192 protein-coding genes and 2 tRNA genes (1 of these 194 running past the window's edge) are annotated in these 183,147 nt (G+C 45.2%); 68 read left to right on the plus strand and 126 right to left on the minus strand.

Features of this window, described 5'->3' with window-relative positions:
• On the minus strand, nucleotides 1-474 hold the 5' portion of the coding sequence (locus tag BLP53_RS02860; RefSeq protein WP_091469571.1) for a 3',5'-nucleoside bisphosphate phosphatase. Its footprint begins 378 nt before the window's first position; 474 of the gene's 852 nt are visible here — the first part of the coding sequence; its start codon is at nucleotides 472-474; its stop codon lies beyond the left edge, outside the window.
• A gap of 138 nt (nucleotides 475-612) precedes the next feature.
• On the opposite strand from BLP53_RS02860, the gene BLP53_RS02865 reads away from it, so the two are divergent.
• From BLP53_RS02865 to BLP53_RS02920, 12 genes are all read left to right on the plus strand, one after another.
• Entirely contained in the window at nucleotides 613-1,158 is a 546-nt protein-coding gene (locus BLP53_RS02865) for a septation protein A (RefSeq protein WP_091469574.1), read from the plus strand.
• Nucleotides 1,159-1,173: 15 nt separating this feature from the next.
• The gene (locus tag BLP53_RS02870) at nucleotides 1,174-1,473 is read left to right on the plus strand and encodes a YciI family protein (protein WP_091469578.1); all 300 of its coding nucleotides are present in this window, start codon (nucleotides 1,174-1,176) and stop codon (nucleotides 1,471-1,473) included.
• 1 nt (nucleotide 1,474) lies between these two features.
• Nucleotides 1,475-1,738 (plus strand): BolA family protein, encoded by a 264-nt coding sequence (locus BLP53_RS02875; RefSeq protein ID WP_091469581.1) that lies wholly within the window; start codon nucleotides 1,475-1,477, stop codon nucleotides 1,736-1,738.
• Between the two features lie 55 nt (nucleotides 1,739-1,793).
• Complete coding sequence (locus BLP53_RS02880; RefSeq protein ID WP_091469583.1) at nucleotides 1,794-2,603, plus strand: peptidylprolyl isomerase; 810 nt, start codon at nucleotides 1,794-1,796, stop codon at nucleotides 2,601-2,603.
• A 178-nt stretch (nucleotides 2,604-2,781) separates the two neighbouring features.
• Nucleotides 2,782-3,033, plus strand: a complete 252-nt coding sequence (locus tag BLP53_RS02885) for a FeoA family protein (RefSeq protein ID WP_176755190.1) — start codon at nucleotides 2,782-2,784, stop codon at nucleotides 3,031-3,033.
• Nucleotides 3,030-4,820 carry a ferrous iron transport protein B gene (gene feoB / locus BLP53_RS02890; protein WP_091469588.1) on the plus strand — a complete coding sequence of 597 codons (1,791 nt, stop codon included), beginning with the start codon at nucleotides 3,030-3,032 and terminating at the stop codon, nucleotides 4,818-4,820. Before BLP53_RS02885 ends, feoB begins: the two co-directional genes overlap by 4 nt.
• Before the next feature lie 131 nt (nucleotides 4,821-4,951).
• Nucleotides 4,952-8,863: a phosphoribosylformylglycinamidine synthase gene (gene purL, locus BLP53_RS02895; RefSeq protein WP_091469593.1), complete on the plus strand. Its 3,912-nt coding sequence runs from the start codon at nucleotides 4,952-4,954 to the stop codon at nucleotides 8,861-8,863.
• A 45-nt stretch (nucleotides 8,864-8,908) separates the two neighbouring features.
• Entirely contained in the window at nucleotides 8,909-9,406 is a 498-nt protein-coding gene (locus tag BLP53_RS02900) for an ankyrin repeat domain-containing protein (protein ID WP_091469597.1), read from the plus strand.
• Nucleotides 9,407-9,584: 178 nt separating this feature from the next.
• Nucleotides 9,585-9,944, plus strand: coding sequence for a c-type cytochrome (locus BLP53_RS02905; RefSeq protein WP_245652597.1), 360 nt, complete (start codon nucleotides 9,585-9,587; stop codon nucleotides 9,942-9,944).
• Complete coding sequence (locus BLP53_RS02910; RefSeq protein WP_091469600.1) at nucleotides 9,944-11,236, plus strand: NAD(P)/FAD-dependent oxidoreductase; 1,293 nt, start codon at nucleotides 9,944-9,946, stop codon at nucleotides 11,234-11,236. The genes BLP53_RS02905 and BLP53_RS02910 overlap by 1 nt, the downstream gene beginning before the upstream one ends.
• Before the next feature lie 207 nt (nucleotides 11,237-11,443).
• On the plus strand, nucleotides 11,444-12,019 hold the full coding sequence (locus BLP53_RS02915) for a hypothetical protein (RefSeq protein ID WP_091469603.1): 576 nt from the start codon (nucleotides 11,444-11,446) through the stop codon (nucleotides 12,017-12,019).
• Between the two features lie 8 nt (nucleotides 12,020-12,027).
• Complete coding sequence (locus tag BLP53_RS02920) at nucleotides 12,028-12,903, plus strand: SMP-30/gluconolactonase/LRE family protein (RefSeq protein WP_091469607.1); 876 nt, start codon at nucleotides 12,028-12,030, stop codon at nucleotides 12,901-12,903.
• A 142-nt stretch (nucleotides 12,904-13,045) separates the two neighbouring features.
• Here the strand turns inward: BLP53_RS02920 and BLP53_RS02925 are convergent, their stop codons facing one another.
• On the minus strand, nucleotides 13,046-13,228 hold the full coding sequence (locus tag BLP53_RS02925) for a hypothetical protein (protein ID WP_091469610.1): 183 nt from the start codon (nucleotides 13,226-13,228) through the stop codon (nucleotides 13,046-13,048).
• Nucleotides 13,229-13,401: 173 nt separating this feature from the next.
• Between BLP53_RS02925 and BLP53_RS02930 the strand changes: the two genes are divergently transcribed.
• The 3 genes from BLP53_RS02930 to BLP53_RS02940 are packed head-to-tail and all read left to right on the plus strand — an operon-like array spanning nucleotide 13,402 to nucleotide 16,275.
• Nucleotides 13,402-14,079, plus strand: coding sequence for a response regulator (locus BLP53_RS02930; protein WP_091469613.1), 678 nt, complete (start codon nucleotides 13,402-13,404; stop codon nucleotides 14,077-14,079).
• On the plus strand, nucleotides 14,079-15,518 hold the full coding sequence (locus tag BLP53_RS02935; RefSeq protein ID WP_091469617.1) for a sensor histidine kinase: 1,440 nt from the start codon (nucleotides 14,079-14,081) through the stop codon (nucleotides 15,516-15,518). The genes BLP53_RS02930 and BLP53_RS02935 overlap by 1 nt, the downstream gene beginning before the upstream one ends.
• Entirely contained in the window at nucleotides 15,469-16,275 is an 807-nt protein-coding gene (locus BLP53_RS02940) for a ferritin-like domain-containing protein (RefSeq protein WP_091469621.1), read from the plus strand. The genes BLP53_RS02935 and BLP53_RS02940 overlap by 50 nt, the downstream gene beginning before the upstream one ends.
• Before the next feature lie 6 nt (nucleotides 16,276-16,281).
• On the opposite strand, the gene infA is transcribed toward BLP53_RS02940, so the two are convergent.
• The 3 genes from infA to serB form a co-directional block, all read right to left on the minus strand.
• Nucleotides 16,282-16,518: a translation initiation factor IF-1 gene (gene infA, locus BLP53_RS02945; protein ID WP_091469625.1), complete on the minus strand. Its 237-nt coding sequence runs from the start codon at nucleotides 16,516-16,518 to the stop codon at nucleotides 16,282-16,284.
• 79 nt (nucleotides 16,519-16,597) lie between these two features.
• A complete protein-coding gene (locus tag BLP53_RS02950) occupies nucleotides 16,598-16,804 on the minus strand; it encodes a cold-shock protein (protein ID WP_091469629.1) in 207 nt (68 codons plus the stop codon).
• Between the two features lie 292 nt (nucleotides 16,805-17,096).
• On the minus strand, nucleotides 17,097-17,942 hold the full coding sequence (gene serB / locus BLP53_RS02955) for a phosphoserine phosphatase SerB (RefSeq protein WP_091470441.1): 846 nt from the start codon (nucleotides 17,940-17,942) through the stop codon (nucleotides 17,097-17,099).
• A gap of 173 nt (nucleotides 17,943-18,115) precedes the next feature.
• Here serB and BLP53_RS02960 point away from each other — a divergent pair, with 173 nt between their 5' ends.
• From BLP53_RS02960 to BLP53_RS02990, 7 genes are all read left to right on the plus strand, one after another.
• Nucleotides 18,116-18,886: an elongation factor-1 alpha gene (locus BLP53_RS02960; RefSeq protein WP_091469632.1), complete on the plus strand. Its 771-nt coding sequence runs from the start codon at nucleotides 18,116-18,118 to the stop codon at nucleotides 18,884-18,886.
• Nucleotides 18,887-19,004: 118 nt separating this feature from the next.
• Nucleotides 19,005-20,201, plus strand: a complete 1,197-nt coding sequence (sucC, locus tag BLP53_RS02965) for an ADP-forming succinate--CoA ligase subunit beta (RefSeq protein WP_091469635.1) — start codon at nucleotides 19,005-19,007, stop codon at nucleotides 20,199-20,201.
• 2 nt (nucleotides 20,202-20,203) lie between these two features.
• Nucleotides 20,204-21,085, plus strand: coding sequence for a succinate--CoA ligase subunit alpha (gene sucD, locus BLP53_RS02970; protein ID WP_091469637.1), 882 nt, complete (start codon nucleotides 20,204-20,206; stop codon nucleotides 21,083-21,085).
• 16 nt (nucleotides 21,086-21,101) lie between these two features.
• Nucleotides 21,102-22,157 (plus strand): ankyrin repeat domain-containing protein, encoded by a 1,056-nt coding sequence (locus tag BLP53_RS02975; RefSeq protein WP_176755191.1) that lies wholly within the window; start codon nucleotides 21,102-21,104, stop codon nucleotides 22,155-22,157.
• A gap of 18 nt (nucleotides 22,158-22,175) precedes the next feature.
• Nucleotides 22,176-23,780 carry an NAD+ synthase gene (locus tag BLP53_RS02980; RefSeq protein ID WP_091469646.1) on the plus strand — a complete coding sequence of 535 codons (1,605 nt, stop codon included), beginning with the start codon at nucleotides 22,176-22,178 and terminating at the stop codon, nucleotides 23,778-23,780.
• 65 nt (nucleotides 23,781-23,845) lie between these two features.
• On the plus strand, nucleotides 23,846-24,184 hold the full coding sequence (locus BLP53_RS02985) for a P-II family nitrogen regulator (RefSeq protein ID WP_091469649.1): 339 nt from the start codon (nucleotides 23,846-23,848) through the stop codon (nucleotides 24,182-24,184).
• Nucleotides 24,185-24,281: 97 nt separating this feature from the next.
• Complete coding sequence (locus BLP53_RS02990; protein WP_091469653.1) at nucleotides 24,282-24,626, plus strand: DMT family protein; 345 nt, start codon at nucleotides 24,282-24,284, stop codon at nucleotides 24,624-24,626.
• A gap of 98 nt (nucleotides 24,627-24,724) precedes the next feature.
• On the opposite strand, the gene kdsB is transcribed toward BLP53_RS02990, so the two are convergent.
• From kdsB to BLP53_RS03035, 9 genes are all read right to left on the minus strand, one after another.
• Entirely contained in the window at nucleotides 24,725-25,477 is a 753-nt protein-coding gene (gene kdsB / locus BLP53_RS02995; protein ID WP_091469658.1) for a 3-deoxy-manno-octulosonate cytidylyltransferase, read from the minus strand.
• 6 nt (nucleotides 25,478-25,483) lie between these two features.
• Complete coding sequence (locus BLP53_RS03000; RefSeq protein WP_091469661.1) at nucleotides 25,484-25,666, minus strand: Trm112 family protein; 183 nt, start codon at nucleotides 25,664-25,666, stop codon at nucleotides 25,484-25,486.
• Nucleotides 25,663-26,685 carry a tetraacyldisaccharide 4'-kinase gene (gene lpxK / locus BLP53_RS03005; RefSeq protein WP_091469665.1) on the minus strand — a complete coding sequence of 341 codons (1,023 nt, stop codon included), beginning with the start codon at nucleotides 26,683-26,685 and terminating at the stop codon, nucleotides 25,663-25,665. Before lpxK ends, BLP53_RS03000 begins: the two co-directional genes overlap by 4 nt.
• A complete protein-coding gene (msbA, locus tag BLP53_RS03010) occupies nucleotides 26,685-28,439 on the minus strand; it encodes a lipid A export permease/ATP-binding protein MsbA (protein ID WP_091469669.1) in 1,755 nt (584 codons plus the stop codon). The genes lpxK and msbA overlap by 1 nt, the downstream gene beginning before the upstream one ends.
• 90 nt (nucleotides 28,440-28,529) lie before the next feature.
• Nucleotides 28,530-28,958 carry an ExbD/TolR family protein gene (locus BLP53_RS03015; protein WP_091469671.1) on the minus strand — a complete coding sequence of 143 codons (429 nt, stop codon included), beginning with the start codon at nucleotides 28,956-28,958 and terminating at the stop codon, nucleotides 28,530-28,532.
• 19 nt (nucleotides 28,959-28,977) lie between these two features.
• Nucleotides 28,978-29,583: a MotA/TolQ/ExbB proton channel family protein gene (locus BLP53_RS03020; protein WP_091469675.1), complete on the minus strand. Its 606-nt coding sequence runs from the start codon at nucleotides 29,581-29,583 to the stop codon at nucleotides 28,978-28,980.
• 84 nt (nucleotides 29,584-29,667) lie between these two features.
• Nucleotides 29,668-32,076, minus strand: a complete 2,409-nt coding sequence (locus tag BLP53_RS03025) for a DNA internalization-related competence protein ComEC/Rec2 (RefSeq protein WP_091469678.1) — start codon at nucleotides 32,074-32,076, stop codon at nucleotides 29,668-29,670.
• Nucleotides 32,077-32,084: 8 nt separating this feature from the next.
• Nucleotides 32,085-32,792, minus strand: a complete 708-nt coding sequence (gene lolD / locus BLP53_RS03030; protein WP_091469682.1) for a lipoprotein-releasing ABC transporter ATP-binding protein LolD — start codon at nucleotides 32,790-32,792, stop codon at nucleotides 32,085-32,087.
• The gene (locus tag BLP53_RS03035; protein ID WP_091469685.1) at nucleotides 32,785-34,092 is read right to left on the minus strand and encodes a lipoprotein-releasing ABC transporter permease subunit; all 1,308 of its coding nucleotides are present in this window, start codon (nucleotides 34,090-34,092) and stop codon (nucleotides 32,785-32,787) included. The genes lolD and BLP53_RS03035 overlap by 8 nt, the downstream gene beginning before the upstream one ends.
• A gap of 191 nt (nucleotides 34,093-34,283) precedes the next feature.
• On the opposite strand from BLP53_RS03035, the gene BLP53_RS03040 reads away from it, so the two are divergent.
• Entirely contained in the window at nucleotides 34,284-34,487 is a 204-nt protein-coding gene (locus BLP53_RS03040) for a CsbD family protein (RefSeq protein WP_091469689.1), read from the plus strand.
• Nucleotides 34,488-34,564: 77 nt separating this feature from the next.
• On the opposite strand, the gene BLP53_RS03045 is transcribed toward BLP53_RS03040, so the two are convergent.
• Complete coding sequence (locus tag BLP53_RS03045; protein WP_091469692.1) at nucleotides 34,565-34,792, minus strand: hypothetical protein; 228 nt, start codon at nucleotides 34,790-34,792, stop codon at nucleotides 34,565-34,567.
• Between the two features lie 181 nt (nucleotides 34,793-34,973).
• Between BLP53_RS03045 and BLP53_RS03050 the strand changes: the two genes are divergently transcribed.
• Nucleotides 34,974-35,168, plus strand: coding sequence for a helix-turn-helix domain-containing protein (locus BLP53_RS03050; protein WP_218119017.1), 195 nt, complete (start codon nucleotides 34,974-34,976; stop codon nucleotides 35,166-35,168).
• A gap of 32 nt (nucleotides 35,169-35,200) precedes the next feature.
• Nucleotides 35,201-35,416: a hypothetical protein gene (locus BLP53_RS03055; RefSeq protein WP_091469696.1), complete on the plus strand. Its 216-nt coding sequence runs from the start codon at nucleotides 35,201-35,203 to the stop codon at nucleotides 35,414-35,416.
• 10 nt (nucleotides 35,417-35,426) lie between these two features.
• Here BLP53_RS03055 and BLP53_RS03060 read toward each other — a convergent pair whose 3' ends face one another.
• The 5 genes from BLP53_RS03060 to rsmD are packed head-to-tail and all read right to left on the minus strand — an operon-like array spanning nucleotide 35,427 to nucleotide 37,446.
• The gene (locus tag BLP53_RS03060) at nucleotides 35,427-35,681 is read right to left on the minus strand and encodes a hypothetical protein (protein ID WP_091469698.1); all 255 of its coding nucleotides are present in this window, start codon (nucleotides 35,679-35,681) and stop codon (nucleotides 35,427-35,429) included.
• Nucleotides 35,674-36,081: a lactoylglutathione lyase gene (gene gloA, locus BLP53_RS03065; protein WP_091469702.1), complete on the minus strand. Its 408-nt coding sequence runs from the start codon at nucleotides 36,079-36,081 to the stop codon at nucleotides 35,674-35,676. Before gloA ends, BLP53_RS03060 begins: the two co-directional genes overlap by 8 nt.
• A 47-nt stretch (nucleotides 36,082-36,128) precedes the next feature.
• Nucleotides 36,129-36,377 carry a YfhL family 4Fe-4S dicluster ferredoxin gene (locus BLP53_RS03070; RefSeq protein ID WP_091469705.1) on the minus strand — a complete coding sequence of 83 codons (249 nt, stop codon included), beginning with the start codon at nucleotides 36,375-36,377 and terminating at the stop codon, nucleotides 36,129-36,131.
• A 4-nt stretch (nucleotides 36,378-36,381) separates the two neighbouring features.
• On the minus strand, nucleotides 36,382-36,867 hold the full coding sequence (gene coaD / locus BLP53_RS03075; protein WP_091470443.1) for a pantetheine-phosphate adenylyltransferase: 486 nt from the start codon (nucleotides 36,865-36,867) through the stop codon (nucleotides 36,382-36,384).
• A 33-nt stretch (nucleotides 36,868-36,900) separates the two neighbouring features.
• The gene (rsmD, locus tag BLP53_RS03080; protein WP_091469710.1) at nucleotides 36,901-37,446 is read right to left on the minus strand and encodes a 16S rRNA (guanine(966)-N(2))-methyltransferase RsmD; all 546 of its coding nucleotides are present in this window, start codon (nucleotides 37,444-37,446) and stop codon (nucleotides 36,901-36,903) included.
• A gap of 158 nt (nucleotides 37,447-37,604) precedes the next feature.
• On the opposite strand from rsmD, the gene BLP53_RS03085 reads away from it, so the two are divergent.
• Nucleotides 37,605-37,814, plus strand: a complete 210-nt coding sequence (locus tag BLP53_RS03085; protein WP_091469715.1) for a PLDc N-terminal domain-containing protein — start codon at nucleotides 37,605-37,607, stop codon at nucleotides 37,812-37,814.
• 56 nt (nucleotides 37,815-37,870) lie between these two features.
• On the opposite strand, the gene BLP53_RS03090 is transcribed toward BLP53_RS03085, so the two are convergent.
• Nucleotides 37,871-39,181 carry a M16 family metallopeptidase gene (locus BLP53_RS03090; protein WP_091469718.1) on the minus strand — a complete coding sequence of 437 codons (1,311 nt, stop codon included), beginning with the start codon at nucleotides 39,179-39,181 and terminating at the stop codon, nucleotides 37,871-37,873.
• 48 nt (nucleotides 39,182-39,229) lie between these two features.
• The gene (locus BLP53_RS03095) at nucleotides 39,230-40,624 is read right to left on the minus strand and encodes a M16 family metallopeptidase (RefSeq protein ID WP_091469722.1); all 1,395 of its coding nucleotides are present in this window, start codon (nucleotides 40,622-40,624) and stop codon (nucleotides 39,230-39,232) included.
• Between the two features lie 167 nt (nucleotides 40,625-40,791).
• Here BLP53_RS03095 and ftsY point away from each other — a divergent pair, with 167 nt between their 5' ends.
• The 3 genes from ftsY to ftsX are packed head-to-tail and all read left to right on the plus strand — an operon-like array spanning nucleotide 40,792 to nucleotide 43,375.
• Nucleotides 40,792-41,778, plus strand: a complete 987-nt coding sequence (gene ftsY / locus BLP53_RS03100) for a signal recognition particle-docking protein FtsY (RefSeq protein ID WP_091469725.1) — start codon at nucleotides 40,792-40,794, stop codon at nucleotides 41,776-41,778.
• An 18-nt stretch (nucleotides 41,779-41,796) separates the two neighbouring features.
• Nucleotides 41,797-42,474: a cell division ATP-binding protein FtsE gene (ftsE, locus tag BLP53_RS03105; RefSeq protein WP_091469729.1), complete on the plus strand. Its 678-nt coding sequence runs from the start codon at nucleotides 41,797-41,799 to the stop codon at nucleotides 42,472-42,474.
• A 10-nt stretch (nucleotides 42,475-42,484) separates the two neighbouring features.
• Nucleotides 42,485-43,375, plus strand: a complete 891-nt coding sequence (gene ftsX / locus BLP53_RS03110; RefSeq protein ID WP_091469733.1) for a permease-like cell division protein FtsX — start codon at nucleotides 42,485-42,487, stop codon at nucleotides 43,373-43,375.
• 76 nt (nucleotides 43,376-43,451) lie between these two features.
• Here ftsX and BLP53_RS03115 read toward each other — a convergent pair whose 3' ends face one another.
• Together BLP53_RS03115 and BLP53_RS03120 are read right to left on the minus strand one after the other, a co-directional pair.
• A complete protein-coding gene (locus BLP53_RS03115; RefSeq protein ID WP_091469736.1) occupies nucleotides 43,452-45,098 on the minus strand; it encodes an electron transfer flavoprotein-ubiquinone oxidoreductase in 1,647 nt (548 codons plus the stop codon).
• A gap of 16 nt (nucleotides 45,099-45,114) precedes the next feature.
• Nucleotides 45,115-46,053: a LysR family transcriptional regulator gene (locus BLP53_RS03120; protein ID WP_091469739.1), complete on the minus strand. Its 939-nt coding sequence runs from the start codon at nucleotides 46,051-46,053 to the stop codon at nucleotides 45,115-45,117.
• 167 nt (nucleotides 46,054-46,220) lie between these two features.
• Between BLP53_RS03120 and BLP53_RS03125 the strand changes: the two genes are divergently transcribed.
• Genes BLP53_RS03125 through BLP53_RS03135 form a run of 3 tightly spaced genes read left to right on the plus strand, consistent with a single transcriptional unit; the run spans nucleotide 46,221 to nucleotide 48,735 of the window.
• Complete coding sequence (locus BLP53_RS03125; RefSeq protein ID WP_091469742.1) at nucleotides 46,221-46,973, plus strand: electron transfer flavoprotein subunit beta/FixA family protein; 753 nt, start codon at nucleotides 46,221-46,223, stop codon at nucleotides 46,971-46,973.
• Nucleotides 46,970-47,899, plus strand: a complete 930-nt coding sequence (locus BLP53_RS03130; RefSeq protein ID WP_091469745.1) for an electron transfer flavoprotein subunit alpha/FixB family protein — start codon at nucleotides 46,970-46,972, stop codon at nucleotides 47,897-47,899. The genes BLP53_RS03125 and BLP53_RS03130 overlap by 4 nt, the downstream gene beginning before the upstream one ends.
• Before the next feature lie 53 nt (nucleotides 47,900-47,952).
• Nucleotides 47,953-48,735, plus strand: coding sequence for a ferredoxin--NADP reductase (locus BLP53_RS03135; RefSeq protein ID WP_091469749.1), 783 nt, complete (start codon nucleotides 47,953-47,955; stop codon nucleotides 48,733-48,735).
• Nucleotides 48,736-48,826: 91 nt separating this feature from the next.
• On the opposite strand, the gene BLP53_RS03140 is transcribed toward BLP53_RS03135, so the two are convergent.
• The 20 genes from BLP53_RS03140 to BLP53_RS03235 all read right to left on the minus strand — a co-directional run bounded on the left by BLP53_RS03140 (nucleotide 48,827) and on the right by BLP53_RS03235 (nucleotide 70,058).
• Nucleotides 48,827-50,245, minus strand: coding sequence for an MFS transporter (locus BLP53_RS03140; RefSeq protein ID WP_091469752.1), 1,419 nt, complete (start codon nucleotides 50,243-50,245; stop codon nucleotides 48,827-48,829).
• Between the two features lie 141 nt (nucleotides 50,246-50,386).
• The gene (locus BLP53_RS03145) at nucleotides 50,387-51,178 is read right to left on the minus strand and encodes an SDR family NAD(P)-dependent oxidoreductase (protein WP_091469756.1); all 792 of its coding nucleotides are present in this window, start codon (nucleotides 51,176-51,178) and stop codon (nucleotides 50,387-50,389) included.
• 121 nt (nucleotides 51,179-51,299) lie between these two features.
• Entirely contained in the window at nucleotides 51,300-52,232 is a 933-nt protein-coding gene (locus BLP53_RS03150; protein ID WP_091469759.1) for a response regulator transcription factor, read from the minus strand.
• The gene (locus BLP53_RS03155; protein ID WP_176755192.1) at nucleotides 52,229-55,666 is read right to left on the minus strand and encodes a hybrid sensor histidine kinase/response regulator; all 3,438 of its coding nucleotides are present in this window, start codon (nucleotides 55,664-55,666) and stop codon (nucleotides 52,229-52,231) included. The genes BLP53_RS03150 and BLP53_RS03155 overlap by 4 nt, the downstream gene beginning before the upstream one ends.
• A 218-nt stretch (nucleotides 55,667-55,884) precedes the next feature.
• Entirely contained in the window at nucleotides 55,885-56,448 is a 564-nt protein-coding gene (locus BLP53_RS03160; RefSeq protein ID WP_091469763.1) for a HupE/UreJ family protein, read from the minus strand.
• 244 nt (nucleotides 56,449-56,692) lie between these two features.
• Nucleotides 56,693-57,346 carry an urease accessory protein UreG gene (gene ureG, locus BLP53_RS03165; protein WP_091469767.1) on the minus strand — a complete coding sequence of 218 codons (654 nt, stop codon included), beginning with the start codon at nucleotides 57,344-57,346 and terminating at the stop codon, nucleotides 56,693-56,695.
• On the minus strand, nucleotides 57,343-58,026 hold the full coding sequence (locus BLP53_RS03170; protein WP_091469770.1) for an urease accessory protein UreF: 684 nt from the start codon (nucleotides 58,024-58,026) through the stop codon (nucleotides 57,343-57,345). Before BLP53_RS03170 ends, ureG begins: the two co-directional genes overlap by 4 nt.
• A complete protein-coding gene (gene ureE, locus BLP53_RS03175) occupies nucleotides 58,019-58,516 on the minus strand; it encodes an urease accessory protein UreE (protein ID WP_091469774.1) in 498 nt (165 codons plus the stop codon). Before ureE ends, BLP53_RS03170 begins: the two co-directional genes overlap by 8 nt.
• A 2-nt stretch (nucleotides 58,517-58,518) precedes the next feature.
• Entirely contained in the window at nucleotides 58,519-60,222 is a 1,704-nt protein-coding gene (gene ureC / locus BLP53_RS03180) for an urease subunit alpha (RefSeq protein WP_091469779.1), read from the minus strand.
• Between the two features lie 23 nt (nucleotides 60,223-60,245).
• Nucleotides 60,246-60,554 carry an urease subunit beta gene (locus BLP53_RS03185; protein WP_091469782.1) on the minus strand — a complete coding sequence of 103 codons (309 nt, stop codon included), beginning with the start codon at nucleotides 60,552-60,554 and terminating at the stop codon, nucleotides 60,246-60,248.
• A 163-nt stretch (nucleotides 60,555-60,717) separates the two neighbouring features.
• Entirely contained in the window at nucleotides 60,718-61,020 is a 303-nt protein-coding gene (gene ureA, locus BLP53_RS03190) for an urease subunit gamma (protein ID WP_091469785.1), read from the minus strand.
• A 33-nt stretch (nucleotides 61,021-61,053) separates the two neighbouring features.
• Complete coding sequence (locus BLP53_RS03195; RefSeq protein WP_091469788.1) at nucleotides 61,054-61,920, minus strand: urease accessory protein UreD; 867 nt, start codon at nucleotides 61,918-61,920, stop codon at nucleotides 61,054-61,056.
• 44 nt (nucleotides 61,921-61,964) lie between these two features.
• Complete coding sequence (urtE, locus tag BLP53_RS03200; protein WP_091469792.1) at nucleotides 61,965-62,654, minus strand: urea ABC transporter ATP-binding subunit UrtE; 690 nt, start codon at nucleotides 62,652-62,654, stop codon at nucleotides 61,965-61,967.
• A 26-nt stretch (nucleotides 62,655-62,680) separates the two neighbouring features.
• Nucleotides 62,681-63,424: an urea ABC transporter ATP-binding protein UrtD gene (urtD, locus tag BLP53_RS03205; protein ID WP_091469795.1), complete on the minus strand. Its 744-nt coding sequence runs from the start codon at nucleotides 63,422-63,424 to the stop codon at nucleotides 62,681-62,683.
• Nucleotides 63,421-64,722: an urea ABC transporter permease subunit UrtC gene (gene urtC, locus BLP53_RS03210; RefSeq protein ID WP_091469799.1), complete on the minus strand. Its 1,302-nt coding sequence runs from the start codon at nucleotides 64,720-64,722 to the stop codon at nucleotides 63,421-63,423. Before urtC ends, urtD begins: the two co-directional genes overlap by 4 nt.
• A gap of 113 nt (nucleotides 64,723-64,835) precedes the next feature.
• Nucleotides 64,836-65,753, minus strand: a complete 918-nt coding sequence (gene urtB / locus BLP53_RS03215) for an urea ABC transporter permease subunit UrtB (protein WP_091469803.1) — start codon at nucleotides 65,751-65,753, stop codon at nucleotides 64,836-64,838.
• A 116-nt stretch (nucleotides 65,754-65,869) separates the two neighbouring features.
• On the minus strand, nucleotides 65,870-67,108 hold the full coding sequence (urtA, locus tag BLP53_RS03220) for an urea ABC transporter substrate-binding protein (RefSeq protein WP_091469806.1): 1,239 nt from the start codon (nucleotides 67,106-67,108) through the stop codon (nucleotides 65,870-65,872).
• Between the two features lie 89 nt (nucleotides 67,109-67,197).
• The gene (locus tag BLP53_RS03225) at nucleotides 67,198-67,536 is read right to left on the minus strand and encodes an FmdB family zinc ribbon protein (protein ID WP_091469809.1); all 339 of its coding nucleotides are present in this window, start codon (nucleotides 67,534-67,536) and stop codon (nucleotides 67,198-67,200) included.
• Between the two features lie 72 nt (nucleotides 67,537-67,608).
• Nucleotides 67,609-68,832, minus strand: a complete 1,224-nt coding sequence (gene fmdA, locus BLP53_RS03230; RefSeq protein ID WP_091469813.1) for a formamidase — start codon at nucleotides 68,830-68,832, stop codon at nucleotides 67,609-67,611.
• 56 nt (nucleotides 68,833-68,888) lie between these two features.
• Nucleotides 68,889-70,058 (minus strand): porin family protein, encoded by a 1,170-nt coding sequence (locus tag BLP53_RS03235; RefSeq protein WP_091469816.1) that lies wholly within the window; start codon nucleotides 70,056-70,058, stop codon nucleotides 68,889-68,891.
• 161 nt (nucleotides 70,059-70,219) lie between these two features.
• Between BLP53_RS03235 and BLP53_RS03240 the strand changes: the two genes are divergently transcribed.
• Nucleotides 70,220-70,840 carry a hypothetical protein gene (locus BLP53_RS03240; protein ID WP_091469820.1) on the plus strand — a complete coding sequence of 207 codons (621 nt, stop codon included), beginning with the start codon at nucleotides 70,220-70,222 and terminating at the stop codon, nucleotides 70,838-70,840.
• Between the two features lie 247 nt (nucleotides 70,841-71,087).
• A complete protein-coding gene (locus BLP53_RS03245; protein WP_091469825.1) occupies nucleotides 71,088-71,510 on the plus strand; it encodes a hypothetical protein in 423 nt (140 codons plus the stop codon).
• Nucleotides 71,511-71,615: 105 nt separating this feature from the next.
• On the opposite strand, the gene BLP53_RS03250 is transcribed toward BLP53_RS03245, so the two are convergent.
• From BLP53_RS03250 to BLP53_RS03310, 13 genes are all read right to left on the minus strand, one after another.
• Nucleotides 71,616-73,244, minus strand: coding sequence for a pilus assembly protein TadG-related protein (locus BLP53_RS03250; protein ID WP_091469829.1), 1,629 nt, complete (start codon nucleotides 73,242-73,244; stop codon nucleotides 71,616-71,618).
• Entirely contained in the window at nucleotides 73,222-73,491 is a 270-nt protein-coding gene (locus tag BLP53_RS03255; protein ID WP_091469833.1) for a DUF3613 domain-containing protein, read from the minus strand. Before BLP53_RS03255 ends, BLP53_RS03250 begins: the two co-directional genes overlap by 23 nt.
• Before the next feature lie 17 nt (nucleotides 73,492-73,508).
• Entirely contained in the window at nucleotides 73,509-74,195 is a 687-nt protein-coding gene (locus BLP53_RS03260) for a tetratricopeptide repeat protein (RefSeq protein WP_091469836.1), read from the minus strand.
• Complete coding sequence (locus BLP53_RS03265) at nucleotides 74,192-75,106, minus strand: type II secretion system F family protein (RefSeq protein ID WP_091469840.1); 915 nt, start codon at nucleotides 75,104-75,106, stop codon at nucleotides 74,192-74,194. The genes BLP53_RS03260 and BLP53_RS03265 overlap by 4 nt, the downstream gene beginning before the upstream one ends.
• A 2-nt stretch (nucleotides 75,107-75,108) precedes the next feature.
• Nucleotides 75,109-76,026, minus strand: a complete 918-nt coding sequence (locus BLP53_RS03270) for a type II secretion system F family protein (RefSeq protein WP_091469843.1) — start codon at nucleotides 76,024-76,026, stop codon at nucleotides 75,109-75,111.
• The gene (locus tag BLP53_RS03275; RefSeq protein ID WP_281202856.1) at nucleotides 76,026-77,315 is read right to left on the minus strand and encodes a TadA family conjugal transfer-associated ATPase; all 1,290 of its coding nucleotides are present in this window, start codon (nucleotides 77,313-77,315) and stop codon (nucleotides 76,026-76,028) included. Before BLP53_RS03275 ends, BLP53_RS03270 begins: the two co-directional genes overlap by 1 nt.
• 3 nt (nucleotides 77,316-77,318) lie before the next feature.
• Entirely contained in the window at nucleotides 77,319-78,527 is a 1,209-nt protein-coding gene (locus BLP53_RS03280) for a CpaE/TadZ family protein (RefSeq protein ID WP_091469847.1), read from the minus strand.
• A gap of 7 nt (nucleotides 78,528-78,534) precedes the next feature.
• Nucleotides 78,535-79,902, minus strand: a complete 1,368-nt coding sequence (locus BLP53_RS03285; protein WP_091469851.1) for a type II and III secretion system protein family protein — start codon at nucleotides 79,900-79,902, stop codon at nucleotides 78,535-78,537.
• Between the two features lie 23 nt (nucleotides 79,903-79,925).
• Nucleotides 79,926-80,873, minus strand: coding sequence for a Flp pilus assembly protein CpaB (cpaB, locus tag BLP53_RS03290; RefSeq protein ID WP_091469854.1), 948 nt, complete (start codon nucleotides 80,871-80,873; stop codon nucleotides 79,926-79,928).
• Nucleotides 80,874-80,901: 28 nt separating this feature from the next.
• Complete coding sequence (locus BLP53_RS03295) at nucleotides 80,902-81,387, minus strand: TadE/TadG family type IV pilus assembly protein (RefSeq protein ID WP_091469856.1); 486 nt, start codon at nucleotides 81,385-81,387, stop codon at nucleotides 80,902-80,904.
• Nucleotides 81,384-81,839 (minus strand): prepilin peptidase, encoded by a 456-nt coding sequence (locus BLP53_RS03300; RefSeq protein ID WP_091469859.1) that lies wholly within the window; start codon nucleotides 81,837-81,839, stop codon nucleotides 81,384-81,386. Before BLP53_RS03300 ends, BLP53_RS03295 begins: the two co-directional genes overlap by 4 nt.
• 47 nt (nucleotides 81,840-81,886) lie before the next feature.
• The gene (locus BLP53_RS03305) at nucleotides 81,887-82,081 is read right to left on the minus strand and encodes a Flp family type IVb pilin (RefSeq protein ID WP_091469862.1); all 195 of its coding nucleotides are present in this window, start codon (nucleotides 82,079-82,081) and stop codon (nucleotides 81,887-81,889) included.
• Between the two features lie 278 nt (nucleotides 82,082-82,359).
• Nucleotides 82,360-83,508, minus strand: coding sequence for a GGDEF domain-containing protein (locus BLP53_RS03310; RefSeq protein WP_091469866.1), 1,149 nt, complete (start codon nucleotides 83,506-83,508; stop codon nucleotides 82,360-82,362).
• A 342-nt stretch (nucleotides 83,509-83,850) separates the two neighbouring features.
• Here BLP53_RS03310 and rpoH point away from each other — a divergent pair, with 342 nt between their 5' ends.
• The gene (gene rpoH / locus BLP53_RS03315) at nucleotides 83,851-84,708 is read left to right on the plus strand and encodes an RNA polymerase sigma factor RpoH (protein ID WP_176755207.1); all 858 of its coding nucleotides are present in this window, start codon (nucleotides 83,851-83,853) and stop codon (nucleotides 84,706-84,708) included.
• A gap of 61 nt (nucleotides 84,709-84,769) precedes the next feature.
• Here the strand turns inward: rpoH and BLP53_RS03320 are convergent, their stop codons facing one another.
• Complete coding sequence (locus tag BLP53_RS03320; RefSeq protein WP_091469872.1) at nucleotides 84,770-86,725, minus strand: dynamin family protein; 1,956 nt, start codon at nucleotides 86,723-86,725, stop codon at nucleotides 84,770-84,772.
• Between the two features lie 234 nt (nucleotides 86,726-86,959).
• Here BLP53_RS03320 and BLP53_RS03325 point away from each other — a divergent pair, with 234 nt between their 5' ends.
• The 6 genes from BLP53_RS03325 (at nucleotide 86,960) to BLP53_RS03350 (ending at nucleotide 93,446) form a co-directional block, all read left to right on the plus strand.
• On the plus strand, nucleotides 86,960-87,340 hold the full coding sequence (locus tag BLP53_RS03325) for a gamma-butyrobetaine hydroxylase family protein (protein ID WP_091469875.1): 381 nt from the start codon (nucleotides 86,960-86,962) through the stop codon (nucleotides 87,338-87,340).
• Between the two features lie 2 nt (nucleotides 87,341-87,342).
• Nucleotides 87,343-88,110, plus strand: coding sequence for a bifunctional demethylmenaquinone methyltransferase/2-methoxy-6-polyprenyl-1,4-benzoquinol methylase UbiE (ubiE, locus tag BLP53_RS03330; protein WP_091469879.1), 768 nt, complete (start codon nucleotides 87,343-87,345; stop codon nucleotides 88,108-88,110).
• A gap of 3 nt (nucleotides 88,111-88,113) precedes the next feature.
• On the plus strand, nucleotides 88,114-88,707 hold the full coding sequence (locus tag BLP53_RS03335) for a ubiquinone biosynthesis accessory factor UbiJ (protein WP_091469882.1): 594 nt from the start codon (nucleotides 88,114-88,116) through the stop codon (nucleotides 88,705-88,707).
• A gap of 2 nt (nucleotides 88,708-88,709) precedes the next feature.
• Entirely contained in the window at nucleotides 88,710-90,257 is a 1,548-nt protein-coding gene (gene ubiB, locus BLP53_RS03340) for a ubiquinone biosynthesis regulatory protein kinase UbiB (RefSeq protein ID WP_091469886.1), read from the plus strand.
• Between the two features lie 133 nt (nucleotides 90,258-90,390).
• A complete protein-coding gene (locus BLP53_RS03345; protein WP_091469891.1) occupies nucleotides 90,391-91,860 on the plus strand; it encodes a high affinity choline transporter 1 in 1,470 nt (489 codons plus the stop codon).
• A 131-nt stretch (nucleotides 91,861-91,991) separates the two neighbouring features.
• Nucleotides 91,992-93,446, plus strand: a complete 1,455-nt coding sequence (locus BLP53_RS03350) for a sensor domain-containing diguanylate cyclase (RefSeq protein ID WP_091469894.1) — start codon at nucleotides 91,992-91,994, stop codon at nucleotides 93,444-93,446.
• Between the two features lie 31 nt (nucleotides 93,447-93,477).
• On the opposite strand, the gene mutM is transcribed toward BLP53_RS03350, so the two are convergent.
• The 5 genes from mutM to BLP53_RS03375 are packed head-to-tail and all read right to left on the minus strand — an operon-like array spanning nucleotide 93,478 to nucleotide 98,400.
• Nucleotides 93,478-94,305 (minus strand): bifunctional DNA-formamidopyrimidine glycosylase/DNA-(apurinic or apyrimidinic site) lyase, encoded by an 828-nt coding sequence (gene mutM / locus BLP53_RS03355; RefSeq protein ID WP_091469897.1) that lies wholly within the window; start codon nucleotides 94,303-94,305, stop codon nucleotides 93,478-93,480.
• Nucleotides 94,306-94,317: 12 nt separating this feature from the next.
• Nucleotides 94,318-95,214, minus strand: coding sequence for a DUF4340 domain-containing protein (locus BLP53_RS03360; RefSeq protein ID WP_091469901.1), 897 nt, complete (start codon nucleotides 95,212-95,214; stop codon nucleotides 94,318-94,320).
• Nucleotides 95,215-95,261: 47 nt separating this feature from the next.
• Complete coding sequence (locus tag BLP53_RS03365; protein WP_091469904.1) at nucleotides 95,262-96,656, minus strand: GldG family protein; 1,395 nt, start codon at nucleotides 96,654-96,656, stop codon at nucleotides 95,262-95,264.
• Nucleotides 96,657-96,686: 30 nt separating this feature from the next.
• A complete protein-coding gene (locus tag BLP53_RS03370) occupies nucleotides 96,687-97,430 on the minus strand; it encodes an ABC transporter permease (RefSeq protein WP_091469908.1) in 744 nt (247 codons plus the stop codon).
• Nucleotides 97,431-97,452: 22 nt separating this feature from the next.
• The gene (locus tag BLP53_RS03375; RefSeq protein WP_091469914.1) at nucleotides 97,453-98,400 is read right to left on the minus strand and encodes an ABC transporter ATP-binding protein; all 948 of its coding nucleotides are present in this window, start codon (nucleotides 98,398-98,400) and stop codon (nucleotides 97,453-97,455) included.
• A 295-nt stretch (nucleotides 98,401-98,695) separates the two neighbouring features.
• Here BLP53_RS03375 and BLP53_RS03380 point away from each other — a divergent pair, with 295 nt between their 5' ends.
• From BLP53_RS03380 to pth, 8 genes are all read left to right on the plus strand, one after another.
• Nucleotides 98,696-100,402 (plus strand): tetratricopeptide repeat protein, encoded by a 1,707-nt coding sequence (locus tag BLP53_RS03380; RefSeq protein ID WP_091469916.1) that lies wholly within the window; start codon nucleotides 98,696-98,698, stop codon nucleotides 100,400-100,402.
• Nucleotides 100,402-101,034 carry a lipoprotein insertase outer membrane protein LolB gene (gene lolB, locus BLP53_RS03385; protein ID WP_091469919.1) on the plus strand — a complete coding sequence of 211 codons (633 nt, stop codon included), beginning with the start codon at nucleotides 100,402-100,404 and terminating at the stop codon, nucleotides 101,032-101,034. The genes BLP53_RS03380 and lolB overlap by 1 nt, the downstream gene beginning before the upstream one ends.
• A gap of 76 nt (nucleotides 101,035-101,110) precedes the next feature.
• Nucleotides 101,111-102,532: a carbonic anhydrase family protein gene (locus tag BLP53_RS03390; RefSeq protein ID WP_245652600.1), complete on the plus strand. Its 1,422-nt coding sequence runs from the start codon at nucleotides 101,111-101,113 to the stop codon at nucleotides 102,530-102,532.
• Nucleotides 102,533-102,554: 22 nt separating this feature from the next.
• A complete protein-coding gene (ispE, locus tag BLP53_RS03395) occupies nucleotides 102,555-103,463 on the plus strand; it encodes a 4-(cytidine 5'-diphospho)-2-C-methyl-D-erythritol kinase (RefSeq protein WP_245652602.1) in 909 nt (302 codons plus the stop codon).
• Between the two features lie 22 nt (nucleotides 103,464-103,485).
• Nucleotides 103,486-103,562 (plus strand) — tRNA-Gln (locus BLP53_RS03400).
• 125 nt (nucleotides 103,563-103,687) lie between these two features.
• Nucleotides 103,688-104,623, plus strand: a complete 936-nt coding sequence (locus BLP53_RS03405) for a ribose-phosphate pyrophosphokinase (protein WP_091469926.1) — start codon at nucleotides 103,688-103,690, stop codon at nucleotides 104,621-104,623.
• 87 nt (nucleotides 104,624-104,710) lie between these two features.
• A complete protein-coding gene (locus BLP53_RS03410; protein WP_091469929.1) occupies nucleotides 104,711-105,328 on the plus strand; it encodes a 50S ribosomal protein L25/general stress protein Ctc in 618 nt (205 codons plus the stop codon).
• 95 nt (nucleotides 105,329-105,423) lie between these two features.
• A complete protein-coding gene (gene pth, locus BLP53_RS03415) occupies nucleotides 105,424-105,996 on the plus strand; it encodes an aminoacyl-tRNA hydrolase (protein ID WP_091469933.1) in 573 nt (190 codons plus the stop codon).
• Between the two features lie 13 nt (nucleotides 105,997-106,009).
• On the opposite strand, the gene BLP53_RS03420 is transcribed toward pth, so the two are convergent.
• Nucleotides 106,010-108,778, minus strand: coding sequence for a bifunctional diguanylate cyclase/phosphodiesterase (locus BLP53_RS03420; RefSeq protein ID WP_091469936.1), 2,769 nt, complete (start codon nucleotides 108,776-108,778; stop codon nucleotides 106,010-106,012).
• Between the two features lie 210 nt (nucleotides 108,779-108,988).
• Here BLP53_RS03420 and ychF point away from each other — a divergent pair, with 210 nt between their 5' ends.
• Nucleotides 108,989-110,074 carry a redox-regulated ATPase YchF gene (ychF, locus tag BLP53_RS03425; protein ID WP_091469938.1) on the plus strand — a complete coding sequence of 362 codons (1,086 nt, stop codon included), beginning with the start codon at nucleotides 108,989-108,991 and terminating at the stop codon, nucleotides 110,072-110,074.
• Nucleotides 110,075-110,116: 42 nt separating this feature from the next.
• On the opposite strand, the gene BLP53_RS03430 is transcribed toward ychF, so the two are convergent.
• Nucleotides 110,117-110,740 (minus strand): HD-GYP domain-containing protein, encoded by a 624-nt coding sequence (locus BLP53_RS03430; protein WP_091470453.1) that lies wholly within the window; start codon nucleotides 110,738-110,740, stop codon nucleotides 110,117-110,119.
• A 162-nt stretch (nucleotides 110,741-110,902) separates the two neighbouring features.
• Between BLP53_RS03430 and BLP53_RS03435 the strand changes: the two genes are divergently transcribed.
• Nucleotides 110,903-110,979: transfer RNA gene (locus tag BLP53_RS03435), tRNA-Met, on the plus strand.
• Between the two features lie 310 nt (nucleotides 110,980-111,289).
• Here BLP53_RS03435 and BLP53_RS03440 read toward each other — a convergent pair.
• The 8 genes from BLP53_RS03440 to BLP53_RS03475 all read right to left on the minus strand — a co-directional run bounded on the left by BLP53_RS03440 (nucleotide 111,290) and on the right by BLP53_RS03475 (nucleotide 120,637).
• Entirely contained in the window at nucleotides 111,290-112,138 is an 849-nt protein-coding gene (locus BLP53_RS03440) for an abortive infection family protein (protein ID WP_091469942.1), read from the minus strand.
• Between the two features lie 2 nt (nucleotides 112,139-112,140).
• Nucleotides 112,141-114,753: a DEAD/DEAH box helicase family protein gene (locus BLP53_RS03445; protein WP_091469946.1), complete on the minus strand. Its 2,613-nt coding sequence runs from the start codon at nucleotides 114,751-114,753 to the stop codon at nucleotides 112,141-112,143.
• Entirely contained in the window at nucleotides 114,753-116,786 is a 2,034-nt protein-coding gene (locus BLP53_RS03450; RefSeq protein WP_091469949.1) for a DNA methyltransferase, read from the minus strand. Before BLP53_RS03450 ends, BLP53_RS03445 begins: the two co-directional genes overlap by 1 nt.
• A 181-nt stretch (nucleotides 116,787-116,967) precedes the next feature.
• The gene (locus tag BLP53_RS03455; protein WP_091469952.1) at nucleotides 116,968-117,750 is read right to left on the minus strand and encodes a hypothetical protein; all 783 of its coding nucleotides are present in this window, start codon (nucleotides 117,748-117,750) and stop codon (nucleotides 116,968-116,970) included.
• A gap of 19 nt (nucleotides 117,751-117,769) precedes the next feature.
• Nucleotides 117,770-118,486: an SOS response-associated peptidase gene (locus BLP53_RS03460; protein ID WP_091469956.1), complete on the minus strand. Its 717-nt coding sequence runs from the start codon at nucleotides 118,484-118,486 to the stop codon at nucleotides 117,770-117,772.
• Between the two features lie 18 nt (nucleotides 118,487-118,504).
• Nucleotides 118,505-119,809, minus strand: coding sequence for a Y-family DNA polymerase (locus BLP53_RS03465; protein WP_091470456.1), 1,305 nt, complete (start codon nucleotides 119,807-119,809; stop codon nucleotides 118,505-118,507).
• A gap of 4 nt (nucleotides 119,810-119,813) precedes the next feature.
• Nucleotides 119,814-120,356 carry a LexA family protein gene (locus BLP53_RS03470; protein WP_143001342.1) on the minus strand — a complete coding sequence of 181 codons (543 nt, stop codon included), beginning with the start codon at nucleotides 120,354-120,356 and terminating at the stop codon, nucleotides 119,814-119,816.
• Nucleotides 120,357-120,406: 50 nt separating this feature from the next.
• On the minus strand, nucleotides 120,407-120,637 hold the full coding sequence (locus tag BLP53_RS03475) for a hypothetical protein (RefSeq protein WP_091469959.1): 231 nt from the start codon (nucleotides 120,635-120,637) through the stop codon (nucleotides 120,407-120,409).
• 117 nt (nucleotides 120,638-120,754) lie between these two features.
• Between BLP53_RS03475 and BLP53_RS03480 the strand changes: the two genes are divergently transcribed.
• Nucleotides 120,755-121,720, plus strand: coding sequence for a tetratricopeptide repeat protein (locus BLP53_RS03480; protein WP_091469963.1), 966 nt, complete (start codon nucleotides 120,755-120,757; stop codon nucleotides 121,718-121,720).
• On the opposite strand, the gene BLP53_RS03485 is transcribed toward BLP53_RS03480, so the two are convergent.
• On the minus strand, nucleotides 121,721-121,903 hold the full coding sequence (locus BLP53_RS03485; protein ID WP_091469967.1) for a hypothetical protein: 183 nt from the start codon (nucleotides 121,901-121,903) through the stop codon (nucleotides 121,721-121,723).
• 335 nt (nucleotides 121,904-122,238) lie between these two features.
• On the opposite strand from BLP53_RS03485, the gene BLP53_RS03490 reads away from it, so the two are divergent.
• On the plus strand, nucleotides 122,239-123,534 hold the full coding sequence (locus tag BLP53_RS03490; RefSeq protein WP_143001343.1) for an MFS transporter: 1,296 nt from the start codon (nucleotides 122,239-122,241) through the stop codon (nucleotides 123,532-123,534).
• A gap of 391 nt (nucleotides 123,535-123,925) precedes the next feature.
• Here BLP53_RS03490 and BLP53_RS03495 read toward each other — a convergent pair whose 3' ends face one another.
• A complete protein-coding gene (locus BLP53_RS03495) occupies nucleotides 123,926-124,933 on the minus strand; it encodes a sulfate ABC transporter substrate-binding protein (RefSeq protein ID WP_091469976.1) in 1,008 nt (335 codons plus the stop codon).
• 245 nt (nucleotides 124,934-125,178) lie between these two features.
• On the opposite strand from BLP53_RS03495, the gene chrA reads away from it, so the two are divergent.
• Nucleotides 125,179-126,543 carry a chromate efflux transporter gene (gene chrA, locus BLP53_RS03500; protein WP_091469980.1) on the plus strand — a complete coding sequence of 455 codons (1,365 nt, stop codon included), beginning with the start codon at nucleotides 125,179-125,181 and terminating at the stop codon, nucleotides 126,541-126,543.
• A gap of 91 nt (nucleotides 126,544-126,634) precedes the next feature.
• Entirely contained in the window at nucleotides 126,635-127,531 is an 897-nt protein-coding gene (locus tag BLP53_RS03505) for a DUF1259 domain-containing protein (RefSeq protein WP_091469983.1), read from the plus strand.
• 316 nt (nucleotides 127,532-127,847) lie between these two features.
• Here BLP53_RS03505 and BLP53_RS03510 read toward each other — a convergent pair whose 3' ends face one another.
• From BLP53_RS03510 to BLP53_RS03550, 9 genes are all read right to left on the minus strand, one after another.
• Entirely contained in the window at nucleotides 127,848-128,099 is a 252-nt protein-coding gene (locus BLP53_RS03510) for a hypothetical protein (RefSeq protein ID WP_091469988.1), read from the minus strand.
• Entirely contained in the window at nucleotides 128,096-128,365 is a 270-nt protein-coding gene (locus BLP53_RS03515) for a chorismate mutase (RefSeq protein WP_091469991.1), read from the minus strand. The genes BLP53_RS03510 and BLP53_RS03515 overlap by 4 nt, the downstream gene beginning before the upstream one ends.
• Complete coding sequence (locus BLP53_RS03520) at nucleotides 128,365-128,604, minus strand: hypothetical protein (protein ID WP_091469995.1); 240 nt, start codon at nucleotides 128,602-128,604, stop codon at nucleotides 128,365-128,367. Before BLP53_RS03520 ends, BLP53_RS03515 begins: the two co-directional genes overlap by 1 nt.
• A 198-nt stretch (nucleotides 128,605-128,802) precedes the next feature.
• On the minus strand, nucleotides 128,803-130,572 hold the full coding sequence (locus tag BLP53_RS03525) for a hypothetical protein (protein WP_091469999.1): 1,770 nt from the start codon (nucleotides 130,570-130,572) through the stop codon (nucleotides 128,803-128,805).
• Between the two features lie 116 nt (nucleotides 130,573-130,688).
• Nucleotides 130,689-131,279, minus strand: a complete 591-nt coding sequence (locus BLP53_RS03530; RefSeq protein WP_091470002.1) for a hypothetical protein — start codon at nucleotides 131,277-131,279, stop codon at nucleotides 130,689-130,691.
• Between the two features lie 61 nt (nucleotides 131,280-131,340).
• On the minus strand, nucleotides 131,341-131,640 hold the full coding sequence (locus BLP53_RS03535) for a hypothetical protein (protein ID WP_091470006.1): 300 nt from the start codon (nucleotides 131,638-131,640) through the stop codon (nucleotides 131,341-131,343).
• A 115-nt stretch (nucleotides 131,641-131,755) separates the two neighbouring features.
• Nucleotides 131,756-132,904 carry a hypothetical protein gene (locus BLP53_RS03540; RefSeq protein WP_143001344.1) on the minus strand — a complete coding sequence of 383 codons (1,149 nt, stop codon included), beginning with the start codon at nucleotides 132,902-132,904 and terminating at the stop codon, nucleotides 131,756-131,758.
• Nucleotides 132,905-132,981: 77 nt separating this feature from the next.
• Nucleotides 132,982-133,956: a glycoside hydrolase family 3 N-terminal domain-containing protein gene (locus BLP53_RS03545; protein ID WP_091470014.1), complete on the minus strand. Its 975-nt coding sequence runs from the start codon at nucleotides 133,954-133,956 to the stop codon at nucleotides 132,982-132,984.
• Nucleotides 133,953-134,705 (minus strand): transglutaminase-like domain-containing protein, encoded by a 753-nt coding sequence (locus BLP53_RS03550; protein ID WP_091470018.1) that lies wholly within the window; start codon nucleotides 134,703-134,705, stop codon nucleotides 133,953-133,955. The genes BLP53_RS03545 and BLP53_RS03550 overlap by 4 nt, the downstream gene beginning before the upstream one ends.
• 112 nt (nucleotides 134,706-134,817) lie before the next feature.
• Between BLP53_RS03550 and BLP53_RS03555 the strand changes: the two genes are divergently transcribed.
• The gene (locus BLP53_RS03555) at nucleotides 134,818-135,996 is read left to right on the plus strand and encodes an ArdC family protein (protein ID WP_091470022.1); all 1,179 of its coding nucleotides are present in this window, start codon (nucleotides 134,818-134,820) and stop codon (nucleotides 135,994-135,996) included.
• A 33-nt stretch (nucleotides 135,997-136,029) separates the two neighbouring features.
• Here BLP53_RS03555 and BLP53_RS03560 read toward each other — a convergent pair whose 3' ends face one another.
• The 9 genes from BLP53_RS03560 to BLP53_RS03600 form a co-directional block, all read right to left on the minus strand.
• The gene (locus tag BLP53_RS03560; protein WP_091470026.1) at nucleotides 136,030-136,812 is read right to left on the minus strand and encodes a hypothetical protein; all 783 of its coding nucleotides are present in this window, start codon (nucleotides 136,810-136,812) and stop codon (nucleotides 136,030-136,032) included.
• Between the two features lie 63 nt (nucleotides 136,813-136,875).
• Complete coding sequence (locus tag BLP53_RS03565; RefSeq protein ID WP_091470030.1) at nucleotides 136,876-137,166, minus strand: DUF4116 domain-containing protein; 291 nt, start codon at nucleotides 137,164-137,166, stop codon at nucleotides 136,876-136,878.
• A 23-nt stretch (nucleotides 137,167-137,189) separates the two neighbouring features.
• Nucleotides 137,190-137,459 carry a hypothetical protein gene (locus BLP53_RS03570; protein ID WP_091470034.1) on the minus strand — a complete coding sequence of 90 codons (270 nt, stop codon included), beginning with the start codon at nucleotides 137,457-137,459 and terminating at the stop codon, nucleotides 137,190-137,192.
• 105 nt (nucleotides 137,460-137,564) lie between these two features.
• Nucleotides 137,565-138,242, minus strand: a complete 678-nt coding sequence (locus tag BLP53_RS03575) for a hypothetical protein (protein ID WP_091470038.1) — start codon at nucleotides 138,240-138,242, stop codon at nucleotides 137,565-137,567.
• Nucleotides 138,243-138,353: 111 nt separating this feature from the next.
• The gene (locus BLP53_RS03580; protein ID WP_091470041.1) at nucleotides 138,354-138,866 is read right to left on the minus strand and encodes a hypothetical protein; all 513 of its coding nucleotides are present in this window, start codon (nucleotides 138,864-138,866) and stop codon (nucleotides 138,354-138,356) included.
• On the minus strand, nucleotides 138,859-139,122 hold the full coding sequence (locus BLP53_RS03585; protein ID WP_143001345.1) for a hypothetical protein: 264 nt from the start codon (nucleotides 139,120-139,122) through the stop codon (nucleotides 138,859-138,861). The genes BLP53_RS03580 and BLP53_RS03585 overlap by 8 nt, the downstream gene beginning before the upstream one ends.
• A 112-nt stretch (nucleotides 139,123-139,234) precedes the next feature.
• A complete protein-coding gene (locus BLP53_RS03590) occupies nucleotides 139,235-139,633 on the minus strand; it encodes a hypothetical protein (RefSeq protein ID WP_091470048.1) in 399 nt (132 codons plus the stop codon).
• 2 nt (nucleotides 139,634-139,635) lie between these two features.
• The gene (locus BLP53_RS03595; protein WP_091470052.1) at nucleotides 139,636-142,017 is read right to left on the minus strand and encodes a TraM recognition domain-containing protein; all 2,382 of its coding nucleotides are present in this window, start codon (nucleotides 142,015-142,017) and stop codon (nucleotides 139,636-139,638) included.
• 27 nt (nucleotides 142,018-142,044) lie between these two features.
• A complete protein-coding gene (locus tag BLP53_RS03600) occupies nucleotides 142,045-142,935 on the minus strand; it encodes a hypothetical protein (RefSeq protein WP_091470055.1) in 891 nt (296 codons plus the stop codon).
• A gap of 113 nt (nucleotides 142,936-143,048) precedes the next feature.
• On the opposite strand from BLP53_RS03600, the gene BLP53_RS03605 reads away from it, so the two are divergent.
• Nucleotides 143,049-143,765 (plus strand): hypothetical protein, encoded by a 717-nt coding sequence (locus BLP53_RS03605; RefSeq protein WP_091470059.1) that lies wholly within the window; start codon nucleotides 143,049-143,051, stop codon nucleotides 143,763-143,765.
• Between the two features lie 105 nt (nucleotides 143,766-143,870).
• Nucleotides 143,871-144,461, plus strand: a complete 591-nt coding sequence (locus BLP53_RS03610) for a DUF4116 domain-containing protein (protein WP_091470062.1) — start codon at nucleotides 143,871-143,873, stop codon at nucleotides 144,459-144,461.
• A gap of 45 nt (nucleotides 144,462-144,506) precedes the next feature.
• On the opposite strand, the gene BLP53_RS03615 is transcribed toward BLP53_RS03610, so the two are convergent.
• From BLP53_RS03615 to BLP53_RS03645, 7 genes are all read right to left on the minus strand, one after another.
• Nucleotides 144,507-145,967: a hypothetical protein gene (locus BLP53_RS03615; protein WP_091470065.1), complete on the minus strand. Its 1,461-nt coding sequence runs from the start codon at nucleotides 145,965-145,967 to the stop codon at nucleotides 144,507-144,509.
• Between the two features lie 57 nt (nucleotides 145,968-146,024).
• Nucleotides 146,025-148,250: a type IV secretion system DNA-binding domain-containing protein gene (locus tag BLP53_RS03620; protein ID WP_091470068.1), complete on the minus strand. Its 2,226-nt coding sequence runs from the start codon at nucleotides 148,248-148,250 to the stop codon at nucleotides 146,025-146,027.
• Nucleotides 148,243-148,476: a hypothetical protein gene (locus BLP53_RS03625; RefSeq protein ID WP_091470072.1), complete on the minus strand. Its 234-nt coding sequence runs from the start codon at nucleotides 148,474-148,476 to the stop codon at nucleotides 148,243-148,245. The genes BLP53_RS03620 and BLP53_RS03625 overlap by 8 nt, the downstream gene beginning before the upstream one ends.
• A 25-nt stretch (nucleotides 148,477-148,501) precedes the next feature.
• Nucleotides 148,502-148,900: a hypothetical protein gene (locus tag BLP53_RS03630; RefSeq protein ID WP_091470076.1), complete on the minus strand. Its 399-nt coding sequence runs from the start codon at nucleotides 148,898-148,900 to the stop codon at nucleotides 148,502-148,504.
• Nucleotides 148,897-149,166, minus strand: coding sequence for a hypothetical protein (locus BLP53_RS03635; protein ID WP_091470081.1), 270 nt, complete (start codon nucleotides 149,164-149,166; stop codon nucleotides 148,897-148,899). The genes BLP53_RS03630 and BLP53_RS03635 overlap by 4 nt, the downstream gene beginning before the upstream one ends.
• 93 nt (nucleotides 149,167-149,259) lie before the next feature.
• Nucleotides 149,260-152,724, minus strand: coding sequence for an AAA family ATPase (locus tag BLP53_RS03640; RefSeq protein ID WP_091470084.1), 3,465 nt, complete (start codon nucleotides 152,722-152,724; stop codon nucleotides 149,260-149,262).
• Entirely contained in the window at nucleotides 152,721-153,044 is a 324-nt protein-coding gene (locus BLP53_RS03645) for a hypothetical protein (protein ID WP_091470088.1), read from the minus strand. The genes BLP53_RS03640 and BLP53_RS03645 overlap by 4 nt, the downstream gene beginning before the upstream one ends.
• Before the next feature lie 360 nt (nucleotides 153,045-153,404).
• Between BLP53_RS03645 and BLP53_RS03650 the strand changes: the two genes are divergently transcribed.
• A complete protein-coding gene (locus BLP53_RS03650; RefSeq protein WP_091470091.1) occupies nucleotides 153,405-154,094 on the plus strand; it encodes a hypothetical protein in 690 nt (229 codons plus the stop codon).
• Nucleotides 154,095-154,140: 46 nt separating this feature from the next.
• On the opposite strand, the gene BLP53_RS03655 is transcribed toward BLP53_RS03650, so the two are convergent.
• The 5 genes from BLP53_RS03655 to BLP53_RS13610 form a co-directional block, all read right to left on the minus strand.
• A complete protein-coding gene (locus tag BLP53_RS03655) occupies nucleotides 154,141-154,422 on the minus strand; it encodes a hypothetical protein (protein WP_091470096.1) in 282 nt (93 codons plus the stop codon).
• A gap of 1 nt (nucleotide 154,423) precedes the next feature.
• Nucleotides 154,424-155,182 carry a hypothetical protein gene (locus BLP53_RS03660; protein WP_091470100.1) on the minus strand — a complete coding sequence of 253 codons (759 nt, stop codon included), beginning with the start codon at nucleotides 155,180-155,182 and terminating at the stop codon, nucleotides 154,424-154,426.
• Nucleotides 155,179-155,358, minus strand: a complete 180-nt coding sequence (locus tag BLP53_RS03665; RefSeq protein WP_091470104.1) for a hypothetical protein — start codon at nucleotides 155,356-155,358, stop codon at nucleotides 155,179-155,181. The genes BLP53_RS03660 and BLP53_RS03665 overlap by 4 nt, the downstream gene beginning before the upstream one ends.
• A 156-nt stretch (nucleotides 155,359-155,514) precedes the next feature.
• Nucleotides 155,515-155,925 (minus strand): hypothetical protein, encoded by a 411-nt coding sequence (locus BLP53_RS03670; protein WP_091470107.1) that lies wholly within the window; start codon nucleotides 155,923-155,925, stop codon nucleotides 155,515-155,517.
• A gap of 40 nt (nucleotides 155,926-155,965) precedes the next feature.
• Entirely contained in the window at nucleotides 155,966-156,121 is a 156-nt protein-coding gene (locus BLP53_RS13610) for a hypothetical protein (RefSeq protein WP_176755193.1), read from the minus strand.
• Between the two features lie 211 nt (nucleotides 156,122-156,332).
• Between BLP53_RS13610 and BLP53_RS03675 the strand changes: the two genes are divergently transcribed.
• A complete protein-coding gene (locus BLP53_RS03675) occupies nucleotides 156,333-156,704 on the plus strand; it encodes a hypothetical protein (protein WP_091470111.1) in 372 nt (123 codons plus the stop codon).
• Nucleotides 156,705-156,742: 38 nt separating this feature from the next.
• Here BLP53_RS03675 and BLP53_RS03680 read toward each other — a convergent pair whose 3' ends face one another.
• From BLP53_RS03680 to BLP53_RS03735, 12 genes are all read right to left on the minus strand, one after another.
• On the minus strand, nucleotides 156,743-156,958 hold the full coding sequence (locus BLP53_RS03680) for a hypothetical protein (RefSeq protein WP_091470113.1): 216 nt from the start codon (nucleotides 156,956-156,958) through the stop codon (nucleotides 156,743-156,745).
• A gap of 192 nt (nucleotides 156,959-157,150) precedes the next feature.
• Nucleotides 157,151-157,378 carry a hypothetical protein gene (locus BLP53_RS03685; RefSeq protein ID WP_091470116.1) on the minus strand — a complete coding sequence of 76 codons (228 nt, stop codon included), beginning with the start codon at nucleotides 157,376-157,378 and terminating at the stop codon, nucleotides 157,151-157,153.
• Between the two features lie 223 nt (nucleotides 157,379-157,601).
• Nucleotides 157,602-158,210, minus strand: coding sequence for a hypothetical protein (locus BLP53_RS03690; RefSeq protein WP_091470125.1), 609 nt, complete (start codon nucleotides 158,208-158,210; stop codon nucleotides 157,602-157,604).
• Complete coding sequence (locus tag BLP53_RS03695) at nucleotides 158,207-158,782, minus strand: hypothetical protein (RefSeq protein ID WP_091470134.1); 576 nt, start codon at nucleotides 158,780-158,782, stop codon at nucleotides 158,207-158,209. The genes BLP53_RS03690 and BLP53_RS03695 overlap by 4 nt, the downstream gene beginning before the upstream one ends.
• Before the next feature lie 134 nt (nucleotides 158,783-158,916).
• A complete protein-coding gene (locus BLP53_RS13480) occupies nucleotides 158,917-159,138 on the minus strand; it encodes a hypothetical protein (RefSeq protein WP_143001346.1) in 222 nt (73 codons plus the stop codon).
• A 12-nt stretch (nucleotides 159,139-159,150) separates the two neighbouring features.
• Complete coding sequence (locus BLP53_RS03700; protein WP_091470138.1) at nucleotides 159,151-159,582, minus strand: hypothetical protein; 432 nt, start codon at nucleotides 159,580-159,582, stop codon at nucleotides 159,151-159,153.
• 108 nt (nucleotides 159,583-159,690) lie between these two features.
• Nucleotides 159,691-160,026: a hypothetical protein gene (locus BLP53_RS03705; protein ID WP_091470141.1), complete on the minus strand. Its 336-nt coding sequence runs from the start codon at nucleotides 160,024-160,026 to the stop codon at nucleotides 159,691-159,693.
• A gap of 187 nt (nucleotides 160,027-160,213) precedes the next feature.
• Entirely contained in the window at nucleotides 160,214-160,546 is a 333-nt protein-coding gene (locus tag BLP53_RS03715; RefSeq protein WP_091470148.1) for a hypothetical protein, read from the minus strand.
• Nucleotides 160,547-160,626: 80 nt separating this feature from the next.
• On the minus strand, nucleotides 160,627-160,869 hold the full coding sequence (locus BLP53_RS03720; protein ID WP_143001347.1) for a hypothetical protein: 243 nt from the start codon (nucleotides 160,867-160,869) through the stop codon (nucleotides 160,627-160,629).
• A 193-nt stretch (nucleotides 160,870-161,062) separates the two neighbouring features.
• Nucleotides 161,063-161,899 carry a leucine-rich repeat domain-containing protein gene (locus BLP53_RS03725; RefSeq protein ID WP_091470155.1) on the minus strand — a complete coding sequence of 279 codons (837 nt, stop codon included), beginning with the start codon at nucleotides 161,897-161,899 and terminating at the stop codon, nucleotides 161,063-161,065.
• A gap of 103 nt (nucleotides 161,900-162,002) precedes the next feature.
• Nucleotides 162,003-162,317 (minus strand): type II toxin-antitoxin system RelE/ParE family toxin, encoded by a 315-nt coding sequence (locus BLP53_RS03730; RefSeq protein ID WP_091470159.1) that lies wholly within the window; start codon nucleotides 162,315-162,317, stop codon nucleotides 162,003-162,005.
• Nucleotides 162,317-162,574 carry a type II toxin-antitoxin system Phd/YefM family antitoxin gene (locus tag BLP53_RS03735; RefSeq protein WP_091470162.1) on the minus strand — a complete coding sequence of 86 codons (258 nt, stop codon included), beginning with the start codon at nucleotides 162,572-162,574 and terminating at the stop codon, nucleotides 162,317-162,319. Before BLP53_RS03735 ends, BLP53_RS03730 begins: the two co-directional genes overlap by 1 nt.
• A gap of 222 nt (nucleotides 162,575-162,796) precedes the next feature.
• On the opposite strand from BLP53_RS03735, the gene BLP53_RS03740 reads away from it, so the two are divergent.
• On the plus strand, nucleotides 162,797-163,183 hold the full coding sequence (locus tag BLP53_RS03740; RefSeq protein WP_091470166.1) for a hypothetical protein: 387 nt from the start codon (nucleotides 162,797-162,799) through the stop codon (nucleotides 163,181-163,183).
• A gap of 585 nt (nucleotides 163,184-163,768) precedes the next feature.
• On the opposite strand, the gene BLP53_RS03745 is transcribed toward BLP53_RS03740, so the two are convergent.
• The 5 genes from BLP53_RS03745 to BLP53_RS03770 form a co-directional block, all read right to left on the minus strand.
• Entirely contained in the window at nucleotides 163,769-165,589 is a 1,821-nt protein-coding gene (locus BLP53_RS03745; RefSeq protein WP_091470170.1) for a DUF5906 domain-containing protein, read from the minus strand.
• A 92-nt stretch (nucleotides 165,590-165,681) separates the two neighbouring features.
• Nucleotides 165,682-165,870 (minus strand): hypothetical protein, encoded by a 189-nt coding sequence (locus BLP53_RS03750; RefSeq protein ID WP_091470174.1) that lies wholly within the window; start codon nucleotides 165,868-165,870, stop codon nucleotides 165,682-165,684.
• Between the two features lie 315 nt (nucleotides 165,871-166,185).
• Nucleotides 166,186-166,995, minus strand: a complete 810-nt coding sequence (locus tag BLP53_RS03760) for an N-6 DNA methylase (protein ID WP_091470181.1) — start codon at nucleotides 166,993-166,995, stop codon at nucleotides 166,186-166,188.
• A 2-nt stretch (nucleotides 166,996-166,997) separates the two neighbouring features.
• Nucleotides 166,998-167,522 carry a GNAT family N-acetyltransferase gene (locus BLP53_RS03765; RefSeq protein ID WP_091470185.1) on the minus strand — a complete coding sequence of 175 codons (525 nt, stop codon included), beginning with the start codon at nucleotides 167,520-167,522 and terminating at the stop codon, nucleotides 166,998-167,000.
• Nucleotides 167,523-167,533: 11 nt separating this feature from the next.
• On the minus strand, nucleotides 167,534-168,316 hold the full coding sequence (locus tag BLP53_RS03770; RefSeq protein ID WP_091470188.1) for a DNA-methyltransferase: 783 nt from the start codon (nucleotides 168,314-168,316) through the stop codon (nucleotides 167,534-167,536).
• Nucleotides 168,317-168,460: 144 nt separating this feature from the next.
• On the opposite strand from BLP53_RS03770, the gene BLP53_RS03775 reads away from it, so the two are divergent.
• From BLP53_RS03775 to BLP53_RS03795, 5 genes are all read left to right on the plus strand, one after another.
• On the plus strand, nucleotides 168,461-169,246 hold the full coding sequence (locus BLP53_RS03775) for a hypothetical protein (protein ID WP_091470192.1): 786 nt from the start codon (nucleotides 168,461-168,463) through the stop codon (nucleotides 169,244-169,246).
• A 194-nt stretch (nucleotides 169,247-169,440) separates the two neighbouring features.
• Nucleotides 169,441-170,352, plus strand: a complete 912-nt coding sequence (locus BLP53_RS03780) for a hypothetical protein (protein WP_091470195.1) — start codon at nucleotides 169,441-169,443, stop codon at nucleotides 170,350-170,352.
• Nucleotides 170,353-170,459: 107 nt separating this feature from the next.
• A complete protein-coding gene (locus tag BLP53_RS03785) occupies nucleotides 170,460-170,945 on the plus strand; it encodes a pilin (RefSeq protein WP_091470199.1) in 486 nt (161 codons plus the stop codon).
• Nucleotides 170,946-171,134: 189 nt separating this feature from the next.
• Nucleotides 171,135-173,633: a DotA/TraY family protein gene (locus BLP53_RS03790; RefSeq protein ID WP_091470203.1), complete on the plus strand. Its 2,499-nt coding sequence runs from the start codon at nucleotides 171,135-171,137 to the stop codon at nucleotides 173,631-173,633.
• A gap of 86 nt (nucleotides 173,634-173,719) precedes the next feature.
• Nucleotides 173,720-173,926 carry a hypothetical protein gene (locus tag BLP53_RS03795; protein WP_091470207.1) on the plus strand — a complete coding sequence of 69 codons (207 nt, stop codon included), beginning with the start codon at nucleotides 173,720-173,722 and terminating at the stop codon, nucleotides 173,924-173,926.
• A gap of 184 nt (nucleotides 173,927-174,110) precedes the next feature.
• Here the strand turns inward: BLP53_RS03795 and BLP53_RS03800 are convergent, their stop codons facing one another.
• The 4 genes from BLP53_RS03800 to BLP53_RS03815 all read right to left on the minus strand — a co-directional run bounded on the left by BLP53_RS03800 (nucleotide 174,111) and on the right by BLP53_RS03815 (nucleotide 180,303).
• The gene (locus tag BLP53_RS03800) at nucleotides 174,111-174,728 is read right to left on the minus strand and encodes a hypothetical protein (protein WP_091470211.1); all 618 of its coding nucleotides are present in this window, start codon (nucleotides 174,726-174,728) and stop codon (nucleotides 174,111-174,113) included.
• A 439-nt stretch (nucleotides 174,729-175,167) separates the two neighbouring features.
• Nucleotides 175,168-177,882 carry a TrlF family AAA-like ATPase gene (locus tag BLP53_RS03805; RefSeq protein WP_091470214.1) on the minus strand — a complete coding sequence of 905 codons (2,715 nt, stop codon included), beginning with the start codon at nucleotides 177,880-177,882 and terminating at the stop codon, nucleotides 175,168-175,170.
• Nucleotides 177,883-178,019: 137 nt separating this feature from the next.
• A complete protein-coding gene (locus BLP53_RS03810) occupies nucleotides 178,020-178,895 on the minus strand; it encodes a hypothetical protein (protein WP_091470218.1) in 876 nt (291 codons plus the stop codon).
• Between the two features lies 1 nt (nucleotide 178,896).
• The gene (locus BLP53_RS03815; protein ID WP_091470221.1) at nucleotides 178,897-180,303 is read right to left on the minus strand and encodes an integrase family protein; all 1,407 of its coding nucleotides are present in this window, start codon (nucleotides 180,301-180,303) and stop codon (nucleotides 178,897-178,899) included.
• Between the two features lie 343 nt (nucleotides 180,304-180,646).
• Here BLP53_RS03815 and BLP53_RS03825 point away from each other — a divergent pair, with 343 nt between their 5' ends.
• Nucleotides 180,647-181,819 carry an MFS transporter gene (locus BLP53_RS03825; protein ID WP_091470237.1) on the plus strand — a complete coding sequence of 391 codons (1,173 nt, stop codon included), beginning with the start codon at nucleotides 180,647-180,649 and terminating at the stop codon, nucleotides 181,817-181,819.
• 66 nt (nucleotides 181,820-181,885) lie between these two features.
• Nucleotides 181,886-183,112, plus strand: coding sequence for an IS256 family transposase (locus BLP53_RS03830; protein WP_091470242.1), 1,227 nt, complete (start codon nucleotides 181,886-181,888; stop codon nucleotides 183,110-183,112).
• Nucleotides 183,113-183,147: the final 35 nt, after the last annotated feature.

The following is a 183,147-nucleotide window of genomic DNA, read 5'->3' on the forward strand; positions in this document are numbered from 1 at the left end:
CAGGTATTTCTTGAATACAGATTTAACATTTTTGGCATGGCCGTTTTTCACCATAAACTGGGCAAAATGGCTACGCGTCATGACGCTATTGCCGGCCAATTCCCTGGCCCCCTCATAAGCACCGGCAATACCGGCCCTGGCCAGCCCTTCGGCAATCTGCCTGGCACGCAAGTCACGCCCTTCACGCACTTTGGCAAAGGCTTCCAGTAAAGGCGGATACCGCGGATCCACACGCAAACCCACAATGTGCAGCGTGCGATTTTTCCAGGTCACCGAAATTTCAACGCCATCAATGAAATGTATCCCATGCTGTTCAGCCGCAGCACGGGCGCGGGCCAGACCACTGACCTCATCATGATCCGTCAATGCCAGCACACGCACGCCCTGCCGTGCAGCATACGCCACCAGCTCCTCGGGGGAGAGCAAGCCATCTGACATGGTGGAGTGGCAATGTAAATCTATGGGCACTGACATGATAAATAAAGGATAACGCAATGATTGGAAAGAGATGGCTCGCCCGACCTGCTCAGCAAGCGAACTTTACATTTTGACAGAAATCATAGCAAAATAGTGCCCTCACAGATAGCAGGAATTCAGTTACCTGAGCCACACATGCAAGTCATCACCGATTTACTACCCGTTATCCTCTTTTTTATTGCCTATAAGAAAGCCGGGATTTTTGTCGCCACGGCCACGGCCATCATCAGCACACTAGTACTGATGTTATTGCTCTGGATCAAACGCGGCAAAATCGACAAAATGCTGATGATCAACGGTGCCGTGATTACCGTATTGGGCGGCATCACCTTATTACTGCACGATAAAACCTATATCATGTGGAAGCCGACCGTGATTTACTGGATAGGTGCCCTGGCATTGCTATTCAGCCGCTATGCTTTCCAGCACAACCTGATTGAGCGCATGCTGGGCAAAGTCATGGCGCCGCCTGCCGGCATCTGGGACAAACTGAACCTGTGCTGGATTGCCTTTCTGGCCGGCCTGGGAATTTTAAACCTGTATGTAGCTTTCCACTTTGACGAAAATACCTGGGTCAATTTCAAGCTATTCGGCACCACCAGCCTGATGTTCGTATTTATCATTGCCCAGGTCGTGCTGCTAAAGGATTACTGGATTGAACAGCAAACCCCTTCTGCCTGAACCACGGAACACACCATGTTATATATGATTTATGCACAAGACACGGCGGGCAGCCTGCCATTGCGCCTGCAACACCGGCCAGCCCACCTGGAACGCCTCCAGCAATTACAAAGCGAAGGCCGTTTATTGCTGGCTGGCCCCCTGCCAGCAATTGATGCCGTCGACCCTGGTGAAGCCGGTTACAGCGGTAGCCTGATCGTGGCCGAATTCGATTCATTGCAAGCCGCCACTGACTGGGCAAATAATGATCCATTTGTGCATGCAGGTATCTATGGCAAAGTTTCCGTGAACCCTTTCCGCAAGACATTGCCATAGAATGCTACGGGCAGAAATCATCCAGCGCCTGCAAGCGCTACAGCCGGCACAACTGGACATCCAGGATGACAGCGCACTGCACAAAGGACACGCGGGAAACACGGGTGGCGGGCATTTCACTATCACGGTAAAAAGCTCGCTATTTTCAGGAAAATCACAGATAATGCGCCATCGCATGGTCTATGAATGCTTGCAAGATTTGATGCCTCATCGCATACACGCACTCAGCATCAATGCATTACCGACTGATGAGTCACCTGCTTGAAATAATTCTGTATTTTAATATTGCACCAATTCATATCGTTTAATAAGGATATTGCATGAAATTTTTGAAGATAATGTTGGCGATTGCATGCTTCAGTGCCCTGCCACATGTATATGCCGCTGATGCTGACGCAATGGCGACCGTCAATGGCAAGCCCATCAAAAAAAGCTGGGTCGATTTTATTCTGCGGGATGCAGAAGCCCGTACCGGCCAGAAAGCCAACGACAACATGAAAGCCGCCGTCATCAACGAGCTGGTAGGCTCTGAGCTGGCATACCAGGAAGCGCAAAAAGCAGGCATTGATAAACAGCCTGACTTTATTGCCAGCGAAGAACTGGCGCGCCGTAAACTGTTAGTCAACGCTTTCCTGGCCGACTTCATCAGGAAAAACCCGGTGACAGACGCCGAGAAAAAAGAAGGCTACGAACAGTACAAAAAAGAACTGGGTGACAAGGAATACAATGCCCGCCACATCCTGGTCAAAACCGAAGCGGAAGCCAAAGCCATCATTGCCGACCTGAAAAAAGGCACAGACTTTGCCAAAGTGGCCAAAGAAAAATCCCAGGATCCAGGCTCCAAGGACAAAGGTGGCGATCTGGGCTGGTTCTCCCCGGCCGGCATGGTCAAACCATTTGCCGATGCGCTGGTCGCACTGAAAAAAGGCGAAACAACGCCTGAACCCGTGCAATCCCAGTTCGGCTGGCATGTGATCAAGCTGGTGGATACCCGCGCGCTGCAAGCGCCGCCTTACGAAAAAGTGCAGGATGGCATTGAACGTACCATTCAGCAACGCAAGCTGGAAAAATACATGTTGGGCCTGAAAGACAAGGCAAAAATTGAAGTGACAGGAATCGAGAAGAAATAACCTCAGCCAGCTTCTACTGAATCATAAAAAAGCCAGTTTCGACTGGCTTTTTTATTTGCCGGGCATCCATCATTATCCTCCCGCGTGCAATGATTCACGCAGCCTGCCTGTACAGAAGCATTTCTTTGCCAGGCAATCTGAGATAAAATCAAGAATTATTCTCATTTATAACATCCGCATGCATCTTGACGCACTCAAGCCTGGCCAGGCCGCCATTATCGATCGCATCCATGCCGAACAAGCATTGACGCAGCGCCTGCATGCACTGGGTTTCCGCACTGGCAAGCAGCTGGAAGTGATCCGCCAGGCTGCGTTTAATGGCCCGCTGCATGTACGCATAGGCTCAACGGATGTCATCATCCGCCTGCAAGACGCCAAAGCCATTCATTTGCATCCCCTCCCCAACCAGACAGAATCTATCCCTGCATGAAACGTGTTGCCCTGCTCGGTATGCCCAATACGGGCAAATCCACCTTATTCAATCGTTTAAGCGGCGCCTCCGCCCGTGTCGGCAACTGGCCAGGCATCACGGTGGATCTGATGAGTGCCAAAATACTGCTGGGTGGCCATATTGCAGAACTGGTAGATTTGCCTGGTCTGTATGACCTGCACGGCTTTTCTGACGATGAGCAAGTGGTCAGGCATTTCCTCGGCCACCATGCCATAGACCTGGTGCTGATTATCCTCAACAGCGCCCAGATTGACCGCCAGTTATCGCTGGCCCTGCAAATTCGTGCACTGGGGGTGCCTGCTGTCCTGCTGCTCAATATGGAAGACGAAGCCAAGCGTGCCGGTATTACCATAGATGCGCAGGCCATGAGCAAACAACTGGGCATTCCGGTGCGTACCATTAGCGCCAAATATGGGCAGGGCTGCCCAGAAGCCTTGCAGCTGGCTGCCCAGACCATCTTGCAACATCCTAACCAGGTCACTCCGGAAACAATCGCCGGCAAGCTGGAAATGGATAATGTGATTGAGCAGGAAATGCACCAGATTATTGACCGTACCGTGCATTTTCCATTGCAACTGAACCACAGCCTGACCGACCGGCTGGATAAGGTATTGCTGCATCCGTGGCTGGGCCTGCCCCTCTTCCTGCTTTCGGTATTCTTGTTGTTCCAGTTTATTTTTACCGCGGGGACACCGCTACAGGATGGCATGGCCTGGCTGTTTGACAATCTGCGCAGTGCGGCCCTGGAGCCAGCGCTGGCCAGCCTGCCCGCCTGGTTAAATGGCCTGTTACTGGATGGCCTGTATACCGGCTTTAGCACCGTGGCGGCGTTTGTGCCGATTATCGTACTGTTCTTCCTGGTCATGAGCATGGTGGAAGATAGCGGCTATTTGTCACGCGCCGCCTTCCTCATGGATACACTGATGGCCAAAATGGGCCTGGATGGCCGTGGCTTTGTCATGATGCTGATGGGCTTTGGCTGCAATGTGCCTGCCCTGATGGGAACACGCGTGATGCGCAGTCGTCCCATGCGCTTGCTGACCATGCTCACCATCCCGCTCTCGCTATGTTCGGCCAGGTTGCAGGTGTTCCTGTTTATCATTGCAATCCTGTTCCCGCCTTCGCAAGCTGCACTGGTGCTGTTTTCGCTCTACATGGTGAGCTTTGCCACCATTTTTATCACAGCCATGCTGTTCAAAGACAAGTTTGCCAGCCGCGAGCCATTTGTGCTGGAACTGCCGCCTTACCGCTTCCCCACCCCGCAACAAATCTGGATGCGCGGCTGGCAGGAGGTTAAGCATTTCCTGTCACGCGCCACCAAGTTTATTGTCATTGGTGTGGTCATGGTCTGGCTGCTTACACACCTGCCGACCACTGCAGTGCCAGCCAGCCCTGAGACCTGGGCCGGTAGCATAGGGCGTTTCTTTGCGCCGGTACTGGACCCGATAGGCATCGATACCGAACTGGCGATTGCCCTGATTTTCGGCTTTGTCGCCAAGGAAATTGTGGTCGGTTCCCTGGCCGTGATCTATGGCCTGCAAGGCGACGCACTCAGCCACCAGATTGCAGCCAATATCGACTGGGTTCAAGGCATGAGCTTTATGCTGTTCACGCTGATTTACACGCCTTGCCTGTCCACCATTGCCACACTCAAGTCCGAGAGTAAGAGCAGCGGCTTTATGTGGCTGTCACTGGCCTGGTCGCTGGCATTGGCCTGGGTCATCAGCTTCCTGTTTTACCAGGGTGCCCGCGCACTGGGGTACTAGTTTCATCGCTCCTTCTTTAAACGGCCACCTGCGTGTGGCCGTTTTTATTAGGCGAGTGATTAGCCCTGCGTGACCACGCGCTTTCTGTTAAAATAGCGGTTTGAATTTTCATTGAAAAATCCAGCCGTCACATGTCCAGTCAAGCGCATTTCTTTAGCCTGCGCGGCAGCGCCGCCCTCTCGCAATTCCGTCTCGATAAACTGTATAGTGCCCTCAAGGTCAGCGCGCCAAATATCGGTCACATCTATACCGAATTCGTGCATTTTGCCTTTAGCGAAACGGCGCTGGGTGCCACTGAGCAAGATACCCTGCGCCAGATCCTGACTTATGGCCCCAACACCGAGATTGAATCACCGAGTGGTGAGCTGCTGCTGGTGACGCCCCGCCTAGGCACCATTTCACCATGGGCTTCACGTGCCACTGACATTGCCCACAACTGCGGCCTAAGCAGCCTGTTGCGACTGGAACGTGGCATTGCCTACTACGTGACAACCAAAAACGGCCAGCCCCTCACAGATAGTGAAAAGCAGGCCTTGCGCACAGCCATCCAGGACCGCATGACGGAAACCGTGGCCTACAGCCTGGCGGATGCCGAAAAACTGTATCACCACGCGGATCCGAAACCGTTGTCCAGCGTGGATATCCTGACTGGTGGCAAAGCCGCACTGGAAGCCGCCAACAGCGACATGGGCCTGGCCTTGTCGCCGGACGAAGTCGATTACCTGCTGGAAAACTACAGCAAAATGGGCCGCAACCCGACCGACGTCGAACTGATGATGTTCGCCCAGGCCAACTCCGAACATTGCCGCCACAAGATTTTCAATGCGGACTGGGTGATCGACGGTGTACAGCAGGAATTGTCGCTGTTCAATATGATCCGCAATACGCACAAGCTGAACCCCGGCAGCACTGTGGTCGCCTACTCTGACAACAGCTCCATCGTACAGGGCCAGAGAACCAGGCGTTTTTACCCCTCTGCCGACCAGAGCTACCAGTTTGTCGAAGACAATATGCACTACCTGATGAAGGTGGAAACGCATAACCACCCGACGGCGATTTCACCGTTCGCTGGCGCTGCTACCGGGGCGGGCGGCGAGATCCGCGATGAAGGCGCGACCGGCATTGGTTCCAAACCCAAAGCAGGCCTGACCGGTTTTTCCGTCTCTAACCTGAACCTGCCAGACTTCGAACAGCCCTGGGAAGCAAATTATGGCAAACCAGGCCGTATCGCCAGCCCGTTACAGATCATGATAGAGGGCCCACTCGGTGGCGCGGCTTATAACAACGAATTCGGCCGCCCCAACATTGCCGGTTATTTCCGTACCTTTGAGCTGGAAACGACTGGCACTGATGGCAAGGCCGAAGTACGCGGCTACCACAAGCCCATCATGCTGGCGGGTGGTGTGGGCAACATTTCTGACAGCCATAGCCATAAAAACAGCATTCCGGCTGGCGCCGCACTAATCCAGTTGGGTGGCCCTGCCATGCTGATTGGCCTGGGTGGCGGTGCAGCGTCGAGCATGGACACCGGGGCCAACACCGAAAACCTGGATTTTGACTCCGTACAGCGTGGCAACCCGGAATTGCAACGCCGGGCACAGGAGGTCATTGACCGTTGCTGGCAGATGGGCGACAGGAACCCTATCCTGAGCATCCATGACGTCGGCGCAGGCGGTATCTCCAACGCATTCCCGGAGCTGGTTAACGACGCCAAAGTCGGTGCCGTATTCCAGTTGCGTGATGTGCATAACGAAGAACCTGGCATGAGTCCGCGCGAACTGTGGAGCAATGAAGCACAAGAGCGTTACGTACTTGCAGTGACACAGGACCAGTTGCCCCTGTTTGAAGCCATCTGTGAACGTGAACGCTGCCCATTTGCGGTAGTGGGTGTGACTACGGAAGAGCGTCATTTAACCGTAGAAGACAGGCACTTTGCCAACAAACCAGTCGATATGGAACTCTCCGTATTGCTGGGTAAACCGCCGAAAATGCTGCGCGATGTGAAGTCGGCGCAGAAAAATCTGCAGGCATTTGATACCAGCAAGATCGATTTGCACGATGCCGTAGCACGCGTATTGCGCCTGCCGGGTGTGGCTGACAAAACCTTCCTGATCACCATCGGCGACCGTACCGTTACCGGCCTGATTGCGCGCGACCAGATGGTCGGCCCATGGCAGGTGCCTGTCAGCAATGTGGCTGTCACCTGTGCCGGTTATGAAACCAATACCGGCGAAGCCTTTGCCATCGGTGAAAAAGCACCGCTGGCGCTGATTGATGCGCCTGCTTCCGGTCGTATGGCGATTGGTGAAGCCATCACCAACATCGCGGCGGCTTCCATCAGTACCATCGGCAACCTGAAGCTGTCTGCCAACTGGATGGCGCCAGCCGGCCACCCCGGTGAAGATGCCGCGCTGTATGAAACAGTAAAAGCCGTCGGTATGGACTTGTGCCCGGCATTGGGCATCAGCATCCCCGTCGGCAAAGACTCCATGAGTATGAAGACCGTGTGGCAAGACAACGGTGAAAACAAAGCCGTCACGGCACCTATCTCGCTGGTGATTTCTGCCTTTGCCAATACGCCAGATGTACGCAAGACACTCACACCACAACTGCGTACTGATTCAGGCAACAGCGAGCTGATCCTGATCGACCTTGGCAATGGCCGTAACCGCATGGGCGGCTCGGCGCTGGCGCAAGTGTATAAACAACTGGGCAATGCCGCCCCTGACGTTGATCAGCCTGCGCAATTAAAAGCATTTTTTACTGCTATCCAGCAGCTCAACAGTGATGGCAAACTACTGGCTTACCATGACCGTTCTGACGGCGGCCTGTTTACCACCCTGGCGGAAATGGCCTTCGCGGGCCATTGTGGCCTTAATGTCGATTTATCCAGCCTGGGTAGTGACGCAATCAGCACCTTGTTCAATGAAGAGCTGGGGGCCGTGGTACAAGTGCGTGCCGCAGATGCCGCCGCGATTGCCGCACAACTGCAACAAGCGCTGGGCGCCTGTGTACATCGTATCGGCCAGGTCAATGCAGGCCACAGCATTGCCATCAAACAAGGCAGCACGCAATACAACGCCTCCCGCATTGATTTGCACCGACTGTGGTCTGAAACCACTTACCGTATGCAAAGCCTGCGCGACAATCCGATCTGTGCGCAACAGGAATATGACCGCCTCCTCAACGCCGATGATGCCGGTTTGCATGCCCAACTGACATTTGACCTCAACGATAATATCGCTGCGCCGTATATCAACAGCGGCAAACGCCCGAATATGGCGATTTTGCGTGAGCAAGGTGTCAACGGCCAGACCGAAATGGCAGCGGCGTTTGACCGCGCTGGCTTCAACAGCGTAGACGTGCATATGAGTGATGTGATCAGTGGCCGCGTATCCCTCAAGGATTTTGCCGGCCTGGTGGCTTGTGGTGGCTTCTCTTATGGTGACGTGCTGGGCGCTGGCGAAGGCTGGGCCAAGTCCATCCTGTTCAACAGCCGTGCCCGCGACGAGTTCAGTGCCTTCTTTAACCGTGCTGATACATTTGCGCTGGGCGTCTGTAACGGTTGCCAGATGATGAGCAACCTGCACAGCATTATCCCGGGCGCCGAACACTGGCCACATTTTGTGCGTAACAAGTCGGAACAGTTCGAAGCACGTTTCTCGCTGGTGGAAATTCTGGCTTCACCCTCTATTTTCTTCCATGGCATGGCAGGTAGCCGGATGCCGATCGCTGTGGCACATGGTGAAGGATTTACGGAATTTACTGATGCCAACGCAGTCACAAATGTGTTAAAACAGCAACTGGCAACCGTACGTTTTGTAGATCATGCGTCAACGCCAACAGAGGTTTATCCGTTTAACCCGAATGGTTCGCCACAAGGGCTGACCGGATTTACCACAACCGACGGTCGATTCAGCATTATGATGCCGCATCCTGAGCGTGTATTCAGGACAGTGCAGCATTCATGGCATCCGGACGACTGGCAGGAAGAGGCTCCATGGATGCGTATGTTCCGTAATGCGCGCAAGTTTGTGGGTTAGCAATCAACGTTAATTAAAAAATGAAATCAGGTGTTTGGAGAAATTATGAAATTATTTAAATGTTTACTGGCCTTGCTGTCATTGTCATTTGCGCTGAACGCATTTGCGCTGTCAGATGATGAATACATGGAGTTTAGCAGCGCTATCACTGACGGCAATATGAAAGTGGTCAAGAAGTATATTGAAGCAGATCCTGCACTGGTTAACCAGAAGTTCTTTGCCTGGGAGCCCCTGCAAATGGCGGCATCCAAAGGCCAGCTGGAGGTCGTGAAATACCTGATTGCCAAAGGTGCAGATAAAGACTACATGCATCCGACCAGCCACAATACCGCATTTCACCTGGCCGCGTTTATCGGTGACGTCGAATTGCTGAAATACCTGGCTTCGGTAGGGGTAGATGTAAACAAAAAACTGAAAGACAATGTCTCACTGATTCGCTACTTCCGGGAAGAAAACGACCCCAAAATGGTTGAATTGCTGACCAAACTGGGGACCAAAGACGATGGCTGCCAGGAAGAGAAGTGCTTCACCTACGAGGATTAAGGCATTAAGGCTGGCAACCAAGTGAATAAAAACGGTCATGTAAGCGCATGGCCGTTTTTTATTGGAGGAAAAGTTGCCAGGGCCCTATAGCCATGCACATTGGGCATAATGTAACTGCGGTCACGTGCACCATGGCCTTGTTTCCAGAATAATGGACTAAATCAACAATACCGGGGGAATGATGAATCGATTGCATATCGGCATGGCACTGGTTTGCGGCCTCTCATGGGCAGCTTCATTGCATGCACAAGACAGCACCGCCCAAGTCACCACCACGCTGGCCGCCTCCTGCGCTGCCTGCCATGGACCACAAGGGAACAGCCTGGGCGGTACACCGACACTGGCAGCGCTCAATAAAGACTATTTTATCCAGCGTATGCAGGGGTTCAAAAACGGCTCGATTCCTGCGACAGTCATGCATCAGCACGCCAGGGGCCTGACAGATGACGAAATCATTGCACTCGCCGCTTATTTTGCCGCCCAACCGCGACAAACACCCTTAACAGCCCCTCACCAGGCCTTTCAGGGAGCGCAATAATGACAAACAACACATCTGCATCAGCAGCCGAGACATTTTCTCGCCGGCAATTTGTGCGCTCGGTCATGTATGGCGGCCTGGCCTTTTACGGGATGCCGGCTTTCGCCCGCGCCAGCCGCCCGCCACTGGGCCATGTGGTCGTGATAGGTGCCGGCTTTGCCGGGCTGACCGCAGCCAAATACCTGCGTGAATGGAGCCTGGGCAATCTCCGGGTCACCATTGTCGAGCCGAACCCGCAGTTTATTTCATGCCCGCAAAGCAACCTGGTGCTGGGTGGCAGCCGGACAATGGATGAGTTAAGCTTTTCTTATGCACTCTCGCGCAAACAACATGATTTGCAGTGGATACAGGATACGGTAACCACCATTGACCCGGTGAACAAACAGGTCACACTTGCACGCGGCAGCCTGCATTACGACCGTTTGATCCTGGCGCCCGGCGTGGATTTTGACTACAGCCGGATTCCGGGCATGACATCCCCGGTCACAGAGATTCCACATGCCTGGAAAGCCGGCAAACAAACGTTGCTGCTGCGGCAGCAGCTGGAGAGCATGCCGGATGGAGGCGTATTCGCCATGACCATTCCGCAAGGGGCCTACCGCTGCCCGCCCGGCCCTTATGAACGTGCCTGCCAGGTCGCACATTATTTCCAGCAGCACAAGCCGCGCAGTAAAGTCATTATCCTGGATGCCAATGCCGACATCACCTCCAAAAAAGGCTTGTTCCTGCAGAGTTTCCAGGGCGCATACAAAGACATCATTGAATATCACAACAACAGTGAGATTATCCAGCTGGAAACCGGCAGCAAAACCGTCAGGACAGATTTCGAAACCGTGCAGGCGGATGTATTGAATGTCATTCCGCCGCAACTGGCTGGCAAAGTGGCACAGAATGCCGGCCTGGCCAATGTCGACCAGCGCTGGTGTGAAGTGGATTTTGTCACCTATGCCTCCAGTGCGCATAGTGAGGTGCATATCATAGGCGACAGCATTTCGGCAGGCTTGCCAAAATCAGCGCACATGGCGACTTCCCAGGCCAAAATCTGCGCAGCGGCGATTATCGATATCCAGGCAGGCATGCCGCCCAATCCGCTGCCGGTGTTTGCCAACACCTGTTACAGCTTTGTCGATGACAAGCAAGCCATGCATGTCGCCAATGTGTACCGCTACGACCCGGCGAAAAAGTCCATGGTATCTGCTGAAGGCGGTGGTGTTTCTACCCATGCCTCTTCCCAGGAAGGGGATTATGCCCAGGCGTGGGCCCAGAACATCTGGGCGGATACATTGACATGAGGCCTATCGCATCCATACCACCACAGAGAACCCTGTCTGCGTGTACAATTCAGGCAGCATGAACCATCCGCCTGTCATGCATATCTTACTTGCGGGCCGGCGGCAATTGCCAGCGATGACCAGGCTGGGCGGACTATCCGTAGGCGAACACAATACATCACCCGTTTTACATTTCAGTCATCAAGACGGGATTTACAGGAGCAAGTTATGAAAAGAATATTATTGTCCATCTTATGCCTTGGCTGGATGGGAAGCGCTAATGCTGTCAGCCAGCCGGCCCTGGTGATTCAGGTGCCGGAGTCGTTCTATCAGCACCCGGTACATCTTTTACATCCTTATTTGAACTATTGGCACAACCGTGCTGAAGCCGCTGAAGCTGTCGGGCTATCCAGTTTCCAGTCACAGAACTTCACAACATCCAGTTGCGAGGCAGAAGCCAAGGGCCAGGCACTGGTCGTGATTGAGCCGAATATGTTTTATAACCCGCAAACCGGCATTTTCTATAGTGAAATCACCGCCAAAGTGTATAACCAGCCCGCAGCCGAAAGCGCTCTTGGCAAGCCGCTGATGACAGTGAAAGGTGAAGGCCAGTCACGCGGCTGGCTAACTTACAACGTTGAATACTCTACCCATCAGTCATACCAGCAGGCGTTCAACAAGGTGATTCAGCAGTTGCAGCAAAGCCCAACCTTTCAGCAATCGGTAGAACAGGCTCCGGTACAAACGTACCAGGCCTTGTGCAACAGCATTAATACTTTATCTCAACCCAAAGCATTCTTTTAGGAGCCCTTATGTTGTCAGGTAATCGTAGACGTTTTATCCCCAGCCTGTTAACCGCCCTGCTGCTATCCGTAAGCAGTCATAGCCAGGCACATGGTCTGGACCCGGTCAATGGTTTGCTGACCCCGGAATCGGTGGTGCAGGCGGCTGATGGCAAAATCTATGTGTCCGAAATCAATGAATTTGGCAAGGATGGCGACGGCCAGATTCGCGTGATTGACCACGGCAAGTCAGCCGTACTGGTGCAAGGCCTGGACGATCCCAAAGGGCTCACCATCATTGGCAATGATCTGTTCGTTGCCGACAAGAACAGAATCTGGCGCGTCACACTGGATCAATCCCCCGCCAAAGCAGAAGTGTATATCCCGGCCAGCGCATTTCCGCAAATACCGCAGTTCCTGAATGACCTGGCCGCAGATGCCAATGGCAATCTCTACGTCAGTGACAGTGGCGATATCATGGGCACCGGCAAAGGCGGTGCCGTGTACAAAATCCCTCCTCAAGGCAAACCCGCCCTGCTGATTGATGGCCAGGCAGATGCCCGTATTCTGGCACCCAACGGACTGCTGGCAGATGCCAAAGGCGAACACCTGCTGATTGTTGATTTCACTTCAGGTATCTTGTACGACTATGACGTGGCTAGTCACCGCCTGCAGGAAATCGCCAGCGGATTTGGGGGCGCAGACGGGCTTGTCAGGCAGGCAAATGGCACGATTTATGTCAGCGACTGGAAAGCCGGCAAAGTGTATCGTGTCGATAATCATAAGGCCGTACTGGTGAAAGAAGGCTACCAGTCAGCCGCCGATATCGCCTTGAGCCAGGATGGCCATCACCTGCTGGTACCTGACATGAAAGCCGGTGTACTGGACGTGATCCAGTTGCACTGAGTGAGAGAGAATCTGGTCATATTGCCTGGCGGCAGATAAAAAAAACCACGCTTGCGCGTGGTTAAGTGAGAGGATACACACGAAACCGCACATCACCGGCACGTGACAGCAGGGAATCCATCACGCTCCGGCAATATGACAGTTACTTGGTTTGCGCAGTTTTTTTGTCAACCTCTTTTGGAGGATTGACCGCTGGCTGCGCGACAGCGTGTCTGGCAGTCCTGAGATGTTTTTTCATCCCAGCATGTTCCGGTGAAGCAGCGGGTTTTGCCATGGCAGCAAGAGAAACCAGCAAGCATGGCAATACAATGCATATTTTTCTCATGACCGCTCCTTCATTGATTCCTGGCTCGTTTTTCAACTATTTATCGCTCGGCGGATGACGTTCTGTCATGTCACGCTGCCACAATACGCCGCTCGCCTTACAGCCAACTTACAAAGGAGGAAAGGTCGCTAATTGGAGTACACTGCATGCGTCAATCATAATGGGTTCAAACCATGCGATTATTAATTGTTGAAGATGACTTGGTCATCGCGAACGGGCTGGTGCGCGTACTCACACAGGCAGAATACGCGGTGGATCATGTGGCAGACGGCAAGCAGGCATTACGTGCCATCCAGGATGATGTCTACGACCTGGTGATTCTTGACCTGGGCCTTCCGGCCATGGATGGCGTACAAGTGCTCTCTCACCTGCGCCAGCAGGCCAACCCGGTCGCCGTCCTGATCCTGACTGCCCGGGAAGACATGGAAACCCGAGTGCAGGCGCTGGATCTGGGAGCAGATGACTTCCTGACCAAACCGTTCCATCTCGAAGAGCTGGAAGCCCGCGTACGTGCCCTGATCCGCCGCAGCAAGCTGGGCAATAACCTCCCCCTGCAATGTGGCAACCTTAGGCTGGATGTCCCCAATAAACTGGCCAGCATTAATGAGCTTGCCATTACCCTGTCTGCACGTGAATTGCATTTGCTGGAAACCCTGATGCTGCGCATGGGGAAAATCATTGCCAAAGAACAGATTATGGAATCGCTGTGCAACTGGGATGAATCGCTGGGCGACAATGCCATTGAGGTATATATCCACCGGCTACGCAAAAAAATCGAGCCCAGTGGCGCCCGTATCCGCACGGTACGTGGACTGGGGTATATGCTGGAAGCCGAGCATACCAATCTGTAATGGGACCACGCTCGCTTAAAAACCAGCTGCGTTTATGGTTGTTATTGCCCATGCTGGCCGTGCTGGGTATTTCAGCAGCCATTTACTATTCCCGCGCATTGCATTACGCCACCCAGGCCTATGACCAGGCCCTGTTGCGCACCGTCTTTGCGCTGGCTGACGAAGTGGTGGTAGATGAACAGAACAAGGTCAACATTGAGTTGCCTGAAGTCGCCAGCCACTTGCTCAGCTACAACGAAGGTGATCGCGTTTACATCCGGGTCACAGGGCCGGACGGCAGGCTGGTATTCGGTGAAGCACACCTGCCACTCCCTGCAGTATCGCTGGCAGGCAATCAGCAGATGTTCTATGACAGTACCTACAAAGGCGAGCCTATTCGCGCCGTAACCTTTGCCTTACCGGTCAGCGAGGCAGCCGATGCACGTAATATCCTGATCAGCATGGCAGAAACTACGGGCAAGCGGGATATGATGGTGACGGAAATGGTGGAAGAGATGCTGCTGCCCCAGGTACTAATGATGATACTGGCCGCCATCGTTATCGAGCTGGGGATTTATTTTTCCCTCAAACCCATGCACAGGCTGAAAAATGCCTTGCACAAGCGGTCTTATCGGGACCTGAGCCCGTTGAACACCAGCTCGCCCCCGCTGGAGTTGCAGCCAGTGGTGCAAGCCATGAACGGGTTGTTCGAACGGGTTAAATCCGGCCAGGAACAGCAACAGCAATTTATCGCAGATGCCTCGCACCAGTTACGTACACCAATTGCCGGCCTGCAGGCGCAGGCCGAGCTGGCGTTACGCAGCCATCCGCCAGCAGAAATCAAAGAGCCGCTTGACTTCATGTTACGTAGCACAACCCGGCTATCGCATTTGATCCAGCGCCTGCTTAGTATGGCCAGGACCGATGCCGCCACCACGCAACTGAAATTGCAGCCAGTCTCCCTCACCGACATCATTTCTGAAGAATGCGCACGTTGGATCGGACCCGCCACCGACAAAGGGCTCGAGCTCGAGGTGCTGATTGAAACGCAACAGGATCATGTACTGGGCGATGCATTGATGCTGTCCGAAATGCTTAACAACCTGCTGGAAAATGCCATTCTGTACACGCCTAAACAAGGCCTGATCCAGATCCGGTTATGGCAGACCGGGAAATATTTATTGCTGCAAGTCACGGATAGCGGCATAGGCATTCCTCCGGAACAGAATGCGCGCATCTTCGAGCGTTTTCACCGGCTGAATCCCAACCAGGGCAATGGTTGCGGCCTGGGATTGGCAATTGTTGCCGAAGTGGCTGAGCACCACAATGCCACAATCAACGTCAGTGCCGGACTGGAACATCCGCTAACACACGACACGGGCAGCCAGTTCACGGTAAAATTCGAGTGCTATGACGCCCTGTCTGAGAACACTCGCCCTGCAAGCACTGACCCTCAGTGACCCGCAACTGAAATGCACCCAGGTACATTCCCTGTGGGAGAGCCAACGTGCCGGTATTTTGCCATTGGACCCGACACTGCAATTAGTGGCTGGAACACAGATTCCCGGCCGGCCTTTACGTCCGGCATTAGTCCCGCCCAGGCAAGTCCAGCGCCGGGCCATGAATACTGTCGAAGGCCGTGCCGCCCTGATTCATGCGCTCGCCCATATCGAATTCAATGCGATCAACCTGGCACTGGATGCTGTCTGGCGATTTGCCGGCATGCCGGCGGATTATTACAGTGACTGGCTGCTGGTAGCCAAAGAAGAGGCGTATCACTTCACATTGCTGCAAGAGCACCTGCGAACACTGGGATTTGGTTATGGCGACTTTGATGGCCATAACAGTTTGTGGGAAATGGTCGAAAAAACCCGATCCGACGTATTGGCCCGTATGGCACTGGTGCCAAGAACCATGGAAGCAAGAGGGCTGGACGCCAGCCCGCCACTGAAGCAAAAACTGGCACAGGCCGGTGACCATGCCGCCGCCGCGATTCTGGATATTATCCTGCGTGATGAAATCGGCCATGTCGCCATTGGTAACCGCTGGTTCCAGTATTTATGCGATCAGCGTGGCCTGGATATCGTCACCGAGTTTGAAGCATTGTGCCAGCAATACCAGGCACCAAAACTGCGGCCACCCTTTAATATGGAAGCACGTAAACTGGCTGGTTTTACCGAAGCAGAGCTTGCCTATTTAAACGCAGAGCCATTCTGAGCCAGATTAAACAGGCCTTTTGGGCGGAAGATGGCGGAAAGTGATACGGCCTTTTTCCATGTCGTATGGCGACATTTCAATGGTGATTTTATCACCTGCCAGAATACGTATTTTATGTTTGCGCATTTTGCCTCCGGTATAAGCAATCAGGCGATGCCCATTGTCCAGCGTGACACGATAACGTGCATCCGGCAATATCTCGGTCACTGCGCCCTGCATTTCAATCAACTCTTCTTTAGCCATCCGGTATCCTTAAAATAAAAACAAAAAAGCCCGTACACACGGGCTTTATAGCGGGTGTTACTCACCCAAACACACGCATTTAGGCAATGATTTGAATTGCCGACGCTTGTTTACCCTTAGGGCCGGTAGTTTCTTCATAAGAAACGCGCTGATTATCTGCAAGGCTTTTGAAACCGGCAGATTGAATGGCTGAGAAATGCGCAAACAAATCATCACCACCTTGATCCGGGGTAATAAAACCAAAACCTTTTGCATCGTTAAACCACTTTACAATACCTGTTGCCATATGAATTTCCTTAAATAATGAAAGGGTTTCCCCTATTTAGGGCGAGGGTCAAGGTAGCGGGATTAACGATAGAACCGAAAGATAACACCAGAGAAAACAACAATGCTTGAACTTCGCGTGAGTACACTATGCGCCTTAAACTCAACAATAGCAAACATTAATTATAAAAAAATGAAAATAAATCAATGATTTACTTCACTCTACAGCCTGTTGAGCCTGCCATGCCGGAGCAAAACCCCCGTTAGCGGCCAAACTGCGTTCAGACTATTGGCACCGTATCCGGCAAAAAATCTCAGACTGATATCATTAACAAGTTTGCCACACCATCCAGCCCGACGATATTCAATGCGTACCTGGCTTGCTGTTGTACCACCGGTTTGGCATGGTAGGCCACGCCGACTTCAGCGGCTGCCATCATCTTCAAATCGTTGGCGCCATCACCAATGGCGATAGTCTGCCTGGCAGTTAATCCAAGCCGGTCACGCAGCTTGATCAACTCATCGGCCTTACGCTGTGCATCGACAATATCGCCCAATATTTGACCGGTGAGCTTGCCATCCATAATTTCCAGTGTATTGGAAACGGCATAATCCAGCCCCAGGGTTTGTTTGACATAATTGGCAAACACGGTAAAACCACCCGACACCACCATGGTTTTAATGCCTTGTTGTTTACAGAGTTCAATCCAATGCTGGACGCCAGGATTAAATTTCAACCTTTCATCTATCACACGCTGTAGCGCTGTTTCTGGCAGCCCTTTGAGCAAGGCGACCCGTTTGCGCAAACTGGCAGAAAAATCCAGTTCGCCGCGCATGGCGGCTTCGGTGATTTCGGCCACCTGCGGCTTGAGGTTCATCATGTCGGCAATTTCATCAATGCACTCAATCGAAATCAGCGTGGAATCCATATCCATCACGCACAGCCCCATTTTCTGCAAGCGGTGCGCGTCTGCCACCAGCGCACAATCTATCTGTTGTGCAGCACAAAAGGCTTTCACCTCTACATATTCATTTTCGGCCACGGGCAAGTAATAGGCATGTTCCGCAATTTGCACAAACTGGGTATAGCCACCGATCAGGCCGTGAATATGAGTGAGATGTGCCATGCTGATGGCAGGGCCTTGAACCACTAAACGCATGATGAAACCATCTGGAAAATGAAAGGCTGGATTATACCAGTGGAAGCTATCCACTTCCGACTTGTTCAGTATTTGGGCGCATTTGTATTACAGAATTAATGCAAGCAATGGTATGCTTGCCAGCATTTAAAGCGTTCGACGTTGCAATTTCTTTTTGAATATCAGGAAAAGTAATGAAACAAGATACTCAACCCTTGCCATGGTTAAACCTTCCCAACCTGCCACTGCCGCTGAAAGCCCTGTTTGTCGGTTATTTACTGGTGATAGGCATAGGTTTGTGCATGGCCGGCCTGCAAATCATGCTGACGCACGGGATGGCAGATGGCAAGTTCGGTTTATCCGTCAATGATATTGTGTATAGCTATTATGGTGACCGTAGCGGCACCAAACTAGCCAGCAAGCTCAATGGCTCCATGTCAGACAAGGCACCGCTGGAAGTACGCGAAGACATTATCAAATGGGCGCAACTGGGGGCGCCGCAAGACCAGTGGGAATCACACTACAAACAGATTTTTGCCCAGCACTGTGTCATGTGCCACAGCAATATTCCTGGTATTCCGGACTTTACCAAGTATGAAGAAGTGAAAGCCCGTGCCGAAGTGAATGAAGGGGCGACCATCAGCGGCCTGACCCGTGTATCCCATATCCATTTGTTTGGCATCAGTTTTATCTTCTTTTTTATCGGCCTGATCTTCAGCTTTGCCGTGCATGTCCCCAAAATGGCCAAAATCATTGCCATTGCTTTCCCGTTCGCTTTCCTGATTGTGGACGTGATGTCTTGGTGGCTGACCAAATGGTCACCGCACTTTGCCTGGCTGACCATTATCGGCGGCATCGGTTATAGTCTGGCCTCCACCTATATGTGGGTCGTCAGCATGTACCAGATGCTGATCCTGCCACGCAATGGCAAAATCTATGGCAATGCCTGGGCACAAGATCTGTAGTACACGACAGGCACGGCAAAAAACCGCATGGGAACATGCGGTTTTTTTATTTGCAGTCTGGCGTTGCCGGGGTATTTGCGCGAAAATAGCAGCTTAATCACAAAAACAGTTTATCTTCATGAATCTGCACGAATATCAGGCCAAACACTTACTGCAAAAGTACGGTTTGGCGACCCCGACCGGCCTGGTCGTTCAATCCGAAGAAGCCGCTGCAGCCGCCACCAAAGAGCTGGGCGGTGATGCCTGGGTGGTGAAAGCGCAGGTACACGCAGGTGGCCGTGGCAAAGCAGGCGGCGTCAAAGTGGTAAAGTCAGCGCTGGAAGCCCAGACGGTGGCTGGCAGCCTGCTGGGCAAACACCTGGTGACTTACCAGAATGCGCCTGACGGCCAACCCGTACACCAGGTGCTGGTGGAACAAACGCTGCCGATTGCACGTGAACTGTATTTGTCCATGCTGGTAGACCGCAGCCTTGAGCGCGTAGTGATGGTTGCCTCCAGTGCCGGCGGCATGGATATTGAAGAAATTGCGGCAACCCAACCGGAAAAGATCCTGCAGGAAGTCTGCGACCCGCTCAACGGACTGGTGGATTACCAGGCACGTAACCTGGCCTTTGGCCTGGGCTTGAGTGGTGACCAGATTGCCGCATTCACCAAACTGGCCAAAGGCTTGTACAAACTGTTCAAGGATAACGATTTATCCCTGCTGGAAATCAATCCGCTAATTGTCACCACCGATGGCAAACTGGTCGCGCTGGATTGCAAAATGATCGTTGACGATAACGCGCTCTACCGCCAGAAACCGTTTGCCGAGATCCGCGACTGGTCACAGGATGACGCCAAGGAAGCCGAAGCGCATCACAGTGGCCTGAACTATATTGCCCTGAATGGCAATATCGGCTGCATGGTCAACGGTGCTGGCCTGGCCATGGCGACCATGGACCTGATCAAACTGCATGGCGGCATGCCTGCCAACTTCCTGGATGTTGGTGGTGGCGCAACGGCGGAAACCGTCACCAAAGCCTTCAAAATCATCCTGGCGGACCAGAATGTCAAAGCCATCCTGGTCAATATTTTCGGCGGTATCATGCGTTGCGACATTATTGCCACCGGCATTATCACGGCCGTGAAAGAGGTCGGTATGACCATTCCCGTGGTGGTGCGCCTGGAAGGCACCAATGTCGAGCTCGGCAAACAAATGCTGCGCGACAGCGGGCTCAATATCATCTCGGCAGAAGGACTGACCGATGCTGCCCAGCAAGCCGTGAAAGCAGTCAAGGCAATAGCCGATACAGCAATAGTCAGTGAAGGTGTGTAGTCATGGCGATTCTAGTCAATAAAAATACCAAAGTATTGTGCCAGGGCTTCACCGGGAAACAGGGCACATTCCATTCAGAACAGGCGCTGGCTTATGGTACGCAAATGGTAGGTGGGGTCACGCCAGGCAAAGGCGGGCAACAACACTTGAACCTGCCCGTGTTTAACACCATGCGCGAAGCCGTAAAAGAAACCCAGGCCAATGCCAGCGTGATTTACGTACCGCCACCATTTGCAGCAGATTCCATCCTGGAAGCCGCAGATGCCGGCATTGAACTGGTTGTCTGTATCACCGAAGGCATCCCGGCGCTGGATATGCTGAATGTAAAAGCCGCCCTGCGTGCCAATGGCACCAAGCTGATCGGGCCAAACTGCCCGGGCGTGATTACGCCGGACGAATGCAAAATCGGCATCATGCCTGGCAGTATCCATCAACGCGGTAAAGTCGGCGTGGTTTCCCGCTCCGGCACGCTGACGTATGAGGCGGTGCACCAAACCACTGCGCTCGGCTTAGGTCAAACGACCTGTGTCGGCATTGGTGGCGACCCGATCAAAGGCTTGAACTTTATTGAGTGCCTGGAACTCTTTCAGAAAGACCCCGAAACGGAAGCGATCATCATGGTGGGTGAAATTGGTGGCAGCGATGAAGAAGCTGCCGCGGACTTTATCAAGCATCACGTGACCAAACCAGTCGCAGCCTACATTGCCGGCCTGACCGCTCCCAAAGGCAAGCGCATGGGCCATGCCGGCGCGATTATCTCGGGCGGCTCAGGCCGTGCCGAAGACAAGATTGCCGCGCTGGAAGCGGCTGGCTGCGTAGTCGCCGACTCTCCTGCAGGTTTGGGCGAAGCGGTACTGGCGGCCATTCAACGTGCGGGTAAGTAACCTCTCAGGAGACAGCATGAAGCCTTCTTCCCGGACAATGACCTGGTTCCGCCTGTTGCAGTGCAGCGCAGTGCTGTTGCTGGGATTGTCGCTGACAGCCCAGGCTGCCAGCAAGCACAAAAACAAGGGCAGCCCTGACGAAACAACCATCATAGACAAGTCGGCACTGAATGAATCCCCGGCGGATAGCAGTGCAGATATTCCCTACCTGCTGGTCGCCGCCTCCAAAGGCGATTTGATGACCGTCAAGGCGCTGCTTAAAAGCGGTGCCAACCCGAATGTGACAGATGCAGACCAGATCTCGCCGCTGATGTACGCTGCCCGCAAAAACCAGGCCGAGGTCATCCTCACCCTGTTAGACCATGGCGCCAGCTTGAACGCCAAAGACCGGGGCGGCTGGACCGCCCTCATGTTTGCGGCCAAGAAAAACAACCTAGATGCCGTCAAGGTGCTGCTGGAAAAAGGCGCAGATGTCAAAGTCCGCGATCCTGATGGCTGGAGTGCGCTCGGCCTGGCGGCCACCTCCGGTTATAGTGAAATCGTGGGTATGATCATCGCGAAAGGATTCGACGCCAATGTGCGCGCCAGTGACGGTAAAACCGTACTGATGTACGCTGCCCAAAGTGGCGACGTCCCCACCATCACTGCCATTCTGACGCAAGGCGCAGCTCCCAACCTGAAAGACAAGCTGGGTACGACTGCGCTAATGATTGCCGCCCGCGAAGGCCATACCCCGGCAGTGATTTATTTACTCGAGCATGGTGCCGACATAGAGGAAGAAGACGAGCAGGAGTGGACCGCGCTCACCTGGGCAGTCAAAAAAGACCAGAAAGAGGTTGCCAAGGCATTGCTTGAGCGCAAAGCCGATGTCAGCCACCAAGACAGTGAAGGCACGCCGCTGTTGCATCTGGCAGTCAGTACAAACTCTCCTGACATGGCCAGCTTGCTGCTCAGCCATGGCGCCAACGTCAAAACACGCGACCAATATGGCTTAACCGCCTACGTCTACGCGCTCAAAGGCCAGAATCCTGCCATGGTGGAATTAATCAAGGCGGCTGGCGGCAAATATTAACTGGCCACGGTCACACGCATGAAACTTGCAATTGCCCAGATGAACAGCATGGTGGGTGCCATGCAGAAAAATGCAGAGCGCATTCTGGCGCTTGCCAACGAGGCATACGCTGAAGGCGCGCACCTGTTACTGACACCGGAACTGTCTTTGTGCGGCTACCCGCCTGAAGACCTGCTGTTCAGGCAGGATTTCTATGCCGCCAACCAGCGGGCATTGCAATGGCTGGCACAACAACTACCTGGCGAGATGGCGGTGATTATCGGCCATCCGCATGAAGTAGGCGGCAAGCGCTATAATGCCGCTTCCGTCATTCACTCAAACCGCATACAAGCCACCTACCACAAACACCACCTGCCAAATTACAACGTGTTTGATGAAGAACGTTATTTTGAAGCAGGCGACCTGCCTGTGGTATTCGAATGGCATGGGACACGCTACGGCATCCTCATTTGCGCCGATATCTGGGAAGCTGGCCCGGCACTGCAGGCATTGCAGGCAGACGCGCAATTCCTGCTGATCCTGAATGCCTCGCCCTACCACATGCACAAGCAGCAGACACGCTACCAGGTACTGCACGACCGCATCCAGGAAACCGGCCTGCCCATGGTTTATGCAAACATGGTCGGCGGGCAGGATGAGCTGGTGTTTGATGGCGCCTCGTTCTGCATGAACCACCGTGGTGAACTGATGCTGGAACTGCCCATGTTCGAGGATTGCCTGGGTTACCTGCCCCTGGCGCAACATCAGCCTGTAAAAGCAGATGTTGCCACCCATTTGCCGCTGGAAGCTGCGGTTTACCAGGCGCTGCAACTGGGGCTGAAAGATTACGTGCGGAAGAACGGATTCCCCGCTGTGGTATTGGGTCTCTCTGGCGGCATAGACTCTGCCCTGACCCTGGCGATTGCTGTGGATGCCCTGGGCAAGGAGCGCGTCAAGGCTGTGATGATGCCGTCAGAATTTACTGCGGGCATCAGCGTGGAAGATGCCGCGGAAATGGCCAGGCTGCTGCAGGTTGAATACAGCGTACTGCCTATCAAGCCATTGTTTGATGGTTTCTGCGATACGCTGGCAACAGAGTTTGCCGGCAAGGCATTTGATACCACGGAAGAAAACCTGCAAGCACGTATCCGCGGCATGCTGCTGATGGCCATCAGTAACAAGTTCGGCAGCCTGGTTATTACCACCGGCAACAAGTCCGAAACGGCCGTTGGTTATAGCACTTTATACGGTGATATGGCAGGTGGCTTCGCCCTGATTAAAGATGTACCGAAAACACTGGTTTACAAACTGGCACGCTACCGTAACAGCCTCAGCCCGGTCATTCCAGAACGAATTATCACGCGTGCACCCAGTGCCGAACTGCGCGCAGACCAGACCGACCAGGACAGCCTGCCGCCTTATGACATCCTTGATGCCATTATGGAAGCCTATGTGGAAAAAGACCTGGGCATAGAAGCCATTATCAGCCTGGGTTACACCTCAACCGATGTCCGTCGCGTGACACGCCTGATTGACCGTAACGAATATAAACGCAGGCAGGCCGCGGTGGGCGTACGCATTACGGAACGCGGATTCGGTAAAGACCGTCGCTACCCCATTACCTGCAACCTTGCCTTTGAATGATAGTTGAATTTGAATAAAAAGCAGCGGTTGCGTAAACTATTAAACGACTCAAACACGGAGCAGATATGAAAAAACTTGAAGCCGTCATTAAACCATTCAAGCTGGATGAAGTGCGTGAGGCCTTGTCGGCCATTGGCGTCAACGGGCTCACCGTGACCGAGGTCAAAGGATTCGGCCGCCAGAAAGGCCACACTGAGCTCTACCGCGGTGCCGAGTATGTAGTGGACTTCCTGCCTAAAATCAAGGTAGAAGTGGTACTGGCCGAAAATATGCTGGATAACGCCATTGAAGCGATTATCAAAGCGGCCCACACTGGCAAAATCGGTGACGGCAAGATTTTTGTCACGCCCATTGAACAAGTGATCCGCATCAGAACCGGCGAAACCGGTGAAGAGGCCATTTAATCATTCACTGAAATAACTGCATATGGCCGGGGAGGTATCCAGCTGCCCGGTCCGGAACAAGCGCCAGCTCCTTCCTCTCTGTTACCATTTTGCCATCATGTCCCTGGTTCTGATTAAAACCATACTCCTGCTGTCCGCTGCGAATCTGTTTATGCTATTCGCCTGGTATGGCCATCTGAAAGACCTGCATCAGAAACCACTGTGGTTGGCCATTATTGTCAGCTGGGGCATTGCGCTGATTGAATACTCCTTGCAGGTTCCCGCCAACCGCATCGGGTTTAGCCAGTTAAACCTGGCACAGTTAAAAATCCTGCAGGAAGTCATTACGCTGATTGTGTTTATTCCTTTTGCCGTCATGTATATGCAGCAACCGCTGAAATGGGATTATTTATGGGCCGGCTTATGCATGATGGGCGCGGTTTATTTCATTTTCAGGACCTGACGCGGCTTTAAGTTGCCTGCGCAGCTATTCAAGCTGCCTATCCAAGTAAAAAAAGCCTCACTAAAATGAGGCTTTTGGATTCTGGCATCACAAGCTATTTACAGTGAATGCACTGAACTGGTAAATATCTCACGTACTGCCGCTAAATCTTCAGCGGTATCCACGCCACTCGCCGGAGCATGCGCGGTGATGGTGACGGCAATCTGGTAGCCATGATACAGCACCCGCAACTGCTCCAGGCTTTCCACTTTTTCTAGTGTCGTTGCTGGCAGACTGGCATATTGCTTGAGGAAACTTACCCGGTAGGCATAAATGCCGATATGCCGGTAAGCCGTCAAGTCTGTACGATATTCGGCATCCCGCGGATAGGGAATCTGGGCCCGACTAAAATATAGGGCCTGCCCTTTGGCGTTCAGTACCACTTTGACAATATTGGGGTTTTCAAACGCAACCGCATCATGAAACGGATGACAGGCAGTGGCCATGACCGCTTGCGTGTCTTTGGCCAGGGCCTGGGCCACTTCATTAATCAGCACAGGGTCAATCAGCGGCTCATCACCTTGCACATTGACAACTATCGTTTCGTCAGGCCAGCCCATGTTCTGTACCACTTCAGCAATCCGGTCCGTGCCTGAGGGGTGATCGGCCCGTGTCATGACAGACAGGATCCCGTATTGGCTGGCCACCTGCATAACAGGCTCATGGTCGGTGGCAATCACCACCTCGCCCGCCTGGCTTTTTGCCGCCTGGCTGGCCACCTGTATCACCATGGGTTTGCCGCCAATATCCAGCAAAGGCTTGCCCGGCAGGCGGCTACTGGCAAAGCGGGCAGGAATCACTACTTTGAACATGATGGATTACTCTGTGTATTCGTGCTCTTCCAGCCGGCGCGCTTCCTCTTCCAGCATGACCGGAATACCGTCCCGTACCGGATAGGCCAGGCGGGCGCTCCTGGAGATTAGCTCCTGCTTTTGCTTGTCATACACCAGTGGCCCTTTGGTCACCGGGCAAACCAGAATTTCCAGTAATTTGGCGTTCATTTCGATGTTCCTTCACGTTGTTGCAACAGGCGGATCACACAGTCTGTCAATGATTGCGCATGCCCGACCGGCGCCAGCACAGCCTCTACTGGCAAGAACCAGGCATCCGTCAAACCGAGATGCCGACATTTTACGGCATCTTTCTCCGTCATCAGAATGGTTTTTTTGCCTATCACTTCGTCAAAGTCTGCTGCAGTGTAGGCATGATGGTCGACAAAGATTTGCGTTTCACAGGGTAAGCCCATGGACTGTACCAACTGGAAAAATCGTTGCGGGTGGCCAATGCCGGCAATAGCCAGCAATGGGCGCTGGCACAGAGCATCCAGCGTCGTCTGGGTGGAAAAATCCGGCACGGCGGTCCAGTGACCTGCTTGCAAAGATTGCTGGAATGTCGGCCGGGACACTTTGGTAAGGGGCAGCTGCCCGGTTTCCACCACCAGATCGACCTGCCGCAAGCGCCGGATCGTTTCACGCAGCGGCCCTGCAGGCAGCAAACGGCCATTGCCCAAGCCTTGTGGCCGCTGTACTACGGCAATTTCAACATCACGCTGCAAGGCATAGTGCTGCAAGCCATCATCACAAATCAGCACATCCGTTTGCGGGTAAGCCTGCAATAGCGCCCGGCCACCCTCCACCCGCAACGGATGGACATATACCGGACAAGCACTGCGCCCGGCAATCAGCACCGGCTCATCGCCATATTCCCCTGGATCACTCCCAGGCAATACCTCCCCGGTTTTCTGGCCACCATAGCCGCGGCTCAGGATGCCCGGATGATAGCCAGCCGCACGCAGTTGCCTGGCCAGATAAATCACCAGCGGCGTTTTGCCTACGCCACCAATCGAAATATTGCCGATAACGATGACCGGCACCGGCAGCGCCGTACTGGCTAATATGCCCCGGCGATAACACCATCGCCGCAGGCCTGCCAATAGTGCAAACAGCCAGGAAACCGGCACCAGCAGGATCTGGGCCCAGCCGGTGGATTGCCATTGCTGTTCAAACCATTGCTGCCACATCAGTCGTCTTGAAACTGTTTGTGGTAGAGCTTGTTGTAATAGCCATTGAGCGCCAGCAGTTCCTGATGCGAACCTGTCTCCATGATTTTGCCGTGATCCATGACAAAAATCCGGTCCGAGTTTTCAATGGTGCTGAGCCTGTGGGCAATCACGATGGTCGTCCGGTTCTGCATCAAACGGTCCAGCGCTTTCTGTACATGCAACTCGGACTCACTATCGAGTGCCGAAGTCGCTTCATCCAGTAACAGGATAGGGGCGTTTTTCAGGATGGCACGGGCAATCGCAATACGCTGGCGCTGACCGCCTGATAAACGCACGCCCCGGTCACCGATCTCACTCTGCAGGCCTGATGGCATCTGCTGGATAAACTCCCAGGCATTGGCAGCTTTGGCAGCTTCAATCACTTCCTGCTCAGTGGCATCGCGCAAGGCGCCATAAGCAATATTGTTAAACACGCTGTCGTTAAACAACACGATGTCCTGGCTCACCAGCGAAAACTGGGCACGCAAGTTTTCCAGCTGGTAATTGTTGACATCCACGCCATCCAGCAACACTTTGCCCTGCTGGGATTCGTAAAAGCGTGGCAGCAAATTGACTAGCGTGGTTTTACCGCTACCGGAACGCCCGACCAGGGCGACCTTCTCACCCGGCTGAATATCAAAACTCAAGGCAGACAAAGCATTTTTCCTGGCTTCCGGATAGCGCACCGACACCTGCTCAAAACGCAACGCCCCGCGCGCACGTGCAACCTGGTAATGGCCACGATCCACCTCATTCTCAATATCCAGCACGCCAAACACGCTCTGGGCGGCAGCCAGGCCTATCTGCAAATCCTCATTGGCTGCGGCAATATGCTTGATCGGTGCAATCAGCATCATCAAGGCACCCACAAACGCGGCGAACTCACCAATAGTGAACTGCGACAATGCGTAGTACACCACCAGCCCCAAGGAGACGGCGGATAACACCTCAATCATCAGGCTGTTCAGTCCCGAGATTCTGGCAGTACGCAATTCCAGCCGCCGGTTGCGGCTAACTACCTCGCCAAACCGGTCGTTTTCGAAAGTTTGCGCGCCAAAAATCTTGACTATGCGCTGGGCCGCAATGGCCTCCTCGGCGGTTTTGGTAATCTCGCCCACCGCTTGCTGTACTTTTTTCGCATTTGCACGCAATTTTGGTGTGGTGCGCGCCAGATACATTCCCATACCAGGGGCCACCACGGCAAAAATCAGGGTCAAGCGCCAGTCCAAATAGAGCATATAGCCTACCAGGCCGATGACCGTCAAAACGTCACACAGGACATTCAGTGCGGAACGGGTCACAACAGTCGATAAGCGCTCAATATCGTACGTCATTTTCGAGACCAGCAAGCCGTTGGAATTTTTATCAAAAAAACTCACTGGCAGCATCAGTAGTTTGGCAAAGACTTGTTTGCGCAATACTTCCACTACACTACGCGCCACGATGCGCAAACTGTATACCGAGAAAAAGCTCGCGATCGCCCTGATCAACATTAAGCCGAACAGCATTAAAGGCAATATATAGGCCTGCTCCGCAGATGTCCTGGTAAAGCCCTCATCGGTCACTTTCTTGATCATCGCCAGGAACACGGTGTTACTGGAAGCCAGCACCGCCGTGGCGATCATGGACCAGACAAAATGCAATTTATATTGCCAGGCATATGCAAACAGGCGTTTGTATAACAGCGTCGGCTGGGTAATAGTCACTGATTCAGAAGATGATTTTCGCGCCATGCGGCCCTCGGACAGACTAAAAACAAACAGCCCGCCAATAGTGACGGGCCTGGAAGCGGATCACAAGATGATGGTGTTGCCAGCGCCCCATCAGCGGGCGTTCACCTGTGTCGCAAAAGTAATATGGGTGTAGTTCGCCATGCGCGACGCTTCCATGATATTAATCACGGACTGGTGCGTGGCCTTGGCATCGGCATTGATAATAATGGTCGGTTCCTTACCCGATGGCCCTGCTGCACCGGCCTGGGTCAAGGCTGCTGATAATTCAGACACCACTGCCCCATTTGCCTCTTTGCCATTCACCAGGTATTTGCCATTCGCATCCACTTCGACGGTAATCGTCAATGGTTTCTCCTGCGGGGCATTGGCTTCCGCCGTCGGCAGGTTGATTTGCAGTTCACTGGTCCGTGAGAATGTGGCGCTGACAATCAGGAAGATAATAATCACCAGCAATACATCAATCAGTGGAATAAAGTTGATTTCCAGCTCTTCGTCCCGGATACCGCGCTTGAAATTCATACATTGGCCTTCTTAACGATTAACCGCGGTCGCCGTGGATAATCTCCACCAGCTTGACCGCCTGCTGCTCCATATCCACCAGGAAACCATCCACTTTGCTACGGAAATAGCGATAGGCAATCATGGAGGGCACGGCCACCACAATACCGGCCGCCGTGTTGTACAAGGCGACAGAAATACCACGCGCAAACTGGGCGACATCGTGACCGCTATTGGTAAACGAACCGAACAGTTCCACCATCCCGATTACAGTGCCCAGCAAACCAAGCAAAGGGGCAACTGTTGCAATCGTGCCCAGTGTCGGCAGGTATTGCTCCAGTTTGTGCGCCACCGCGCGGCCGGTTTCTTCAATGGCTTCCTTGGTCACTTCACGGGAATGGCTGGCATTGGCTAACGCACTGGCAAATACTTTACCTAGCAGGGAGTGCGCCTCCAGGCGGCTCAGGGTTTCACGGGTGACACCGCCCTGCTTGAGCCAGTTCTGCACCTCAGGCAGCAGCTGTTCAGGGGTAACGACTGAAGAACGCAGCGCCCAGGCGCGTTCCACGATAATTGCCAGTGCAATCACTGAAGCAATAATCAGGGGCCAGATTGGCCATCCGGCCGCTAAAATGATTTCCCACACAGCAAACACTCCTGTTGTTTTTAAACTTCCGCTACTTTAGCGTTAACCAGCCGTCAGGGCAAGTTTTGTCCGGTATCCACCACGTTACAATTCCCAGTAATGGGGCTCGATTTGCCGCCAGCTGCGCACAGTGGGTACAGATCCCGAGAGGAAGTCGATCAGAACGGCACCATGCCTGTCCGAACGTAATACCTGACTGTCCCGTACATGGTAGCGTGCGACGACTTCCGCCTTGGGGTGGCCGAAGCGGTTAAGGTAGCCCGTTGTTGCAATCGCGACTTGTGGCTGAACCGCGGCAACAAAGCCAGCTGTTGAAGAGGTCTTGCTGCCATGGTGTGGCATGGTCATGACACTGGAAGCCAATGCGCTACCCGCTGACTGTAGCAACCAGCGCTCAGCCTCTTTTTCAATATCTCCGGTCAGCAACAGGCTACCATGCGCAGAACTCACCTGTAACACACAGCTTTTGTTGTTGTCTTTCACTGCTGCGTTCACCTCCCTGGCCGGGGACAATACGAGAAACACCACCCCATCCCACTGCCATTGCTGGCCGGCATGACAGGCATAATGTGGCAAAGGAGCCGCACGAGGAGCAGATTGCATTTGCCGGAAAAAACTGGCGTCCGGCGTCAGTGAGCTCAGGAGGCTGCCAGCAGGTACCCCGGCCAGCACAGAGGCCATGCCGCCGACATGATCATTATCATCATGTGAAATCACCGCAATATCCAGGTGTCGCACACCCAGATGCCGCAAATAAGGCAGGACGATACGCTGCCCGGCATCGCTTTCTTCATTGTATGCCGGGCCAGCGTCGTAAAGCAGCGTATGGCGGGCAGTTCGTACCAGCACACTGAGACCCTGTCCGACATCCAGCACAGTGACTTGCATTTGGCCAGGTTGCAGCAATGGTTGCGTAGGTAACCCCAGCGGCAACCACAATAACAAGCCAGCCCAGCGCAGGGGCCATCCACGCGGCATTAACCAGGCCAGGGTTCCCAGCATGGCCATGCCCCAGGCCCACAGGGGCGGTGTAGGCACATACCAGACCGCCCCCGGTAACTGGCGTAACCAGTGCAGGCCGTGCGCGCAGCATTCCCACAGGATCGCCGCGAATTGCAGCAGGAAGTCCAGCGGCAATACTGCACCAGCGATGGCAAGCGGTACGACGCCCACGCTGACCAGCGGAATAGCGAGCCCGTTCGCCAGCGGCGAAATCAGCGAAAGCTGGTTAAACATCAGCATCAGCACCGGCACAAACGCCAGTGTAACCACCCATTGGGTCTGCAAGGCACTCTGCCACCAGCGCGCAGGTCGCAAACGCCCGCTCATGGCAAAAGCCAACACTGCAACGGCGCCAAATGACAACCAGAAACCGGGCGCCATCACGGCCCAGGGATCCAGGACTAGCACCACCCAGATGGCAGCACTCAATATCCACGGGAATGGCAGTTGCCGCTTCCAGCTGAGCATGATAACCATGGTCAGCAGCATGAACAGCGTGCGTTGTGTCGGAATGGAGAACCCGGCGAGGGCAGAATAGAGAATGGCCACCAAGGCCCCGCCAGCACTGGCAGCCAGCCGCGACGGTAACCGCAGCGACCATGCTGGCCGCAAACGCCATATCCAGCCGGTCAGCATATATCCGAGCGAGGCCAGCATGGTAATGTGCAAGCCGGAAATCGATACCAGGTGGTTAATGCCGGTATCCACAAATAACTGCCAGTCTGCCCTGGATATCTGACTGTCATCCCCGATCACCAGCGCCCGTACAACGGCACTCTGCGGGGTAGCACCCAATACCCGCTCAATCCGCTCTCCTACCACCGTACGCCAGCGCGCAATCAGCGCCGACGGCTGCCAGACCAGCGCCTGTAACCGTCGCATGGGTGCGCGCGTGACAATGGTTCCGCTGGCACCTATCTGGTTGGCGAGGCTCCATGCCGCATAATCAAAGCCATGGGGATTCCTGGTGGCATGTGGCCGCTTGAGCCTGACATGCCATTGCCAGCGCTCGCCGGCTTGCAATGACGGCAAGACGTCCGTTGACTGGCTGATATCCCCACGGTGTGACTGATAATAAAGATGCAGGCGCACCCGCCCAGGTAACGGGCAATCAGCCCTGAAGCTACGCTCAATCACCACATCGACATGCTGTCCATGTGCATCACGCTCGGGAACACTGACGATCACGCCTTGCACCGCAATCACCTGCTGCTCGCACGCGATTGGCAACTGGGTGTGCAAGCGAAACCAGGCCCGCCCCTGCGCCCAGGCAAAACCGAGGCAGGCAATTAACAGGAGTATGCAGAGTTTACGCAGGATTTCAGCGTAAGGATGTAAAACAGCGTGGGTGAAACGTGCGTGCGTAGCTATCAGCCCGCTGGCAGCACAGGCGGCCAGCCAGCCCAGCCAAACGGTGACAGACCAGAGTTGCGGCTGTTGCTGAAACAGCCAGACGCCAAACAACAACCCGATTGTCGCGCCTGGCAGCATGAATGCGGTTATACCGAAGAAATGGCCTGCTCAGGATGACATTCTATGGTTTGCAACCGGCCATCCTGCAGATGATATTGCCGGTGCATGCGGGCCGCCAGTGACAAATCGTGCGTGACCACCACCAGCGCTGTCCCCTGCTGGGACTGTATCTGCAACAGTAATTCAAATACCTGCTCCGCGGTTTGCCGGTCCAGGTTTCCGGTAGGCTCGTCTGCCAGTATACAGCGTGGTTGTGTCACCAGCGCACGGGCGAGTGCAGCCCGCTGGCGCTCCCCGCCTGACAGCTCTCCTGGCGTATGTTGCAAGCGATGGGCAAGACCGACCTGCGACAAATAATATTCTGCCTGCGCCAATGCCTGCGCACGCGGAATACGGCGGACAAACAAGGGCATGGCGACATTTTCCAGTGCACTGAATTCCGGCAACAAATGATGGAACTGGTACACAAATCCCAGGTACTGGTTGCGCATGGCGCTTTTTTCGACTTCGGACAATGATGCCAGCGGCTTGCCTAACCATTGCACACTGCCGTGCGTAGGCGCATCCAGCCCACCCAGCAAATGCAGCAAAGTGCTTTTTCCGCTGCCGGACGTCCCGACAATGGCCACATGTTCGCCTGCTGCCAGTTGCAAATCCACCCCTGTCAGTACCGATGTATCGAGGCCTTCATATGTCTTGGCCAGCCCCTGGCACTGCAAAATCATATTACTCATAACGCAATGCCTCTGCCGGATTCATTTTAGCAGCGCGGCCACTGGGGTACAGCGTCGCCACCAGGCTCAGGATAATGGATAACGACACAATCGCAGTCACATCCGACCACATCAGTTTGGAAGGTAAATCGCTGATGTAATACACATCCTTGGACAGGAATTGCACATTGAAAGTCCGCTCTATCCACGGCACCACGGTTTCGATATTCAGCGCCAGCAACACGCCCAGCACTGCCCCGGAAACCGTACCGATCACACCTATCATCGCCCCTTGCACCACAAACATGCGGCGGATGGCCTGTGGCGTGGCACCCATGGTTCGCAAAATGGCGATATCGGCCCGTTTGTCTGTCACTGCCATCACCAGGGTAGACACAATATTAAACGCCGCCACCGCCACAATCAGCGCCAGGATAATGAACATCACGCGTTTCTCCATCTGGATCGCCTTAAAGAAATTGGCATGCTGCTGCGTCCAGTCGGTAATGTAGTAATTGGGCCCCAGTGCCTGCATCAGCTCGCGGCTGACGCGGTCTGCCATAAACAGGTCCGCCAGTTTCAAGCGTATGCCGGATACCTGGTCACCCATGCGATACAGCTTGGCTGCGTCGTCCATGTGGATCAACGCCAGCCCGGCGTCATACTCATACATACCGACCTGGAAAATCCCGCTCACGGTAAATTGCTTGATGCGCGGCACCAGACCTGCCGGTGTCACCTGGCCCTGCGGTGCCATCAACACCACTTTCTCGCCTAGCCGCACACCGAGCGCCTGCGCCAGGTCTGCCCCCAATACAATATTAAACTTGCCGGCCTGCAGCGCATTCAGTTGCCCGACTTTCATCTGAGAAGCCAGCTCGGAAACGGCACTTTCTTGCACCGGCAATACCCCGCGAATCAGCACACCCTGCACAGCCTGGTCGCGTGTCAGCATGCCCTGCGCCATGATATAAGGCGCCATGCCTTGTACCGGACTGGAAAAGGCTTTGGGCGGAATGGATTGAATCTGCTGCTGCACATGCTGCCAGTCAGGCAGGCCAGCGTCAAAACTGCGCACTTCTATATGTGACGCCACACCCAGGATGCGTTGACGCAATTCGTCCTGGAAACCGTTCATGACGGACAGCACCACAATCAGCGCCATCACGCCCAGAGCGATGCCTATCATGCTGGTCAGCGAAATAAACGAAATGAAATGGTTGTTACGCTTGGCCCGCGTGTAGCGCCAGCCTATCCATAACTCGTAAGGCAGGCGTTGTGCCAGCGCGTGTTTGAATGCAGAAAATGAACCGTGACTCATGCCCGTATCTTAACAGGTTTAAGCAAATATTTGCTGGCACTTTCGCCGGTCACTGGCTGTGGCACAGGACTGTCAGTCAACTCCGACGCATGATTGCGCGATTCTCCGACTGTATCCCGGAATGGTAGCCTTTAAGATGCCTACAGGTCCCATGACCGACAGAATGAATCTTAAATCTTAGGAGAACCGGCATGAATAAAGATATTTTCGAGGGTAACTGGAAACAACTGAAAGGCAAAGTGCAGGAGCAATGGGGCAAGCTGACCAATGATGACCTGGATGTCATTGAAGGCAAGCGCGATCAGGTTGCCGGTAAAATCCAGGAGCGTTATGGCATCAGCAAAGATGAGGCCGAAAAGCAGATCAAAGCCTGGGAAAAAGACCACCTGCATTAATGGGGTGATCGACCTCCGGTGAAACAGGGCAAGCACAGCTTGCCCTGTTTCATGGCATCTCTCCCAGGAAGATGCAATTAAAAGCCAGCGTCCCGGATGACGTCAATCTCCAGGCACTCAAGCGCCCTGGCCCGTTCATAGTATTTAATAGCCCTGTGCTGGAATTTTTCGGCAAGCCGGTCAGTCCGTGCTGCAAGGGTTTTATCCCTGGCAACCACATTGAACAGGTAAGACGCAATGCGTTGATGAATCTGGGCATTCGCATACAGATCACTCAGCAGTTTTTTCTTTGCTATTGGTTTCATATCCTCCCCTTACTATCCGTCATCCATTTACCTGATATTTTTATAAATACTGGCAGGCTTGCGTACAAGGTCAGCCAATACATAAAAACCCGTTTTGGGATATTCTATAACGGGTTATTTAATTTTGGCTATGCCAAGCTCTATACACAGCCAAAATTATCAACTCTTCAGGGAAATGCTGGTGAATGCACGTTTGGCTGCCGGCCTGACACAGGTTGAACTGGCACGTCAAATCCAGAAGCCGCAAAGCTATGTCTCAAAATACGAGCGTGGAGAGCGCAGGGTGGACTTTACCGAATTTATACACATCGGCACCATTCTGAAAATTGACCCCCGGCAGTTTATTGCGGAATATCTTCAGAAAACGTCTGCATAATCGCCGACAGCCAAGGAGGGAGGGATATCATTATGGAAAAACGCACATTGTTTAAGCACCTGCTGGATACCTGGCAATCGTTGGACGGCGTATGGCAGCAAGATGCTTTTCTATTGTGGATGTGCGTGATAGTGGTGGTAATGCTGTTTTCCAGCGGTGCCGTTATTGGCTTATTCTTGCAATCCCTGTGGGGAATTTTTACCAGCGGCCATCAACGGACAGAGACTGACACCAGCCCTCATCCATGAAAAACAAAAGCTATACAGACTCCAGAAACTGCCTGATTGCGCTCAGTTCACGCGAGATATCTGCCGCATAATCCTCATACTGGTGCCCGCCGGTGCGGGCATACCAGTACTTGCTGTTCCAGGTATCGCCTTCAATTTTATGCAACACGGCATGTATCCAGTTGGCCGTGCTATCGCTGTAATCCTGCGCAATCTGGTGCGCAGCATCCCAATCACCGGCCTGGGCAAATGTCACAGCCTCCAGCAAGTGCGCGCGGTTAGACATGCTCCGGATACTCGATGGTGCCTTTCTGGATAAACTCTATCTTGTAGCCATCCGGGTCTTCGATAAACGCAATGACAATGGTGCCATGCTTCATCGGCCCGGCCTCACGCACCACTTTACCGCCCTTGGCCTTCACCAGTTCACAGGCTTTATACGCATCATCGACTTCAATCGCCATATGCCCGTAGGCCCCCCCCATTTCGTAACTGGTTTTACCGTAGTTATACGTCAGTTCCAGCACGGTATTCTGGTATTCATTGCCATAGCCGACAAATGCCAGGGTAAACTCGCCATCCGGGTAATCCTGGGTGCGGATCAGCTTCATGCCCAGCACGCCGGTATAAAAATCGATAGAGCGCTGTAAATTTCCAACGCGCAACATGGTATGTAATATTCGCATGGGGGGTTCCTTGAAAAATTGTTTTTTATTAATGTGTACCGCTATCTTTACGCACGGGTAATACGTAAATATTTGTCCATCAGTTGTTCATGCGTCTCACGCCTGTCAGGGTCCAGCGGAATACAACTGATGGGACAGACCTGCTGGCACTGTGGCTTATCAAAGTGACCCACACACTCGGTGCATAATTCCGGGTCAATCTCATAAATCTCTTCGCCCTGGGAAATCGCTTCGTTGGGGCATGCCGGCTCACACACATCGCAATTAATGCATTCGTCAGTAATAAACAAGGCCATGTATTCACACCATCAGTTTCTGCTTGATCGCAGTTTCAACGCCTGGTGAAACAAACTGGTTTACATCACCGCCCAGGCGGGCGACTTCGCGCACCAGGCTGGAAGAAATAAACATGAATTCTTCTGCCGGCGTCATAAACAGGGTTTCCAGCCGGGGGTACAGTTTGCGGTTCATGCCCGCCAGCTGGAACTCATACTCAAAATCACTCGCCGCACGCAAGCCGCGGATCACCATTTGGGCGCCTTGTGCCTGTACAAACTGCATCAGCAAACCATCAAACCCCATCACGCGGATATTGCTGTCGGTGAAGACGGATTGTGCCAGCGCGACACGTTCCTTCAGGCTGAACAAGGTCTGTTTGCTGGTACTGCCGGCAACGGCCACAATCACCTGGTCAAACAGGCTGGCGGCCCTGCGCACGATATCTTCGTGCCCCAGGGTAATCGGGTCAAATGTTCCCGGATAGACTGCTACTCTGACTTTATTCATTACACCTTTTTCCCCATCTGACAGGCGCATGGATCAGGCGAATGCCTGCACCGGCTGCAGCAAATGATAAAACACCTGCCCGGCTTTGCCGGACTTCACCACTTGCCACTGCCCGTCGGATTTTAACGCATATTCGGCCTCCACATACAACCAGCCCTCTGCGGACAGGTGTGCTGCCAGTAGCGGCAACAACTTATCCAGCCACTGTTTATGGTAAGGCGGATCGCAGAAAATCACATCGTACCGCTGCAGGTTCTGCGCCAGGAACTGCAAGGCATCCGCTTGCCGGATATCGGCCTGTGTCGCACCAAGCAGGCGCTGGTTCTGTAATAAGGCCTGAAAAGGCGCCTTGGCAAATTCCAGCAAGGTGGCTTGTCGCGCATGACGTGACAGTGCCTCAAACCCCAATGCACCGGTGCCGGCAAACAAATCCAGGCAGGTTTTACCGGTCAGGTCCTGGCCCAGCCAGTTAAACAGGGTCTGGCGCACGCGGTCCGAGGTCGGGCGCAAACCTTCCGCATCAGGGAATTTCAGTATCCGGCTACGCCAAATTCCAGCATTAAGACGAACTTGATTCATGAATAGTATTCAATCGATGAACAACGGCAAAGCCGTATTATAAAGGGTTCATGGTCCATGACGACATGAGTGGGTCCTTGCCTTCAATCTGTGCCCGTTTTGGTGCCGCGCAAACAGATCGTGCTATCATTTAAGGCAACGAACAAAGGGAATAGCGCATGGAATATTTACTGGGGTTTGGTTTGCTGGGCGGCGTGATTGCACTGGCGCTGACATTATTCTGGATCTGGATGCTGGTGGATTGCCTGGCCAACCAGAACGAAGACAAGCTGGTCTGGTTCCTGGTGATTTTCTTCCTGAACCTGCTGGGCGCGTTTTTATACTACCTGCTGGCACGCAAAAAGCGCACGGGACTCCCTACCCTGTAACAGGGCCTCATCAACAAAAAAGCCGGTAATTTACCGGCTTTTGTTTTGCCAACAGCTTATTCTGCACCCACGATCACCGTAGCAAACCGTTCCGGATGTATGCGCCGCCTGAATGCATCGTTGACCTGCTCCACCGTCACTTGCGCAACCTCTGCGTTAAAACTGTCAAGATAATCCAGCGGCAAGCGATAGAAACCAATCACACTGAGGTATTCCAGGATTTTACTGTTGCTGTCGATACGCAGGGGAAACCCGCCGATCAGGTTATCCTTGGCTGCTTGCAACTCCTGTTCGGTCACGCCTTTGTCCACAAACGCCTGTACGGTTTGCTTTACCAGTTCCAAGGCCTCGCCTGCCTGTGCTTTCTTGGTCTGCAAACCAATCTGGAATGGCCCCAACGCAGCCATCGGCATAAAATAGCTGTAGACACTATAGGCCAGGCCGCGTTTTTCACGCACTTCTTCGGTCAGGCGAGACACAAAACCGCCCCCGCCTAAAATATAGTTACCCACATACAGCGGAAAAAAGTCAGGATCGCCACGCCTGGTGCCCGGCTGGCCAAGCAGGATATGTGCTTGCAAGGCAGGATGCGCTATTTTTTTCAGGCTGGCGGTTTTGAGAGGGGCCACGGCGGAAACCAGCGCTACGGCGGGGCCTTGGGGCAATCCCGCACTTAGCTGTTCAGCAATCTGTTTGGCTTGTGCCAAGGTCAGGTCACCCATCATGGCAATCACCGCGGATTTAGCCGTGTAATGACTTTGATAAAACTGGCGTAATTGCGTTGCAGCCAAGGCGGGTACCGTATCGATTTCACCGCCCTCGTCCAGGCTGTAAGGATGCGTGCCATACAGCGATTGCATAAAGGCTTTCTCGGCAATACTGTCCGGCTCGGTTTCCGCTTCCTGCAGGCCAGCGACAATACGCGCCTGTTCGCGCTTCAATACGGTCTCAGGGAAGTCAGGCCGGTGCAGCACCAGGCTGAAAGCATCCAGTGCCCCTTGCTGCTCGCTGGTCAGGGTACGCAATCTAAAACTGGCACGGTCTGCATCGAAGCTGCTGCCGAGTACGGCGCCAATATCGGCAAAGCGGTTGGTCAGCGTTTCTTCATCCAGGCCGCCAGCCACCAATGCCATCATATGATGCGTCACGCCAGCCAGGCCTGAAGTTTGCGCAGTATCATAGGCACTGCCAGCCGGGAAGTTCACGCTGATATCCATCATGGGCAAGCCATGATTCTCGACAAAATACACGTCACTGCCCTGTGCGGTGGTCCAGTGCTGGATATTCACACCGGCCAACACACCTACTGCATAACTTTGCAGCAGCAACGCCAGCAAGGTGATTTTCAAAAAATTTAACGCGTTCATGTTGTTTCCTACATTATTTGCCATGCGGAATGATCTGTGAATGAGAGATTAATGCTGATGCGGTTGACCGGCTGGTTTGGCATTCGTGTCAATCGGCTGCGGATCCAGCGTGACCAGGTTCAACTGGTCCGGCAACAGGTATTTCTTCGCCACTGCCTGTACCTGTTCGGAAGTGACTGCCTGCACGCGTGCGGCGTTTCTTTCCAGCAAGCTTAGCGGGTAACCCATGGTTTCCAATTGCCCGATCTGCATGGACTGGTAAAACATGGAGTCACGCTTATACACATCTGCCGCAATCACGGCCGCTTTCACGCGGTGTAGCTCTGCTGCCGTCACGCCATGGTTTTTAATTTCGTCCAGTTGTGCCCAAATGGCTTGCTGCAAAGTCTCCAGCGACACGCCTTCACTGGGGGAAGCCGCAATCTCAAATGTGGCGGCCTGGCCACGATTGGTACCGTCATAACCGGCGCCTATATCCAGCGCAATTGCCTGCTCGCGCACCAACTTCTGGTTCAGGCGCGAAGCATCATTGCCACTTAACACACTGGACAAGACTTCCAGCGCATAAGGCTCCCAATCCTGTTCACTGTAAGCAGAGCCATTTTTCAAGGCAGGCACATGAAATCCCATCACAAAATAAGGCAGCTTGGCCGGTGCCTTCACGATGGCGCGCCGCTCGCCAATCTGCACGGGTTCCACTTGTGGTTTACGAACCGGCAACGGTTTGGCAGCGAGCTTGCCAAACGTCTGCTCGGCCAGTTTAAATACCTCTGCTGCCTGCACATCACCCACGACCACCACCGTCACGTTGTTCGGCACATACCAGGTACGGTACCATTCACGCGCATCTTCGGCCGTCATATTGTCGAGGTCATTCATAAAGCCGACCACCGGGCGACCATAGGGATGGGCGCGGTAGACCAGGGAATCAAACTGCTCGCTGACGCGTGATTGTGGCTTGTCTTCCGTGCGCCAGCGGCGCTCTTCTTTCACCACTTCAATTTCCTTGGCAAATTCGGCATCGGTAATTTGCAGGTTCGCCATGCGGTCGGCTTCCAGCTGGAACGATAACGGCAATTTTGACTTTTCCAGCTGCTGGAAATAACAGGTATAGTCCTTGCCTGTAAAGGCGTTTTCCTTGCCACCTGCGGCCGCGATCTGGCGCGAGAACTGTCCTGCCGGAACATCCTTGGTACCCTTGAACATCATATGTTCAAGCACATGCGCCACACCGGTTTTACCATTCACTTCATCCAGCGAACCGGCGCGATACCATATTTGAGACACCACCACTGGTGCTCTATGGTCTTCCTGCACAATGACTTTCAGGCCATTCCCAAGCGTGGCCTGTACAATCTCGGTGTCTGCCTGCACCGCACAGACATGCAGCAATGCAGCCAATAACCAGGCTGGGGACAGGGGGGAAGAAAGTCGTTTTATCATGTTGAAATCACTATGGGAACAGTTTACAAAACAGTGGTGTGACCGAAGGACAGACGGCCTGGTTCGCCAGGAGAGCCGGACGGGCACGCCCTATGCTTTCCATGCTGGCCGTGGCGATAAACATCGATTCAGCTTAGAATAGGCATATTACCGAGTTTTCACCTGCCATGTTCAATCCATTTGCCAAAAAAACCGAATCTGTCACGCCTGCCCCTGAAGCAGCGCCCGCCCTAAGCTGGACCCAGCGCCTCAAAAATGGCCTCTCTAAAACCCGCCAGCAACTGGGTGGTCAACTAAGTGCCCTTTTCGGCGGTGGCAAAATTGATGAAGATATCTACGAGGAACTGGAAACCATCCTGCTGACTTCGGATGTCGGCGTCAACGCCACGCAACACCTGCTGGAACAATTGCGCGCCCGCGTCAAACGGCAGGATTTGCAGGACACCATTGCGCTGAAACAAGCCCTGAAAGACACGCTGCTGGAACTGCTTTCCCCCTTGCAGGCTCCGCTGGATGTCACAACGCACCAGCCTTATGTCATGATGATGGTCGGCGTCAACGGCGCAGGCAAAACCACCACCATTGGTAAACTGGCAAAATACCTGCAAGCACAGGGTCACAGCGTGCTGATTGCGGCTGGTGATACTTTCCGTGCCGCCGCACGCGAACAGTTGCAAGTGTGGGGCGAACGCAACAATGTGCATGTGATTGCGTCAGAGAGCGGCGACCCGGCTGCTGTGATTTATGATGCAGTGAATTCTGCCATCGCCAGGAAAATCGATGTGGTCATTGCTGATACGGCGGGCCGCTTGCCCACGCAGCTACACCTGATGGATGAAATCAAAAAGGTACAACGCGTGATTGACAAAGCCCTGCCAGGCGCACCGCACGAAATCCTGCTGGTGCTGGATGCCAACACCGGCCAGAATGCGGTCAGCCAGCTCAAGACATTTAATGATGCCCTGGGTGTCACCGGGCTGGCGCTGACCAAACTGGACGGCACCGCCAAAGGGGGAGTGATTGCGGCCATTGCGCACTTGAGCGGTCAATCCACCCACAGCATTCCCGTACGTTTTGTTGGCGTAGGTGAAAGCATTGATGACTTGCGCCCGTTTGCAGCCAGCGACTTTATTGATGCCCTGATTGATGACTAAGCCGGATCGCCTTAAACCATGATCTCATTTAATAATGTCAGCATGCGCTATCCCAATAGCGCGCACTTATTTCGCCAGGTCAGTTTCAGCATAGAAAAAGGCGATTTTGTACTGGTCACCGGGCAATCCGGTGCCGGTAAAAGTACCTTGCTTAAACTGATGGCAGGCATAGAGCCGCCCTCCTCCGGCCATATCCTGATCAATGAACAGGATATCAGCCAGCTGCATCCCAATGCTATTCCTTATCTGCGCCGCCGCTTTGGCCTGGTGTTCCAGGATCATAAACTGCTGTATGACCGCAATAGCTTTGACAACGTCGCCCTACCACTCAGCATACAGGGCATTACCGGTGAGGATGCCGCACGCCGCGTGCGTGCCGCGCTGGATAAAGTAGGCCTGCTGAACAAGGAAAAAGCCATGCCGATTACCTTGTCCGGTGGTGAGCAGCAACGACTGGCGATTGCGCGTGCGGTGGTCAGCCGTCCTTCGATTGTGATTGCTGACGAACCCACCGGTGGCCTGGATAAAACCGCCTCGCTGGAAATCATGCAACTGCTGAAAGCGTTTAACGATGTCGGCGTGACCGTGATCATCGCCATGCATGATGTCGCGCAGGTCAGCACCATCGCTTACAGAACCTTGCATATAGAGCAGCAAACCATCAGTGCGATGCCGGCACAGGCTGGCATCTTGTGAGAATGACCGCATGAAAAACTGGCTCAATCAACATATCCTTGCCATCCAGCTGGTACTGCAGCGCCTGCAGACACACTGGCTCAACACATTGACCATTTGCATGGTCATCGGCATTACCGTGACCTTGCCCGGCTTGCTGTTTGTCGGTCTGGATAACTTGCAGGATGCATCGCGCTCGATCAAGCAGGATGCGCAAATCAGTGTTTTCCTCAAACCGGCATTGAATGGCAATGTCATTCAACGCCTGATCAACGACATCCAGCCATTGCCGCAGGTAAAAGAAGTACGCTTTGTGCCCAAGGAAGACGCAATCAAGCAACTGGGGCAGCAGTTTTCACAAAAAGACTTATTAGCTGACCTGCCGCAAAACCCGTTGCCGGATGCGTTATTCATTACCTTGGCTGACACTCACCCGGCAACGGCCAAGCCCGTCCAGGCGCAGTTGCAATCCCGCGCCGAGGTAGATGAAGTGGTCATTGACAGCGTGTGGATTGAACGCCTGAATTCCATGCTGCTGCTGGGTAAACGTATTGCCCTGATTTTTGCCACATTACTGGGTATCGCCATGATTACCGTGATCAGCAACACCGTGCGCATGCAGGTACTTACGCATGAAGCAGAAATTGAAGTCAGCCGGCTGATTGGTGCCACACACAGTTTTATCCGCCGCCCTTTCCTGTATATGGGCAGCGCTTATGGCCTGGGCGGTGGCCTGGTTGCGGTTGCGCTGATGTTTGCGATTGTGTGGAGCCTCAAGCAACCGGTACAGTTGCTGGCCAACAATTACCAAAGCGATTTTCAGCTGGTCTTCCACCTGGTCAATATCGGCGGGCTGATTTTACTGTCTTCCGCCATGATAGGCTGGATTGCGGCGTTTATTGCGTTGACGCAGAAACGCTGACCAAGGTCAATCGCGTGGAAGCGCGCACACAAAAAAGCCACAGTCCGCACTGTGGCTTTTCAATTGCAAGATCACATTACTGTGACACATAATTCGGCCCACTACCGCCTTCCGGTGGCACCCAGATAATATTCTGGGTCGGATCCTTGATATCGCAGGTTTTGCAGTGAATGCAGTTTTGCGCATTGATCTGCAAGACTTCCTTGCCTTCCTGTGCAATAAATTCATACACGCCTGCCGGGCAATACCGCTGCTCCGGTCCGGCATATTTGGGTAAATTCACGCGTTCCGGGATATCCTGCACGGTCAGTTTCAAATGGCAAGGCTGCTGGTCATCATGACCAATATTGCACAAGCTGACCGAACTGGCTTTATCAAATGTCAGCACACCATCCGGCCTGGCATACACGAGCTGGCGGCTTTGGCTGGCTTCTGCCAAAGTGGCATTGTCTGCAATGGTATGCTTCAAGGTCCACGGCAAGGTCACGCCCCAGCTCGACAACCACATTTCCACCCCGCCCAGCAGGCTGCCTACCCAAGTGCCCCAGCGGGACAAATATGGCTTCACATTACGTACGGCGCTTAAGTCCTGCCAGATCCAGGAATCGCGCAGCTTTTGCGGATAGCTGGCCAGGATTTCCGGCGCGCCCTGCTGCATGGCTTCAAACACGGATTCTGCCGCCAGCATGCCGGACTTCATTGCATAGTGACTACCCTTGATTTTAGGCACATTGACCAACCCGGCACTGCACCCCAGCAATGCCCCGCCCGGGAAGGCCAGCTCAGGCAGGGACTGGATACCACCTTCGGAAATGGCGCGTGCACCGTAACTGATACGCTCACCGCCTTCCAGCAAGGCTTTCAATTTCGGGTGTGTTTTATAGGTCTGGAAAATATCGAACAGTGACAGATAGGGATTGCTGTAATCCAGGTGCACCACATAGCCGACCGATACCAGGTTTTCGCCATGATGATAGAGGAATCCGCCACCACCGGTATTGGCATCCAGCGGCCAGCCCAGGGTATGTTCTATCAGGCCTTTCTGATGGTTTTCCGGCTTCACGCGCCAGATTTCCTTGAACCCCAGGCCATACTTGGCCGGGCTGGAAGCCGCACGCAGGCCGTAACGTGCTTCCAGTTGCTTGGTCAGCGAACCGCGCGTGCCTTCAGCCACCAGCGTATATCTGGCACGAATTTCAATACCGGGGGTGTAATTGGCGGTTGGGTTCCCCTGTTTGTCCAGGCCCATATCGCCGGTAATCACGCCTATCATGCGGCCCTGCTCGTCGTAGCTCGGAGCCTGTGCGGCAAAACCGGTATAAATTTCCACACCCAGTTCTTCCGCTGTGGTCCCTAACCAGCGGCAGACTTCGCCCAGGCTGACGATGTAATTGCCATGATTGCGCATCAAGGGCGGTAAAGACCATTCCGGCACAGTCCAGTGTTTTTCCTGCCCCAGCACCACAAAAGTATCTTTACTCACCGGCGTATTCAGTGGCGCACCCCGGGATTTCCACTCCGGCAATAACTCATCCAGCGCCCTGGGATCCAGTACCGCCCCGGAGAAGATATGGCTGCCGACCTCGGCACCTTTTTCCAGTACGCACACGCTCAGCTCCTGACCTTGCGCTTGTGCCAGCTGTTTGAGACGGATGGCTGCCGACAGGCCCGCAGGGCCTGCACCGACAATCAGCACGTCATACTCCATGATATCTCTTTCCATGCTTCCTCCAACGAGATTAGGCAACAGGCGGAATATCAATCAGGTCGCTACGCGTCGCCCCCTGGGTGAACGCCTCACAAAACGCCATAAACTGGCGGATGCCACCCGTTTGATATTTCTGCCTATGCCACAAAAAATAGAAATTCCGGTGAAACTGCAAACCAGGGCTTTCAATCGGCACCAGACTACCGCGGCGGAAGGCATCCTTGAGTGCCAGCCGGGAAATACAACCTATGCCCAGCCCGGACTCGACTGCCCGCTTGATCGCTTCGGTGTGCTCCAGTTCCAGCGTAATATTTAGCCTGGAATAGTCTTGCCTGAATGCACGGTCAAACGTCTCACGCGTGCCTGAACCTTTTTCGCGCACAATCCACGGTTGCAATAACAAATCAGTCTTTTGTATGGTTTTGCCTGCCTGCACGGCTTTTGCCAGCGGATGCGTGGGTGCCGCAAAAATCACCAGTTCATCGGCAATCCATGGCGCCACGGCAATATCCGGCTGGTTGCACTCGCCCTCTATCATACCCAAATCCAAGGTATGATTTGCAATCTGCTCGACAATGGTACGGGTATTTTGCACCTGCAGCTGAATATGGCTTTGCGGATATTGCTGCAGAAACTTGGCTGCCAGCAATGTGACCAGGTAGTTACCCACGGTCAGTGTGGCGCCAATTTTCAGGTGCCCATAGCCTTGCTGCCCTTGCAGCATGCGCTCTATTTCACGCGCCCGGTCCAGCAACTCAACCGCCTTGGGCAGTAACTGCTGCCCGGTCTCGTTGATACGCAGGGTTTTACCGACCCGGTTAAACAACTGGATGCCGAATTGCTTTTCCAGTTCAATCAGTGCCGTGCTCGCAGCAGACTGCGACAATGCCAACTGGTCACAGGCACGTGACACGCTGCCAGTGCGACTAATGGCGACAAATATCTCCAGTTGCCTGAGGGTATATTTCATGAGAAGTTAGCAGGATTGCCCGGCATTTGCGCCGCATCAAAATCGATCTATAAAATAGATATATAATATTATAATAATCAATTTAATAAATATTACAAGCTGGCTTAAAATGCTCGGTTACGAGCTAGAACATCTATAAAGCAAACGTTTATGAAAGCACTGTTTCTATGAAAGTATTGGTAGCGATCAAACGGGTCGTTGATTATAACATTCAAGTCCGCGTGAAAGCCGATGGTTCAAACGTGGATATTGACGGCGTCAAAATGGGTATCAACCCGTTTGATGAAAATGCCATTGAAGAAGCCATCCGCTTGAAAGAAAAAGGCATCGTTTCAGAAATCGTGGCAGTCACCATTGGTGGGGCGGCAAACCAGGATATTTTGCGTCACGCATTGGCCATGGGTGCCGACCGCGCCATGCTGGTTGAGACACAGGAAACCCTGCACTCCCTGAGTGTGGCCAAAGTGCTGAAAGCCGTGGTTGAACGCGAACAGCCAAACCTGGTTTTACTGGGCAAGCAGGCGATTGATGATGATGCCGGCCAGACCGGCCAGATGCTGGCGGCCTTGCTGAAACTGCCGCAAGCGACTTATGCTTCCCAACTCACCATTGAAGGCAACCAGGCAACCGTGGTCCGCGAAATCGATGGCGGTACAGAAACCCTGGCAGTGAGCCTGCCAGCCGTGATTACCGCTGACCTGCGTCTGAACGAGCCACGTTACGTCAAACTGCCTAACCTGATGATGGCACGTAAAAAACCACTGGAGAATGTTCCACTGGACTCACTCAATGTTTCCCTGACACACAATGTGCAGCAACTTAAAGTCGCGACACCACCTGCCCGCCCTGCCGGCATCATGGTGAAAGATGTGAATGAGTTATTGAGCAAATTGCGTACGCACGAAGGGATCATCGGATGAGAACACTCATTATTGCCGAACATAACGGCCAGCACCTGAATGAGCAAGTTGCGCGCGCCGTCACTGCCGCGCAACAGTGGCAACAACCGGTTGACGTCCTGATTGCAGCCGCACAGCCTGACGCGTTGGCTGCTCAAGCAGCGGCTTTGCAAGGCATCAGCAGTGTACTGGTCGCTAGTGATGCCGCTCTGCAGCACCCGACCGCAGAACACCTGGCCGAGATCATCGTACCACTGGCAGCCAACTACAACGTGGTGCTGGCCGCACACAGTGCCTTCAGCAAAAATGTGCTGCCACGCGTGGCGGCGCTACTGGATGTCAACATGCTGTCTGACGTGCTGGAAATCGTGAATACCAACACTTATGTGCGCGGCATTTACGCTGGCAATGTGCTGGCTACCGTACAAAGCAGTGATGCAACCCAGGTACTGACCGTACGCGGCAGCAAATTTGCCGCCGCAGCCACAGGGAATGCTGCCGGAATTACAACGGTTGCTGCGCCAGCTGCACCAGTTGGCAGCCGCTGGGTAGCCGAAGCCTTTAACAAATCCGAGCGCCCGGCACTGACCGCCGCCAAAGTCGTCGTTTCCGGTGGCCGTGCATTGGGTAGTGCCGATGCGTTTGCCCAGGTGATCGCGCCACTGGCGGACAAACTGCATGCAGCAATTGGTGCCAGCCGTGCCGCCGTGGATGCAGGTTATGCGCCTAACGACCTGCAAGTCGGCCAGACCGGTGTGGTCGTCGCACCTGAGCTGTATATCGCGGTCGGTATTTCCGGCGCCATCCAGCATGCTTACGGCATGAAAGACAGCAAGGTGGTCGTAGCGATCAACCAGGATCCTGAAGCACAAATCTTCAAGATTGCTGATTACGGCTTGGTCGCTGACTTATTTGAAGTCGTGCCGCAACTGACAGCTGCGCTATAATAAACCCTTTTAAATTCAAACCCTTTGCCTAGTGGCGAGTAAAAGACTAAGACATGAGTAATAAAAAATATTCCACCGAAACGATTTTGAGCGTTCATCACTGGAACGACACCTTATTCAGCTTCAAGGCCACTCGCGACCCAGGTTTGCGTTTTGAAAACGGCCAGTTTGTCATGATTGGCATGGAAGTAGATGGCCTGCCACTGACACGCGCTTACAGTATTGCCAGCCCAAATTATGAAGAGCACCTGGAGTTTTTCAGTATTAAAGTGCCGAATGGCCCGCTGACTTCACGTTTGCAGCATTTGAAAGTAGGCGACCCATTGTTAGTTAGTCGCAAGCCAACAGGTACATTGGTCACACACGATTTGAAGCCGGGTAAAAACCTGTACTTCTTTTCTACCGGCACTGGCCTGGCACCATTCATGAGCCTGATCCAGGATATCGAAGTATACGACCGCTTTGAGAAAGTTGTCCTGATCCACGGCGTACGTTATGTCAATGAACTGGCTTACGAAGAGTTTATTACCAAAGAATTACCGAATAATGAATTCTTTGGCGAAGAAGTCAAAAACAAGTTGATCTACTACCCAACCGTGACGCGCGAGCCATTCAGAAACCAGGGCCGCCTGACCGATCTGGTGGAAAGCGGTAAATTGTTCGAAGACATCGGCTTGCCACCGCTGAACCCGGAAACCGACCGCGCCATGATCTGCGGCAGCCCGGCCATGCTGGTTGACACCGCCGCCATGCTGGACAAACGTGGTTTCAAGGTCTCACCACGTATCGGTGAGCTTGGCGACTACGTCATTGAAAAAGCCTTCGTCGAGAAGTAATTTTCTTTAGTCATGGCAGTGTCATGCGTTTGCCGCTGACACTGCCATGACCTCACCAATCCTCATAGCACCTTGCTTGCCACAGCGTTGCTTAGCGCCTGGCATCCTTCATGCCCACGGCCACGATCATCGCCAGCACGAATACCATAGACAGCAACAAAAAACCCTGTGCATAGGCTTTAAAAATACCAGGCACAATCACGCCTAACACCTGTTCCCGCCATTCCATAAACACGGCCATCATGGTCACGCCCACCACGCCCCCCAACTGCCTGGCATAACTCACCACCACAGAAGATTGCCCTAAGTGATGCGGCTCCATTTCATGCAAGGTTGCAAGATTGAGCGCCGGCAGAATCAGGCCCAGACCTATCCGGCCTATCACGGTGGCTGCGACAATTTCCCAATACGCCATCTGGCCAGCCGCCAGTGCAAATACCAGGAATGAAGCGCCAAGCACAGCCAGCCCGGCCAGGGTAATCCGCCTGGGCGAAAACCTGTCTGCCATGCGTCCGGCAACAGGAATAGTCAGTACCAGCGCAATCCCAGAAGGTAACAATAACAGCCCGGCATCCGTTGCGCTGTAGGCCATGGCATTTTGTAAAAACACGGGAATCAGGTAAGTGGAGGCAAACAGGCCAAAGCCATAGGCAAACGCGACAAAAGTGCCGCGGCTGAACGTCGGCTTGAAAAACAGGTGCAACTGGATAATGGCATGCGGCAGGCTGTGGGCATGCCGCACATAACAGATCATGGAAACGACCAGCAGCGTGGCATATCCCCAGGTCCAGGCGGTAGTCAGTCCGCTATGGTGCAAACTGGACACAAACTCGATTAAACTGATGGTGGCGGCAGACAGCCAGCCCAGACCAGGCCAGTCAAAAGGCTTGATTTCATGCTTGCGCGGTGCAGGCAGCCAGATGCGGGCACCAATCAGGGCCAGCATCGCAAATGGCACACCCAGCAGAAAGATGGCACGCCAGCCAAACTGATCCAGTAACCAGCCACTGATAGAGGGCGCAATCGCCGGGGTAAAAGCAATCCCCACAATCAGGATACCCGAGGCACGCCCCTGGATATGCGGCGGGAATAACCGCATCAACGCCATGATGCCCAAAGGCTGTAATACCCCGGTGGCCACCCCTTGCACCGTTCGCGTCAACACCACGTGCACAAACGTTTGCGCATAGAATCCGGCAATACTGGCCGCAATCAGCAGCCACAAGGCCGCCATGAAGACCCGGCGCAAACCAAACCGCTCAAGCAACCAGGCCGCAGGCAGCATGGCAATCGTCATCGCGGCCAGGAAAGCCGTCATTGCCCACTGCACCTGGTCTTGCCCCAGTTGAAATGTCCTGGTCAATGCAGGCACCGCCACATTAAAACTGGAAGTACATAACACGCCGGCAATCGTCCCTATGCCGATGATGATCAGTATCATCCATTTATAGCGCTCCCCATAATGCTGCGACAAGACATCGAAGGAATGGGCTCGCTTAAATAACCACATCAAATTCTACCTGCTTTTCAAATTTAACCTGAACAACCATAACATGCATTCTGTGTGGAGTCACCCGAGTGACTCTAATATGAGAAAAGAAAATGGCTTGCCAAAGTAAGTGGCAAGCCATCGTTCTAACGATATAGCTTTCTAAAATGCGCTCTTAATCACACCACCATCAACACGCAAGGCCGCACCAGTCGTCGCGGATGCCAATGGGCTGGCAATGTAGGCAACCAGATTAGCAACCTCTTCAGTGGTGGCAAATCGTTTGATCAGCGAAGTAGGCCTTACATGCTCAAAGAACTCCTGCTCAAAGGCCTCCTGTGATTTGTTCTCGGCTTGCGCCAGCGCCTCGACGAAATCACCCACACCACGCGAACGGGTCGGCCCCGGCAAAATACTGTTCACAGTGATCTGCGTGCCAGCGAGGGCTTCAGCCAAGCCACGGGCAACTGCAATCTGTGCAGATTTCGTCATGCCATAATGAATCATCTCCGGTGGAATCTGTACGCCACTTTCACTCGAAATAAATACAATACGTCCCCAGTTTTTTTGCTTCATGGCCGGCAGATATAACCGGGCAAGACGCACGCCACTCAGTACATTCACATCAAAAAAACGTTGCCAGTCGGCATCGGCAATGTCTTCAAAGTCTTTAGGCTCAAAGATACCGAGGTTATTCACCAGCACATCAATGTCCGGATAGCTTGTTACGAGTTTCTGTGCAACCTCTGCCTGTGTCAGGTCACCAGCAAAGCCTGACACCGTTTTGCCAGTGGTTGTCTGGATGTCTGCGATCGCCTGTTGTACCGATGTCTCAGAGCGCCCGTTAATGATGACTTGCGCACCCTCCTGCGCCAGCAACCTGGCAATGGCCAGACCAATGCCAGCTGTAGAACCGGATACCAACGCTTTTTTGCCTGCGAGTTGTAAGTCCATACACCTATCCTTTATAAATCAGGTTTAATCTATGGCAGTATCTGCCCATCGTTTACTCAGGCTCAAATATATATCTAATTCAAAAAGCCCAACGCTTACAATCATTTGAGCAGGATACCTTTTAAAACTTGATTTTTGAAGCGACCAGCGAAGCGGCAGCGGTCCTGGTTTCCACACCCAGCTTCTGGAACACATGCTCCAGGTGTTTGTTGATGGTGCGCGGACTGGCACCGAGAATTTCACCGACATCTTTATTGGTTTTACCTTTTATCGTCCAGTACAGCACTTCAGACTCACGCTTAGTGAGCTGAAACACTTTACCCAATGATTCAATCTGCGCTTCATCTGAATATTCCCGCAGCACAATCACCCATTGCTCTTCACTGGTATTGGCCACGGTAAGGCTCAAACGCGCGTTGCCCTGATTGACATTGAGGGTTTGCATAGTTTGCCCGCTGGAAAATTGCTGTACGCAGCTCTCCAGCCATTGGTAAATCATCGGTGGCAAAGTCTGCACTGCGCTGTTTGCTTCTTTGGCGACCCACTCGGCAAAATATTGTTCAAGATATTGCTTGGCCAGCGGGGTTTGCCATACCAGTCGTTTATTTGCAGGCAGAATTGCAATCGTGGCCTGGCCAAATGCATCCAGGGCCGAAGTAGCCTGATGCATTTTGGTGGCGTTCTGTACATGGGTCTTGAGGCGTGCCAGCACTTCAGCAGGCCTGACTGGTTTGGTTACATAATCCACGCCACCAGCATCAAATGCCATGGTCACGTGCTCAACTTCGGTCAGCCCGGTCATGAAAATGACCGGGATATGCTGGATTTCTGCGGCCGCCTTGATGCGCTTGCAGGTCGCAAATCCATCCAGGCCAGGCATCATGGCATCCATCAGGATCACGTGCGGTTGCATCAGGTGGGCTACCTGTAACGCCATCTCGCCCGAATTGGCGACATAGACCTGATAACCGGACTCATCCAGTGCGTCGTGCAGATAGGCCAGGTTTTCCGGCACATCATCCACAATCAACACAGTACGGTTTGGACTGGTCATTCTGTGTACTCCTCAATCAGGTGTTGCAGCCTGGCAAAATCAAAGCGTTCCATGGCCTGCTGTAATGCGCTAATGAATGGCTGATGATGCTGCGCATGTTCACGGTCAAGTGTCGCCAGTACTTCACGCACACCCTTCACATACCCCATGCGCGCGAACTGGGCCAGATTTTCCAGCAAAGTCACCGGAATAGACTCCCTCTCACTCACTGGCACAGTTTTTTGCCCCAGCGCCAGGGCTGGCCGGGATTCAGGACTATCAGCATAGCGCCAGGTCAGGTTCAACTCGTGGCCTATCCAGTCCAGCACTTCCTCCAGATTCACCGGTTTGACAAAAAAGTCATGTGCCGGAATCCGGGCCTGATTATCCAGACTGCGGTCATAAGCGTTGGCCGAGATAATCGCAATCGGCAGTTGGGCATGATGCACCTGGCGGATGACATAAGCAGCCTCCCAACCATCCATGACCGGCATGGCCAGGTCCATCAATATCGCATCAGCATGCACCAACTGGTACTGATTGACGCACGCTTGGCCATTACCAGCTTCATGCACGATAAAGCCTAGCGGCTGCAAGATATTGCGCAATAATTCGCGGTCCACCTCTTCATTATCCACCACCAGAATTGTCCGTACCTGTCCTTCATAACCAATGCGCTGGCGCACGGCTTTTTTCGATAGATGCGCGGTTTCGCGAATCTGCGGTAAAAACAGGCGGATCTCAAACCGCGTACCTTGCCCCAGCACACTATCAAACTGCATTTCACCCCCCATGAGTTGCGTTAGCAGCTTACTGATGGTCAGGCCTAAACCAGTGCCGCCAATACCGACGACATCTGCCGCACTACCACGCTCAAACGGCTCAAAGATTTTCTCCACCTCGTTGGGCGCAATACCGGGGCCGGTATCTTCAATATCAATCTGGGCAATCTCGCGCGCATAACTCACCCGGAAGGTCACGCTGCCTTTAGTGGTAAATTTGACTGCATTGCCCAAGATATTGACCAGAATCTGCATCAACCGCTTATGGTCGGCGCGCACATATTCAGGCAGGTTGCCGGACTGCTCAAAATAAAACGCCAGCCCTTTATTTTGCGCCTGGATTTCAAACATGCTCACCATCTGGCTGATAAACTCAGGGAAATGCAGCGGTTTGACGTCAAACGTCATTTTGCCGCTTTCGATACGCGCAATATCCAGTGTGCTCTCAATCAGCGACAGCAAATGCTCACCACCCCGGCTGATGGTTCTGATCGCCTGTTTACGATGTTCGGGGATGCTGTCGTCATTGGTCAGCAATTGTGCATAACCCAGGATACTGTTAAGCGGCGTGCGCAACTCGTGGCTAATACCGGTAATGTAGCGGCTCTTGGCCCAGTTGGCCTCTTCAGCCAATTGACGCGCTTTTTGCAGCTGGATATCCGTTTTCTTGTGTGATTCGATCTCCTCCAGCAGCAATCCGGTTTGCCGGTTGGACTCTTCCTGGGCCACACGGCGGCTGGACGAAGTCAGCACCAGCCACCAGGCCACGATGCCGCCCAAAAACAGCAAGGCCACAAACACTTTCAAATAGCCAGAGCGGAAGTGCCGCATCAACTCCGGATATTCCCGGCCTATGGTCAGCGCATCATGCAGGTAAATCAGCCCGATGGTTGCGCCAAACAGGATCATGGCAATCACCATCAGTAACAAAAAGTGCGCTACCCCCCCATTGAGATGTGGCCACAAACGTTGCGGCAGAAACTTTTTATTAAGCGCCTCCCACTGTGCACTGAGTCTGGCCTGCGGTTTACAGGCATCATGGCAACGCGCATCCAGGCAACAGCACAGAGAGCAGATTGCACCGCCATAGGCCGGGCAATGCGCCATATCATTGACCTCATACTCCCGCTCGCAGATCACGCATTGCCTGGTGGCCGAAGGTTGCAAATCCATTGGCCGCTGCCGCGCCAGATAATACTTTCCCTTCGTCAGCCAGGCAATCAATGGTGACAATAGCAGCGCGGTAAACAATGAAATAAAGGTAGAGAATGACTGAGCCAGTACTCCCATCACGCCGGTATATGCTGCAACCGACACCGCCGAGGCAATAAACATGGCACCTACACCTACCGGATTGATGTCATACAAATAAGCACGACGGAACTCAATGCCTTTGGGACTTAAACCCAGCGGCTTATTAATCATCAGATCGGCCACCACAGCAGCGATCCAGGCGATGGCGATATTGGCATATAGACCCAGTATTTCTTCCAGCGCCTGAAACACATTAAGCTCCATCAGCACAATGGCAATCATCACGTTGAACGCCACCCAGACAATCCGTCCGGGATGGCTATGGGTCAGGCGTGCAAAGAAATTGGACCACGCCAGTGAACCGGCATAGGCGTTGGTCATATTGACCTTGATCTGTGACACGCAGACAAACAGCGCGGTCACCGCCAATGCCACCTGGTGATTGCTGAATACGTGTTCAAAGCCTATCCAGTACATATGGGTCGGGTTGACCGCCGAACTCAGCGGCATATCGCGGTTAAATACCAGGTAAGCCAGCAAAGCGCCGGCCAGCATTTTCAGCATGCCCAGGATCACCCAGCCCGGCCCGGCCAGCAATACACCCAGATTCCAGCGCCAGTAGTTCCCCTTGTTGCGTACCGGCATAAAGCGCAAAAAGTCGACCTGCTCGCCTATCTGTGGAATCAGTGCCACGCCGACAGCAGTCGCCGCGCCAAACATCAGCCAGTTGAAATGGCCGCCATTGACAGACATACCGGCAAATGTGCTCAACCGGCTTAGCACTCCGGGATCAGCATGCAAGATGGCAACAAACGGCAGGAACATCAACGCGATCCAGATCGGCTGCGTGATCATCTGGATACGGCTGATCAGCGTCACGCCATGCGTTACCAGTGGAATCACGATCAAGGCGCTGACAAGATAGCCCAAGTACAGTGGCAAATGGAAATACAACTCCAGCGCGTAGCCCATGATCGCCGCTTCCAGCGAAAACAGGATGAACGTGAACGAGGCATACACAAACGAAGAAATGGTCGAACCGATATAGCCAAAACCGGCACCGCGGGTCAGCAAATCCATATCCAGCCCATACTTGGCGGCGTAATAGCTGATAGGCAAACCCGTCAGGAAGATGATCAGGCCCACTGCCAGGATTGCCCATAGTGCATTCGGGAAACCGTAGCTCATGGTAATTGAGCCGCCAATCGCCTCCAGAACCAGGAATGAAATCGCGCCGAGTGCGGTATTGGAGACGCGTAAAATCGACCATTTACGGAAAGCGCGTGGCGTGTAGCGCAGCGCATAATCCTCAATGGTTTCGTTCGCCACCCAGTTGTTATAGTCGCGGCGGATTTTGACGATACGTTGTATCGGTTCGGCAGTGATTTCGCTGGATAATCCGGGAGACGGCGTAGACAATCAATAACCCTTTAATGATGACAGGCTTTAATAACAAGCCAGCGGCAATGCAGCTGCAGGCCAATAAACTTTCCCCAAGCGTATATTACAGCCTGCATACAAATCAATCATTACGTTAATTGACGTAGCAGTGAAAGACAAGAAACATGACAGGCCTTTACATTAAAAAAGCGGACCAGGTTGATCCGCTTTCCACCCATGCAAGTATTGAAGTTGGGTCAGGCCAACAACCAGTAAGCCCCCAGGCCCATCATCATGCCACCCAGCAATTGCGTGGTGGCTTTCAGCCACGGCTGTTGCTGGCGACCCAGCATCCAGCCCAGGCCATGCAAAGTACCGGTTGCCAGCACCATCCCGACCAGAGAACTCCAGCTTTGACCTAGCTCAACACCGTGCACATAACCATGCACAGCGGCAACCAACCCCACCAGGCTAAACTGTGCCCATTTGGATAACTCCACCTTGGCGAGCAGCAAGCCACCCATCACCAGCACACTGGCTGCCACCAGCACCTCGGCCAATGACATCGGCAACCAAACCATGGCAAGTACCGCAAACGCCGCCATCACAGCCACGAACAGCACCGGCAATTGCCAGCCTTGCTGTGCAGGTCTGCGGGCTGCCCAGATCCCCAGTGACAACATCACCAGCATGTGATCCCAGCCGGTCATGGGATGCAGAAATCCGCTCGCAAACCCAGTTTGCAGATCGTGGCCGGGATGTGCGTATGCAGCCCCTGACAGCAAGCTAGCCGCCAACCCTAAAAAAATGCTTTTTTTCATAAAATTTTCTCCGTTTTATCGTCGCATGATTGAAGGCCTAAACCACGCTTTTTTGTATTGCCATGCAATTAATATTCCCTATTCACCTAACCTGGATACCGGCCTGCGCCGGTATGACGATGGCAGAATAAATGAGCGCGCAGGATAAAGTGCAAGGCGCCCAGCACACAGAAACCGCAATGTACTCAAAGTACATGAGGATTGCGCGTACCGCGCAACGCCGCAATTTGCCCGCGCAGCCACTTCACAACATCAAGCCTTGTTTTTCGATAAAGCTGACTATATCCTCTAGCCCTTTATTCGTCTTCAGGTTAGTGAACACAAAAGGCCGTTGCCCGCGCATACGTTTGGCATCCTGGTCCATCACTTCCAGCGACGCACCTACCATAGGCGCAAGGTCTATCTTGTTAATCACCAGCAGGTCGGACTTGGTGATACCAGGGCCACCTTTACGCGGGATCTTCTCGCCCGCAGCTACATCAATGACATAGATGGTCAAATCGGATAACTCAGGGCTAAAAGTCGCGGCCAGGTTATCGCCACCACTTTCGACAAATACGATATCCAGGGTCTGGAAGCGTTTGCTCAACTGGTCAACCGCTTCCAGGTTCATCGATGCATCTTCACGGATCGCGGTATGCGGGCAGCCACCGGTTTCCACACCGATAATGCGCTCTGGCGACAACGCTTCATTACGGGTTAAAAACTCGGCATCTTCCTTGGTATAAATATCATTAGTAACGACGGCAATGTTGTAAACCTCGCGCAAACGCTGACATAAGGCCAGCGTCAATGCAGTTTTTCCGGAACCGACCGGGCCGCCGATGCCGACACGCAAAGGCTCTTTGTAGTTGGTGACTACTGGTGTGGGTGTCTCAAATTGGGTATGTATTTTCATGATCTGAATAATCTGCTGTATTGAGTTTCGTGTTGGCACCCGGCAATGCTGAGTAAAGGGTTAAAGTTGCTCATCGCATCATCCGGCAACTGCATGGCGGTTTCTATCACTTGCGGCAAACACTCACCTAAAGTGAGCAAGATAGTCTGTCCGGCCACCTGCCCGAGCGGCACTGCTTTCATGGCAGCGCTGGCCTGGTTCTCCAGCCAGCCCCAGGCATAGCCATGTAGCATCTGCTCAGGCGCAATTTGCCAGTGATGGGCAATCGCAGCATACACAGTCGGGAAAGCAGGCGACACCAGCGTATTCAGTTGCGCAACCAGCTCAGGCGGAATCTCTTTTAATTCGCTAAGCAGCCGGCGCAGGGAATACCCCATTTGCCTTGTTTCAGCCCAGCCCTCGGCGGTATCGCGACCGGCCTGGTAAAAGCTGTCCCATTCAGTCACAAGTGCCAGGTCACCGGCCTGCCAGGCCTGGTAAAGCCGATATAACACTGGCAACTCAAAGCGCGCATGGTAAACCTGCAAGCTGTCGCTTATCCAGGCTTGCGCCGAGGCCACATCCTTTACTTCGCCGGACTCGATTGCCCATTCCAGGCCTTGCGAATAGCAATACGCGCCTACCGGCAACAGTGGGCTTGCTAGCTGCAATAACCGGCTCAGCGCGAGTGCGTTAGCCATGTGCGCGGCCACGGCCTTTTGGGCGCAAGGATTGCAGGTCATCATCGTCATGACCATGACGGTGACCGCCACCGTAAGCGCCGGCTTCCGGCTCAAATGGCGCGTCGACTTCACTCACTTGCATGCCCAAACCTAAAAGCATATCCCTGAGTACATAATCCTGCTCCAGCCTTAACCAGCCATCGCCTATCTGTAACGGTACATGCCGGTTGCCCAGGTGGTAAGCCGCACACATCAGGTCACGCGGTGTTGGCGCAATCACGTTATACACCGGCTCTTGCGCCGCCACAATTTGCACCACCAGGCTGCCATCTTCCGACTTCAATAAATCGCCACCACGAAGAATGGTTCCTCGTGTCACAAACAGTCCGGCCTCTTTGCCTGAAGCCAGCGTCACGCGCAACCTGCTCTTCTGCCTTAAATCAAAAGGCAATTCCAGAGTGTCATCAATATGGCCGCTGACAGTGATACGTTCGGTTAAATGAATCATGATCAAAATAAAAAGTAACGTTGCGCCATCGGCAACACTTCGGCAGGCTCGCATACTAATGGCATGCCATCGGCCAGCACCTCGTAAGTTTCCGGGTCCACATTGATCTCTGGCATCCAGGTATTGTGCACCATGTCAGACTTCTTCACGTCCCGCGTGCCTTTGACCGCCACCAGTGGCTTTTGCAACCCAAGGGCTTTTAACTCCGGATTATCCAGCCCGGCTTGTGAAACAAATGTCACCGCCGTTTTCAGCCCGCCACCATACGAGCCGAACATAGGACGGTAATGCACCGGTTGCGGTGTGGGAATAGACGCATTCGGATCGCCCATCGCTGCGGCGGCAATCATGCCGCCTTTGATAATGGTAAAAGGTTTGACACCGAAGAATGCGGGTTTCCATACCACCAGGTCGGCCAGCTTGCCGACTTCAACAGAGCCCACCACATGCGACACCCCATGCGTGATCGCAGGGTTAATGGTGTATTTGGCGATATAGCGCTTGATACGGAAATTGTCGTTGCCGGCGGCATCTTCTGCCAACGGGCCACGCTGTATTTTCATTTTATGCGCGGTCTGCCAGGTACGGATAATCACTTCACCGACACGGCCCATGGCCTGTGAGTCAGATGACATCATGGAGAATGCGCCCAGGTCATGGAAAATATCTTCCGCAGCAATGGTTTCGCGACGGATACGGCTTTCGGCAAACGCGATATCTTCGGCAATCGCCGGATCCAGGTGATGACAGACCATCAGCATATCCAGGTGCTCGTCTATGGTATTGACGGTGAATGGCCGCGTCGGGTTAGTGGAAGATGGCAGCACATTCGGGTAGCCCGCTGCCTTGATGATATCCGGCGCATGACCGCCACCGGCCCCTTCGGTATGGAAGGTATGGATAGTGCGGCCTTTGAAAGCACCTATAGTCGTTTCTACAAAGCCGGATTCATTCAGCGTATCCGAGTGAATTGCGACCTGCACATCCATTTCGTCTGCCACGCTTAAACAGTTATCAATCGCCGCTGGCGTCGTGCCCCAGTCTTCATGCAATTTAAGACCGATAACGCCTGCACGCACCTGTTCACGTAAGGGTTCCGGCAAACTGGCATTGCCTTTCCCCAGAAAGCCCAGGTTCATGGGAAAAGCATCTGCCGCCTGCAACATGCGGTGGATATGCCATGGCCCGGGTGTACAGGTGGTCGCAAACGTACCCGTCGCAGGGCCGGTGCCGCCGCCTATCATGGTGGTCACACCAGACATCAAGGCTTCTTCAATCTGTTGCGGACAGATAAAGTGGATATGCGTATCAATGCCGCCTGCGGTGATAATCATGCCTTCACCGGCAATCACTTCGGTGCCGGCACCAATGGCAATCGTCACGCCCGGCTGGATATTCGGATTACCGGCTTTGCCGATGGCAGAAATATAACCGCCCTTGATGCCGATATCGGCTTTGACGATGCCCCAGTGATCAATAATCAAAGCATTGGTGATCACGGTATCGGCCACTTCAGCCGCCAACCCCTGCCCTTGGCCCATACCGTCACGAATGACCTTACCGCCACCAAACTTCACTTCTTCACCATAGATAGTGAAGTCTTTTTCAACCTCTATCCACAATTCGGTATCGGCCAGCCGTACTTTGTCGCCCACGGTTGGGCCGAACATTTCAGCATAAGCGCGTTTATCCATGTTGACTGTCATTGTTATTCCTTATCGCTTTGCCATTATTTCAAGGCACCCATGACTTTCGCGGCAAAGCCATATACTTCGCGCTTACCGGCCAATTTAACCAGTTGCACGGTACGCGTCTGGCCTGGCTCGAAGCGCACCGCAGTGCCCGCTGCAATATTCAGGCGAAAACCGTACGCCAGTTCGCGGTCAAATGACAACGCTTCATTGGTTTCGTAAAAATGATAATGCGACCCCACCTGGATGGGTCTGTCACCTTTATTGGCCACATCCAGCGTCACTGTTTCACGTCCTGTGTTTAATTCGATGTCGCCTGCTGCGACCTGCATTTCGCCGGGAATCATTGATCACTCCAATGAGTATTGTTTTGTTTGATTAGTTACTTCACGCCATCATGCTCAAGCGTGGTGATGCAAGCGCGGAGGGCAAGGCGCACAACCGAAGACAGTACACTGAGTACGGCAAAAGCGTGCAACACCGCCATCTGCGCTTGCATCACCACGCCCTCTAGGGAATGGGGTGATGGACAGTGACTAACTTGGTCCCGTCAGGGAAAGTAGCCTCCACCTGTATATCCGGAATCATTTCCGGCACACCTTCCATCACTTCATCACGTGCCAGTAAGGTCGTGCCATAACTCATCAACTCAGCGACGGTTTTGCCATCGCGGGCCCCTTCCATGATCGCTGCCGAGATATAAGCCACAGATTCGGGATAATTCAGTTTTAATCCACGTGCTTTGCGCCGCTCGGCCAGCAAGGCTGCGGTAAATATCAATAATTTATCTTTTTCTCTAGGGGTTAATTCCATGGGTCGACTCTTTGACGATATGGGTGACTCAAATCAGGTATTCCAGATACGTGGCCTGACGGCGGCTTTTTGATAATACCACGGTCGTAATATCTGCCAGCACTGTTCAAAATACTGCCTGGCCTGCTGTGAAGCATTGCCGACATACCGTATGCACAGCACTTCCGGTAATGCCGTGATACCGGTTTTGGCATCTGCGATCACTATCGCGCGGCAAGCTTGCAATACTTCAGCAGGCACTTTTCCGGCACAGACCAGAAATGTACCGAACACCACCGCATTGCCTAGCCCAACACGGCTGGCTTTCACCAGGTCATCGGCCTGCATCCTTGCACGTTCATTCCATAGTAACTGGCCATTACGCGAAATACGCTGGTTCAACTGGTAAAGCCCGCGCTGCCAATGCTCCTGTTGCGCCTGCCGTCCCAGGCAGGCAATGTCCCAGGCCGCCAGGGTAGCGTCTGCGGCCAACTGAATGTCCGCATTAAACCCGACTTCTGCCGCATCAAACAGAATATTCTCTTGTGGCAGCCATTCCAGGCCACTGCCAGCCTCAAGCTGGAATTGCAGTGTTTGTGTCGCCTTGGTGCCATTGGCTTTGTACCATTTACCCGCCCCTGGCGTAGTCAGCAATGCGCGTGCACCTGCCGCTACATTGACGTTCAGCTGCAATGCGTCACCCCCGGCGACACCACCGGGCGGATGTACCACGACTGCATGGCAGATATCCTCACCCTCGGGATGCAGGCTTTTTTGTACAACCAACGGACCATGATGCAAGCGATGGGCCAGGTAGGAGCGCGTATCACGCCTGGCAAAACCCAACTCCAGCCTGGCTTGCCAGTGTTTTGCTGTTAACTGTGCGGGCGGCAAGGTGACCGTATGCTTTAAATCATCCATACCGGCATCATGCCACACGCGCTACCATTTTGGGCAGCAGACGATTACACAGACAGATAGCTTTTCACCTTGGCTGCATCGACATTGTCGCGGGTATCTTCATGGATAAAACGGCCTTTATCGATGACAATGATACGGTCCGCCACTTCCATGGTGAAGCTTAACACCTGCTCGGAAACGATGATGGTGATCTCACGCATCTTGCGGATTTCATTAAGCACCTTGGCGATGTCTTTGATGATGGATGGCTGAATGCCTTCGGTCGGTTCATCCAGCAGCAATACTTTCGGATTGGTCACCAGCGCACGTGCAATCGCCAGTTGCTGTTGCTGACCACCTGAAAGGTTACCGCCCTTGCGTTTGCGCATTTCATGCAGCACCGGGAACAGGGCAAAAATATCATCCGGAATTTCACCACTGGATGATTTTTCCAAGCCTGTCTCGATATTCTCCTGTACCGTCATATTCGGGAAGATCCAGCGACCTTGTGGCACGTAGGCCAGCCCTTTATTCACACGTTCATGCGTGGCAGACCCTTGCAGATCGACACCATCTACAGTCGCCTTGCTTGCCTTACTCGGCAAAATGCCCATCAGGGATTTAAACAGGGTAGTTTTACCCATGCCGTTACGGCCCATGATGGCCAGCGTTTCATTTTTGTTGGCTTTGAAGTTAAGGCCATGAATCACTTGGCTCTGGCCATAACTCACCTGCAAATTCTCAATTTCAAACATGCTGTGCTCCTCTAATGGCCCAGTAATTAATGACCCAGGTAAACTTCAATGACTTTTTCGTCGGCCTGCACCTTTTCCATAGGCCCTTCGGCCAGGATCTTGCCCTGATGCAACACCGTGACCTTGTGTGCGATTTTCTTGACGAATTCCATGTCGTGTTCAATCACAATCACAGAGCGGTTCTGGCAGATGCGGTTGAGTAATTCAGCCGTCTGGTCACGCTCTTTTGCACTCATGCCAGCAACTGGCTCATCCAGCATCAACAATTCTGGCTCTTGCATCAGCAACATACCGATTTCCAGCCATTGTTTCTGGCCGTGGCTGAGCAAGGCAGATTCCATATCTAGGAATTCAGTCAGCATGATGTCTTCCGCCACCTTGCGGACGCGGTCTTCCACTTCCTTGGTACGCTTGAACGTCAGGCTGCCAAACACACCACGGCCTTTCGGGTAAGACACTTCCAGGTTCTGGTACACCGACAGATTTTCGTAAATCGACGGGTTCTGGAACTTGCGGCCTACCCCCGAGCGCACGATTTCGTGCTCGGAAAGTTTGGTCAGCTCGGTGTTGTTGAACTTGATCGACCCGGCGGTGGATTTGGTCTTGCCGCAGATCAGGTCCAGCACGGTGGTCTTGCCGGCACCGTTGGGGCCTACCAGCACACGCAGCTCATTTTTGTCGATATACATGGTGAGGCTATCCACCGCTTTAAAGCCATCGAAGGAGACGGTCAAATCTTCTACAGCCAAGACGAAGTCTGTATTACTCATGCTTCTGCTCCTCTCATTTTGTTACTGTCGATCGCAGGCGCTGGCTCAGTTTGCTTGGGCGCTGCTTTCTTGCGTGTTGCTTTCTTGATGACCGCATCGTTAGTTTTCGCGGCCAGGGTGGTTTCAGGGGTTGTCTCGGTAAGTACTGCTTGTGCTTCACCCTCTGCAATACTTACCTCAGGCTTTTTTACCGGCTCGGCTTTGTCTTTGAACCAGCCATATTTGGTTGCATATTTATCCCAGATACCAGCCAGGCCGCTTGGGAAGAACATCACTACCGAGATAAACAGGCCACCCATCAGGAACAACCACATTTCAGGATAGGTTTCCGAGAATACCGTTTTACCGTAATTCACCAGCAAGGTGCCGTAGACCGCACCAATCAGCGAAGCACGGCCACCCACTGCACAGAAGATCACCATTTCGATCGAAGGCACGATACCGACGAAGGAAGGCGACATAAAACCGACTTGCAGGGTAAACATCGCACCGCCGACTGCTGACATCATGGCCGCCAGGCAGAAGATAAAGATCTTGAAGTTGGAGACGTCGTAGCCGGAGAAACGCACACGCTCTTCCTTGTCGCGCATTGCCAGCAACAACATGCCGAACTTGCTGCTCATGATGTATTTGGACAGGAAGATGGCACCGAACAACAGCAGGCCATTCACAAAGTACAGGATGTATTTGGCAGAGTCAGTACGGATATCCCAGCCCAGCATGGTGCGCAAGTCTGTCATGCCGTTTACACCGCCGGTATAGCCTTGCTGGCCAACGATCAGGATACTCAGAATCAAGGCAATGGCCTGGGTGATGATAGAGAAGTACACGCCACCAACCCGGCGTTTGAACATGGCGTAACCGATGATATAGGCGAACAAGGCAGGAATGGTCAGCACCGCAAAGATAGTGAATGGCAAGCTCTTGAACGGCTCCCAGAACCACGGCAAAGCGGTGAGCTGGTTCCAGTCCATAAAGTCAGGAATGCCTGGCGTAGACTGGATTTTGGTGCTTAGCGGATCAGAGGCTTCCAGCTTGAGGAACATCGCCATGGCATAACCGCCGAGGCCGAAGAAGATACCCTGGCCTAAACTCAGGATACCGCCATGGCCCCACAACATCACCAGGCCCACTGCCACAAAAGCGTAAGTCAGGTATTTACCGATCAGGTTAAGGCGGAAGATATCTACGCCCAGTGGCAACACAACGAAGATGATGGCGGCCAGCACAGCCAGACCTATCACTCCTTCCTTACCACCCAGTACAGGGCTGGCTTTCATTTTTTCCCATAATGTCATCAAGATTTCTCCTCTGTTGATGCGTTGATTCTAGTGCGACAGATGTAAACAATTAATACGTCTATTTACTTATGGCGGCATATGAGAAATCTGCTCACACGCCGCGAACTCTGTTACTTACGCAGTTTGGAGGCAAACAGCCCTTCCGGTTTCATCATCAGGATGGTGACAATGACGAGCAAGGTAGACACCTTACCCATGGAACTGGTCATAAAGAATTGCAGGATTGATTGCGCCTGGGCAATACCGAACGCAGAGGCAATCGTACCCACGATGCTGGCTGCACCACCAAAGACCACCACCATAAAGCTGTCCACGATATACAAAGTACCCGTGGTCGGACCGGTAGAGGCAATCGTGGTAAACGCTGCACCTGCGATGCCGGCAATGCCGCAACCAAGGGCAAAAGTCACGCGGTCAACTTTGGCAGTATTAATCCCTACTGCGCCAGCCATGGTACGGTTCTGCACCGTGGCACGCACACGCAGGCCCCAGCGGGATTTGTACATAAACATGTAGACACCGAAAGTCACCAGCGCAGCCAGTACCATCACAAATACACCATTAATTGGGATATCAATATCCGGCGTCGGTTTGAAAGAACCCAGCATCCACTCCGGCAATTCGGCACTCACTTCTTTGGCGCCAAAGCTGGAACGGAAGATTTGCTGCATGACCAGGCTCAAGCCCCAGGTAGCCAGCAAGGTATCCAGAGGCCGCTTATACAGATGCCGGATCATGATGAACTCAATAAAGTAACCGACTGCAAATGCCAGCAGGAAGGCAATCGCAATGGCGAATACGAAGTAATAATTCGTGAACCCGTAACTGGCTGCCACTTTTGAAATGAGCACGGTGGTGTATGCGCCTATGGTCATAAACTCGCCATGCGCCATGTTAATTACACCCATCTGCCCGAAAATAATCGCGAGACCAAGTGCCATCAGCAGCAACACTGTAAACATGCTCAGGCCGGAAAAGCCCTGCATCACCACAATATTGCCTATATCTGCCATCGAATAACCAAACATATCGGTCTCCTTATACAACTTTCTATTAGATTTTTACTACTTGTGCCAAACGGTAGCCGGATTTCCCCCGGCTACCGCTTCAGCTTTTAAGCCACTAGGTAACGACTAGCCGCGAATTACTGGTAGCCTTTTGGAAATGGATCAGGTTTGATGTAGCCGGAGGTGTAAACCACTTTAGCCTGGCCATCTTTACCCCACTGACCGATACGCAGTTTGGTCGTCAGGTGATGGTTGGCTTCTACAGTCACAGGGCCTTCTGGTGCATCTTTGAACTCGTAGCCAGGCAATGCTGCTTGAACCTTGTCTACGTCGAAGCTGCCAGCGCGTTCAACCGCTGCTTTGTACAACCATGGGCCCAGGTAAGCGGCTTGTGTCACGTCGCCGATCACAGCATCTTTACCCCAGCGCTTTTTGAATGCTTCAACAAATTTCTTGTTAGCTTCATTGTCTTGCGACTGGAAGTATTTCATTGCTGAGTAGAAACCAGCCAGGTTCTCACCACCGATACCCAATACTTCATCTTCGGTCACGGAGATGGTCAGCATGGTTTGTTTACTTGAGTTCAAGCCGGCTGCGTTCAACTGCTTGAACCAGGCTACGTTACTGCCGCCTACCACCGCTGCGTAGATCACGTCAGGTTTTTTCAGTTTGATCTTGTTGATCACAGAACCAAATTGCGTGTCACCCAAAGCGATGTATTCTTCGCCAACCACTTTGCCACCCAGGTGCTGCTCGATGTGTTTACGGGCGATTTTCATGGAGGTACGTGGCCAGATGTAGTCAGAACCGATCAGGTAAAAAGTTTTCGCTTTTTTCTCTTTGGCAATCCAGTCCAAGCCGGCAAGAATCTGCTGGGTCGCTTCCTGGCCTGTGTAGAAAACGTTCTTGGATTGTTCCAGACCTTCATAGAAAGTCGGGTAGAACAGCAAGCCGTTGTCTTTTTCAAACACTGGCAAGGCAGCTTTACGTGAAGCGGATGTCCAGCAACCCATCACAGAAGCCACTTTGTCTTTTTCCAGCAACTTCTTCGCTTTTTCAGCAAAGGTTGGCCAGTCAGACGCACCGTCTTCCTGCACTACTTCGATCTTGCGGCCCAGGATGCCGCCCATGGCATTAATTTGCTCAATCGCCAGTTTTTCCGCCTGGATAGAGCCGGTTTCACTGATCGCCATGGTACCGGTGGCGGAGTGCAGGATACCGACTTTCACGGTGGTGTCAGTCACTGCCAGGCCTGTGGTATTCACTTTGGCGGTTGGGTAGTCAGCCGCAAATGCGTGCCCGGTAACGAGACCCGCTGCCATCATTGCGCCCAGCATTGCGCCTTTGATAAAACCCCTTCTGTTCAAGGTACTCATTACATCTCTCCTTTGAAAAATCAATTAACTTCAAAAATTAAATCGAAAAATGAAACCGTAGTTACGTACTGCATTCATGCGGATGACGGTTAATGCCCTATCATCCAGGGACGTGCTGTTTTCTTGGTTTGCATTTGCATCGGCAGCTTGCCGGTATCCTCATTCACCTTGGTGGTGGTTTTACAGGTGTGTGCCCCGGTGCAACCACAACTGGAACGGCGGCCGCTGCGAGGCTCATGCGCAGACTTCTCGTTGCGTTCATGCGCGGACCGTTGCTGCTTGTCCATGATGGCCAGTTTGGGCACCGACAGGATGCGCGGGCTGATCGCTCCACAGTATTCGCAATCGGCGGGCAAACTGGATTCACTCATTTTGCGTAGCGCGGTGAACACGCCACAACTGTCACACTCATATTCGTAAAGAGGCATCTGTACCCTTTCCTTGCAGGTTTGCCTGGGCAAACCTGGACTGATGAAAACGTTTTTCTTGTTAAACCCGGTTTAAGTCGATGGCGCCACATCAATGCCTGGCGGCACCATGATCTTCGGCCCGTCGGCATTCGGCCGGATATCAAACTCGAAGATCTCGGTCGGTATCCACAAGGTAGCGCAGGCATTAGGAATATCGACGATGCCGCTGATATGCCCTTCTACCGGTGCAGTCCCAAGAATCGCCACCGCCTGCTCACCGCTGTAACCAAATTTCTTCAGGTACTCGATCGCGTTCAGGCAAGCCTGGCGGTAGGCCACATGGACATCCAGGTAATGTTGCTTGCCGGCTTCATCCACTGAAATACCTTCAAAAATCACATAATCACGGTAAGTCGGTGTGATCGGGCTTGGTTGGAAGATCGGGTTCTTGATACCGTATTTCTTCACGCCGTCCTTAATCAGGCTGACCTTGATATCCAGGTAACCGGCCATTTCAATCGCGCCGCAGAAGGTGATCTCGCCATCGCCCTGCGAGAAGTGCAGGTCACCCATGGAGAGGCCGCCATCTTTCACATAGACCGGGAAGTACACTTTGGAGCCTTTGGTCAGGTTCTTGATATCACAGTTACCACCGTGGTCACGTGGCGGCACGGTACGTGCACCTTCCAGCGCCGCCTGTTTGGCAGCATCGCCAGTCAGCTTGCCCATCACGGCTGATTGTGGCTCTGGTGGCAGTGCCAGCGCCGGCACACGGTCAGGGTCGGTGGCGATCAGCGCCGCTTCACGCTCATTCCATTTTTCCAGCAACTCGCGTGATGGCAGGCAACCGATCAAACCCGGGTGCATGATGCCGGCGTAACGTACTTTCGGCACATGACGGGAGGTGGTATACACGCCGTGGAAATCCCAGATCGATTTGCTTGCTTCAGGGAAATGGTCAGTCAGGAAACCGCCGCCATTTTCTTTGGCAAACAGGCCATTAAAGCCCCATTGCTGGTCATCAAAGGTACCCACATCGAGAATCTCTACCACCATCAGGTCACCTGGCTCGGCGCCTTCGACACCGATCGGGCCGCTCAGGTAGTGCACCTGGGTCAGGTCCACGTCACGGATATCGTTGGCACTGTCGTTGTTGCCGATCTGGCCGCCAGTCCAGTCCATACACTCGACACGGAACTCATCGCCAGGTTTGACCATGGCAATCATCGGCAAGTCCGGATGCCAACGGTTATGAATCTGACCGTCTTGTTCCCATGGCTTTTTATCCAGATCCAGTTTCACTATTGTTTTCATTACACTCATCTCCTAATTAAGATAAAGTTGGGTGAGAAAGGGTTATAAGCTGTTGATTAGAATTGCATCTGCAAGGCGACTTTGACGAAATTAGTATCAGAAGCAGCTGAATAATCTGTTTTGCCGTAGGTTGCGGTAATCATTGCGTTGTATGGTGCGATCACATAGCTGGCACCAATTTCATATTGCTTGGTATCTGCTGAAGTGCGGACGTTGGTTGCCGCGGTGGTCGTACCATCTGCATCAAACTTCTGATAGCGGATAAATGGTTTGAATTTTCCCCAACCGATTTCTTGCTGGAACAGATAACCAACCGCAGCGGAATAGGCTTTACCCTGTTCGGCCAGAATGGCATTGTCAGTGTCGTAGTCGTAGTAAGCCGCTTCAACCGAGAATGTGCCAGGGCCAACATCTTTCTTCTCCAGCAGGAAATCGACACTGTATGAGGTGTAATCACCCACCGTCCCCAGGCCACTCACCACACCGTCTTGCTTGTAGCGACCAGCAATACCAATGGCGAGAATATCCTTGGCACCGAAGTAGCTACCGGTACCGTAATAACCCGGTTCGGCATCCCAGAAGTCATACTGTACGCGACCTGCATACATCAGCTTGTCTTTGCTACCTGCCGCTTCGGATTGCGCGCCCACACCGCTAAAGCGGAAAATGTTGTCACCTTCAAAGGCACCAAATGATACGGCCAGGTGATCTTCCAGGAAGCTGGTGACCATAGCCACACCTTCGTCGCGGCCAATCACACCGCCGTTCCAGCCATAGCGTGAAGCAATCCCGTTCCAGTAACCACCACCCATGGAGTAGTAAGGGCCTGCCATGTTGGAGCGATCACTTGGAGAAAGGAAACGCCCGGCCCAGATCGCCACTTCAGGTGTCAGCTGAAACTGTACGTTGGCATCAATCACTTCAACGTTGCTGCCAACATCACTGCCGCCACCGGATTTCTCAGTATTCAGCATACCCTTGATATATTTGTTGAAAGAACCTGACAAATACAAACGGGCACTATCCAGCACAAAGTCATTGGAGCGGTCTTTACCGTTGGCGGCTGCATCTTCCACTGATGAGTAGCTGGTGATAAAACCGAAACCAGCACTGATATACTTGTCTTCACCAAAGCTGATGGTGGCACCCGCATTTGCCAATTGCGCACCCAGGCCACATGCCATGATGACCGCCGTATGCAAGGCATATCTATTCAAGTTCTTCATCAAAAACTCCCTTTCTCGTTAAATTTAAAAATCACAATCAATCAAAACTTGCAGCCAGATTACCGAGAGGGAGGGAGTGGACAAATACGTCAAATTGCGTAGTGATAGGCATCGCCAAACATCGCTAGACTGCACATAACAATTTCGGAATAGGAGCCGCAATGCGTTTTTTGACTTACTTCATTTTGATAGCTTTATTAGCGGCTTGCGGCGAGCTTTCTTACAAGCGTGGCGGTTCGCAGCAGGATATAGACAGGGCGCACCAGGCTTGCCGCGGCAGCGGTGACCAGCTCGCCGCTTGCCTGGCTGAACATGGCTGGCAAAAACCCGAAGTCGATGCAATGGACCCGCTGTTTGCGACCATTGATGTTAAGGATAATCACCAGGAAATCATCAGCAAACCCAGCCCCTTCATTGAAGTGGCGCCAGGGAAACAGGAGAAAAAAGCAGCGCCTGTTGTTGCAAAAAATACACAATCACATACAACAGCTAAAAATACAGCCCCTGTCGAGATACCAACCGCTGATACCAGAGCCAGTAAGGAAGAAAAAACGGATCCGGTCAATCGCTCTACCATTAACGATGGCCCGGATGTCGAATATGCGATTAACTCGTGGTGGAAAATGGGCGCCTTCCCGCAACAGTTAAAACAAGACCAGCTATCCTGCGAAAAGAAACTGGGCCCTGACTATTTACCGGACTATCAAACCCAAACGTTCAGGCGGGCGTTTGTCGTGTGCATGCATGATTTGGGGTGGATGGCGATCAGGAACCTGAAGTAAGTCTATGGCTAAACATGCGCAAGACACGGCTTTGACCGAGCAGTGTCTTTTCCCCTATTGAAATTCCGGACCTGGCCCTTGAGAAAGCGTGTCATACCCAGCCGTATTGTCAGCATATTCTGACATGGCTATCAGAATCATGAGGCTGGCATGTGCCTGAACATTTTTTTAGTATGCGCAAACGCGTGAAATTTCCACGTGTTTATAATAGGCACCGCATGTTCCATTTGAATGAAAGAAGGCAATAATGAAAAAATTAGCGATGGGTGTATTACTGATGGCAATGTCTGCAACCGCCATGGCAGACGGCGTTGCAGTCACCATCGGGCAACCAGGTTTTTACGGGCAGATTGTGCTTGGTAACGCCTATCCCGCACCCCAGCTTGTGTATCCCCAGCCAGTGATTATCCAGCCGCCAGCAGTTGCCGTGGTACAACCACCCTTATACCTGCGCGTACCCCCTGGCCATATGCAGGAATGGGCGCATTATTGCGGCAATTATGGCGCATGTGGTCGGCAGGTATACTTCGTACAGGATAACTGGTATCAGAACGTCTACGCACCACGCTATAACGCCCGTGCCACAAAAGGCCATCGCGGCCACCCTCATGGCAACCACGGAGATCATGGCAGGCACGAAGGTCATGGACGCGGAAACGGCCATTATTGATTCACCGGCGTAGCGCAATTCCCGGGCTACGCCAGCCTGCTGCGGCAATCGGCAAGATTGCCGCATCCTGATTGACAACAACATCCGTTATCCAGCAGTAGATATTTATATGACTAACGGTTTCTCCTGGCGATACTGCACATCCTCCAGGGTAATATCCATTCCGCCTACACGAATCCCTAATAAATTGAGTAGCGGATCCAGTAGGACCCGCCCTATTTCGGACAATAACGGACTGATAATCGTAGAGACGACATTACTGACAATCCCCAGGTCCAGAATCCCCAGCAGTGTCACGTTCAGTAAATTCGGTTGCGCCAGCGCATTGCCCAGGCTGCTACCCAGCGGACTGGCAACCGACTGGGTTTGTGGCAGGTGATTCCTCACCGGATTTTCCACTGTATATTCCAGCGTTTGGGCATTGGCCGGCTGCAATGGCAGGTTCAATCCGATGCTGGCAAGCGGAAGGCCCAGTAACGTTGAAATGCGTGCCAGCCCTGTACCGTCGTTATTGGACAATACCAGCGCAGCAATGCCAGGCTTGGCCTCTATGGTGACTTCTGACTCCCCATCATCCTGCACTATGGTGCGCAACCCGGCAGAACCTGGGGCAACTTCAGCGCCGAGCGCAAGGTCAATACTCGCCAGCAAAGGAATATTGACCAGCACGCCGACCTTCGCCCTGACCTGCGCCGTCCGGACCGTGGTACATAACGCCCCCTCGCCTGCCGCAGGGCCAATGGCAAGCTGGGGTGGTTCAACAATGGTCACTTGCGCATTGATACTGGTGATTGAAGGGATATTAATCGCCAGCGGAATAGTCAGCGCATGCTGGCCATTGGCAACCATGGCGGTTGTCGAGATCAATGACAGTGCATTCAGGCCTACCGTAGCGGCAGCGCTGGCATCCGGAGTGGTCACGGCCAGTATGTCGCCCAGCCTGACGCTTGCCTGGTTCACAGCAAGGTTCGCTATCGTTTGCATCGCAGCGACTATTTGCAAGTCCGCCACACCGCTCTGGTTTGCCGCATTCGCAAACAACGCCAACAAGTCCCCCACTTGCATATCCGTATTCAGCAAGCCTTGTAATGTACCGACCTGGCCGGATACCGCCAGGATGTCCTGCAATGTAATTCTGGTATTGGCGATGCCGCGATAGGTCAGCACATCCAGATTAAGAGGTGCCCCCAGCATGCCGCCCAAGAGTTTGTTCAGCAGTGTAGATTGTTCACTACTGAGGCTGGCAGTAAAACTGCCGGCACTGAAAGCGGCCAATAGTGGATCCGCAACCGATACAGCCTCTGCGCGCAGGATCACCGTGTGACCAAGCAACCCACCAGCCATCAGGCTCCCAGGTACTTCCCTTGTGGTCCGGACATACACTGCGTCATGGCTGCCATCGGCAGTAAACTGCCGTATTCCCTGTACGGTTTCCAGCTTTCCCAGCAATACCTGATTAGGCGCAGCAGAAAGCTGTCCGCTGAAACCGTTATTGGTCGCAGCCACTTGTGCCATTTGCATGACGTTCTGCAAAGTCGCATTGCAGCCAAGATGGCGTGCAGCACTGATAGCCGACATATCCGCGATGGATTGTAATTGCTTTTTTTGCATCCACAGACGCCCGCTATCGACCACCAGGGCAGTCAACAGCACAGCCAGCAGCAGCACAAGCACGCCAACGAGGCCGATGGCCCCGCGCTGGAATTGGCCTCTAGTGCGTGGTGGATGTCTCACGCTCGTACAACTCCGGGATGGGTTTCTCAAAGCTCTTCAGGTAGCGCTTGTGCACGCTGTCCATCACTTCGCCGGAAATCGGTTGCGGATGGGAAGAAGCAGATTTTCCCGAGCGTTGCAGCTCCAGCCATTGTTGCGTGGGCGATAGCGCTTTGCCTTCTGCCGGCGACGTAGCCGGCTGCTCATCTGCCATGGCGTTGCTCAGGCTTAAAAAGCCGCTTAGCATCAGAAGAAGAATATATTTCATGGAGCCTCCTTGCGGTATCAGGGCATTGCCCGCGGGTTGTCTTGTGCCAACTGCTGTAATTGCTGCATTTCTTCTGCCACTATCCCGAACTGTTTTGCGAATGCTTCAGCCCTGGGAATGTCTCCCTGGCGGTAAAGCAGCAGGACAAGATTATTGGCCGCCTGCCGGTAATCCGGTGCCAGTTCCAGCGCGGTCAGGAATTCATGCAGGGCAAGTTCGTAATCCCCTGCCTGCATCAATACATAACCATGATCATTGCGGATAGTATGGTCCGTTGGCAATGCACGGCTGGCTGTCTCAAGATAACGCAGGGATGCCTGCAGGTTTCCCGCATGACTGGCAATAAGCCCTAGCCCGCGGTAAGCGTGACCGGATACACAGCTGCTAGTTAACTGTTCGTAAATAGCCTGTGCCTGCCCCCCACGCCCGGTTTGGCGCAAGGCATTCGCCCGGAGCAACTCGGCCTGTTCGCTTTTGATGCGGGCGGCATCAAGGTGCGCAAGGGCCGCATGAGGTTTTCCCTCTGCCAGCATTTGCCGGATCAGGCCCAGTTTTGCCGCCTCTTCGGCAGAAACTTCCGCGCATGGTTTATCTGCCACCCGGCTTTCACGCCCGGTACTGGTGGATGTATCAGCGGCAATCGCATGTGGGATGTGATGCAGCAGCATCCATGCGAGTACCATCCCTAGTGTGATTCCTCTCATAAGCCACCCACTCCTTTCAACGCGTTGGCCAGCCCGATAAATCCCGGCCCGGCCAGGAAGGCCATCAGGGCAGGAAACAGGAACAACATCATGACAATCGACATCTTGGCGGATAATTTGCTCACATATTCGCGCAACACTGATATCTGGCGCTGTTCCACCAGTATGGTGTATTCAGCCAGGGACTCCCGGATATTGCCGCCATAGCGCGTCACCTGTTTAAGCATGGCAATCGTGTCGTTCAGTTCCGGCACTTCCAGCGGGATGGTCATTTCAACCAGGGCATCAGCACGATCCTGGCCGGTTTGTATACGCTTGGTCACCAACTGCAATTCATCAGCAAGGTTGGGAATCAGGTCCCGTCCCTGTTTTTCAATGATCAGCAGAATATGTTCCATGGACAGGCCAGCTTCAAACAGCATGCGCAGCAAATGCAAGAATGGAATGACTTCTTTACTGATAGCCTCACGCCGCTTCTGCGCTTTCCAGCGTAATAACCGGCGAATCAGCACAAATGTGGCGGCAAACACAAAGAACAGATGGAAAAATACCTGCATCCAGGCATCCTGCTGCAATAGGGCATAACATGCCGCAGCAAAACCAAGCACGACCGGCAACCCCCACGCCAGTAACAGGAAAATGAATGTTGCCCTGGCGCCAGGCCAGCCGGCCTGTATCAGCAAACGCTGTATTTCTTCCCGTTCACTGCGGGAAATCTTGTCCAGTATTTCCTGCAGGGTTTCTTCCAGATCCAGCGGCCCGAATTTGGCTGAGATATGGATACCCTCTTGTTGCAAGGCTTCACGGAAACGCCGCTGGATATGCCTGGGGTGACTATCCCGGGCGCTGTAAAAGAGAAGCGCGGCTGCCAGCAGCATGAGAAAAATAGTGACTGTCCACAGCATATTCATCGTCAGACACTCCTCAACATCCGCCAAAGTATGAGTGCTCCCACTCCTTGCAGGATCAATGCGCTCATCAACATGGTCTGCCCGGATGCATCCTGCAATAACAAGCTGAGGTAACTGGGGTTCATCACCATGATATAAGCCGCGATTACGATAGGCGTCAATCCGAGTACCCAGGCAGTCATTCTTGTTTCGCCAGTCATGGCTGCCAGTTCCCGGCGGGCCAGTTCCTGCTGGCGCACCATTTTCACGATACTATCCAGCATGTCACGCGGACTACTGCCGTAGTTATTGCTGATGCGCATGGATAACGCAATCAGGTTAAGTTCACGCAAATTGTGGAGTTTAGCCACTTCGGTCAGGCTTTCCACCATGTCCGCGCCCAGGTCTGCTGCACGGATCACCCGTCCCAGGATATACCGTAACGGGGGCAATGCCTCATTTGATGCAAACCGGATGGCGCTTTCCAGGCTACGCCCGGTACTCAGGCTACGTAATACCTGATCAATAAAAAGCGGGATCTGGGCAACGATTTGTGCACGGCGCCGGCGTAAACGGCTGTATGGTAGCAAAAAACCGAAAACAAACAGGGTAGTACCACAAATCAGGAAGGCGCCTATTGCGCCATAGAGTAACCAGCCGGCAAGGCCAATGATGATCAATACCGCCGGGAGGATAATGGCATGTTTTTTCCGCAACTCAAATCCGGCATAAATGGAAGCGCGCACCTTAAGTAAACGCCAGAAAGAGGTAGGGGTGTCAGAGGCATTTCCAGGTACAGCCATGCCACAAGGCAGCACGGTTCTGAAATTATGCAGCATGCGCTCCCTGAATCTCGCTTTCTTGCTCTGCCTGAACATCCAGGTGGCTAACAGCAGCATCCCTATTCCGCCCACAATGAATGATACCGTCAGCATCCTCATCAGAGTCTCCTGAATAATAGATCCTGCAATTTCTTGTTACAGGGTCTCACACCGGAATGGGAAAAATGCCCGCCAGCCGCATCATAAGCATAGAGTTCATTCAGGACAAATTGACCATCCCGTACACCGGCCACCTCGGTAATCGACACGACTTTGCGCTGCCCGTTGGGCATGCGGGCGATTTGCACCACCAACTCAATGGCGGCCGCAATCATTTTACGCAATGTGCTTTCCGTGCCCTGGAACCTGGCCAACCCTGCCAGCATTTCGAAGCGCAACATGGCATCCTCAGGGCTGTTTGCATGCACCGTACTCATACAGCCATCATGTCCGGTATTCATGGCCTGAAGCACATCCATCACCTCTTCGCCACGGACTTCACCCAGCACGATGCGGTCAGGTCGCATGCGCAATGAGTTTTTCACCAGCTCGCGGGCGGTAATTTCGCCGCTGCCATCAATATTGGATGGCCGGGTTTCAAGCCGGACAACGTGGTCGTGTTCCAGTTGCAACTCGGCCGCATCCTCAATGGTGACAATGCGCTCACCATGGGGAATGAACCGGCTCAGGACATTCAATAGCGTGGTCTTGCCGGCGCCGGTACCGCCACTCACAATGAGGTTGCAACGCCGTTCAACGGCAGCAGTCAGGAACTGTAGCATCTCATTGTCCAACGTGCCATATTGCAGCAAGTCCCCCGAAAGCAAAGGTTGCTTACGGAACTTGCGAATCGACAGGCAGGGACCATCCAGCGCCAGTGGCGGGATAATAGCGTTCACCCGGCTACCATCCGGCAGGCGCGCATCCACCATGGGACTGGCTTCATCAATCCGGCGCCCCAGGTGCGCAAGGATACGGCGAATCACACGCAAGACATGTTCATCATCAATGAACCGCAAGGTGGTCATTTCCAGCCGTCCGTCCCGCTCTATAAATACTCTTTTCGGGCCATTGACCAGAATGTCATTAATCCGGTCATCCTTGATCAGGCTTTCCAGCGGGCCATATCCCGCCAGTTCATCCACCACCTCTTCCACCAGGTTTTCCAGGTCATAGCCACTGATGGGCAGGTGGCGGTCTGCGACATAAGCAATGACTTTTTCCCGCACATAGGCCGCTATTTCAGCACGAGCAAGATCCGGCAGGCCGAGATGGTCACGCTCAATTTCGCCAATCAGGTGCTGGTGTAGCTGGAACTTGAGTTCCTGGTAGTCCTGCGCTTGCTGCAGCCCATCATCTATTTGCTGCAGTCCATCATCCAATGTATTTAGCCGGAAAGTCATCATCATCTTTTAGGCTTTCCCTCTGTTTGCCGTCATTAGCGTCGTCAGCCAGTACAACAGGCCAGACTTCTTGCTGGTATAAGAAGGGGAAGTGTCCAATAATTTTTCAGCCAGCTTGCGTACACTTAAGCTGTATGGATCATGGGGAGATAGCTCAAACATGCTTTCACCCGAATTCATGGTGGCCAGGCGTGCCATGCCGGAAGGAGGCAAAGTAGCCAGCAATGCCAAACCAAAAGACTGGGCAATGCTCTCGGCATCAGGTGGCATTTTTGACAGGTAGCGATCCACGACCACCCCGGCGCTACTCAACAGCACTTTCTCTTCCCTCAGATGCTTGATGAGCTGCATATTCTGCCGGCAGCTAGGGACACTCTGCTCAACCAATAGCACCATCTGGTCGACATTACCTAATAACAGCAGCAGGAAATCCGAGCCAACCATCCCCCCCAGATTCACGACAATCCTGGGGAAGTGACGACGCAAGCTGCGTAAAAGCACACTGATATCCGCAGCAGTGAATTGAGCACCAACCCAGGGATCTTCCGGCATGGAAAGCACGGTGAGACCACTTTTATGTTTGCCAAATCCGGTCTGGATCAACGTGGAGTCTATCCTCCGCAGGCTGCGGATAGCATCAATAAAACTATAAGAAGAGGTCAGGCCAAGGTAGCTCATGGCATCCCCATGTGGTACACCCAGGTCGAGCAATAGGGTGGGCTCCTGCTCCTGGAATGCCAGGGCAAGATGTAACGCTAACATGGGTGAATCACTCCCTGGCCGCGCACTGATCACTGCAGTAATCTTGCCCCGGCGGTCCGGCTGTGCGGCCTGGTGCGCCGCATCGCGTGGAATCAGGCGCCTGACTTCGGCCACCACTTCGCTTGACCGTGTGCCGATTTTGATAAAGTCACGAACTCCCAGCCGGATCACGGTCAGCAGCAGATTCTGGTCAAAAGCATCGGCGACCACGATGACCGGTAAAAAAGGCTTGGCCGCAATCACGCCTTCTATCAGTAAAGCCTCTTGCCGATAATCGGACGGATTCAACTGTATAAAAATGGCAGACGTCCCAATGGCATCCGAAAGTTGCACCACGTGATCTACCGTGGGCGCATCGGCTGGAATCACCTCCCCCTCATCCTTAAGCGACTGGGTGAGCCATTGCTGGCATTCCAGACTCTGCGTGATGGCAATAAAGCAGTTACGTTCACTCATTTCTTCATCACCTCGAAAAACCGGTTACCGGGATGCCGGTATCCGGCTTGGTCCCTGTCTGGAAAAACAAATCACTAAAACTGGGGCTGTATTCGTGCAGGTTCCCACCGGGTAATGCAGGCATCTCTGCATTCCTGGCGATCGGCCGTATCAGATGCGGTGTCACTATCATCAGCAACTCCTTATCTTCAAGGTCAAACCGGGTGGAGCGGAAAAAGGCACCAATCACCGGCAAATTCCCCAGGCCGGGAAACTTGTCCACGTTTTGCAGGGTATTACGGCTGACCAGCCCGCTGATCACAAAGCTTTCGCCATCGCCAAGTGACACACTGGTATCGGTTCTTCGCACCCGGAGGCCAGGCACCGCCACTCCTCCACTTTGTACCGCATTGGAGAAATCTATCTCGCTGACCTCAGGCGAAACCTTGAGGAAAATCCTGTTGGTATCCAGTACTGTGGGCGTCAACATCAGGCGCACGCCATATTCCTTATAGCGAATGGTCACGGCCCCTAATCCGCCAGCACCCGATTGAATCGGGATGGGAAACTCGCCCCCGGCGAGAAAACTGGCACTCTGCCCGGAAATAGCCGTCAGGCTTGGCTCTGCCAGCGTATAGGCAAAACCGTTGTTTTCAAGGATACTCAATGCACCGAGCAAACCGCGGCTTGCATTACCTGCCAGAAAGTTGAATGCACTGGCGTTAGGTAAAAATCCCGATGAGCTATTAAGGGAAAAACCACCATTTAAGCCCCCATCGTCAAAAGTAGCGCCACCCAGGCTGCCGGGAGAGCCCAGGGCAAAAGTAGCATTCCCTCTGTTTTTACCCAGGAAGAAACCGGCACGCATCATGTTTTTCCGGCTGACTTCCACCACCTTGATATCAATCTGTACCTGGTTATCAAAACTGCTCACGGTAGCATCCATGGGTACTGTCGCGCTTTTATCAATCGCCTGGCGGGCTAACGCATGCTCTTCCAGAGACTCGACCTCGCCGGCAATGGCCACCTGGTTACCGGCCGGTAGCAATTTGATCGTTTTTGAAAATTGCAGGCGTTGCTTTTCCAGTGCAGTACTCACACTCACGGCCACTTTGATGCGCTTTGCGGGCAGCGCTGCTTTTTCACTCTCCCAGATGGCAATCTCAGTCGTGCCTGCCTGCTTGCCGGTCAGCAGGATATTGTGGGAAGTCAGCATGGTCATACCCACAATATCCGGGCTCCCGATCGCAACACGCTTGACCGGTGCGGCATGCACATACACCTGTTGCGCACCAACCACCAGATTCAAGGTATCCGTACTTTCAGCCTGTGCAAACAGAAAAAAACTACTGCTACAGGCGAAGAGCATTAACCGGAGATATTTTAAATTCCACATGCGTCACTCTGGCTTTCTGATGATTATTTTGAGACGTTGACGACTTCTGTCTTTTCGCCGTGATGAATAATGACACGCTCACGTTTCGCCGCAGAAGTACCCGGGCGCTTCTTCGCGACAACCTTGGCCGGCGCTGGCGTGCTGGTGCTGGCACCCGCGCTGGAAAGAGATTGGGCTGATGACCGGGAAATATCCCCAAGGCGGATAAAATGATTGTCTGCCACTACAGATGCACTTGCCTCTGATGTAGCCTCTGGTACGCCATCCCGCAAAGCCAGGCGTAATATCCCGGTGCTATCGGCCAGCATCAGTTTTGCAACATCCTGCTCAGCAACAGCCAGGATAGCGGAGCGACTGTCCCTGGCATTTTTAGACCCTGACTGACTATTGTCGCTCCCGAGCTTGGCCGGGACGGAAGAGGCTGATTCATCACGCTTTCCGGAATCTGTTTCACCGATAAGTGCTCCGTAAGCAAGCACCTTCACATTGGCGAGTACCACCTGGGCAGAGCTCACATCGCCAGTTTCGCGATCAGTGCGCAGATACAGCAGCACATCGACATGGTCGCCGGGCTGGATAAATCCGCCAACCCCGATGACTTCATTTACCTTAATCGCAACCGCGCGCTCATGGGGAGCAAGCGCCTGCCCCAGTAAACTATTCACAGGAAAATGTGCAACCTTGAGCGGCTCCCCTTTCCCTATCGCCATGACAGGCGCCTTACCTAACAGGTTCTGCAGGTCACTAAAGGCCTGCGGGTCCAGTTGCTGTGTGGTTGTGAGTTCCAGATCTTCTGCCGTTAGCACATGAGCTACGGCAATATCGTTGCGCGCAACCACTTGTGGATAGGATGGCATGACCACCTCTACCTTTTCCTCAGGCTTCTGGCTGATGCGGTACCCCAGATAGCCTGTCACCAGCGCAGCAGCCACCATCAATACCGCCAATACACGCAGGAACGTACTGTTCATGATGCCATCATCCGTTCTTTAAAACGCTTCAAAGCTCCACCACCGCCACGCCTGCCAAATCAGCAGGCACCTTAGGAATCTGTCCAATCACAGGAAGAATCAGCATTGGTAACACAGGGTCGCTGGCATAATTGCTATACACGACCCGTACAGTGAGCTGATTGCCATTCATGCTCAATTGCACGCCATTGCCGCCAGTACCCAACACTTTTCCCCGGGGTTTGGCAGGCAACCAACCCAGCGCATTACCCACCACGCGCCGCACTTGAGGGTCCACACCATTACCCAGGTATGCTGCATTATTGGCATAAGCCAGCCGGTCGACGGCAATGGCTGCCCGCGCCCCTTCTTCAGCCGCATGCACAAAGGCAGACTGCATCAACATCACAACCGCATAACTCACCATGGCGTAAAACAAGCCGAAAAAAAGCAGAAACAGCATGGCAAATTCAATCGCTACCGCTCCTTTTTGAGGTTTTGACCGCAACAGGTCACTCATGCGCTTGCTTGTCATGTGCCGCTCCCGGTGCTGATGACACATAGCAATCCAACACCTAAAGCTGCACCAAATGGAATCCATCTTTTGGACCTCGGGGAAGGCATGCTTGATTGAGTAAAACAGAAGGTGGCCATACAGAATAACGCTGCCAGGATAGCGGCAATCACAAATGTAATCAGCATGATCTCATTGCCACCAAGTAAAGCAATTGCCAGTAACAGCTTGACGTCCCCGGCTCCCAGCCATCGACCCACATAAGCGGGCAAAGTCAATAACAGGCTGACCAGTGCGCTCAGCATGACCGATTGCCAGGACGCTCCCAGCATGGCATGTCCGGTCACCAGCAACCAGCCTATTGCCAGCAGACACATGCCCAATGTCAGCAGGTTCGGAAGACGTCTGGCATATAGATCAGCCAGGCTGACACTCAAGCACCAAGCTGCCACAATCATTTTTGCGATGGTCATGCGCTACATCCAATGATGTCATCCGATCAATAATCCACGGCAGCTACCTAATTAGCAGTATTAGCAGTGGTTAATGCGGTTTCAATTTTGCCAAAGATACCTTTAACAGCACCACTGATATCAGGAATGAGCGCTACCAATACAAGTGCCACCATGGCAGCAACCAGCGCATACTCAATGCCGCTGGCACCCTCCTCATTGCGCACGAATTTTTTAATCGCTGCTTTAATTATATTGCTCATGTGAATCCCCTTTTTATTAAAAACACTTACAGCCAGTTCACTTGCGATTCTGATTAAAAATCAGAGCCTTACCGCTAAATCTAGCAACTAACGTACCAATCTACCGCTCACTGGAAATAACTAGCTATAAAAAACTAAGCAATTGATTTTTCTTCACTTTTAATCGTTTCCCTTGTGCCATGTTTGCTCAAGACAGAGCAACCCAATCGCAATGGTTGGTTAATCTGTGACAATTTTCGGCAGCATTGTATAAATTTCCTCAAGCGTCAGCGACACTTTTATCCGACCGCTGACGCGTGGCTCAACATTTGCCACTCAGCGCGATTACGCCCACGTTCTTTGGCACAGTAAAGAGATTTATCCGCCGCCTCTATCAACTGGTGCATATCACGTTCAACCGTGGGGACGACCGTGGCGATACCGATAGAGATAGTAACGATTTCGTGTGAGGATTGCTCATGCCTGATGCCGAGTTTACGCACGGCCGCCAGCATGTTTTCACCAATATTCTGTGCTTCGTTCAACGATGTGTGAAACAGCACGACAGCGAACTCCTCACCTCCGTAACGGGTGACAACGTCGCCCGCCCGGCGCGCGCAACCATCCAGGGCTGCAGCAACCTGCCGCAGGCAATCATCGCCTGCCTGATGGCCATAGGCATCATTGAATTTTTTGAAGAAATCCACATCCACCATTATTAATGAAAGCGGCACCTTGGCACGGGATGCCTGCGCCCAGGTCGTTGCCAGGCTGACATCAAAACTGCGCCGGTTTCCGATCCCGGTCAGTTTATCCTCCCAGGAGGCCTGTTCTGACGACACCTGCTTCAGCAGCACATCAATCAGGATCTTGCGGACCTCCCGCGCCGATGCCCACAATGTTGCCCCGACTACCAGCAGCATCACCAGCACCATGTGCTGGGTTTCAAAATCCAGGAATGGTGTCATGAGCAAAAGAGGGGCGAACACCCCCGTGGCAAAGGCAAAGAAAACAGGTAAAAACACCACCAGGCGCGGCATTGCCATGATAACGGCGATCAGCATGATAATCAGGATGGCAGCTTTGCCCGGGCGGCTCAGCAATGGCAGGGCAATTGAGAGCGCCCCCCAACCCAGCCCGGCAATGGCAGCCGCCATGACATGGCGATTGATGCGCACCAGCTCGATACTGGCATTAGCAGAAAGGAAATCCGGACGGCCCAGCCTCCAGTGCCACCCATGTGCGAGCAGTAACCATATATACCAGGCACCGGCATATAGTTCTCCCATATCCCAGGCCAACATGGCAGCGGCTACAAAGCCACTAAACAACACAATCAGCTTGCCGCTGCTTTTGCCCCGGTAAACGTGGCGTAACTCTTCACATGCAAGATCATGCGGATTAAATTCCAGAGTCTTGATGGCACTTTCTCTTATTTTATTAACCAATTTAGATCCTGTTCCTGTACGGAATTGCAGTCGCTGGCGACTCAACCATCTTCAATTAATGATGGCTTTTATAAGTACGAAGATAGCGTACACCTTGCCCCGAACCGTGTACAGTTCTTTGTGAAGATTAAGAGCAAATCATAAGATTTAACGATATTTAAAACTATCAAAAACCGGCAATAGCTGCATTCAATATGCATATTCAGCTATTCGATTGACTGTACTCCCGGTATGCTTATGCAGGAATTATTTTCCTATCCCGGAACTTTCATTCAGGCTGGCACTCTCACCCATTGAGTGCTAAAATCAGATTGAAATCTTCTTAATATAAGGAGCTTTACCATTAACGCTTTCAATTTACCTGTCATTTCATCGGCTGATAGCCTGGACAAATACCTGCGAACGATCAAGCAGTTCCCAGTCCTGACCGCTGAAGAAGAGTATGACCATGCCACGCGCCTGAAACAAAGCGGTGACCTTGAATCTGCACGTGCGCTGATTGTGTCGCATTTGCGCCTAGTCGCCAGCATCGCGCGTGGCTATAGCGGCTATGGCTTGCCACAAGCTGACCTGATCCAGGAAGGTAACATCGGCCTGATGAAAGCGGTCAAACGCTTTGACCCTGAACGCGGCGTGCGCCTGGTGTCCTTTGCCATGCACTGGATTAAAGCCGAAATCCATGAATATATTGTGCGTAACTGGCGCCTGGTGAAAACGGCGACCACCAAGGCGCAGCGCAAATTGTTCTTCAATTTGCGCAGCATGAAACAGGGTTTTGAGACATTAAGCCCGGATGATGTACATCGCATCGCTACCGAGTTGAACGTAAAACCGGAAGAAGTGATCGAAATGGAATACCGTTTAAACGGTCAGGAAATTTCCCTGGATGCGCACGTGGATGAGGATGGCGAAGAGGTGTACAGCCCGATCGCTTACCTGGAGGATGAAGGTCCGGAACCCTCCACCTTACTGGAAAACCTGCAGACAGAGCATAGGCAGACCGAAGGCCTGAACATGGCGCTGCAACAGCTGGATGACCGTAGTCGCCGCGTATTACAGGCACGCTGGTTGACCGAAGGTAACGTCGCAACACTGCACGAACTGGCAGCGGAGTTCAGTGTTTCTGCCGAGCGTATCCGGCAGATTGAGCAGAAAGCAATGCAGAAAATCAAGACTTACATGCTGGAAAGAAAATCATAAAAAACGGGAGCCTGGGCTCCCGTTTCTGTTTCTAGTTCACTGCCTCAGTATTCCGGGCGGGTCAAGCCGCCTGTACAATCACTTCCTCATGCAGCAATGCCTGTAATGTCTTACCTTTCAGCTGCTCCAGTTCCGCCAGTTGCTGACGGATCGCAAACTCCACGCGCTCCAGGTCTGCAATACGCTCTTCCAGCGTATCGGTCGCCTGGTAAATACGCTTGATACTTTCCACACGACGCTTGAGTTGCATATGGTGCTCGCGCATCTGGCTTTCCATAGGGGCAATCACGGCTTTCAGCCAGCTCTCTGCATCGCGGTTCGCCGCCTCATATTCCAGCACCACATGACTGGCCAGCGTCTCAAAGAACTTGCTGGTCAGGGTGAGTTTTTCATGCGCAATCATGTTAAATGTGGTGTTGAACTGATCGCGGTAAATCCCTTCCAGTTTATTCAATGCCTTGAGATAGCGTGACGTCGAAAATGGTGGTGGCGTTTTTTGCAGCAGGCCATGCTCTTTGGAGAACTTCTCATACATGGCTTCCATCATTTTCTTGATTTCAAGTACGTGCACGTCAGCATCCATCATGCGACGCTTCAGGTCACTGAAAAAATCATCCATGGCTTGGCGCATGGTTTTGGTAAATGCCGCCTTCATCATGTTATCGCGTGTTTCCCGCACTTTGTTTTTGAGTGCGGGCATCCCCAGATGATGGAACAACTGGTGGGATTGCACCGAAAATACGCTACGCAAGGCCTGGTACCGCTGCAAGCCCACTTCGAAGTTGACTTTGTCCTGTTTGACCTTGCGCATCATTTGCGCAATCACATCCTCGTTTTTACCTTGCAAACAGCGCAATTCATCGGCCTGCTCCAGTACACCCTGCAACCGTGCCTCCAGGGTATTGCGTGTCTGGTGCATCATGTCGTCGACTTCACTGTGTATACTTTCGCGCACAATTTCCTGCTTGGCAGGGATCAATTCGTCAGAAAGATTTTTTTCCAGTTGCAGCAAGCGGCTTTTCTGCAATAACTGGTGATCGCCTGTGACTTTGGCCAGCAAGCCCTTTTGTGCTGATGTCGGCAAAATCTGGTCACGCGAAAGCCCCAGTAACTCGGCAGTGTTCTGCAACTGATGATAAAGTTCGACCTGGATTTCATCGTCGGTTTTCAATGGATCCCACAAGCCATCAATTTTGTTGAGCACAGCCATGCGCCCTTTTTGTTTCCAGCGTGCACCGCTGATATAACGGCGCCAGACTTCCATTTCCGACTTGGTCACACCGGTATCGGCGCCGAGGATAAATAGCACTACATGTGCATTAGGCAACATGCTCATGGTCAACTCGGGCTCAGCACCAATCGCGTTCAGTCCCGGGGTATCCAGAATCACCAGACCCTGCTTGAGCAGAGCATGCGGGAAATTAATCACGGCATAGCGCCAGCATGGGATTTCCATCAGGCCATCCTGGCCGATCAGCATGTCATCATCAGCATGGTCCGGATGATACAAGCCCAGCGTTTGCGCCTCTTCACGCGTGACACGGCGGGTGCGGCTGACTTCCTTGAATGCTTCCACCATGCTTTCCCGCGAATGCGCATCAAATTCGACCACAGACCAGGCCTGCGGCATGCGGCGATATTCACTGATGGACATCTGGCTGGCACTGCTTTCTATCGGCAACAGTGACAAACTGACCGGTTTGCCTGTGTCATACCGTAACTCGGTAGGACACATGGTCGTCCGGCCGGCACCGGAAGGCAGTAAACGATGGCCATAATCAGAGAAGAAGATGGCGTTAATGAGCTCGGACTTCCCACGGGAGAACTCCGCGACAAATGCGACGTTCAGCTTATCCTCACGCAAACGGTTGAGTTGTTGCTGGATACGCTCTTCAAGTTGCACATCGCTGAGTTGCTTATCGCCTAACCATCGTTGATATTCCCCCAGAACATCAGCGATTGTCTCCCGCCAGCGCGTATACAAATCAAATTGTTGTGCCAGTCTGTTATTTTCCATAAGGCCTGCTTATATAATTATCCGGTAACCTGCGTGGGATTGCCTGTGTTTTTCGCTAATCTAGCATGATTTACCAAAAGTTCAAATAAATCATGTAGGTATAGCCATTAATTCACAAGTAAAATGAATTATCAATCCTAAGATTAGGCATTTATGCACTTATGCGCAGCCTGCTGTCATCTGCTATCATGTGCATCTATCAGTAACGACCGATATCCGACGTTCTTCAATCCTATGAGTGGCCTTTCTCCAGAGTCTCCTGTGCCTACCCTGATTCAGCTGCATCAAGGGTCGCGCCTGCTGGAAATTCATTTCGATAACCAGACTGAATGCATGCTGTCATGTGAGTTCCTGCGTGTTTACTCCCCTTCTGCCGAAGTGCGTGGTCATGGTGCAGGCCAGGAAGTACTGCAAACGGGTAAAGAGCAAATCAATATTACCGGTATTGAACCAGTTGGCCGCTACGCCATTAAACTGATATTTGACGATGGTCATGATACCGGCCTGTATTCATGGGACTATCTGTATTACCTGGCACAGCATTATGAAAGTCTGTGGCAGGACTACATCACCAAGCTGACCATGGCCGGCCATACGCGCAAGGACGCCTCATAGACATGCAACATAACACCGAGCAGGACAAAACCACTCACTTTGGCTTTGAAACAGTCGCCGAGCAGGACAAACAGAAAAAAGTCGGTGAAGTCTTCCATTCCGTGGCACAAAAATACAACATCATGAATGATGTGATGTCCGCCGGATTGCACCGCTTATGGAAACGTTTTGCGGTCGATGTCAGTGGTGTGGGCCAGGGCGACAAGGTACTGGACATTGCCGGTGGCAGCGGCGACTTGTCCAGGCTATTTGCCAGGAAGGTCGGTACGCAATCGGCACACAATCCTGGCCAGGTGATCCTGACCGATATCAATGCCTCCATGCTGGGTGTCGGTCGCGACCGCCTGATAGACGACGGGCTGAATATTCCTGCCGCTCAATGCAATGCCGAAACGCTGCCGTTTGCCGATGAAACCTTCGACTGCGTCATCGTGGCGTTCGGCTTGCGCAATATGACCCACAAAGACGCCGCCCTGCGCGAAATGCAACGGGTACTGAAGCCTGGCGGGCGGTTGCTGGTGCTGGAATTCTCCAAAGTCTGGCAGCCCCTGGAAAAGCTCTATGATGCCTACTCCTTCAAGCTGCTGCCCAAACTGGGCAAATGGATTGCCAACGACGAACCGAGTTACCGCTACCTGGCAGAAAGCATACGCATGCATCCTGACCAGGAAACCCTGAAGCAAATGATGTATGAAGCCGGTTTTGCCAAAGTGGACTACTATAACCTCACGGCAGGCGTGGTTGCGTTACACAAAGGCGTTAAAATCTAAGGTATGTTTAAACCCCTGATGCAATTTGTGCTGCAACACTTGATGCAGCAAAACCACTGGACAGCCCCCCTGCTGCAACCGTATGCCAACCAGACCATCCGCCTGGATTTCAAGGTTGCCCAGATCCCGCTGACGATTTTACAAAACGGTGAACTGGCTGTCGCAGCAGATTCTGCCAGTGCAGATGCCACCATCCATTTACCGCCCAGCCTCGTCATGCGCCTGCTGCGTAAAGATCCGCTGGCGTCCAACCTGGTTAAAATTGATGGGGATACGGCATTGGGCATTGAGGTAGGCAAAATCCTGTCCGCCATCCGCTGGGATGTGGAAGATGACCTGAGTAAAGTGGTTGGCGATATTGCCGCTTACCAAGTGGTGCAACTGGGCCAGCACAGACTCAAACGGCTACAGGATAATGCAAAAAACCTGGGGGAAATGCTGGTGGAATACTGGCAGGAAGAGCAGCCGCTGATCGCCAAAAAGTCCGGTATTGAACAATTCAACCAGGCTGTTGACCAGCTGCGCGAAGATACTGACCGCTTGCAACAACGGATGGAAAAACTACTGGCAGCCCATACATCCCCGGAAAGTCGATAAACATGCACTGGTTCCGTTTTTTTCATATTATCGGCGTCCTCCTCTGGTACCGGCTGGATATTTTCTTTGTGCGGGATGGGCAGTCCCGCCCGCTGAACCACCTGCTTAATGGGCTGCTTTTCTGGCGCAGTGCGCCGCAGCAACGCGCCATTCGCTTAAGGCTGGCGCTAGAAAAACTGGGACCTATTTTCATCAAGTTCGGGCAAATGCTGTCCACCCGGCGCGACCTGCTGCCACCTGACGTGGCCGATGAACTGACCAAACTGCAAGACCAGGTACCGCCGTTTGCGTTTGCCCAGGTCGAGCTGATTCTGGCTGAGGCCTTTAATTCGCCATTCAGTACAATCTATGCCGAATTTAACCCGCTACCGGTAGCCAGTGCCTCGGTGGCCCAGGTGCACTTTGCCACACTGCATACCGGTGAACAGGTCGCCGTGAAAGTCTTGCGGCCCGGCATTGCCGCCATCATACATCGTGACATCGCGTTGCTGCGTACACTGGCCTGGTGGGTGAAAACGTTTTCCAGAGAAGGCCGCCGGCTGAAACCGGATGAGATGATTGATGAATTCGCCCGCCACACCGAGCATGAACTGGACTTAACCCTGGAAGCTGCCCAATGTGCGCAACTGGGCCGTAACTTCAGCGACAAGCGCCTGCTGGTACCCAGCGTGTACTGGGACTACTCACGTAAGCAAGTGATGACCATGCAACGCATGTTTGGCACGCCGGTACGCCAGACAGCAAGCCTGAAAGCCGCGGGGATCAACCTCACAACACTGGCGCATGAAGGCGTGGAAATATTTTTTACCCAGGTGTTCCGTGATGGTTTTTTCCATGCCGACATGCATCCCGGCAATATCCAGGTAGTGACGGAAGGGCCGGACAAAGGCAAATTCATCGCACTGGATTTCGGCATCATGGGCAGCCTGTCGCCGACTGACCAATACTACCTGGCGCGCAACTTCCTGGCTTTCTTCAACCGTGATTACCGTGATGTCGCCGTGGCGCACATCGAGTCAGGCTGGGTCCCCGCAGAAACCAATGTGGAGGCGCTGGAGACAGCGGTACGCGCGATTTGCGAGCCTATTTTCGAAAAACCGCTCAAGGATATTTCATTTGGCCGCACCCTGCTCAGCCTGTTCCAGATGTCGCGCCGTTTTGGCGTCAACATCCAGCCACAACTGATCATGCTGCAAAAAACCCTGCTCAATATTGAGGGATTGGGGCGTGAACTGGACCCGAATATTGACTTGTGGCAAAGCGCCAAACCCTTTCTCAAGCGCTGGATGAGTGAACAGATCGGCTGGCGCAGCCTGTTCAAGTCCGCCAGGCACGAGTTGCCTTATATCCTGTCGCACGCAGCGGAAATGCCGCGTTTATTTGAGCAATATCTGCGCCATCGCAATGAAGCCAGCTTGCAGCAAAACCGTATTGATGCCATGCTGGCCACCCAGAAAAAACAGGCGCGTGCGCAGAAATGGCTGATTGCTGCGGTCATTCTGCTGGTGTTATTACAATCAGCTGGCCTGTGTTTACTCTTCTATAGTTGATGCTTCCTCGCCTGAGGGTATTAAAAAGCCTGAATTTCAGGCTTTTTTATTTTCAAAAACGAAGAAAGCCCCATGCTGCGCCAGGATTTGTTTTAAAATCGCCCTTTTGTCACGGCGTTAAAGGGAACAGACAGTGCTGATCTGGTTTGTGGTAGCGTATTTACTGGTATCCATCGCTATCGGCTTGCTGGCTGCAAGAAACGTTCATAACACCAAGGATTATGCCATTGCAGGTCGCCACCTGCCGCTGCCAGTCGTGATGGCAACGGTATTTGCCACCTGGTTTGGTGCCGAAGCCGTGTTTGGTGTTTCTGCCACCTTTGTACGCGAAGGCCTGACCGGCGTGGCGGCCGACCCGTTCGGCTCCAGCATGTGCCTGATCCTGGCCGGTATTTTCTTTTCCAGCCGCCTGTATAAACTCAATATCCTCACCCTGGGTGATTTCTACCGCATCCGCTATAACCGCAGTGTGGAAGTGCTGACCACGATTGCAATCGTGGTGTCTTACATGGGCTGGGTCGCGGCCCAGATCAAGGCGCTCGGATTGATTTTCAACCTGATCAGCGATGGCTATATCCCGGAACAGACCGGCATGATACTAGGTACGGCAATTGTACTCACTTACACCACGCTGGGCGGCATGCTATCGGTCGCGATTCTGGATTTTGTACAGATGATCGTGGTCATTGGCGGCCTGTTATATATCGCCACCCTGGTTTCCGGGCAAACCGGGGGCATCAGCCCTGTGATTGAGCATGCGCGCCATGCGGGCAAACTTAACTTCTTCCCGCAATCGGCCAACTGGAGCGTATGGCTGACCTTTCTTGGCGGCTGGCTGACCATGATGCTGGGATCAATTCCGCAACAGGATGTTTTCCAGCGCATCACTTCGGCCAGGACCGCCAATATCGCCCTATGGGGATCGTTGCTGGGAGCCAGCATTTATTTCTGCTTCACCTTTGTACCCATGTTTATTGCCTATGCGGCCACCCTGATAGACCCCGCCACCTTTGGTGCCCTGGTCGAAACGGATTCGCAACGCGTGTTGCCGACGCTGGTACTGACGCATACGCCCTTACTGGCGCAGGCTGTTTTCTTTGGCGCCGTGCTGTCGGCGATCATGAGTTGCTCCTCCGCAACGTTACTGGCCCCTTCCGTCACCTTTGCCGAAAACGTCATCAAAGGCTTTATGCCGAATATCAATGACCATGCTTTCCTGCGTATCATGCGTTTGTGCCTGGTCGGCTTTGCCGGTATCGTGCTGTTTTATGCCTTGCATTCAGATCTTTCCATTTTCGGCATGGTGGAAAGTGCCTATAAAATCACGCTGGCGGGCGCATTTGTACCCCTGGTTTTCGGGGCATTCTGGAAACAGGCGACTAGCCAGGGCGCACTGGCCGCGATTATTTTCGGCATTGGCAGCTGGATACTGATAGAAGTCATGGTCGGTGAAGCAGGTCTAATCCCGGCACAACTTTTAGGGTTATGTATCAGTACCGCTGCGATGGTCATCGGTTCTTTACTGCCACAAAAAATTGGCGGCTCGCCACCACCTCCGTATGGCTATATGCATGAACATGCCTCACGTAGCCATCCGCATTAGGCCATGGAATTTTAATCCGTTTCAAATGCTCAAATCAGGAACTACCCTTCAAAGCTGCGACTGTTCGGTTGAACAGAAAAACCAGCATTTGCGATAATTCAAGGATAGCTCCCTCACTCAAGATCGCTCTTATGGTTATCAACAAACGCTTCTATACCCTTCTACTCAGTGCTATTGTACTGGCCGGTTTGCTGGCCACCAGCCTGATTGGGTACTTTGGCGCCAAAGACTCCCTGAGCGAGCGCCTGCAGCAGGAAATGCTGCCGCTGACCAGCGATAACATCTATTCGGAAATTCAGCGTGACCTGTTACAACCGTTGCTGATTTCCTCTCTCATGGCGAACGATGTGTTTGTGTTCGACTGGGTCAATGACGGCGAAAAAGATGCCAGCAAAATGATCAGCTACCTCGGGCAGATCCAGAAAAAATATAACACCATCACGGCATTTTTCATCTCCGAAAACTCCAGGCTTTATTACCACCCGACCGGAGTACTGAAGAAAGTATCAGAATCCGGCCAGGAGGATCATTGGTATTTCGAGGCAAAGAACTCGCCTCACCCTTATACGATCAATATTGACCGCGATACCGCCGACCATAAACGGTTAAGCATCTTCGTCAATTATCGTATCGAAGACAAATCCGGCAAATTCATTGGCATCATCGGTGTTGGCCTGTCACTGCAAACCGTGGTGGAACTGATTGAGAACTACCAGAAACGCTATGGCCGTGAAATTTATTTTGTGAACCGCCAGGGCGACGTCATGCTGCAAAGCAGCCAGTACAGCCCCGAACTGCACCTGCAAAACAAAGACGGGCTGGACAAGGCATTCCTGCAAATCCTGACTTCCCCCAGCGCATCATTCTCATTCCGTGCCAAGAACGGGAGTACCTTATACATCAATAGCCGCCTGGTACCCGAATTTGACTGGTACCTGATTGTGGAACAGGTGAATGACCCAAGCTCGGCACGCATAGAAAGAGCCTTCATCATTAATATGGCCGTGGCGCTGGTGATCAGTATCATCGTGTTGCTACTGGCGCATCTCGCCCTACGCAATTACCACGGCAAACTGGAGACCATGGCCACCCAGGACAAACTCACCGGTGCTGCCAGCCGCCAGGTATTCGAGCTCTACTTCAAGCAAGCAGTTGCCCGTTGCGAGCGCCGGGGTGAAGCCCTGTCGCTGGTCCTGATGGATATTGATTTGTTCAAGCATATTAATGACACCTACGGCCACCAGGCCGGTGATCGCGTGCTGACGCGCATTGCCCAGCTCATCAAGTCACATATCCGTGCGGAAGATATCATCTGCCGCTGGGGTGGCGAAGAATTCCTGCTGCTATTAACAGGTTGCAACCTGGAAGACGCCAAGCATATTACCGAAACCATCCGTGCCGCCGTGGCAGGCCTGGAGTTTCACTTTAACAATGATGTCATCAAGATCACCATCAGTGCCGGACTGGCTGAGATGCAGCAGGGTGAGTCGCTCGCGCAAGTGGTGGAGCATGCCGACCATCGCCTCTACCAGGCCAAACATGCAGGCCGTAACTGCATCCGGCCGGATATTGCCACAGAGGTTTAACCACTGACGCTGAAAGACCTGGCCTTGCGTTTTATTTTGGCTGGCAAGAGGGGCAATAGAAGGTGGAGCGCTGCCCAAGCCGGATATTGAGGATGGGCTGGCCACAAATGTGGCACGCCTGGCCAGTACGGCCATAGACAAAATAAGTCTGCTGAAAATACCCGGGATTACCATCTGCACCAAAAAAGTCGCGCAGGCTGCTGCCGCCGGCTTCCAGTGCCGCATGCAATGTCGCCTTGATTTCCGCCACCAGACACTGGCATTGCTGCAAGGTCAATTGCCTGGCGGGTGTTTCCGGATGGATGCGGGCGCGGAACAGCGATTCACTGGCATAAATATTACCCACCCCGACCACCAGGTGTGCATCCATGATAGCAAGCTTGATTGCCGTATTGCGCGAGCGTAACTGTTGATGCAGATAATTCGCGTCAAAGGCATCCTCCAGCGGTTCCGGCCCCAGGCTGTTGAGCAAGGGATGTTGTAACGGCGCCTGATCCAGCCATAACACTGCACCAAAGCGCCGCGGGTCGCGCAGGCGGATCACCCGGCCATCTTCAAACGCGATATCGACATGATCATGCTTTTCGTGCGGGAAATAACGTTCGAGCAGACACAAGCGGCCAGACATGCCCAAATGCAGCAGTAATGTTCCTGTGCGGGTTGTATCACCGACTTCCATCAGGATGTATTTGGCGCGACGCGTCAGTTGCCGTACATGCTGTCCCTGCAAAAGTTGCGGCAATTCGGCCGGAATCGGCCAGCGCAAGCCGTGATGGCGGATGGTGACCTCGCGAATCTGTGCGCCTTGCACCGGCAGAAGACCCAGGCGCGTGACCTCAACCTCTGGTAATTCAGGCATGCTGTCGTGTGATTATTTCTGAATATTCACTGGCGGGTTCACCATGGTGAAGCCGACATCATTGGGGAAATGATAAATAATACCTTCGTCGGGGCGTGCCAGCAGATATTCAGGTGACTCCTGTATCTTGTCGAAATGTACCTTTTTGCCGTCACGCAGCAATACTTCAAAAGAAGGGTAACTTTGCTTGCGGTCCGGTGTATACACTTCCACCGAAGTCGCCTGCGCCTGCCTCCAGCTGAAATCCATCCACTCGTTCATATCATTTTGCGTCGGTTTGGCCTTCGCATCACTGACTGACCACTTGCCATCCGTTGCCAGCTGGACTTTCAGCGCATTCTCTTCCCACTGTTCCAGGTGTGCCAGATCGAACCCAGCCAGTTGCTTGCGCTCGTCCGGCGATAATGGCGCCTTGTCTATCATTTCAATCGGCTGTGTTGCCGCCGCTTCGCTATATTGACCTGGCAGCAAAAATACATTGCCGGCATAACCAATATACTGCTCTTCGGTCACCGGGTTATAAGTGCCAAACGTAAATACATGCTCGCCTTGCCGCCCGGACAAGGTGAGTCTCAGCACCGGCTGGTCCAGGCCGTATTTGGCGGCATCCTGCAACGGCAGCCTGGTCGCTGTGGTAGCCGCAATGATGGACAACGCACGCTGCACCGACATTTGGTCAGCCCGTGCCGAGTAAGGTTTGCGCATCATCCAGTAGCCATTCTGGCGCTCAAAAACAGTCGGGGCTTTCGTCGGGAATTCCACCTTGACCGACTCAAAATCCGCCATCTTGAGGGCAGATACTTCAAACCTGTCCGTTTCCGCTTTTTCCTGCGGCTTCAGGTGCAGGAATACTGAAATTCCCACCACGATTGCCAGCAGCAACAGGTTTAATATCCATCTTTTTTTCATTACAACCAACTCCGTCTGCGATACAACCTGAATAACCTGCTTCGCCCTTAGGCTTTACGACGTTTCCACCACAACAACAAGCCTGCGACAAACAAGCCCAGCGGCACCAGGTACTGGAAAGCATGGAAGACCATCCACGCGACCAGGCGACCCTGGTCAGTGGCCGGAATGGTCACGTTGATATCTTTCAGCGGCATGGGCTGGATAGTAATCAAGCGGTCATCGCCAGCCAGCCAGTTGATGATATTGATGCCCAGGTCCAGGTTACCACCATTGGTGATAAAGGTATTGGCCAGGAAGTTGGCATTGCCGATCACCACCACGCGCTGGCCTTTTTTACCGTACTGGCGCTCAAGCGCGACGCCGATATTGATCGGGCCGGCTTTATCCTTGCCCTGGTCAAAGCGTACTTTCAGGTTTTGTGCGCCTGCCGGGATACGGTCTGACTCCAGCCAGCCATTAGGGGCCACATCAATCAGGCGGCCGACTTTCCAGCCCAGCTCATCCGATGCCTGGCCATCCACTTCGTGTGCTTCCGGAAACACGGTGCGCAACATGAAGTTACGCGTAACAGGGTGATCGCCATACAGGCTGGCAAATGCCATTTTCGGGTCTGCGCCATACTGTTCGGCAGCGCGGTCCACCACCATACCAGGCGAAACCTTGATGCCCAGGTAATCTGCAACCTCTTGCAATCCATGCAGGTTGTCGTCATCCAGCAACCACAATACATTGCCGCCAGCTTCAATATAGGTCTTGATTTTTTTGGCTTCAACTGCGCTGACATCCACTTGCGGCGCCGCAATCACTAGCATGGCGCCGTTGGCAGGCACTGCTTGGGCGATGGTCAGGTCGGGATTGGCAAACTTGAAGCCCTTGCTTTCCAGCTGCTTGCCAAATTCCCCCAGGTCATGGTTTTTCATGCCCTGCAGCAAACGCTCGCCATGGCCATCCAGGTACATGACTGGCTGGTTATTGGTGCGCGACAGACGTACCAGCAGGTTGGTCATCTCCTGTTCGGCAAACGGTGGCGTGATGTGCTCGGTACGCTTGTTATACTCAACCACGGTTTCCCCATCCACTTTCACGCCGGCATCCTGCGCCAGCTTCGGCTCTTCGGACGGGTTAATGAAGTGGATGAAAATGTTTTTCTTCTCGCGCTGGTAACGGGCAACGAAATCCAGCATGCCCTTGCGGAACGTATCGCCGTTGTTGGCGTCATCCTTGGTGGCATAGACCGTGATATTGATATCGCCATCCATCTGCTTGAGCACGTTGACGCTGCCCTGGGTCAGGATATTGCGGTTGGCCTGCGTAATGTCCCTGGCCCAGCGGTACTGGCTGGAAAGGTAGCCCAGCATCACGATCAGTGCCAGGAACACCAGCGCAAACATCCAGTTCTGCGCCAGCAGTTGCAATCTTAACTTACGGTTGATTTTCATAATGCTTTCAAACTCAACAACAGTTCGCGCTTAACCGCGCAGACGATCAGCATCCAGACGACGAATAGTCAGCGTCAGGAAGGCAATAATAAATAATGCAAAATAGGCCAGGTCAGCAGTATCAATCAAGCCACCGCCAAAAGACTGGAAATGACGCATCAGCGAAAACTTGAGCACCGTGCTGGTCGGGTCACCGGCAAAAAAACGGTCCAGGATCATCAGGACAAACAGGGCGATAAAGCTCAGGATACCGGCAATGATAGGCTGCGATGTCAGGCTGGAAAAATACAGGCCCAGGGCAGCAAAGCTGGAGACCAGCAGCAGCAGGCCGAGCGAGTTGGCGAAGATATAACCGAAATCAATATCGGCCCAGATATTCAGGGTTGACAGCATGGCTGCGACATAGGCGACCAGGATGCTTAAAAACACCACCAGGCCGAGGAACTTGCCGATCACGATCTCACTGATAGAGAGCGGTGCGCTGAACAGAAACGGCATGGTCTGGCTGCGGCGCTCTTCGGAAATCAGGCGCATGGATAACAATGGCACCGCAAACAGCATGATAAATGAGGCCAGCCCATACACGGTTTGGCCGACAAACTGGGTCACGCCTACCCGTTCCGCCGGTCGGATCGCACCGGACATCACTTCAAAATAGTTATTCACGCCATTCAGGTAATAAGTGCCAAATGCAAACGTCAGCAACGCCAGGATAATCCATCCCATCGGCGAGGCGAACATGCTTTTCAGTTCTTTTCTTGCAATATTCAACATAGGGATACTTTCAGAATCAAGCTTACGCGGCTTGGGACATGGCAGGCGCAGATTCCTGGTAGGTTAACTGCACAAATACATCTTCCAGGCTGGTCTGGTCAGGCGCAATATGGTACAAGCCCCAGCCGTTTTGTACAGAGGCCTGCACAATCGCCTCGTGTGGCTGGCTGCCCTCGCTGAAGCGGATGCGCCACATATCATCTGCCGGCTCGACTTCAACCACGCCCTCAATCGCTGCCAGCTGTGCGGCTTCCGGCACCTGACGCAGGCCCACCAGCAGTTTGTTGCCGACACGCTGCTGCTTGAGCACATCGATACCGCCATTGAACACCAGCTTGCCTTTATCAATAATCTGTACATGGTCGCAGACCATTTCCACTTCCGGCAGGATATGGGTAGAGACAATCACGCTGTGCGCCTGGCCGATTTCCTTGATCAGGGCACGAATGTCGCGGATCTGGATAGGATCCAGGCCCACTGTGGGTTCATCCAGGATAACTACCATGGGATTATGGATGATGGCCTGGGCAATGCCGACGCGCTGCTGGTAACCATTGGACAGGTTCTCGATCAGGCGCTTGCTCATATGGGTTAAGCCGCAACGCTCTTTGGCGTGCTCGACCGCTTGCTTGATATTTTTACTTGCCACCTTGTGCAGGCGGGCTGCGATAGTAAGGTACTCATCCACCGTGAACTCTTTGTACAACGGGCGCATTTCCGGCAAATACCCAATCAGTGCCTTGGCCTCCTTGGGATTTTCGATCATATCAATCCCACAGATCCTGACGCTGCCGGCACTGGGGGCCAGATTACCGGTCAGCATCTTCATGGTGGTGGATTTACCTGCACCGTTAGGCCCCAGGAACCCCAGTACCTGCCCTTGCTGCAAACTGAACGTCACATCACTGACCGCAGCACGGCCACCGTAAAGACGTGTCAGTTCAATTGCTTCTACTGTCAAATTTGCCATGATTCTTTCACACACCAGACACCTAGAAAATTACCTTGCACAAACGGGTTTCCCCATCGCATCAAGCAAACTCCTAGACAAAGTTTTCATCAAAAAGTTATAGTGCTGTACACGGCGTTTTCACTGACCCCAAGGCCGGGATAGCCGTCAATTACAATTCAGTTACAAATTGCACATTATGGATGAACTTGCATTAACTGTCACGGACTAAACAAAAAATCTGGCAATCACTTTTGCCACGCCATGACCGCCAGCGCAACGCTCACCCCCAGACTCACTAACACAGGAATCCAGCATGCCTCAAACCAGCCGCTTCAAGCTCAACCCCACGCGATTGCACCGTTCGGCGCTCGCGCTCTGGCTGGCATTACTGGCAAGCCCTGCCTGGTCTGCCAGCAATACCACGACAACACAGACACCTACGGCCGAGTTTGTCTATAAATACCTGCTAGGGGAAGTCGCCGCCCAGCGTGGTGAATTCGTCCTGGCCAGCCAGCTGTTCCTTGACTTAGCCAAACAAACACATGACCCGCAACTGGCCGAACGCGCCACCCAGGCTGCCACCATTGCCCGGGTACCACAACTGGCGTTGCCATCGGCAGAGTTGTGGTCGGACCTGGTACCTGACTCCATCCCGGCCGCACAAGCCGCCAGCCAGTTGCTGATCGCCAATGGAGAGCTGAAAAAAGCGATGCCCAAGATCGAAAAAGTGCTGACAGATGAACATATCCGCCCCAATGCGTTTATGGAACTGAACAGCCTGATGATGCGCATCACCGATAAGAAAAGTGTGCTGCAAGCCATCCAGCAGCTGGCCAAGCCCTACCCGACCCTGGCCGAAGCCCACTTTGCCATCTCGCAAGCTGCTTATTTTGCGCATAATGAAGCACTGATGGAGAAAGAACTGAAGGAAACCTCCAGGCTGCGCCCGGACTGGGAAGCCCCGGCCCAGATCCACGGACAAATGCTGACAGAACGTGACCCGCAAAAAGGTATCGCGTTCTACCGTGAATTCTTAAAATCCCATCCGGATGCAGACCAGATCAGGCTGGCACTCGCACGCTCCCTGCTGGTGCAGAAAAATACGGCAGATGCCAAGGTGGAATTCACCACCCTGCTGGAAAAACACCAGGACAACCCTGAAATGAACGTGATTGTGGGGTTGCTGGCGCTGGACGCCAGAGAATATACGTTCGCCGACCGTTATCTGCAACATGCCCTGGATGTAGGCTTCAAGGAGCCCAACAAACTGTATTTCAACCTCGGACGCTCTGCCGCAGAGCAGCAGGATGATGCACGCGCCCTGCAATGGTTTGACAGGATAGGGGAAGGCGAGCAGTTCCTGGCGGGCAGGCTGGCCGCAGCGGCAATTATTGCACGCCGCGATGGCGTGGATGCCGCCATTACCATGCTGGACAATATCAACGGGCTATCAGATGACCAGCAGATACTCATTATCCAGAACCAGGCACTGATGCTCAACCAGGCGAAACGCGCGGAAGAAGCTTCTGCCCTGCTTGGAAAAGGACTGCAGGCATACCCTGACAGCCCGGATCTTTTATACGATTACGCGCTGAATGCCGAGCGCCTGGGCAAATTCCAGGTGATGGAAGATGCTTTAAGGAAGGTCATCAAGCTCAAACCGGATTTTGCCGCCGCTTACAACGCACTGGGATACTCTTATGCCGATCGCAATATCAACCTGACCGAGGCCAAAAGCCTGATTGAAATGGCCACCCGTTTATCACCGGAAGACCACTACATCATGGACAGCCTGGGTTGGGTCTACTATCGCTTAGGTGATATGCCACATGCCACCGAACAATTGCGCCGCGCCTATGCCATCCAGCAGGATCCTGAAATTGCCGCCCACCTGGCCGAAGTGCTATGGAAACAAGGCCAGCATGATGAAGCACAGAAAATTCTGGACCAGGCGCTGTCTGCCAACCCCGACAATGAAGTACTGGCCTCCACGGCACAGAAACTGAAGTCTTCGCTGTAATGGTCTGCTGGTTATTGCCGCCCTCCCCGGCCTGGCGCAAAAGGATCGCGGCCTGCCTGATGGCAAGTGTACTGGCGGCCTGTAGCTCGCTGCCAACACCACCGCTCAGTCAGACTGCCAGTCCGGTCGCGCAACAGCGCATGCAACGGCTAGCAGCAGTACAGCAATTTTCACTGGAAGCTAAGCTGGCCGTGCAATATAACGGCAAAGGCTATACCGCCAGACTGGAATGGCAGCATGATTCCGAACAAGACCACATGCGTATTTTCAGCCCACTGGGGCAACAGGTCGCCCTGATACACCGTACCGCCCAATCGGTCACCCTGACCGACCAGCGTGGACAGCAACACCAGGCCAACGATGTGGCCAGCCTCACTGAACGCCTGTTAGGCTGGCGCCTGCCGCTCACAGGGTTAAGCCAGTGGATATTAGGCATTCCACACCCTGCCAGCCCGTTCCAGGCCAGTTACCTGGACAGCGGCAATCCAGCCACACTCGTGCAGGATAACTGGCAGATAGACTACGAAAATTACCAGGCAGTGACGTTGAACGGCACAACCGAACAACTGCCGCATACCACCCGCCTGCAGCAACAGGATGTACGCCTGAAGCTGGTGATTCAACACTGGTAGCGGCCGCTGAACTGCCCTGGCTGCATGCACGGGAGGGTGGCAGTTTTCGCTAAAGATTCACCGGCAACGGTCGATAATGGCACATATGAGCCGTTATCTGTTTCCACTCCCCTGTCATCGCTTCTGGCTGGTTTCCAGCCTGCTGATGCTCACCTGCCTGCCGGCTGTGGATGGCCAGGCGGCACAATGGCTGTCGATCAAGAAAACAGATGCCAACCAGCTCATGATAGACAAACTGTCCCTGGTGGAAGAAAAGCCCTATACCAAAGCCTGGGTCAAAGTGGATTACCTCACGCCGCAAAAAAACGTGGAGTCGGTAGACCGCGTTTACAACCATGCCAAAGCGCTGTGGTATTTTGACTGCGCTAAACGTAAGGCCGCCACCATCCAGGTCTTCCAGTACGACCAGGACGAGCTGGTATATTCAGCCGGCACTTCCGTTAAACAGGCAGACTTCATAGAACCGCTGCCGGATTCCGAGGTGGAAATCACACAGCAATATGCCTGCAAGTGGCAAGCCAAGGAAAAGCAACGCGCCGAGGCCCTGGCACAACGTGCGAATAACCCGGTCATGCCTGCGGTCGCCAACGCCAAAGACAAACCGGCAGCGCCAGACAGCGTTGCCGAACCTCCAGTTGCGGCGGCAGACACCAAACCTGCAGATCCCAACACCGCCGTCGCAAAACCGTTGGCAACAACCACCGAGAAATCAGCCACAGCCAAAAATGACCCGGCAAACCAGGCTGCACCAGCACCTGGCCAGAAGAATGCGAAAGAAGACACGACAGGCAAGGGCAGGGAGAAATCCGCGAAACCTGATAAAGAAGACAAGTCCTGGGCCTACAGTGGCAACCGCGGCCCTGACAAATGGGGCAGCCTGAACCCGGAATTTGCCGCCTGCAATGCGGGCAGCCAGCAGTCGCCGATTAATATCGAAAATACCATCCCGGCCGCGCTAAAACCGCTCAAGCGCTTGCAGAAATTCCCGCTCAAGAACATTGCGCTGAAAGACCACAGCCTGATACTGGATGCCGGTACCGGTAATATGATGGTGCTGGACCAGAAACCTTACCAATTGAAATATATCAGCGTACATGCGCCTTCTGAACACCAGATCAAACAGAAATCCTATGCGGCAGAACTGCAAATGGTGCACGAGGACAAAACCGGTCACCGCGTGATCATTGCCGTGATGCTGGAAGAAGGTGCGGCCAATCCTGCACTGGACAAACTGCTGGGCAGCCTGCCCAGGGAAAAAGAACAGAGCAAGCCGCTGGTCATCCGCGTCACACCTAACGACCTGATGCCAGCCAAGCCAGCCTACTATCGCTATAGCGGCTCATTGACAGCGCCGCCCTGCACCGAGGGCGTGCAGTGGATTATCATGAAAGAAGCCCTGACAATATCCAGGGCCCAGTTATCCACCTTGCAACAAGCGATTGGTGAGCCGAACCAGCGCCCCATCCAGGATAGCCAGGGCCGCATGATTCTGGAATAACATGCGCCGGCAGGGCCGGCACATGCTTTACAATACCGGCATGGACGCTTCGCTATACTTCGCCCCGTGCAAACTCAACCTTTTCCTGCATATCACCGGTCGCCGTGCCGATGGTTACCATGCCCTGCAGAGTATTTTCCTGCTGCTGGATCATGGTGATGACCTGCACATCAGCCTTCGCAACGATGGTCGGATTATGCATAAAAACCCGTTAGCCGGTGTGCTCCCAGACCACGACCTGGCCATACGCGCAGCACGCGCCTTGCAAAGCGCCAGCGGTTGCCAGTTGGGGGCCGATATTCACTGCACCAAGCGCACGCCCATGGGTGGCGGCCTTGGTGGCGGCAGTTCAGACGCAGCCACAGTGCTGCTGGCCCTTAACCAGTTGTGGCAATTAAACTATTCACGCCAGCAACTGATGCAGATTGGCCTTTCATTAGGTGCCGATGTACCCGTGTTTATTTTTGGCCAGCCAGCGTGGGCGGAAGGTGTGGGCGAACAACTGTCTGCAGTATCCCTGCCAACAGAGATGCTGGAAAAGTACTATGTCGTCGTCACGCCGCATGTACAGGTGCCTACGGCGGAAATATTTGCGCATCAGGCATTGACAAGAGATACGAAACCATTGAGAATAGCGGACTTTTCAAACGGCGCTAATTCCAGCGCGTTCTGGCAGAATGCCAGGAACGATATGGAAGCGGTCGTTTGTGCACTCTATCCTGAAGTTGCCAATACTTTAGCCTGGTTGAAACAATACGGCGATGCCCGTATGAGCGGTTCCGGTGCTTCAGTGTTTGTCGCGGTAGACAGTGCAGAAAAAGCTGATGAATTAATTGCGCAGCGGCCAGAAAACACTTCTGGTTTTTGGGCAAAAGGGTTAAAATACCATCCGCTTTTTGCCCTGGCAAACGATGAAATCGTTGCAGGTTAAAGCAAAGGTAAGACAAGGTTTTTGGGGAGTCGCCAAGCTGGTTAAGGCACCGGATTTTGATTCCGGCATGCGAAGGTTCGAATCCTTCCTCCTCAGCCAAACAATAAGCGTGTAGATTTAACAATTTACACGCTTAAATTTTTTATAGGTGCCGGCCGATGCCGGCACCCGGGTTTCAAGACATCGTTTTCGCTGAAAAGGGTACAACGTTGAGTAACGCCAACATGATGGTTTTTACCGGCAATGCCAATCCGGTACTGGCGCAGGAAGTCGCCACGCATTTAGGCATTGAATTGGGGCGCGCCGATGTAGGCCGCTTTTCGGATGGTGAGATCATGCTGGAGCTGCTGGAAAATGTGCGCGGCCGTGACGTGTTTGTGCTGCAATCCACCAGCTATCCGACCAACGACAGCCTGATGGAAGTCATGGTGATGGTTGATGCCCTGCGTCGCTCATCTGCAGGCCGTATCACCGCCGCCATTCCATACCTTGGTTACTCACGCCAGGACAGGCGGCCACGCTCTGCCCGTGTTGCGATTACCGCCAAAGTAGTGGCCAACATGCTGACCAGCATCGGCGTAAACCGTTTGCTGACCATGGATTTGCACTCCGACCAGATTCAGGGCTTCTTTGATATCCCGGTTGATAACATCTATGCAACGCCGATTTTGCTGGACGACCTGGTCAAGCAGAAGCATGAAAACCTGGTGGTGGTTTCACCGGATGTCGGTGGTGTAGTGCGTGCCCGTGCTGCGGCAAAACAGTTAAATGCGGACCTGGCGATTATCGACAAGCGTCGCCCGAAAGCCAATGTGGCCAAGGTCATGAACATTATCGGTGAAGTGGAAGGTCGTACCTGTGTCATCATGGATGACATGGTCGATACCGCCAATACCTTGTGCGAAGCTGCTATTGCCCTGAAAAATCAAGGGGCCACCAAAGTCGTCGCCTATGCCACGCATCCGGTACTATCCGGCGGTGCAGGCGGACGTATTATGACTTCCGCACTGGATGAGCTGGTCGTGACCAACACAATCGCATTGAACGCTGAAGCACAGGCATGCAGCAAAATACGCCAATTGAGCGCAGCACCATTGCTGGCAGAGACCATTAAACGTATCAGCCAGGAAGAATCCGTTTCTTCCCTGTTCGTATATTAACAAGATCAGGTTTTACGCCACCTGCTGGTCGCGGCAGGTGGATTTTAGTGCAGTACCGCCAATTATGGCGTTTTTAGGAGCCTCAACATGAGTATCGAAATTAAAGCCGTCAAACGTGACGTTAAAGGTACGGGTGCGAGCCGCCGCCTGCGTCGCGCTGGCAACGTGCCTGGTGTTATCTACGGTGGTGAGCAACCAGCCGTATCCATCGAACTGGACCACAAGGAATTGTTCATGCAATTCCGCCACGAAGCGTTCCACGCTTCCATCCTGAGCCTGGTGCTGGATGGCAAAGCGGAAAGTGTTTTGCTGCGTGACTACCAGTTGCACCCAGTACGCAACACTATCCAGCACATCGACTTCCAGCGTGTGTCTGCCACAGAAAAAATCCACGTAAAAGTGCCATTCCACTTCACAAATGAAGAAGCTGCACCTGGCGTTAAACTGGGTGGCGGTAATATCTCCCACATCCAGACCGAAGCGGATATCAGCTGCCTGGCAAAAGACCTGCCAGAATTTATCGAAGTGGACCTGGGCAACCTGGAAGTCGGCCACTCTATCCACCTGTCCGAAATCAAACTGCCAAAAGGCATTGAGTTCGTACAATTGGCACACGGTGATGACACAGCAGTTGCAACCATCCTGAAACCACGTGGTGGCGAAGCAGCAGCAACAGAAGCAGAAGAAACTCCAGCCGCCGAATAATCGGCTGTTGCAGCAAAAACCGCTACAATAAACGCGCACAACTATGTGCGCGTTTTTTATTAGGCGCGCATTTTTTTAACCATAAAGAAAATGTCATGAACGGGATTAAATTAATTGCAGGCCTGGGCAATCCGGGTGAAAAATATGAAATGACCCGCCATAATGCCGGGTTCTGGTTTATTGATTTACTGGCACAGCAATCCGGCAGCCGCCTGTCTGCCGAATCTAAGCTGTTTGGTATCGCAGGCAAATGGCAACCACACAGTGATAAATGGCTGCTCAAACCCACCACCTTTATGAATGCCAGCGGCAAATCCGTTGCAGCGATTGCCAACTACTACAAGATCACGCCAGCGGAAATACTGGTCGTGCACGATGAGCTGGATTTGCCGGCCGGCCAGGCCAAATTGAAATTTGGCGGCGGCCATGGCGGCCATAATGGCCTGCGTGATATTCATGCTGCGCTGGGCACGCCGGATTACTGGCGCTTGCGCATCGGTATCGGCCATCCCGGCAATAAGGCGGAAGTGGTGAATTATGTGTTGAAAGCCGCCGGCAAAGATGAACAGCAAGCGATGGATGACAGCATCATCAAAGCCACCAGTGTGACGGACTTGCTGGCATGCGGCGACTTCGAAAAAGCCATGCTGCAGTTACACAGCAAGTAAATTCTTCACGCCATCAGCGTGATAATACCATGTGCTCTTGCTGCCACGCTTGCATCCAGGTCATCAATGCATCAGGACGCAAGGGGCGCGAAAAATAATACCCCTGGCCAAAATCACACCCCATCTCGCGCAAGAGTTTCAGCTGGCGCTGGTTTTCTATCCCTTCCGCCACCACCTGCATGCCCAGGCTGTGCGCCATCATGATAATGGCACGACACAAGGCCTCATCCTGGTTAGAAGTCCCCAGTTCACGCACAAACGAACGGTCAATCTTGACATAATCAATGTCAAATTTTTTCAGGTAGGACAAAGCAGAGTAACCGGTACCAAAATCATCCAGTGCCACCTGCACGCCTGCCTGACCGTATTGCGCCAGGCGTTCACTGACCTGGGAGTTGGCATCCAGCAACAAGCGTTCGGTGATCTCTACGACAACCATGCTGCCATCGCTGCCACTATCCAGCATCTGTTTCACCCAGTCGTAATGCCGCTTATGCTCGATGGCAAATTGTACGGGAGACTTGTTAATAGCTACCTGGAATTTGGCATCCAGGGATTCGCGCCATTGCCGGCACTGTTCAATCGCTGTCTTGAACACCCATTCCCCAATCGGCACAATCAGTAATGTGTCTTCGGCAAGGCCGATAAATTCCATCGGCGGAATCATGCCCCTGACCGGATGCTGCCAGCGGATTAAGGCTTCCGCCTTATGCACTGCATTGGTTTGCAGGTTCACAACCGGCTGGTATTCCAGGTAAAACTGCTGGCCATTAATCGCGACTCGCAAATCATGCGACAGCTGCATGCGGAGTTCAGCGTGCTCCTGCATGCGCGGCGTGAAGTAAGTAAAGCAGTTGCCGCCTTTTTGCTTGGAAGCATACATGGCCTGATCCACATGCTTCATCAGGTCATCCTTATTAGCGGCATCATCCGGAAAAATGGCAATTCCCAGGCTGGCGGACACATAGGCATGGGTATGTTCCAGCTTGAATGATTCCGCCAAACGGCCGAGCACTTTCTGGGCAATATCTTCCACATAATTGGCATGCGCATCGCTCAGCATCAACACAAACTCGTCACCTCCCAGCCGCGCCACCACCCCGCTCTCGTCGATACACTCCGTTAACCGCTGGCCTGCCTGCTGCAGCAGGCGGTCACCCTGGTCATGCCCTTGCGAGTCATTCACTTCTTTAAAGCGGTCCAGATCGAGAAAAATAATGGCGACTTTGTGGCTGTTGCGCCTCACCATGCGCAACTCCCGATCCAGCCGGTCAAAAAACAGGCGGCGGTTAGGCAAGCCGGTCAAGGTATCCACATTGGCGTATTGCCAGATCACCTCTTCCGATTGCTTGATTTTACTGATATCCGCCAGGGTACCCAGCACGCGCAGGGGCTTGCCTTGCGCATCGCGCTTGAACACCATGCCGCGGTCAAATACCCATTTCCAGCTGCCATCCTTGCACGCCATGCGGTACTCCATTGCATAGTGGTCGCGCCCACCATCCAGCACCTGTTGCAGCACGGCCATCGCTGCCGGGCGATCATCAGGATGGATACGGTCATGCCAGCTGTCGGGCACATCATCCACCTCCTGCGGCAAAAGGCCGAACATGCTTTTCCAGCGATCAGAATAAACAATGCGGGACTCCGGCACATACCAGTCCCACAGGCCGTCCCCTGTACTTTCCAGCGCCAGCATCCAGCGCTGCTCGTTACTGCTGACCTCCTGGCTAAACTTCTCCAGCGCCAGCTGCGTATGGCTACGCATCATGGCAAAGTAGGCGATCCCGCCCAACAGCGCGCTGAGGAGTACGCCCCAGACGCCTACCCGATTTGCCTGGCCATAGTCGATTGCCGCTTCAAACGCCGGGGTAGAGCGGGCGCTCAGCAGCCATGTCTGGCCACTGACATTCACGGTATGATTCATCGTGTAACGTGCCTGCAGGTCATGCAAATGCGATTCGGCCTCGCTGTGATACAACGGCACCTGCCCCTGTTCGGCTATCTTGTCGAATACATCAAAATGCAATTGCCGCTGCTCCTGGGAGCGCAGTGCCGCGTGCAAGAAACTGGCCACATCGAAACGTAAAAACACCCAGCCATTCAACAGCTGCCGCTGGCCCTGCGGCAAGCTGTCCAGCGCCTTCCTGTCATAAACCGGCACATGCAGCACATAGTGTTTATGTAGCGGTGCAATCTCTTCCACCATGGAATGCCTGGACATCACCAACCGGTCACCATCACGCGCGGCCAGCAAATCAGTTCGCAGCTGCGCATGGCTGAATGTGTTCTTCAGCAAGATTTCGTTATTGGTATCGTTGCGGGGCTCTACATATAAAACGGGGGCGACTTCGTTATCGTCGGGGCCATACTCCACGTGTTTTAACAATTGCTGGATGGGAATATCCAGATCTGCGAATGTTTCCGGCTTGAGCAAGTGGATATATTTGATAAAGCCGATGGCACTTAAACTGTCGTCCTGGGAGCGCTCAATAAAGTCTTCGACATATAACCTGAACTCATCCATCGAGACATGTTCGGAAGAAGTATAGAGTTGCTCAACCCCTTTCAGTATCTGGCGATAGGCATCCACCTGGTGCTGGATTTCCTCGACCCCCATCACTACGGACTGGTTGAACAGGATAGATTGCAACTCTTCTGCATGATGACGCTCGCTCATCCACAGCAACAACGTGGTCAGTAACGCACCTGCAACGATCATGCCGACAATCCAGCGTGACATTAATAACTGACGCAATGCTGCCATATCGAAACGAAACATTTCTTATCCTTAGTCAGGAAGGTGCATGACGGATCATTATGCCTTTATTGGCATAGTTTTGTATATCATCTTAATAAAACCGCTGGCACCCGTTTGCAATCCATCAAGATTCATTCTGGCTCTATGTCATGACTAACGGTAAAATACCGCTTTTATTGAATTCCGCCGCAAAAAAATCACTGCGGCATCACACGCTAGGGTAAATCCATTATGAAATGCGGTATCGTCGGCCTGCCAAACGTAGGCAAATCCACCCTGTTCAACGCCATCACCAAAGCAGGCATCGCGGCAGAAAACTATCCCTTCTGTACCATTGAACCAAACGTCGGCATTGTTGAAGTGCCAGACACCCGCTTGCAACCGCTGATCGACATTGTTAAACCGCAAAGAATACAACCAGCCATTGTCGAGTTTGTTGACATTGCCGGCCTGGTCGCCGGCGCTTCCAAAGGTGAAGGCCTGGGCAACAAGTTTTTAGCCAACATCCGCGAGACTGACGCGATTGCCCACGTGGTGCGCTGCTTCGAAGACGGCAACGTGATTCATGTTGCTGGCAAGGTCGATCCACTGGCGGATATCGAAGTCATCAACACCGAACTGGCCCTGGCCGACATGGAAACCGTAGAGAAAACCATGCAGCGTGAAGGCAAAAAAGCCAAAAGCGGCGACAAAGAAGCTATCGCGTTGATCAAAGTGCTGGATAAAGTATTGCCTGCCCTCAACGAAGCCAAGGCCGTGCGCACTATTGGGCTGGATGCCGATGAACTTGCACTGCTCAAACCACTGTGCCTGATTACCGTGAAACCGGTCATGTACATCACTAACGTCACCGAAGGTGGTTTTGAAAACAACCCGCACCTGGACAAAGTGCTGGCCCTGGCCAAAACCGAAAATGCGCCTGTTGTGACTATCTGCGCCAAAATCGAAGGTGAAATCTCCGAACTGGACGAAGAAGACAAGCTGCTGTTCCTGCAGGAACTCGGCCAGGAAGAACCAGGCCTTAACCGTGTTATCCGTGCTGCGTATGATTTGCTAGGCTTGCAGACCTACTTCACTGCTGGCGTACAGGAAGTCCGCGCATGGACCGTGAAAAAAGGCGCCACCGCGCCACAAGCTGCTGGCGTCATCCACACCGACTTTGAACGCGGCTTTATCCGCGCCGAAGTCATTGCCTATAACGACTACGTGCAATACAAAGGTGAAAAAGGCTCGCAAGAAGCCGGCAAGATGCGCCTGGAAGGTAAAGAATACATTGTGCAGGACGGCGATGTCATGCACTTCAGGTTCAACGTCTGATTAAGAACGGGACACGAAAAGGCCGAGGTGACCCGGCCTTTTTTATTGCAACTCGCCAACTGCTTTAAATCCAGCGTATTCAGGCTTTTCAATGACCCGTGTAAAACAGGGGAAGAGGTCCGGATCCAGCTTGGTTCCCGACTCCATTTCCATAATCTGCATGATCTCCGCATGCGGTCGCGCGCCCTGGTAAACCCGCCGCACCGCCATCGCATCATAATTATCAACCACCGTCACAATGCGCGCCAATAACGGAATATCCTCACCTGCAAGCTTGTCAGGATACCCAGAGCCATCAAACCACTCATGATGATGACGAATTACCCTGGAAACCAGTGCTGACTGCGGATGCTCATAAGCTGCAATCAAGTCACCACCAACCGAAGGATGTTGCTGCATCACACTCGTTTCCTCATCATCCAGTCGGCTCGGTTTCATCAACACCGTATCCGGCATCACAATTTTGCCGATATCATGCAAACTCGCCCCGATCTCCAGCACACGCAACTCGTCGCTACTAAGACCCAGCGCCAGACCAATACCATTTGCCAGCGCCATCACACGATCACTGTGCAGGCGCGTATACGCATCGCGCTGGCGCAAGGCATCCGCCAGCACCGCACTTAACTTGAGTACGCCACTATGATTATTTACTTCCCGGGTCATGCCGCTATTTTGCTCCAAATTTGAGAGTTGGCAAGAATACGCCAGAATCTCCCGACCAGAATGACAAAAATCAAAAAAAGCAGAAAATACTTACTTAAAAAGGTCACCGTCTTAGGTTGTAGACCTATAAGACAACTGCTATAATCGCGGTCTTTCAAATCTGGTGATGTAGCTCAGCTGGTTAGAGCACAGGATTCATAATCCTGGGGTCGAGGGTTCAAGTCCCTCTTTCACCACCAACAATGACGGGGCTTACAGGACAATTCATCGTTTTGTAAGCCCCGTTCTCTTTTTGTCGGGGCAACACTGGGGCAACAAAAAATAAGTTTTCATATTTTTTGCAACTCTGCCTAAAAATCAAAGCTCACGATTTAAAGCCTTATAAACGATTTCCTAGGTGTCAGTGAGACTATGGCTGAATTTCTTGTTTTAATCGGTTTTAGGGTAGTTTCTGGTTGATTGCTAGGGGTTTTGTTTAGATTAATTCAAGATACATGCTTACTTATTTCAAGATATAAAAAAGCCACTGTTAAAGTGGCTTGATAAAGATTATTTTTTTATTGTTCCCTTTTCTTTTTGATAGCTCATCGTATCAAATAGGAAATCTGCAAGTGTCTTTGCTGAATTCACTGCAAGCTTTGCATGGTGTCTACTAGGTTTGTATGAAACACCATGAGCATCAGACATTTTATTTCTCATGGCTGCTAAACCATTCACTATATTCGATAGTCCTGTTATTACTTGTTTGAGACTATCATTAATATCTTGCCTCTTTGGATCAAGATTTAATAATTTTCTAGCCTGATTGAATATCTTAATCAAATCACCTTCATTTTCAATTTCACCTTCAACCTCTTTGATAATTTTTAAACAAACTGCTTCAACTAAACTTCTTGCATTGGTAATTGCACCTGAATAATCAGCTAAATCAATTTTTTCTCGGCATTTTTGAATTTGCTCTTCAATAACAACTTCATTCAATTCACTAGACTCGCCAAATCTATTTTCCACTTCAATTACTGTGCCTGATAACTCTCTAATCTTATAAAAATTACCATCACGATAAGCTTCATAACCATCATATTTTATTAGCTCATTTAAAGCATTGGATGCAACTTCAACACTATATTCACCATTAGTGTTCCTATCTAAATCAATCCATAATCTAGGGTCTAGTAATTCCTTAAATATGTTTCTTAATTGAGGTTTATTATTAAGATCTGCTAGTTTAGTTTGAGCATAAACTCTTCTTGTTGGGAATCCTTCACCATATACATCGCGAGAACCAAATTTATTAAAAAAATCTACTAAATCCACCCCTCTTCTATAAGGCCATCCTGGTGAATCACCTGCAATAAATACACCAATTTTTTCAATTGAATAATCTGATAGCTTCATAATCAGTTTATTAGCTCTTCAAAACCTTCATTGAATTCTCTGGTTCTATCGGTGCTATTAAAGAATGGTAATCCCCATGCTGCATAATGCTTGTTTGAAAATAACTGATCAATCTCAAATTCACTTTTAATTGCTTTAAGGAAGTTTTCTTTCCATTCATCAGCCTTCAATAAATGTGAACCTTTAGGTTCAAGAAAGACTTGATAATACATGGTGTTTGTTTCTTCTTTTCCTACTAGGTAAAGAATAAAATCAGGTTCAAATGGTCGGCCATCATCAAAAGCATAGATTTTGAAGTGTCGTTCATTTCTGATTAGAAAAACCTCTGAATACTTTTTGGATAAATCAGTATGCTTTTTATCAATATACTGAATCAAAAGTTTTTCTTCAGATGTTCCATAACAATCATTGAATGGATACCAATCTTTAGCAGTTAAATCTAAATGATAAGCTGTCTCTACTGCATTATTCATAGACTTACCGAATTCTTTATCTCCACTATCATCAATAGTGAAATTCAATGTTTTATCAGTAAATACTTCTTTAATCATTCTTGGATGAAATTTCTTACTTCCTTTATATTCAATCTTATCGGATGAAATAAATGTGCTGATTGAAGTTAAAACTTGAATTGTTGCATCAAGCATTTCATCTGGTGAAAGATTATTTACTTTATCCGGCAAACCTGTAACTTCAAGTTTCAATTTACCTAAATAATCCTCTGAATCAATAAACTGATCTATAGATTTAAGATTAGGTAGGTATTTTTTCAAATTAGAGAATTCATAGAATTCTAGTCTTTGAATAGCTTTCCTGATGATTGATTTCCCAAAATTCTTTAGTGAATAATCAACACTCTTTTTAACAATCCCTTTATCCGTAGCTGGTGCTTCAAATGCAAATATGCTTTTGGTATATCCCGTTTTTAAGGTGATTTTATGTAATTGGTTAATTACACTACTATCAAGCCCCACAATATCATCACGACTATATTTAACTCGTTCATTTATGAAAAAATGACCTGCCTTATACAATGCTGTTTTTTTAAAGCTTTCTTTAAGGGTTATTTTTCTTTCAATACTTTCATTAGCTTTAATGCCAATTTCTCTTAAGGCTGTATTCAACTCTTGAATGTATTTAGGATTGTATGAACTATGGTAGTGTAACTCTTCACATATCCTTAATTCATTATCAATATCTTCATCATATTTTCTACCAAATAAAGGCTGATCACTTGTGATTTGAAAAGGACAATATCTTGCACCTCTACCAATTAATTGAGCTTCGCTCATGGTAGTTTTACCTAGTTTACCTTTACCACTATCACGGGTTTCATAAAGTCTAACAATGTCAAAAAGGTTTAGAACATCCCAACCTTCATTCAACTTGTCTACAGCAAATACTGCCCTAAATTCATTTGATTCTAATGAATTAACTGCAAGCTGCTTTAACTCACTATCTTCCTTACTATTAACTGAAATAAGTTTTTCTTCAGAAAAATCTTCTTTCAATTCAGTTACTAGATTTTCAAGTGAAATATTATTGGCTTCTAAATAAGAAAATATTTTCAGTATTGTTTCTTCATCAGTGCCATTTTGTATGGTCTGTAAAGTATCAGGTTTTAGATTTTTAACGGCATAAACAAAATCTTCAAGAAAGGATTGGCTTTCCTTGATAGTTTTAGATTTGAAAAGTATTACAGGTTTAATGTGGAGCTTATTTTTCTCAAATACTTTTCTTCTGTATTGGCTTAATAAAATAGCTTGAATTGCTCTATCAATAGTTGATAGGTCTGATTGCAATACTTTAACTTCTTTTGAATATCCATCTTTACGGAATTCTTTCAATGGATAATCAAATATCAGTTTTGGTTTATATTTCTTGCTTAAATTTTCATCATTAAAATCAACTGTTGCCGTGAATTCTAACAAAACATTATTAGGGTTAGCTTTGAAAATTCTTTCTACTGTGCCTTCCCAAGATAATATTTCAAATAGTTCATCTTGCTCTATTTCAATACCTTTTTTTGTGTCAGCATTAATGTGGTGGGCTTCATCGGATAATAAGACTATCTTTTTATCTTCAAAATCATCATAGGTAATGCTGTTTTCTCTTGGTGTGTTGAGTGATAAATGAAGTCCTTGAATTGTGGTGAAAATGATATTAATTTCATCAGGGCTTGTAGATTGAAAGTTGTTGAGTTCATGAAAGTTTATTCTTTTGTCTGTAAAACTAATTGAATCAGCAAACAGATATTTAATTGAGTGCTGATTTAAAAAGTTATCTTTAGTTTTTTCTATGATGTTGTTGTTATTCACAAAGAATAAAAAGTTTCTATACCCTTTCTCATAAAGATAGAGTATCAAACCTGCCATCATGAGGGTTTTACCACTCCCTGTAGCCATGTGAAAAAGTAGTTGATGGTTTTGTTTAGGTTTACCATCAAAATCTTCATTCCAATAGTTTAAAAATAACCTAAATGCTTTTTCCTGATAGGGTCTTATAGGGAATTTAGGATTTAGGTTACTTAAAATTGAATCGGGTATTTTGGTAGCATCAATGAATCGCTTACCTAACTCTTCAATTAGAGTTTGAAATAATGTTCTATCAGCCATTATGAGTTACCAAAAAACTTTTTATTGATTGATTTATCAGATTCAGAAACTCCAAAGGTTTCATCATCAATTTCTGATAATGGAACATAAAGCATATTTTTATCTAAAACTTCAATTAAAAATTTCTTTTGCTCATCAATGTTGAGTTCTGAAAACTCACTGATTGAATCATTGAATTCCTTTGGATTAACTTTGTAAGATAAGAATGCTTTAGTTTGCATTTCATCCCAAATGGTTAATAAAGCTTCTGCTTTATCTGCATCCTGAATTCGATCAATGAATGATTGATTGGCTTTTGCTAATTCGCAATAAATGAATTCACCACCACCTGACCAATTTACATCTTTAGAGATACCACTATCATCACCATTTACTACATTTTTTAAACGAACAATAGAATCATTTTCAGCATAATCTAACTGCTCGATACCTATATAACTTCTATTTAATTTATGTGCTGTTGCTGCGGTTGTGCCACTTCCTAAATGATAGTCCATGACAATATCATGAGGCTCTGTGCTCATTTCTATTATTCTTTGAATTAACTTTTCAGGTTTTTTACCAGACAATAATTCAACACTTCCTTCTTTAGTTAGATTTTTGGTTTCCCCTACAAAATCCCAATAAGTGCCTTGTTTTTCTTTTTTGTATAAAACACCATCTACTTCTTCAACAACATCTTTTAACCATGCCAATAATCTAAAATTTGAGCCTTTGTAGAATTGCTCATAGACCTCACCTTTATTTTTTCCTGATCTTGGAACATATTCAATTGAAAAGAAATCACCTTCAACATTCAGTTCATTTACCTTTTCCATTACTCTTGGTCTTATAGAGCTTTGGGGCATTGCTGTTTGGAAAATTCTATCCGAGAAATTGTTATATACCTGCTCTTCAGTTAGATTTTCTTTAGTCATAACTTTTGATACAGATAGGAATTCAGGATTATTTCTTCTGTAAATATTTATCTCATTACCTTGGCCATCAAAAGCGGTGCCTACAAATTCTTTATCACCAGAATAGTAAAGCACTGAAGTATATTTCCAACTAACTTCATCTTCTCTGTATTTTTCTATCAATTCAATTAATGGTAAGTAATCGTAAACATCCTTAAATGGCTTTAATAAGAAATAGTTGTTAGCATAAACATGGATATACTCAATGTTTTTCTTTAATTTTTTATCTTCACCACCACCTGAAGCACCTGCAACATTTTTCATATTCACTGAAATAGTGTTAATGAAATTTTCACGGCCAAATACTTCATCCAATAAGACTTTTAGATAGGCTTGCTCATTATCATCACATTGGACAAAAATTACACCATCTTTAGTAAGATAACGTCTTGCTATATTTAATCTATTCTTCATGAATGTTAGCCATGTAGAATGATTAAAATTATCGTTATATTTAAATGAGTCAGATTGTGTATTGTATGGTGGATCAATATAGATTAATTTAACTCTCTCACTATATATTTTTGATAATGTGTGAAGCACCAATAAGTTATTACCTTTAACAATTAAATTTGAATTACTCAAATCAGCTTGAATGTTTTTATCTTCATGATTTCTGAAGTTCGTTAATACTTTTGGTGAAAGTAATCTATCAATTTGATCAGGGGCTAAAATCTCATTCCAAAATACTTCATTTCTTACATCTTCCTCTTTCTCTTGACCACCTTCTAAAACACAATCTTTATAAGGCCAAGATAAAACAGTATCATCAGAATCCTTGATATATTCATCACCCGAAGTTAAACCTACTTTGTTTTTAAATGATGTGTAGCTGTCAGGTAGAAACTCTTTATTGCTCACAAATTTTTGAAATTTGATTTTGTCAAAAACTAATACACCATCAATTTCAGCGAAAAAATGTTTTTTCAATGATTCTGAATTCAGCAATAGCTTCAATATTGTTGAATCGAGATTTAATGCCAATTCAACAACTTTGTTTTTTAGAAGCTTTCCATCAACTACTAATGCATCATTGGATGAAAGGGCTTCTACTAGGTTTTTTAAGAGGTTTTGCATGATTTTAGTCGTTAGATTTATAGTTTTATTATCAGTTAATTATAAGTTTACAACCAAGGCACTAATTCATCTAGTGAATCTAAAAATAAGAAAAGCCACTTTGTTAGTGGCTTGTATGACTTAAGTAATCCCCAGTGAAAACTAGGTGGGTTTTGTGCTTTATAAGCAGGTAAAGGAATTCCTAAAAGCTGACATTGCTAAAACCCTGACTACCTGCGATTTTAGTATTTAACCGAATGACATATCTCATGAAAGAAGAAGTGAGTTCAAAAACAAATTCAGTCTCATCTTCATTCACTGCATCGTCATGCTTGATATAGGTATTTTGATATTTGGTGTAGTAGTCAATCAACTTCATGAACATGTTTGAGAATTGAACTGAACCGCCAGCCGATTCAACAAACAATCCTAATGATGACATTTGGTTCTCTAATGACTTGTCATTTTTGAATATTGATTTCAGTAGTAGCTCTAAACTCAATCTCAAATCATCAATTAAATTACGGGTAAAAATCCTGTGTTTGTATTTATGAATGGCAGTGGTGTATAGCTCTAATGACTTTGGATATTCATTCAACCAATGCCTTGTTTCCTCAATGAGTGTTTCATTCAGTTTTGAAAACTCATCTTTAGGTGCAAGGTGTGCGAATTGAGATACTAGTTTAACTTTGAGTGCCTTAACCTCTTGATTCTCCCCACTCACAAATTTTCTATGCTCACATAAATCTCTTATGATTTTGAATTGTAAGGTTGATGAGAATGGTTTGATATTTTCAAATAAGGCTGTTCTTTTATTCACATCAAATGGATATTGAGCAAACGGAATATTGACCTGATATTCAACTGCATATGCACTCATTTGTTTAACAATTTCATTTCCACTTAATCCTTTATCTGTATCAGCAAGTATGTCTGCTGAATAGGTTAAAAATGGAATTGGAATATGACCTAAATTGATATGCATGAGTATTTCCAGTGATTAATTATTCTTGTTTTTCTACTTCATCTAGCAACCCAAGAGAATTATTATTAGTTTTCTTTGGTCTTGTGGGCTTTGGTGCTGGTTCACTCATTAAATAGCCATCAGGGGCTAATGTTAGTAATTGTCTAGCCATATCATGGTCAGCATTCAACCATTTTGTGTAATCTTCATTTTGAAGTATTACTATTGATCGTTTTTCATCCTCTATTTTATGAAAATGTTTCATTACTGGATGATTTGCAGCATTTATTGTTAGCATTGAAAAAGTGAATATCACTTCACCAGTTTCACGATCAATCACCCTTTCATAAATACAAGCTGCTGCTTCAGGCTCACCATCTGTTCTTTTGATACGATAGCGAATAGATTTATCTTTAATGCCTGTGACTTCATAATTTGGTTCATAGAAGCTATCCATAAGAACTAAACCAAATCGCCTAGCATTCCAGGCTGATTTGTATGTATTTTTCTCGTCTACGGTTTCACTTCTGGCATTGTATTTACTGTTGCCATAATTCTTTTTGTTAATAGCCCAGCTTGGAACCAAACCAAACTTTGCTAATTCACATTTTGGCTTTCCATCTTCTAAATAAACAAATGGTGCAGGATATGAGGGGTAAGCATCATAGATCCAACTTATATCTGGCAAATCTATTCCAAATTGTTTAACAACCCATTCATTATGAGTTTTTGAAATTGGCTGAAAGTTGCTACACATATATTTGATTGAATTTCATTAATCACCGACTACTAATACATCTTCCCATTTAGTAGTGTAGTTGGGGCTTAAATGTTCTTGTTTCATTGTCCAAGGTGCTTTGTAGCCCATTGTTCCAACTCTAACCGTATTCTTACCCATTTTAGTGTTTATGCAATCCATGACTTCCATTAATTCAACTGACTTATCCACTACTTGTTTATTGCCGAATAAGTCTGGTTGTTTATCATTAACAATATCCTCTAAATTAACAATGTCAGTTAAACCTACTCCACACTTAATATACTCAAAACCTTCAATGTAGATATTTTCAAGAATTTTTAAAGCAACACTGACTAGCAAACGAGTATCGTTTGATGGTGCTTTTAAACCAATCATTTTACTTTCAAAATATTTTGGGCCATCCCCAAAAGGGCTAGTTTGAATAAAGCATTTAACTGAGTTTGCAAACCCATTCTGTAATCTCAATTTCTCGGCAGCACGAGACATATACATACTGACTGCTTCAACTAAGCTTTGATAGTCTTTCACTTTATACCCAAATGAACGACTACTTATGATTTCCTTTTTTGGTGGTGGTATTTCTTCCATATCAATACACATCTCACCATTTAACTCATGAATTGTTTTTTTCATTACTACTGAAAACAATTTAAGAAGTTTCTCAGGGTTAGCATTCTTTAAATCTAAAGCAGAATTAATTTTAAGCCTTGAAAGTTTAGGCTCTAACCTTCTACCAACTCCCCATATTTCACCAGTTGGTAAAGCTGCTAATCTTTCATTAACTATATTCGTTTCATAATCATTGAAATTATAGACACCGTTCATTTCTGGATTTTTTTTAGCTACATGATTTGCAAGCTTTGCCAATGTTTTAGAAGTGCCTATTCCCACACAAACTGGAAGTCTTATATCTTTCCAAACTCTTGCTTTAATTTCTCTGGCTATTTGAGTGTGATCACCTGAAACACCTGTCATATCCAAAAAGCATTCATCAATTGAATACACTTCTTGGATTGGACCATATTCAGAAAGAATAGCCATTAAACGATTACTCATATCAGCATATAAGGGGTAATTACTTGATAAAACAACAATGCCATGCTGTTTTATTAAGTCTCGCATTTTGAATAAAGGCTCACCCATTTTGATACCCAAATCTTTAGCTTCTTGGCTTCGGGCAATAGCACATCCATCGTTATTACTAACTACAACAACGGGAATTCCCCATAATTTTGGGTCAAATACTCTTTGAGCACTTACATAGAAATTGTTGGCATCAATAATGAATATTGATCTTGGCAAGGTTTGAACTAAAGACATGCTATTAGTCATTGAATCGATGAAATGTGCCTGTGATTACTCCCCATAATTCAAAGCTAGTGAATTCAGTAATATGAATAGGTTTGAAACCCTCATTAGCTGGCATTAATAATGGAAAGCCATCAGATGCACGATTTAAAATCTTCATGGTGAATTGACCATCCACCACTGCCAATACACGACTACCAATTTTTGCAATTGCTTGACGATCAACTACTGCCATTGCACCATAATTGAGTCCAGCATTAACCATTGAGTAGCCACCTACTTTTGCATAAAAGCTAGAGTTCTCATTCTTGATAAGATATTTATCAATCTTTAATCTCTCTTCAATATGATCACTTGCCGGTGATGGGAAACCTGCTGAAACACTACTGCTATAAAGATTGAGCTCTATATCTATATCGTTATTAATGAACACACCAATGCCAGGCACTTCTTCATTGAATTGGGGCCAGCCTAAAGCATTCCAATTTCTTTCAGGGAAGAGTCGCAAGAATTCATTTTGAATTTCTAAAATAACTGAAGGTGGTAATTGATTACCCATGATTCACTCTTAACATCAATCTGCAAAATATCGCATATATGATAAACCCATTAAGCAAGTCTTTCACTTATGAACTGATCACAATGTCCTCGCTTTTCAGCTACTTGAAAAGTAAGGTCGTCTAGCTCTTCCATTTCATTTTTAGTTGGTGGCTTACCCTTACCCTCCAAACTATCCAGAAACTTCTTATCTAGGGCATTCTGTGTAGCTTCAGCCTTAACTTTAATCTGTAGCCACTCTGAATAAAGTTTTTTCCATTCCACACTATCTTCTACGGTCATAAAGGCTCCTATTGGATTGGTAAATTCTTATACTCTGTATGACCATAGAGAAATTATGGTGTTCTGTAATTCAGAGGTATATTACTGAAATAAAAATGAAAATACTTAGGGGGGTGTATGGGGCTATTAGATTTTCTGTTCGGAAAAAAAACGACTGAACAAACCAAAACCAGCAGTTTTAATAACAAACCTTTAGTTCAAATTGAAGATAGTTTCATTATTATCAATTCAATGGATTACTTTGGAATGTATGAGAAGTCAAAAGATGGTAATTGGTTAATATCATGGAGAGGAAGCACACAGGGAAAACCTTACGGTGAATATCTGCTTTATGATATTAAAAATAAAGAGGTTGCTACTCATGGAAAGCTCGAAAAACCTCAAGCTGGACATGTAGCAAATAATGGCACTTTCACTATTGAAGATTGGATGAATTCCAATAGTTTGATTGGCACATTCAATGTCTTTTCTTCAACTGGTGAATCTCTCTTCAAAGAAACTCTACAAGCCAATATATTGAATAGTGGCATATCAACTAATGGTGAATTAGCTGTTTGTCAGACTGCTAACAATCCCAATGGTGATGACGGTTCAGTAATGGTTGCTGTTAATGTGAAAACCAATTCCAGGCTGTTTAAAATTCATCCAGAAATTGGTTGGGCTGATGGATATGATTTTGATGAAGAGAAGCAATTAATCAAAGTTGTTGTTAATAGTGTGGGTAAGTTTAGCTATGACTCAAACGGTAATTTTATTGATGCAAAAAAATACATTGAAGCACGTTTAAACTCCACTGAATACAACATAGCAATCTTGGCATGTGATGAAATAATGAAAGAAGATAATGTGTCTGTAGAAGTCGCTCAATCAGTATTTGATTCAGCTAGTAAGGCATTAGCTAAAGGTGGGGTTAATGATAGTAGCTATAAACCGATAGCTTACAAGTCTATGGGTTTAGCTCAGTTGGTTATGGGCAATGAAAAAGAAGCATTAAAGAACTTTGATGAAGCTATGAAATTGAATCCGAAAATCGGATTGAAGAGAAAATCTGATTCACTCAGAAAGAAACTGAATTCAAATTGATTATCTCTCATCCCTAAACATAATGACGGTGTATCGCTCTACATCGCTCCAAGAAGTTTCTATGTAAATGTCTTCGCCAGTGGGTAAGTTGTATTTACCCAATACATGACCTGCAACCTCGTTAATTTCGTCATTATTAGCCTGTATATCTTCAGGGGATAGCTCACCCCATTGATTATTCACGAACTGGTCTATAAATGGCTCTATATTGAGTTTATGAGTATCACAATGCTCTTTAAGTGAGTATTCTCATCTAGTTGACCACCAATTATTATTCAAACTGACCAGTGATTCTAATAACTACTGACCACCCCATCAATGCCGAAAAATGAGACCATCCTGATAGCTGTCAGTCAGGTTCGGTGCTAACGGCCCAAAGCGGACATTAACCCGATTATTCATTCGGTTGGCGAAATTGTGGCAATAAGCCAGTCACTAAAAAGTCAAAGTTAGTGGCTTTTACAATAAACTCTACCAACCAAAATAAAAAATAACATTCAGGCTGATTGGAGTTTGGTTTGGCAAATGTATCTCTAAAATTGAAATCAATACTTGCAAGTCCGCTGACGCAAAATCGCAACTATATGCTGTTGTTTTCTGCACAGCTTATTTCATTGGTAGGTAGCGGTTTGACTACTATAGGCCTGGCATTATTTGCACACCAAATAGTGGAAAACAGTTCTGCTGCGGTGGTAATTGGTAATGCTTTAATGTTGCGAATTTTGGCATTTCTGATGTTTTCTCAATTTGCTGGAATCCTGGCAGATAGAGTCAATCGCAAATACATGCTTATTATTGCTGATGTTGTGCGCTTAGGTTTACTGGCATTATTCCCTTTCCTTGATAGCGTTTGGCAGATTTATACGATGATCTTTTTGATCAATGCTGCCACGGCTTTTTTTACACCGACTTTTGACTCCACATTGCCAGAGGTCGCTGGTCGTGAGCACTACGTGAAAGCATTATCATTTTCTAGAGTCGCCGTGGATCTTGAAGCCATACTGGCTCCTGCGATTGCAGGGCTTGTATTTGCTTTGTTAGGATTAAAGTGGCTGTTTTGGTTAGATTCGCTTTCTTATTTGTTATCTGCCGTCTTAGTATTTGCTACTGTTTTGTCTTATAAAAAAACTATCGTTGCAAAATTCTCGCCCACATCCTTGTTACAAGAGTTGAGTTTTGGGACAAAAATTCTATTTCGTGAAGCATCTCTAAAACGCGCCCTTTTATTGAGTTTTGCAGAAGCATTAGCTGGTGCCGCGGCTATCGTTGCTACAGTGGTCTATATTAAGGACGTGCTTTTATTAAGTGAGACTTCGTTTGTATTGGTAATGGCTGGCTTAGGGTTAGGTTCTACAATTACTGCCTTGGTTCTAGGGAAATTCACTGGCCGATACGAATCCCTTGCAAGTAATGATTTAGAGTTACATGGCCGTCGGCACCGCTGGACTGAACAGGTTTTATTAATCGGGGGAATTGTCTTAGGAGTCATACTTTTACCTGGCTTCTTAAAACCGGGTTTGGCTATATTTTCATTCTTATGGTTTTTGAATGGTGCTGGCCAAGTACTGATAGCTATTTCTTCAACTTCATTGCTAGCAGAGCATACGGCTGAATCGGAGCGAGGTAGAGGCTATGCTGCACATTTTGCATGGACGCATGCATTCTGGTTGATTACATATCCGGCCATTGGTCATGGGGTTGCAAAGCTAGGTGTGCCGATAACATTTACATTGGCCGGTATTGTATGTATATTTATAGTAACATTTGCCTTCTTATATCTGAAGTTCACTCCACAACATAAGCATTCATATTAGTTCAGCTTAGTGAAGGGGTTAGCATCCTTATAGACTGTTTAAGTGCGATACTGTATACCCGCTCATTCAGAACTTAGAAATCATTATGAAAAAACTTTTAGTAATAGGTTTAGCTTTAGGCTTTCTTGCCATTACCGGCTGTCAGCATGTTGGTCAACATTGCCCACCTGGCCAGGCAAAAAAAGGGAATTGCTAGAATTCTCACGGTCCATTGTAGTCGTCAACACTTGACCGTGTTAGACATGCTGCTTGAGCCTAAGCCACAATATTGAAACCCTGAAGGTGACTGTGTTTCAATAAGCTCAGCCTAGTTCTCAATGGGCTTGATACTTCATCAAAAGTACAAAAAGGGATCTTTCGATCCCTTTCCTTTTCTATATTGTAAATTAGCTTACTTCAAGAAGACTTGATCAAACACCCCACCATCTTCGAAGTGAGTTTTCTGAGCTTTCTTCCAGCCACCGAACAGTTCGTCTACCGTAAATAATTCTAGTTTTGGATATTGGCTCTCATATTTCTGAGCTATAGCTTCATTGCGTGGACGATAAAGATTTTTCGCAATAATTTCCTGACCTTCATTACTATATAAATAGTTTAAGTAGGCTTCAGCAACAGCGCGTGTTTTATGCTTATCAACCACTTTATCAACTACTGAAACTGAAGGTTCTGCCAAGATTGAAATATTTGGAACGATGATATCAAATTTACCACCATCTTCTTTTTTGGCCAGTAAAGCTTCGTTTTCCCAGCCTACCAAAACATCACCAATACCACGTTCAATAAAAGTAGTAGTCGCACCTCGTGCACCTGAGTCTAAAACAGAAACGTTTTTGTAGAATTTGGTAATGTAATCACGCGCTTTGGCATCATCACCTTTATTTGCTTTTAATGCTTGCCCATAAGCTGCTAAATAGGTCCAACGTGCACCTCCCGATGTTTTTGGGTTAGCTGGAATGATGCCAATGCCTGGTTTGATTAAGTCATTCCAAGTGCGAATATTTTTCGGATTACCTTTACGTACTAAAAAAACGATTGTAGAACTATAGGGAGCACTATTATTAGGAAGGCGTTTTATCCAATCCTTGTTAACAAGTTTAGCTTTGTCATGCAATACATCAATGTCATAAGCTAAGCCCAGAGTTGCTACGTCCGCATCTAAACCATCAATGATTGAACGAGCTTGTTTGGATGAGCCTCCATGTGATTGACGTACAGTTACTTTGTCACCAGTTTTTCCAAGCCAGTATTTTGCAAAGGCAGCATTATAATTTTGGTAGAGTTCTCTAGTAGGGTCATAAGAGACATTTAAGAGCGTGACTTCAGCAGCATTGACTAGAGTTGTATTCAAACCCGTTAAAAGTGTAACTAATAATGTACTTATAGATAATATAGTTTTCATAAGAGGCCTATGTTTGTTTTTACAGAGCGCACTATAAACATAAATCGTTATCTTAAAAAATAATATAAATTTATTTAGTTATTCTAAAAGGTTATATGCTATTTATTATTATTTGATATTTAAAAAAGATTAAGTTGTAAGTATAATTTCGGCACTGGGGATTTAGCAGCCTCCCCGCTTCAAGACGCACTGCGTCCAAGGTCTGCTCAAATCTTGGGTCTTATAAACCCACTAGAAGAGAGCTTATGGACGCAACGAATACAACAACAGCTTCAACAACACAAACTTCAATCCCTGACTCAGTCTCACCATATCAAGCCTTTTGGTACTGGCTTAAATTAGGCTTTATTAGCTTTGGCGGCCCGGCAGGCCAAATCTCAATCATGCATCATGACTTGGTTGAGAAAAAACGCTGGATTTCAGAAAAGCGTTTCTTACATGCACTCAACTATTGCATGGTATTGCCTGGACCGGAAGCACAACAGCTAGCCACCTATATCGGATGGTTGATGCATCGTACATGGGGTGGAATTATTGCCGGTGTACTTTTCGTACTGCCTTCATTTTTCATTTTAGTCAGCCTTGCCTATATCTATATGGCCTATGGAAGTGTTCCAGCGGTAGCTGGAGTGCTTTATGGCATTAAGCCAGCTGTGGTGGCCATCGTGCTCTTTGCAGCTTACCGGATAGGATCGCGTGCACTAAAGAACAAAGTGTTGTGGTCAATAGCGGCGCTAGCTTTCATTGCAATATTCGCTTTGAAAGTGCCTTTTCCTATCATTGTTCTTATTGCGGGTGTGATTGGCCATTTTGGTGGAAAGTTAACACCTCAATACTTCAAGGTTGGCGGTGGGCATGGCGCTGCTGATAAAGACTACGGTCGTGCGCTGATAGATGATGATACCCCAACGCCTGAACACGCTTTCTTTTCCTGGAAAAAGATGGCCAAAATTGCTGCCATTGGTTTAGCAATTTGGTCAGTATTTATGTCTTATTTAGTATTGCGTTATGGCTGGAGCAATGCATTCACGCAAATGGGATGGTTCTTTACCAAAGCTGCACTTATGACATTCGGTGGTGCCTATGCAGTTTTGCCTTATGTTTATCAAGGCGCAGTTGAACACTATCATTGGCTCAATCCAACGCAAATGATTGATGGTTTGGCATTAGGGGAAACTACGCCTGGCCCACTTATTATGGTGGTGACCTTTGTTGGTTTTGTCGGTGGTTGGGTCACTCAGGTGTTTGGACCTGATGCAGTCTTTGCATCAGCATTTGTAGCATCTGCAATTGTGACATTTTTTACATTTCTACCTAGCTTCATCTTTATATTCATGGGTGCGCCATTCATAGAAACGACCCATGGGAATTTAAAATTCACCGCACCACTGAGTGCTATTACTGCCGCGGTAGTTGGTGTCATATTTAACCTAGCTTTATTTTTTGCCTATCACGTCTTTTGGCCAACTGGTTTGAATGGCAACATTGATTGGTTTTCAATATTGCTAACTGTTGCTGCAACTATTGCGGTATTCCGGTTCAAAGTGAATGTCATCCCAGTCATCTTGGTAAGCGGATTAGTGGGCATGATTTGGCAACTAACTATGTGATTGGAATCAATGGATTTACGATTTTAATTTTGAAACTAATCTTGTGGCATTTGTTGTACACTTGTTCTAGTTTATTAGTGGAGAAGAAACAATGAATTTATGCAATAAAATTTTATATGCAATAACCTTGGCGGCTTGCACAAGTATATCTTTAGCACAGGAAACAATTGACACTGCCAAGATCGAGCAGATTACGGGTATTCAAGGGAAGTACAATCAAGAAGAGAATGTATTCAAAATTTCTAAACCAAGAAACGATGTAAAAGTAAAAGTTGATCAGTGGCAAACACCACCATTCATGGGATTAACTAGTTGGGCTGCTTTTATGCCGGCTAAAGGACACATCATGATGATGGGTGATACGGTTGTTTTTGAAGATGAAGTGAACCCAGCAATGAGCGCTGCTTTTGAAGCAGGTCTCGAAGTGACTGGGCTTCATAATCATTTCTTTTTTGACGAGCCTAAAGTGTATTTTATGCATATAGGTGGCATGGGTAACGAAGATGAGTTGGCACGTGGAGTCAAAAAAGTGTATGACAAAATTGCTGACATTCGAAAAGCACATCCAGAACCCAATCGCCAGTTTCTAAAAGAGATAGGTAAGACGAATAGCATCACTCTTGATCCTTTAGAACAGGTCCTCGGCCTAAAGGGTACGAGCCAGGATGGCATGGTCAAGTTTGTGATTGGGCGAGAAGCCACCATGCATGGTGCTAAAGTTAGCAAGGAAATGGGCGTTAACACGTGGGCTGCTTTTGCAGGCACCGATACTTATGCCATTGTAGATGGTGACTTTGCCATGCTTAGAGAAGAGGTTCAACCCGTTTTGAAGGCTATGCGCCAAGGTGGTATCAATATCGTGGCCATACATAATCATATGACACATGATGAGCCAAACTATTACTTCATGCATTATTGGGGAAAAGGCAAAGCGAAAGATCTTGCTGAAACGATTAAACAGGCTTTAGAAACCCAAGAAAAGAAATAAACTTTCAAGAATTATGGCTTAAGCCTGCAACAGAATACGAAAAGCCCAATCAGAAATGGTTGGGCTTTTTTGTTTCAGAAGCTAATCCGAATGACTGCTTTGGGCCGTTTTTTGCCCTTTGCACTTTAAATTAGCTTGCCACAATGCTGTCATTCAAAAAATACTCATAGCTTTTAATTAATGGTCAGTAGCTATGAAAAACACTGGTCAGTTCAAATAATTCTGCTGGGCAGTTACAATGAGAATCGATGGTCAATTGGTGTGAGAATATGCACTTTAAGTGTAGCTGTGATAACTAATTGACCTAATTCCATGATTACAAGCTCACTTTGTTATGTTGTTTAAGTAGTTCTGCATCTTCAGTGTTAATGCCATATTCTTTTAAAGGGTCTGCTTCAAATCTGCCACATGATGAAGAGAATAAATCAACTATAGCCATATCTTCATGAATAACGGATATAAGCTGTTCGGGTAAATCTTCACCCTCAAAATCTTGTGAGTTTTCCAGTTCAAATTCATGGCTAGGATATTTTGATTTAAGGTGATTTAAAAGCACTTGTGTATTCATGATTTAAGCTCTCTATGTTCTGATACAACAAAGCGATGAATAGTGTTGATAATCTGTAGTGATAACTCAGGGTTCACTTCTTTTTCATTAGATTGATTAATCCAGTTTTCAACAATGGAATTCAATCTGTCTGTATCAACTGCTTCTAAATTTTGTTGGTGTTTCAATTGACCAATTTTTCTAGTAGCAATAAATCGTTTAGATAATATGTTGATTAACTCACTATCAAGATTATCAATTTCAGTTCTTAATTCTTGTAAGTTCATTATTCATTCACCTTGTTATTAATTTCACTTTTAATGTATACAATAAATTTATCTTTAACTTCATTATCACTAAAGAAGATACTAGCAAAATCGCCATATTCAATGTGCAATACATTTTGAATTGTTAAGCATGCACTATTTAAAGCCTCTTCTGCTAAATCATCAATTTGTCTATCTGTCATATTAATAATGTCTTTATGAAACTGTTTAACAACTTCTTCAATTGTTTGGTTATTCATAATTTAATTTCTTTCATTATTAAATTCAATAATGATATTTTACTCTTACTGTATAGATCGTCTACTGATTTATTTATTAGATATTGAATTAAATGTGTTTACTATTATTTTGAATAAAACAACAATAAATATAGACTGATTTAAAGGTGTAAAAAAAGCCACTGTATGAAAGTGGCTTCTATGTTTGATATTATTTATTTAAAGTTTCATTTTTCTTTTATGTGTTGTGTTTTTTTCTGAACTACTTTTAAGCATTAAACCCATTTCTTTAACTTTATCTTCAAATTGTTTTTTACTATTAGTAAATTCTTCATTAGAATTCTCTTGATTATTAATTTTCTGATTTATTTTAGAATGTAGAGTATTTGAAAGATTCTCTGCCTTAATATAGTTATCCATATATTGTCTATTATCTAAATATTCGTTATCCTTGAGAAAAGGAAATGGTCTATATTCACTCGTTTTAATTTCTGGTTGATTTATATATTCTTGTTTAGCATGGTTGAATAATTCATTATCATTTCTCAACTCATCATTAAGAGTAAAGAAAATGTTTGGCTCATCTGTTATGACAAGTTTCAAGAAATCAATATTTGATTTTAAATCATCATGCACTGAGTCTAATTGACCATAACTTTTAAAAAATTCTAAATTAATATCATAGTCAGTTTTTAAAGAATCTGAAAGATAATCAGCACCTGCATGTATTTGTGATTTAACTTTTTCTAAAATATACTCTTTATCGTTATTTAACTCTTCACCAATAAATTCAGTATTGGATGCATTATCATCCAAATATAAATCAACAACCTCTTTATCATTTCTCAACCTTTCGCTCACATATTCAAATGCTGATAAGTAAGCATGAGTATGTTCTTTCTCAGTAATAGCTAAATTTACAATATATCTATTCTCATTTTGCATTACCCAATCTTTATTATCGTAATTCCCATTAGCTTTGTTAATATCAATTTCAGGATTAATTTCTCCATAATCTCTAAATAATTGCCAATGTGGAGCTACCGAAGCAAAAACATCTAATCTATTTTTATCATAATCTAAACCATATTTATCTTCTTGATCTTGATAGTATTGCTCTGCTCTTCTCTCAATTGCCTCTTGTTCACGCTGCTCACTTTCATACTCTTTAAGATGGAATTCATTAATTTCCTCTTCAGTAGGATTAATTTTTCCATAAGTGTCTAAATTAAATTCATTGATATCTTTTATATATAATAATTCTTCATATTTTTTTATTTCTGCTTGCTCATCTTCAAATTTGTTATTACTGCACTCAATCGTATCATTGAAATACGGAACACCATTCATTAAAGGGGCATGTTCCAAAGATACTAATTGATTATCAGAACAAAAAAAATTACCACCTACTTCTTTCGGGGAATGCTCTAATGTACTTAATTGGTTATAACTACAATCAAAATCACCACCAATTTTAATAGGACAACCTTTTAGTGATAGTAATTTGTTATAACCACAATCAAAGTTTCCAGTTACTTCAACTGGTGCATGCTCAATAGATTTCAAATGATTCTCTGAACAATCAAAATCTTCAAATACTAAGACTGGTGCATGTTTCAATGAATTGAGTTTATTGTATGAACAATCAAAGCTACCAACTACTCTAGTAGCATATTCAAGAGAAGTTATTTCATTAAAACTACAATTTAGATATTTTTCAATATCATACGGACAACCCTTCAATGAGGTTAATTCATTAAAACTACAATCAAAATAACCATTCACTTTACCAAACTGCACTGGAATTATTTTTAATTGATTATCTGATATATCAACACTACCATCCACATCAACGGTTAAATCTTCATTAATGGTGTAGTTCTTAACTCCATACTTATCTAACCACTTGCTGATATTTTTTGGTGTATTTAATTCTTTCTCATCTTTCACACCAAACCATGAATTTTGAAACATTGATTTTAAACCCATAACGAATTCTCCTTAAAGTTATGAATTAACTATAAGAAAATATTTGAAGATATCAAGTAAACGGCAATTAAAAAGCCACTTGTATGAAAAGTGGCTTTGATTCATTGAATATAAAATTAGAGTTTCATTTTACGTTTTTGTTGAACACTCTCATTATGGCTTGGTATATTCGATTGTAATCTTTCATACATTTTCTCAGATTTCACATACTGAAGTAGTTCTAGTGGGTCTACTTCATAATATTTATTATCTTTAAAATTTTGAAGCATATGTTTCTCTATTGGATCATTGAGATCAACATTATTTAGAACAACTAAGAATTTATACCCATCACCAATACTTTCAGGAATATGGTCTAAACTCTTCAAATGATTATTCATGCAATCAAAATGACCTCCAACTCTCTTTGGACAATGTTCTAATGATGTCAATTGATTATAAGAACAATTGAAATTCCCTCCCACTTCACTAGGGCAACCTTTCAAAGAAGTTAGATCATTACCTTTAATATAAAAATCACCGCTTACCTTTCCAAACTGAATTGGTATTTTTCCTATATGTTTGTAATTTATTGTTACATCACCATCTACATCAACGGTTAAATCATCATTGATTGTGCAACCTTTAAACTCTATATAATTTTGCACCCAGTTATTTACTTCATCTCTCGTTTCCAATTTTTCCTTATGTAAAAAATCGTAGCTCATATTATTCTCCTATAGATATCAATTAACTATAAGATAATAATTTCTAATAGCAATACATTCATTAAGCTTGTTTTTGAAAGCCTTTCAATTCCACAAAAATATAATTAATTGTCATCCATGCTAAAAATTCTGTAACACCTGAACCTTCATGTTGTGGGTTCTTCATGTTATCTAACATTTTAAATTGAGATATTAGTGATAATGATTCCTCACTTAATTGAAATTCACTTGTAAGCTTTCTTAACAACTTCATCATTATGGAATAATCTTCTTTATCCAAATTTCTAAACATTGGCTGTCTTATAGTAAACATATTCAATTTTGTTCTAAATTGTTCTTCATAAAATTTTAAATCATTCATATTCATTCCTTTATGTTAGTTATCAATTCAATATAAGAAATAGAAATCAAATGTAAATAGCAGACATAAAAAAACCACCCATAAAAGAGTGGTATATTTGATAAAACTTATTCACTTAAAAGGCGAACATTACCCCGATCCTGGCAACTGGATTACTTCCAGCTATAGCAATGCCACCAGTGATTGCAAAGTTTGGTCTTATAGAGCTTGTAAATGATGCCCCCATAGCTACTTCACCGTTATAAGTAGCTCCATTCACTGCTACTGTTGTTCTACCCTCAATCCAAGGGGCTGATTGCATAGATGCCACTGCTGCAATACCTTGAGATAGTTTTCTTTCAACTTTGCCAATGCGGTGTTCTAAGCTACCGATACGATTATAAGCTTCATCAATGTCTCTTCTTATTTGAGTATCGTCATAAGCTGGGCCACCAGAAACACTTGCAAGACCTTGTTGTAATTGTTTCAAATTAACTGCATCGTATTGATCAAACGCATCAGCTACATTGCTAATTGTTTTATTGCCTACATTCACTGTGTTGTCTCTAGTGTTGTTAATGTTATTACCTAAAACAACTGCATTGTTTCCTGAGTTTGTTGAGCTATTACCAATCACTGCTGAATTTTGCCCTGTATTTGTTATATAAGAACCAAATAAGTTGTTTTGACCAGATCCCGTATCACCAGATACACCATTAGTAATTTTATTACCTACTAGATTTGAATCAGGCAAATAGTTAATGCTTTCGTTACTAAACATGTTGACACTGGAAGCATTATTAAAGTTATAGCTACCAAGCTGATTACTGTTCTCTCCAGAGTTATCATTACCATTACCTCTTTGGCTAGAATCATTTCCTGAGTTCACATTATCATTACCTTCTTGTATACCACCATAGAAACTTGTATCTCGGTTGTTTCCTCCCACTTGAATACCATTATCACTATTAGTGTAATTGCCATTACCTAATTGGGTCATGTTTAATAAACCAAAATTTGAACCGTTAGGAACAAACATCATGGTATTACGATTACCATTTACTAATACATTTTGAGCATTTTCAACGGAATTACTGCCACCGTTAATTTTCCCATCCAATGAATCATTAATAACATTTCTTTCACCATCAATGACAAACTGGTCACTGTTATTGATAGCTGTTGTGCTTGAATCGTTATATATCTGATTTGCTGCATGCACATTAAATGAACTAGCTAATGCAAATGCCATCACACTTACTTTAAATCCTATACCTAATTTCATAATTGTTTCTCCTATAATTATTATGTAAATTAAATATAAGAAATAAGAATCAAATGTAAATAGCAATTGATAAATATTTATTTCTGATGTTCTCTCCAATTCTTTAATCTTTTGTATTTAGCTATGATTTGTTCATTAGTTATTTTTCCCTCATAACTTAATCTTTCAAGTTTCTTATTAAATTCAACTGAATCTCTATAATCACTAAACAAATAGATATCTACATTTTCAAATAAATACAAAATCATTTCATCATTTAGTCTTAAGAATGAAACATCATCTGTCATTAATAATGAATTCGGTTGAATCTTTCTTGCACTATCAATCACTGATTTATTGAATAAAACGGGAATAGGTCCTAATTTTTCAAATACTCCATAGTTCAACATAAGCATGTCATAGTTGTTATTTTTAAATGACTGCATGTTCTTTTGAATCTCTTCAATAGTGCTGTAATCAACACTATTTTCTTTAAATCCATGCTTGTAGTTTTGGCTATAGCGATAATCGTAAATATCCATACTTCTTGAATTTTTAGAATAGCCAGGGAAATGTTTCCAAGTAGGTGTTATAGCTTGGGTTCTCATTTCATTAGCAAATATGCTTGCATACTCATTCACCTCAAAAGGATTTTTTGAATAGGCTCTTGTATTGTCATTATCTTTATAGTCAGTATCAGCTATAGGGGCTAAATTCATATTGATACAAGTTGAAGCTAATTCCCTTGATGCATAAGTCATAGTCCATCTGAATCTTTTTGAACCTAACCCTCTAGCGAATATTGGAGCCGGTGGTAAGTATTTAAGATTTCTAATTCTTACAACATCACCCCCCTCTTGATCAACCATCTGGAATTGGTCAGGATTTGATTTTCTAAGCTTGCATAGGTAATCAAGTGGCAATGTTTTAAAGCTGCCCTCAAAGTAGATAATTCCAAAGTAATTTTGTGTATTGCCTTGAGTTGTCCAAGGCGAGATCATGAACTTATCAAATGTTCCTGCATTAGCTATATTCACTACCAGCAAGGCAATTAAACTTAGTAGTTTTTTCATACCTTCCCCTTTCCAATAGCTTTGTGAAATGCCACTTGATAGGCTCCTTTTTCATTGATTAATGAAAAGAGCTTTCTTTGTTTGAATGTGTAATCTTCTACAACCATTAAGCTTTCATCGGTCATAAATGAATCGGTCGGGAAATGCAAAAGCAAAGCATCAACACCCATTTTTGAAATCTGCTTAGAAAAGCTAGGTTTAGAAATTCCATAGGATTTATAGAACTTATCAGCCGTTGTCTTCATGTATTGGTTGGCAATAAACACCTGATTTGAAATTTTTATAGCCAATACAACATGAGCTTGGCCGGTGTCTGGTTCGGTTAAAGAGTCATGCACCATGAAAAGCATGTCTTCCACTGGAAACCCTGCATCTTTAAGTAGTAGATACTTGATTACTGCATAGTCTTTACAAACGATTCCACCTCGTTTGAAAGCTATATAAGGGCTCATATATGAACCATCAGTGTTATCAGTGTATGGAATTTGATTGATAAGCAAGTTAGCCACTGCTACTTGGTTATAGGCTCCTAATTCATTTCTTACCAATTCAACTAATTTATCCCATCCCTCTGGTTTCTTTTGTTGATGATTAATCAATGCTTGATTGAATTTATCAATACGAAAATCATTTCTTGAATCAACTATATATTTTGAGTCAAAGAATTCAGTGTTCATATTCTTCACTTCAATATCTTTTGCTAACAATTGAAGTGGCATTGCCATTAATAATAAAAGTAAATATTTCATATACAAATCCTCGTTATAGATTTGTTATAAGAAATAGAACTCAAATGTAAATAGCAAAATTTGATTTTTATTTTTTATTTGCTATAAATATTCCATTAATAAGGATAAATATATGGCATATAAGAAAAAGGAAACTGAACCAAGAGACTACAGACAAGAATTAACTGATAAAACAATAATTAAAATTGAAGGGATGATTACTCAAATGGATGATAATCCTAATCTGAAATGGGTTAAATCTTGGTTTACATGTGATGCTAGACCAAAGAACCCTTTCACTGGAACAATCTACAAAGGTATTAATCTTATTTCATTGATGGGTGAGGATTTTAATGACAATCGTTTTTATACATATAACAACATTGCCGATATGGAAAAACAAAGGGCAAAGAATATATTTGATACAAATACTTTAAATGCTCAATTAGAATCAAAGAAAATCACTCATGCTGAATATGATGTAAGAATTGATGTTATTAATAAATCATTCAAAGAATTGGAAGATAAAGGATTAGAAGATAGAACAAAACCTTTATTCATCATGAAAGGCTCTAAATCAAATCCAGTGTTTAAAGCTATGCAAGTGCCTATTTCAAGAAAAGATGATAATGAACAATCTGAAGACCAAATTAATGAAGCTCCTGAAATGATTTGGAAGCAAGTATTCTCTGGTAATGTTTTCAATGCCACTCAAATTAGTAATATCAAACCAATTCAAATTGAGAAGCTTAATTTCATTCCATTGGAAGAGGCTGAAATTCATTTGAAAGCTATGATTGAAAAAACCAACTTGGGATATAAAGAAGTTGATCAAACAAGAGCTTTTTATTCAGTTAAAGACCATGCTATAACCATGCCATTGAGAGAAAACTTCAAGGATGAAAACTCTTTCTATGGTGTATTACTTCATGAGATTGGTCATTCAACGGGTAAACATTTTAATCGTGATATGTCTGGTGGTTATGGTTCTAAGTCTTATGCAAAAGAAGAATTAGTGGCTGAAATTAGCAGTGTGATCATGAGTGCAGATTTAGGAATACCTTACGACTCAAGCCAACATGAAAATCATGTGGCATATCTTAAATCATGGGTAAGTGCTCTTAAGGATGATAAAAACTTCATATTCCAGGCAGCAAGTAAAGCTGAACAGTCTGTGAGTTATCAACATGAGATTAGACATACTTTCAAACAAGAATTGACTCTAAAGAATGAGCATAGGAACGATTTAAAACAAGACATGAAGGCTACCCCCTTACCTGAGAAGATTAAATCGCTCTCAATGAGTAGGTAAAACAAAAGCCCCTAATTAAAGGGGCTTTATTGATTACATTGTCATGGCATGTTCTTTAGTCTTCGTTTTGGTTTTAATTTGAGTAGGTTCTGCCTTAATTTCCTTGGTATAAGTTTTCTTGATATCTTTGGCAAGTCCTTTCTCAGTAAAAGCTATGTATCTATCGATGCCTTTATTGATTTCACCATTTTGAAAATCTTTCACTGGATCAAGGTCTAGTCTCTTTTGAACTTGAGCGAATCTATCAGGTTGCTTATAGTCTTCAAGATTAAGAAATTTAGAAGTCTCAATCAAATGCACTAAGGCACTTTCAGGGGTGTTATTGAAGTGGTTCTTAACTGCTACATAGTATTTACCTACGGCTAATATTTCACCTTTAACAAAACCCGGTTCTTTGGCTACTTTACCAGCACTAGTTTTAACCAATTCATTGTTAGCATCCCTTTTAGCCTTTAATGGAATTCCAGTAAAAGTTATCTTTTGTGGACTTGAATCAAACTCAATAGCTGTAGTGAATACTTCCCTTTCCTGCATAAGCTCTCTATTTACATTACGAGAACGGCTTACATCAAACATAAATTGCTTTTGTGCTTTCTCGTCCATATCAAAAACTGATGGTGTGTAAAAAATGACATTGTTTGATTTATCCAATGCATCAGGATTTGGAACATATTCACCCTTTCCATATTTGCTATAAGCATGTGTTAAATCATACTTATTAGGCATTTCTACTGAATATCTATCGTTATCAATATCAACCCTAACAATGATTCCATCTTGTTCACTTGCTTGAATTATTCCGTTTTTATTAGCCATGATAATTATCCTTATATATATTTGTGTAAGGTATACATAGCAAATATTCAATTCAAGTCAACGTTATAGTTTAGATATTGATTTTATTTGTGTTGAATTATTTGGAAGTTGATTATGAAGTTTGGTGTGTAGTTCGGTTAATTGTATGAAGTGGATAAGTGAATCAATTGGATTATCTTTATTGATAAATTTTTGAAGTTCTTCACTTGCGAACTGGTAAGACTTAATATTTTGAAGTAAAGCAATAAGAACAAGATAAGGGTCGTTTTGAAATGAATCATCTGCATACTCTAAATCTAAACCATTTTTTGATAATGCTTTTATAACGAATTCCTTATCTTTGAATCTATGCATATATTTATATTACAACTAAAAATTTAGTTATCCTTACATGAATCCTGATTACTCAATTTTGGAAGGTCTTCCTCATCTTCGTTTATATAGTTTGCATAATCTTCATAGTCATCTTGATTTATAAAACCTTTAGAGAGTTGCATTAATTTAATTTCATCCAAAATGTTTTCCAAAGAGTCAATCTCCAATAAAAGTTCCAAATTTTTAATCTTTTGCTTTTCAATTTTGATTTCATATGTTCTTCTAAATTTCCATAAATCATCACAGTTTAATGTATTTAATTTCTCTTTCATTCCTTTCTCCTATAGTAATGAATTAACTATAAGAAATTAAAACCTAATGTAAATAGAAGGCATGAAAAAACCACCCATAAAAGAGTGGTTTTAAATATTGATAAACTAGACTCTTACACATTCAATCTTTTTAGTAGAACTTACAATATATTCAACATTCACTTTCTTAACATCAATAGTGTTTGTCATAGCTACTTGAGATTTATATTCCTCAATCTCTGATTTACTTGCATAAATCTTAATTGTTGACTTGTTAGGGTCTGGTGTTTGATTAGCTACTTTAGCTGTAGCATCAAAAGCCTTTTGGAAATTACTCTTCGCAACTGGTTTAGACACTTTCTTCTTTGGCATTTCAATGATTGTTTTGTCTAATGCTTTTTTAGATGCTTCAGCTTTAGAGTTAGCTTCTTTAACTTCATTATCCTTAGATTCAATAGTTAAATCTCTTTCAACAATAACCATCTTCAAATCACTATTCTCTTTAGCCAATTCTTCTTGAATCTTCTTAGCCTCATCCAATTGTTTTTCATAGGCTGTAATTCCTGCAACGGCTCCAAGGGCTACACCACCATAAGCACAACCTTGGGCTACACCTGCACCTGTTGCATACCCGATCACGCCACCGCCTATACAGCCGATTATTGCCCCGCCCGTAGCTGATGCTGTTGTAGTGTCTTTGATACCAATTTTATTACCTACACTTTGTGAAGCACTTTGAATTGTTGAACAACCTGATAATGATGCAATTGCTAATGCTAAAATACTTAATTTTAATTTATTCATATTAATATCCTCATGTTATTTTTTTATAATATGAAATTAAAATCAAATGTAAATAGTAGAACAAAAAAAACCACTTAATATATAAGTGGCTTTAGAATTAATACCTATATTTTAAAGTTTCATTTTTCTTACTAGCTTTTGTTCTTGATTAACTTGTGGCAATTCTCTAGTTAATCTTTCACTTAATTTTATTGCATAATAGTATTGATGGATTTGATTTACATCCATGTCATAAAGTTGTTCATTCTCTAATTGATTATTTAGACAATGGAAATCTCCATTAACTCTCAATGGTGAATGTTCTAATGAAGTCAATTGATTATAATCACACTCAAAATCTCCATTTATATATTTTGGTGAATGTTCTAATGAAGTTAGTTTATTATTATGACATGCAAAATATCCATCAACTTCATAAGGACAACCTTTCAATGAAGTTAATTGATTATTTGCACAATCAAAAAATCCCTCTACCTTACCAAACTGAACTGGTAATTCCTTTAACCAACATCTTTCCAAATCAACATTATTATTCACATCAACGGTTAAATCTTCATTGATTGTGAAATTCTTTATTTTCATTTCATCAAGCCAGTATTCAATTTCATTTTTATACTTAAACATGTTTATTACCCTTATAAGCTAGAAATTCTGCTGGCAGACCACCTCTTGAATCCTCTATATACACTCCTGTAATTTTCTCCATATTTAAAACATCTGGAATATCACATACTGGCTTTAAGATTATATTGAATTCCTCTTTCAATTCTGACAAATATTTAAAATCAGTATCAGAATAATTAGAAGGGTCTATTACAAGAGTTTTTTTCCCATTCTTCTTAAAGTATTTCAAAAACAAGTTATTTAAAATTTTTCTCATATTCATTATCCTCATAGTTGTCTAATAAATATAAGAAATTAAATTCAATTGTAAATAGCAGATATAAAAAAACCCTACCAATTAATGATAGGGTTCTATTGATTAAGAAATATTATTCAAACTCAACACTATAAATAATCTTTTCTTTCTCTTTTTTCGGTTCCTTATTTGAAATTATTACAGTTGGAGTTGTTTTCACTGGCACAACTGGTTTAATTTCAACCTGTTTGATTGTAATTGGTTCTTTCACTGGCAAAGCCTCAATTGCTTTCTTAATTGGCTCTAAAGGAGCCGTTTTAACAACCTCCTTAATAGTAGGAGTAGGACTAACCTCTTTTATTGGCTCTATGGGCTTTGGTGCAACCATTGGCTTTGGTTTAGCCACTGGTGGAACTACCTTTGCAGGTAGCTCTATTGTTTCCAATATATCAGTAGCAGATTCTTCTTTCTTACTGCAACCAGTAGCCAATACAACCATTAAGCATGCTGAAAATATATGTAGTTTATTCATGATTAAGCTGCCTCCTTAATATCAGGATATTGAGCTTTCACTTCTGCTACCAATACTTCCAATTCTTCAGTGCTGATGCCATGAATTTTAACGATATCAGAACGTGGAAATAATGCTCTTTTGAATCTAACTAAAGCTAGTCCAGGTCTTTCCAATGATTTCTTGTTAGCTTCAGTGTATAACGCTCTCACTGGATTGTTAGGATCAGTCATGTATTCTGATAAACCTCTGTATTTATCAAGTTCATCACTGCTGTTCTTTCTGTCATAAATCAATTTGGTAGCATCAAGGTCCCCTGCAAATTTCATTGCATGTGCTTCAGGGTGGCTTGCATCAAACTCTGGACTTCTCATGAAGTTATTACTTGTAGTTGCAAAGTCAATCGGATTGCCTTGTGGTGCTGAACTAGTTACAACTTTGATTTTACCAATCACTTCAGACATGAAATTATCAGTATCTTCATTGTCAGTCTCTAACATTACATAGTTTGAGAATGATAATAACAATGCATGTGCTTTCTCTTTTGAACCTAACTTATTAATCAAGTTAGTTAAATGTTGAGTAGCAAATATGTATGAAACACCTCTACTTCTACCTTTTTGTGATTGATCAACATCGTCGTCAGAAATAATATCTTGGCATTCATCAATAATAAGCATTACTTGGGTTTGAGTTTTGTCATTTCTCCAATCTGCCTTTCTTTGTGCAAGTGCATTACTTAATCTAGCTTTCAAAAGTTGTGTAATGATTCGACCAGCATTACCGTATTTTTCTGGTGGTAAAGAAACACCATATTTAGCACCTTTAAGAATGTCTAATATATCAATATCACTTGTTTCTGAATCAGCCCAATCATACAAAGATTCGTTTTGTGTTAATGGTGATAACCATGACATGAAGTTTGCAAAGAAGCTTTGAATTGTTTCTTGGTTTTCTTTGTTTTGATTCAAAGTAATATAATCAAGAATCTTAGTAATACCCTTATCACTAAATAAGTTTGGATGGAATTCCAAAATTGAAACAATAGGATGTGAAAACTTACCATCAATGAATGTTCCTACTTCAGTCAACATTTTACCTAATTTGATTATGTAGTTAGTGCTTCCAGATATTGAAGATGTAGCCTTCATAAAATCTTCACTTTGATTATCAAGTGATTTCATTTCTAAAAGTTTTTGTCTTGTTAAAAGTGAGTAATAAAGTAATTCAGCACCACCCAATCTAAATATCTCATTTGCACCAGCATTTTGATTTGAACCACTTGCATTCAAAATAACTTCAACAATTTGTTCAGGTCTTAAATCACCAAATATCATTAAGTTCTTAACTAAATGTGGAGCAATGATTGCATCTAAAGTTGCTTCCAATTCATAAGCTAAATCACCTTTACCATCAAGAACTAAATAACCCATTTTCTTACCTGACATTCTTTCAATGGCATATAACTTGTATGCTAAATATCTTAAATATCTAGATTTACCACCACCAGATTTACCAAACACAAATAAATGCGTATATAAATCTTGTAATGTGAAACCAATTGTATTGCCAGATTCAGGAGCATTGATATCGCCTTGATCTTGGAAATTACCTAATGCAGTTCCAGATTCAATATATGGTGTTGAATCTTTTAATGCATTTGAAATTTGATTAACCAATGGATTACTTAATTTTTCACTATTAACGAATTTCTCATTTAATGTTCCACCATGAGCACCAACTTGCTTTCTTAATTCAAGAGCTCTTTTCATATCTTCACGATAGCTAGATGCAAATATAATGAAAGCTGGAACTATGTATAAAAAGGTCGTGAAAATCCAAGAATCAATATTCAAATTGATTGCTATATAAGCCAATGCGATAGATAAAAATATACCCATTGGTTTTAAGAATGTTTTCATATTCACCATGAATAAGAATTTAGCTACAAGCATGACTGTTAGAAATGTGCCTACAATACTTCCGATTACACTAGCAATCATAAAAAAGTTGAATGAAGAGGCAATATTACCCAAGCCAGTAATTCCTAAAACATTAAGTAAAATCATCAATGAAAATACGATGGCAATATAAAGCTGTGAGATTCCAGGATCACTACCACCATTCCAATCTTTAGGTAAACATAGACCTGCGATTTTCTTACCAGACTTTGATAATATGGTTCTATTTTTTGTATTCCTCAAATCTGCTGGAACGATTGAAGAGCTATAAATACCACCCCTTTGAGTGATTTCATTAGTCCACTCTAAAGCTTCCTTTTGCATACCTTTCACATTCAAAAAAACAACTAAACCTTTCCATTGTTTAATGATGTGAACAACCTTACTAAAAAAAGTATTCACTGGTTTTAGTTTATCTACTGCCTTATCTAATTTGTCTTTCATATTGAATTCTCCTTATAAATGTTTATTTTAATTGCTGTATTTTTGTTTGATTTCTTCTAACTGCTTTTCCATATCAGCATTTATAGAAGTGGTTTCTTCAGAGCCTTTATCTTTGATATTGGCTATATTCTTCTCACCACTTGCTTTAATTCTAGTGATACTTTCTTCTGCTGCCTGATCAAGTTTCTTATCCTGAATTTTAATTTCTGTAGCTTGAGCATTAAAATCTTCTGCTGAGATATTTCCAGATGCATAACTTTCTTTTAATGCTTTTGCTTTAACTGTTATTTCTGCTTTTCTCTCACTTAATAATTTTTTTACATTAGCAATCTGTGAATCCACTTCATTTTCAACATTGCTAACTTGTTTGCTCAAAGCCACTTGATGTTTAACTCCATCAACCATTGGTTTACCAACTAAGCCCATAAATAAACCCATTGAAACAAGAAAAAGAGCTAACCATTTAGAAGTTTTTCTTCTTAAATAAATTGAATATCTATTAACAAACAATCTATATCTGTGTTCTTCATAAGTTGAATCTTCAATATTGTTGAAATGGTTTGGAGCACTTCTGATTTTATCTATAGTTGAATAATAAAAATAAAAAGGCATACCTTGTGATTCTGGTGAACCATATACAAATGTGCCTAAGTAATTTGCTATCTTAGATTTATATGTTAATAAACCTAAACTCCCTTTATCTTGATTAGCCCATACTTTATAACCAGACCAAAAATAATCAATTTCATTTCTTGGGTCTGTATCCATTAAAAAATTAACCATTTCATGGTCATTTTCAATTTTCTTTAATGAATCCAATACATCTTCTTTAAAGATACTATCAAATTCAAGTGCAACGGTTTCTTTAATGATATTTGATATATTAAAGTCCGAACTTTCTAAAATTTCTTGATTCATTTCATTTCTCCTATTTACATTACGTTTTAATTTCTTATAACTATTACTGACTATAAGAAATTATTCTCAGATGTAAATAGCAAACTAATAAATAATTTAAAATGGAGAAATATATGGATAATGATTTTGCAAAAGAATTGGAATTATTTGATGATATGGATGCTTATTTTGATAACAAAATAAGTAATGAATCAGATAGAAGTGAATTAAGAAAGTTTTATAATGAATCTGGTGCTAGAGATAATGAACATATCAATACACAATTCAAATTATGGATTCTTCAATCTAATGTTTTGAATGAAACAAGAGAAATGATGAATAGCTTTGATAAAAGATTTTATGACACAGTAGCTGAGAAATTAGCAACTACTGAAAATGTATTAAATCTATTTAAAGACAACCTACTCACTGAAACAGACAACACTATTAAGAATCATATGGAAACTGCAACTAATATGAGTAATCAAATTGCAATTAGAACTAATGATTGTATTATTGAAGTGAACCAAGCATTTACTGAATTCAATAGTATATTAGCTGATAAAAGTAGTGAATTTACTAGCTATATTGAATCTCAAATGTCCGTCATTAGAAACGAGTTAGATGGTAAGAAAATGGCTCAAATTGCAACCACTGAGTTAATCACAACGGCAACTATGGAAATGTTCCCTAAGATTTTTAGAAGTGTAAGCAAGTCTGAACTAGCAAACTTTACTGAAGACATGAAAAATGTTTGGAGTAAGAAAAGGATTGTAAGAGAAATTATTGTTATGTCCTCTTCAATATTTATTGGTGGTGGTCTTCTTTTCATGGTTAGTAGATTTTTCTAAATATAAAAAAAGGATAAGCCCCTAGCAATAGGGGTTTTATTTTTTATAGGCATTGCTTTTTGAATCCTATTTCTTATAGTTAATTGATAACTATAGGAGAATCATATGAGCAATGATAAGCATGTTGAAACAGTAAAATATCTAGTAAAAGAAAAAGGTGGTCATTACTTTAAAGGTCTGGATGAAACATATAGAAACAATCCTGAAATAGCTTTACATGCTATTAAACATAATCCTAATTTGAGTATTATGGAAAAAGCTAATGATGTGATTAGAGACAATAAAGCAATCGCATTACTTGAACTTAAATCAAATGCTAGGTCTATTGGTTTTTTAAGTGAAAGATTACGAGGTGATAAAGAAGTAGCCCTATTAGCATGTAAATATTTTGGTTCAGGACTTTCACATGTAAGCAATGAATTAAAAAATGATGAAGATGTGGTAAGTGTAGCTGTTGAAAATGATCCTTTCTCAATTTTTAAAGCCAATCCAAGTATGTTGAATAATGAAAGGGTTTTGAATATTGCTTTGAAACAATACAAATTACATGAGAAATTTTTTGATTCAATTAATGAAACAAAACATGTTGAATTCTTAAAGCAATATGAACAAAAATATGAATTAAACCAGAAGTTGAAAGGATTATTACCTATATCAAAATCTCATGATAAACCAGTAAGAAAATTGAAACTTTAATATGTAATAAAAAAAGCCCCAATTCAAGGGGCTTAATTATTTGGATTAACTGACTTTCATTTTCATTCTGATACCTTGCATTTTTTGTTTTGTTTGCTCCATATCTTGAGTGAATATTTCATGTGGCTTTTGTTCTTGTTTTGAACTTTGTTTTAAAGCCTCTTTCTCTTTAAGCATTACATCCAAATGTTCTTTAGGAATTACCGATTGAACATTTTCACCTCTAGCTCTCATTCGCTCTTCTTGATCAAAAATGACCTTCTTGAATTCAGGTGTTTGGTCTTCCCATTTTTGGATAGTGCCAGGTATCTCATACAAAGGCTTTGGAGCTTGTTTAATTGCCGTAGCCTCATGTAGTGGCTTGATATCCACTAAAGTAAGTGTAGGGGTCTTAGATTCAATCTTAGGACGGTTTTTAGCCCATTGTTCCATAGCATCCCAATCGGAAGAGTCAGTCTTAATTTCTGAACGGGATCTTAAATCAATCACATTAGATTTGACTTCAGACATGTTAGGAACCTCTATAGCTTGAGTTTGAGCCTCTTTATTAGTGATAGGCATGCTATGGGTCTGTTTAACCTGATCACTAGGCTTGTAATTTTTAGCCCATGCCATATTGTCATCCCATGAGCTTTGTTCTTTCACCTCATTAGCAACTTGAATTAGATTTTTTTGAGCCGTCTGCACTTGCTCATTAATCTTAGGGTTAGTTTTAACTATTTCTTCAACTGACTTTTTGATGTTGGAAGTAAAGGTCTGTTTATCTTGAAATGACTTATCTGTTGTTATTTCTGATACCTTTTTTTGAATGAAGTCTTTTCTCATGAACATACCTGACTCTTCAGCAAGTGCAGCTAATTCTGGTGTTTCTCTATTAGGTTTGAATTCAGGATTATCTTTTCTCATTGCAATCAGTTCAACTTTTCTTTGCAAAGTAGCATCTTTGATTACTTTATCTAATTCAAATTTTTTCTTAGATTCTTCAATCCATTTATCTGTTTTGATTTCAGCTTCAACTTTATCTTTTTTAAATGTCATACCTTGAGATTTTCTATATTCAAGATAAGTGTCTTCCAAAAGTTGAATTTCATCTTTGTTTGGTTGTTGCCCTAATATTTCTTTGTCATGATAATGAAAGTAAGCCGTTTCAAATTTGTGTTTAGCTCTTACCTTATCTTCAAAAAATTCTGCATGACTATCAGGTCTACCTGAATTAGCATTCATTACATCTTTATCTAATGCATATGCCAATTCTTTTTCTTGAATATCTTTCATCTTATGAAATGATGGGCTGTAATAGTTTTTCCAAGTTTCTAATACATAATCTTCTTTAAAACGCTCTCTGAATTCCTTACTATTCAAATTACCAAATTCAGTGGCATTTCTTGTATGATCAATATAATTACGAACTTGACTAAAACCCCAATTTTCATTTTGGTCTTTTGCAATGAAAGGTGTGTCTTTAAATTCCTTTCTTACTAACTTAATTAAATCTTCTTGTTTCATAGTAATTATCCTTATAGTTGTAATCTAACTATAAGAAATTTAATGTAAAAATCAAATTTATTTGTTTATTCGTTCTTGATATCTTTGCAAAAATGAATTGGAATGAGGATTCAATTGTTTATCTTTAATTTTATCTAACATATCAATAACTAATGAAGCTGAATGTGTATCTGTTAATGATTCAATGAAAACTTCTTTACTTGCTTCATCAATGACATTCTCTTCATTAAATTTTCTTTCTTCTTCAGACATTTCTTCCATATGTTGACCAGTGTCCACCCATACTTCATTAGTTAAATCTTCTTCAAAAGTTTCAGGCTGTTTCTCCATTACTTTATCGTCCACTTTATCTAATTTAATTTGTGTTGATGTTTGCCCATCATTGATATGGGAAGTAATCACTTTTTTAAATCTTGAATTTTTATTAATAGATGATCCTAATTGTGGTTGCTCCATCCAATGTGGAACAACTTCTTCAATATTTTCAAATGGCTTTTCAAGGATATAGACATCTTTAATACCTCTGAATATTCCTAAATATCTGATATGTGTATCGGATATTTCAAGCTTTGCAGATAATTCACTTGGGAATATTGTCTTGCGAGAATGTTCCTGATAATTTAGACCGATACTAGTAGAACCATTACTCTTATTAAGTGAAGTATGTAATTTATCAATGAGTTCATCACCCATGAGCTCACATAACTTAGATGCTGTGTCGCCTATAGGAACACCCGTCACTATTAGATTTGATGAAGTTTCGCGCCAGCTATCAATATCATCTTGTGTGTATATTTTCTTTGCTTGAATCAAGTTTTGAGTGGCTATTACTCCTGCCCATCCTTTAGAACGGCCACGGTCAAAAAGCTTATCGATGATAGGTTGCCCTGTTTCATTCACAAGCTTTCCAGGAGCATGAAATTCATCAAGAAAGAATGCCCCTCTTGGTGTGATACTGTTTGGAATAGAAGGACTATCAAGTAAAGAAATCATGTAAGTAAGCATGGCTCTAATCAAACCACTACTCATCGCACCCTCTGAATCATTAGGCTTAAGATAAATTGTTTTGATTGGGTAATCAGGGTCAGTCATGAATTTATATAGACTAATTTTCTTCCTTGGATTTTCTGGTGTTTCATACCAAAACCTAGCCAAGCTAATCACTGGATCAAGGAAGGCTTTGAAATTAATCATGATGCCCTCTGCTGTTTTTCCTTTCTCAATTGCACCTGTTTCTTTGTTTAATGAACCTACAAAATCCAATGCTTCAGGATAGTAATTCTCCATGATGTAGAGCAATTCTTCATCGTTGCATAAACAAACATCCTTCATATCAGACCAGTCGTAATTTGATTTACCATTGTCATCTTTGAATGTCTGCATAAGATAAACGAATAAACCAACTCCAACGGCTCTGGCTGAGTTTGACCACATAGGGTCTTTGCCTTCAGCAATTAATGCAGCAAAGAATTTCTTGATTAAACCTAGTTGTTTGTTATCTTCCGGAAAATCCCATACATAACTTCTTGAATCTGTCGGGTCTAGAATGGCATCTGTTCCATCACCTTTATAGTAAGCAGAAGTGAATTCATACTTGGGATCAAGAACCACTACTTTTAAACCCATGTCCTGAGCTGCACGAATTTGGGTAGATAAAAATTGACTTTTTCCAGTGCCAGAAGCCCCAATCAAAATTGTATGAGTGAAAAACCTCTTGATTGACATATAAACGGTATTAGATATTTTGGAGAACTTCCCATGCTTGATAGTCTGTTTCTCCATAATAGGAAAAAGCTTTTCTTCAGCCTCATCTAATTCCCATAATTGCAAACCTGATTTATGAACTTCAACTTGAGATTTAATAGGGTTATTAATAACATTAAATACCCCTTTGACTATCCCAATAGCACCCACAAAATAACCAAATAAAACCCTTGAATATAGTGTGTAATCCATTTTGTAATATTGAAGAGTATTGAGATATTCAAAATATCTTGCTACCTCTTGCTTGTAAAAAAATGGTATGAAGTCATGGACTCTAATCTTAAACCAGTAAGTTAAATGAGTTAAATATTGCCTATCAACAAACTCTGTGGCCGGCGGTGTAGGAAAGAAGCTCGGATTGATATACCAAGTGATAGCTGTGGCTATAAAAAATCCTGAAAAGGCAAATAACGTGGATTGATACAACATATCTGAAAGATAAATTACTTGAGTATTACCATCATCAATTCTTGAAGTATCCCTTATAAATCTAACGACTGTCTTGATATTATTAGCCATTAAAAAATCTCATAATTTCATTAAAGTAAACACTCACCCAGATTAATGCTGAAGGTAAAAGGAATAATAAATCAGTGTAATCTCTGGCTTGTATTGGATCACTGATTTCATAGTTGTTAAGTTTGCTTTCATTATTGGAATATACTTCTTCGCAATCATTAACCAAACCAAACACTTCATGGTTGTATTCATCTAAATGCTCTTGGAATTCTTTTTCTGTGCTCATGTGAGACTCCTTTTTATTATTATTTTTATGCTGCCATTAATTCATTTTGTTTTTTGCTTTTCTTATTGATTGCTAAATAAAATGAAGTGTCATTCGCTCTAAATGAGAAATACTTATTTCTTGGCTTGTGGTATACATTTTCTAAAGTGATAATCTTGCTCTTGATGTAGTAAGAGAGAGAATCACATATTTCACTATTAAGCCTTGCTAATAAATTATTATCATCATTAGATAAATTGGATTGAAAGGTAAAGCCATCCGTATCTTTCACATCAATTTGAATTGATAAAACACTATTGCTTTCTTCAACCTTTATCTTATTAACCATTTGAGCCTTAGTTAATTCACATCTCAAATGTGTTGCATATGCTTTCCATTCTTTAATAGTTGTCATTAATGGGTTAAATTCAATTGGAGTTTTCATAGGTATAATCTCCAAGCTAAAATTGATACACAACCCAAAACCAAAACAAGCACTGTAGCCAGATTACGAATAGTCTTATTGTTGTTGTCTATGATTAAATATGCATTGTGTAATTTTTCAGACACAACATTTAATTGATTCAAATAATACTTTTCTTGCTGATCAACATCCCTGCTTGAAAATAACAATTCATTTTCATTGTATATATCTTTTGATTGAGCATTTTTAGATATATTGAATGAATACACTTTTTCTATTTTGTTCATATCTATCCTTAGTAGTTATAAGGAAAGAATAAGAAATTAAAAGTAAATGTAAACAGCCAAGCGAAAAAAAACCACCAAAAGGTGGTTTCTTAATTAACGATCAACTATTATTTGTTTCATTTTTTGTTTAGATTTCACTTTCTCAATTGTTGGCTTGTCCTCTATTGGAATTATTGAAGGTTTATCAGCAATCACAACATCAGGCTTAACTTTCTTATTATCAATTAAAGCTTTCAGCTTAGATAATTTAGGCTTGTCTGACATATCCTTTAAGCCATCTTGTTTAATCGTTTCTATAGCCCTTTGTGTTTGTTCTATAGCAAGAGTATCTTGATTAACTGGAATAATTTTATCTAAGGACCTTACTTTCATTCTGGCATCGATTTCTTTACCAAGCTCAATCAATGAAACTCTCTTAGATTCTCTCTTAAATGATTCAACGACTTGCAAGTGTTCAATCTGTGTTGAATAGAATTTAGTGCTATATCTAGCTCTTGTCATACCTACATTGAAAAGCTCTTGATTGTTATTAGGTGCATTCTCACCATAGATATATGCATTATTAACGGTCATACCTTGGGATTTTTCAAAAGACATTGCATAGCCCAATCTCATTTGTTCTGGATTATCAATAGTCTTTATTTTTCCTGAATCAAACTCAATGGTAATTTTGTTATTTTCTATACTAGTAATAGTGCCTAAATCTCCATTGTTATATTCATCCTTAATATTTTTCTCCATGATGATTCTATCGCCAATAAAGAACTTACCTTTTTGGTTTTCAAATTGCTCACCAAATATTTCACCAGCTTCTAATCTTCTTTCTTGAATTGTATTATTGATACGATCAATTGATTTGTTAGTTGAAGTAATAAGTAGCTTGTCCTTAAAAGAATTGATATCTTCAAGAAAATCTTTACTTATTGCCTGTATGGTTTCAGTTGTAGTTGTATGTGAATTTTTAATAGCCCCTATTTGTTCTAATAGGTCAAATACCTTGATAACATGAACACCTGATTCTTTTGTTGCTTTCATTAAATCAGCATCTTTATAAACTTCCTTTAATGCTGAAGTTTCAGCAATCTCTAAAGCTTTGTCATTCTTCTGTCTGCGAATTTCCACAAGATAATTGACCTGATCCTTTAATTCGCTATCCTTCAAAAATTCATTTAAGGAATTGCCGGTTGCCACTGAGTTAATCTGATTTGGATCACCCACTAAGATGATTTTAGCTCCTGCTTCATTCACGGTCTTTAAGAGCTTATGCATGTTCCTAGTGCCTACCATGCTTGATTCATCAACAAAGATAATGTTATTGGAAGTAAGTTTTAAATCACCATTAGCAACTTCAATGTTGAATTTATCTATGGTTGCTGTGAAATTACAATCAGTTTCATTAGCTAATGCAGTAGATACCTTGCCAGTTGGAGCAAGTCCTATGGTTCTATAGCCTGCCTTGTTAGCAATTTTTGTTGTCCAGCCAGCGGCCAAACTTTTGCCAGATCCGGGTAAACCAATAACAATTTGACCTTGCTTGTCATTGAAAGCTGATTCAATGAATTCTTTCTGTTCTTTGTTAGGAGTAATACCTGTCTGTTTCTCAATGGTAGCTATTTCATTGGCTACATCATTCACTCGTTTAGGTTGCAAACTTGAAAATTGATTTTTCATGATATCCACATTTTCACGCTCCATCTTGATCAACTCATGAGTGGTATATTGAAGTTGTGTTTTAGATAGTGAATTTGTATCTACAATCACTTCACGTTTTTGAAGTCCTCTAATTAATTTTTTAGCAATTACTTGAGCTTCAGCACCATAACCTTGGGTTTTAGATAATTCAGCTATGAGTCCATTTTCAGTAAAAAATGGTGATGTATTAGTTAGGGTTTCCAATATCTTTTCATATTTTTTTGATTTGAATGAAAGCCCAATCTCTTCAGTCTTTTTCATTTTAAGATTCATTGAGCTCACATCTTTAGCGAGTTCAATATCTTTAAGAAATTTAGCCATACCCTTTTTAGGTTGCTTGATAGCTCTCCAAACTTCTTGTCTATTTTTATTACTATCTAAATAGGTAAGTTTATTTTGATAGCTAGTATTCAATCTTTCTAGCCTTGCATTGATTTCTTCTTCAATATCCTTTGAGATAATTTGTTTAGTAGATTTTTCAACATGCCATACTGCTTTCTCTACTATCTTTTCTTCAAATTTTCCTTTGATAATTTTTCCAGAATCATCTTTAACTGGAACATTAACTTTAACCTTCTCTTTATTTTTACCATTGAGTTCAATTAAATCACCAGTCTGAACATTGGATTCTTTAATAGCTCTTTCTAAATCAACACCCCAAAATGTTTTCTCTTTACCATTGCGATCACTAACAACCACAAAATATGAATTCTGATTTTCTTTGATATGTTGATATTTGGCTGGACCATGAGAAACAAGGTAGCCATGTGGTAATGTAAATTGGTTATCATTAACTAATTGTTTATATGCAGTTGCTTCTTGTTCAATCTCTGCAACTTTAATACTGTGTTGATTAAATAAGTCTTTTTTAGCTTCACTGATTTTTTGATCAATCAATTCTTTTGATTTTGAATTCGCCCTTATTTTTTGTAAGCTGTCTTCATCATATGCAACTCTCCAATCATGAATTTCAGCATTTGATTCATGAGTGATTGTTTGATGGTCTTTGTCATAAGCCTCAAGTTGATAATCAGTAAACCTAGCATTCCATTTTTCCACAAGCATGCTCTTATACATTTTATCTATTGAGTCATGAAAATCTTTGTCTTTGATTTCATCCATTTCAATGGCTCTAACTGAACCATCAGAAAGTTTAAGCATATTCGGTATTAAAAAATGCACATGACTACTAGGATTTCCGGAACGTCCATCATTATGATAATAAAGGTAGTAGCCAGATTCACCAGTTCTACCTTTATAGTCCTTGATGTATTGTTTAAGAATTTTGTCATGCACTTCAATAGCTGTATCAATAAGCATTTGTTCGGCAGCAAGTCTATCTTCCAATTTCATAGTTGGGATTGCATATGAAATGCTACTGTCTTGAGTGAATACAAATTCAATATCTGTTTTTTTCACAAAGCCAGTTGAAGTTTTAACATCTTCAGGCTTAAATACTATCTTCTGTTTATCAGGAGTTTTATAGAACCCTCTTTTAAGGTCTTTCTGTGTTAATTTAATTGCATGACCTTCATCATTCATAACAATATGTTGAATGGTTTTTTTAAGTTTGATATGTGCTTCAGTTCTTTTGTCTTTACCTAATTGGAGATCAGCTATCATGTCTATCTTCTCTTCAGTTAAATGACCTGATAATTTCCATTCATCAAATAAAGCACCTCCTGAACGAGTATATAAAGCTAAAGGGTCTGCCAATGCAGTTTGCATAGTTGCCTCCAAAGCAATATCTTTTAAGTTATATGCTTGTCTCCAATCAATGTTTTCTACAACCTCACTTAATTGTTTCTTCAAATATTTATTGTAAGAGAAACCTGATTTAACTGTTACATTAGATATACCAATCATTTTGACAACTCCTTTTCAAGTTCATCAATGAATTTCAATTTCGCAGTGAATACTTGTTTAAGAAGTGCATTAGATTTAATGATGTCATCTAATTTTTTTTCTGTTGTTAAGTCTTTAGCTCTCTGAGATATTTGATAGTTGATATTTGATTGAACTATTCCTTCTAACTTTTCAATTTTAGTTAATTGAATTTCTTGCTCTCTATTTCTATCAAGATTTACTAGCTTATCTAAATAATCAACATACTGCCCCATTGTCATTTTTAATTTCTTGGCATTTTCTTCATGCCTGATATTTATCTTATATGCTTTAGTTGTCATGACCTTTCTTCTCCATTTTTATAAGTTAGTTATAACAAATAAAAATAAAGATGCAAGGTTTCCTTGCTATGCCTTTTAAAATAAGCCTTTAAATAAGAACTACTGCTTTAAAGAAACCGAAGGTTTCGATTAGTTCTTAAGAAATATGGTTTGTTGAAAACAAGCAACATATAGAGCAAAAATAAACACAATATAAATAAGCATAGAGTAAAAATTAATAGGCATAGATTGAATATGTTTTCTTCTAGATTATTTATATATTAAAAATATAGTAGTTATTTATTGGTTATTTAGCAGGTATTGATTTTCTTTTGTTTTTTCTTATAGTCTGTCTATATGAAATAACAATAAGGATAATTTATGATTAATTTGAATGAAAAGATTGAAGAGTTATTGGAGAGTCAGGTAAGAGAGAAGCAATTATCTGATATGGATTTAAGGTCTATCTTTCGTGAGTATTATGATGGGTTCAACAAAATACGATTAAATGTAAGTGTATTTAGTCGTTCTAATAAGCTTGAAAATATTACTTATGTGAAGTTGATTCAAAAACTATTAGCAGAAAATGGTGTTCTGCAAAAAAACGGCGAACCAATCACTCTTGATCACATAAGGACTGAAATGTATGTCGTGGGTCAGGAAAGAAACAAAAAAGGTTCTAAAAGGTTAGATTCTGTTGATTCCCTACCAGTAGACAGCCAGCCTACGGGTAATTTAAACCGTCAGGGTAAGGGGGAAGTATCAAAGCCGGTTAAAAAATCGGTTGTAGCTCCTAAAACGATAGAGGCTGTTGAGATTCCATTAAATGAATATGCCTCTGAAATGGAATTGCTTACTGAAGAATTGAATAATAAAGACCGTGTTGCATTGGTCTGGTCAGGAAGAGATGAATACACTCTTACTGAATGTTCAAGGCTTGCTAAACTCAATAGCACTAAGATTGAATTACTTGCTGCGAACAACCACTTGTTGCCTAAGTATAATTTGGATGTGAAGAACTACTTCTTTGTGTGGATTAGAAAAGCTAGAGAGATGGGTAAGATAAAGTGAGGTGTCCAGGTATTGAGAAAGCCACTTGTTTAAGGTGGCTTTTTGTTTAGTGTGGTTGAGATTTAATGTAATCGGATAGTTTTTCATAGCACTTGTTTATATCTGTATCTTCATAAAGAACCCCGCCTAGTTTTGTGTAAGGCTTACCGTTGACTTCGTAGCCAATACTACAAAATGGCATTTTATTGAGAGTTATTAACAATATGAAAAACTTATCATAATCAACATAGCTTAACTCCAACCCCTCATAGGCATATTCATTGATTAACTTATGAATTTTGCCTAGTTCGGTAGTGGCTTTAAAGCCTAATATTTTACGGGCACTCATATCATGAAATCTTGGCATGTAATTGTTTAATGTCGTTCTTGATAGAGCCTAATATCACTTGTGTAGTAATGTCTTGTTTAGAATTAATTACTGTATTGATATCTGCTGATTTAAGTTGAATCTCAAGAATTCCCTTGCTGTCATAAACCGTTTTAATATCATGCTCAACGATTACAAGATTACCCTTATTTGTAATGGACTTCATAGCTTGCTCATATAAAGAGTTCACTTCAAAAAGGTTATTTCTGAATTTCATATACCCCACATTTTTTATAAGCAACATTCTTACCGTATCTTCAAAATCAATGCTTGATACTGTGTTGTAAATGTTATTAACTGAAATAATGGATTTATCAGATACAACTGGAATAACGACATTCAATTCACAATTGAATTGTTCATAAGCCTTATAGAATGTTTCTATATCACTGAAAAGGTTTTGTGTGATTTCTACGGCTCTGGCTGGCAAGTCAATTAAAATTGCATCAGCATCAATGCCTATGCTGTTTAAGATAATTTGATTATCTGTTTCAATATCAAATGGCACACAACCTGTGATAGGGTTATCTGTTCCATCACCATATTTTTTGAAAGTGGTTTGGTGTTGAATATCCCCATCAAACTTAGCTATTGTTTTTCCTGCATTCCTATAACCACTAATGATTAAATCAGCAATAGTTGATTTTGTTGCTGATCCCTCATCAGTTAAAATTAAGAATACTTTTTTTCTTTGTGGTATTACGATTTTAGAATTACTCATTTAGTTTCTCCTGTTTTTGTAGTTAATTCGTCTTTCTCTAATTGGTTAATAATTGCTTTTCTTACATAGCTTGCTTTAGATACATTTTTAGATTTAGATTGAAGACCTAATCTATCTAAGATATCTTTCTGTAGCACAAATGAAAAAGCTTTATTAAATGTTATTGCTTTAGACATTCAATTCATATCCTTTCAATAGTTATGTAATCAATATATGAAATGAAAACTAAATGTAAATAGCGATTTGTTATTTATTTGAAAAATTTTTTCATAATGGGCTTGGCCCATAAAAAAACCCCCTAATGGGGGTTATCTATCTTTCACTATATAAATTTAATTAAGTATAAATTTAGCAGTGAATTCTTTACTCTTTCTATAAGCATGTCCTGCTGCTGACCTTTTAAGATTGATAGGGTCATATATAACGACTTTAACTTTAAACTGGCTATACTCGTTCAACTCTTCATCTGTGATTAGACTGTATGAATGATATTCTATAGTGTCAAAATCAATGTTATTCAATGCCATTAAATCAACCATTTTAATTCTGTTCTCAATCTGGTGTTTATATGAATTGATAGTTTCAATTTCTAATTCATGCACAAGCTTGTTTCTCAATGACAATATTTTTTGTTCTCTGAAGTTTCTTAAAGCAATTTCTTTACGACCTGCGAAAGAAGTCATGTCATAGTTAGGTGTTTGTGTTAAATACATTTCTACTTGTTGTTCATTAAGTTGTTCCATATTAAATTATCCTTATAGTTAGTTAGTTTTGTAGTGCTGTTTAGTTTGAGATTTTTTCAGCAATAAAATCGTATGACATAGATAAAGCTAAAAATAAGAAACCGAAAGCTAAACCAATCATTTCTTTTACTTCATCCAAAAATATTACCAAACCTAATAAACCTGCAATAATTAAAACAATCATTAAAGTAATCATATAATTTCTCCTTATTTATAATACTTATATAACTAATATATAAAATTGCTATCAATAGTCAATAGCAAATATGAAATAATTATGTATTTATGACGAATGGTAAACTTTCGGATAAAAGGTAATTGATGGCCTACGGCCTGAGATTGATAGTTTATGGCGTATGGTATAATTTTAGTTAAATGGTAATAACTACTATATACGGGAATCAATAATGAGTAATATTGAACTTGAATTTGAAAAAGAAGAAGAGAAAGGACTTGATTCTGAAGTAATTGACTTATTGGCTTATAGTGAGTTTATGAGTAAAGAACAGATTAAGTTCATTGATAATGAATTATTGATTAAAGAAACACCTTTGAATGTGTGGATTGAAATAATCAAAGAAGTGATAGAAGATGAAAGCTTTGGTTATTTCAATGCTATTGATTATGTCAAAGTTTTATTTGATACTAATTTAAGGCAAGCTATAAGTGATTTTAGAATGAGTGATAGGAATGACATTACTGAGAAAGATATTGTAAAAGAAGAGAGTTTGAAGAGTAAGGTTTTGATTAAGAAGATTATGGAATTCTCTACATTATAAAAAAAGCCACTATTTCTAGTGGCTTATTATTGAGTGTTTTATTTATCAAAATATTCATCTCTGCAACCATCTGGAATTGCCTGTTCAATTATGTAATCTAACTGGGCATGAACCTCCCTACCTTGCTCTTGATAGTATAAGCATTCTTCAACAATACTAACAAAGCCAAATACATTCACTTCCAAATTTGCTTTTGCTAAAGCTTCATTAACAATAACACCGATTTCATCATAGTTATAAATTGTATCAATCATTTTATTTTTCCTTTTTAGTTGTTATATATAAAGTATAGTAAATATTTATGATTAAACAAGATCAATAATAGACTTTATGACGAATGGTATACTTTAAGATAAGTGGTAATTGATGGCCTACGGCCTGAGATTAATAGACATAAAAAAACCTAATATTTCTATAAGGTTTTATTTATTGTATCTAAATTAAAGTTATAAATGGTTTCTTAAATACTCAAGCTTATCTTCAATATATTTATAATTTTCATTGTAGTAAAGATCAATAAGCTCTTGGGTTGGTTCACCATGATTGAAATGGAAAAAATCATCATAGCTTTGTTTTCTATATCCATCTTCATCTGTTAAAGCTTCAACAGCTTTATCAAAAAATTTACCTTTATAGTCAATGTAATTTTTATTTGATTTATCATATGATTTCATTTTTATTATCCTTTTTTTATTTATATATTAACTATAATAAATACCATTCAATAGTCAATAGCAATTTGATAATATATTTGAATTTATGACGAATGGTATACTTTCAGATAAATGGTAATAATCTAATTAAAGGAATAATTAATTGTATGAACGAAGTGTATTGTGCTTTAGCTCATATTGTGATTTTTAAGATGGTTTTGACTTTGGCTTTATCTAGCATGTTTTAGAATTCATAAAACTGGCAGTTGTATTTCTCCCTATCATTAAAGGTGGTCTTTAAGAATTTGAATTGATTCTGATTTAAGTAAGTTAAATCTAATTGCCATTCAACCTTACTTTTCAATTTAATTTGCGCCTTCACTTTCATGATGTATTGATCAGCTTGTTCACAAGTCAAATTATTAACTTTTATGAAGTGCTGTAATGCTCTTTCACCATAGCCTTTTTTGACTGATAAGCCGTAATGGAATACCTTGTGGCACATAGGACATATACTTCTCAATCTAACGAGCTTTTGAGTCTTTGTAGTGGTGTTGTATTCCCATTGTTCATGACATTCAAGACTGTGATTGAATCCTTGCTGTTTTCCTGTGCTACCGCAAATTTCGCATACCTGAACCCTATTTTCATAACGGCCATGAGCTACATTGCATATTCTTTGCCATTGCTCAGTATTAAGCCTTGAACGAACATTAAAGCCATGCATGGATAAAGGCACTAACTCTATTGGTAATTTGAGCTCGTCTTCTTCTAGCTTCACATTATGAATCTTGTAAATGCCAAACCCGATCACCGATAGGGCTAGAACCACCATTACAACCCCTACAATCAATTTTTACTCCTGGCACACTCTGGACACCACGAATTAAGGTTATGGACGTTTTGAAGTGGTGCTAGCCAGGTGCTGTGATATTCATTGCCACAATGCCATAGCATGTTTGTGTAATTGTTCACATAGGTTGTTGATAGACATACACCACCTTTCTTTTTAGCGATAGCTTTAGCAATAGCCATCCCATCTTTCTTTGGTCTACCTACTTTTGGTTTAGGGCAGCAAGGACATGAGAATGAACCATGTTTGATTGAGGTAGCTGTGAAAAAATATGTAGGGTGTGATGGGTTAGGACACTTCAATTCAAGTTTAGATTTTAATGTTTCATAGCTCGTTGAAATGAGTGTGATATTTTTTTGTTTGAGAATTTCAGAAAGCTTGGCGAGTGTTTCTGCTTTTTTCTTAATTCTTTCTTCTTTAATGAATTCGTTATAGCTAATGAAAAACCTCTGTCTTGATATATTCAATTCTTTAGCTAATAAACTCCATGTAATTACATCTGATTTCTTTTTGACAGATTCAATAGCAGATTGAAATTTCTGCTCTTTATCTGTGATTTTTACATTGCTCATTATTCATTCCTTTTTTAACAATAAAATTAATATATGAAATAAATTCACTTTGTAAATAGCAAAAATGAAAAATCCCCAATAAAGGGGATTGTTTAGGTATTTGGTAATAATTTTATTTAGGGCTTGGCCGCTATTTAATATGTATGTATTAAATACTTACCATCTGTCTCTACTTTAGGTGGCATTTGTTTAGCACAAATTTCATTTACCTTTGGATTATTGCTAGGTATTTGGCATTGATAATAAACTGTAGCACTTACATTAATGTTTGTTGAAACTGATTCTTTAGAGAATGCAGTGATAGACATTAAGCTTGATAAAATTAATACTGAGATTTTAAGTGTGATAGTGTTCATATGATGATTTCCTTATTGTTGGTTGATATAAACTAGATTTTGAATTAAAGACTCAACTTCATTATCTTGCGTGTTTGATTTTAATGTTTGAGATAAAACTTCATAAACAATCATATCTTCAATGATTTTGATTGATTCAATTGGATAGTCTTTATAAATTGACTCGCCCAATGTTAAATATCCAAAAGCCTTAACTTTGATAGCGTTAATGTAATTGAATTCAGTATTTTGAATAGTATGCTTTAATAAGTCTTTTGAGATAGAGAATAAAATTGCTGATGCTACTGCCTTAATGAATTGCTCTTGTTCTTCTTTAACACTGTCATCGTGTCTGTATTTTCCGAACAAAGCTCTTACTTTGTTAGTTCTTGAATCGGCTACTGCAACAAATTCTTTATCTAAAGAAAGTGGACCTGCTTCATGTGTTGTAATATATGTTGTCATTTGAATTATCCTTATTAGTTAGTTATATATTAAATATAGTAAATTACTCTCAATAGTCAATAGCAAATATTGATTATTTGATAAACGGTAAACTATTGGATAAGTGGATCAATATCTGAAGATATTATGAAAAGGAGTAGGCATTAAAGATTTCCAAATAGCTTTAGCTATATGATTTTCTTTAACCTCTTCTTCTTTAAAACCTATTTGGTTTTGTTGAGTGATTTCTAAAGTGGGTTTTCTTAACCTAGCTTGTATTTCAGCCCTATACTCAAGGTCTGATAATTCTTCATGAGCTTTATCTTTCAACTGTTCAATGAAAGGTGTTGTGTTTAACTCACTGAAATAACCAGCTTTGCTTAACTCGTTGAACTTCAATCTATTATTTTGGTATAGATAGAAAGCTTCATATTCAACGGCTTTGTGTTGTGCTGTATGGCTCATATATTCCCCAATAACTCTTTAGTGATTTGTTCAACTTCCGAATCAGTAAGCCCTAAAGACAATAAATTGTTGTAGTGCTTGGCTGTTGGAAATGTATGAGCAATGCTTAACTTGTGGATATACAAATCAGTTCTTGTTAAGTCTGCAAGCAAGGTTCTGTTATCAATGTGAGTAGTCATGAACATGATTAGATACCAATCTCTTTCATTGTTTCTGTGATTACATGAACATGTCTATTGAATACTTCAGTAGCAATTTGATTGATTTCAGTGTCAGTTAATTGTTCATTAAGTGTGCCTGCTGCAACTTCAATTAAGTTTGTAATGATTAAGTGGTTCATGCTGAAGTTGATATCTTCATTAATGAAGTAGTGAAAGAAAACTGGTAAAACCTTGCCTTGATTCACATAATCTTCAATGCTTTCAACCTCACCGATATAAACACTGATATTTGCATCAGTTTCTACAAGTGCAAGTAAAACCAAATCTCTTACTAATTCTATTTTATTATTGTTATTCATAATTATTTCTCCATTTGTATACCCTTATACGAAATAAAAACCAAATGTAAATAGCAAAAGTTAAATAATTTGAATTTAATTTATTTCTTATCAATTGATTGTGTTGTTGTTTGAGTTCTCATATCAAATGAATTTATTTTATTGAATAGCATGCTGAAAGTAATGAGAGTGATAATTACAATCCCTGCTTTGATTGTGATTTGTGTATTTTTATTACCGATTACTTTAATGGCTTTCTCTTTGAAATTTTCTTTCTTAATTATTTTAGGTAGTTTTACATTAAGCTCTCCATCATTAAATTCAAATGTAAATTGTTTTTTCATGTCCATCTCCATATAGTTTTCATAACAATATGAAATTAAGATTGAAAGTAAAGGTATAGATAAAAAAAATCCCCAATTTCTTGGGGATTTATAATACTAACTAGGTATTTTAGGAAATTGTATGTAATACATAACTAATATAAGATAACGAATTCCATTGTCAACAGTTTATTGATATTTATTTTATAAATATTTAAAGCTCTAATGAGTTAGATTTTCTTATGACTTTTGGTTTCTCATTAGTTATTGGTTTTGTTTTGTCATTCACTTGTTTAAGTTTTTTCTCTTGTTTGTTGTAGTAGTCCAATATCTCTTTGTGGTTGAACTTATCAAATACTTCAGGTAGTTCATTCCTATCACACCAGACAACCCCTTTAACGAGCTCTGGACCATTTTTAAAGGTGGTTATTGAGTTATTGCTACAATTGAGATTCATATGAATTTCTCTAGGTGCATGCTCTAAAGAGGTCAACTTATTATTATTACAATTAAAGTCGCCTTTAATGATTGGTGGACAACCCTTAAGCGATGTTATCTGATTATGAGAGCAATCATAGTTTTCAAATACACTTGATGGACCTTCTTCTAAAGAAGTGATTTTGTTATAAAAACAATAGAATCTACCGCCTACTTCTTTAGGGCAACCTTTCAATGAAGTTAAGTTGTTATATGCACAATTGAAATTCCAGCCCGTTTTTTCTGGTGCATACTCTAATGATTCCAATTGATTTTTAGAACAAATATAATTTTCACGGACAATATGGGGACCATACTTTAATGATGTTATGTTGTTAATAGTGCAGTTGAAAGTTCCATAAACTTCTTTAGGGCTACCTTTGAGTGAAGTTAATTGATTGTTAGCGATATTAAAATCACCATGAACTACACCAAACTGAAAAGGTAGCTCTGTTAATTGTTTGCTGTTTAAATCTATGTCTTGATTCACATCTACTGATAAATCACTATTGATAGAATATTTTTTAATATTGTGTATATCTAGCCAGTGTTTAATTTCTTGTTCTGTTTTCATAATTTCATCCTTTCTTATTATTATGAATTCAATATAGTGAATTTATCTTGAAATGCAAATATAAAAAAAACCACCTTAAAGGTGGTTTATGTATTCTTACTTATTAAATTTTATGTTGGCTCATTCTTCTGAAGAAAACTGCATTCAAATCTCTTGCTTGATTACATATTAGATAGATATAAATATTATCTTCTACGACTTCATAAATGATTCTGCAATATCTAGTTAAGCCTTGCCTAAAATCAGAATTAATATCTTGAAGTTCTAAAGGCACTGGTTGTGCTAATGGATTTTTCTCAATGAACTTTAATTTATCTTCTAATTCTTTTTTTGTTGTTTTCCATAGTTCGGGTTTCAATGATTGTTTTAAATCACTTAAATCATCTATAGCCCCTTGAGTGAATATAACTTGCATCATTATTCCAATTCAGTAAAAACTTCACTCATTGTTTTTACTTGCCCTTGTTCAATCTGTTTGCGACCAATAGCAATAATTTTTAATAAGGCTAGTGTTTGCTGTGTTTGTTCATATGAAGCTACATCTTGAACAATAATGCTAGATACACCGTTTTGAGTAATGAGTAAGGGTTCTCTAGTCTCGGTGATCTCTTTAACTATCTCTGCTGTGTGGCTCTTTAGGTAGCTGATAGGTTTAACATTTGTAGATAGTCTCATGGTGGTTTCTCCTTAACTGATAGGACTAATTATAGTCTTAATTCAGTCTTGAGTATACTTATTTATTAAATATAAATAGGTCTTAAGCCCTTGCTAGTATTAGCTTTTATTGGAAAATCATATTAATGCAGACGGGGTTGAATTTGTTGGTTTGATAGATTGTTGCTGCTTTTATTAATCCTGGATCATAAACTAAATTCTGAGTGATTCAGGATAGTAGACATGAAGACAATGTATGACCGTGGCAAGAAGTCCAGATATCTAGTGATTGTGTTCCCTAAAGACAAGTTTGAAATCTTCTTAGAACTATGTGCTGACAATACAAAGTATTCAGACCTCATGAAAAAGCATGAGATAACTTCACATGTAGCCCGTAGTATTGCTGGTAAAACAATCTACTGGTTAAGGCGATTAGCTGAAGATACTAGGGATGAAGAAATGGAAGCCATTACACTTAGAAGAAAAACCTATGAGAGTAATTTGAGTGTTAGACAATACCTTGAAAAGTATGGTCAGTTTTTTATTAATAAGGTTGAGTATTACCAGAAATCTGGACGGATATTAATCTCTAAGGATATTCAGGGAACAAAAAGCATTTGGCGATATTAAGATAATTCCTTAAATTGAAATTGATAGTGAAAGTAAAGGGTTGTGTAATAATTTTATTTAAGGAATTGAGTATCTAAAGAAAGGTTGTGTAATCTATGATTATTGAACCTTTAATGATGTGATTAATTATTTCTGCTATAGCAGTAGTAATTAAAGCTTTTGTTTTATTAAAAGTATGTTGAAGGCCTTTGCCGACCTTTTGCCGACCTTTTTAATATGGTCGGCAAGCCTAGAACCCTTATAAAATATAGATAAATTTAATATAATTAGTTAAATGCCGACCTTACCATTAACAAACATACTCGGTAAGGAAAAAATATTCATAGATAATATTTTTAACCATGATTGTTTATAGGTATTAGTGATTATGTATGTATTTATTTGTTTACTATAATTCCAATGGGGTTTGGATGATAAAAGGTCGGCAAATTGAGTTTTATTAGATTAAAATCTATATAGAATAAGGCTTGTATCAATGCCGACTTATATTTTATGGCCGGCAAAAGGTCGGCAAGGATATATAAAAAAATAGCCCCATTACTTAGGGGCTATCTGTCTGTGAATGGCTTATGTATTGAATAGTTATCATTGAAAAACTTCTTCAACCTCATCATCATCAACTTCAATTGTTCTTGTTAAATAAACGATTCTTTTACCATTTTTTCTTACATCAGCTTTAATATCCTCATCAATTTCTGGATAAACATTTTTAAATCTCATCCAAAAATTAGTAGCACTTAGTTTTTCATATCCGTTTTTATCAGCATATTTAATAAAGTTTTCATAGATTACTTCTTTACTTGTGAATTTAGATTTATCTTCACTGTATTCGTATGGAAACTCATTAGTAAACATTCTTACTTTATCAGCACGATTGATAAAATTGAATAAAGCCTTTTCTGACTCTTCACAAGTAGTGAATATTAATTTGTTCTTTTTAAGTCTTTGCAAGCCAATTAAAGCCCAATCAAGAAATATTCCCATCTCTTCATTAATGATTCTTTTGGCTAAATCTTTAACGGCTGTCTTTCTATCAAATGTTGCATTCCAATTAACGATCATCATTCTTCTGAATAAACCGTTTGAGAAGTCATCCACTCTAAAATCATTATTTCCGGATATAAACCACTTGCCAATCAATTTAACTGATTGTTTCTCTTTTCTGATACCTCTTAGTTCTATCTTGTCGCCAGCAACTGCTGCTTTAAGGAATTCAACGTCAAAGCCTTTTTTCTTAGTCTCTGAAGCTAAAATTGCAGTTTTATTAATTAAGTTATCGTTATAAGTGCCCATATTTTCTAAAGAAATTGCTACTGAGCTATTACTTAACAAGGCTTGAATGATTTCCATCATTACACCCTTACCGTTGCCCCCTCCACCCAACCAGTATTGGAAGACTTGAGCTAAAACACACGCAATAAGTGAATATCCTACATATTCCTGGACATTGGCTTGTTTGTCGTCCTCTGGAAGTGAAGTATCAATAAAGCTTTTAAATAAACTGTCTTTAGATGGCGCTTTAGGTGTGTAAGGACCTGCCTTATCAATCAATACATTAATTTCATGTGTTAAAGGTATGTTTCTATCAGGCTTGATAGCTATTACATCGCCATTGTCTAAAATGTGTAGCCAGTGCTTCATAGTAGGGATATAGCTATTGTTCTGGATATCTTTACTGAATGCTTCCATTTTGTAATAGAACACATTGAAGATTGAATTAACATTTTTACTAGTTAATTGTGCTTCATGATTAGCTTTTAACCATTCAGTAATATCATTTCTAATATCTTTAGGGTCTTGTAATACATAGTGATGGTTGTTCCATCTGTATATATTGCCAGCATCACTTCTATATTTTGATATGAATAATGATTTGTCTGAATTGAGTCTGTCTAAATAGATAGATTCAATTGTTGGTGGTTTAACATATTCTTGTTTAGAAACTGGTTGAGCTTTTTTAAGTTCAGCTTTAGTAGCTTTATTAACCTTATCTCTTAAAATATTTTCCTTAACTTTTTTAGCTATTATTTCTTCTTCAGTTAAAACAATCACTTTTTTGATAGGCTTCGCTTTACCCAATTTCTTCTGAGTAGCTTGTTTAACTTTTTCTTTAAATAAGTTAGCTTCAACCTTTTCATCAATCTTTAATTGTTCTTCTGGACTGATTGCAATATGTTCTATAACCTTTAATGGCTCTTCTGGAATATCTGTGAATGGATCAAGATTGATTCCAAAATTTGGGTCTTCTATACTTGATTCAATTAATGATTTTTTTGTTGCTCTTTTGTCATCAATTGAATGAACATTATTTGTTTCTGAAATTGATGGTTTAGCACCTTTTGTATTAAAGGCTAATTTTTCTTTTTCATCATTGACTTCTTTAAAATTATTACTTATATTATCCATAGTATTATCTCTACTCAATCTGTTTAGTGGTATTGCTCCTTAGAAAATCTTGGCGGAAATTCTTTTATAGTTACATCTGAAAACCCTAAATATTATATTTGGGGTTTTTCAATTTCTTCAGCTTCTAATTGTTTTTCTAACATATTGTTAATAACAAGATTTATTGACTCATTATTTTTAACTGCATTTCTAAGCAATAATTCATGTAAATGCATTTTCAATCTTAAAGGCAATTGTTTTTCAATAGAATTACCTTTCATTTTTGTTGTTCTTTTTTTCATAATGCTCATCCTTTAATCTGATATCACTTTATAGTTATATTAAATATTTCCAGCTTGTCAACATCAATTTAAATATTTAATCAATAAAAAAATAATCAAAAATGTTCTATATATCTTTCATACATTATTTGACAATGCTTTTTCATTTCAATATCACTTTTGAATGTCATATTATCTTTTAGGAATACCTGACAAAAGCTTGTGAATTTCTTCTCATTAAATTTTCCATTATCAATTAGGAACTGTTTAAATTGCCTTCTAAACAAATCCATTTTATTAGGTTTCACAACATGCACCCATATTTCATAAAATCTATTAAGCATATTTTTTCTCCGTATATTCTTTATAATCATCTTTTTCTTCCATTCCAATGACTTCACAAGAATATGAAAGGCTGTTTCTATTTGATTTCCAATAAACTGCCATTGTTGAGCTACCATCTTTTCTTCCACCATATTCAGTGAGAGTATTTCCCCAATGAGTGTTCAAGCTGTTAATTTCTAAACCATGAAACATGCAATGCAGCACGATTTGAATTGAGCTTAGTTGAACCATCCGTGAATCAAGGTCCATATTCACAATTTCCAAGTGTTTTAAAGCCTCTTTGCCTTGTGTTTGATAGATAACCCTCAATGAACCCAAAACAAGAGAGCCAGCACCACAACCACATGTATCACCGATTACTGTATGGCTCGTTATTTGGTTATTACCACCTAAAGCAAGTGTTATAGATGCAAGTGCTGTAGCTAAATCACTTGGGGTTAGGAATTGTCCTAGAACTTGCCCTAAGTATTCGTCATACATTTCACCAATAATGTCTGTAAATGGTTCGCTCTTTTTATGTAGTTCAATAAAAATCATGGTGGCTTCTTTCAATAACTCCCATGCTTCCAAATCTGTTTTATATTCTGTTAGTTCTCTTAATAAGGATTGGTCTACCCAATATTGAACATGCAAATTGTCTGCATATTGGAAACCACCTGAAAATACACAATTGAAAGTTAATTGAATAATGTCATCAATAATCTCCTTAGGATTATTCTTACGATTACTCACTTGGATAATTTGTTGAATCAATTTTGAGATTGATTTCTTTGAGTCTACTTTTTTTGATTTCTTATTCATGATTACACCCCTCCTTCCAATTTAATGTTTTTGTGATAAAGGTAATAACCATTATATTCATTGTAATTCTTATTAAAACCACAATAAAACCCTAGAGAATTGAAGAATTTATAATGTTTCAATGCCTCATTTTTCTCAATGTGAATTAGATAAACATTGAAGTATTTATTTAATTCTTGAATTACATGTTTATAGATACCTTGCTTTCTGTATTCTTTATCAATGTATACGCAGTCTAATGACAATACATTTTCTGCTTTGAATACCTTTCCTCTTTTTATTAATCGGATATACCCAATAGTCTTGTTTTTATATTTGATTAGATAAGCCGTTTGTTTATGCATATTCAATAATAAAATGTGTTTTGAAAAACTATTAGTTTTATAAGCATAATCATTTTTGAATTTAATCATCCATTCATTATTTTCATTAACATCACTAGTCTCATGTAGATCAATCTCTGTTAAATCAATATCTGTTTTTTGTTTATTAAGTTCTTTTAAGAAACCATCAGCAATCATATTCATTTAGATTCTCCTTATTCAAAATTAATAGAAAGTTGTTTTGAAGTTATATGCTGTTTTGACATATCATAGAATTTCTTACTCTTTTCAAAACCGATAGCTTTACGATTTGTTTTCAATGCTTGATAAACAATTGCACCAGAACCAGAAAAAGAATCTAAAATCACATCACCCTCTTTTGTATGATTCTTGATTAGTGGTTCAATCATCCAGCTATATTTTTCTGTTGGATGTTTAGTATTCTTTCCATGACCAATATTGCCTTTGTATACCTGTGTCATTTCAGACTGAATACCAAAATTGAATTGATATTGTTTAGATTTAGTAAACCATACTGCTTCTTCAATTGAAGAACGGTAATTGTTCTTTCTCATATGTGGTAAAGGGTTATTCTTATGAAAATAGATTTTGTTCTTAAAATTCAAATCAAAATCTCGTTCAATATAATGAGTAATTAACCCTGTGTATTTACGATCAAGAAAGAGAATCATTGAGCCGTTATCTTTCATAACTCGCACATACTCACTAATAAAAGGTTTTAGCCATTCATAGTATTGATCTAATGTTTCCCATTTATCTTGAAAGTCATTTCCCCATGCTTCTTTATTAGAAACAACCTTATTACCAATCTTTGTTAATTTGCCAGCATCAGCAATGTTGTATGGTGGGTCTGTTAAAACTAAATCAATATGGTTATCAGGAATTGATGACATTCCAATTAATGAATCTATATTCTTAATATATGAATTAGTTTCTTTTTTTACTTCTTTTAAAAATGCATCTGCAATCATGTTCATGTTATTTATCCTTTAATTAATAGTTGTTTTTATGTTTTCTTTTTGTTGCTCAAGAATTCATGGTTGCAACTTTATAATTTCCAGAAAAATATAGATGTGTGTATAGGACTACCATACACATTGACTTTCTTTTAAAATGTTGATATGGGAACAAGAACAAGACAATTTGCTACTCTGGAACCTCTAGAGAAGCTACAAATTAAAGAGTGGGTTAATTACTTATTAGCCAGATCCAAAACAAGCAATGCCAAGGCTTTTGATAAGTGGCTTTCATTGAAAGGGGTTGAAGATGACTCTTTAGATAATATTGAATGGAAGCTCTTTGAAGAGTGTGTGAGGAAGCCTAAAGATAAGACCTTAAACGGAATGGAATCTGTAATACCTGGCTCTATGGCTGTTTTTCACAAAGGACCTGAAGACTTACCCCTATGGAGTGTTTTAAATGGCTCTACGGTTGATTGTGAAGCTCATGTCTCAAAGGTGTTGGGTCATTACAAGCTGTTTAAACTGAATATGACACTTAGGCAGCAATGTGAGGCTATCTTCAAATTGGTAGTTGCTGATAATTTGATACAGGATAAGTCTAAGAATCATGAAGACGAGCTGGCAGGAATGGTTACTGGTGGTTATCACTCAATAGAAGAAGTGATGGCTATGCCTGAAAATATGGTGGCTAAAAGTTATGCTACTGGTAGGCATATGGCTGATACAACGAAGTTTAAAAATGCCTTACCACTTGTTTATGGTCAATACAAAATATTAAATATGAGTGTTGTCATATCAATATTAGCTCTAATTCATTTATGTGTAGCCTCTTCAGATATAGATTCAAAAATGATTGGCTATTATTTATTGGATGGAATTACTCCAAGAGCATTACCAGAAAAATTTTCAAAAGAACTAAATGAATATGTAATCAATTATTTTTAATTGATTCAGTTGACATTTAAAAATAATCTGCTTTAACTAGGTAATAATATAGTTTCTCCTAACTAGATTTATAAATATATCTTTATCCTTATGTTATGAAATATGCCCCTTGAAATATAGGGGCTTTTTTCATTTCTGCTATTTACATTTGAATTTCATTTCTTATAGTTGTTTTAACTATAAGGAGATTTAATATGTTTAATTTAATTGAAAAGGTTCGTGGTTTATTTAATAAGAATGATTTTGTGGAAACTGACTTTGAATTTGAAGTTGAAAATGAAAATGACTTTAAGATAAAAGAAATAGAGCAATGGCTCAATGTGATGAAAATAGAGAACTACACAATCAATGAAGATTTAACGGTTGATGTAGCTGGTAATGTAAATATAAGAGACAAACGATTGAGTTTTATTCCAGTGCAGTTTGGTAAAGTTAATGGAAGTTTTGATTGTGCTGAAAATAGTTTAGCATCATTAAAAGGTTGCCCTAGCGAAGTAAGAAATGATTTTAGTTGTAGCTATAACAAATTGACTACCTTAGAACAAGGTCCAAATTTTGTGGGTGGTTATTATGAATGTTCTGGTAATGAATTAATCTCCTTAAAAGGTTGCCCTGTAGAAGTAAGTGTGGATTTTTATTGTGATAAAAATGAGCTTACCTCCTTGAAGTATGGACCTAATAAAGTTGGTTGCAGTTTTTTTTGTGGGAATAATAAATTAAGAACATTAGAACATGCCCCTAAAGAAGTGAGGGGTGATTTTGATTGTTCAAGAAATAACATAAATACTTTAAAAGGTGCACCTGAGAAAGTTGGTGGAAGTTTTAAATGCAATTGCAACCACCTGACTTCCTTAGAATTTGCACCAAAAGAAATTTATGGTGATTTATCTTGTTATTACAACAAACTAACTTCTTTGGAATATCTGCCAGATTTAATAACTGGTGAAATTAACATAACCATAAATAATTTTGAAGATTTATCGTTTTATTCAATGAGTTCAGACCAAATCAAGCAATACAACACTTCAAAGAAATTAAGTGAAAGATTACATAGAGAATTACCACAAGTAAAACTAGATAAACCAGTTAGAAAAATGAAACTTTAAAATTAGCTCCTTAATTGGAGTTTTTTTATATCCATTTATTGCTGTTGACTTTACTTTCCCATTTCTTATATTGGTATTAAACAACAATAATAATAAAGGGAATTAATATGAATATAAGTAAAATGAAAGGCTTTACCCTAATTGAATTAATGATAACTGTTGCAATAGTTGGAATACTGTCAGCCGTTGCTCTTCCTGCATACAATGATTATGTATTAAGAGCTCAAGTATCTGAAGCTATCATGTTAAGCAATGGAATCAAAACTGCTATTGAAGCTAGATATTATGAGGGTGTGAGTTTAGAACACCTTACTGAAAATGGTGGTGCGAACTTAGGCTATAACAATGGAAGCTTGCCATCTGGTAAGTATGCCACTATTAAAAGCATCCAGAATGATTCTATTTTAATTGAAATGGATGGACCTGATGTTAATAATAAGATTCGTCATGAATGGGTAAGAATAAGAGCTATTGAATATGAAAGAGCCGATGGTGGTTTAATTTGGTTATGTGGTGCATGGTCGCCCGGTCTAGATAAATATCTTCCATCAGCTTGTAATAATAGAATGACACATATTGATATTACTTACTAATAATAAAGCCATTTAATCAATGGCTTTTTTTACCTCTAAAATATAAGAATGTCATTAGTTATATCAATCAATTAAAAGAAAATAAAAAAATTCAGTTTCATAGTCATTCAAATGAGTGTTGATCGTTGACTCATTCGTTTTATTTCTTATAGTCAATCTATAACTATAAGAATAAAAAGGGTATTGATTATGAATTATTTAAAACTATTAGCTGTATTTCTTGCAATAATTGTTTGTGAACCTGCATTTGCTGGTGCAATTAATATATTCGATCCAGCTTCTCAAGATTTGAGTCTGAAGATTATCAATCAGATTTTTGGTGGTTTGGTAGATGGTGGCAATGATGCTTTAGGTGGTGCTATTGCAATATTTAATGGTGCCATTTTAGCCATTGGTGGGATCTTAGCTGGATATACTGTATTAGCTGGCACATTGGGAACTGCTCATGATGGAGAAATGTTAGGAAAGAAGTTCTCTTCTGTTTGGCTTCCTATTAGATACTCATTAGGCACTGCTCTTGTGATACCTATATCCAGTGCCGGCTACTGTGGAATGCAATTTATAGTTATGTGGTGTATCACTCAAGGAATAGGTTTAGCTGATGCTGCATGGAGTAGCTTTATGGAAACCCCTACACATACGGCCAGTGCATCGCATTCAGTTATCAGTAAGGCTGAGATATTAGATTTAGCTAAAACGGCGTTCACCGCGTCAGCCTGTGTAAATGGCTATAAGAAATTCGTAGAAGATTCTGATCCAGTTCTTGGATTTAAAGAAAGATACAAATTTAGTATAAAACCTAATTCAAATGGTGATGTTAGTTATGGTTTTGAAGGCAATGTTGTTGATAACAATATATGTGGAAATATCGCTCTTAATAATTCAGATATAAAAAATATAGATAGCCAGATTCCAGATCATTCATTCATTGCTTCAAATAATGAAGGGCATTTAGGTAATTTAGATTCATTATTCAAACCTATTGATATTTCACAATTAAGGGAAGTTAGAAAGAATGCAGTCAATAACTTGATTGAGAGCGCTGATGCTTTAGCTATACAAGTATTAAATGATAAGAATTATAAAAATAATTCACAAGTCTATTACTCTTACATTGAAAAGATTGCTGATAGCTATTCAAAAGAAATTCAGGACGGTGCTAGGACTTTAAAACAACCTGAAGAAGTTAAGAAACAAGAAAATGGGTGGTTAGTTGCTGGTGCTTATTACCATCAAATTATTATAAATAATCAAGCTATATCAAAAGCAGTAAATATAATTCCTGAATCAAGGGCATCAAAATCATTACATTTTACGACTATGCCTGATGATGATATAGCCCACTATTTAGTGGCTTCAGATATATTGAATGCTAGTCAATCAAAAATTAAAACTGGTGCTACACCAACAAGCAGAAGTGATGGCATGTCTGGTGGTGATGATTCTGGCTCTGGTATTTCTGCAAGTATTGGAAATCAAATAGCTGATACTGTATCTACAATCAATTTGGAAGAGTTAAGTAGTGATGATCGCCATTTAACATTAGTTATGAGTGATATGGGTGTAAGAATGATTCAAGCCTACACCACTATTCTTGCTATTAATGCAACGGCTAGATTCAGTGCTGCTGCATTAAAAGAAGCTTCTACTGGTGATGTTTCTACTGTTGTTAGTTTTGGTGGGGCTAAAATTGTTGCCGCTACTGCAGCAGGTTCTTTAGAAGCTTTGAGTGCGTTATCAAGCTTTCTATTGATACCATTAACGGCCATGTTAGCAATTGGTTTTTTCTGTGCTTACATAATTCCATTCATTCCATTCTTCTTTTGGTTAGCTTGTATTATTGGATATTTTATTCAAATATGTATTGCTATTATGGCTGCACCTTTATGGGCGATTATGCATTTACACCCAAATGGTGATGATTTAAGTGGTAAAGGTGGTGATGGCTATACTTTGGTTTTAGGGGTGATTTTAAGACCTGTATTGTTGATATGTGGTTTGATAATATCAATAATATTATCTAGCTTGTTTGGTGAATTCATTAGTAAGACTTTCTTACAATTGATGGCTTTCACTGGTTCCAATTTAGATGGTTGGCTTTCATTCTTTACAATTATATTTGGGGCTGGTCTATATGCTGTCCTTGCTTTCTATGTTTTGAAAAATACATACAAAATGATGTATTTGGTTTCTGATGAAACCTTAAAATGGATTGGTGGCGGAAAGGATGCTATTGGAAGTTATGCACAAGAAATGTCAAGTGGTATTGAAAAAGGTGGTAATTCTGCGACTGGTGGTTTCATTGGTGGTTTTGCTGGAACAATGGCAAGTAAGAATGTGCCAGGGGAATTAGGTAAAACTATTGGTGGTGCATTCAAAAGCAAGGAATTACAAGCTACACATATCACTCCTGAGAATGTTGATGCTGTGAATGATTCATTTAATGAGAAGTTTGGTGCTGAAGCTTCAGATAAGAAAGAGAAAGCTTTAGGGTTTAGTATTCCGAATGGCTTTACTGAACAATCTAAGTCATCAAGTTATGATAGCTCAATGAATTCTGTTATTAATGCAAAAGGTTTAGATGGGGTTGCAAGTTATCAGAATGAAGTTATCAAATATGCTGAGAGTGGCAATGTATTAAATGAAAAGTCATTTAGAAATATTGCGAAGAGTATTATTGAATCTTAAATGGATAGATAAAATAAAACCACTTGGAAATAAGTGGTTTTATTATTTGAATCAATGATTGGTATTTTTATACAAAGAACATGTTCATGATAAATACGAACAATGCTATTAATGTAATGATAGTCAATGCATTTTTTAATAATGCAAAGGTGGAATTTTTTACGAATAAAAATAAGAATCCTGAATTTGGTTTGTTAGCAGAATATGAAAACAATACCATTGTTGCTAAGAAGCTTAATACTGCAACGCCACCTGATACCAATAAGATAGCAGACGATGTTCCTAATATATGATTAAATAATGTTGTTTCCATTTTATTCCCCTTTGTTTACAGTAGACAATATATGAAAATACCTTTATATGTCAACTACTTACTGTAAATATAATTCTAGAATCAATTTAAAATGAGTGGGTGATATGTTGGTATAGGTAGGCAAAGAAAAAGCCCCATCTTTCAGGGGCTTTGTATTTAATAACTTATTTAGCTTTAACTGGTGGTTGTGCAACTTTCACAATCTCTGCCAATTCTTTCTTACCCTTTTCAGTAGCAAAGTATTGTTTGCCGTATGGTGTAGCCAGTGCAAGAATTCCTTGCTCTGTTTTTGCATCAGTTAATGCTTTAGGGATAGCTTGACCAAATGGTTTCTTACCTTTACCTTTCAATGGCTCATAGATACGACCTTCTTTCAAAGTCCACTCACGGCTACCTACTTGACCAGTAGCAGGTTTCAACAAGATATCTTGATTTTTGTCTGAAGGATAAGCATATGCTTCAGTGTTTGCTGATTCACCAGAACCAGAACCATTTGATTCTGTAGAATTCGGGTCTTTAATAAAACCAGCTTTTTTGATTTGTGGGATTGTGAAAATATCTGTTAATGTAAATCCATAGCTATTGATTTTAGTAACAATAGCCTGAATGTTGGCTTGCTTTTCTTGTTCAAACTTTTGAATAGAAGCATGAATAGTTTTCAGTTCTTTGTAATCTTCATCCTTATATCCACCATTTTTAAATTTACTTTCTGCTGCTGACAAATCAGCTACTAATTCAGCAAGAGTTTTAATTTGTGGTTGTGCTGTTTGTTGGTTTGACATTTATTATTCCTTAAATAAAATTATTAATTGAAGTGCCTTTTCAACACTCCATTTATTTATTAAATAGTGTTGATGTGTCTACATTATCAATCATTTATATTCACGTCTACTATTTTATTTAATTATTTATTGTTTATTTTTCTTTATTTGTATTTTATTCATAACAACAATATATACAGACTGATTCTAAAGGTGTAAAAAAAGCCACTTGTATGAAAAGTGGCTTCTTTGTAATTACATGATTAATTTAATGCTTTGGTATCTTTGATTGTAGCTTTGTATATAAATCAAATGATTTAATCATATTCAATAAATGTGTTGCCTACTTCTTCAGCTAATTGCAATGATGTTTTACCATTGCATTCCAAAGCATTGAAGTTAAGCCCATTGAATCATTTTTTGCTAGAAGCTTTAAAGAGGTGCGTATTATTTAAAATTGTTAAAGAGCAAACGAATACTTCTGCTCTCTGTGCTTAAAGGCACTCTCTCCACCTTCTAACAATTCACATACATGCTCTCTTACACCTTGAGATTGCAATACGAATTCATGTGCTATCTTTTCAAAGCTACATTCAAGACTTCCAGAAGTGTATTCAAACTTGGTTTTATCTTGATTTTCATTATTAATGCCATGTTGATTAGCAACTATAACTAGTTCACTATCGGCACCCACAACAATATTAGGATTATGAGTTGCGACTATTATTTGCCTCAACTGCTTCTTTTTCTTCAAATACTGTACTAAATCTAAATAAATAGCTCGGTTATCTAAATCGTCTTCTGGTTGATCAATTAGTATTGGGCAATTTTTATTACTGAAATCTAATAACAATTTCAATACAACAAAAGCTTTCTTACCATCCGACATCTCATCAAAATTATCATCCTCATAAGTTAATTCATATGTCATATCAAAAAAGCATTCGCTTAATATCTGTGCACACAAGGTTTCCCTGTTGTTGCCCACCTTCAAACTCAACTGATCTTTAAATATGCTAAATAAGAAATTTTTAATGAGTTCTTTAAAACTAACAATATCTAAATATTCAAACGATACATAAGTTTGGGATGAACTCACTTGACGATTTAATGCAGAACCCATGACTTCGTTCATGCCTACATTATCGAAAATCAATTTAGCTTCAATTTTCAATCCCTCATTATTTTCTTGAAGCTGAGGAAGTAGCTCATTCAGTTTAGTGTGATATTCCAGAGGTGCTTCTATCAATTGGATATGCAAAGCTTTAAATTGAGCTTTAAGACTATCAATTTCACCCAATAATATATTTACTGCCGCTAGCTTTTCTTTTTGAATAGCAATCTTTTGTTCTAACTCTGTAAAGTAGCCATTCGTTTGTATAAGCTCAGAAATCTTAATGTAGGTGGAGTCTAGGCTTAAAGTAGCAACTTTTCCATTTAACTCAATTTCAAGGGTATCCAATGATTCTTTTTGGGCATCAAGGAATGCTAACCAATCGTTTGTTGCTTGTTCCTTTAATGTCCCGAATTGAACAATTACTTTCTCCCTTACGGATGGGGTTAAAGATGTTGTTTCATATGCAAGACCCTCTTTAAATATCTGAACAAGCTTTAGTTCATCAATTTCTGCATGGTCGCTTCTATTTTCCGTTAAGAGCTGTTTTGTCTCAGCAATCTGATTTTGGGTGGCTTGATAGCTTAAATAATCTTCCTCGGTGATAGTGGATTTGCTTGAGGTATTGAGTTCCTCTTCAAGCTTTTCTATTTCTTCTTCAATTCCCTTTTTATCACCTAGTTCAGTCGCTTCAGCTTGTTTAGCTTTTGTCGCATGAAACACCTGAAAAGCATTACTGACTAAACCAGTTATTTTTTTCTTATGTTCTACTTTGAAATTGTCAAAGGCATTGATTAGAACATCTTTGCCTTTTTGTTTTAGGACATTGTGAACTAGCTTGTTTCTGCTGTCCTCGTGCAAAGCAATCTCATACATGTAGCCTTGCTCAAAAAATTCAATTTCCCTGGTGTCATCCTCTTCACCGTCCTGCCAAATCACTTTTATTTTGTCCGAGATGCTTTGAATGAATACTTGGTACTTATCGCTTTTATTGAAATACTTATTGTCGGATTTTAGTTTTTGGCCAATCGCTGTTAAAAGAACAGATTTTCCAGCAGACCGACCTCCAATTATGGAGTTGAGGTTAGGATTGAACTGTATTGATTTGTTCTTAATTTTTTCACAATCAAGTTCTATATGAGAGATGACTTGGTAGCCTGCTTTAGCATCAGGAGGACCTTCTCTCACTAAACAGCGAAGTTCTGGTTCATATTTAATTTGCTTAAGACCCTCGAAAGTGGGGTCAGCTTTAATCCAGGTATTACAAGCATAATTGACTGGCTTCAAATAACTGCCTGACTCATCTACATTAGCTGTGTCTAGCTGTTCAAATGAATGAACATCCATTGAATGCAAAAGAGGTTTATTGCCGAAAGTTTTTAACCACGTTTGGTGTTTATCATGAGTAGAAAAATTCGCAGTAAAAAAAGCATCAACTTTGCCATGTAATTCTTCTTTAATAAGTTTTAGTTGATTCCCTTTATCTACGGTATCCCATTCGTAATAACCTAAAAATGTAAATGTCTTATACCTCCAAGTTTCGGAATTAATGAGTTCAAAGACCTTTTTTGTGGGAGGAATTAAATTAGACAATCCATCACGAACTTTACCACCTCCATAATTGGCAAGATTTTCAGGTGTAAGCATGTAAGTTGTATGTTTATCAGAAGGACTTATAGGAACCATAAGAACGAATTGCTCTTTAATTTTTTTAATCTCATTTTTAAAGTCAGATTCATCTACATCAAACAAAATATGAAGATTCACTTTTTTGATGTTGTCGCCATCATTTCCAAAGGTATCAATCCTGAATTCAAGGACAGGAAAAATCTTCTCTAGATTTTGCAACCTACCCTTGGCTTTGTATTCCATGACTTTTTCAAAGCCACTGATAAAGTAGTAATCATTAATGCCAATGACTTTTATATCAGATGGTAATTGTTCTAATGACTCTATGAATTTGTCCCATGCACCATCACCTCCATAGTTCTGAATGATTGAAGCAGGAGTGTGAATGTGGAGATCCCACTTTCTCCAAGTAGAGCCTTTAGTGTGGTTCATTCTCTTTCCTCAATTTCCATTGTGGAGCCGTTATATCGGTAATGAACGATATCTCCATTAATTAGAAGCCTGACTGCTGTACCAATGACATGCAATGGGGCTATAAACCACTCTCTAGGGTTGTGAGTTACCCTACCCTAATTCTTTTGTATTTTTGATTGTAGCTTTGTGTATAAATCAAATGATTTAATCATATTCAATAAATGTGTGTTCCCTACTTCTTCAGCTAATTGCAATGATGTTTTACCATTGCTATCTAAAGCATGGAAATTAAGCCTATTACTATAAAAGTCATTAACTAAAGCTGTATATTGTTGGTGTTCCAGTGTGTTTACAGCCACTAAGTGAGACAAGTTGACACTATGAGCTTGGCCATTAATTAAAACCCTTTGTAGCTCGTTTAAATCGGTTCCATTGGATAGAAGATTCAATAAGTCTTCAATAATTTTTTCGGCTTCTTCATGTTGTTCATGGCTGGTTAGATATAGCGAAGCCATACTATCTTCTTCAGCCCATATTGTTTGATAACCTGTGAAATTCATTTCAAGATAATCATCCTCATTATCTCTAATGGTTTCAAAGAAAGGTGTTGCTACATTATCAATATAGATAGATGGAAACACTGAACCGAATTTCATTAATCCAAGACTTTTAGCTAATTCAGTTTCTTTAGATTGTCTATTCTCGGCTGTTGAAGAGTGAGTATTTCTTCTAAGCCATTCTCTTACAGTGCCAACTTCATAAATAACTTTTTTCCCTTTATAGGTGGCATTAGGACCTTTTTGTAATTTTCGCCATTTCTCTATGGTTGATTCTGATTCACCAATCCATTCAGCTAACACTTCTTGATTAATAAATTTACCATCATCCCATGTGCTATAAGCTTGGTCATTAGTTTTAGATTTAACCTTGTTAGGTTCCAATACAGACAATATAGCTAATATATGTTCGGCTGTAATAGGTGTGTCAGGTGGCAAGCTTAATAATTGTTCTTTAAAGTGTTCAGGTGTCATTTTAGTTCACAACCAACTTAGCTTGTTTTTCATATAGATTTAAAAAGAAGTTTTCTACTGTTTGTAATGCTTCACGAATATCATGCTCATTTTTAACAAAGTAGTTTTGAGCTACACCCTCTAATTTATGTTTTAAACAGAATTCAATAATCTTGTCATTGATTTTTGATTTTGTTGCTCCTGTAGTCCATGTTCTTCTTAAATCATGATGAGTATTTTTCTTGCCTGTTTGTTTGGTTATGTTTTCAAAAAAGCATCTACCACCTTTAGCAATATGTCCACCTTTAACTTTAGGTTTTCCATTTTTAAGTTTAGGTGCTGAAAATACATATACATCACCTTTTTTACGATTCTTAAATCGTTGGGTTAAAATTCTAAATACTTCATCAGTCATTGGAAATTGATAATCTTCATGATTTTTTGTTTCTTTATATTTAATCAGTCTTTGATTGAAATCTATATCTTCCCATTTTAATGATGCAATTTCATCAGACCTACCACCTTGAAATAAACTGATTAAAATATAATCTCTACCCGTTTCTCTTTCATAATTTTGTAAATGATTTACTGCATACATCCATTCGTAAAAATCAGTATTTGTGTTAACTTCAATTTGTCCATTTCTAGCTTTAGGTTTAGTAAGTTTTTTTAGTGCAGATAAAATACTTACTGGATTACTCATTATGTCTTGTGGATTTTCTAGTGCAGCTATAGGGATAATAAATTCGAAGGCCGCATTTAAATATCTAAATGTCAATTGATGTTCTCTTTCTAGGGGCTTGAGAACTCCAGCATTGAATTTTCTTAATGTTCTTGAGAATAGATCAAACCTCTCATTTATTTCAATACTGGTGATACTTCTATATGGTCTATCTAACCAATTAGGAATAGTTTGAACCTTATCAATTACCCATTCATCAGTTTTCTTATCTTTTTTGAGCAATGTTAATTCTCGTTCTGAAAAGGTTTTTTTAAGCCTCTCCATATCATTAAGAGTATTTTGACTGATTTTCTTGTTATTAGACATCAATCTTTCTGCAACATATTTATCAATCATCCATTCAACGGTTTGAGCATCTTGAACATTAACAATTTTATTTTTATCAGAAACAGCTTTTCTTTCAACATTAGGATTAATGCCTGAATGTAATTTAGCTTGAATTATGCTTGAGCCAGCTTTAGCTTTATCAAGGCTAATGGCTGGAAATTTACCTAATAGAATTCTTACTACCTTACCATCACCTCCTTTAACTCTACCTTGTGTGTAGAAGCTTTTATAGTCATGTCCAACTCTCAGCATTAAACCTGGGGTGTTGGTATCGTAATAGCTAATCCGATCCCCTTTATTCGGAAATGGTAAAGCTTCAATCTTCTTGATGGTGAATACAAAATGGTTGTCAGTTTTCATGAAGAATCCGTGTGTTGTTTTATCGATATTATCACTGGGGCAACACTGGGGCAACAAAAAGGATGCTAGAAACTGCTATAAGGTGCTACTGAATGCTACATGGAATTTTTATAAACACTATGTAAAACAGATAGTTAATAAAATATTGAATAAAATCAAGGTGTTCATAATTATAAATCTATGGATTCATAATCCTGGGGTCGAGGGTTCAAGTCCCTCTTTCACCACCAAATACCAAATAAGCCATTGATTTTGAATCAATGGCTTATTTTTTTGCCTGACCTCTGAAGATAGTGATGCACATTATGTCTATCAACCTCAGTCATAAAGATTAAGTAAGTCCATGTCGAATCACACAGCTCCCCAGATGCAACTATCAAAAGCCAGACAAAACCTGATTATTTTTGCGCTCTCAATCGGCGCATTTGCCATCGGCTTAAGCGAATTCTGCAGCATGGGTTTGCTGTTAGAAATCAGCCGTGGATTAAATGTATCAGAATCCCAGGTTGGCATTTCTATCAGTATTTATGCATTAGGCGTTGTGGTGGGTGCACCCTTGCTGGCTATCTTTGGCTCAGGCTGGAAAAGAAAAAACTTATTGCTTGCGCTCGCGTTTATGTATGCCATTGCCAATATTGCCAGCGCACTTGCCCCAACTTACGGCACGATGCTGATCGCCAGGTTTATTTCCGGCCTGCCGCATGGCGCATATTTCGGCATTGCCTCGCTAGTGGCAGCCTCTATCAGCCCGCCTTCGCAAAAAGGCATGGCCGTCACCAAGGTCATGCTTGGCCTGGCCGTTGCGATACTAGTGGGCAACCCGCTTGCGGTTTGGCTAGGGCAACAATTTACATGGCGATTAGCTTTTGCTTTAGTTGGCTTGCTGGCATTCATCACATTGTTGATGGTTAACAAGTCGTTGCCTTTAGATCATCAAGAGAAAAAATCCAGCCCGATGGAGGAGCTGGCAGCATTTAATCGACTACAGATTTGGCTAGTGCTATTGATTGGCGTATTTGGTTTCACCGGCATGTTTACGGTGTTTAGCTACATGGCACCGGTGCTGGTCAATGTCACCAAGGTTTCTGAGTCATATATGCCCTGGCTGGTTGTCGCCTTCGGCATAGGCTCAATCATCGGTATGTTGTCTGGCGGCAAAATTGCAGATGCCATGAAATTCAAAGGCACATGCCTGCTGATTGTGTGGTCGATATTTGTGTTAGCGATGGTTCCATTCATTTCCGGCTCACTGCCAGGGATTATTATCGCCGCAGTTGCAATAGGCACCATGATGGCATTGCCAGTCACGCTGCAAACGCATTTGATGGAAATTGCTGGGGACGCGCAGGTGTTATCCGCCGCCGCCATTCAAGCCGCTTTAAATACCGCCAATGCTTTAGGCCCCTGGCTGGGAGGAATGGCGATTGACCATGGATTAGGCTACAACGTATTTGGAACGATTGGTGCTGCTACCTCAGCTATCGGGTTATTACTTTGGATAATTTCTTTCAAATGAGGGTATAAATAATTTTGTGTAAACGGTCATTTTGCAGGAAACTGCGCACGTACTTTTGGAGTAGAAATGACCGTATCAAAATCCCTGCCCAACGATCTGATTGATGGATTGTTGGGCAACTATAAAAAGCCTGAAGATTTAATTGGCGAGAATGGACTGCTCAAGCAGCTAACCAAAGCGCTGGTTGAACGTGCTCTTGAAGCAGAGATGGCAGATCACCTAGGCCACGATAAAAATGAGCCTGTGAAGAATGCCTCAGGCAACACCCGCAACGGTAAAAGTCGCAAGACGCTCAAAGGGGACTTTGGCGAACTACCGATTGAAATTCCCCGAGACCGCGCAGGTAGCTTCGAGCCACAACTGATTCCCAAACATCAAACCCGCTGGACGGGCTTTGATGACAAAATCATCTCCCTGTATGCCAGAGGTATGACAGTACGTGAGATTCAACAGCACTTGTCCGAAATGTACGGCACAGAGATTTCACCGACGTTAATCTCCAATGTCACTGATGCGGTGATTGATGAGGTCAAGCTGTGGCAGTCTCGCCCACTCGACAGTATCTACCCCATCGTCTATCTGGATTGCATCCATGTCAAAGTCAGAGATGCAGGCAGTGTACGTGCCAAAGCGGTGTACCTTGCCATCGGCGTTAACATGGACGGTCACAAGGAAGTCATGGGCTTATGGATCGCCCAGACTGAAGGGGCCAAGTTCTGGCTGGCCGTCGTCACCGAACTCAAGAACCGTGGCGTACAAGACATCTTCATTGCCTGCGTGGATGGATTAAAGGGTTTCCCGGAAGCGATTGAAACTGTCTACCCACAAGCTACTGTCCAGCTTTGTATCGTCCACATGGTGCGCAATAGCCTGAATTATGTGGGCTGGAACAAGCGTAAAGAGGTGGCGGCTGACCTCAAGCTGATTTACAGCTCTGCCACACTGGCTGAAGCTGAAATGGCGCTCATGGACTTTGAACATCAATGGGGTGAGGCTTATCCCTTAATCGCAAAATCCTGGCGCAGCAACTGGCAGCGCATTATTCCATTCTTTGACTATCCACCGGAAATCAGGCGAGTGATTTACACCACGAATGCGATTGAATCAGTGAACATGAGTCTGCGTAAGATCACCAAAAATCGCGGCTCATTTCCGAATGATGAATCACTGATTAAATTGTTCTATCTTGCCTTACAGAACATCAGTGAAAAGTGGTCTATGCCACTGCGAGATTGGAAACCTGCGCTAAACAGGTTTACCATACAGTTCGAGGACAGAATGCCTCGGCAGTAATCAACCGCCGTTTACACAAAATTCAGGACACCCTC

This window comes from Methylophilus rhizosphaerae (assembly GCF_900100975.1).
In the GTDB taxonomy this organism is placed as follows: domain Bacteria; phylum Pseudomonadota; class Gammaproteobacteria; order Burkholderiales; family Methylophilaceae; genus Methylophilus; species Methylophilus rhizosphaerae.

Bases quoted from the DNA above. Each gene is read 5' to 3' on its own strand.
- BLP53_RS02865 (WP_091469574.1), top strand. From the start codon at position 613: ATGCAAGTCATCACCGATTTACTACCCGTTATCCTCTTTTTTATTGCC.
- BLP53_RS02870 (WP_091469578.1), top strand. From the start codon at position 1,174: ATGTTATATATGATTTATGCACAAGACACGGCGGGCAGCCTGCCATTG.
- BLP53_RS02875 (WP_091469581.1), top strand. From the start codon at position 1,475: ATGCTACGGGCAGAAATCATCCAGCGCCTGCAAGCGCTACAGCCGGCA.
- BLP53_RS02880 (WP_091469583.1), top strand. From the start codon at position 1,794: ATGAAATTTTTGAAGATAATGTTGGCGATTGCATGCTTCAGTGCCCTG.
- BLP53_RS02885 (WP_176755190.1), top strand. From the start codon at position 2,782: ATGCATCTTGACGCACTCAAGCCTGGCCAGGCCGCCATTATCGATCGC.
- feoB (WP_091469588.1), top strand. From the start codon at position 3,030: ATGAAACGTGTTGCCCTGCTCGGTATGCCCAATACGGGCAAATCCACC.
- purL (WP_091469593.1), top strand. From the start codon at position 4,952: ATGTCCAGTCAAGCGCATTTCTTTAGCCTGCGCGGCAGCGCCGCCCTC.
- BLP53_RS02900 (WP_091469597.1), top strand. From the start codon at position 8,909: ATGAAATTATTTAAATGTTTACTGGCCTTGCTGTCATTGTCATTTGCG.
- BLP53_RS02905 (WP_245652597.1), top strand. From the start codon at position 9,585: ATGATGAATCGATTGCATATCGGCATGGCACTGGTTTGCGGCCTCTCA.
- BLP53_RS02910 (WP_091469600.1), top strand. From the start codon at position 9,944: ATGACAAACAACACATCTGCATCAGCAGCCGAGACATTTTCTCGCCGG.
- BLP53_RS02915 (WP_091469603.1), top strand. From the start codon at position 11,444: ATGAAAAGAATATTATTGTCCATCTTATGCCTTGGCTGGATGGGAAGC.
- BLP53_RS02920 (WP_091469607.1), top strand. From the start codon at position 12,028: ATGTTGTCAGGTAATCGTAGACGTTTTATCCCCAGCCTGTTAACCGCC.
- BLP53_RS02925 (WP_091469610.1), bottom strand. From the start codon at position 13,228: ATGAGAAAAATATGCATTGTATTGCCATGCTTGCTGGTTTCTCTTGCT.
- BLP53_RS02930 (WP_091469613.1), top strand. From the start codon at position 13,402: ATGCGATTATTAATTGTTGAAGATGACTTGGTCATCGCGAACGGGCTG.
- BLP53_RS02935 (WP_091469617.1), top strand. From the start codon at position 14,079: ATGGGACCACGCTCGCTTAAAAACCAGCTGCGTTTATGGTTGTTATTG.
- BLP53_RS02940 (WP_091469621.1), top strand. From the start codon at position 15,469: ATGACGCCCTGTCTGAGAACACTCGCCCTGCAAGCACTGACCCTCAGT.
- infA (WP_091469625.1), bottom strand. From the start codon at position 16,518: ATGGCTAAAGAAGAGTTGATTGAAATGCAGGGCGCAGTGACCGAGATA.
- BLP53_RS02950 (WP_091469629.1), bottom strand. From the start codon at position 16,804: ATGGCAACAGGTATTGTAAAGTGGTTTAACGATGCAAAAGGTTTTGGT.
- serB (WP_091470441.1), bottom strand. From the start codon at position 17,942: ATGCGTTTAGTGGTTCAAGGCCCTGCCATCAGCATGGCACATCTCACT.
- BLP53_RS02960 (WP_091469632.1), top strand. From the start codon at position 18,116: ATGAAACAAGATACTCAACCCTTGCCATGGTTAAACCTTCCCAACCTG.
- sucC (WP_091469635.1), top strand. From the start codon at position 19,005: ATGAATCTGCACGAATATCAGGCCAAACACTTACTGCAAAAGTACGGT.
- sucD (WP_091469637.1), top strand. From the start codon at position 20,204: ATGGCGATTCTAGTCAATAAAAATACCAAAGTATTGTGCCAGGGCTTC.
- BLP53_RS02975 (WP_176755191.1), top strand. From the start codon at position 21,102: ATGAAGCCTTCTTCCCGGACAATGACCTGGTTCCGCCTGTTGCAGTGC.
- BLP53_RS02980 (WP_091469646.1), top strand. From the start codon at position 22,176: ATGAAACTTGCAATTGCCCAGATGAACAGCATGGTGGGTGCCATGCAG.
- BLP53_RS02985 (WP_091469649.1), top strand. From the start codon at position 23,846: ATGAAAAAACTTGAAGCCGTCATTAAACCATTCAAGCTGGATGAAGTG.
- BLP53_RS02990 (WP_091469653.1), top strand. From the start codon at position 24,282: ATGTCCCTGGTTCTGATTAAAACCATACTCCTGCTGTCCGCTGCGAAT.
- kdsB (WP_091469658.1), bottom strand. From the start codon at position 25,477: ATGTTCAAAGTAGTGATTCCTGCCCGCTTTGCCAGTAGCCGCCTGCCG.
- BLP53_RS03000 (WP_091469661.1), bottom strand. From the start codon at position 25,666: ATGAACGCCAAATTACTGGAAATTCTGGTTTGCCCGGTGACCAAAGGG.
- lpxK (WP_091469665.1), bottom strand. From the start codon at position 26,685: ATGTGGCAGCAATGGTTTGAACAGCAATGGCAATCCACCGGCTGGGCC.
- msbA (WP_091469669.1), bottom strand. From the start codon at position 28,439: ATGGCGCGAAAATCATCTTCTGAATCAGTGACTATTACCCAGCCGACG.
- BLP53_RS03015 (WP_091469671.1), bottom strand. From the start codon at position 28,958: ATGAATTTCAAGCGCGGTATCCGGGACGAAGAGCTGGAAATCAACTTT.
- BLP53_RS03025 (WP_091469678.1), bottom strand. From the start codon at position 32,076: ATGCTGCCAGGCGCGACAATCGGGTTGTTGTTTGGCGTCTGGCTGTTT.
- lolD (WP_091469682.1), bottom strand. From the start codon at position 32,792: ATGAGTAATATGATTTTGCAGTGCCAGGGGCTGGCCAAGACATATGAA.
- BLP53_RS03035 (WP_091469685.1), bottom strand. From the start codon at position 34,092: ATGAGTCACGGTTCATTTTCTGCATTCAAACACGCGCTGGCACAACGC.
- BLP53_RS03040 (WP_091469689.1), top strand. From the start codon at position 34,284: ATGAATAAAGATATTTTCGAGGGTAACTGGAAACAACTGAAAGGCAAA.
- BLP53_RS03045 (WP_091469692.1), bottom strand. From the start codon at position 34,792: ATGAAACCAATAGCAAAGAAAAAACTGCTGAGTGATCTGTATGCGAAT.
- BLP53_RS03055 (WP_091469696.1), top strand. From the start codon at position 35,201: ATGGAAAAACGCACATTGTTTAAGCACCTGCTGGATACCTGGCAATCG.
- BLP53_RS03060 (WP_091469698.1), bottom strand. From the start codon at position 35,681: ATGTCTAACCGCGCGCACTTGCTGGAGGCTGTGACATTTGCCCAGGCC.
- gloA (WP_091469702.1), bottom strand. From the start codon at position 36,081: ATGCGAATATTACATACCATGTTGCGCGTTGGAAATTTACAGCGCTCT.
- BLP53_RS03070 (WP_091469705.1), bottom strand. From the start codon at position 36,377: ATGGCCTTGTTTATTACTGACGAATGCATTAATTGCGATGTGTGTGAG.
- coaD (WP_091470443.1), bottom strand. From the start codon at position 36,867: ATGAATAAAGTCAGAGTAGCAGTCTATCCGGGAACATTTGACCCGATT.
- rsmD (WP_091469710.1), bottom strand. From the start codon at position 37,446: ATGAATCAAGTTCGTCTTAATGCTGGAATTTGGCGTAGCCGGATACTG.
- BLP53_RS03085 (WP_091469715.1), top strand. From the start codon at position 37,605: ATGGAATATTTACTGGGGTTTGGTTTGCTGGGCGGCGTGATTGCACTG.
- BLP53_RS03090 (WP_091469718.1), bottom strand. From the start codon at position 39,181: ATGAACGCGTTAAATTTTTTGAAAATCACCTTGCTGGCGTTGCTGCTG.
- BLP53_RS03095 (WP_091469722.1), bottom strand. From the start codon at position 40,624: ATGATAAAACGACTTTCTTCCCCCCTGTCCCCAGCCTGGTTATTGGCT.
- ftsY (WP_091469725.1), top strand. From the start codon at position 40,792: ATGTTCAATCCATTTGCCAAAAAAACCGAATCTGTCACGCCTGCCCCT.
- ftsE (WP_091469729.1), top strand. From the start codon at position 41,797: ATGATCTCATTTAATAATGTCAGCATGCGCTATCCCAATAGCGCGCAC.
- ftsX (WP_091469733.1), top strand. From the start codon at position 42,485: ATGAAAAACTGGCTCAATCAACATATCCTTGCCATCCAGCTGGTACTG.
- BLP53_RS03115 (WP_091469736.1), bottom strand. From the start codon at position 45,098: ATGGAAAGAGATATCATGGAGTATGACGTGCTGATTGTCGGTGCAGGC.
- BLP53_RS03120 (WP_091469739.1), bottom strand. From the start codon at position 46,053: ATGAAATATACCCTCAGGCAACTGGAGATATTTGTCGCCATTAGTCGC.
- BLP53_RS03125 (WP_091469742.1), top strand. From the start codon at position 46,221: ATGAAAGTATTGGTAGCGATCAAACGGGTCGTTGATTATAACATTCAA.
- BLP53_RS03130 (WP_091469745.1), top strand. From the start codon at position 46,970: ATGAGAACACTCATTATTGCCGAACATAACGGCCAGCACCTGAATGAG.
- BLP53_RS03135 (WP_091469749.1), top strand. From the start codon at position 47,953: ATGAGTAATAAAAAATATTCCACCGAAACGATTTTGAGCGTTCATCAC.
- BLP53_RS03140 (WP_091469752.1), bottom strand. From the start codon at position 50,245: ATGTGGTTATTTAAGCGAGCCCATTCCTTCGATGTCTTGTCGCAGCAT.
- BLP53_RS03145 (WP_091469756.1), bottom strand. From the start codon at position 51,178: ATGGACTTACAACTCGCAGGCAAAAAAGCGTTGGTATCCGGTTCTACA.
- BLP53_RS03150 (WP_091469759.1), bottom strand. From the start codon at position 52,232: ATGACCAGTCCAAACCGTACTGTGTTGATTGTGGATGATGTGCCGGAA.
- BLP53_RS03160 (WP_091469763.1), bottom strand. From the start codon at position 56,448: ATGAAAAAAAGCATTTTTTTAGGGTTGGCGGCTAGCTTGCTGTCAGGG.
- ureG (WP_091469767.1), bottom strand. From the start codon at position 57,346: ATGAAAATACATACCCAATTTGAGACACCCACACCAGTAGTCACCAAC.
- BLP53_RS03170 (WP_091469770.1), bottom strand. From the start codon at position 58,026: ATGGCTAACGCACTCGCGCTGAGCCGGTTATTGCAGCTAGCAAGCCCA.
- ureE (WP_091469774.1), bottom strand. From the start codon at position 58,516: ATGATTCATTTAACCGAACGTATCACTGTCAGCGGCCATATTGATGAC.
- ureC (WP_091469779.1), bottom strand. From the start codon at position 60,222: ATGACAGTCAACATGGATAAACGCGCTTATGCTGAAATGTTCGGCCCA.
- BLP53_RS03185 (WP_091469782.1), bottom strand. From the start codon at position 60,554: ATGATTCCCGGCGAAATGCAGGTCGCAGCAGGCGACATCGAATTAAAC.
- ureA (WP_091469785.1), bottom strand. From the start codon at position 61,020: ATGGAATTAACCCCTAGAGAAAAAGATAAATTATTGATATTTACCGCA.
- BLP53_RS03195 (WP_091469788.1), bottom strand. From the start codon at position 61,920: ATGGATGATTTAAAGCATACGGTCACCTTGCCGCCCGCACAGTTAACA.
- urtE (WP_091469792.1), bottom strand. From the start codon at position 62,654: ATGTTTGAAATTGAGAATTTGCAGGTGAGTTATGGCCAGAGCCAAGTG.
- urtD (WP_091469795.1), bottom strand. From the start codon at position 63,424: ATGAGTAATACAGACTTCGTCTTGGCTGTAGAAGATTTGACCGTCTCC.
- urtC (WP_091469799.1), bottom strand. From the start codon at position 64,722: ATGACATTATGGGAAAAAATGAAAGCCAGCCCTGTACTGGGTGGTAAG.
- urtB (WP_091469803.1), bottom strand. From the start codon at position 65,753: ATGTTTGGTTATTCGATGGCAGATATAGGCAATATTGTGGTGATGCAG.
- urtA (WP_091469806.1), bottom strand. From the start codon at position 67,108: ATGAGTACCTTGAACAGAAGGGGTTTTATCAAAGGCGCAATGCTGGGC.
- BLP53_RS03225 (WP_091469809.1), bottom strand. From the start codon at position 67,536: ATGCCTCTTTACGAATATGAGTGTGACAGTTGTGGCGTGTTCACCGCG.
- fmdA (WP_091469813.1), bottom strand. From the start codon at position 68,832: ATGAAAACAATAGTGAAACTGGATCTGGATAAAAAGCCATGGGAACAA.
- BLP53_RS03235 (WP_091469816.1), bottom strand. From the start codon at position 70,058: ATGAAGAACTTGAATAGATATGCCTTGCATACGGCGGTCATCATGGCA.
- BLP53_RS03240 (WP_091469820.1), top strand. From the start codon at position 70,220: ATGCGTTTTTTGACTTACTTCATTTTGATAGCTTTATTAGCGGCTTGC.
- BLP53_RS03245 (WP_091469825.1), top strand. From the start codon at position 71,088: ATGAAAAAATTAGCGATGGGTGTATTACTGATGGCAATGTCTGCAACC.
- BLP53_RS03255 (WP_091469833.1), bottom strand. From the start codon at position 73,491: ATGAAATATATTCTTCTTCTGATGCTAAGCGGCTTTTTAAGCCTGAGC.
- BLP53_RS03260 (WP_091469836.1), bottom strand. From the start codon at position 74,195: ATGAGAGGAATCACACTAGGGATGGTACTCGCATGGATGCTGCTGCAT.
- BLP53_RS03265 (WP_091469840.1), bottom strand. From the start codon at position 75,106: ATGAATATGCTGTGGACAGTCACTATTTTTCTCATGCTGCTGGCAGCC.
- BLP53_RS03270 (WP_091469843.1), bottom strand. From the start codon at position 76,026: ATGAGGATGCTGACGGTATCATTCATTGTGGGCGGAATAGGGATGCTG.
- BLP53_RS03275 (WP_281202856.1), bottom strand. From the start codon at position 77,315: ATGATGATGACTTTCCGGCTAAATACATTGGATGATGGACTGCAGCAA.
- BLP53_RS03280 (WP_091469847.1), bottom strand. From the start codon at position 78,527: ATGAGTGAACGTAACTGCTTTATTGCCATCACGCAGAGTCTGGAATGC.
- BLP53_RS03285 (WP_091469851.1), bottom strand. From the start codon at position 79,902: ATGTGGAATTTAAAATATCTCCGGTTAATGCTCTTCGCCTGTAGCAGT.
- cpaB (WP_091469854.1), bottom strand. From the start codon at position 80,873: ATGAACAGTACGTTCCTGCGTGTATTGGCGGTATTGATGGTGGCTGCT.
- BLP53_RS03295 (WP_091469856.1), bottom strand. From the start codon at position 81,387: ATGACAAGCAAGCGCATGAGTGACCTGTTGCGGTCAAAACCTCAAAAA.
- BLP53_RS03300 (WP_091469859.1), bottom strand. From the start codon at position 81,839: ATGACCATCGCAAAAATGATTGTGGCAGCTTGGTGCTTGAGTGTCAGC.
- BLP53_RS03305 (WP_091469862.1), bottom strand. From the start codon at position 82,081: ATGAGCAATATAATTAAAGCAGCGATTAAAAAATTCGTGCGCAATGAG.
- BLP53_RS03320 (WP_091469872.1), bottom strand. From the start codon at position 86,725: ATGGAAAATAACAGACTGGCACAACAATTTGATTTGTATACGCGCTGG.
- BLP53_RS03325 (WP_091469875.1), top strand. From the start codon at position 86,960: ATGAGTGGCCTTTCTCCAGAGTCTCCTGTGCCTACCCTGATTCAGCTG.
- ubiE (WP_091469879.1), top strand. From the start codon at position 87,343: ATGCAACATAACACCGAGCAGGACAAAACCACTCACTTTGGCTTTGAA.
- BLP53_RS03335 (WP_091469882.1), top strand. From the start codon at position 88,114: ATGTTTAAACCCCTGATGCAATTTGTGCTGCAACACTTGATGCAGCAA.
- ubiB (WP_091469886.1), top strand. From the start codon at position 88,710: ATGCACTGGTTCCGTTTTTTTCATATTATCGGCGTCCTCCTCTGGTAC.
- BLP53_RS03350 (WP_091469894.1), top strand. From the start codon at position 91,992: ATGGTTATCAACAAACGCTTCTATACCCTTCTACTCAGTGCTATTGTA.
- mutM (WP_091469897.1), bottom strand. From the start codon at position 94,305: ATGCCTGAATTACCAGAGGTTGAGGTCACGCGCCTGGGTCTTCTGCCG.
- BLP53_RS03360 (WP_091469901.1), bottom strand. From the start codon at position 95,214: ATGAAAAAAAGATGGATATTAAACCTGTTGCTGCTGGCAATCGTGGTG.
- BLP53_RS03365 (WP_091469904.1), bottom strand. From the start codon at position 96,656: ATGAAAATCAACCGTAAGTTAAGATTGCAACTGCTGGCGCAGAACTGG.
- BLP53_RS03370 (WP_091469908.1), bottom strand. From the start codon at position 97,430: ATGTTGAATATTGCAAGAAAAGAACTGAAAAGCATGTTCGCCTCGCCG.
- BLP53_RS03375 (WP_091469914.1), bottom strand. From the start codon at position 98,400: ATGGCAAATTTGACAGTAGAAGCAATTGAACTGACACGTCTTTACGGT.
- BLP53_RS03380 (WP_091469916.1), top strand. From the start codon at position 98,696: ATGCCTCAAACCAGCCGCTTCAAGCTCAACCCCACGCGATTGCACCGT.
- lolB (WP_091469919.1), top strand. From the start codon at position 100,402: ATGGTCTGCTGGTTATTGCCGCCCTCCCCGGCCTGGCGCAAAAGGATC.
- BLP53_RS03390 (WP_245652600.1), top strand. From the start codon at position 101,111: ATGGCACATATGAGCCGTTATCTGTTTCCACTCCCCTGTCATCGCTTC.
- ispE (WP_245652602.1), top strand. From the start codon at position 102,555: ATGCTTTACAATACCGGCATGGACGCTTCGCTATACTTCGCCCCGTGC.
- BLP53_RS03405 (WP_091469926.1), top strand. From the start codon at position 103,688: ATGATGGTTTTTACCGGCAATGCCAATCCGGTACTGGCGCAGGAAGTC.
- BLP53_RS03410 (WP_091469929.1), top strand. From the start codon at position 104,711: ATGAGTATCGAAATTAAAGCCGTCAAACGTGACGTTAAAGGTACGGGT.
- pth (WP_091469933.1), top strand. From the start codon at position 105,424: ATGAACGGGATTAAATTAATTGCAGGCCTGGGCAATCCGGGTGAAAAA.
- BLP53_RS03420 (WP_091469936.1), bottom strand. From the start codon at position 108,778: ATGTTTCGTTTCGATATGGCAGCATTGCGTCAGTTATTAATGTCACGC.
- ychF (WP_091469938.1), top strand. From the start codon at position 108,989: ATGAAATGCGGTATCGTCGGCCTGCCAAACGTAGGCAAATCCACCCTG.
- BLP53_RS03430 (WP_091470453.1), bottom strand. From the start codon at position 110,740: ATGACCCGGGAAGTAAATAATCATAGTGGCGTACTCAAGTTAAGTGCG.
- BLP53_RS03440 (WP_091469942.1), bottom strand. From the start codon at position 112,138: ATGAAGCTATCAGATTATTCAATTGAAAAAATTGGTGTATTTATTGCA.
- BLP53_RS03445 (WP_091469946.1), bottom strand. From the start codon at position 114,753: ATGGCTGATAGAACATTATTTCAAACTCTAATTGAAGAGTTAGGTAAG.
- BLP53_RS03450 (WP_091469949.1), bottom strand. From the start codon at position 116,786: ATGCAAAACCTCTTAAAAAACCTAGTAGAAGCCCTTTCATCCAATGAT.
- BLP53_RS03455 (WP_091469952.1), bottom strand. From the start codon at position 117,750: ATGCATATCAATTTAGGTCATATTCCAATTCCATTTTTAACCTATTCA.
- BLP53_RS03460 (WP_091469956.1), bottom strand. From the start codon at position 118,486: ATGTGTAGCAACTTTCAGCCAATTTCAAAAACTCATAATGAATGGGTT.
- BLP53_RS03465 (WP_091470456.1), bottom strand. From the start codon at position 119,809: ATGTCTTTAGTTCAAACCTTGCCAAGATCAATATTCATTATTGATGCC.
- BLP53_RS03470 (WP_143001342.1), bottom strand. From the start codon at position 120,356: ATGGGTAATCAATTACCACCTTCAGTTATTTTAGAAATTCAAAATGAA.
- BLP53_RS03475 (WP_091469959.1), bottom strand. From the start codon at position 120,637: ATGACCGTAGAAGATAGTGTGGAATGGAAAAAACTTTATTCAGAGTGG.
- BLP53_RS03480 (WP_091469963.1), top strand. From the start codon at position 120,755: ATGGGGCTATTAGATTTTCTGTTCGGAAAAAAAACGACTGAACAAACC.
- BLP53_RS03495 (WP_091469976.1), bottom strand. From the start codon at position 124,933: ATGAAAACTATATTATCTATAAGTACATTATTAGTTACACTTTTAACG.
- chrA (WP_091469980.1), top strand. From the start codon at position 125,179: ATGGACGCAACGAATACAACAACAGCTTCAACAACACAAACTTCAATC.
- BLP53_RS03505 (WP_091469983.1), top strand. From the start codon at position 126,635: ATGAATTTATGCAATAAAATTTTATATGCAATAACCTTGGCGGCTTGC.
- BLP53_RS03510 (WP_091469988.1), bottom strand. From the start codon at position 128,099: ATGAATACACAAGTGCTTTTAAATCACCTTAAATCAAAATATCCTAGC.
- BLP53_RS03515 (WP_091469991.1), bottom strand. From the start codon at position 128,365: ATGAACTTACAAGAATTAAGAACTGAAATTGATAATCTTGATAGTGAG.
- BLP53_RS03520 (WP_091469995.1), bottom strand. From the start codon at position 128,604: ATGAATAACCAAACAATTGAAGAAGTTGTTAAACAGTTTCATAAAGAC.
- BLP53_RS03525 (WP_091469999.1), bottom strand. From the start codon at position 130,572: ATGGGTTTAAAATCAATGTTTCAAAATTCATGGTTTGGTGTGAAAGAT.
- BLP53_RS03530 (WP_091470002.1), bottom strand. From the start codon at position 131,279: ATGAGCTACGATTTTTTACATAAGGAAAAATTGGAAACGAGAGATGAA.
- BLP53_RS03535 (WP_091470006.1), bottom strand. From the start codon at position 131,640: ATGAATGATTTAAAATTTTATGAAGAACAATTTAGAACAAAATTGAAT.
- BLP53_RS03540 (WP_143001344.1), bottom strand. From the start codon at position 132,904: ATGAAATTAGGTATAGGATTTAAAGTAAGTGTGATGGCATTTGCATTA.
- BLP53_RS03545 (WP_091470014.1), bottom strand. From the start codon at position 133,956: ATGAAAAAACTACTAAGTTTAATTGCCTTGCTGGTAGTGAATATAGCT.
- BLP53_RS03550 (WP_091470018.1), bottom strand. From the start codon at position 134,705: ATGAAATATTTACTTTTATTATTAATGGCAATGCCACTTCAATTGTTA.
- BLP53_RS03555 (WP_091470022.1), top strand. From the start codon at position 134,818: ATGGCATATAAGAAAAAGGAAACTGAACCAAGAGACTACAGACAAGAA.
- BLP53_RS03560 (WP_091470026.1), bottom strand. From the start codon at position 136,812: ATGGCTAATAAAAACGGAATAATTCAAGCAAGTGAACAAGATGGAATC.
- BLP53_RS03565 (WP_091470030.1), bottom strand. From the start codon at position 137,166: ATGCATAGATTCAAAGATAAGGAATTCGTTATAAAAGCATTATCAAAA.
- BLP53_RS03570 (WP_091470034.1), bottom strand. From the start codon at position 137,459: ATGAAAGAGAAATTAAATACATTAAACTGTGATGATTTATGGAAATTT.
- BLP53_RS03575 (WP_091470038.1), bottom strand. From the start codon at position 138,242: ATGAATAAATTAAAATTAAGTATTTTAGCATTAGCAATTGCATCATTA.
- BLP53_RS03580 (WP_091470041.1), bottom strand. From the start codon at position 138,866: ATGTTTAAGTATAAAAATGAAATTGAATACTGGCTTGATGAAATGAAA.
- BLP53_RS03585 (WP_143001345.1), bottom strand. From the start codon at position 139,122: ATGAGAAAAATTTTAAATAACTTGTTTTTGAAATACTTTAAGAAGAAT.
- BLP53_RS03590 (WP_091470048.1), bottom strand. From the start codon at position 139,633: ATGAATAAACTACATATATTTTCAGCATGCTTAATGGTTGTATTGGCT.
- BLP53_RS03595 (WP_091470052.1), bottom strand. From the start codon at position 142,017: ATGAAAGACAAATTAGATAAGGCAGTAGATAAACTAAAACCAGTGAAT.
- BLP53_RS03600 (WP_091470055.1), bottom strand. From the start codon at position 142,935: ATGAATCAAGAAATTTTAGAAAGTTCGGACTTTAATATATCAAATATC.
- BLP53_RS03605 (WP_091470059.1), top strand. From the start codon at position 143,049: ATGGATAATGATTTTGCAAAAGAATTGGAATTATTTGATGATATGGAT.
- BLP53_RS03610 (WP_091470062.1), top strand. From the start codon at position 143,871: ATGAGCAATGATAAGCATGTTGAAACAGTAAAATATCTAGTAAAAGAA.
- BLP53_RS03615 (WP_091470065.1), bottom strand. From the start codon at position 145,967: ATGAAACAAGAAGATTTAATTAAGTTAGTAAGAAAGGAATTTAAAGAC.
- BLP53_RS03620 (WP_091470068.1), bottom strand. From the start codon at position 148,250: ATGGCTAATAATATCAAGACAGTCGTTAGATTTATAAGGGATACTTCA.
- BLP53_RS03625 (WP_091470072.1), bottom strand. From the start codon at position 148,476: ATGAGCACAGAAAAAGAATTCCAAGAGCATTTAGATGAATACAACCAT.
- BLP53_RS03630 (WP_091470076.1), bottom strand. From the start codon at position 148,900: ATGAAAACTCCAATTGAATTTAACCCATTAATGACAACTATTAAAGAA.
- BLP53_RS03635 (WP_091470081.1), bottom strand. From the start codon at position 149,166: ATGAACAAAATAGAAAAAGTGTATTCATTCAATATATCTAAAAATGCT.
- BLP53_RS03640 (WP_091470084.1), bottom strand. From the start codon at position 152,724: ATGATTGGTATATCTAATGTAACAGTTAAATCAGGTTTCTCTTACAAT.
- BLP53_RS03645 (WP_091470088.1), bottom strand. From the start codon at position 153,044: ATGACAACTAAAGCATATAAGATAAATATCAGGCATGAAGAAAATGCC.
- BLP53_RS03650 (WP_091470091.1), top strand. From the start codon at position 153,405: ATGATTAATTTGAATGAAAAGATTGAAGAGTTATTGGAGAGTCAGGTA.
- BLP53_RS03655 (WP_091470096.1), bottom strand. From the start codon at position 154,422: ATGAGTGCCCGTAAAATATTAGGCTTTAAAGCCACTACCGAACTAGGC.
- BLP53_RS03660 (WP_091470100.1), bottom strand. From the start codon at position 155,182: ATGAGTAATTCTAAAATCGTAATACCACAAAGAAAAAAAGTATTCTTA.
- BLP53_RS03665 (WP_091470104.1), bottom strand. From the start codon at position 155,358: ATGTCTAAAGCAATAACATTTAATAAAGCTTTTTCATTTGTGCTACAG.
- BLP53_RS03670 (WP_091470107.1), bottom strand. From the start codon at position 155,925: ATGGAACAACTTAATGAACAACAAGTAGAAATGTATTTAACACAAACA.
- BLP53_RS13610 (WP_176755193.1), bottom strand. From the start codon at position 156,121: ATGATTACTTTAATGATTGTTTTAATTATTGCAGGTTTATTAGGTTTG.
- BLP53_RS03675 (WP_091470111.1), top strand. From the start codon at position 156,333: ATGAGTAATATTGAACTTGAATTTGAAAAAGAAGAAGAGAAAGGACTT.
- BLP53_RS03680 (WP_091470113.1), bottom strand. From the start codon at position 156,958: ATGATTGATACAATTTATAACTATGATGAAATCGGTGTTATTGTTAAT.
- BLP53_RS03685 (WP_091470116.1), bottom strand. From the start codon at position 157,378: ATGAAATCATATGATAAATCAAATAAAAATTACATTGACTATAAAGGT.
- BLP53_RS03695 (WP_091470134.1), bottom strand. From the start codon at position 158,782: ATGAGCAATGTAAAAATCACAGATAAAGAGCAGAAATTTCAATCTGCT.
- BLP53_RS13480 (WP_143001346.1), bottom strand. From the start codon at position 159,138: ATGAACACTATCACACTTAAAATCTCAGTATTAATTTTATCAAGCTTA.
- BLP53_RS03700 (WP_091470138.1), bottom strand. From the start codon at position 159,582: ATGACAACATATATTACAACACATGAAGCAGGTCCACTTTCTTTAGAT.
- BLP53_RS03705 (WP_091470141.1), bottom strand. From the start codon at position 160,026: ATGAGCCATACAGCACAACACAAAGCCGTTGAATATGAAGCTTTCTAT.
- BLP53_RS03715 (WP_091470148.1), bottom strand. From the start codon at position 160,546: ATGAATAACAATAATAAAATAGAATTAGTAAGAGATTTGGTTTTACTT.
- BLP53_RS03720 (WP_143001347.1), bottom strand. From the start codon at position 160,869: ATGAAAAAACAATTTACATTTGAATTTAATGATGGAGAGCTTAATGTA.
- BLP53_RS03725 (WP_091470155.1), bottom strand. From the start codon at position 161,899: ATGAAAACAGAACAAGAAATTAAACACTGGCTAGATATACACAATATT.
- BLP53_RS03730 (WP_091470159.1), bottom strand. From the start codon at position 162,317: ATGATGCAAGTTATATTCACTCAAGGGGCTATAGATGATTTAAGTGAT.
- BLP53_RS03735 (WP_091470162.1), bottom strand. From the start codon at position 162,574: ATGAGACTATCTACAAATGTTAAACCTATCAGCTACCTAAAGAGCCAC.
- BLP53_RS03740 (WP_091470166.1), top strand. From the start codon at position 162,797: ATGAAGACAATGTATGACCGTGGCAAGAAGTCCAGATATCTAGTGATT.
- BLP53_RS03745 (WP_091470170.1), bottom strand. From the start codon at position 165,589: ATGGATAATATAAGTAATAATTTTAAAGAAGTCAATGATGAAAAAGAA.
- BLP53_RS03750 (WP_091470174.1), bottom strand. From the start codon at position 165,870: ATGAAAAAAAGAACAACAAAAATGAAAGGTAATTCTATTGAAAAACAA.
- BLP53_RS03760 (WP_091470181.1), bottom strand. From the start codon at position 166,995: ATGAATAAGAAATCAAAAAAAGTAGACTCAAAGAAATCAATCTCAAAA.
- BLP53_RS03765 (WP_091470185.1), bottom strand. From the start codon at position 167,522: ATGAATATGATTGCTGATGGTTTCTTAAAAGAACTTAATAAACAAAAA.
- BLP53_RS03770 (WP_091470188.1), bottom strand. From the start codon at position 168,316: ATGAACATGATTGCAGATGCATTTTTAAAAGAAGTAAAAAAAGAAACT.
- BLP53_RS03775 (WP_091470192.1), top strand. From the start codon at position 168,461: ATGGGAACAAGAACAAGACAATTTGCTACTCTGGAACCTCTAGAGAAG.
- BLP53_RS03780 (WP_091470195.1), top strand. From the start codon at position 169,441: ATGTTTAATTTAATTGAAAAGGTTCGTGGTTTATTTAATAAGAATGAT.
- BLP53_RS03785 (WP_091470199.1), top strand. From the start codon at position 170,460: ATGAATATAAGTAAAATGAAAGGCTTTACCCTAATTGAATTAATGATA.
- BLP53_RS03790 (WP_091470203.1), top strand. From the start codon at position 171,135: ATGAATTATTTAAAACTATTAGCTGTATTTCTTGCAATAATTGTTTGT.
- BLP53_RS03795 (WP_091470207.1), top strand. From the start codon at position 173,720: ATGATAAATACGAACAATGCTATTAATGTAATGATAGTCAATGCATTT.
- BLP53_RS03800 (WP_091470211.1), bottom strand. From the start codon at position 174,728: ATGTCAAACCAACAAACAGCACAACCACAAATTAAAACTCTTGCTGAA.
- BLP53_RS03805 (WP_091470214.1), bottom strand. From the start codon at position 177,882: ATGAACCACACTAAAGGCTCTACTTGGAGAAAGTGGGATCTCCACATT.
- BLP53_RS03810 (WP_091470218.1), bottom strand. From the start codon at position 178,895: ATGACACCTGAACACTTTAAAGAACAATTATTAAGCTTGCCACCTGAC.
- BLP53_RS03815 (WP_091470221.1), bottom strand. From the start codon at position 180,303: ATGAAAACTGACAACCATTTTGTATTCACCATCAAGAAGATTGAAGCT.
- BLP53_RS03825 (WP_091470237.1), top strand. From the start codon at position 180,647: ATGTCGAATCACACAGCTCCCCAGATGCAACTATCAAAAGCCAGACAA.
- BLP53_RS03830 (WP_091470242.1), top strand. From the start codon at position 181,886: ATGACCGTATCAAAATCCCTGCCCAACGATCTGATTGATGGATTGTTG.